The organism is Sphingomonas sp. PAMC 26621, from assembly GCF_000251145.1.
Lineage (GTDB): Bacteria > Pseudomonadota > Alphaproteobacteria > Sphingomonadales > Sphingomonadaceae > Sphingomonas.
On record NZ_AIDW01000015.1, the window covers coordinates 57039 to 287724 of the forward strand.

The window sequence follows — 230686 nt, forward strand, 5'->3', positions numbered from 1 at the left end:
GACCAACGAGATCCGCCGGATGCTGATCGGGCGGGAATTGATCGGACACGACGCGCCGAACGCGCAATAACTCTGCTTTATGCTTCCCCGGCGGAGGCCGGGGCCCAGTCAGGGCGTCCAATGGCATTGCGCGCAGCACCCGCCATGATCCGCCCTCGACTGGGCCCCGGCCTTCGCCGGGGAAGTGCTTTCAGGAGTGCGCCGCGCCTTACCAGACGTGGACCCGGTCGGTGGGCGCCAGGTACAGCTTGTCGCCGGACTGCACCTTGAACGCCGGATACCAGGCATCGAGGTTGCGCACCGTCAGCACGCGGAACATCGCTGGCGCGTGGACGTCGGTCGCGATGCGCGCTCGGAGCGCCTTGTCCCGCATCTTGGTGCGCCAGCTCTGCGCGAAGGCGAGGAAGAAGCGCTGGTCGCCGGTCATGCCGTCGATCACCGGGGGTTCCTTGCCGCCATAGGAAGCGCGGTACGCCTCGTAAGCGGCAGTAAGGCCAGCGGTATCCGCGATGTTCTCGCCGAGTTCCTGACGGCCCTTGAGCTTCAGGCCCGGGAGCGCCTGATAGGCATCATATTGCGCGACCAGCGCCGACCCGGCCTGTTCGAACCGCTTGAGATCGGCGGGGGTCCACCAGTTGCGATATTTGCCGGTCGAATCGAAGTCCGCGCCGAGATTGTCGAAGCTGTGGCTGATCTCGTGCCCGATCACCGCGCCGATCGCGCCGTAGTTCGCCGCTGCGTCATACTTCGCGTCGAAATAGGGCGCCTGCAGGATCGCCGCGGGGAAGTTCAGCGCGTTCTGGAGCGGCAGGTTGACCGCATTGACGGTCTGCGGGGTCATCCACCATTCGGTCCGGTCGGGTGCCTTGCCGAGCTTGCCGATCTGGTAGCGATAGATCGCGCGGTCGGCGCGCTCGAGGTTGCCGATCGGGTCCTTCGCGTCGACCGCGAATTTCGGGAAGGCGCGCCAGTGGTCTGGATAGCCGACGCCGACGTACAGTACCGAAAGCTTGCGCCGTGCCTCGGCCTTGGTCGCGGGGGCCATCCAGTCGAGCTTGCTGATCCGCTGATCGAACGCGCCGACGATGTTCTTGACCATGGTCTGGATCTCGGCCTTCGACTGCGTCGAGAAGTAGCGCGCGGCGTAGAGCCGGCCGACCTCGTCGCCGAGTGCTGCATTGACCGCCGCGATGCTGCGCTTGTCGCGCGGCAATTGCGCGGGCGTGCCGTTGAGCTGCTTGCCATAGAAGGCGAAGCGCGCGTCATCGAATGCCTTTGGCAATACCGAGGCGACCGCACTGATGCGATGCGCGGTCAGCCAGTCCTGCCATGCGTCGAGCGGTTCGCTGGCGACCAGCGCGGAGAGTTTGGTGATCGCGTCGGGCTGCCACGCGATGAAGTCCTGCTGACCTGCGGGGATCCCCGCTGCGGTCCAGTAGCTCGCCCAGTCGATCCCCGGGGCCTTGCGGGCGAAGTCGGCGCGGGTCCAGGGGTTGTCGCCCTTGCTTGCGTCCTGGCTCGCCTCGATGTCGGTCTGCGCGGCGGCGATCTTCATCTCGAGCGCGAACACGCGCGCGGCGCGGGCGGCGGGGTCGCTCAGGCCCGCGAGGCCGAAGATCTGCTCGAGATACGCCTTATAGCCTTCGCGCAGCTCCGCCATCTGCGGGCTCTGCGACAGGTAATAATCGCGGTCGGCGAGGCCGAGGCCGCCCTGCATCAGATAGGGGATGTTGCGCTTGGGCTGGTTGAGATCCTGCGAAACGAACAGGCCGAACAGGTTTGTCGTGCTTGCGTAATTGTTGTTGTTGAACGGGTCGGTGTCGGCACGCATCTGCGCACCCATCACCTTCGCCAGCGCTGCCTTGTCACGCAGCGCGTAATAGGGCGCGATCAAGGTCTTGAGCGGCGCGGTGCCGCGCGCTTCGATTCCGGCGGTGTCGTTATAGGCGGCGTAATAATCCGCGATCAGCCGCTGGCTGCTGCCCGGCGCAGCGTTCGCCTTGCCAGCGTCCTGGATGATCGTCGCGTTGCGCAGCTCGGCGACCTTCGACACCTCGACCCCGACGCCGGTCGAGGAACGCGCGGGCTCGATCTCGGCGGTCTTGCGCCACGTGCCGTTAGCATAATCGTCGAAATTGTCGCCTGGCTTGACGCTCTGATCGACCAGCGCCTTGTCGACGCCCGACTGCGTACCGATCGCCTGCGCAGCAAGCGCGGTGCCGAGCGCAGAAGTGGCAAGCAGCGCAAGGGAGAGAAGCGGTACGCGAACCATGACAAGTATCCTCGGTAACTATCGGTTTGGCGTTGCGATAGACCCGCGCCACGGTTCTGCCAATCGGCTTTCCTTCGCCGCCCGGGGTCGCTAGGCAGTTTCAAATGCAACGGATACTGCAAGCAGGAAACCGCCCTTGAGCGCCCCCGTCCTAGACTCGAAGATCAGCGTCGACAGCGACACGTTCCGCGCGAATGCCGCGCACAATCGCGCGCTTGTGGAGCGGCTTGAGGCGGACGTCGCGACCGCTGCGCTGGGAGGCAACGCCAAGAGTCGCGAGCGCCATACCGCGCGTGGCAAACTGCTCCCGCGCGAGCGCGTCGAGCGGCTGCTCGATCCGGGGTCGCCCTTCCTCGAGATCGGCCAGCTTGCGGCGAATGGCCTGTATGACGACGAGGTGCCCGGGGCTGGCGTGATCGCCGGGATCGGGCGCGTGTCGGGGCGGCAGTGCATGATCCTGTGCAACGACGCGACCGTGAAGGGCGGGACCTATTATCCACTGACCGTGAAGAAGCATCTGCGCGCGCAGGAGATTGCCGAGGCGAACCATCTGCCGTGCATCTATCTCGTCGACAGCGGCGGCGCGAACCTGCCGCATCAGGCCGAGGTGTTCCCGGATCGCGACCACTTCGGGCGGATCTTCTTCAATCAGGCGAACATGTCCGCCAAGGGCATTCCACAGATCGCCTGCGTGATGGGGAGCTGCACCGCGGGCGGGGCGTATGTGCCCGCGATGTCGGACGAAACGATCATCGTGCGCGGACAGGGGACGATCTTCCTCGCCGGGCCGCCGCTGGTAAAGGCGGCGACGGGCGAGGTGATCTCGGCCGAGGAACTGGGTGGTGCTGATACGCACGGGCGCAAGTCGGGCGTGGTCGATCATGTCGCCGAGGATGACGATCATGCTCTGACGATCGTGCGCGATATCGTCTCGATGCTGCCGCCGCAGACCGACGGTGCCGTCAATTACGCCGAGCCGCGTGCGCCGAAGTTCGCGCCCGAGGAATTGTACGGGATCGTGCCGGCCGACGTTCGCGCGCCCTATGACGTGCACGAGATCATCGCGCGGTTGGTCGACGGGTCGGAGTTCCACGAGTTCAAGGCGTTGTACGGGACGTCGCTGGTGTGCGGCTTCGCGCATATCTGGGGGATTCCGGTGGCGATCCTCGCGAACAACGGCGTGCTGTTTTCGGAGAGCGCGCAGAAGGGCGCGCATTTTATCGAGCTGGCGTGCCAGCGAAAGATCCCGTTGCTGTTCCTGCAGAACATCTCGGGGTTCATGGTCGGCGGGCGCTACGAGGCGGAGGGGATCGCCAAGCATGGCGCGAAGCTCGTCACCGCTGTCGCTACCGCTACGGTGCCGAAGATCACGGTGCTGATCGGCGGAAGCTTCGGGGCGGGGAATTACGGGATGTGCGGGCGGGCCTATTCGCCGCGGTTCCTGTTCAGCTGGCCCAACAGCCGGATCTCGGTGATGGGGGGCGAGCAGGCGGCGTCGGTTCTCGCGACGGTGCATCGTGATGCGGAGGGCTGGTCGGCTGACGAGGCGGAGGCGTTCAAGGCGCCGATCCGGCAGAAATATGAGGATGAGGGCAACCCTTGGTACGCGACCGCGCGGCTGTGGGACGACGGGATCATCGACCCCGCACAGACGCGCGACGTGCTCGGTCTGGCATTCGCGGCGACGCTGAACGCGCCGATCCCGGAGCGGCCGGCGTTTGGCGTGTTCCGGATGTGATGGGGGTGCACGCTTTTCAATCCTCCCCCAACGGGGGAGGGGGACCGCCAGTCTTCTTCAGACTGGTGGTGGAGGGGTTTGCGCGACGGCGGACGTTGGATCCGGCATCCACCCCTCCACCGTTTGCTGAATGCTCACGGTTCCCCTCCCCGAGCAGAGCTCGGGGAAGATTTAGGACAGGATCATTCCTCCCCGGGCTCGTCTCGGGAAGGGGAGTGGAGGGGTGCCCGCTCCGTAGCGTGTGCGACGATACCCCGAACGACCGCATCGAGGTCTCGCAGGATGTCGACTGCCGGAATTCGCAGCGTGACGATCCCCTGCGCCTGAACCCAGGCATCGCGTCGGGCATCGCGTTGTGGCCTGTCCCCGCGACTATGCGCTTCGCCATCGACCTCGATGCAAAGCCGCGCGGCGTGACAATAGAAGTCGAGCGAGTAGACGCCGGCGGGCTGCTGCCGTCGCCATTTGTGCCCCGTGCCGCGTTTGCGCAACTGCTGCCACAGCAAGACCTCGGGCAAGGTCAGCTTGCGCCGCGATGCGCGCGAGCGGTGAAACGCTTCGGTCGTGCCCCGTATCATCCTGCCCGCTCCCCCGAGCGTTGCGTCAACCCCTCCACCATGCTTCGCATGGTCCCCCTCCCCGAGACAAGCTCGGGGAGGAATTTGCCGGAGTGCCCGCCATGTTCATGATCCTCGCGCTGCTTGCGCAAATGTCGTCGCAAGTCACCCCGGTGCAACCGCTCCCCAAGGGCACCGGCCTGCCGCCGCCAGCCAACGAAGAGGGGCAGGTCCTCGCCCCCGTCACCGCGCTGCTCGCCGGGATCGGCGCGCGGGATGCCGCGCGGATCGGCGACGCGATGCGTGCCGATGCGACCGCCACCTCGGCGAGCGAGAACGTCGACGGCACGCGCACCGTCAAGCACATGACCCGCGCCGAGCTGCTCGCGCGCTTCACGCCGGGCGCGGAGCGGTTCGAGGAGCGGATCGCCACCCCCGCGATCGAGATCGACGGCGACATCGCCATGGTGTGGGCACCCTATACCTTCAGCATCAACGGCACGCGCCATCACTGCGGCTACGATCATTTCGATCTGGTCCGCGAGAACGGGCGCTGGCTGGTCCAGAACATCACCTGGTCGTCGCGGACGACACCTTGCGAGAACTGACGTGATCCAATCGCTCCTCATCGCCAACCGCGGCGAGATCGCCTGCCGCATCATCCGCACCGCGCGCCACATGGGGGTGCGGACGATCGCGGTCTATTCGGACGCCGACGCGCAGGCGCTCCATGTCCGCGAGGCGGACGAGGCGGTCCACATCGGGCCGAGCCCGGCGCGCGAAAGCTATCTGGTCGGCGACAAGATCATCGCCGCCGCGCAGCAAACCGGCGCGGAGGCGATCCATCCGGGCTACGGCTTCCTCTCCGAGAACGCCGATTTCGCGCAGGCGGTGATCGACGCGGGGCTGATTTGGGTCGGACCCAACCCCGACAGCATCCGCGCGATGGGGCTGAAGGACGCGGCCAAGGCGCGGATGATCGCGGCGGGCGTGCCGGTGACGCCGGGGTATCTCGGCGAGGACCAGTCGCCCGAACGGCTCCGTGCCGAGGCGGACGCGATCGGCTATCCGGTACTGATCAAGGCGGTCGCCGGGGGTGGCGGCAAGGGGATGCGGCGGGTCGAGGCGGCCGAAGAGTTCGCCGACGGGCTGTTGTCGTGCCAGCGTGAGGCGGCGTCGTCGTTCGGCGACGCGCGCGTGCTGATCGAGAAGTACATTTTGTCGCCGCGCCATCTCGAGGTGCAGGTGTTCGGCGATACGCAGGGCAACGTCGTCCACCTGTTCGAGCGCGACTGTTCGCTCCAGCGTCGCCACCAGAAGGTGATCGAGGAAGCGCCCGCGCCCGGCATGACGCCAGCAACCCGCACTGCAATCTGCGCCGCGGCAGTGCGCGCGGCGAAGGCTGTGAACTATGTCGGCGCGGGGACGATCGAGTTCATCGCGGACGCGAGCGAGGGGCTGCGCGCGGACCGGATCTGGTTCATGGAAATGAACACGCGGCTGCAGGTCGAGCACCCCGTTACCGAGGAAATCACCGGGGTCGATCTGGTCGAGTGGCAGCTGCGTGTCGCCAGCGGCGAGCCGCTGCCGCATCGGCAGGACGAGCTCAGCATCAACGGCTGGGCGATGGAAGCGCGGCTGTATGCCGAGAACCCGTCGACCGGGTTCCTGCCGTCGACCGGGCCGCTCGAGCATCTCGTGCTCCCCGACGATGCGCGCGTCGAGACCGGCGTCGAGCAGGGCGGCGCGGTGTCGCCGTTCTACGATCCGATGATCGCCAAGTTGATCGTCCATGCGCCGACGCGCGTCGCCGCGATCGACCGGCTGTGGGACGCGACCACCGATGTCGAGGTGTGGCCGGTCCAGACCAATGCGGGGTTCCTCGGGCGGTTGTGCAGCGATCCCGATTTCCGTTCGGGGGCGGTCGACACCGGGCTGATCGCGCGGCGGGGGGATGCGCTGACGCAGCCGCCGGAAACCGAGGCTGCCGCGTTGCACGCGGTTGCTGCCGCGCTGGTAAGTGGGGACGACGGCACGCCGTGGACGACGGGGAGCGGGTTCCGGCTCAACGGCGCGGCGCGGCGGACCGTGCGGATCGTCGATCAGGCGGGGACGGTCCATGCGATCGACGACGTGACGTCCGATGACGATCTGGCGGAGGACGAGATCACGCTGTTCGCTCTTGGCGAGGCGCGGTCGTACCGGTTGTGGCGACCTTACGGGACCGCCTCCGGGGCTGCGGCGGACGGTGCGATCCTGTCGCCGATGCCGGGGCGGATCATCGCGGTCGACGTCGCGGCGGGCGATGCCGTGACCAAGGGACAGAAGCTCGTCACTCTGGAAGCGATGAAGATGGAGCACAGCCTGACCGCGCCGTTCGACGCACCGTCGCCGAGCTTTCGGCGACAAGCGGCGGACAGGTGAGCGAGGGCATGGTGCTGGTCCGGATCGCGCGGCGGGAGTCGGTGTAGGCTGTCTTTGCAGCTGACCCGGCATCCACCGTGCCGCGTGTCCTGTGCAAGGTTCGGTCAGGACCACGGTGGATTCCGGCCTGACGCCGAGATGACGGTCGCGGTGATGATCCGGTCTTTTCGAACCTGGAACTGTCCGATTTTCTGTCGCGTGCCAGCAACCGGCACAATCTTGCGACACTTGCGCGATACCGCAGCTCCCACGCCGCGCCCTGCCAACGACCGGAACCCCGATGACGCGATCGACTGTCCTGCTTACGCTCGCGCTTGCGGCGACCCCGAGCTTCGCGCTTGCCCAACAGGTGACTCCGCCTGCGCGGCCGACCACCCCGGCGCCCGAGGCGGGCGAGGGCGGTACGGACGCTGGCGAGGACGGTCCGGACATCGTCGTGCGAGGCGCGCGCCAGCCGGGGTCGGTGGTCGGCGACATTCCGCCCGAACAGCAACTCAGCCCCGCCGACATCCGCTCCTACGGCGTCGGATCGGTCACCGAGCTGCTCGCCGAACTCAGCCCGCAGATCCGCAGCGATCGCGGCAGCGGTGGCGCGCCGGTGGTGCTGATCGACGGGAAGCGCATCTCGGGTTTCCAGGAAATCCGCGACTTGCCGACCGAGGCGATCCAGCGCGTGGATATCCTGCCCGAGGAAGTCGCGCTGAAATACGGCTATCGCGCCGACCAGAAGGTGGTCAACTTCGTGCTCCGCCGCCGATTCAGGGCAGCGACGGTCGAACTCGCGGACCGGCTTGCGACCGCGGGTGGGCGCAACGCGCCGCAGGCCGAACTCGACCTGCTCAAGATTGCGCGGACCGGGCGGCTCAACCTTCACCTCGAATATCAGGGCGCGAACGCGCTGACCGAGGACGAGCGCGGGATCGTCCGCACGCCGACACCGTTCGCGATCGGCGGGAATGTCGTCGGCGTGGGCGGCGCGGTGATCGATCCCGCGCTCGGCACTGCGACGATCGCGGGCGTGCCGGGCACGAACCCGACGCTCGCCGATTTCGCAGGGACCGCCGGGCGCGCCAACGCGACCGACGTGACGCGCTATCGCACGCTGTTGCCCGAGACTCGCACGTTCAACGCGAATGCGACCTATGCCCGTTCGATCGGCAAGGTGTCTGCAACGTTCAACGGGACGCTGGGTACGACCAGCAGCGATTCGCTGCTCGGGCTACCGACGGTCGCGCTGACGCTGCCCGCGGGCAACCCGTTCTCGCCGTTCGCCAATACGGTCGTGGTCGATCGCGCACTGACCGGCGACTATCTCCCGCTCGCGCAACATGGGTCGACCGTCGCAGCGCATTTCGGGACGGTGCTCAACGGCACGATCGGGACGTGGCAATGGTCGGTGACCGGCGCGTATGATCACAGCGAGGCCAAGACCTTCACCGACACCGGGCTCGACACCAGCGCGTTCCAAGCGCGGCTGCTCGGCAATGATCCGACGGCGAACCCGTTCGGGGCGCTGACCCCGGGCGTGATCGGCCCGCTGCCGTCGAACTTCGGCTATTCGGTATCGAACGAGACGCAGGTCGACGCGCTGTTCACCGGCAGCCTATTCAAGCTGCCCGCGGGCGACGTGACGACGAGCGTCCATCTCGGCGGCGACATCAACGATTTCAGCAGCCGCTCGTTTCGCGCCGGGCTGACCTCGACCGGGGCGGTGTCGCGCAAGACCGGGAGCGGTCAGCTCAACCTCGACGTACCACTCACCAGCCGCGGCAAGGATGTGCTCGGGGCGATCGGGAGCCTTTCGGTCAACGGCAATTTCGCGGTCGACCAGCTTTCGGATTTCGGGACGCTCAAGACGATCGGCTACGGGCTCAACTGGTCACCGGTCGTCCCGCTACGCATCATCGCGTCGGTCACCGACCAGGATGGCGCACCGACCCCGCAACAGCTCGGCAACCCGCAGATCACCACGCCCAACGTCGCGGTGTTCGATTATGTGCTGGGCCAGAATGCGGTGGTGACGACGCTGTCGGGGGGCAACCCCAATTTACGCGCGAGCAACAGCCATACGGTCAAGGTCGGCGCGACGCTCAAGCCGTGGAGCACCAGGCAACTCACGCTGTCCGCCAATTATGTCCAGGCGCGGGTGGAGAACCCGATCGTCGCGTTCCCGACCGCGACCGCCGCGATCGAAACGGCGTTCCCCGATCGCTTCACGCGCGGAGCGGACGGGGTGCTGCAACGGCTCGATACGCGGCCGATCAATTTCGCCGAGACGAGCCGGTCCGAACTGCGGTGGGGGATCAACTTCTCGGCACCGCTCAAGTCCAAGCTTCAGAAGCAGTTCGAGGCGTTTCGCGCCGGGACCGGGCCGAACCCGTTCGCGGGGCTGCGCCCGCCGGGGGGCGGGCGGCCTGGAGACGGTCCTGCGGCCGGCGGTCGTGGTCCCGGTGGTCCGGGTGGCCCCGGTGGTGCTGGTGGCCCGGGCGGTGGTGGCGGTCGCGGGTTCGGCGGCGGCGGGCGGGGCAATGCCGGCGGACGGTTGCAGTTCGCGCTGTATCACACCTGGCATTTCACCAATCGCGTGCTCGTCCAGGGCGGACCTGCGCTCGACCTGCTCAACGGCGATGCGATCGGATCGAGCGGCGGGCAGCCGCGCCATGAGCTCGAGGGGCAGGCGGGCTATAACAACAACGGCCTCGGCGTGCGCTTCTCGGCCAATTGGCAGAGCGCGACCGATGTCAACGGCGGGACGCTTGGCAACCCGCAGAACCTCCGCTTCTCGGGGCTCGGGACGGTCGGGGTGCGGCTGTTCGGCGATCTCGGGCAGCGGCTCGATCTGGTCAAGGCGCATCCGTGGGTGCGCGGGATGCGGGTCGCGGTGTCGGTCGATAACCTGTTCGACACGCGCCAGCGCGTGACTGACGCCAATGGCACGACGCCGGTGGCGTATCAGCCGGGCTATCTCAACCCGCTCGGGCGGACGGTGCGGGTGTCGGTCCGGAAGCTGTTTTTCTGAACGGTTCAATGCCCTCGGGGCGGTTTTGCCCTTCATCCTGAGCGCTTCCCCGGCGAAGGCCGGGGCCCGGTCGAAGGGGTCGCGGTAACGAAGCGCGGTGTGTGCCGTCGAATGGTATCGCTACTGGGCCGCGGCCGTCACCAGGGAAGCAATTCCAAGAGTATGGCAAGCCCGCTCCCTCACTCCGCGATCGCGAAGCTTTCGAGCGCGCGCCGCGCGCCGATCGCATGACGTGCGGCGGCGAGAGTGCTGCACAAGGCGCGCGCGGTCTGCTCGACCGTTTCCAGCATCTCGCGCGCATATTGCGGGTCGAGATCGTCGACCACCGCCTCGAAATGGGTGTGCCCGCCATCCGCCATCCCGAAGATCGACAGCAGGTAGCGATCGAATGCCTGATGGAGCGACTGCCACTGGCCCTGTTCCTCGAGCCATGCGCGTGTCGTCGCGGAGGTCGACAGGGTCGCGAAGGTGCGGCCGTCGAGCACCGCGTCGGGGACGTTGTGCGCGATCGAATCCGGGGTCAGCGCGGCGCCGAGCACGCGGTCGACATAGCCCTTGATGATCGCGGGCGGCATGCCGAACCACAAGGGATAGACGAAGACCACGACATCGGCCTGCCTGAGCAACCCGAGTTCGCGCGACACGTCCGATGACAGGTGGTTGCCAAGCGATCCCGGACGATGGTCCGCGCGCAGACGCGGGTCGAAATCGAGGACGTACAGATCGCGCAGGTCCGCTTCCTGCCCACAGGATCGGACCGTTTCGCAATAGCGTTCGGCGATGGCATGGTTGAAGCTGCCCTCGGCGGGATGGCCGAGAACGACGACATGGCGAAGCGCGGGGGGAGTGCTGTCGAAATGGGCCACGGCGGATCTCCGGATAGAGGACGCGCCGGCTCGCCCCCTTGGCCAAGCCGGACCTTGCGTTTGGGCGATCCTGCGCCCCGCTGGATCGCGGCGCCATCCGTAGAGATACGCAGGCTTTACTAGCGCGCGCGCAACGTAATGCCGATCGTGCGCGGTTCGCTGGGCGTGCCGAGGATAAGGCCCGAATTGCCGGCCTGGATCGTCAGGTTCTGGATATAGTTCGAATCGAACAGATTGCGCACGAAGACCGCGATTTCCAGCCCGCTCGTCGCGTGGAAGCCGAGGCTTGCGTTGGTCTGGTTGAACCCGTCGATCAGGGTGTAGCGCGAAAGCGTCGGGTCGCCGTAATAGCTCGAGCGGAAGTTCGAATCGGCGTGCAGGACGATAGCGCCCGGTCCAATCGGCTGCGCATAGTCGAGCCCGATCGTCTCCGACCATCTCGACAGGCCCGCGAGCGGACGTCCGGTCAGGTTGCACGCGGTCGTCGCGTTGGTCTGGAGTTCAAGCGGGCACGGGCCGGCCGGATAGTTGGAGTAGCGGCCGTTGGCGTACGCCATGTTCGCGCGCAGTTGCAGCGTGCGGGTAACCTGTGCGGTGACGTCGGCCTCGACGCCCTTCACCGTCACTTTCGGGATATTCGACAGATAGCCGCGCAGCGCGACCGTTTGCGAGCTGTCGACCAGCGTCGCCTGGAAATCGCGAACGTCGGTCAGATAGCTTGCGAGATTGACCGTCAGTCGCCGGTCGAACAGTTGCGATTTCAGTCCCACTTCATAGGTCTGATTGCGCTCGGGGCGGATCAATGCAGTGGTCAGCACCGCTTGGTTCTGCGCGTCGAGCGGCAGACCCGACAGGTTGATCCCGCCCGATTTGAACCCGCGCGCATAGCTGCCGTAGGCGAGCACGCGGTCAGTCATCTGCCACGCGATATTGGCGCGGCCCGACAGGTTGCTCTCGTCGTCATGCGCATCGTAGCTTTGCGGCCGCAGCACGCCGAGCTTGGCGTTGAGCAGCGCGGTGTTGGTCGTCTGCAACCCGCCGAAGACGTAGGTCGCATACGTGCCGTCCTTGACCTCATAGGTATAGCGCAGCCCCCCGGTCAGCGTGATCCGGGGCAGGATCTTGTAATTGAGCTCCGCGAAGGCGGCATAACTGTCCTGTTTCAGCCGCGTGCTGCCATCGGTGCCATAGCCGTCGAGCAGGTTGGTTGGGACGCGGACGGTGCTCGCGCCGGTGCCGGTCGTGGGGCCGATCAGCCAATAGGCCGCCTGCGATCCATAGACACTGTTGGGGCGGCCGACGATTTTCTGGTCGAAGACATAGAGCCCCGCGACATAGCCGAGCGGGTGATCGCCGTTCGACGCGAGGCGAAGTTCCTGGCTGAACTGGTCCTGCCGCGACGGGATATGCTGGATCAGCTGGATCGGGACGCCGGTATAGTCGCGGTCGTTCGCCGCATCCCAGTTCCAGAACCGCCACGCGCTGACCGAGGTGAGCGTGCCGAACCCGAGGTTCCAGTCGGCGATTGCCGAGACGCCGCCTTCGTTGGTGGTAACGCCGAGCGGCGCGTCGATGTCGGTCTTGCGGTCATAGGGGTTGGTGCTGGGGGGCGCATAGTTCAGCCCCGCCGAAAGCGCCGGATATTGCCGTGCCCCCGGGCGCAGGCTCTGCCCGACGCGCAGGTACACCTGCGTGCAGCATTCGCTTTCGAAATTGGTGAAGTCGGCGGTGAGCCGGAGCGAGAAATCGGTGGTGGGGCGGAACAGCAACTGGCCGCGGATCGCCTGATTGCCGATCCCGTTCTGCCGCGCGCCGGTCGCAACGTTGCGGATGGTGCCGTCACGGCGAGTGACCAGCCCCGAGACGCGGAACGCGAGCGTGTCGCCGACCAGTGGGCCTGAGGCGGATGCCTTGGCCTGGACGAAATTATAGCTGCCGACCGACAGTTCCTCGCTCGCCTCGGCGGTGAAGGTCGGTGCGCGCGTGACGATGTTGATCGCGCCCGCCGTGGTATTCTTGCCGAACAGCGTACCCTGAGGGCCGCGCAACACTTCGATCCGTTCGATATCCGAGAAATCGAACGCGGCGGTCGCCGGGCGCGCGTGATAGACCTGGTCGACATAGAAGCCGACGCCGGGCTCCAGACCGTCGTTCGCCTGGCTCACCGCAACGATACTGCTGCCCAGGCCGCGGATTGTGAAGGCGGTATTGCGCGGATTGGCCGAGCTGTAGGTCAGGCTCGGCACCAGCAGGCTGAGCTGCTGCGTATTCACCGTGTACGACCGGTCGATCAATGTTCCCCCGACGACCGAGACCGCGAGCGGGACGGTTTGAAGGTCCTCGTCGCGGCGGCGGGCGGTGACGATGATCTCGCTATCGTCCGAGGTCGCCGCGGCCGGCGCCGTCGACGCGTCGCGCGCCGCGGCGGGACTGGCGCCGCCGATGATGAACGCCGCCGTCGAGATCAAGACGGCCCAAGTCGCTGTTCGCATGCAATCCCCGTCGTTCCCTCGCCAGACCGGCGACTCGCTATATTCCTTGGGATATAGCGAACGATACGAAGGTGTCTCGCGCGAATTGGCACGAGACAAAAAAGAAGCCCCGGTTTCCCGAGGCTTCAAAGTCTGGTCATGAACCGTCGAGGATCAGGGTGGGGGGAACGACGGTCCCGCGGGTCGCTGGAGCTTTGGCTCAGTCGAGCCCGACTTCGCGCGAAGCCAGGGGGAGCTTCGGCGAAAGCGCGGCAATCTCGGAACGGGCGATCTGGCGGCAATTCTGCGGCTGGAAGATCAGGCCCTTTCCGGTCTGCATATGGGGCTGGCGGAGCTGGCACCGCGCGAAGGCGGTCTGCTCGGTGCGAGACATCGCGGTCGCACGGTCGGCGCTACCGCCGGCAAAGGCCGGAGCGGCGGCAAGGACGAGCACGGGAAGCGCGGCGGCGGTAAGGATCTGGCGGAACATCACAGTGCAATCTCCGAGGGAGTTCGATGACCACCAGATACGCCAGGCGTCTTGCCAGCCCTTCGCTGGCGTGTGAGGAAACGTTGCTCGCCGCGGGCCGTAACGGAAAGTCATGGTCCGTTGACCGCGCGGGCCCGCAACCGTACCGAAACAATTCCGGCTCCCCAACGGTTACGCGCTGCATATGACGACACCCCCAACGATTGTTCTCGTCGAGGACGACCCCGCGCTGCGGACGCTCACCACCCGGGCGCTGCAGGAACACGGCTATATGGTTCGTCCGGCTGCTTCCGCCCCCGAAATGTGGCTGGCGATGGAGGCAGGACCGGTCGATCTCGTGCTGCTCGACATCATGCTGCCCGGCACCGACGGGATCGAGCTTTGCCGCAAGCTGCGCCAGCAGAGCAACGTACCGATCATCTTCGTCAGCGCGCGTGGCAGCGAGACGGACCGGGTGGTCGGGCTCGAATTGGGGGCGGACGATTATCTCGCCAAGCCGTTCGGTACGCGCGAGCTGACCGCGCGGATTCGTGCGGTGCTGCGCCGGGTCGATGCGCCGCGCGATACGCGTGATCGCGAGCAGGGGTTGATCAGTTTCGACGGCTGGACGGTCAACCTCCCGCGACGCGAGCTGCGGTCACCGAGCGGGGCGGTGGTGGATCTCACCGGTGCCGAATTCGATCTGCTGACGAGCCTGATCGATCATGCCGGGCGCGTCATCGCGCGCGAACGGCTGATCGAACTGTCGCGGACCCGCATGGGCGACAGCACCGATCGCAGTGTCGACGTGCTGGTCAGCCGGTTGCGACGCAAGCTCTCGGTCGATGACCAGCCCCCGCCGATCGTGACGGTGCGCGGCGTCGGCTATATGTTCAACGCGACCGTCGCGCGCACGTGACCCACTTCGTGCGACCGTCGCTCGGGTTGATCGGGCGGGTCGTCGCGATCCTGCTGTTCGCGACGCTTGTCGAGTTCGCGATGAGCACGGTGCTGTACGAACGCGCGAGCCAGTTCTCGGTGCGCGACGACGAGGGTCGGCGGCTGGCCGAACATCTCGTGATCGCGCGTCGGCTGGTGGCAACGCGCCCGCCGGCGGAGCGCGCGGAAATGGCGCGGGCGGTGTCGACCGCGCATTATGCGATGGCATGGCAGGCGGATGCCCCCCCGCCGAGCGACCGCTCGCTTTCCGAAATGCGGAGCAAGGTGCTCGCATGGGAGCCCGTGTTGCAATCGGCTCCCCTGCGGATGCGGCTGGAACCCGCCGGGACGGGATCGTTCGTCACCGGCGGTGCCGCCTTGCCCGATGGTAGCTGGATCCACTTCCGCACCGCCGAGGCGATCGACAGCCTGGACGAGTCGCGCAGCCGCATCCTAATCGCCCTCGGCATCGCGGCGGCAGTGATGGCGCTTGGCGGCGGGCTGATCGGGCGGACGTTGCGACCGATGCGGCTGCTCGCGAGCGCGGCGGATCGGTTCGGCATGGGCAAGTCGGAACCGCTTGCCGAGGAAGGCCCCGCCGAAGTGCGACGCGTGATCACCGCGTTCAACCGGATGCAGGCGCGGATTCAGCAGTTGATTACCGACCGGACGCAGGCGCTGGCGGCGGTCGGGCACGATATCCGGACTCCGCTCGCACGGTTGCGGTTGCGCGCGGAAAGCATCGAGTCCGCGCCGGTCCGCGACGAGATCCTCGACGACGTTGCCGAGATGGACGCCATGGTCGGGTCCTTGCTCGCGTTCCTTGGCGGCGAGGACGATCCCGAAAAGCCGGTGCTCGCCGATCTCGCGGTGTTGTGCGCGACACTGGCGGACGATGCGGTCGATCACGGGCGTGCCGTCGAGTATGTCGGACCGTACCATTTGGAGCACGTCTTCCGCCAGTTGGGGATGAAGCGCGCGCTGTCCAATCTGGTCGATAACGGGCTCCACCACGGGACCGAAGTGACGATCGGCCTGACGAAAACCTCCGACGCGGTGGTCGTGACGATCGAGGACAACGGCCCGGGGATTCCGCCCGAGCAGTTGCAGAGCGTGCTGGAGCCCTTCGTTCGGCTCGATACCGCACGTCGTCGGGATACGCTGGGGTTGGGGCTTGGTCTTGCGATCGTGGTGCGCGCGGTTGCGCTGGAGAAGGGGACGCTGTCGCTGGTCAACCGACCGGAGGGCGGACTGCGGGCCGAGATCCGGCTTCCGACAGTCTCGTAACCCGTTCGTCGCTCCAGCCGAGCGGTCGGGGCGCCTGCGAAGACACGCTTTCTTACAAAGGTGCCGCGGCGCAGCAAAGCGTGTCCGCTATTTCATACTGTGAAGTCCGCGCACTCCATCTCGCGCGGCCAACGCAGGAGCCCAAATTCATGAACGAGCTCATCGGTCGTGTCTTCGACTTTCAGAAGAACATTTTTCCCCAGAAGAGCGCGCTCTATCAGAACCTCGCCGCAAACGGACAGAGCCCCAAGGCACTGATCATTTCCTGCTCGGATTCGCGGGTCGTCCCTGAGGAGATTTTGCAGGCAAACCCGGGCGACCTGTTCGTCTGCCGCAATGCCGGCAACATCGTTCCCCCGTTCAGCAACGCCAATGGCGGCGTGACCTCGACGGTCGAGTTTGCCGTAATGGTCCTCGGCGTGCGCGACATCATCATCTGCGGCCATTCGGACTGCGGCGCGATGAAGGCGCTGATGAAGCCCGGTTCGCTCGACAGCATGCCCAACGTCGCCGCCTGGCTGCGCCATAGCGACGCCGCGTTCAGCGTCGTCCGCGACGGCTATCCCGAGCTTTCGGGGCCGGAACAGGCACGCGCCGCCGCTCTCGAGAACGTGGTCGTCCAGCTGGCGCATCTGCGCACGCATCCGTCGGTCGCCTCCGGCATCGCACGCGGCGAGATCGCGCTGCACGGCTGGTTCTTCGACATCCACAACGGCGTCGTGCTCGCACTCGACGGCGCGAGCGGTCGCTTCGAGGAAATCAACGCCGACCGTCCGATGCCGGTCGCGCTCGCCGCGCAGTCGCGTCTGGCAGCGGGTGAGCCCATGCTCGAGGCAGCCGAATGAAAACCGTAGCCGGTGTGAAGCTCCCGACGCTGGCGATCGCCTCGCGGGACTTTACCGCATCGATCGTCGTGTTCTTGGTCGCGATGCCCTTGTGCATGGGCATCGCGGTGGCATCGGGCGTTCCGCCTGAAAAGGGGCTGATCACCGGCATCATCGGCGGCATCGTCGTCGGTGCGTTCGCGGGCTCGCCACTGCAGGTCTCCGGACCGGCGGCGGGGCTCGCGGTCGTCGTGTTCGAGCTCGTGCGCGACAAGGGTTTGTCCGCGCTTGGTCCGATCCTCATTCTCGCCGGGCTGATCCAGTTGATCGCCGGCATTTTGAAGGTCGGCGGCTGGTTTCGCGCAATCTCTCCGGCGGTCGTCCACGGGATGCTCGCGGGGATCGGCGTGCTGATCGTCGTCGGGCAGTTCCACGTCCTGTTCGACGCCAAACCGCTGCCGAGCGGACTGCAGAACCTCGTCGCCATCCCGGAGCGGCTGATCGGCCTGTCCACCGTCAATCTTTCGACCGTCGAGCATGCCTTTGCGATCGGCCTGCTGACTATCGCGACGATGCTCGGCTGGGAGCGCTTCCGTCCGGCATCGATGCGGCAAGTGCCGGCGGCGCTGATCGGCGTGCTCGTCGGTACGCTGACGGCTTACACGCTGGGGCTGGAGATCAACCGGGTCACGGTGCCCCAGTCGATCGTTTCCGCGGTTGCGCTGCCGGGGCCGGAATTCCTCGCCAAGTGGATGGACCCGTCGATCATCGTCGCGGCGCTCGCGATCGCGTTCATCGCCAGCGCGGAGACGCTGCTGTCGGCGGCGGCGGTCGACCGGATGCACGATGGCGTCCGGACCAACTACAACAAGGAACTGCGCGCGCAGGGGATCGGCAACCTGCTGTGCGGCTTTGCCGGGGCGTTGCCGATGACCGGCGTGATCGTCCGCAGTTCGGCCAACGTCCAGGCGGGCGCGACGACCCGGATGTCGACGATGCTGCACGGCGTGTGGATTCTCGGTTTCGTCGCCTTGCTGCCGTGGCTGTTGCGCGAAATTCCGATGGCGGCGCTTGGCGCGGTGCTCGTCATCACCGGCGTCCGGCTGGTCAGCCTCGCGCACGTCAAGCATCTGTTCCACAGCTATGGCGTGTTGCCTGCGCTGATCTGGGCGGTGACGCTGATCGTCGTGGTGACCGAGGATCTGCTGACCGGGGTGCTGACCGGGATCGCGCTTTCGCTGCTTGAGCTGCTGCCGCATCTGCGCAGCCTCAACCTCAAGGTCGTCCGGCCTGCGGTTGCGGACGAAGCGGATATGGTCCTCTCGGGCAGCGCGACGTTCGTGACGCTGCCGAAGCTGAGCGACACGCTCGATTCCCTGCCGCTGCGCGCGGCGGACCATTCGTTCGTGCGGATGGATGTGTCGGGGCTGACCAAGGTCGACCACACTTGCGCCGAGCTGATGAAGGACTGGCTCGCGCGGCGTAAGGCCGGTGGAAACCCGGTGGAGCTGACGGGTGCGTCGCCCAAGCTGGAGGCGATGATGGCCTGAACGTCACAGCCTCGGCAATGTTTCGTTACGAAGAAGCAATGCTGCGGTGCGGTATTTTCGGTACGGAGAGAATGTTCGGGAGGGATCGCTCACCATCGCCACGAAACGATGAGAGGTGCGACCCTTCGACCCCAGGCGGGAACCTTTCCTTATTTCCGAAGGGTATCCCATGTTGCGTTATTGTGTTGCCACGACCCTGTGCCTGCTCGCGGTTCCCGCTGCCGCACAGGATACCGCACCGCCCAAACCGGTCACGGTCACGGGCAACGTTGCGGTCGTCTCGGACTATCGGTTCCGCGGCGTCTCCCAGTCCGACGAGGAAATTGCGGTGCAGGGTGGCGTCACCCTCACGCACGAGAGCGGTTTTTACGGCGGCTTCTGGGGGTCCAACCTCGCCGGCTGGGGCACCTTCGGGGGAGCCAACCTCGAACTCGACGTGATCGGTGGCTACAAGCGCCCGCTCGCTGGCGGGACGGTCGACGTCGGACTGACCTGGTACATGTACCCGGGCGGCGCGGCGAACACCGACTTCGGCGAGCCTTACGTTAAGTATAGCGGCACGGTCGGCCCGGCGACGTTGCTCGCGGGGGTCGCCTACGCGCCGAAGCAGCGTGCGCTCGGCAACTTCTCCGCGACGCCGCAAAGCCGCGGGCAGAGCCAGGACAATTTGTATCTGTGGGGCGATGCAGCGGTTGGCATCCCGACCACCAAGCTGACCGCCAAGGCGCATATCGGCCACTCGAACGGCAACCCCGGGCTCGGGCCGAACGGTACGAGCGTTGCGCCAACCGGTGACTATTGGGACTGGCTGCTCGGGCTCGATTACGTGATCGGACCGGTCACGCTGGGGGCGGCTTACGTCGACACCGACATCAGCCGCTCGGAAGCCGCCTATCTCCAACCGAACTTCTCGCGGACCAAGAACGGGGAATCGATTGCGAACGGAAAGGTGCTATTCTCTATCTCGGCTGCGTTCTGACGCCTTTAGCTCGGTTCCACTGGCGGGAACGGACCCGGCCGTCAGGCGCTGGAACGCTGACGGCCAGGCACATGGGACGCGTGGGGTGCAACAGCATTCCACGCGCTTCGTTTGCGCCAATCACGCAAGGAACACAGCATGAGCGACCGGATCCTGATCTTCTACGGCTCCTACCGATCGGATCGGATGGGAATCCGGCTCGCGCACTATCTGGTCGAATCCTTCGCAGCGCGCGGGGCCAGCCCCGAACTGATCGACGCCAGGGCGATCGGGCTGCCCATGCTCGACCGCATGTACAAGGAATATCCGTCGGGTACCGCACCCGAGGCGCTCGAGACGTTGGCGGGCAAGATCCGCGACGCCGATGCGTTCGTGTTCGTTTCCGGCGAATATAACTGGAGCGTCCAGCCAGGGCTCAAGAACCTGACCGACCATTTCCTCGAGGAATGGTTCTGGCGGCCAGCCGCCATCGCGAGCTATTCGGCGGGTCGGATGGCCGGGGTGCGCTCGGGGCTGGTATGGCATGGCATCCTGTCCGAAATGGGGATGATCGTCACTTCGTCGACGCTCGCGGTCGGTGGCATCGGCACGGCGTTCGATGCCGAGGGGAAGCCGACCGGCGAGGGCGGTGCCGCCGCCGCCAAGGCGTTCCCGCGCTTCGCCGACGATCTCGCGTGGTGGACCGAGGCTGCCCGCGCGCAGCGCGCGCGCCACGCGCCGCCGTTCTGACCCGGCGACGCTCGCGTCGAAAACTGCTAGGATCGTGCGCATGAGCACGATCGATACGCGCCGTCATCAGATGTTCCCGTCGCTCGATGCGGCGCAGATCGCGATCGCGACGCGTTTCGCGAGCGGACCCGTCCGCAGCTTCGCGCCGGGCGAGGCCATCTTCAGCATCGGCGAGCGCGACGCGCCTGCGTGGCTCGTGCTGAAGGGCACGATCGACGTCGTGCGCCGGGATGGGCTGAGCCATGAAGCGCCGATCACGACGCACGGCTCAGGCCAGTTCACCGGCGAGGTCAGCCAGCTTGCCGGGCGCGGATCGATCGCCGCGGGGCGCGCGGGTGGCGATGGCTGCACCGCACTACCGTTCGATCCCGCGCATCTTCGCGCCCTGATGGTTGGCTCGGCCGACGTGGGCGAGATCGTGATGCGCGCGCTGATCCTGCGGCGGGTCGGGCTGATCGAGGAGGGCGGCGCGGGGACGATCCTGGTGGGCACGCCAGGCAGCCGGGATATCGTCCGTCTGCAGGGGTTCCTGACGCGCAGCGGCTATCCCAACATGGTGCTCGACGCAGCAACCGATGCCGAAGGTCAGGCGCTGGTGGCACGGCTCGGGGTGCAGTCCGACGAACTGCCTCTGGTGGTCTGTCCGGGCGGCGATCTGCTCCGCTGCCCCAGCGATGCCGACCTTGCACGCTGCCTCGGGATGACGCCCGAAATCGATCCGGCGCATGTCTACGATGTCGCGATCGTCGGGGCGGGGCCTGCGGGGCTTGCGGCGGCGGTCTATGCCGCGTCCGAGGGGCTGGACGCGATCGTGCTCGACGAACGCGCGATCGGCGGGCAGGCGGGGGCTTCGAACCGGATCGAGAATTATCTCGGCTTCCCCACCGGCATTTCGGGGCAGGCGCTCGCGGGGCGCGCGTTCAATCAGGCGCTCAAGTTCGGGGCGGAGATCGCGGTGCCCGTGTCGGTCGACCGGCTCGAATGCGCCCCCGAGCGTGCGCCGCAGGACCCGATCGCGCTGCTGCTGGCAGGCGAGCGCAAGGTGCGGGCGCAGGCGGTGATCGTCGCCTCGGGCGCGCGCTACCGGCGGCCCGACATTCCCGACCTCGCGCTGTTCGAAGGGGCGGGGGTCTCCTATTGGGCCTCGCCGATCGAGGCGAAGCTGTGCGCCGGGGAGGAGATCGCGCTCGTCGGCGGCGGGAATTCGGCGGGGCAGGCGGTGGTGTTCCTCGCGCCGCGGGTCGAGCGGCTGCATCTGATCGTCCGGCGCGATCTGGCGGCGACCATGTCGCGCTATCTGATCGAGCGGATCGCGGCGTTGCCCAATGTCGTGCTGCATGTCGGCAGCGAGATCGTCGCGCTGCACGGCGACCGGGCGAGCGGGCTGACCGGTACCTCGATCCGCCAGCCCGACGGTATGGTGACCGAGTGCACGACGCGGCACCTGTTCCTGTTCATCGGGGCGGATCCCAATGCCGGCTGGCTGCGCGACTGTGTCGAGACCGACGGCAAGGGGTTCATCGTCACCGGAACGGGCCCGCGCTCGCTCGAGACCAGCCTGCCCGGCGTGTTCGCGATCGGCGACGTGCGCGCAGGTTCGACCAAACGAGTCGCGGCGGCGGTGGGCGAAGGCGCGGCGGTCGTCGCGCAGATCCACGGATGGATGGCGGAACGTGCGGGCTCGCTCTAGTCGATGAGGGCGGCTGGTCCGGAAGAGTTCGGGTGGCGCGGAGGGCCTAAACCGACCACGCCGCGAGATCGTCCTGCTGCCCGATCAGGGCGAGTCCGTGCGCGATCGAGGTCAGTTCGCCTCCCGTCGCAATCCGGTCGTCACCGAAGCGTTCGGTGAACAGGCGGCGCACGCGCGGCGTCAGCGACGAACCGCCGGTGAGGAACACCCGGTCGATCGCGTCCGGCGTGGTCTGTGCGGCTTCGAGCACCTGGTCGACCGCTCCCGCGATCCGCGCGATATCGGGCGCGATCCACGTTTCGAAGTCGGCGCGACTGACCTCCGCCTCGATCGCGAGCCCCGCGCCGCTGAACCGGAAGTTCGCATGCTCCGATGCGGACAGGTCGCGCTTCACCTGGCCGACCGCTTCGTGCAGCTGGAAGCCGAGCTCTTCCTCGATCACCGCGATCATCCGGCCGATCGCATCCGGGTCGAGCGCGGATTTGCGGAGCTTCTCGAGCTCGGCGATCGTCCGACGGTTGCGCATCAACGCAAGCCGCGACCAGTCCGCAAAATCGGCGAAATAGCCGCGCGGGATCTCGAGCGTCTTGTCGAACGAGCGATACGATCCGCCCTGGCCGAGCAACGGCATCACCAGTTGCTCGACGATCCGCGCGTCGAACCGGTCGCCCGCGATCCCGACGCCAGCATGCGCGAGCGGGACGCACCGTCGCGCCGCGCCGGGGGCCGCGATCCGCACGACCGAAAAGTCGCTGGTGCCGCCGCCGAAATCGGCAACGAGAATCGTCGCGGGATCGGCGATCCGTGCGGCGTAGCTATAGGCCGCGCCGAGGGGTTCGTAGACATAATGCACGTCCGCGCCGAGCGCGGCGAACAGCAGGTCGTAGCGTTGCCGCGCGAGCGCCGCGTCGGGCCGATGTCCGGCATATTCGACCGGACGACCGACGACGACGCGGCTCGCGCGGTCCAGCATCCCGCGCGAGCGTGCGGTCATCCTAGCAAGGAAGGTCTGGCCGAGATCCTCGAACCGGTAGCGCCGCTCGAAGATCGTCGCGTGCTCGAAGCTGGGGTTGGCGGCGACCGACTTGAACGACTGGAGGAACCGGCTGCCCTGCGGATATTCGAGATATTCGGCGATCGCCCAGGGACCGGCTTCGGCGGCGATCCCGCCTTTGACCGTATCGTCTTCCCAGAAGCACAGCGCCGAGCGGAAGGCGGCATCGGGCCCGTTGGGGCCATCGAGCTCGAGCAGCTCGGACACGCCGTCGCGTGCGATCGCCGCAACCGAGTTGGTCGTGCCGAAATCGAGGCCGAGCGTGAACGGGGCGGGCGGGGAGGAGAGAGCAGCCATGCCGCGTGCCGCTACACAGCGCAGGCGCGGAGCGCAAAGCCTGTTCGGCGATCCGAGTGATGAAGGCTCATGGCCAGCGCAGCACCGGGTCGCCGGTTTGCCAGGGTGCAACCCGCAGCATCGCCGTCGCGAACAATGCCGACGCCAGATGGCGGTCGAGCCAGGCATGGACAGCGGCCAGGGGCTGTGCCGCGAACCATCCCGGGTCGACGGCACCAAATTGACGGACGAACGGCATGATCGCCATGTCGGCAAGCGTCCGCGTTGCGCCGCACAGGTTCTCCCGCCCGGCCAGGCGATGTTCCAGACCGGTGAGCCAGTCGCACGCGGCGGCGCGGTGTTCGAGCGGGTCGGCACCGTGACGATCGGGGTATTTGTAGCGGTCGAGATGGTGTTTGAACCGGTCGTCGCAGTCTGCGATCAGCGCCGCGTCGTCACCGGCGCGCCACGCCTCGGGGTCGTTCCGCCGAAGCGCCCAGCGCATGATGTCGAGGCTCTGGTCGATGACGCTGCCGTCGCCGGGGAGCAGGACCGGGACGGTGCCCTTGGGCGACGCCATCAGCATTTCGGCGGGCTTGGCGCGCAGGACGATTTCGCGCAGCTCGACCGACGTTCCACTGATCGCCAGCGCAAGCCGCGCGCGCATCGCGTAGGGGCAGCGGCGGAAGCTGTAGAGGATCGGCATAGCACTCAACGCTGGTGGTGCCGCGAAAGCGCGATTCCGGCTAGGTTCTGGGTACGCTTGATATAGCGGATCGGCGGGACGCGTCCGTGGCCGAGCGCGAGCAGGGTCGCGCGATGCGTCTCACCCGATCCACGACAGGGTTGTCTGCCGTTCGCCTGCGCGATCACCGCTACGGCATCGCCCAGCAGGACATATCCGTCCCGCCGCAATTCCAGCGCGACCGCGAGGCGCGCCGCCGCGATCAACGCGTGCCATTCGGCGTCCATGCTCGATCCTTCGCCCAGATCGGTGTGGAGGTGGACCGCGCCGCGCGCGACCACCGCAATTTCCATCGCGCCGGGATTGGGGCGGCATCCCCCGTCGAAGAAGATCCTGAGACGTGCTGGCATCCCGTGGGCGATACCGACTTGCACCGCCGCGCGCGAGTCCCGCTCAGCGCTGTGCCGCGAGCGCGACCGGAAGCGCGGGGAAGACCTCCGACAGCGCGCGTTGTTCGGGAAGGATGTAGACCACCCCGTCCGCCGGCCGGAACATCGGCGCAACGACGGTCTCGTAAAAGATGCGGGGGACGTTGATGCAGCCGAACGACACACGGTTGTCGGCGGTCGACGGGGTCGCAAGGCGGGTCAGCCGGTGTTCGGTGCGGCTGCCGGTGACGACGCGGTGGAGCGAGAGGCCGCTGTCATAGTCGATCCACAACACGTCCTCGTGCAGATCGGGGCCGATATGCGCTTCGAACCGCCCCGCCTGGGTGATCCGGTCCGCCGGACCGATCTGTGCGAGCGTGCGCTTCCCGATATCGGGCGGAGTCACGTCGCCGCGCGCCGCACCGAGCAGCGCGGGTGTCGTCGCGCGCAGCGTGCCGTCCGCATCATAGGCGAACACCCGTGCCGCGACCTTGTCGATCACCAGGAAGGGCCGCCCCCTGGTGTCCTGCGATCGCGTTGCCCAGGCGGCAAGTCGCCGCGCGGCAGGCGTCGGTTCGGCGGCCGGAGCCGGGGAGGCGCGCGGCACCGGGGCCGCGCCTTGTGCGACCGCAGGGCTGGCCACCACCAGCAACAGAATCAGCCCCGCCGCGCGCACCTCAGTTGCGCGCCTGTCGCGCCGGAAGCGGTGGCGTCTGTTGCGGGGGTGCGACCGGCGGCACCGGCTGGACCGGCGGCACGAACTGGACCGGCGGGGGCGGGGGCGGCAGCAGCGTTTCGAGGACGGGCGGCGGCGGATAGTCGATCACCACGATGGGCGGCAGCGGCGGCACCGGACGTTCGGGCGGAGGAACGGGCTGGAGCACGACCGGCGGCGCGGTCGGCGGACCGGGTGGCGTCCCGACCTGCGGTACGACCACCGGTCCGCCTGGCGGCACCACGACCACCGGCGGCGTAACGACCGGCGTCGTGACGGGGGGCGTCGTAACTGGGGGCGTCGTAACGGGGGGCGTTACGACCGGCGGGGTGACGACAGGCGTCGTTGCCGGCGTGATCGTTCCGGTGGTGCGGAAGGTCGTCACGCAGCAGGAACCTGCCAGGGCATATTGCCCCGCGTTTGCCCCCGCGAGCGTATAGCCCGTAAAGGTGATGCCGATCCGGCTTCCCGCGCTGGCGCTGTCGTAGGTCGCCGTCGCGTTGGTGCCCGCGACCAGCGTGATACCCGACGGCAGCCCGGTGACGGCGGTGCCGTTGAAGCCGGAAAGCGTCGCCGCCGTCGTTCCGTCCGCGACCTTCGTACTGCCGGGGAAGACCAGCATCCGCTGCGTCAGGCTTGCGCCCAGGCTGAGCGTGAAGAAGCCCGAATAATCATTCGGCGTGGTATAGGAGACCGGATTGTAGTTGATCACCGCCGCCGCATTCGGCCCGGTCACGGTGATCGGCGCGGTTCCCGGCGCGAAGCTGAGCGTGCCGTTGCCGGCCCCGGGACCAGTTCCCGCCGCGCCTGCGATGATCAGCAATCCAGGTTGCAGGCCAAGCGCTTGCGCAGGGATGGTCGTGCCGCGTGTCAGCGTGATCGAGGCGGCGATGAAAGCATCGATGCCCGCGCACAGCGCGATATTGCCATCGGTGGTGGTGATCGCCGCGAGCACGTTAACGGTACGCCCGGCGTTGAGCAGGATGCTGCCGTTGGTCGTCGTCAGCGCCGCGTTGACGATCACGTCGCGACCACAGCAGGTCTGGATGTTGCCGTTGGTCGCAGTGACCGAATTGTTGAACACCACATCGCGCTCGGCATTCAGCCGCAGCGTGGTCGTGCTCGGCGTCGCGGTCCAGGCGATCGCATCGTTGACGATGATGTCGCCGTTGCCGGGCGAGGTCGTGCCGCTTTCGGTCAGGGGCGGCGTGCCCGGTGTGGTGACGGTGCCGGTCGGATTGGTGCTGATCGTCACGCTGTTGGTGACGAGCAGCGCGGACAGGGCTGCGCCGGAGATGTTGCCGCCCGCCCCAATGGTGAAGTCCTGTGGATCGATCAGCCACGTGCCGGTCGTGCCTGCGGGCGCGAGCGTCGAGACCCGCGCGGAGTCGGCGATCGAGACGCTGGCGGCGGAGGTTTCGATAAAGCCGCCACTGCCGCCGTTCGGTGCGCTCGCGTCGAGCGTTCCGGTCAGGGTCAGCTTGCCGCTCGACATGTCGCCGAGCAGCTTGATGGTCCCGCCGCGCGTGTCGATCGTCTGCGCCTCGATCACACCGCTGTTGTTGACGACGGTGCCGAGCAGCGTTCCTGTGCCCTGCGTCGTCAGCAGGACGTTGCCGCCGTTCGCGCTGATCAGCCCGCCGTTGCGCACCAGCGCGCCGACCGTGCCGGCATCGACGACGACCGAGAGCAACCCGTCGCCCGCGACGTCGAGCGTGATCGCATCGCCGCCCGCGAGCGCGACCGTCCCGATCCGCGCGGTGATCCGCCCGTCATTTGCGACACTTCCGCCGAGCAAAGCGACATAGCCGCCGTCCGCCGCGGTAATTGTGCCCTGGTTGAGCACTGATCCCTTGCCCGAACCACTGAACTTGTACTTGCCCGCCATGAAGTCGGCGTCGCTGATATTCAGCGTCGACGCGACGAGCCCGCCGACATTGACCTGCGCGCCGCTACCGAACAGCACACCGTTCGGGTTGACCAGGAAGACCTTGCCGTTCGCGGTGAGGTTGCCGAGGATCTGCGACGCATCCGGCCCTGTCACCCGGTTGAGCGCGACCGAATTGCGGTCGGGCTGGACGAAGGTGACGCTGTTGCCCGCGGCGATATCGAAGCTCGGCCAGTTGAGCGCGGCGGCCTTGCTCGTCTGCGTGACGGTCAGCGCGGTCGCGCCGGACGCGATCGTCGCGGCACCCGCGGTCACGGTCCCGCCGGTCGGCAGCGGTTGCACCTGCGCTTGCGCCTGTCCCGCGAAACCGATCGCGGCGGCAAGCCCGAACAGCGCGAGGCGGACGACGCCGGGGAGGCCGGTCGTTTCAAGCAACTGGCGGCGGGAGAAAACCTGTCCGGAAATGGTCATGGTCGGGATCCTTGAAATAGCGTTCGGACGGCGCCGCGCGTGGCGCGCGCGCGTCAGAAGGTCTTGGCGACCTGAAACCAGAACTGGCCGGCACGGTCAGGCGCTGAGGTGGCGGGGACATTGCCGATCTTGCGGGCATATGTGCCGCGCAACGTGATCGCCTGTGGCGCGTACCACACCAACCCGCCGCCGAAGCCGCTGCGCTGGGTATGATTGCTGCCGAGGAACCACGCATCGTGCGCATATTGCACCCGCCCGGTCTCGACGAAGCCGATCAACTGGAGCTGGCCCGGGAAGCTCCGCGCCCAGTGGCTGAGCATCAGGCGGCCCTCGGCAGTGGCGATATAGCCCTGGTCACCGTAGGCCTCGCCCTCGGGATAGGCGCGGACACCGTAGGCGCCGCCCAGTTCCATCTTTTCCGACGTGTCGAGATTGTCGAGCGCGATCTGCCCGCGCGCCGCGCCGTACAGTTCGAGCGGACCGGTGACTGTCTGGAGCCGTGCGACGCTGAAGTTGAACTTGTTGAACGTGCCCGCACTGTGCGCGGTGAGCGAGTCCGTCGCGCGGTCCAGCGGGGTGCGGAGCTTGAGATCGCCGATCGTCCAGCCGACCGACGCGACGTTGAGGCCACCGCCCAGGAAACCGTCACGGCTGTTGCCGTTGAGGCCAAGCGTCCCGGTCTTGCTCATCCGGCGCGACTGGCTGTTGGTGAGGTCGATCCGGTCGTCATACCATTTCGCGTCGAGTTCGCCGACCGCATAGAGGTTGGCACGGCGCGAGCGGATCAGCGGGTAACTCGCGTAGAGGCCCGCGACATCGGCGGTGCCGTGCGCGTCGAGGCTCGCGAATTCCTTGCCGAGGTCATAGCGGAAGTGCGCATAGGCCACCCCGACCGTGAGATTGCCCACCGGCACCTGCCACGCGGCGCGCCCGTAGGCGAGGCCATCGGTCGAGGCCAGGAGGCGCAGGCTGAGCATGTCGCCGAGCCCGGTCGCATCGTTGAGGTTGATCGACCCGCCGCCGCGATAGGCTCCGGTGTAGCGGTTGCCTGCGTTGTCGACCTCGACGTCGCCGGTGACGCGGTGGCCCGGCGCAAGCGCGACGTTGAGGTTGGAGGTGCCGAAGCTGGTCCCCGACGACAGCGTCGACTGGACGACGACGCCCGGAATGTCCGACAGCAGCAGCAGGCGGCGTTCGAGCGGCGCGATAGCGACGATGTCGCCGGTGTCGAGACCGTGGAGAACGTTGCGCGCGACGCCGGTGTGGAGGTTGGTCGCATTGTCGATCGTGATCGCGCCATAGTGGCCTTCGATCACCGCGATCGAGACTGCACCGCCCTGGACGTCCTGCGCGGGGAGATAGGCCTGGGCGAGGACATAGCCGTGCGCCTTGTAGAAGGCCGCGATCCGCGCGGCGGCGGCGCGCAGCTGGTACAGGTTGAGGTCCCGATCCGGCGCGACCCCGCTGGCGGCGAGCAATGTCCGTTCGTCGTACAGCGTCTGGCCGGTGATCCGCAGCGTGTGCACGCGGATCGTCGGTCCGTTCGGATCGGTATCGGGGGCCTTTGCCATCGTCTGGACATCGAGGCCGGGGTCCGAACGTTCGGGCAGCGGGACGGGGGGAATCTGCTGCTGTAGCTGTCCGCCAAGAATGGGCGCGCGCTGCGCGTGGACGAGCGACGTGCTCGCTGCCAGAAGCAGCGTGAAATATCTGATTTTCATGGGTTTGCCCCGCTCTGAACGTACAACCGTCGGCCGCGCGACCCCGGATGGGTCGACACGCCGTTAACTCCGGAGGAAGGTGGTTGTCCGAATTGCGTATCGGGACAGGGCGAGGACGCCTGTGGCAGTATGTGCCATCGTTGTGAAAAATGATTTGATACGACGAATAGTTCCAAAACTATGCCGTAATATCTATTTTAGTATGTTGTGTATTTATTAATACTTAGTCTTTACTGCGACGGTTCGCTTTTTGTTGTCGCAAAAGTGTCTAGGCCGAAGCGGACGGTCTGGCGTTGTTTATCCTGACGCCGGTAACGTCACCAGATGGATCATCTACGCGCATACTTTTAACGATCGATGAATCGTGGACCGTCCTATACGATCCGGCGCTTCTCGAGCTTTCGTGCCAGCGTCCGGCGATGCATACCGAGGCGCCGCGCGGTTTCCGATACGTTGAAGCCCGTAGCTGCCAGCGTTTCGTTGATCCGTTCCCATTCGATCGTCTTTAGCGAAGTCTGTCGGTCGCCGATTGGTGCGTCCGCGTCGCCCAGCGCCATCCCGAACGCGCGTTCGATATCGTCGGTGTTGGCGGGCTTGGCGATATAGGAGGTCGCGCCGAGCTTGATCGCCTGTACCGCGGTGGTGATGCTCGCATAGCCGGTCAGCACGACGATCACCGTGTCCGGATCGTGCGCGCGCAGCGTCTCGACACAGGCGAGCCCCGAACTGTTCGCAAGCTTGAGATCGACCACGGCGTAATCGGGCGTGCGCTCGGCGAGCAAGGCGGGGAGGTCGCCCGGCCCCTCGGCGAGCACGACCTCGTAATCCCGCCGCTGGAACGAGCGTTGCAGCGTGCGTGCGAAGGCAGCGTCATCCTCGATGATCAGCAGCAGCGGGTTACTCGCCATCGTCCTCTCCTCCCAGCGCGATCGCGGCGAGCGGCAGGCGGAACGTCACCTCCGCGCCGCTGCGGGGCTGGTTCCGCGCGGTCAGCGATCCATCGAGCTTGCGCGCGACGTTGCTCGCGAGAAACAGCCCCATGCCACGACCGAGCTCGGGCTTGGTGCTGTTGTATGGCTTGCCGATGCTCGCGAGTTGATGCGCGGCGAACCCGGGCCCGGCGTCGCGGACCGTCAGCACGACGTCGTCGTCGTCGCGGGTCAGCGCGATCTCGACCCGCTGCGGCGAATATTCCGCGGCATTGTCGAGCATGTTGAAGACAGCCTGTTGCAGGACGACGTCCGACACGATCGGCACGTCCTCGCCGAACTGGTCGGTGTAGATCGCATGCGCGAAGCTGCGCGCCGCGATCCAGTCGGCGACGACGCGGTCGACAAAGGAGCGCACCGTCGTCGCGGCGGACTGTTCGCCGCGCGCGTCGCCCGAGGACAGCAGGATGCTCGTGACGATCGCCTTGCAGCGCTGCACCTCGGCCTGCATCTCCTCGATGTCGTTGAGCAGGTCGGGGTGTTGCGCGAGCAATCGGCTGCGCCGCCAGTCGCCGAGGATCACCGACAGCGAGGACAGTGGCGTGCCAAGCTCGTGCGCCGCACCCGAGGCGAGCATGCCGATCCGGACGATATGTTCTTCCTCGACGGCGTGGCGTTCGACATTGGCAAGCCGATTGTCCTGCGCCCGCAAATTCGCGTTGATCCGCCCGACGAAGGCCACCAGCAGCACCGCGACCAACGCGAAACAGACCCACATGCCCTGCACGTGCAACGCGAACAGCGAGCGGTCGAACCCGGCGGGCAGCGTGATCGGCTGGTAGAAGGCGGTGAGGACGGCGAACGACAGGCTGGTCGCGGCGACGATCGTCCATGCCGACCAGCTCGCCAGCAGCACCGATCCGAGCACGACCTGCAGCAGGAACAGCGAGACGAACGGGTTGGTCGCGCCCCCGCTCAGATACAGTTGCGCGCTGAGCGCCAGCACGTCGAGCAGCAGCCCGCCGAACAACGCTCCGTTGGTGATCGGGCGGTCGAGCCGCAGCCGCAACAGGCTTCCGGCATTGAGGATGACGAGTCCGGTCAGCACGCTCAGCATCGCCATCATCGGCAGGCGGATGCCGAAGACCACGTGAGTCAGCAGGATCGTGCCGAGCTGTCCCGCCACCGCCATCCAGCGGAGTTCGACGAGTTGCAGCATGTTCGCATGGCCAGCGGTCTGCAGCGCGGGGAGACCGCGCAGGCTGGCGATCGCGCGGCTCACGCGGCGGGGGTGTGCCGCTGCCGCTCGACGCGGATCCAGTAGATCAAACCGGCGATGCTCATGAGGGCAAGAATGTACCATGTCACGGCATACGCAAGGTGGCTGTTGGGAAAATGGATCACCGTAAGACCGCCGACGGGCGCACCGGGGCGGGTGTCGCTGTCATCGGCGTCGATGAAATAGGGCAGGGCGGGCGAGACCGCGCGTCGTGTGGCGATTGCGGCGACGTCGCGCGAATACCAGCGGTCGGTTGCCGGGACGTTGCTGCGCAGGAAGCCGCCGCCTAGCTCGGTCAGGCGGAGCAGCCCGGTGACCGTCGTCGTGCCCGCCACCGGTGGGAGCGCCGCGCGGGCGGGGACGTAGCCGCGATTGATCAGGACGATCGATCCGTCGCCGCGGCGCAGCGGCGAGATCGCCCAAAAACCGGGACCGCGCTCGGTCGAGGCCTGGACGAACGTATCCCGCCCCGAGAGATAATCGCCGGTAACACGCACCCGGCGGTAGGCGTCGTCCTTGCCGGCGGTGGCCGGTGCCGCGACCGGCGCGGCGTGGACCCGCGCGTCGACCCGCGCGATCAGGTCCAGCTTCCACGCGCGGCGCTGGACCTGCCATGTACCGAGACCGAGCAGCGCGGCGATGACCGCGAGCCAGACTATCGTAACCGCGCCCCGCACGACGCGACGGCGCGGGGTGCTCACCCCATCTGGCTCATGTCTTGGGCGGGCATCATGTTCGCGTTCATGTGATACATCACCCACAGCGACCCGCTTAGCGCGATCCCGACGATGACGATTGTGAAGATCAACGCCATCATCGACCAGCCGCCTTCGGCACGCCGGTTCATGTGCAGGAAGAAGATCATATGGACGACCATCTGCACCGCGGCGAACGCCATGATGATCAGCGCGGTCGCCTGGTTGGTCAGCGTGCGCGTCATCACCAGCCAGAACGGGATCGCGGTGAGGATCACCGACAGGCCGAAACCGATCCCGTAGCTCTTGTACGAGCCGTGCGACTCCTCGTGCGCGAGATCGTCGTGATGGCCGTTGCCGTGGGGCGCGCCGTGGTGGGCGTCGTGCGCGGCGTGGTGGAGGTCGGCGCTCATCGCAGCATTCCCATGAGATAGACGAAGGTGAAGACGCCAATCCAGATGACGTCGAGGAAGTGCCAGAACAGGCTGAGGCACATCAGGCGACGCTGGTTGGCGGGGATCAGGCCCTTGACCTGGATCTGCACCATCAGCGTGAACAGCCAGACCAGCCCGAAGGTGACGTGGAGCCCGTGCGTTGCGACCAGCGTGAAGAACGACGAGAGGAACGCACTGCGCTGTGGCGTCGCGCCTTCGTGGATCAGGTTTGCGAACTCGTACAGCTCGATGCTGATGAACGCGATCCCGAACGCTGCCGTCACCGCGAGCCATGCCTGAGTCGCGCCGACCTTCTTGTTGACCATCGACAGCATCGCAAAGCCGTAGGTGATCGACGAGAACAGCAGCATCGACGTATTGACCGCGACCAGCGGCAGCTCGAACAGCTGCTTCGGCCCCGGACCGCCGGCGTAGCTGGTCCCCAGCACGCCGTAGGTCGCGAACAGCATCGCAAAGATCAGGCAGTCGCTCATCAGGTAGAGCCAGAAGCCGAGCATCGTGCTCGACCCCTCTGCGTGATGCGGCTCCTCGGCGAGGTGGAACGTGTCGATGTCGTAATCGGACGAAGACGTGCTCATGCCTTTACCTCCGCGAGGGCCGCGGTGCGGGCTTCTTCCTTGGCGGTAACGGTCGCCGCAGGAATGTAGAAGTCGCGCTTGTAGATGAACGTATGGCCGATCGCGACGCCGAGGATAGCAACGAAGCTGACCGCCGCGAGCCACCAGACGTACCAGATCATGCCGACGCCGAAGGCCACGCACAGACCGGCAAGAATGACACCCGAACCGGTATTCGAGGGCATGTGGATGTCCTTGTAACCGGTCGTCGGACGCTCGTAGCCACGTGCCTTCATGTCGGCCCATGCATCGCCCTGGTGAATGACGGGCGTGAAGGCGAAGTTGTAATCTGGCGGCGGCGACGACGTTGCCCACTCGAGCGTACGGCCGTTCCACGGGTCACCGGTGGTGTCGCGCAGCTTCTCGCGATCGCGGATGCTGACCGCGAACTGGAGGAGCATGGCGGCAATGCCGGCAGCGACGAGGAGGGCACCGATCCCTGCGATGATGAACCAGATCTGCAGGCTCGGGTCATCGAAGGTGCGCAGGCGACGGGTGACGCCCATCAGGCCGAGCACGTAGAGCGGCATGAACGCGAGGTAGAAGCCCACGACCCAGCACCAGAACGACACCTTGCCCCAGAACTCGTTGAGCTTGAACCCGAACGCCTTGGGAAACCAGTAGTTGATCCCGGCGAAGGCCCCGAACACCACGCCGCCGATGATGACGTTGTGGAAATGCGCCACGAGGAACAGCGAGTTGTGGAGCACGAAGTCGGCCGGCGGCACCGCGAGCAGGACGCCGGTCATGCCGCCGATCGTGAAGGTGATCATAAACGCGATCGTCCACATCATCGGCAGTTCGAAGCGCACCCGGCCACGGTACATAGTAAACAGCCAGTTGAAGATCTTCGCGCCCGTCGGGATCGAGATGATCATCGTGGTGATGCCGAAGAACGAGTTGACGCTCGCGCCCGACCCCATGGTGAAGAAGTGGTGCAGCCAGACGAGGTAGGCGAGCAGGGTGATGACCATGGTCGCATACACCATCGAGGTGTAGCCGAAGATCCGCTTGCCCGAGAAGGTCGAGGTGACCTCGCTGAACACGCCGAACATCGGGAGAATCAGGATGTAGACTTCCGGGTGACCCCAGATCCAGATCAGGTTGACGTACATCATCGGGTTGCCGCCGAGCGTGTTCGTAAAGAACGCGGTGTCGGCGTAACGGTCCAGGCTGAGCAGTGCCAGCACTGCGGTGAGGACGGGGAAAGCTGCGACGATCAGGATGTTGGTGCAGAGTGCGGTCCAGCAGAAGATCGGCATCTTCATCATGGTCATGCCCGGCGCGCGCATCTTTACGATGGTGGCGATCAGGTTGACGCCCGACAGCAGCGTGCCGACACCCGCGATCTGGAGCGACCAGATGTAATAGTCGACGCCGACGCCCGGGCTGAACCCGATGCCCGACAGCGGCGGCATGGCGAGCCAGCCGGTCTGCGCGAACTCGCCGACGAACAGGCTCATCATGATGATCACCGCGCCTGCGGTCGTCATCCAGAAGCTGAAATTGTTGAGGAACGGGAAGGACACGTCGCGCGCACCGATCTGGAGCGGGACGACGTAGTTCATCAGACCCGTCACGAATGGCATCGCGACGAAGAAGATCATGATGACACCGTGCGCGGTGAACACCTGGTCATAGTGGTGCGCGTTGAGATAGCCTTCGGACCCGTTGAAGGCCATCGCCTGCTGGGCGCGCATCATGATCGCGTCCGAGAAGCCGCGGAGCAGCATCACGATCCCGAGGATCATGTACATGATGCCGATCTTCTTGTGATCGACGCTGGTGAACCACTCCTTCCAGAGGTAGCCCCACAGTTTGAAGTAGGTGAGTGCCGACAGCAGCGCGATCCCGCCGAGCGCGACGCCACAGAAGGTGGCGACGACGATCGGTTCGTGAAGCGGGAGCGACTCAAGCGTGAAGCGGCCGAGGATCGGACTGACGTTGAGGGGTGAAGCTTGCATGGTACTGGCCATTTAGAGGGGGCGCTGCTTGGGCGTATTGGACTCATCGGGAGCCGAAGGTCCGCGTTGCGGAATGTCGGACGGGCTTTTCGGCGGTGCCTGACCGGCGTCGCGCGTCGTCAGCGGGGACGAGTTGCGTTTGCCTTCGGCGTGACCGCTATTGGGCATGCCTTCCATCGCCGCGCTGTCCTGCATGTCTTTCTTCATCATGTCGCTCATGCAGGTCGTGCCGGGGCGGATGCACTGGTTGACGACCGCGCTGAAGATACCGGGATCGACGTTCGCGAACCGCATGACAGGAACCTTCTCCGATGGTTTCTCGAGCTTTAGATAATCAGCGCGCGTCAGGTTTCCACCGGCCGCCTTGTTGCGCGAGATCCAGGCGTTGAAATCGCCCTCGCTCAGCCCGTGGAAGCGGAACCGCATTCCCGAGAAGCCCGCGCCCGAATAGTTGGACGAGAAACCCTCGTAATTGCCCGGCTTGTTGATCACCGCGTTGAGCTGCGTCTCCATCGACGGCATCGCGTAAATCATGCCGGCGAGAGTGGGGACGTAGAACGCGTTCATCACCGAGGACGAACTGATGCGGAAATGGATCGGGCGATCGACCGGTGCGGCCAGCTCGTTGACCGTCGCAACGCCATATTGCGGATAGACGAACAGCCACTTCCAATCGAGCGCGATGACTTCGACCTCGAGCGGCTTGACGTTCGCGACCAGCGGCTTGCCGGCGGAAAGGCGGGCAATCGGGCGGTACGGGTCGAGCAGATGGGTGCCGGTCCAGGTCACCGCGCCAAGGCAGATGACGATCAGCAGCGGTGCCGCCCAGATCAGCAGCTCGAGTTGCGACGAGTGATCCCAGTCGGGTTCATACGTCGCGTCCTCGTTGGTCGACCGGTAACGATATGCGAACAGGCCAACGAGCCCGATGACCGGAACGACGATCAGCAGCATCAGCGCGGTGGCGAAGATCACCAGATCGCGTTGCTGCAATGCAACGTCGCCGGCCGGGTTCATGACGACCATGTTGCATCCGCCAAGCAGCAGCGTGAGCGAACCCGCGGCCAGCAAGTGACGAATCGGGCGGCGGGGAATCGGGGGGAGTCGGAGGGATGCCATGGGGGCGCGCTATACACAGATGCTGCGCTGCGACATTGGACATTTTGTCCAATGCCCTAAAGCCGTGGTATAAGGCATACGGTCAAACAACGACCGACGTCCCACGGTCCAGGAAGACGCGAACGATGACAGCACAAACCGCCTCCCACACCGCCGAGCGCGATGCGCGGGCGATTAACGCCCGGCACGGGCATGGCGATGGCCATGTCGACCCGAACGAGATCGCAATCGGCGTCGTCATCGGGCGTACGTCCGAATTCTTTGACTTCTTCGTCTATGCGATCGCATCGGTGCTGGTGTTCCCGGCGCTGATCTTTCCGTTCGCGGATCGCCTGACGGGCACTCTGTACTCCTTCGGCATCTTTGCGCTGGCGTTCATCGCCCGTCCGATCGGGTCGATGATCTTCCTCGCGGTCGATCAGGTGCTCGGCCGTGGCACCAAGCTGACGATCGCCCTGTTCATGCTGGGCGGATCGACCGCCGCGGTCGCGTTCTTGCCCGGGTATGAGACGATCGGTGCCTGGGCGATCGTGCTGCTCGCGATCTTCCGCATCGGCCAGGGTATTGCGCTGGGTGGCGCATGGGACGGCCTCGCCTCGCTGCTCGCGCTCAATGCGCCCGAGAACAAGCGCGGCTGGTATGCGATGATCCCGCAGCTCGGTGCGCCGCTCGGCCTGATCGTGGCGAGCGCATTGTTCGCTTTCTTCCTCAGCACCTTGTCGCCCGCCGATTTCCTCGACTGGGGCTGGCGCTATCCGTTCTTCGTCGCCTTTGCGATCAACGTCGTGGCTCTCTTCGCCCGTCTCCGCATGGTGTCGACGCCGCATTACGAAGCCCTTTTCGAAAGCCGCGAACTCGAGCCGTCGCATGTGCTCGAGACGATCCGCAGCGATTGGCGCAACATCGTGATCGGAGCGTTCGCGCCGCTGGCGAGCTTTGCGCTGTTCCACATGGTCACCGTGTTTCCGCTGTCCTGGGTGCATCTCTTTACGAACCAGAAGCCGGAACGGTTCCTGTCGATCGAGATCCTCGGCGGCATCGTCGGCGTGGTCGGCGTTATCGCGTCTGGCCTGATCGCGGATCGGGTCGGGCGGCGCTACCTGCTCGGCGTGACCGCAGCCGGGATCGCGGCGTTCAGTGGCTTCGCACCGCAGTTGCTAAGCGCTGGATATGCCGGCGAAATGGCGTTCGTGCTGGTCGGCTTCGCGCTCCTCGGCGTGGCGTTCGGCCAGTCGTCGGGGGCGGTCGCCGCGAACTTCGGCAGCACGCGGCGGTACACCGGGGCTGCGCTGACGTCGGATCTGGCGTGGCTGGTCGGCGCGGGGTTCGCGCCGCTCGTCGCACTCCTGCTGGCAAGCAACTTCGGTCTGCTGGCGGCAGGTGCCTATCTCCTGTCGGGCGCGCTGGCGACGTTGATCGCGCTTGGGGTCAACAAGGAACTCGGTCGGCGGATCTCGTAAAAGCCGCTGGCACGCCTGCGAAGGGCGGGGCCGTACCGATGGCGCAATGTGCCACTGGTACCGCCCCGACCTGACATGTCAGGCGACCAGTTCCTCCAGCAGGGTCTGGACCCGTTCGGTCCGGGTGCCTTCATCGGTTGGTTCCGCGAGCAGGAACCGACCGTTCTTCTCGACCAGTCCAGCTTCCGCCGTATCCGCCGCAAAGTCGCGCCGCGGCGTTAGCGCGATTGCTTTGTCGCCAGCGTCGATCCGCTCCACCCGCGCATCACGCGCCAGCAACCGGACGCGCGCCCGCGCCAGCAAGGCCGATGCATCGACCGGGAGCGCACCGAACCGGTCGACCAGCTCATCCTCGAATTCATCAAGCATCGAGCCGTCTGAGATCCGGCTGAGCCGGATGTAGAGCGACAGCCGCACGTCATCCTCGGGGATCCAGTCCGCCGGGAAACCACCGGCCGGGCCGAGATGCAGTTCGGGCGTCCAGCGCTCGACATCCTCGCCTTGCGCCTTTCGCAGCGCACCGCTCAGCAAATGCTGGTACAGGTCAATCCCGATCAGCTTGGTATGCCCCGCCTGCGTCTCGCCAAGCAGATCGCCCGCGCCGCGCATGTCGAGATCCTGCGCGCTGATGTCGAACCCGGCGCCGAGCCGGTCGAAAGTGGCCAGCGTACGCAGTCGCTTGAACGTCCGCTCCGCGATTGCGTGATCCGAGTCGGTGAGCAGTACGACCTGCCCACGCCGGTTGCCGCGCCCGACCCGACCCCGCAACTGATGCAATTGCGCCAGCCCAAAGCGGTCCGCGCGCCACACCACCATCGTGTTCGCGCGCGGCACGTCGAGCCCCGCCTCGATGATATTGGTGGCGAGCAACACGTCACCGTCGCCCTCGGAGAACGCGACCATCACCGAGTCGATGTCGGCGGCAGGCATCTTGCCGTGCGCCTCGACGATCTTGAGGTCGGGTGCAGCGCGCCGGAGCTTCTCGCCGACGCTCGCCATGTCCTCGATCCGCGGGACGACGACGAAGCTTTGTCCGCCGCGCCCCTTCTCGCGCAAGAGTGCGGTACGGATCCGGACGTCGTCATAGTGGTCGAGGCTGGTGCGGATCGGCTGGCGACGTGCCGGCGGAGTCGCGATGATCGAGATCTGCTGCAACCCGACCAGCGCCATCTGGAGCGTCCGTGGGATCGGCGTTGCCGACAGCGTCAGCAGATGGACCTCGCCCGATCCGCGCAACCGCGCCTTGTCCGCCGCGCCGAAGCGCTGTTCCTCGTCGATGATGACGAGCCCGAGCTTCGGGTAGCTGACGCCCTTCGCCATCACCGCGCCGGTCCCGATCACGATCTGGATCGACCCGTCGGCAAGCCCGGCCTTGACCGCTTTCTTTTCCGCTGCGCTCGACAGGCGGGACAAGCCCTCGACCGCAATCCCCGCCGCTTCGAAGCGGCGTCGGAAACTCTCGAGATGCTGCCGGACCAGCACCGTGGTCGGCGCGGCGACCACGACCTGATAGCCCGCGAGCGCTGCGATCGCCGCAGCGCGCAGCGCGACCTCGGTCTTGCCGTACCCGACATCACCGACGACGAGCCGATCCATCGGGGTGCCGTGCGCGAGATCCTGCCGGACTGCCGCGATGGCGCGGGTCTGGTCCGCGGTTTCGTTGAACGGAAAACCGTTCGCGAAACGTTCGTAGGCGGCAGGATCGGGGGTGAGGACCGGCGCTTTCAACGTTGCGCGCGTGGCAGCAAGCTCGGTCAGCCCGCGTGCGCTTTCGGCGATCGCCGCGTCGATGTCACCGCGCCGCTTGAGCCAGGACGAACCGTCGAGCTTGTCGAGCGTCACCGCCTCCGCATCCGCGCCATAGCGCCACAGGCGGTCGGCATCGTCAACCTCGACCAGCCGCCGCGCGCCGCCGGCATATTCGAGCACGATCATCTCGCCCGACGTCGCCTCGGCACGGGGTGCCGCTTCGAGCCCGAGGACCGTTCCGACGCCATGATCCTCATGCACCACGACATCGCCGATCCGGATCTCCGCGCCGCCTGCAAGCGGGTTCGCCGAGCCGGGTTGCGCGTCATCAAGCAACGCACGGCTGCCGAGCAGGTCGGCAGCGGCGATCACGACTCGCTTGTCATCGACGAACCCGCAGTCGACCGGCATTGTCACGGTCGCGGCCATTCCGGGGGTGAGATCGCGGAGCGAGTCCCACGTGTCATGGTCGACGAACTCGACCCCGAGCCGTTGCCCGATCCGCGCGCGCAGGAACCGGATGTCGCGTTTGCTCCCCGCCAGCACCAAGGCATGATCGGCGAGCAGCGGTTTGGTGAAGCGCACCAGCTTGGCAAGCGGCGCCTTCACCTCCGCGAAGCGGGCGACGTCGGCCGCCGCGTCGTCGAACGACAGGGGCGTCCAGCCATCCAGCGCGGCGTGCCACTGGTCGTCGTCGATCGCGTCGATCTTGCCGGTGCCGCGAGCGGCGACGTCGCCGGCGAGCTTGACGAACCGGGCCCGACGGCTGTCGGCCTTGTCCGCCAGCACGATCCGGCCCGGCTGCAGATGCGCGAGGATCGCGACCGGGTCACCCAGCGGCGGTTCGGCGGCACGTCCGATTTCGAGCGTATCGAGCGGCTCGAGCGTGCGTTGCGTCGCGGGATCGAAGCAGCGGATCGCTGCGATCTTTCCGTCGACGACATCGATTCGCGCGGGGCGGACCGCGTCGGCCGGAAAAATGTCGATCACTTCGCCACGGACCGCAACTTCGCCCGGCTCGTCGACGCGGTCGTCGGTGACGTAGCCGAGGTCTGCAACCATCGGTGCGAATGCTTCGAGATCGATCGCGTCGCCGATCGCAAGCGTCGGGGGCGCGCGGTCGAACTGTTCCGCGGCGGGGTACCGTCGCGCCGCCGCTTCACCGCTGAGGATCAGTGCGATCGCGTCGCGCTTCGCTCGAGTCTGCGCGACCCGCAGCGCATGGAGCGTCGCCACTCGCCGCCCGGCGTTGGCGGGGGAGGCGGGGGCGACATCGCCCGGGAGCGTGTCGCTCGACGGGAGGAAGAAGACGCGGCTACGGTCGACGATTGCTGCAAGCGCGCAGGCCAACGCGTCGGCCTGCTGGTCGTCATTGGCGATGAAGACGAGATCGTCGTCGCGCAGGGCTTCGGCAATCCGGGTTGCGAGAAACGCGACGGTCATGCTGCCCCCCCGTTTTCTCGCGCGCCACGCGCTTCAGGGGTCATGCTTGGGGCCGTGTCTTGCAGAACGACCCGGATTGGTCCGGCAATGCTTTCCAGCGGAGTGTCCTTCGCGTCGGTTACAGGACTCGAGGAAACGCGCGGGCCGCTTTTAGAACCATTTCCAAGGGGGGAATTTTGCGCTGATCCAGAGCAAGCCTGACGGGACGTCGTCCCCCTTCGGCAAAGCGCCCTACAGCAGCAATTCCGCTACCGCATCGACGATCGCCTCGGCGTCGAGCCGGTAGAGCCGGTAAAGGTCCGGCAGGTCGCCAGTCTGCCCGAACCGGTCGGTCCCGAGCGGGCTGACGCGCATCCCGCGCACCCCGCCGAGCCACGACAGCGTCGACGGCGCGCCGTCGATCACCGTTACCAGCCCGGCACTAGGCGCGAGCCGGTCGAGTAGGGTCTCGGCGTGGCACGCCGCGCGCGTGTCCCCGGTCCAGCGTTGCGCGTGGCGGGCGGAAAAACCGCGGTGCAGCAGGTCGGGCGACGTCACCATCAGCAAGCCAAGGCCCGGAACGTCGTCGGCGAGGGCGGCATGCGCTTCGAGCACCTCGGGCGTCACCGCACCGGTGAAGACGATCGCGACATCGCGCGCGCCGCCCGGTTCGACCAGCCAATAGCCGCCCTCGAGCGCATCCGCCTTCCATCGATCATCCGTGCGCGTGACCTGCGGGATCGTGCGGGTGGACAGCCGCAGATAGGTAGATCCGCCGTCGTCGGCCTGAATTTGCTCGAACGCCCGGTGCATCATCAGCGCGAGTTCATCGGCGAAGGCTGGCTCGAAATAGGTAAGCCCCGGTTGCCCGATTCCGATCAGCGGCGAGTTGATCGACTGGTGCGCGCCGCCCTCCGGCCCGAGGGTCAGCCCCGAGGGAGTCGCCACCAGCAGGAAGCGCGCATCCTGGTAACAGGCGTAATTGAGCGCATCGAGCCCGCGCGCGATGAACGGGTCGTAGACCGTTCCGATCGGCATCAGCCGGGTGCCGAACAGCGGTGCCGCAAGACCAAGCGCGGCGAGCATCAGGAACAGATTGTTCTCGGCGATGCCGAGTTCGATATGCTGCCCCGCGCCGTGGCCCGCCCACTTCTGCGCGGTCGGAATGCGGGCAGCCGAAAACACGTCCGCAAGTTCCTGCCGCCGGAACAGCCCGCGCTGGTTGACGAACGCGCCGAGGTTGGTCGAGACGGTCACATCGGGCGAGGTCGTTACGATCCGGTCCGCGACCGGGTGCCCGCTTTTGGCGAGATCGAGCAGGATCCGCCCGAACGCTGCCTGGGTCGACCATTCCGCGCCCTCGGGGGCGGGGAGCGCGTCGGGCAGCGGGATCGCGGGGGTGGCGGGAACGGGACGCGCGTTCGCCAGCGCGCTGTGTTCGACCACCGAACGCACCTGCGCCGCGACATTGTCGCCGAGGCCACCGTAAGGCGCCCATTCGTCGCCCTCGGCGATGCCGAGACGGTCGCGCAGTGCGTGGATCTGGCCGGGGTTCATCAGCCCCGAATGATTGTCCTTGTGACCCGCGAAGGGGAGGCCGTAGCCCTTGATCGTATAGGCGATGAACAGCGTCGGCACGTCGTCGTCACACCGCGCGAAGGCGTCGAGCAGCGTCTCGATGCAGTGCCCGCCGAGGTTGGTCATCAACGCCGCCAGCGCATCGTCGTCAAACGTGTCGATCAGCGCGAGGCTTTCGCCCGCACCTGCCAGGTCCGCGTGCAGCCGAGTGCGCCAGGCGGCCCCGCCCTGATAGGTCAGCGCGGCGAATTCCGCATTCGGGCAGGCGTCGATCCAGTCGGCAATCGCCTGTCCGCCGTCGCGCGCGAACGCGGCGCGCTGGAGCTTGCCGTGCTTGAGCGTCTCGACGCGCCAGCCGCAGGTTTCGAAAATGTCGTCGAAGCGCCGGAACATCCGGTCCGCAGTCGTGCTGTCGAGCGACTGACGGTTGTAGTCGACGATCCACCAGCAATTGCGGATGTCGTGCTTATACGTTTCGATCAGGCATTCGTAGATATTGCCCTCGTCGAGTTCGGCATCGCCCATCAGCGCGATCATCCGCCCGGCGTCCGCCTCGGCGAGGTCGCCGTGCGCGATCAGATAATCCTGGATCAGGCTCGCAAAGGCGGTGATCGCGACCCCGAGCCCGACCGACCCGGTCGAGAAGTCGACGGGGATCGAATCCTTGGTCCGGCTGGGATAGCTCTGCGCGCCGCCCAGCCCGCGATAGCGCTGGAGCGCGTCGAGCGATTGCTGGCCCATCATGTAATGAATCGCGTGGAGCACCGGCCCGGCGTGCGGCTTGACCGCGACCTTGTCGTTCGGGCGGAGCGCGCCAAAGTACAGCGCGGTCATGATCGCGGTAATCGACGCGCAGCTCGCCTGATGCCCGCCGACCTTCAACCCGTCGCGGCTCTCGCGGAGGTGATTGGCGTTGTGGATCGTCCAGGACGACAGCCAGCGCAGCCGCGTCTCGATCGTCTCGAGAATCGCGATGGTTTCGGCGTCGGGGCTGGGAGCGATCGTTTCCATTGCAACCAAATAGCGCGTCTCGCGACGGATGCGACCGGAAAATTCAGCCCGTCTGCCGCGCCGCGAATTGCGCGATCAGCCAGCTTCGGAACAGGCTGATCGTTGGATCGTCGAGATCGTCCGCGCGCAATTTGAGATAATAGCCGAACCCGTCGTCGACCATCGTGTCATGCGGCACGACAAGCTTGCCCGCCGCGATCTCGGGCGCGAACATCGCGATGTCGGCAAGCGCGATCCCACCCGACTGCATCGCATAGGTCGCTGCCAGCGACAGCGTGTCGAACGCGAGCCCGCGATTGGTGTTGAGCTCGATCCCGCTGCTGCGTGCGAAGCTGCTCCACAGCAGCCCGCGCACCTCGCCGTCGAGGGTCACGTGCAGGAGGTCGTTGTCCGACAGGAACTGCTCGAGCGACTTGCCCGTGTTGGCCGCTGCCACGGCGGGGGAACAGACCGGCGCGACTCGGACCAGCCACAACAGGTCGGTAATGCGGTCGTCGATGTTCGGCCGGTCGAACACGATCGCCATGTCGGTCTCGGTGGTCGGCATCCCCGTCACCGGGGAACTCGAAATGTCGATCCGCACGTCAGGATAGTCGCGATGAAACGCGCGGATCATCGGCATCACCACCTGTTGCAGCAGCGATGGCGGGATGTGGATCCGGATCGGGCGGCCGCTCAACGGATCGTGGCTTACCGCATTCATCGTCTGTTCCAGCAGGTCGAACGATCGCCGTACCTCAGGGAGCAGCGCCGCGCCCGCCGCGGTCAGCACGAGGCGCTGGCCCGAACGGTCGAACAGCTTCTGCCCCAACAGTTCCTCTAGGCTGATGATGTGCCGGCTGACGGCGCTTTGCGAGACGTTGAGCGCCTGCGCCCCCGCGGTGAAGCTCATCTGTTGCCCGACCGCGTCGAAGGCGCGCAATGCGTTGAGCGGGAGCCAGCGACGGTTGATGATCTTCGACTTGGCGATGGCCCATTCCCCAAATGACTGCGACGCGCTGTATGGCGGGTATCAATCCGGTTCCACGCCTGAATGCAAGAGCATGGCCGGTTCGCCGGACCGGCGGCGCGGTTCGTCGCGGTTTTCGCATGGGTGTATGCGCAAATGGAATTTTCCGGGGGTGGTCCCCGCATGTCACACCCTGCGTACGGGGCAGGAGCACGAGCGCGTGGACCTTTCAGGTGTTGCATCATGGGTTGGGTCGCGCCGCGCCGGGCATTCGTTGCCGCAGGACCTGTATCTTAGCGCCGACGCCTTCGATTTCGATCTCGCCGCGATCTTCGGCACGTCGTGGCTGCTCGCCGGTTTCACCGCCGAAGTGAAGCAGCCGGGCGACTATCTGTCGTTCATGGTCGGGCGTTGGCCGGTGATCGTGGTGCGCGGGCGCGACGGGGCGTTGCGCGCCTTCCACAACAGCTGCCGCCACCGCGGATCGATCCTGTGCAAGCCGGGCGCGGGGCACGCGCCGCGGCTGACCTGTCCGTATCACCGATGGAGCTACGGGCTCGACGGGCGGCTGCTCGCGGCGGGGCGGATGCCGGACGATTTCGACAAGACTGCTTACCGGTTGAAGCCGGTGCATCTGGAGACGATCGCGGGCGCTATCTTCGTGTCGCTGGCACTGGTTCCGCCGGATATCAGTATCTTGCGGCGTGATCTGACGCCTTTGCTCGAACCGCACAATCTGGAGCGCGCCAAGGTCGCGCACAAATCCGTGCTGGTCGAATATGCCAATTGGAAGCTGGTCGTCGAAAATGGCCGCGAATGCTACCATTGCGCGAGCGGTCACCCCGAGCTGGCGCGGACCTTCCCGGTCGGCGCTGCGCAATATTTCGATCTGGAGGCCGCCGCCGCGCGCCTGTTCACGGAGCGGATGGAAGCGATCGGGCTCCCAACGGGGCCGGTGGGCGAGGACTGGTGGCAGGCGGTCCGCTTCGCGCTCAACGATGGTAATGTCGCGATGACGACCTCGGGTCAGTTCGCGGTCAAGAAGCTGATGGTCGAGGCGGGTGGGGGCGATGCGGGGTCGCTCCGCTGGGCGGTCGAGCCCAACAACTTCTGCCATTCGACCAGCGACTATACGTTCGCGTTCAATGCGATGCCGGTATCTCCGGGGGAAACCCACGTCGTCTCGACCTGGCTAGTGCATGAGGATGCGGTCGAGGGGGTCGATTACGACATCGACGAACTGACGCATCTGTGGACGCAGACCAACCTCCAGGACAAGGCGTTCGCCGAGGATAATCAGGTCGGTGTGTGGTCGCCGGGCTATACGCCGGGGCCGTACAGCCCGACCGCGGAATCGCTGACGCTGCGCTTCGTCGACTGGTATTGCGCGCGGGCGAGCGAATATCTTGCGCGGGTCCCGGTATGACTGGGCCGCGCTGGCGCTCCGAAACGCTCGCGGTCCGTGCGGGATATGATCCGGCGGGTGCCGCCAATGCAGCGAAACCCCCGATCTATATGACGTCGACCTTCGCCTATGCCTCCGCGCGGCAGGCGAAGGACATTCACGAAGCCTATTTCGATGGCACGGGGCCGGAAGTCGGCGGCGCGGGGCACATTTATGCGCGCCTCAGCCATCCCAATCTCGACATGGTCGAGGAACGGCTCGCCGCGCTCGACGGCGCGGAAGGCGCGGCGGTGTTCAACAGCGGGATGGCGACGCACAGCGCGATCGCGCTCGCGCATCTGCGACCGGGCGACAGCGTGGTGTTCGGGCGGCCGATCTATGGCGGGACCAACGGGCTCTACACCGGGTTGCTGCCGGGCTTCGGGGTGCATCACGCGAGCTTCACCGACGGCTGTGATCGCGCGGACGTGATGTCGGCGGTCGAGGCGGCACTGGCGGCGGGGCCGCTCAAGCTGATCGTCGGCGAAACGCCCGCCAACCCGACCGCGGCGATGGTCGACATCGCACTGCTGGTCGAGATCGCCGATACGGTCGGCGCGCGGACGGGGACGCGCCCGGTCGTCGTGATCGACAACACGCTGCTCGGGCCGATGATGCAGCGACCGATCGATCTCGGCGCCGATCTCTGCATGACGAGTCTCACCAAATATTGCGGCGGACACAGCGACTTGCTGGCAGGTGGTGTCACCGGGCGCGAAGCGCTGGTCGCGCCGCTGCGGCTGTTGCGCACCACGCTTGGGAGCCATCTCGACCCCTATACGTGCTGGCTGATGCTGCGCTCGATGGAGACGGTGCACCTGCGGGTCGAGCGGTCGATGGACAATGCGCGTCGGCTTGCCGAGGTCCTGCGCGACCATCCCAAGGTGGCGAGCCTCACCTATCTCGGTTTCCTTGCCGACGGTACGCCCGCTCGCGCGGTGTACGACAGGCAATGCAAGGCGGCGGGTTCGACCTTTTCCTTCGCGGTCGTTGGCGGTGAGGCGGAAGCGTTCCGCTTTCTCGACCGGCTCGAATTGCTGCGCTTCGCGGTCAGCCTCGGCGGGTCCGAGACGCTCATCACGCATCCCGCGACGACGACACATTATGCGATCAGCCCCGAAGAACGCGCAGCGGGCGGGATCACGCCCGCCACGCTGCGGCTGTCGGTCGGGATCGAACATGTCGACGACCTGATCGCCGACCTTTCCCAAGCGCTGGACGCGATATGAAAATCCTCGACCCCCACGCCATCGACGGCAAGATCCCCGCGCCCGACGAACAGTTCGACCTGATCGTGGTCGGCGCGGGTCGGGCTGGCACGACCACCGCGATCCGCGCAGCGCTGAGTGGCGCGAGCGTGCTGCTGATCGACGAGAACCCGGTTGCGGGCGCGATGATCGGGAACGACGTGCCGCTGTTCTTCGGCGGTCGCGCGACCGCGGCGGTGCATCACCCCGACCGACTGATCGAACAGCTGTTCCGCGCCAATCCCGAATTGGAGGCGGCGTTCGATGCCGGGGTCGATGTGCGGCTCGGGGCGGTCGCCTGGGGCCTGTACGTTCCAAATGCCGCCCTGCGTGCGTTGCCGGGGCCGCTGCTCGGGATCGCGGATGCCGAGGCGTCGCGGATGGTGGGTTTCCGGCGACTGGTGCTCGCGACCGGCGCGCGCGATATCGCAATGGCGTTTCCGGGGTGGGACCAGCCCGGCGTGATGGGGGCGCAGGGATTTGCCGCGCTGTTGACCCGCTACGATGCGCTGGCGAGCCGGCGGATCGCGATCGTCGGATCGGGCGATCTGGCGCTTCAGACTGCTCGGATGGCGCTGGAGCGCGGGATCGAGGTTGCCGGGATCGTCGAGGTCGCGGAACGGATCGAGGGCGATCCGGCGCTGGCCGAGGCGCTCGGGGTGCCGGTGTTCCTCGCGCACACGATTGCGGCGACCGATGGCGGGATTGACGGGGTTGAGCGCGTGACGCTCGCCCCGCTCGACGGGGTCGGCGAACCTACGGTGCTGGCGTGCGATACGATCGTCTTGGCGATTGGCGTGACGCCCGCGACCGAACTGATCGAGGCGGCGGGGACGGTCGCAAACGGGCTGGTGCAGCTCGTGGGCGATAGCGCGACCGTAGTGTCGCCCAGCGACGAACGGCTGCTCGAATGGTCTACCGCGCTTGGCCGTCATGCGACCGCCGAGACGATCGTCTGCCAGTGCGAGGCGGTCGCCCGCGCCGATCTGCTCGGCGTCCAGCCGCCGCGCTACCTCGACCGCCCCGCGCGGCTGGCGACCCGATCGCTGGCGACGCTGCTGGCGGATGGTCCCGCGCACCCCGACCAGATCAAGCGTCTCACGCGCGCTGGCATGGGGCCGTGCCAGGGGCGGCGCTGTCGCGAGCAGGTACGCTGCCTGCTTGCGGCGGAACAAGGCGTTCAGCCGTCTGAAGTCCCGGTCGCGAGCTTCCGCGCGCCGGTCCGCCCGGTGCCGCTGAGCGTGCTCGCCGACTGGAACGAAGACGCCGGGATGACGGCGGGATGGGACGTCTGGTTCGGGATCCCGACGCAGTGGACGCCATACGCCGTAATCGGCACGCCCGAGGAGGCCGGACATGTCACCGGACTAGGCGGGACGCTGCATGTCTGAGCGCGACATGCCGCGTCATGCTTCCGTCGTCGTGATCGGCGCTGGCGTGACGGGGCTGAGCGCGGCGTGGTGGCTGGCGCGCGCGGGGGTCGATGTCGTGGTGCTCGACAAGGGCGTCGTCGGCTGGGAAGCGTCGGGCCGGAACGGCGGCGGCGCGTCGCATTACCAGAGCCCGTTGTTCGCCGAAGAACAGCGGTTGTGGCCGCAGATGGACGAGCTGCTCGGCTATCCGACCGAATACCGGCGCGAGCGGATCATCATCCAGCGCGATCCCGACCTGCTTGAGCATTATCGTGCGGTCGGGCGGATGTGCAACGCGATGGGCTACCGCGTCGACGATCTGGATTCGGCGCAGGCGCAGGCGATGGTGCCGCTGACCGATCATACCTGCCTCGGCGGGATCCATCTGCGCTTCGGCGGCCATGCCAATCCGCAGCGGACGGTGCAGGCTTATGCCTGGGCGTTGCAGGATCTTGGCGGACAGATCCTGCAACATTGTCCGGCGGTGTCGATCGAGACGCGGGGCGGACGCGCCAGTGCGGTGGTGACGCCGCGCGGAACGATCGCATGCGATGCGCTGGTCGTCGCGGCGGGGCCGCAGGCGGAGGCCTTGGTCGCGCCGATCGGAATCCGGTTTCCGCTCGCCGCCGCGCGCGCGGAAATGATCGTGACCGAGCCCGCGCCGCTGATGGCGATCGGTGGGGTCGACGGGAACGGGCTGTACGGTCGCCAGACGCTGCGCGGCAATCTCGCCTTCGGGGGCGGACCGCATGAATGGCTGGCGACCGATCCCGCCGGGCCATCCGCGCGGCCGACCTCGCCGCTGGTGCGCAACCTTGCGCGGCGCGTGGCGGAGATGTTTCCGCGCGCTGCCGGTCTCGGCGTGATCCGGTCGTGGGCGGGGATCGTCGAGAATACCCCCGACGGGCGACCAATCCTCGATCGCCCCGCCGATCCGGGAAATGTCACCGTCGCGACGATGTCCGGGGTCGGCTTCGGCCTGTCGCCCGCGAGCGGTCATGCGATCCGCGATCTGGTGCTCGACGGGGTGTGTTCGTTCGCCGATATCGGCAAGCTGGGCCTCGCGCGGTTCGCGACCCTCGAACCCGACTGGCGCGCGCGGCGCGGCTGGGCGCTGGAGCAGGCGGCGTGAAGCGCTATTCGGCGCTCGCTTTGCTCAAGGCGGGGTTGACCGGGCAGCGCGGCTGGGAGCGGGCGTGGCGCGATCCGGAACCGAAACGCGACTATGACGTCATCGTGATCGGCGGGGGCGGGCACGGCCTGTCGACGGCCTATTATCTCGCCAAGGTCCACGGCATCCGCAATGTCGCGGTGCTCGAGCGCGGGTGGATCGGCGGCGGCAACACCGGGCGCAATACGACGATCGTGCGCTCCAACTATCGGCAGAAGCCGCTCCACGACCTGTTCGATTTCGCGCTCGGGCTGTGGGAGGGGATGAGCGACGAGCTCAACTACAACGTCATGTTCAGCCCGCGCGGCGCGCTGTTCCTCGGCCATTCCGATGGCGACATGACGCAGCTGGCGCAGCGGGGAGACGCGCTGCGCTGTTCGGGGATCGACGCGGACCTGCTGTCGCGCGACGATGTGCGCAAGCTCGTGCCGTTTCTCGATATGTCGGAGGGCGCGCGCTTCCCGATCCACGGCGGGCTGATCCAGCGTCGCGGCGGGACTGCCCGGCACGACGCGGTCGCCTGGGGCTATGCGCGCGCTGCGGATGCGCTCGGGGTCGATGTGATCCAGCAGTGCGAGGTCACCGGCTTCACCCTAGCGGGCGGTCGCGTGACTGGCGTGGAAACCACGCGCGGGCAGATCGGGGCGGGGCGGGTCGGCATCTGCGTCGCGGGAAGCAGCGGGCGGGTGGCGGCGCTGGCCGGGCTCACGCTGCCGATCGAGGCGCATACCCTGCAGGCGTTCGTGACCGAACCGGTCAAGCCGATGATCGATACCGTTGTCATGTCGCAATCGCTGCATTGTTACATCAGCCAGTCGGACAAGGGCGGGATCGTGCTCGGCGGCGATCCCGACCAGTTCCCGAGCTATGCGCAGCGCGGGCTGCCGGTCCGGCTCGAGAAAGCGGCGGCGGAGGCGATCGCGCTGGTGCCCGCGCTGTCGCGGTTGCGGATGGTGCGGTGCTGGTCGGGGACGACCGACATGAGCTTCGACGGATCGCCGATCCTCTCGCCGCTGCCGGTCGACGGGCTCTATCTCAACGGCGGCTGGTGTTACGGCGGGTTCAAGGCGACGCCGGGGTCGGGCTGGTGCTACGCGCATCTGCTCGCGACGGGGACGAGCCATCCGCTCGCCGCACCATTCGCGCTGGATCGCTTCGCGCGCGGGGCGACGATCGACGAGGCGGGGGTCGGCTTCATGCCGCAATTGCGCTGATGCTGCTGATCGACTGTCCCCATTGCGGCGAACGCGCGCAGGTCGAGTTCGTCTATGAGCGCACGCTCGATTCGATCGTGACGCCCGGCATGCCGCCGGAGGTGGCGGTTGCCCGGCTATATGCGCGGGCCAATCCGGTCGGGCTGGATGACGAGCTGTGGCGGCATGCTTACGGCTGTCGGCAATGGATCGTGCTGCGGCGGCACCGGCGGAGCCACGCGATTGCTTTGGTCGTCGCCTATGACCCGGCGCTGCTGCCATGAGTGGCCGGCGGATCGGCGGCGCGCAGGGGACGCTGCGCTTCAGCTTTGACGGCCACGCGATGCTCGCGCGCGAGGGCGATACGCTCGCTGCGGCGTTGCTCGCGAACGGGGTGATGCTGGTCGGGCGGAGCTTCAAATATCACCGTTCGCGCGGCATCATGGCGGCGGGGGTCGAGGAACCGAACGCGCTGGTGACGGTCGGCGAGGGCGGGCGGACGGAGCCCAACACGCGCGCAACCGACGTCTATGTCTATGATGGGCTGGTCGCGCGGAGCCAGAATGCGTGGCCCTCGCTGGCGGTCGATCTCGGCGCGGTCAACGACCTGTTTGCACGGTTTTTGGGGGCGGGGTTCTACTACAAGACCTTCTTCGGGCCGCCGTCGCGGTGGATGGTGTATGAGCGGTTCATTCGGCGGGCCGCCGGGCTGGGCAAGGCCCCGACGCTGGCGGACCCAGATCGCTACGAGCATCGCTCGGCGTTTTGCGATCTGCTGGTTGTCGGGGGCGGTGCCGCCGGTGTCGCGGCGGCGCGAGCTGCGCTTGTGGCGGGCGAGCGGGTGATGCTGGTGGAGCAGGATCGCGGCCCACATCTGCTTTCCCGCGAAAGCGGGAATCCAGAGTCACACACGCAGCGCTCGGTCCCCTGGGCCCCTGCCTTTGCAGGAGCACGGACGGAAAATCTGCGCGTCCTCACGCGCACCACCGCGTCGGGCTTGTGGGACCACGGCTTTGCCACGCTTGCCGAACGCCTCGTCGAACCCGGCCAGCCACCTGCGATCGGCGAGCCCGTGCAGCGCCTGTGGCATGTCCGCGCGCGCAGGATCGTGCTGGCGACCGGCGCGATCGAACGGCCGCTGACCTTCGCCGGGAACGACCGCCCGGGCGTGATGCTGTCGCAAGCGGTCCGCAGCTATATCGAACGGTTCGACGTGCTCCCGGGGCAGCGCGTGGTGATCGCGACCAACAATGATGATGCCTATGCAACTGCCGATGCGGTTCGCGCCGCCGGCGGCGAGATGGTGGCGATCCTCGACAGTCGGGAATCGTGTCCGGCGGGTGGGGATGCAGCGTCCTTTACCGACGCGCACGTCGTCCAAGCCCATGGCGGCGCGCGCGGGCTTACGGCTGTCGTCGCAAGCATCGGCGGCAGGACGCAGCGCTTCGAGGCGGACCTGCTCGCCGTGTCGGGCGGTTTCACCCCTGCCGTCCATCTCCACAGCCAGGCGGGCGGCACGCTGGACTGGCGCGAGGACCTGCAGGCGTTCGTCCCCGGCGCGTCCCCGCAAGCGGTAACCAGCGTCGGTGCGGCAGCGGGCGATATCCCGCCGATCGCGGCAACGACCGCCGAACTCTCCGATCCCAAGCATAGTTTCGTCGATTTCCAGAACGACGTGACCGCCGCCGACGTCGATCTCGCGTGGACCGAGGGCTATCGCTCGGTCGAGCATCTCAAGCGGTACACCACGCTCGGCATGGCGACCGACCAGGGCAAGACGAGCAACATGGCGGCGCTCGCGCGGCTGGCGCAGACCGGCGGCGTCACGATCCCGCAGGCCGGGCTTACGACGTTCCGCCCGCCGTATACGCCGCTGACGCTGGCTGCGCTGGCGGGGGCGGATGGCGGTGGCCACGCCGCGCCCGCACGACGGCTGGCGCTGTGGGACTGCCACCAGCGGCTCGCGCCGATCTGGCAGCCGCTCGGGCTGTGGCATCGCCCGCGCGCGTATCCGGTGGCGGGCGAGACGCTCCATGCAGCGGCGATGCGCGAGGCGCGCGCGGTGCGGACGACGGCGGGGATCGTCGATGTCTCGACGCTCGCCAAATTCGCCGTGAAGGGGCCGGATGCGGCGGCTCTGCTCGAACTGGTCTGCGCTACGGGGATCGCCAAGCTGGCGGTCGGGCGGGGGCGCTATACCTTCATGCTGCGCGAGGACGGCATGGTGCTGGACGACGGCACCGTCTGGCGGCTGGGCGAGACCGAGTATCTGCTGACGAGTTCGACCGGCGGGGCTGACCGGATGGAGGCGCATCTGAGCTACGTCCACCGCGTGCTCGCGCCGCAACTGCGCGTATCGGTGGTGATGCAGCAGGAGCATTTCGCCGGGATCGCGCTGGCGGGCCCGCAGGCGGCGCGGCTACTGCGCGTCGTCACGGGGATCACGCCGCCCGCGCACATGGGGCTGGCGCGCGGGGTGATCGCTGGCGTGGCCGTGCTGGTGCTGGCCGCGAGTTATAGCGGCGAGCGCGCGTTCGAAATCTATGCCGCGGCGCATGACGCGGGGCCGGTGTGGGATGCGCTGGAGGCGGCGGTGCGCGGGGCGGGCGGATGTCCGTACGGACTGGAAGCGCTCGAATTTCTTCGGATCGAAAAGGGGCACGTCGTGGTCGGCGCGGAAGCCGATGGGCGCACCACGCCGGGCGACCTGGGGTTGGGGCGGATGCTGCGCAAGGCGGGTGGGTTCGTCGGCGCGCAGGGGCTGATGCGGCCGGCGCTTCATGCCGCAGACCGGCTGCAGCTCGTCGGGCTGACGTCCGACTCGCCGATCCCCGAAGGCGCGATGCTGGTGGCGGCGGAAGGCGGTGCGGCGCAAGGGCACGTGACCTCGGCGGGGCCGCGCGTGCTGGAGGCCGGATCGGTCGCCATCGGGTTGCTCGCCAGCGGTGCGGCGCGGCTTGGCGACACGCTGGTCGCGACGTCGCCGACCCGTGGCTTGCGCGCGACGGTCACGGTCGTCGCGCCCGTGTTCCACGATCCCGAAGGAGCGCGTTATCGTGATTGATGCGCACGTCGCCTTTGCGCCCGCGCGGGACATCGTTGCGGTCGACCTGTGGGACGGCATCTTGCCAATATTCCCCGGCGCTCGCGCAGTTCAGGTCGAGCCGAACCGCTGGTGGCTGATCGACGCCGGACCGCACGCCGCTGAAATCGCCGAGGTGATCGCGGATCGTGGGGCCTGCACCGCCATTGGCGGCGGCTTCGTCCGCGCGACGCTGTCCGGACCCGGCTGGCGTGACCTGCTGAGCGTCAGCGGGTTCCTCGATACCGGCGCGCACGCCCTGCCGCCGGGTGCGGTCGCGCGGACCGTGCTGCATCATGTCGCGGTAACCGTGCTTGTCACGAGCGAGGCGGGATGCGAGGTCTATTGCGCCGCCAGCTATGCGCAGACATTGGAAGCGCTCTGGCATGGAGCCACCGGGGGGAAGTGATTTGACGACCGAGACGCGACCAACCCTGTCCCCGGCACGCTGGTATGTCGTCACGATCCTCGCTCTCGTCTACGCCCTCAACATCGCCGACCGCTACGTCGTCTCGACCGTGCTCGAGCCGATCCGCAAGGAGTTCGGGCTGAGCGATACCGGGGTCGGCTGGCTGACCGGCGTGTCGCTCGCCATCTTCTACATCTTCGCCGGGCTCCCGATCGCGCGCTATGCCGACCGTGCGAACCGCCGCAATATCGTCGCGCTCGCGCTGATCACCTGGTCGGGGATGACCGCGCTGCTCGGGATGACGCAGAATTTCTGGCAGTTCCTGCTCGCGCGGATCGGGGTCGGGATCGGCGAGGCGGGATGCACGCCGCCCTCGACCTCGATCATCGCGGACAATTTCCCGCGCGGGCGACGTGCATACGCGCTGACGCTGTGGGCGCTGGGTCTTCCACTCGGCGCGTGGCTCGGGTCGAGCGTCGCGGGGGCGATCGTCGATCATTTCCACAGCTGGCGCGCGGCGTTCATCGCGCTCGGCGTCCCCGGCGTGGTGTTCGGCGCGATCATCCTGCTGACCGTGCGCGAGCCGATCCGCGGGCGGTTCGAGCTCGTCACCGAGACCAGCGAACCGGCCGCCACGTTCGGCGAAACGTGCCGCTTCCTGTGGAGCCAGCGCTCGGCGTGGCACATCAACGCGGCGGGCGCGGTGATCTGTCTGTGGGGCTGGGGGATGCTGTTCTGGATGCAGACCTATTTCGAGCGCGCTTACGGCCTGTCCACGTCGGACGCGGGCGCGCGGCTGGGGACGATCTATTTCTGGGCGGGAACGCTCGCGACGGTGGCGACCGGCGCCTTGCTCGCCTTGCCGCAGATGCAGGATGCCAAACGGATCGCGTGGTTTCTGGCAGGAATCACGATCCTCTCGACGATCCCGTCGTTCGTGATCTTCTGGACGCATTCGCTCCGCGTCGCGACGATCATGCTGTGGCTCGTGATCCCGTGCGTCTACCTTTATATGGGGCCGACGATGGCGTTGCTGCTCAACTTCCTGCCGCCGACGATGCGCGCGCAGGGGATGGCGATCAGCCTGCTGGCCGCGAACGTCTGCAACCTCATCATCGCGCCGACGGCGGTCGGCTGGATCAGCGATACGCTCGCGGTACGGCTCGGGAGCAACGCGGAATCGCTGCGCTATGCGTTGCTTGCGTTGTCGCTTACCGGCTTCTGGGCGGGCTATCATTATCTCACCAGCGTGCGGACCTATGACAGCGACGACGTGCGGCTCGGCTTTCCGGGCAAGACGCCGGCGTTCGAGGCATGAGCGGTGCGGCGCAGTTCATCCTGATCCTATCCTGCCCGGACCGTCCCGGGCTGGTTGCGGCGGTGTCGGCACATATCCATGCGTGCGGCGGCAATATCCTCGAATCGAGCCAATATACCGACCCGGACAGTGACCGCTTCTTTCTACGGACGAGCTTCGTATTGGCGGATCCGATGGAAACCGAACGGCTTGCGGCGGGCTTTGACGCCCTGGCCGGTTCCTACGAGATGGACCTGAAACTCCGCCCGCGCACCGCGCGGCAGCGTGTGCTGATCCTCGTCTCCAAGTTCGATCACTGCCTCGTCGACCTGCTCTATCGCCAGCGGATCGGCGAACTCGACATGGACGTCGTCGCGATCGTCTCGAACCATGCGCGCGAAGCCCTTGGCAATCCGGATCTTGGCGCGATCCCGTTCCATCATCTCCCCGTCACCGCCGCGACCAAGCCGGCGCAGGAGGCGCGGATCCTCGCATTGCGCAACGAAACCCGCGCCGATCTTGTCGTGCTGGCGCGTTACATGCAGATCCTGTCGGACGATCTTGCGACCGCGCTGTCAGGCAAGTGCATCAACATCCATCACAGCTTCCTGCCCGGCTTCAAGGGCGCCAAACCTTACCATCAGGCGCATGCGCGCGGCGTGAAGGTGATCGGCGCGACCGCACATTATGTCACCGCGGATCTCGACGAAGGCCCGATCATCGAGCAGGATGTCGAGCGGATCAGCCACGCCGACACACCCGACGATCTGGTCCGCAAGGGCCGCGATATCGAGCGACGGGTGCTGTCGCGCGCGGTTGGATTGCATCTGGCGGGGCGGGTGCTTATGAACGGCGCGCGCACCGTGGTGTTCAGGGACTGACGGTCATGCTGCTCGCGCTCGCTCTTGCTGCCACACCGGTCGACTATGCGCGCGGGGACGCCTGGCTATGCCGGCCGGGCCGGACCGACGTCTGCGCAGCCAACCTGTCGGTCACGCGTGTCGACGCCACCGGACAACCGCGGGTCGAGCGTGCGCCGACGCGGCGACCGGCTGACGTCGATTGCTTCTATGTCTATCCGACGGTGTCGCTCGACCCCGGTGGAAACAGCGATCTGGAGCCCGATCGCACCGAACGCGGGATCACCGAAGCGCAGTTCGCGCCCTTCCGCAGCGTGTGCCGGACCTTTGCGCCGCTGTACCGGCAGGTGACGTTGACCGCGCTGCGCAAGGGCCTTGGCGGCGGCGGGATTCCGGGCGATTTCAACCTGGCGTATGGTGATGTTCGGGCCGCGTGGAAGCAGTATCTGGCGCACGACAATCGCGGGCGGCCGTTCGTGCTGGTCGGGCACAGCCAGGGATCGTTGCTGCTCAAGCGGCTCGTCGAAGAGGAGATCGACGGCAAACCCGTCCAGCGCCGGATGCTGTCCGCGATCCTGCCGGGCACTGCCGTGCTCGTGCCGACCGGGCGCGATGTCGGCGGGAGCTTCCGGGCGGTGCCGTTGTGCCGCAGCGACGGGCAGATCGGGTGCGTCGTCACCTGGGCGAGCTATCGCGCCGGCACGCCGCCGCCTGCGAACGCGCTGTTTGGCTCATCGCGACGTGCGGGGCTTATCGCGGGGTGCACCAACCCGGCGCGGCTGGCGGGCGGTGTCGCACCGCTGGATGCACGGTTCGGTGCACCGTGGTGGAAGGGCGGAGTCGCGCAATATGCGCCGCCGTCGGCGGGATGGAGCGTTGCCGGGAGGCCGATTACCACGCGCTTTGTCGCGATGCCGGGATTGCTGTCGGGCGCCTGCACCACCGTTGGCGCGGTGTCGTATCTTTCGGTGACGGTCGGACCCGGATCCGCACCGGGCCTTGCCGAGGCCATCGCCGGCACCGCGACGATCGGCGATGCGGCGTATCCCGACTGGGGGTTCCACGTCGTCGACATGGCGATCGTCCAGGGCGATTTGCTCGAGGTGGTTCGGCGGCAGCGGCGTGCGTATGCGCGCCGCGCCGGGAACAAGGCGGGGTAACGAGATCTTCGGAGCCTCCCCGGCCTTCGCCGGGGAGGCTGTCGTAGATCAGCCCGGAACCGCCCTAGAAGCTGACCTTCCCGCGCAGACCGATCGTGCGCGGCCGCGCGACCGTCACGCGGCTACCCGCCTGATAGACCTGATAATAGGTCGCGCGCGCGATGTCGGTCACGCGGACGCCGTTGGCGAGGTTGTTGCCGTATACGCCGAACTCGAACTGGCCGATGTTGTACGTCACCGCAGCGCTCAGATTGTGCGATTCGGGAATCGTCGCGAAGCTCTGGTTCAACCCGTTGCGGGTCAGTACGCCGTTGGTGATGACCGTGCTGAACTGGTTGAAGTTGGTGTTCTGCGACGACTGATATTGATAGCCAGTCTGGACGTGCAGCGCGCCATCGCCGACCGGACGATCGTAGAAAAGCTGAAGATTGCCGGTCCAGCGCGGGTAATAGGGCGTGCGGTCGCCATCGAACGCGCCGACGGTCGGAATGTCGCCATTCGCCTTCGAATCATTGTACGACCCGCTCGCCGAGAGGGTGATTTCGGGTGTCGCCTTGACCATCGTCTCGAGCTCGACGCCCTTGCTGGTCACGCGGCCCTTGTTGTCTGTGAAGAAATACGAGCAATCGAGCCGCAACCGGGTCTGCACGTCGCGCCAGTCGATGTAATAGGCGCTGGCGTTGAGCGTCACGCGCCCGCCGGCGAACTTCGCCTTTTCGCCGATCGTGTAGTTCCACAGCTTGTCCGGCCCGAACGTGAGCGGCGCGGCGCTATAGCCATAGCCGCCAAGCTGGCGCGTGCATTGCTGCGCGATCGTCCCGCCGGTCGCGGGGAAGCTCGTCGCAAGCGGCACCGGCTGGTTGCCGCCGCCATAGCGGAAGCCCTTGGCGGCTTCGGCATAGACCATGAAGTCGGGGTCGACATGGTAGGAGATGTTCGCGCGCGGATTGACGCCGTTCGACTTGAGCGTCGCATTGGTCGTCAGCGGCGTGTTGTCGATGACTCCGTAGACGCCGCTTTCGAACAGATAATATCGTTCCTTGAAGTTGAAGTAGCGCAAGCCCGCGGTCAGATCGAGCTTGTCGGTCGCGTGCCACGTCCCGTCGGCATAAGCGGCGAACTGATGCTCGTTGGTATTTTGCAAGCCGGAGAAGATGTCGTTCGGCTGGAAGGCGGCGTCGACGGTCTGGGAATTGTAGAGACCGTTCGGCGTCTTGTAAGGGCCATAGAAGAAATTCTGGTAGGACAGCGTGTCGAACCCGGCGACCGGGATATCCTGTCGCAGGTTGCGCTTCTGCTTCTCGTAGAATGCGCCGACCGTCCACGTCACCGGGCCGCCCGGCTTGGACACCAGCCGACCTTCGATCATATAGTCCTTAATCTTCTGGTCGATCTGGTACAATTCGGCCGGAATCTGACGCGCGAGTGTGTCGCTGTACGCGGTGGGTGCCTCGAACAGCGGATAGGTGTTGGTCTTCGGCGTCAGTGCCGACCCATAATCCTGGAAGAAATAGCCGATCTGCGGTTCTAGGCTCGCATCGAAGCCGATCGCGCGGTCGGTATAGGCACCCGTCACGATGACGTGGGCGAACCCGGCGTCATAGTCGGCCCCCAGCGTGTAGAGCCGGAAGCGGTCGTCGGTGCCTTCGGGGCCGTTGGTCAGCACGGTATAGTTCTTGAGGCCATCGAACGCCGAGTTGAGACCGTTGGCGATGCTGCGCTCGTAGGTGATCGAGGCGTCGACGGTCAGCGCGGCGTCCGGCGTCCAGCGCAACGCGGCGCGCCCTTGATAAGTGCTGTTGCGGTTGGCGTCCTTCTTGTTGCGCAGCCCGATATTGTCGATGAACCCGCCATCGCGCCCGACATAGAAATTGGTGCGCAGCGCCAGCGTGTCCGCAACCAGCGGCAGGTTGAGCATCCCGCGGAAATTGAACCCCGGCTCGCCATGTTCGGTGAACACCACGCCCGCCTCGGCGGTGCCGAACGCCTTGGTCAGGCTGGGTTTTGCGGTGACGAAGCGGATCGTCCCCGCCATCGATCCCGCACCGAACAACGTCCCCTGCGGCCCGCGCAAAATCTCGACGCGCTCGAGATCATAGACCTTGAGATCGGGGGTCTGGCCCTGCACCGAGATCGGCGTATCATCGAGATACACGGCGACCAGCGAGCGGTCCGACGTGTCCGACGTGCGATACGGCCCGGTCGCGAGCCCGCGCATGTTGAACTTGTTGAACCCCGGCGCGCCTTCGGTGATCGCCAGCGAGGGCGTGAACTTTGCGAGATCGGAGAGGTTGCCTTGGCCCGACTTGGTGATCTGGTCGACGTTCACCACCGACACTGCGATCGGGACGTTCTGCAGCGATTGCGCGCCCGAGCGGTTGGCGGTGACGACGATGTCGGTGAGTTCGGAACTCGGCGTGGCGGCGCCATCGGCGGGCGGCGCGGATTGCGCGTGCGCGCTCGTGGAGGCGATCAGCGCCGCAAATGCGGCGGACCCGAACCAGCGTGCGCCGGACAGATATGGCTTGGTACGCAGTGACGTCATCTTACCCCCCAAGGTCGATTGATAGTCGCCGACATGCCGGGGGCCGAGGTGATGGCGCGCGTTTTGCGCGTCGCACATCGTGGCGAGCACCCGGTGATCATGAAGGCTGGATGAATTTCGTTAGGCCGTGAAACACAATATTGGCATGCCCATATGCTATTTTGCGATCCTGGCGATATGGTTTGATGCTCGCCCGTCACAAATAATGCGGGCCGTTCCGTCTGCGCGATCGACACGCTGCGTCATGGCGGCGTGACGCGTTCAAATGATTTCGCTACCAACACGCGTCTTTCCAATAGCCGCAGGGGTGCAGGAAGCGGTGACGAGTCGCGATCGACGATGAGAACGGAAGATGCCGCGAGCGCACGCCGCGGCGCCCGACAGGTGTCGCTGCCGGCACCCCTCGAGGCTTTGGCTGAGCGGGTCGACTGGACCAATACGCCACTCGGTGCGGTCAGCGGATGGTCGCAAGCGCTCCGGACGACCGTACTGCTGATGCTCGACTCGCGCCAGGCCATGTGCCTGTGCTGGGGGCCGGGCCTGACCTTGCTGTACAACGATGCATACGCACCGTTCCTGGGGCAGAGGCATCCCGCCGCGCTTGGATGTCCGATGGCCGACGTCTGGTCCGACGTCTGGAATGACATTGCGCCCTTGATCGATCGGGCGCTTGCGGGCGAGGCGGTGCGGTTCGAGGAGTTTCACCTCGTCATGCACCGCAACGGCTATCCCGAAGAGACGTGGTGGAATTTCTGCTACAGCCCGGCGCGCGACGATGACGGGCGGATCGTCGGCATGCTCAACGTGGCAAGCGACGCCACCCCGGCAGTACTGGCGAAGGGCGAGGCGGTGGCCGAGCGCGAACGCCAGCGGCGCATGTTGCAGCAGATGCCGGGCTTCGCTGCGATGCTATCCGGCCCGGAGCATCGCTTCAGTTATGTCAACGACGCCTATGTCGACCTATCCGGTCCGCACGACTTCATCGGGCGGACTGTCGGCGAGCTGTACTCCAGCCTTGCCGACCGCCGGATCATCGGGTTGCTCGATGACGTCTATCGCACCGGGACGCCCTTTTTCGAGCGCGCGATGGTGGTCAGGTTCGATCGCGTCGGCGGCGAACGCTTCATCGATATCCTGTTCGAACCGATCCGCGACGACGCGAATGCGGTGACCGGGATCTTCATCGGGGGCTACGACGTCACCGACCGGGTCCGGGCCGAGATCGACCAGCGCGAGAGCGAGCAACGCTACCGCACGCTGTTCGAGGCGATCGATTCGGGGTTCTGCATCATCGAACTGCGGTTTGACGCGGCGGATTGCCCGGTCGATTATCGGATCGTGGAGGCGAATTCGGCATTCGAACGCCAGACCGGGTTGATCGGCGCGTCGGGCCGCTGGATCAGCGAGCTTGCGCCCGGTCTCGAGCCATATTGGTTCGAGACGTACGGTCAGGTCGCGCGGACCGGCGAGCCGGTCCAATTCGAAAGCGAAGCAAGTGTGTTCGGCCGCTGGTATGAGGTGCACGCCTATCGCAGCGGCGCGCTCGAACAGAATCGCGTGGCGGTGCTGTTCAACGATATCACCGATCGTCGGCGGGCGGACCTCGCGCTGCGCGAACTCAACGAGACGCTGGAGAGCCGGGTCGAGGAGCGGACCGCCGAGCGCAACGTGCTCGCCAAGATCGTCGAGAGTACCGACGTGATGATCCTGGTCAGCGACCTCGACTACAATGTCATGGCGATCAACCGCGCCAATGCGGACGAGTTCGAACGGATCTATGGCGTGCGCCCCGTGGTCGGCGACAACATGCTCGATCTCCTGTCGCACCTTCCCGAAGAACAGGCGGTCGTCCGTTCGACCTGGGGGCGCGGCCTGCAGGGCGAGGAAATCACGGTGGTGACCCAGCACGGTGCCACAGACCGCGACCGGCCCTCGTATGAGGTCAAGTTCCGCACGCTGCGCGATGCGCAGGGCACGCCCGTCGGATGCTACCAGTTCGTCACCGACGTGACACAGCGCATCCGCGATCAGCAGCGGTTGAGCGAGGCTGAAGACGCCCTCCGACAAAGTCAGAAGATGGAGGCGATGGGCCAGCTGACCGGCGGCGTCGCGCACGATTTCAACAATCTGCTGACGCCGATTGTCGGGTCGCTCGACCTGTTGATCCGCCGCGGGATCGGCGGCGAGCGCGAGCAACGGTTGATCGACGGTGCGCTCCAGTCGGCCGAACGCGCCAAGACGCTGGTCCAGCGGTTGCTGGCCTTCGCGCGGCGTCAACCGTTGCACCCCGTGCCGGTCGATGTCGGTGCGCTGATCGACGGGATGTCGGGGCTGATCGAAAGCACGCTCGGCCCCGCGATCGACGTTCGTACGGCGCTTGCGCCGGGTCTGCCGCCGGCGCGCGCGGATGCCAACCAGCTCGAGATGGCGCTGCTCAATCTCGCGGTCAACGCGCGTGACGCGATGCCGGATGGGGGGACGTTGCGGCTGATCGCGGAGCAGGAAGCAGTCGGCCCGGATCATCCGACCGCGCTTTCCCCGGGGGCCTATATCCGGGTGTCGATCGTGGACTCGGGGCAGGGGATGGACGCTGCGACGCGGTCCCGCGCGATCGAGCCGTTCTTTTCGACCAAGGGGATCGGCAAGGGAACCGGGCTCGGTTTGTCGATGGTGCATGGGCTGGCGGCGCAGCTCGGCGGCGCGCTGACGATCAAGAGTGCGCTTGGAGCCGGCACGACGATCGAACTCTGGCTGCCGGTGAGCGCGGTCGCTCCGCCCGAAGAAGCTTCGGTGCCGTCTGTCGAGGTGCGGCCTGCGAGCACCTCGCCATCACGCGTTCTGCTGGTCGACGACGAGCCGCTCGTGCGGCTGAGCACGAGCAACATGCTCGCCGAGCTTGGCTATACGGTCACCGAGGCCGGGTCGGCGGAGGACGCGCTGGTGCTGTTGTCCAACGATGCTTCTTACGGCGTCGTCGTCACCGATCATCTGATGCCGGGCATGACCGGGGCCGAACTTGCCCGGACGGTCCGGACCCGGTGGCCCGCGCTCCCGGTTCTGCTCGTGTCGGGTTATGCCGATCTGGACGATGTCGCGTCCGACCTGACGCGACTGGCCAAGCCGTTTCGTGGCGCTGAACTCGCGGTCGCTCTCTCTCAGGTCATGACTTAGACATAAAACCTTACAATCCGTCGACATCTCCCCCGCGATGGCGCTAGAGGACCGCGTCTTTGCCGGGCGCGTCGTCCGGCGGCGAGGGAATTGCGTAGAGGATGATCCGCCGGGAACAGGTCCGGATGCCGGGGGCGGCGCGGCTCGCAGCGCTGTCGCTCGCGTTCGCGCTGTGCGGGTGCAGCGCGCTCGAGCACGGTTTCCTCAATGCGGCGGGGCCGGTCGCGGCGGATGAGCGGCATCTGTTCATCATCGTGTCGATCGTACTGCTGTTCGTCGCGGGGCCGGTGCTGCTGCTGACGCCGTTGTTCGCGTGGCATTACCGGCTCGGCAATGCGGCGGACTCGTACAAGCCCAAATGGAATTTCTCGTGGTGGGTCGAGGGGTTGATCTGGATCCCGCCGACCGGGATCGTGATCGGTCTCGCGGTCCTGCTGTGGACCTGGACTCACGTCGACGATCCCTATCGCAAGCTCGCCGGCGGCCCGCCGATCGAGGTCGAGGCGGTCGCGCTCGACTGGAAGTGGGTGTTTATCTATCCCGACGAAGGCGTGGCGACGGTCAACCAGCTCGCGATCCCGGTCGGTCGTCCGGTCCATATCCGGCTGACCAGCGGGACCGTGATGCAGTCGCTGCTGATCCCGCAGCTTGCCGGGCAGATCTACGCGATGGCGGGGATGACGACCGAGCTCAACGTCGCCGCATCGCGGCCCGGTCAGTATCTTGGACAGAACACGCAATATAACGGTGCCGGTTTCGCGCGGCAGAAGTTCACGGTGCTGGCGCTGCGCGGCAACGGGTATCAGGCTTGGCTCGGGCGGATGCACGCCGCGCCGCAGATCCTCGACCAGACCGTCTGGCACGCCCTGTCGCAGCGCGCGGCCGCGCCCCGGCCGCTGTTCTTCGGGGCGGTCCAGCCGGGCATGTTCCAGCGCGTTCTGGCGCAAACCAGCGGAATGCCGATGAAGCCGAAGGACGCACGATGAACACCCCCGTCTGGCCGCTCCTGCTCGGGCGGTTCGCCTGGCGCGACCTGCCGTTCGTCCGCGCGTTCGAGAACCCGAGCGCGAGCGAACTGGTCGGCGCCTTTGCCGGCGGGCTTGTCGTCGTCGGCGCGATCGTGGTTGCGCTGCTGCTGACGCGCTATGGCAAGTGGCGGTATCTGTGGTCGGAATGGCTCACCAGCCTCGATCACAAGAAAATCGGGATCATGTACATCGCGCTCGCCTTCGTCATGCTGTCGCGGGCGCTGGTCGAGGCGGTGCTGATGCGCGGGCAGCAGGCGGTCGCGATCAACAATCCGGGCTTCCTCACGCCCGACCATTTCGGCGAACTGTTCAGCACGCACGGGTCGATCATGATCTTCTTCATGGCGATGCCGTTCCTGACCGGCCTCATAAACTTCGTCATGCCGCTCCAGATCGGCGCGCGCGACATGGCGTTTCCCTGGGCCAATTCGGTTGCCTTGTGGCTGACCGGCGGGGGGGCGGGGCTGATGATGGCGTCGCTCGTCGTCGGGCAGTTCTCGACCGGGGGGTGGACGGGCTATCCGCCTTATACCGAGACTGCGTTCAGCCCCGATGTCGGGCCGGACTACTGGATCTGGGCAGTGTCGCTCGGGTCGATCGGGTCAACCATGGCGGGGATCAACATCGCGTGCACGCTCTACAAGAAGCGCGCGCCGGGGATGGAGTGGATGCGGCTCCCTCTCTTCTGCTGGACCAGCCTGTGCACCGCGATCCTGATGATCTTCGCAATGCCGCCGCTGACGGTGGCGACAGCGCTGCTCGCGCTCGACCGCTATCTCGGGTTCCATCTGTTCACCAACGATCTCGGTGGGAACATGATGAACTACGCCAACCTCTTCTGGCTGTTCGGACATCCCGAGGTCTACATCCTGATCCTCCCCGCGTTCGGGGTCTATTCCGAGGTCGTGTCGACCTTCTCGACCAAGGACCTGTACGGCTACACCTCGCTGGTGCTGGCGACGATGGCGATCGCGGTCCTCAGCTTCACCGTCTGGGTCCACCACTTCTTCACGATGGGACAGAGCGCCAATCTCAACGCGGTGTTCGGGATCGCGACGATGACGATCGGGGTGCCGACGGGGGTCAAGATCTACGACTGGATCTGGACGATGTTCCGCGGCGAGGTCCGCTTCACCGTGCCGATGCTCTATGCGCTCGCGTTCATGATGACCTTCGTGCTCGGCGGGTTCACCGGCATCCTGCTGGCGATGCCGCCGCTCGACTATCTGGTGCACAATACGCTGTTCCTCGTCGCGCATTTCCACAACATGCTGATCCCGGGGCTGCTCTACGGGATGCTCGCGGGCTATCATTACTGGTTCCCCAAGGCGTTCGGCTTCCGGCTCGACGAACGCTGGGGGCGGATCGCGTTCGGCTGCTGGCTGCTGGGTTTCTACCTCGCCTTCATGCCGCTCTACGTCCTCGGCGCGAGCGGGATGGCGCGGCGGACGCACGAGATCTTCGATCCCGCGTTCCGGCCGTGGCTGTATGTCGCGATGGCGGGCGCGGGCGTGCTGTTCTGCGCGCTCGGGTCGCTCGCGGTGCAGCTCGTCGTCAGCATCCGCGACCGCGAGCTCACGCGCGTCTATGCAGGCGACCCGTGGGACGGGCGCTCGCTCGAATGGTCGATCGCGGCACCGCCGCCGGAGTATAATTTCGCGCGACTGCCGCAGGTCGGCCAGCAGGACGAGTTCTACAACCGCAAGCACGACGAGGGGCTCGATCCCCCATATGCCGAACCCTATGGGTATGAGGACATCGTCATTCCCCGCAACAGCGCGACCGGGGTCGCGATCGGGGTATTCGCGGCAGTCTCAGCGTTCGGGCTGATCTGGCATATCTGGTGGCTTGCGGTGCTGGCAGCGATGGTCACGGTCGCGGCGCTGGTCGTCCGCAGTTTCGGGCGGAACCAGCATCGCGTACTGCATGCGGTGGAAGTCGCCCGCGAGGACCGCCGCTGGCGCGCTGCGCTCGCAGAGGCGCGAGCCGTGCCGCGCCAGCGCGAGATGACGCGCGACAATCAGGGGCTGGCAGACCGATGAGCGAGCGTACGATGCCGGCCGCCGACCGCCCGGACGCGGAGGAGGACGAAGAAGACACCGCTTTGTTCGGCTTCTGGATGTTCCTGATGAGCGACGCGGTGATTTTCGCGTTGCTGTTCGCGACCTACGGCACGATGACCGCCGCCACCGCCGGCGGACCGACCGCGGGGAGCGCGTTCAAGCTGCTCCCGACCTTCGTCGAGACGCTGCTGCTGCTGACCAGCAGCGCGACCTTCGGACGCGCGTCGGTCGCGATGAAATATGGCGAGCCGCGCCGCGTGCTGTTCGGCTGGCTGGTCGCGACGCTCGGACTCGGTCTGGTGTTCCTCGCGCTCGAGCTGAAGGACTTTGCGGAGATGTTCGCGCATCACGCCTGGCCGATGCGGAGCGGGTTCCTCTCGGCGTTCTTCGCGCTGGTGCCGCTGCACGGGCTCCACGTCGCGATCGGCTGCTTCTGGCTGGTGGTGATGATCCTGCAACTCGGGTTCATCGGGCTTGATCAGCGGGTGAAGCTCAACCTGATGCGGCTGGGGCTGTTCTGGCATTTCCTCGACGTGGTGTGGATCGCGATCTTCTCGATCGTCTATCTGGGGGGACGGATCGCATGACCGACAAACAGGCGAGCGAACGGCGGACCGAGCTGCGCAACTATGCGGTCGGCTACGCGCTTGCGCTCGTGCTCACCTGCGCGGCGTTCGGAATGGTGGTGTGGCCGTCGTTCGGGGCTGCGACGACGTTCGGCGTTGTGCTCGCGCTCGCGCTCGTCCAGGCGATCGTCCACTTCCGCTGCTTCCTGCACATCACGATGCAGCGCGCGTCGCGGCACGATCTCCAGTTGATCCTGTTCTCCACGCTGATCATCGTGATGATGGTCGGCGGGACGTTCGTCGTGCTGCTCAACCTGCGCGGGCGGATGATGTAGCCGCGCGCGTCGCCCGAACGAACGAAGCGACAGGGGCCGACACGGTCAAGGGAGCGTCCGTATCGACCCCTGTCGTAACGCCGGTGCCTAGAGGGGGGCTGGCACCGACGATCCTTTAGCACCCGTGCGACGCCGGCGACGGTCATCCCGCCGCCGCCGGCGCTTCACCTTAGCGAAACAGCGAGGTGATGCTCTGCGGTGCCTGGTTGGCGATCGACAGCGCCTGCACGCCAAGCTGCTGCTTGACCTGCAACGCCTGCAGGTTCGCCGATTCCTTCGACAGATCCGCATCGACGAGGTTACCGATGCCGCTGGTGATCACGTCCGACAGGCTGTTCACGAAGCTCGACTGACCGTCGATCTTGCGCGATGCCGAACCCAGCGTGCTGAGGCTCGAGTTGATCGTCGTCGAGACGTCCTTCAGCGTGTCGACCATCGTCTTGGCCGTTGCGGCGTCCGTGAACGTGGAACCGATTGCCGTGACGACACCCGTGTCGAAGTCCTGGTTCGCGACATCGAGCGTTGCTGCGCTGGTATCGGTGGACTGCAGCGCGCTGACGCTGCCACCGCTGCCCTTCAGCAGGTTGGTGCCGTTGAAGCTGGACGAGTCGATGATCGACTGGATCTGCTGCTTCAGCGCGTCGAAGTCCTTACCCATCGCATCGCGGCTGTTGGTGTCGAGACCCGCGTCCGATGCCGACGTGGCCTTTGCGGCCATCTGGTTGACCAGATCGGAAATCTGCTGCGTCCCCGCAACCGCCACGTCGACCGTGCTCTTGGCGCGGCTCAGCGACGACCCGACCGATGCGAGCTTGCCGACATCGCCGCGCAGCGTCTGCGCGATGGTGTAGGAAGCCGAATCGTCCTTGGTCGAGGAGACCTTGAGGCCAGTGCTGATCCGCTTCTGGGTCGAGGCGAGCTCGGTGCTCGTCATGCTCAGATTCTGCAGCGCGGTGAGAGCGGCGGTGTTGGTATTGACCGACATAACCATGATGTACATTCCTTCTCAAACAACGGCTGCTTCTGCAGCCGGGGCCAGAGCGCTGGCCCGCGCGATGCTCCGCGATTGGCGGGGCATGCTGCATTTGTAGAAACGCGCCTCGCGGGGCGGTTTCGGGCGCCGAACTTTTTCACGGTTAAGGCATCGCAAACGTCGCATGCGGCAAAATTTGCCGGGTGCCGACCGGCTGGCGCTTGCGCGATCTACGATGGCCACAGGTGCAAGGGAGAGACACGGTGGCGCTCAAGATCTGGTTGCGGGACGGGGAGAAGGTCGTCGTCAACGGCGCGGTGCTGGTCGCGCTCGGGCGGACCCGGCTGGCGATCGAGAATCACGCGGCGGTGCTGCGCGAAAGCGAGATCATGGGGCCGGACGAGGCCAATACCCCGGCCCGGCGGCTCTATTTCGCGGCAATGATGGCCTATGTCGAGGAGAGCGCGCGCGAACGCTATCAGGATCAGGTCGTCCTGCTGCTTCATGCGCTGCTCGGCGCGATCGAAGCGGACGAGGCCAAGGCGCTGTGCGTCGCTTTTGCGCGGCATATCGCAGCGGGGGATTTCTACCGGGCGCTCGGGATTTGCCGCGAGCTGATCGCTTACGAGGCAGTCGCGCTGGCGCGGGATCCGGCGGCAGTGGCGGAGCGGGTGGAGGCGACGCACTGAATAAAGCGCCCGTCGGCGACCGGATACCCGGCGCGCGCGCTACGATGGGATCTGACCCAGAAGGGTCGTGATCCGGAGTGACATGCGATGGCCGCGGATATCTCCAATGGCCTGGCCGGCCTGAGCCTCCTGGCGGGGACGAACGCGTTTGCCCTTTACGGTCCGACCGCGACGACCGCGCCCGCGAGCGAAACCAACGCGCAGCGCCTCGCGCACGCGCAGTTCAGGACGCCGGCCACCACCGCCCCCTGGACGCAAGCGCGCGTGCCGTCGCCCTCGGTCGCCGCAGTCCAGGCGATGGCATCCGTCATCGACATGCACGCCGCAACCGGGGCGCTGCCGCACGATGTGCAGACCGATTTCACCACCTACAAGGCGCTCGACCGGCTCCGCGTGCTTGCGCAGGCTGCGGCAAATAGCGGCGCGAGCGACGCGCAGCGCACGCTCTATCAGGACTGTTTCGGGCGCGGCCTCAAGGATCTGCAGGCGTATCTGGGATCGACAGCCGGCGCCCAGTTGCAACTTGCCTTCGACCAGCCGCGCACCCGGGCGGAAAGCGTTGCGATCGGTGGGCCGCCAGTGCTCCCCGCGATCGTCGGGAAGGGCGTCGTCGCCGACCGCGCCGCTGCGCTGCCCGGTGTCGCGGGGACCGAGCGGCTCCGCATCACGCTGGCGCAGCGGGATCATCAGGACGTCGTCGAGGTCGACCTGTCGCAAGCGCCGCAACCGCCGACGCTAGACGGCATCGCCACCGCGATCACCAGTGCGATCGCCGCCATTCCGGCGCGCGACGCGGATGGTGCGGTGAAACTCGACGCATCGGGCAATCCGGTTCCGCAGTGGGACGTCAAGGTTCACGCGTCCAAGACCGGGGACGCCTGGGGCCTGACGATCGACCGAACCGGGAACGAGCGGATCACGATCGATCAGCCGGGCGCGCCTACGACACTTGTCGTTGCGGCAGACATGACCGGAGCCAGCGCGGCGACCAAGGTCCAGATGCTGCGCTTCGACGCGCCGGATGGCGCGATCGCGCAGCGGCTCGACGGCACGATCGCGGCGGTCGACCGGGGGGCAAGCGCGACCGCTGCCTTGCGTCCGACCCCGGTCGTCAAACCCGTGCCGGGGAAACCGCGCCCGGTAGCACCACCACCGCCGGTGATTGCCGCAGCGACCACCGCCAGCGCGGTCGTGGTCGATCCGCAGGGCGCGACCTATGTCCTCGGGACGACGCGCGGGGATCTCGGCAGCGTGCTGTCGAACGGCACCGACATGCTGTTCGTCACCAAGCGCGACAGCGGCGGGACCGTCTTGTGGCAACGCGGGCTGGGCACCGCGGGCGCGTCGCAGGGCGCCGCGCTTGCGCTCGCGCCGGATGGCGGGATCGTCGTGGCGGGGACGGTGGCGGATCCCGCGGGGGGGAGCGCGATGACGGTCGCGCGCTTTGCCTCCAACGGCGATCAACAGATGTCCCAGCAGCTGCGCGCCGGGTCGTTCGACAGCGCGCGCGCGGTCGCGGTGGCCGCGGACGGGACGATCTTCCTCGGCGGTCGCACGTCGCGCGATGGCGGCGACGGGTATCTCGCGCGGCTCCATCCGAACGGCACGCTCGCGCAGTACCGGACGCTCGACAGCGGCGGCGACGATTCGGTCACCGCGCTCGCGGTCGATCCAGCGGGCCAGCTCGTTGCCCTCAGCCAGCAGGGCGAGGCCAGCGTGGTGCAGCAGTTCGACGGCCCATCGCTCGAACCGCAGGGCGGGACCGTCCGGCTTGGCACGACGCAGGGCAGCGCCTTGGCGATCGGTGCGGACGGGCTGATCGCGGTCGGCGGAGCGACCCTGGGCGTGCTCGGCGGCGATCAGGTCAACGTGCCCGTTGGCGGGCGCGACGGCTTCGTCGCGCGGATCAGTGCCGATTTGGGCAGCGTCTCCACGACGTATCTCGCCACCACGGGGGACGACCGGGTCGATAGCCTCGGGTTCCTCGGCGACACGTTGTACGTCGGCGGGCGGACCAGCGGTACGTTGGGCACGACGCAACGCGGGCCGGTCGATGGCTTCATCGGACGGATCGATACCGCGACGGGGACGGTCTCGGCCGTCGAACAGTTCGGCGCGGTCGGGACTCACGTCGGTGCGGTCCGCGTCGCGGCTGCGCCGAACGGGGATACGGTGCTGGACGCGCTCGGGCTCAGCCGCGGGCTGGTCACGCCGGACGTCTCCGCGAACCTCGTTACGCAGACGAGCGTCAAGGTTGGCGACAGCGTCTCGATCCGCATCAATCGCGGCGCGGCGATCAAGCTGACGATCGGGCCGAACGACACCGTCGCGTCGCTCGCCAGTCGGCTGAGCCTGCTCACCGGGGGCAAGGCGACCGTCGCGAGTACGATCAAGGGCGATGGCCGCGCGTTCCAGATCACCGCGCGGGGCGGCGCGACGATCGAGCTGATCGCGGGGCCACCCGGGCAGGACGCGCTCGCCAAGCTCGGGATCGACGCGCAGATCCTGTCGCAGGCGCCGGTCCGCCCGGCCGGCGCACCCAAGGTGTCGCCCGGCGGTCGGTTCGGGCTCGGGCTGTCGACCAGCCTGTCGCTTGCGACCGCGCAGGATGCCGGGATTGCCCTCAATGCGGTAACTCAGGCGATGTCCGTCACGCAGACCGGCTATCGATCGCTTTATTGGGATTCGACCAAGGCGGCGCTTGCGAACGGCGGCACGAGTGCGGGGGCGACAAGCAAGGCGGCAGTGGCGCGCGCGTCGGCGCAGGCGGCGAGTTACCAGGCGGCGCTCGACCGGATCGGGAGCGTGTCGCTTACGACCACGACGCAGAAACCGGACCTGACGCTGACGGTGTTCGGCCAGAGGTACTGAACCGAACGGCGCACGGGCTGCGCTCGTCGGATGCGGACCGATCGATCGCACCCGCTTTGGTTGCAGTATCCGTTGCCGCGTCGGCGGCCCGCGCCGCCTGCAAGTGCCGGAGAAACCGCGTTTCGGTCGCAGGCGCACCCCGTGTTTGCCGACCCCGCCGGGTCGATTTTGCCGCTGCGGGCAATCGCCGGTCCGCGACAAGATCGCTTATGGTTGCGTCGTTCGTGGCATTGCCACCGCGTCCGCCGCATTGATTGCCCCGGGAAACGGGATGGCCCGCGCGACCGTCGACAGACGACGGGACAGGCGCGCCGGGTCGGTTCGATCGGGGGATGATCCATGGAGCGCGAAGCGGATTCTGTCGTCGACATGCCGAAGTTGAGCGAGGACGGCGCGGTGTACCGGAACGACCGGGGGGTCATCGCCGAGAATTATTACGACCTGCAGGGCCTTGCCGTCCTCGATGGAATCCGGGCGCAACATCCGCTTCCGACGGCGTCCAGCGCCAGCCTCGCGCGGAGCCTGTTCCAGTCGGTGGAGATCGCGCTGCTGCCGTCATCCTGCTCGATTCGATGCTTCAGCCTGTTCCCATCGGGGTGGCTGGCGATCTGTACGCAGGGGGGCTGGCGATCGCGCGGGGATACGAGAAGCGTCCCGCGCTCACCGCCGAGCGGTTCCTGCCTGATGCTTGGTCAGACGCGCCGGGCGCGCGGCTGTATCGGACGGGGGATCGCGCGCGGGTGCGGCCGGACGGCACGATCGAATACCTCGGTCGCAACGACGATCAGATCAAGATCCGCGGGTTTCGCGTCGAGCTGGGGGAGATCGAGGCCGCGCTGTCGGAACACCCCGATGTTGCGGAGGCGGTCGTGCAACCGCGCGGGAGCGGCAGCGAACTTCACCTAGTTGGATATGTCCGTCCCCGCGCGGGCGCTGCCGTCGACACGAACGGCCTGCGCGCGTTTCTGGCGCGAAACTTGCCCGGCCATATGATCCCAACGCAGTTCGTCTGCCTCGACACGTTCCCGCTCGGTGCGACCGGCAAGGTCGACCGCCGACGGCTCCCCGATCCCGGCGCTGTGCGTCCCGACCTGGACCGCGCGTTCCGAGCCCCGGCAAACGAGATCGAAGCGGTGTTGCAGGGGATTTGGGGGCAGGTGCTTAAGCTCCCCGACATTGGGGTCGAGGACGATTTCTTCGAACTCGGCGGTCATTCGCTGACCGCGATGCAGGTCATCACGCGAGTCCGCGAGGCGTTCGACCTCGACGTTCCGGTGCGCGCGCTGTTCGAGCACCCGACCATTGCGCAAATGGCGGTGGCGGTGGTCGAGCAACAGCTCGCCGCGCTGTCCGACGAGGAGGCAGACGCCTTGTTACACGCGTTCGACGCGCTGGAGGACGCAGACCCGGACGGAGCGGCGCCGCCTTCTGCCGTTCTTCCCCTATCGCAGAAAGGCACTATCCGATGACCGAGGAAGCGGACACGCCCTATCAGGTGGTCGCAAACGATGAGGAACAATTCTCCATCTGGCCGGTGGATCGTGCCGTGCCGGCGGGATGGCACACGGTCGGCAAGGAGGGGAGCAAGGCGGACTGCCTTGCCCATATCGAAACGGTGTGGACCGACATGCGCCCGCTCAGCCTGCGCCGGGCGCAAGGCTGAGCGCGCTTCGAGACGTGGCAGGCGTTGAAACATTCTCGCTTGCAGGGAGGGCGGTCCGACTGTCCGGCAGCTTGCATGTCGTCCGGCTGTGGCGGATCGAACTGGACCGCCCGCCGGAGGATATCGCGCGCCTGTCCGAGGTGCTGAATCCCCTCGAGCGGGCGCGGGCGGCAAGCTTCCGCTATGACTGCGACCGGAATCGCTTCGTCGTCGGTCGCGCCGTCCTGCGCCTGCTGCTGGCGGCGGACGGCAACGAAGACCCGGAAGCCCTTCGATTGCAGACGAATGCCTATGGCAAACCGGAACTCGCAGCGAGTCGCCGGCACTTCAATTTCTCGCGGAGCGGGGGTTCCGCGCTGCTCGCGATTGGCGGGGCACCGCTTGGGATCGATCTCGAGCGGGTGCGCCCGGTCGCGGAGAAGGAGCGGATCGCGGAGCAGGTCTTTGGCCATCACGAGCGCGACTGGATGCTAGCGGTGACGGAGCCGGAACGGACCGCGCGCTTCTTCCAGCTATGGACTCGCAAGGAAGCGCTGGTGAAGGCGGCGGGGCGCGGGCTGTCTGAGGATCTGCGGCGGTTCGACACCCTGGGCGACGAACGCACACTGGTCGAGATAGCGGCGTGGGGGGACCCGTGGCAGATAAGCGATCTGTGCTACTCAAGGGGGCATTTCGCGGCGCTCGCGATCCATCTGGGGGAGGCCCCCGGCCATTCGAGCGAGCGATGCGATTGAAATAGCTTCGTTCGTTGCACGCCGTTGGTGGCGTCTTCGGCGGCGGGGTGCGCCGGATCGACCGAAGACCCCAAATAGGCGATGCAGAGCATGCCGATGCCGTGTTAGGGGCATTGGCTATGACCATGAAGCGCCTCACAGAATCTGCCCATTCCCGGATCGCACGGACGATCGCGCGCTATGCCGCGGTGGGCGTCTGCCTCGTCCCCGTTTCGCTCCACGCGCAGAATGCGCCGCCCGTGTCGATCCTCCCGCCACCCATCGTCGCGCCGGCGCCCGCCACGGTGCAGGCAATCCCGCCCGAAATCGTATTGCCGACGCTGAGTGCCGCGCAGGCAAAGCAACTCGGCGACCTGATCCGCCGCGATTCGGTTGCGCAGGGGCTGAGCGACGAAGCGATCACCGTCCCGCATGACAATGACGGGCTGATCCGCGCTGCGCTCGACCACGCGCGCGCAGTGCATTCGGGGCGGCTGGCCGAGGCCGACTTCCAGCGCGACTGGGCGATGCGCCCGGTCGCCTACGATCCGCTGCCCGCCTTGCGCGACGCGCTCGATCGCGACCGGTTGAGTGCCTGGATCGCGTCGTTGCCGCCACCTTATGCCGGTTACGATACACTCGTCGCCGGTCTCGCGCGGTATCGGGCGATTGCGACCGACGGCGGCTGGGCTCAGGTCGCGGGCGGGCCGGAGCTCAGGTTCGGGGCCACGGGCGCGCGCGTGACCGCGCTGCGCAAGCGGCTTGCGCTCGAGGATCCCGCAGCCAAGGGAAGCGGCGAGAAGTTCGACACCACGCTGGTCGAGGCGCTCCGGCGCGCGCAGCGGCGCTATGGCCTCAACCCGAACGGGACCGCTGGCGCGCAGACGATCGCCGCGCTCAACGTGCCCGTCGACGCGCGGATCGCACAGATCAAGGCGAACATGGAGCGGTGGCGCTGGCTGCCGCCGGTGCTCGAGCAGAACCGGGTCCAGGTGAATATCGCGGCGGCGGTGCTGACGCTGTTCAACGGCGACTCGCCGATCATGTCGATGAAGGCTGTCACCGGTCGCCCGGGCGACGAAACCCCGATGCTGGTCTCGCAGATCCACAGCATCGTCCTCAACCCGCCGTGGAACGTTCCTTCGACGATCGCGACCAAGGAATTGTGGCCGAAGGAGCGCGCAAACCCGGGGTATTTCGCGCGGAACGGCTTCCGCGTGATCGACAATGGTGATGGCACCAAGCGGCTTCAGCAGGCATCCGAACGCAGTGCGCTCGGTCGCTACAAGTTCGATTTCGCCAATCCCTTCGCGGTCTATCTGCACGATACGCCGGCGCAGGCCGGGTTCGCGCGGTTCGACCGGCTCGCCAGCCACGGTTGCGTCCGGCTCGAAAAGCCGGGCGATCTCGCCAAGCAGTTGATGAGCACGACGCCCGAATGGTCGGCGCATGCGATCGACGACACGGTTGCGGCGGGCAAGACGGTTCGCGCGAAACTCGCCGCGCCCGTCGCGGTCTATCTGCTGTACTGGACCGCGTTCGCGAACCAGAGCGGGCAGGTCAGTTTCCGCGACGATCCGTACAAATGGGATGGTACGCTCGCCAGCAAGATCACGGCGCGGTCGGCGCGCCAGACCCAGACGCTCGCGGCCCGTTGAGGAGACCCTAGGATGACCCGCAAGACGACCTTCGCTCTCACCGCCGCATTGCTGGCTTTGGGGCTCGGTGCCTGCTCGCGCTCGGAAGAGCCCGCGCCGATGGAGAATATGAGCGAGGATTCGCCGATGGCGAACGAGGATCTCGCCCCGCCGATGGCCGAACCCGCCCCGCCGGTGGCCGAGCCGACCGAAACCGCCAACGCGACGGTCGCGGACGATACGCCGCCCGCCGCCGCACCCGCGCCTGACGAGCAGATGATGGACGATGCGTCCGCTTCTGGCATGACGGCGCGTGCCACGCGTAACGATACCGGGGATACGGCGGAACCGGTCGAGGCGAAGTAACGGCTGTTCCTCGGTCGACTTTGGCAGGCCATTTGCCGGATGGCAGTGTCGGGCGTCTTTGGCACTGTTTCCCCGGCTAAGGCCAGGGACTAGTTGGAATGGCCGAGGTAACGAGACGCAGTCGCCTGCAACCCGTGGCCTCGCTACTTACCCCCCGCCTTCGCCGGGGAAGCGATTGCAGGAGTCCAACCTCACCTCAGAAATCCCGCAGCGCTTCCGCCGGCCGCGCCCGCAAGGCGGGCAGGCTCCCCAGCGTCCCCGCGCCCAAAGTCGTCACGCTCGCAACCGCAAGCGTCATCGCAACGCTGTCCCAGCGGGGTGCCCAGCCGATCGCCAGCACCTGCGTCACGACATACCAGCCAGCCCCCGCGCCGATCGTCAGCGCGACCAGCGCGAGGATCACGGACAGGATCGCATACTCGATCGCCTGCACCCCGAGCACCTGGCGACGGCTTCCGCCGAGCAGCTTGAGCACAACCGCATCATAGCGCCGCGCGCGGCCCGATGCCGCCACCGCGCCGATCAGCACCGCGATCCCCGCCGCGACCGTCACCGCTGCCGCAGCACGGATCGCGATTGCGACCTGACTTAGGATCGCGCCCAATTGCCCGATCACGTCGCCGACCCGGATCAGCGTGACCGAGGGAAGCGCCATACCGACCTGCCGCGCGATCGCGCCGTCGCTGGCTGGGGGCGCGTAGACGCTGGCGAGCAGCCCGTGCGGCGCTTCCTCGATATAGCCGGGCGAGAAGACGATGGCGAAGTTGAGCCCGAGCCCGCCCCAGTCGATCTTGCGCAGTGCCGCGATCCGCGCCGGCACGTCGACGCCGAGGACCGACACGGTGATGCTGTCGCCGACCTTGAGGCCAAGCGCCGCCGCCGCCTTGTCCTCGAGCGATACGAGCGGCGGGCCGCGATAGTCCGCCGGCCACCATCTGCCCGCAACCACTTCGTTCCGCGGGGGGAGCGCGGCCGACCAGGTCAGCGTCCGGTCCCCGCGCAGGATCCAGGCACCCTCGGGCAGGGTCTTCAGCGACGCGACCGGTACGCCCCGCAATGCGCTGATCGATCCGCGCAGCGACGGCAGCGATTCGATCGTCGCGGCCGGGGCCGCACTTCGCACGGCGCGCGCGAAGGCAGGCGCATCTTCGGGCTGGAGGTCGATCGCGAAAAAGCGCGGGGCCTTGGCGGGCGCGGCATTGCGCAATTCGGCGGACAGGCTCGCATCGACAACCGCCAGCGCGACGAACAGCGAAAAGCCGAGTCCGAGCGCGACCACGAGCCGGTCGGTCTGCGCGCCCGGTCGGTGCAGGTTCGCCACCGCCAGCCGCAGCAACGGATTGCGCGCGCGCGGTAGCCGGGCCGCGATCCAGCGGATGCCGAGACCAACCCCCCACAACACGACGATCAGCGCGCTGACCGACGCGACGAAACCCAGCGCGAGCAGCCGGTTCGACGCCGTCAGCACCGCCAGCGCGACCAGCGCGGCGACCAGCAGCGCCATCAGCAGAATCACCCCCACCGAAGGCAGCCGCCGCGTCGCCAGCGCATCGCGCAGCAGGGTGGCGGCGGGCACGACGCGCGCGCGCGCAAGTGCGGGCACCGCGAACAGCAACGCCACGAGCAACGCGAGCAACGCAGCCGTCGCCAGCGGTACCGGGTAAAGCGCGAGCCGTGGTGGCACCGGCAATGCCGCGCCCACGGAAGCGGTCACGATCCATGGCACGGCGGCCCCGACCAGCAGCCCGCCCGTAATCCCGACCGCCGCTACGATCCCGAGTTGCGCAAGGAACATCGCAACGATCGTCCGCGAACGCGCGCCCAGGACCTTGAGTGTCGCGATGATCCGCGTCTTCCCCGCCAGATACGCCGCGACGCCGTTCCCCACGCCAACGCCGGCAATCGCCAGCGCGGCGAGCCCGACGAGCAGCAGGAACTGCCCGAACTGATCAATCCCGCGCCGTAACCCAGCCGCCGCCCGCTCGCTGGTCCGCCCGGACCAGCCCGCGCCGGGAAAGCGCGCCAGCAGACGATCTCGGATCGATGCGGCCTCCGCCGGGCGCGCCAGCGCGATGCGGTAATGGCTTTCGTACAGGCTTCCCGGCTGGAGCAGTGCGGTTGCGTCGAGCCCCGCCAGATCGACCAACGCGGGCGGCCCGAGCGCAAAGCCCGCGCCGAGCCGGTCCGGCTCCGCCGCGATGATCCCGATCAGTCGCAGGCGCGTCGATCCGAGCCGCACGTCTTGTCCCAGCCGCAGGCCGAGCCGATCCGCCAGCGCCGAGGCAATCGCGACTTCGCGGCCATGCGGTCGGTTCGAAAGCGCCCCCGGTGCCAATCGGAACGCACCGACCAGCGGCCAGGCGGCATCGGTGCCGCGCAGATCGACCAGCGCCGAAGCCCCGCCGGCATCTGCCATCGCGCGTAGCGAGACGACTTCGGACACGCGGCCGGCCTCCGCAAACGCCGCCAGTTCCGCAACCGTCGCGCGTCGCTGCGATACGGTCAGCTCGAGATCGCCGCCGAGGTTCTGCCGGGCATTGGCATCGAGTGCTGCGACCATGCTCGCGGCAAGGCTTCCGATCCCGGCGAGCGCGGCGGTGCCCAGGAACAGGCAGATCGCCAACAGCAGCAAGCCGCGGCCACCGCGCCGCAGATCCCGCCACGCGAGACGCCAAGCGATGCTCAAGCCGCGCGCCGGTCGCTGAGGATCCGGCCATCCGCCAAGTCGATCACGCGCGCGCACCGCCTGGCCAGCGAGGCATCGTGCGTGATGACGAACAGCGTCGTCCCGCTCGCGGCATGGCGTTCGAACAGCAGGTCCATGATCGCGGCGCCGGTCGTCGTGTCGAGATTGCCGGTAGGTTCGTCCGCGAAGATCAGCGCGGGACGCGTGACCAGCGCGCGCGCGATCGCCACGCGTTGCTGCTCGCCGCCCGAAAGCTGCGCGGGGTAATGGCCGGTGCGATGCCCGAGCCCGACCGCCGCCAGTTCGGTTGCGGCACGATCGAACGCGTCGCGCGCGCCACCAAGTTCGAGCGGTACCGCGACATTCTCGAGCGCGGTCATCGTCGGGAGCAAGTGGAAGGCCTGCAGCACGATCCCGATCCGCCCGCGCCGCGCGACCGCCAGCGCATCCTCGTCGAGCGTCGAGAATTCGAGCCCTGCGACCACGACGCTGCCATCGGTCGGGCGTTCGAGCCCGGCGAGGATCGCCATCAGCGAGGATTTGCCCGACCCGGACGGCCCGAGCAGCGCGACGCTTTCGCCTGCGACGACGCTGAGGTCGATCCCGCGCAGGATCTCGACGCGCGATTCACCGCGCCCCAGTGATAGCCGCACGTTGCGCGCGGAGATCAGGACGCTATCAGAGGGGGATGCAGTGGCCATACCTCAAGCGATATGGATGGCGGCGGGGAATTGTCCAACTCGCAATGCTCATGGCGGTCGTATTCCCGACGATGGCGGAGGCCAGCCCCGGCGCGCCCGTGATCTGGGCGTTCGGCGACAGCCTGAGTGCGGGCTATGGCCTCCCGCCCGCGGCGGGCTTTCCCGCGCGTCTGCAGGACGCGCTGCGAAAGGCCGGGGTCGCCGCGACGGTCCGCAACGGCGGGGTGGCGGGGGACACCGCCGCGCAGGCACGCGCCCGGCTGCGCTGGGGGTTGCGCGGGCTCGGGACGCCGCTCGATCTGGTGATCGTCGAACTCGGTGCGAACGACATGCTGCGCGGGCTTCCGGTCGCGCAGGCGCGCGCCAATCTCGATGCGATCCTGACCGAATTGCACAACCGGCGGATTCCCGTACTGCTCGCGGGCATGCGCGCCGCGCCCAACCTCGGTCCCGACTATGTCCGCGCGTTCGACGGCCTGTATCCGGCGCTCGCCGCGAAACATGCGGTGCCACGCTATCCGTTCTTCCTCGACGGTGTCGCGGCCAACCCCGGACTGCTCCAGGCGGACGGGCTGCATCCCAACGCACCTGGCGTGGATATTATCGTTCGCCGCATGCTGCCGACTGTTCAACGCGCACTCGGGAGTAAATGACGGTGGAACTCGACGACCAGTTTCGCCGCTACTTTGGCACGAGCGATCTTGCCGGGGTCACCCCCGCGGCAATGACCGCGGGGATCGAGCATATGCGAGTCGACTTCGGGTTGGAACAGGATCGCGACCGGCGCTTCGGTTTGTGGACGCTGTTGTTCATGCTGGGGGCCGCGCCCGATCTCGACATTGCCTTTTCCGCCGAGGCCGACCGGGCAGCGGCGCGCAATTTCATGGAAATGACCGAGCGCTTCGAGGGCGACTGAAACCGGGCATCGCTTGCTCAATGCTGCAGGTTGGCGAGGATCGCGCTGGTCGACCGGCCTGGCAGCAACGGGACGATGAACACCTCGCCCCCGGTCTCGCGCATCAGATCGGCACCGACGATCGCGTCGGCGGCATAGTCCCCGCCCTTGACCAGGACGTCCGGGCGGATCGCGTCGATCAGCGCGGCGGGCGTATCGTCCTCGAACGCGACGACGTGATCGACCGCGGTCAACGCACTGAGCACATCGGCGCGGTCGGGGAGCGGGTTGACCGGGCGTTGCGCCCCCTTCAGCCGCCGGACCGAAGCGTCAGAATTCAGGCCGACGATCAGCACGTCGCCGCGTCGTCGCGCGAGTTCGAGAAGCCGGACATGCCCGGCGTGCAACACGTCGAAGCACCCGTTGGTAAAGACGATCCGCGCGCCGCCACGACGCGCGCGCTCCACGACGGTGGCGAGGCGGGAAAGGGGAACAAGCTTAGGGGCCGCATCGTGCCGCTGGTCCAGTCGTTCCGCAAGGTCCTCGCGGGTGACGACGTAGGTACCGGGACGCGACACCGCGATGCTTGCCGCGATATTCGCCTGATCGATCGCCTCCGCCATCGCGAGACCGCCCGCGATGCCGACGACGAGCGCGGCGATGATGGTGTCCCCCGCGCCGGTAACGTCGAACACTTCCACCGCCTCGGTCGGGTGATCGATGACCGCGCCACCGCGCGACACCATCAGGATCCCTTTCGCGCCCCGGGTAACGACGAGATATTCGAGGTTCCACGTCCGCAACGCCGCGCTCGCGCGGTCAGCGATGTGCTCTTCGGGGCAAGCGCCAAACAGCGCGTGGAATTCGCGCGCATTGGGCTTGAGCAGAAACGCCCCTTCATAGCGCGTCGGGTCCGCCGACTTGGGATCGATGAAGGTCGGCACGCCACGCCGCTGCGCGAGCGCGAGCAGCCTCGGCAGATCAGCGAGGGTCCCCTTGTCGTAATCCGAGAAAATCACTGCACGACAGCCGTCGAGCCGCGCTTCGAACCGACGCGCCAATTCGGTCCGCGCGGCATCGCTGACGCCGCCGTCATGGTCAATCCGGGCGATTTGCTGGACGCCCGAAATCAGCCGGGTCTTCTGAGTCGTGCGCTGCCCGAGGTCGATCACCCGGTCGAGCGTCACGCCGTGTCGTGCCATCAGCCGCACCAGATCCTCGCCGCCGCTGTCGCCACCGCATACCGTCAGCAGGCAGCAGCCGCCGCCGAGCGCCTGGACGTTCGCGGCGACGTTGGCCGCGCCGCCCGCGCGCACGTCCTCACGGCTCGCCTGGACGATCGGGACCGGCGCTTCCGGCGAAATCCGGCTCGTCTCGCCGATGATGTAGCGATCGATCATCGCATCGCCGACGACGAGGATGTCGGGGCGGGGAGGGGCTTCACTGTCGACCGTCATGCGTATCTCCTCTCGCGACGTTCAGCGCCAGCCTTCGATCCCCAGCAGCTCGGGGCGGATGGCAAGGCCTGGCCAGCGCTTTCCCCAGTCGGCGCCATGATCCTGGCCCGGTACGACGAGGATCGAGACCGGCGTCCCGGGCGGTAGCCGCGCGACGAAGCTTCGCGTGACCCGTTCGCCGACCACGCGATCCTCCGACCCGACGAAATGAACCTGGCGAACCTGCGCAAGACGCGATGCCCCATCGGCTGGATCGAGCGAGCGTGACAAGGGAGTCAGTCCGCGATCGTGTACCCAGGCGGCGAGATCGAGATTGGCCGCGACCGTTACCAGCGCAACGACGTCGTCTCGCCGCTCCGCCAGCAATGCCGCGAGCGCGCCACCGCCCGAATAACCGATCAGGATCAGCCCCGTCGCACCATCGGTCGCTGCCTTCATCCGATCGAGCGCGGCGCTGGTGCCGGCGACCACTTCGGGGGCAAAGCGCGCGACGCTCCAGTAGTCGCTGCGACAGATACGGCTGCGGGAGACATATTGGCAGGGCCGCGCGAGCCACGCGACCGCGCCGCGCCCCGGATGCTGCAACGCCATTCGAAGCGCGAGCGGATCGGTCGGGGTCGGGTCCATCGCGCGCTGGCCCGGGGTCGCATAGGCGAGGCCATCGCCCTCGAGGTAGACGGTCAGCACCTTGGTTCGGTGGTCGCCGGCACTGTACGCCGACGCCAGATCGAACCGTCCGGCGGGGATGACCGCCCAGTGCCACCCGGATGCCTGCGCCAGCGCAATCGCGGAACTTTGTGCCAATGCGACGTTTGGACCAACTGCACCGATGAACAGTACTAGTATAAGTACTGTATAGATGACACGGACCAAACGCATATCTCGTCGGCCTCACCGAATGAGAAGCAAAGGGCGATAACGCAGTCGGTACAATAGCAGTAGTGGAGCGTAGTCGACAAGGCGGAGATCGGGAGTATTTGGCATATGGTGGCCACGGTGCCTCCGGTTGCGCGAAAGCGAACAGAAACGACCAGGGCTGCGTTGTTCGACCGGGATGGGGTCCTGATCGCCGATACCGGCTATCTGTCTCAACCGGGCGATATTCGCTGGATCGAAGGGGCGCAGCGGGCGCTGTTTCGGCTGGCGGCGCTGGACTATCGCCGGTTCGTCGTGACCAACCAATCCGGCGTCGCGAAGGCTATTTCGCGGAAGCCGCGATCGCGCGGGTCCACGATGCGATGCAGGCCGCATTGCCGGCGCCGGTGAAAATCGACGCATTCGCCTATTGCCCGCACCACCCGGACGGCATCGTCGAACGCTACGCGCTCCTTTGCGAATGCCGGAAGCCTGCGCCCGGGATGCTGGAGCGGTTGATCGCCGACCATCATATCGACCGGAGCGCAAGTTTCCTGGTGGGCGACCGCGCGAGCGATCTGGAAGCGGCCGAGCGTGCCGGCATCCGGGCATTCCTATTCGGCGGTGGTGACCTCGACCGCTTCGTCGCAGACATATTGGAGGCCCTGTGACGGCGGGCGAACCCGCCTTCTGGATCGATTGGCTGACCCGGTTCGCTCTCCCGTTGTGGAGCGAAGCCGGTCATGATGCCGCCGACGGCAGCTTCGTCGAGCGGCTTGGCCTGGACGGGGCCCCGCAGCTGGCGGTGCCGCGTCGGGTGATGGTTCAGGCGCGGCAGATCCACGTCTATGCGACTGCGGCGCTTGACGGGTGGTTTCCCGCGGGGGCGGATCTGGCGATGCGCGCCGGGGATGCGATGATCGCCCATTATTGTCAGGCCGACGGTTCGAGGGGTTGGGCGTTCGCGTGCGGGCGCGGCGGTGGCGTGGTGGACGAACGGCGGGATCTCTACGCCCATGCGTTCGTCCTGCTCGCACTGGCGAGCCTGATCCGGCTCGAAGGGCAGCCGCGACATGTCGCGCTGGCTCACCGGACCCTGTCGTTCCTTGATCGGGAAATGGCGGATCCGGCCGGAGGCTATGTCGAGCAGTGGCCAACGGCGGTGCTCCCCCGCCGGCAGAACCCGCACATGCATCTGCTGGAGGCATTGCTGGCGTTGCACGCCACGGGCCGCTGCGGCGATCAGACGGACCGGATGGCGGCGCTCGTCGACCTGTTCGACCGACGGTTTTTCGGTCACGAGGACGACGTTCTGTCGGAACAGTATGACGCGCACTGGAACGCGATTGGCGGCGAGCGGACGCTCGAACCCGGACACCATTTCGAATGGATCTGGCTGCTGACCCGTTATGCGACCGCGACCGGCGGCTCGGTCGAGCCGCGCATTCGCCGGCTGTTGCGTCATGGTCTTCGCGGGATCGACCGTCAGGGCAGGGCCATGGAAGTCATCGGCCGTGATGGTCCGGTCACGACCAGTTGTCGGTTATGGGCGACGATGGAGGCGGCAAAGGCGCTCGCCCCGCCGCTCGGCGAAATGCGGCAGTCGTCCGCCGCGCTGGAGGCTGCGTGGCGGGCGTTCTGCGCACCGGCCTGTCCGGGCGGATGGATCGATCGGGTCGATGTGCAAGGTAACGCCCTGGTCGAATGGATGCCGGCCAGTTCGCTCTACCATATTTGTACCACGGTCGACTGTCTGCGTCCGACAAGAAACCCGTTTTGTTCGCAAGAAGTTACCGAAACCGCTTAGGTATTATTACAAGAATACCGCTTTCTAAACGGATCCTATACCAAAGTATGATACGGAAAGGCGATCTATCCTTTCTGAATGTAGCGCGGCCTCGGACAGTACCTCGGGAAAGGGTGCGGCAAACCGGGCGTCGCTTGGCAGAGGGGGACGGCGGTGGTGCGGAACGGCGATGCGTCGGCGATGCGACTGCGGCGGATCGGGCAGTTCCTGTCCGGCATATCGGCGCTCGCGTTTGGTGCCGGGCTGGCCTTGCCGCAGCCCCTCCATGCGGCAGACACGACGATCAGCAACACGATCGTGTCGACCCCGCAGACCGTCAGCGCGAGTATCGGACAATATTCGATCACCGGAACCGGGACGCTCACCAGTACGGCCGTGACGACCCTGTTCAACCTCGGAACGATCGGAACGCTCACCAATCAGGGCAAGATCTTCAATACCGCCACGACCGGTAACGGGCTGCGAAACAGCAACTCGATCGGGGCGATCGTCAACAGCGGCACGATCAGTGCGCTTGGCGTAGCTTTCCTGAACGACCGTCAAGACGCGACGTCGACGCTCGTTCCGGTGATCGGGGCTTTCACCAATTCCGGGGTCATCATAGGGTCGAACACCGCGGGCATAACCAACCTCGGTGGCACGATTGGAACGCTGACCAATAGCGGGACGATCAAGGCACCGATCGCGATCTTGACGGCGGCTGACAACGGTAATTCCGGAATAATCCGTACGATCGTCAACTCGGGTTTGATAGCGGGCGATATCTTCAATTTCGGTTCCGTCTTGACGATCATTGGCGGAAGCGGAGCGAAAACGGGCACGCTGACCGGATTCCAACCGTCGAAACATGGCACGATCAGCTCTACGCAAGACATCGTCTTCGCGTCGGGCAATGTGTTGCTCGACGATGCCATCAACGGAAGCACGATCGCCAACAGGGGAGCGGTCATCACGCTCACTTCGCCGACCACCATCTCCGGCGCTTACAGCCAGACGGCGGGCAGGCTGATCCTTGATACGCTCGGGAAATTGTCCGTCACCGGGCAAGCGACGATCTCGGGCGGGACCATATTGGCAAGCCTTTCGAGTATCGGAAACTATTTCGCAGGCACGGCGATCTCGACGCTGGTCAGCGCGGGCGGCACGCCCAGCTATGGCGGTGTCAGCATCGCGACCACGCTGGCGAGCGGGCTGGCGGCGCGCGGCACGACGGCGGGCAGCGATTTGCTGCTGGTGGCGTCCAACGACTATATCGGCGGCACGCTCGCCACGCTCAACACCGCCGGGACGATCAGCGGCTCGGCGTATGCCTTGGTGGTCGCGGCAACCGGTTCGGTCGGCACGCTAGGCAACAGCGGTCTGCTGTCGGGCAACTCGCGGGGGATCTGGGTCGACTTCTTCGGTCACATCGGCACGATCACAAACCAGGGCCGGATCGTCGCGGTCGGCGGGGCGCAGGCCGCGGGCGGGATCGCGAACAGCGGCACGATAGCGTCCATCATCAACACCGGAACCATCGTCAGCGGGGCCAGCAGCGGGATCGGCAACAATCAAACCGGCGCCTGGATCGGGCAGATCACCAACAGCGGGGTGATCATGGGAGCCACGGGCGGCATCTACAGCGAAGGCACAATCGGATCGCTCGTCAACAGCGGTGAGATCGTCGGTGCGCAGGGCCTGTCGATTACCGGCGGTACGGTTGGTATGGTTAACAACAGCGGCACGATCCGTGGTGTCACTGCACTGTACATCGGGTCCGGGTCCAGCTTCGGGCCGATCACCAACAGCGGCGTGATTGCGGGCAGCATCCTCAACGCCAGCACGAGCGGCCTGACCATCACCGGCGGGGCCGGAAGCGCGATCGGCACGTTGACCGGCAGCACCCTTACCAACAGGGGCAGCATCATCAACACGCTGTCGAACATCGTGCTCGCCGGCGGCAACCTTCTGCTCAACGATCACGTCAACGTGACCGGGCGCACGCTGGTCAACAACGGGGCAACGGTCTACCTCAACGCGACCGACACGATTACCGGCGCGTTCAGCCAGACTGCGGGAACGCTCCTTCTTGCCCCGACGGCGGGGGGGCTGATCGCGACGGGGGCGGCGACGATCGCGGGAACGATCCTGTCGAACTTCGCAACCACCGGCAATTATTTCCAGGGCACCTACACGATGGTGCGCGGTGCCAGCCTGGGACTCGGCGGGGCGACCGTCTCGATCGGCACGATCGACGGTGCGTACAGTTCGCTGAGCACGGTCGGCAACGGGCTGCTGTTGACCATGCTCAACGACTATGTCGGCGGCACGTTGGCGACGCTGAACAATAGCGCGGCGATCACGGGAGCGGACATCGGGCTCTACGTTGCCACGACTGGAAGCATTGGTACGCTGACCAACAGCGGAACGTTCGGCGGCAACATGTTCGGCGTCGACAATCGCGGCACGATCGCCACGTTCGTCAATTCGGGGCAGATAACCAGCGGCAATTCGACCGGGTTCTGGAACCAGGGTGACATCGGGCAACTGGTCAATTCGGGGACGATCACCAATTCGAGCTGGGCGATCCTGAACGACGGTTCGATCGGGACGCTGACCAACACCGGGGTCATTGCGGGTGGCGGCAATGCGATCCAGAACAACAGCCTGATCCGACTCCTTCTGAACACCGGCACCATGTCCGGCGACCAGAATGCGATCGCCGGCGATTTCGGCACGATCGCCAATGGCGGTGCCATCCGCGGGAACATCAACCGCAGCGGCGGCACGATCGGGACGATCATCGGCGGTGGTGGCGGCACGGTCGGGACGTTCACCGGGTTCGAGGCACATCGCAAGCGACGATCGGGGTGAGCGCGAACCTGGCATTCGCGTCGGGTGCGCTGCTGCTCAACGACACGATCATGGCCGCCAATATCGCGCCGAGCGCCATCACCATCAGCAACGGCGGCGCAGACATCACGCTGCCGACGATCGTTTCGATCGTGGCGAATTACCGCCAGACCGCCGGATCGCTATTGCTCGGCAGCGCCGGGCGGCTGGTCGTCACGCAGTCCGCCACCTTCTCCGGTGGTACGATCGGGGTCGACGTCGGCGGGCTCAACGCGAACGCCACCTATCGGGTCGGGGACGCGGTCGGGGGAACGCTGGTTGCGGGTGGTCTAGGGTCGAGCTACGCTGGCGTCAGCATCGCAGCGACCGGCGGCATCGCCGGACTGAGCTTCGCCGGGAAGACCAGCGCGACCAACCTCATATTGGGTGCCAAGAACATCTACGTCGGCGACACGCAGACGTCGGTCGGCAACACCGGCACGATCAGCGGCGTCAGTTACGCATTGTACGTCGCGAATACCGGCGCGGTGGGGACACTCGGCAACAGCGGAATCTTAAGCGGTACGGCCGACGGCGTCAGCATCAACGGCAGCATCGGCACGCTCACCAACAGCGGTCGCATCAGCGGCGCCCAGAAGGGGCTTGGCAATCAGGCGACGATCGGCACGTTGATCAACGCCGCCGGCGGAACGATCCTCGGCGGGACCGCGGCGGGGCTGCAGAACGATACGACGCTCGGCAGGCTGATCAACGCCGGAGTCATCTCATCCGGCTCGGCGGGCTTTGCCAATTATGGCGTCATGGGATCGCTCATCAACAGCGGGACGATCACCGGCGGCGTGCAGGGAATCTACAACGCCGGTACGATTTCCGCCACGCTGGCCAACAGTGGGTCGATCACCTCCGCGCAAAGCGCGATCGGATTGTCCGGCGGGATCGCCACGCTGGTCAACAGCGGTGTCATCGGTGGCGGCAGCACTGGCATCAACCTTGCCGGCACGCTTGGTACGCTGGTCAACCTCGCCGGGGGGACGATCAGCGCCAGCGACGCGCTGTATGTCGACGGCACGCTGGGCGGGCTCGACAACAGCGGGTTGATCCGAGGGAACATCAAGATCGTATCGGCCAATCCGTTGACGATCAGCGGCGGGGCTGCCGGGACGATCGGCACGCTGACCGGGCTATCCGGCCGGGCGACGATCACCAACACGCTGGGCAACATCGTCTTCGCGTCGGGAAACCTGCTGCTCGACGACAATATCGTCGCGACCGGGCGGACGATCAGCAACACCGGTGCCAACCTCACGCTGAATACCCTCGTCAACGTTACCGGCAAATACAGTCAGAGCGCGGGAACGCTGACGATCGATCCGACCCTAGGCGGGCTGGCCGTCAACGGGGCGGTTGTGCTCGGCGGCGGTACGGTGCGGTCCAGCCTTTCGAGCACGGGAAACTATCTGCAAAGCACTTACACGTTGATCAGCGCGTCGAGCCTCGCGATCGACGGGGCGCAGATCTCGATCAATTCAATTGCCGGGCTGTATGATACCACCAGTGCGGCCGGCAAGTTGCTGCTGTCGATCACCAACGACTATGTCGGCGGGACGCTCGCGACGCTCAGCAACAGCGCGACGATCACCGCCGCCGCGACCGGGCTGTACGTTGTCTCGGGCGGCAGTATCGGCACCCTCACCAACACCGGCACCTTTGGCGGCAACCAGTTCGGCATCACCAATCGGGGGGCGATCGCAACCCTTTCCAACGCCGGCCTGATCACCAGCACGAACCTCGCGGCATTCGCGAATGCGGGCAGCATCGGACGGATCGTCAACGCGGGCACGATCAGCAATGCAAGCCGATCGCTCCTCAACACCGGCACGATCGGCACGGTGACCAACAGCGGGGTGATCGGCGGTGGCGTTGCGGCGATCCAGAATGGCGGTCTGCTGACGCTGATCGACAATCGTGGCACGATGTCGGGCAGCGGCGATGTGATCTCCGGCAACGTCGCGACGATCGTCAACAGCGGCCTGATCCGCGGGAACATCAACCCCGAGGGCGGTTCGATCGGAACGATCGTCGGTGGCAGCGGCGGCACGGTCGGGACGTTCACGGGCTTCGATGGCACGTCCCAGGGCACGTTCGGGGCAAGCGCCGACCTGTTTTTCGCGTCGGGCAGGCTGCTGTTCAACGACAAGATCCTTGCCGTCGGTGCCTTGCCGGCGAACCTCACGATCAGCAACGTCGGCGCAGATATCGTTTTGTCGTCGGTCATCCAAATCGACGGTAACTACCGGCAGACGGCGGGCATCCTCGATCTCGGAGCCAATGGCGGACTGCTGGTCACGCAGGGGGCCGCGCTGACCGGGGGTACGATCGCCGCGAGCCTTGGCGACTTTTCGGCGACGAGCACCTATCTCGTCGGGGGCGGCGCCGCGCGGACGCTGGTGGTGGGGGGAACCGGGTCGAACTACGCCGGGGTCAATGCCGTGCTGTCGGGCGGTTTCTCCGGTCTGCGCGTCAACGCGACCACTAGCGGCACCAATTACGTCCTTGCGGTCGGCAACGATTATATCGGGACTTCGCAGGATTCGATCGGGAACAGTGGGACGATCGGCGGTGCCACCTATGCGCTGTATGTCGCGGACAGTGCGTCGGTGGGTACGCTCGTCAACAGCGGGACGCTGAGCGGAACCGCAACGGGCCTCGTCAATCGCGGCAGCATCGGCACGCTCAGCAACAATGGGCTGATCGACGGCACGATCGGACTGCGCAATTACGGGATCATCACCGCGTTCGCCAACGCCGGTACGGTAGCCGCAAACGGTGTTCCAAACGGCATTGGCGTCTTCTCCACGAACTTGATCGCGAACTTTACCAACGATGGCGTGATCAGCGGCGGGACGGGAGGCGGCAGCACGGGGATCCTCGTCGCCGGGACGATCGGCACCCTGTCGAACCACGCTGGCGCGACGATCGGCCAGGCGGCGGAGTTCGGCACTGGCGTACAGAATTACGGAACGATCGGCCGCGTCGCCAATGCGGGGTTCCTTACCGCAGGCAGGAACGGTTTCGCCAATGGCGGCACGGTAGGGTGGTTCGATAACAGAGGAACCGTCAGCACCAGCGACCCCAGCTTCTACACCGCACTGCTGAACACCGGATCGATCGGCACGCTGACCAACAGCGGTCGGATCGCCGCGTCCGCCGGCATCTACAATTCCAGCGGTAGCATCGCGTTCCTGATCAACCAGCAGGACGGCGTGATCGCGGGTCAGAACGCGATCTTCAGCACCGGCAGTATCGGGATGCTGAGCAACAGCGGCACGATCCTGTCCTCCGGCGGCGGGAATGCGGTGTCGGTCCTGGGCACGCTGGGAACGCTCGTCAACACCGGGTCGATCATCAGCGACGCCGGTCTGGCTTTGATCGTGACCGGGGAGGGCTGGCTTGGCGGGATCGCGAACGGTGGCGTGATCCGCGGCGACATCTACAATTTCGGATCGCACGCGCTGACCATCTCGGCTGGCGTCGGTCCGGGGACGGGAACCTTCACCGGCATCGCGGGAGGACACGGGCTGATCATCAACGCCGCGAGCGATCTGGTCTTCAGCAGCGGCAGCTTGCTGCTCGGGGATGATATCGAACTCAACGGCCTGCACACCGCCATCAACGCCGGAGCGACTCTGTCGCTGGTGCCCGGTCTCTCGATCCACGGCGATTTCACGCAGACGGACGGGGTCCTGTCGCTGGTCCCGGGCCAGCAAGCGCTGTCCGTCATCGGCACGGTGAATTTGACCGGCGGCACCGTGCGTGCCGATCTCACAAGCACGGGGAATTATCTGGCGGGCGACAGCCTCCTCCTGATCTCAGGGTGGGCAGGCTCGCGTTACGACGGCGCGACCCTCGCCGGCGCGCCGACCGGTCTCGACGCGGTTGCCGACGGTAGCGAGGGCTCGCTGGTCGAACGATTTGCCAACAGTTACGTCGGCGGTGCGCTGGAAACGCTGTCGAACACGGGCACGGTTTCAGCTGCGACGGCGGTCTATATCGCGGCGACCGGAAGTCTCGGGCGGCTCGCCAACAGCGGCGTGATAGCGGGCGACATCCTCAACCTCTCCACCAATGGCCTGACGATCAGCGGTGGATTGAACGATACGCAAGGGACGCTCACCGGCCGGTCCGGGCAGGGCCGGATCACCAGCACGGGTTCGAACGTCGTGTTCGATACGGGCAGCCTGCTCCTCGACGATTCGGTCGACGTAGGCGCGGGAGCGCTGATCAACAGCGGTGCCTCGGTCGCGCTGAACGGGGTGGTATCGGTGACGGGCGCGTTCACGCAGACGGACGGCACGCTGTCGTTCGCGCGCGGCACCGGCCGGCTGGTGGCGAGCGGGGCGGCGATCCTCGGCGGCGGAACGGTCGCGATGACGGGCTTCGCCCCGACCGGCAATTATTTGGTGGGCGACCTCGGCGGGGTGGTGGTCGAAGGGGGGGAAGGGTCGTCTTCACCGGCCTCTCCTATGTTTCAGACCTCGGTGGCCTGCTGCTGTCGGGCAGTTCGTCGGGCAACGCGCTGCACCTCGATATCGCCAATTATTATGTCGGCGGGACGCTGGGATCGATCGCCAACGCGCGCGATCTCCCGGTACAGATCGCTGCCTTCATTGCATCGAGCGGCACGCTCGGCGCGTTCTCCAATAGCGGGAGCCTTACGGGACAGGTCGGACTCGTCAATCTGGGCGCGGTCGACTCGGTCTCGAACGCCGGCGTCATCGACGTCGGCGCGACCGGAATCATCAACACGAACCGGCTCGGAATGCTCGCCAACAGCGGCATGCTGCGCGCGGCAGGATCGGCGGCGGTCTACAATGACGGAACGATCCAGACGATCGTGAACAGCGGTACGCTGATCAACAGCCAGTTCAATGCCGGATCCGGGCAGATCGGCGCAATCGTCAACAGCGGAACGATCGGCGTCCTGAGCAACACCGGCCTGATCGCCGGGCCGGTTGCGCTCTACACCGACGGCGTGATCGGCACGATCGCGAACAGCGGTACGATTGCGGGCACTATCGTCAATCGCGGTACGCCGGATCTCGTCTTCACCGGCGGGACGGGCGGCAGCATCGGCGTGCTCCGGGGATACGGCACGGACGGCCAGGGCCTGATCAGCAACACGGTAAGCAACGTGGTCCTTGCTGCCGGCGAAATCCTGCTCTACGATTCGGTCGTGCTGGGGACAGGCACGCTGGTCAACACCGGCGCGACGCTCCACCTGGCGAACTCGGTCAACGTCACCGGCAATTACGCGCAGGCGACCGGGACGCTTGCGCTCGGGATGGCGTCGCTGCTGGTCAGCGGTGTCGCGAACATCAGTGGCGGGATGATCACGACCGACCAGCTCGACGGTACCGGGACCTATCTCGTCGGCACGGGCGGCGGGACGCTGGTCCGGGCCGGCGCGGGTTCCTCCTATCAAGGCGTATCCGCCACGTCGGGAATCACCGGGCTGGCGGTCGCGACCAATGTCAGCACGATCGGCAGCAATGTCGATCTGTTGCTGACGATCACCAACGACTATGTCGGGTCGACGCTCGCCAACCTCACCAACGAAGGGACGATCACCGGCGTCTCGACTGCAGCGTATATCGCCGAAACGGGAAAGCTCGGGACTCTTGCGAACACCGGCAGGCTCGACGGCAGCCTGTACGGCGTGCGCAATCTGGGATCGATCGGTCGGGTCGACAATGCGGGCACGATTACGGGATGGGTCGGCCTTTTCAATGCCGGTACGATCGATACGATCTACAACAGCGGCAGCCTGATCGACTTTCCGACCGTCCTCGCGGCTGGCCTGAACAACGATGGACGGATCGGCGCGGTGATCAACGAAGGGTTGATCAGCGGTTCGTCGCGCGGGTTCTTCAACCGCGGTACGGTCGGGCGGATCGTCAACAGCGGGACGATCTCGGGCGCGCTTGCGCTCTACAACGGCGGCAGCATCGGGACGATCGACAACCGCGGATGGATCCTCGATTCCGCCGGGCCCGAAAGCGCCGCGCTCAACAATGCCGGTCAACTCGATACCCTGCTCAACAGCGGTACGCTGTCGGGCGAAACCTATGGCGTCCTCAACGGCGGGACGATCGGCAACTTCACCAACGAGGGGCTCATCGTAGCCCCGGTCGCGATTCGCATTGGGGTTTCGGGGGCCGTCGGGCCGATCGTCAATGACGGCGTAATCGCGGGGAACATCGAAAACCTCTCCGCGCAGGCGCTGACGATCGCAGGCGGCTCGTTCGACCACGCCGGCACGCTCACCGGCTTTGGGGGGGCGCACGGAACGATCAGCAGCACGTTGGCGGACGTCGTATTCGCGCCCGGCATCCAGTTGCTGGACGACGATATCGTCGCGACCGGGCATGTCGTGCGGAACGATGGCGCGTTGCTCGGCTGGCTGCCGCCACCACCACCATCATTGGCGACCTCAGCAGTCGTCGGGCGGTCTGTACCTGCTGGGCGGGCCGTTGGTGGTGGACGGGGTGGCGAGCCTGACCGGCGGTTTAGTCGCGGCCCGACTCGACTCAGCGGTCAATTATCTGGCGGGGAGCATCGCGGCAACGCTCGTCCGCGGCGGTACGGGGTCGAGCTATGCCGGAGTTGCCGTCGATACCGGCGATACCCCGGGGCTGGCGTTGCGCAGTGGCGCGAACGGGTCCGATCTGGTGGTTACCGCGCTCAACCATTATATCGGCGCAGCGCTGGGGAGCCTGACCAACAGCGGCAGCATCGCGGCGGGCGATTATGCGCTGTACGTTGCATCCACCGGCAGCCTCGGCAGCCTGAGCAACAGCGGCACGCTCGGCGGATCGATCGCGGCGATCCATAATGACGGCACGCTCGGGCCATCACCAACACCGGGGTGATCGCCGGGAACATCGACAATCTGTCCGAGCAGACGCTGCGGATCTGGGGCGGCACGCTCACCGGCTTCGCGCCCGGCAGCCAGGGGACGATCAGCAGCGCGCAAGGTGATGTGGTGCTCGGCGGCACGATCGTCCTCAACGAGCGATCGCAGTCGGCAGCCACAGCGTCATCAACGACGGCGGGTCGCTCAGGCTTGGGGTTCGTCGCATACCGGGACTTCCAGCAAGCCAGCGGGCTGGTCACGCTCGACAGCGGCGCGTGCTCGCGGTCAGCGGCGCGGCCAGCTTTACCGGCGGCACGATCGCGACCGCGTCGGCCGGCGACGGCAATTACCTCGTCGGCGGATCGGCGGGGACGCTGGTGCGGGGCGGTGCCGGATCCAGCTACACCGGCGTCACCGTCTCGACCGGAAACCGGCCCGGGCTCGACCAGGGCGCGCAAGTCATCGGCAACGATCTCGTGCTGGCGGCGCTCAACGATTATATCGGGGACGCTCGGCATCTGTCGAACACCGGCAGCCTGTCCTCGGACTATGCCGTCTTCATCGCGACGACCGGCAGCCTCGGCAGCCTGAGCAACAGCGGGACGCTCGCCGGATCGATCGCGGCGATCCACAACGAAGGCACGCTCGGCGCGATCCTCAATTCCGGCGTGATCGCGGGGAACATCGAGAACCTTTCGGCGCAGGCGCTCAACATCACCGGCGGAACGCTGACCGGCTTTACGCAGGGGAGCCAGGGAACGATCAGCAGCACGCTCGGCGCGGTCGTTCTTGCCGGGACGATCTCGCTCGACGACGCGATCAATGTCGGCACGAATACCGTCGTCAACGCCGGCGGGACGCTGGCGCTGGCGCGCACCGTCGCGATCACCGGTCAGTTCCGCCAGCGCGAAGGGTCCATCGTACTCGGCAGTGGCGCCTCGCTGGTGGTCAGCGGCAGCGCCAGCATCACGGGCGGCACGATCTCCGCAGTGGTACCGATCGCCGCCAACTATATCGCAGGCTCCGCGGTCGATACACTGGTGCAGGGCGGCGCCGGGTCGGCCTATACCGGGGTTTCCGTCACGACCGGCACCACCCCCGGGCTCGCGCTCAACGCCGGCGCCGACGGTACCAACCTCGTGTTGAGCGCGCTCAACGATTATGTCGGTGGCTCGCTGGGAAGCCTGTCGAACAGCGGAAGTCTGTCGCAGGCCTATCCCGTCTATGTCGCGTCGACCGGCAGCCTCGGCAGCTTGAGCAACGACGGCACGCTGAGCGGATCGATTGCCGCGATCTATACCGTCGGCACGCTCGGGCAGATCAGCAACAGCGGGCTGATCGCGGGCAATATCGTCAATGCGTCGGCGCAGGGACTGAGCATCGCAGGCGGGGCGGGCACGGTCTTCGGAACGCTGACGGGGAACGGCGGTGCCAGGGGGACGATCACCAGCACCGCCGCCCCAATCGTCTTTACGGCGGGCAATGTGCTGCTCGACGACGATATCGTCGCGACCGGGCAGGTCGTGTCGAACATCGGCGCGGTGCTCCGGCTCGCGAATAGCGCGAGCATCACCGGCGGGTACAGTCAGACTGGCGGCGCGCTCGCGCTGGAGAGCGGGACTCGGCTCGTGGTAAGTGGTGCGGCGAGCCTGACCGGCGGCACCGTCTCGACCAGCTTTGAGGCAGCCGCAACGTATCTTGCGGGTTCGGTGGCGGGTACGCTCGTCCAGGGTGGCACAGGATCGAACTACACCGGGGTTACCGTAACGACCGGGGCGGTTCCGGGTCTTGCGCTCAATGCAGGCGCGAACGGTACGAACCTCGTCGTTACCGCGCTCAACGACTATGTCGGCGGTAGCCTCGACAGCCTTTCGAACACGGGAACGCTCTCGGCAGACTATCCTGTCTACATCGCGGCGGGTGGAACGCTCGGCAGTCTGGACAACAGCGGGACGCTGAGCGGGACGATCGCCGCAATTCGCAACCTCGGGCTGATCGGTCCGATCGCCAATACGGGCGTGATCGCGGGCAACATCGCCAGCGATGCCGCCGCGGATCTCACGATCGCGGGGGGCAGCGGGACGGTGTTCGGGACGCTGACCGGTTTCGCCGCGGGAACCCAGGGGACGATCACCAATACCGGAGGCGACCTGCTGCTGAACGGCAATCTGTTGCTCAACGACGCGGTCAACGTCGGCGGGCGCACGGTGCGCGTCGCGGGAGGGGCGCTGGCGATCAACGCGCCGGTCGCGGTTACCGGCAATTACAGCCAGACCGGCGGAAAGCTGCTTGTCGGCGTCACGTCGAGCGCGGCCTATGGCCAGTTGCTGGTCTCCGGTTCGGCGAGCCTGACCGGCACCAACGTCACGCTCTTGAAGCTCGGCACCAGTGCGATCAGCGCGGGACAGGCCTATACGGTGGTGAAGGCGAATGGTGCGCTCACCTTCAGCAACCTCACGTCTTCGGTGACGGGGCTCACCGGCACATTCTCGTCGATCGCCAGCGGCGGCGCGAACGGGCTGGTGCTGACGCTGAGCGAGCCCGTCGGCACGATCACGCCGCCACCGACGACCTTCACCGGGACCGGCCGCCAGGCGGGCGGTCCGGGGGTCGGGACGGGAGCGGCGCTCGACGCGATCGCGGACGCGGGCGGCCCTGCAGCGACGCCGGTCATCACCGACGTGCTGTTGCCATTGTCGCAACTGGCGCCGGAGCAACAGGAGCGCGGGATCATCCAGCTCGCGCCGACGCAACTGACGCCGCAGGTGATCGCGGTGGCGGTGTCGCCCGCCGTCAATGCGATCATCCAGCATCAGGACGTGATCGCGGCGAATGCGACCGGCCGCGAGGAGCGCGGGCTCGCCGCCGGGTCGCAGGGGCAGCGGGGCGCAGTGTGGGGGCAGGTCCTCGTCAGTGCGGCAAAACGCGACGCTGCGTCGGCGGCGTCGCCCTATCATGCGAGCAGCTATGGCGTGATGGTCGGCGCCGACGTCATTGCCGCGCCGAACCTTGCCGCGGGTGCCGCGATCAGCTGGGTAAATAGTTCCGCCGACGGCCGGGGGGCGATTGCCGGGAGCAGGACCGATCTCGACAGCTTCCAGGCGACCGGATATTTCACATGGCAGCCGGGTGATCTCGACACCGCCGGGTTTGCGATCGATGGCCAGATCGGCTTCGGGTATAACCACTACAGGCAGCGCCGCCGGATCGATTTCCTCGGCGCGACGGCGCGGGCCGCCTACGATGGCCAGCAATATCTCGGCAACCTGCGCGCCAGCTATACGATCCCGCTGTCGACCACGACATCGGTCACGCCTTATGCGAGCCTGCGCGAAGTCCATCTCCACAATGCGGCGTATCGCGAGACCGGGGCGGGATCGGCCAATCTGTCGGTGGCGAAACTCGACGTCGATGCGCTCAGCCACGAGATCGGTTTCCAGGGCGCGGGGATCTTCGAAAGCGCGTCCGGGCGCTTCGCCCCGACGGTCAAGCTCGGCTGGTTGCACACCTACAACAACGGCCCGATCCCGCTCACCGCGGTGCTTGGCGGTGTCGCGTTCACCAGCACCGCCGCGCGCGGCGCAGCGGATGGCGCGGCGGTCGGCGTGGGGCTGTCGTTCCGGTCGAGCGATCGCTTCCGGATCGCGGTCCAATATGACGGCGATCTGCGGCGCGACTTCCGAAGCCATTCAGGCACGGTCAAGATGACCGTGAATTTCTGACGCCATATTTCACTACGGTACCGTAATGTTTATCCTCCCGATGGACGATCAAATGCGATATGAAGCGGCATGATCTCGCCCCAACCGAACGGCATGACGATCGAACAGGCGCTGGGGCAGGCCAGCGCGCATTGGAACGCGGGCCAGGCGGACCAGGCCGAGCGGCTGTGCCAGCATGTTCTGGCGTTGTGGCCGGGGCAGTCGGATGCGCTGCATCTGATGGGGCTGATGGCGCATGCGTACGGCAATCTCGACATCGCGATCGACCACCTTCGTCGCGCGTGCCAGGCACCGCGGGTCCACGCGACCTATCTGAGCAACCTTGCAGAAATGTGCCGGCAGAAGGGACTGCTCCCCGAGGCCGAGGACGCCGCGCGGCGCGGGGTGACGATGGACCCGGCGATGGTCGCGGGGTGGAACAATCTCGGCATCATCCTGCAGGAATCGGGCAAGCTCGAGGAAAGCCTGTCGTGCCTCGAGCGCGTGCTGGCGCTCCAGCCGGACTATCCGGAGGCGCATAACAATCTCGGCAACACGCTGAAGCGCCTCGGGCGACTGGAGCAGGCGCGCGGGCAATATGAGGCGGCGCTGCGGCTTTCGCCCGCCTATGCGGAGGCAATGAGCAATTTGTCGAACCTGCTCAACGACCTCGGGCAGCCCGACGAGGCGCTGGCGCTCGCCCGCCGCGCGATCGATACCAATCCGCGGTTGTCGGACGCCTATATCAACGCCGCCGCAGTCGAGGTCGGGCGCGATCGCCCGGCCGAGGCATTGCGCTGGGTCGACGCGCTGCTGAGCTACGCACCGTTGCACGTCGGCGGACTCGGTGTGCGCGCGACGGCGCTGCAGCATCTCGGCCGGCTCGACGAGGCGTTGACGGACGCGCGGCGCGCGGTCGCGGCGGCGCCGGACAGCGGCGAGGCGCACAATATCCTCGGCGAAGTGCTGCAGGCGCAGAACGCGATCGGAGCGGCAATCGCGGCGTTCGACCGCGCCGCCACGTCGGTCGGGTTCGCGCCCGAGAAGGCGCTCACCAACCGCGGGGTTGCGCTGATGGAACGGGGCGACCGCGATGCCGCCATTGCGACGTTCGAACGGGTGCTCGACCAGTATCCGCGGTCGATCGGCGCGTGGTTCAATCTTGCCGATCTTCGGCGCTTCTCGGCGGGCGACCCCGCGATCGCCGCAATGGAGGCGCTGCTCGCAAGCGGCGGGATCGAATCGCACGCGGATCGGACCGCGCTGCGCTTCGCGCTGGGCAAGGCGTGGCTCGACGTTGGCGATGCCGAGCGCGGGTTTGCGCATCTCGACCAGGGCAATCGAGAGAAACGGGCAACCTTTTCCTACGACCCGGCGGCAACCGATCAGTGGATCTCCGAGATCATCGCGGCTTTCCCCCCTGCACGGTTCGAGCGACCACCCGCAGACGTGCCAGGCAGCGATCGCCCGGTGTTCGTGGTCGGCGTTCCGCGATCCGGGACGACGCTGGTCGAGCAGATCCTCGCCTCGCATTCCGCCGTGGTCGGCGCGGGCGAACTCGCGACCTTGCAGGGGGTCGTACGGACGGCGGGGCCGTTTCCGGCATGCGCGACTGGCCTTGGCGTGGACGACGAGGCGACGCTCGGCCGCGCGTATGTCGACGCGATCGAACCGCTGGTTGAGGGTCATCGTCGGATGGTCGACAAGATGCCGTCGAACTTCCTGTACGCGGGGCTGATTCACCGGCTGCTCCCCGATGCGCGGATCATTCATGTCCGCCGCGACCCGGTCGATACGTGCCTGTCCTGCTACTCCAAGCTGTTCACGCGCGAACAGCTGTTCGCCTATGATCTGGCCGAGCTCGGGCTCTTCTATCGCAGCTACGATCGGTTGATGGCGCACTGGCGGGCGGTGCTTCCGGCGGATCGCTTCATCGAGGTGCGGTATGAGGACATCGTCAGCGATCTCGAAACCGAAAGCCGTCGTCTGGTCGCATTTTGCGGTCTCGACTGGGATCCTGCCTGCCTGCACTTCCACCGGACCGGGCGGATCGTCCGCACCGCCAGTGTCAATCAAGTACGACAGCCGCTTCATGCCGACAGCGTCGGTCGCTGGCGAAAGTATGCGCGGCACCTGACGCCTTTGACCGCGGCGCTTGGGATCGATGCCGAGGTTCCGGTCCCGTCACATGCACCCAAAACGCGCGCCAAGCGCGCCGCCGTTCCGGTCGCCTCGTGACCGGCGGCGGCGTCGACCTCCCCGTGATCGAGGCGCAAGTCCGCCCGCTGCTGACGGCCGGGCGTGGGGCGGAGGCCGAGGCGTTGCTCAGACCGGCGCTGTCGAGTGGCGCCGGGCCAGTGGCGCTATGGGCGCTGCTTGCGCAAGCGCTGCGGGTGCAGGGGCGGGTCGCCGAGGCGCGTCCGATTCAGGAAATGCTGGTCAGTGCCTTGCCCGGGCACCTTTCGACGCGGTTCGACCTGTCGGAAACGCTCCTGCTTCTCGGGGAGTTCGGCGCGGGCTGGCGCGAGTATAACCATCGCTACAGCCTTGCGCATACCAACCGGATCGAACGCAAGGTCCAGCGCCCTCGATGGGACGGACGTCCGATCCCGGGGCAGACGCTGCTGATCCACGACGAGCAGGGCTATGGTGATACGTTTCAGTTCATGCGGATGGTGGCGTGGGCCAAGGCGCGGAGTAAGGCGACCGTCGTGCTCGAAATCAACCACGAGACTGCGGGGCTCGCGCGACGGATGGCGGGGCACGATGCGATCACGCTACGCGGTGAACTCCCGCCGCATTTCGACGTGCATTGCGAAATGATGAGCCTGCCGCATGTGATGGGGTTGCAGCTGAGCGATCTCCCCGGGAAACCGATGCCGTATCTTTCGGCCTTACCGGAACGCAGGGTCGCGTGGCGCAAGCGCCTGGCGCCCTATCCGGGGGTGAAAGTCGCGTTTCTCTGGGCCGGGCGTCCGACCCACTTCAACGATGCCAACCGTTCGATGACGCTCGCGCACTTTGCACCGCTTGCGCAGGATGGCGTCACTTTCTTTGCGATCCAGAAGGGGCCGAGCGAGGGGCAGGGGCTCTCGCCGCCGCCCGGCCTGAAAGTGGTCAGCCTGAGTAACGAGATCCGCGATTTCGAGGATACCGCGGCGATCCTGTGCGAGGTCGACCTGCTGATTTCCATCGACAGTTCCCCGGTACATCTCGCGGGTGCGCTCGGTCGGCCGGCTTGGGTGCTGCTACCGTTGCTACCCGACTGGCGCTGGCTCCAGCATCGCGAGGATTCGCCCTGGTATCCCTCGTTGCGGCTATTTCGACAGCGTGGGTGGGGGCGATGGGATCAGGTCGTCGAGGAGGTGGCGGCCGCGCTCAACGCTTTGGTGCGGCAGTGCGAGAACCGCCAGACCGCCGCGTGACAGTATCCGCGACCGTTCGTTTCGAGCGTCGTCGGGAAACCCGGCACAACGACGGCCTCTCGCCATCGCGCTGAACGAACGGGTAGTATCGTACGGTCAGTCTTGGCTGAGCGCGATCGGGCAGGTCCAGTCCCTGGGGTCGATCTGCGTGAGTCCTTCGACCTGAACGTTTGCCTCCGCGGGAATGCAGAGCATGTTGACGGATACGACCCCGGGCCAGATATCCTGCGGGTTGCCCCGGAAATTATCGGGCGAGAACAGCCGCGGCAGGTGCCAGTACAGCGCGTAGCCATGGTCTGCGATGGCATCGATCACCGTCTGCTGGTTCGCGGCCCGGTCGTTCTCGATGTAGATTACCGGACGACACCGTCGGATCGTTTCCGCGGCACCACGCAGCACGGCAGGCTCGAACCCCTCGACGTCGATCTTGAGCAAGCCGCATGCCGGCAATTCCAGCGCATCCAGCGGTCGGACCCGGACTTTTATCCCGCCGTTGCCCTCGGCGAGCAGCGAAATTCCCCCGATATTGCCGTGCGCGCCATAGTCGACCCGCGGAACGATCGCCTCGCCTTCGGCTTCGCCACACGCCTCCGGATAGGCCACCGCGTTCGTGATGTCGTTGAGCGCAAGGTTGGCGCAGAGGATCTGAAACAGCAGTTGCTGCGGCTCGAACGCCAGGAACGGGCCGGGCGCGCTGGCGCGCGCGATGTCGACGCTGTGCGAGCCCATGTTCGCACCGATTTCGACGACGGTCATTCCGGGGTGGATCAACTGGCGCAGCATCCGCCATTCGTCGGGCGCATATTCGCCGTAAAGCTCGAGCGCCTGGGTAATATAGTGATCCGTCGCAAACGCGAGCATCGGCCCCGAGCGTGTCTGATACGTCCGGATCAACGGCGTCCCCATGCCGAATAGCCTAATCGATCTCTGTGGCTAGGTCGACATACGGACAGCTACCTATGAAAAGTCCCGAGGATCGCCGACTGGCGACCCCCGGGACTTTCATGGATCAGAACCGATCAGGCGTTCGGGCGGATGATCTCGGTCGCGGCGAGATGCTCGGCCAGGAACCACACCTGCGGCTCGTGCGTGCGGATGATGTTGCTGACGAGCAGGTCGTTGGTGCCGTCGTCGCCCGCTTCGTCGGCGGCTTCCGCGCCTTCGCGCGCCTGGCGGAGGATGATTTCATGGGCTTCGAGCAGACGCGACAGCTGCGTCGGTACGTCCTCGCGGCCCTTGGGCGGACGGGGGATGCGCGTCATCTCCGCAACATCGGGCGCCATCGCGATGCTGATCCCGCCGAGCGCCATGATCCGCTCGGCGATCATGTCGACGAGGGCGGCCTGCTCCTCGTAATGTTTGTCGAGCAGCAGATGCAGCTGGTAGAAGGTCACGCCAGACATCTGCCAGTGGTGCTTTTTGTACAGATCGCGCAGCGTCATCGTGTCGACCAGCACCTGGTTTAGCGTCGCGACGCTCTGGGCGCGGGCGTTCGCCTCGAGGGCGAGCGGGAGGTCCTTGAGCGTCTCGTACGGCTGGATCTCGCGGTAGTCGACCTTGTACTGCGGCTGCGCCTCTACCGATTCCGGCTTGGTGGAGGACTTGGAGATCTTGCGGGCCATGAGCGATCCTGTTCGGCTTCGAGAAATGGTGAGGGTGAAACGACGTGCCCCCGCAAAAGGTCCGATGCGAAACGGTTCAGGGTATCAAATTGCTTCGCTCGGTCGCGACCAGCGCGACGAGCCAGTCGGTAAACGCGCGGACCGCCGGAAAGGCGCTCGTGTCCTGATGCGTCACCAGCCAGAACGACCGCGTGATCGCAAGAGACGGGAGGATCGCAACGAGTGCGGGATCCGCGTCGCCGATGAAGCGGGGCAGGACGCCGATCCCGGCGCCACTCGCGATCATCCGAGCCTGCGCGTTGATGCTGGAGGAGCGTAGCGTCGGGGCGGGGGCACCCGGTATCTCGTCGAGATAGCGCAGCTCGGGAGCATAGATGATGTCGGGAATATAGCCGATCATCCGCCGGGTGCGCAGATCGTCCCGCGCCAGCACCGCCTGTTCGGTCGTCTGATACTGCGCGGAAGCGTAAAGCCGCAGCGCGTAATCGGTCAGTTTGCGAGTCCGCAGCGGCCCGCGGCGGGGGCGGGCTAGCAGGACCGCGACATCGGTCTCGCGTCGGGTTGGGTTTAGGAAACCGCTCGTCGCGACGAGATCGACCGAGAGGGCCGGGTAGCGATCCGCCAGGCTCCCGAGATGCCGGCTGACGAACCATGCCCCGAACCCCTCGGCAACGCTGACCCGCACCGTGCCCTCGATATGGTGATCGGCCGAGGGTGGCGTTCGCGTCTCGCTGGCGATTGCTTCCATCGCGCTTGCACGACTGAGCAAGTCCTGCCCGGCCTCGGTCAGGGCCTGCCCGGTCGGGGTCTGTTCGAACAGCCGTTGGCCCAGTGCCTGTTCCAGCCGACGAAGCCGCCGACCCACGGTCGTCGCGTCGAGACCGAGCGCGGATGCGGCGCGACCAATCTGGCGAGCGCGCGCGACTTCCAGGAAAATCGGCAGGTCGCTCCAGTCCATCACCTGCAAATATGCAGGTTGCGACTGCGTGTCCACCTCTTGCAGTGGCGCGTGGCAAATGGTCTAGCGCACCCACCATAGGAGAGTTGCCATGCGAAATATCGACCATCATATCGTCGGCCTGTCCGGCGGCGGTGCCACCCGGACGGGCGAGGTGTTCGATCCCAACACCGGCCAGGTCCAGGCAACGGTCGCGCTCGGCACGCAGGCCGATCTCGATACCGCGATCGCCGCCGCGCAGAAGGCGCAGCCGGGCTGGGCCGCGACCAACCCGCAGCGCCGCGCACGCGTGATGTTCGAGTTCAAGCGGCTGGTCGAGCTGCACATGGACGAATTGGCCGAGCTGCTGTCGTCCGAACACGGCAAGGTGATCGCGGACTCGAAGGGCGATATCCAGCGCGGCCTCGAGGTAATCGAGTTCTGCTGCGGCATCCCGCATGTGCTGAAGGGCGAATTCACGCAGGGCGCAGGCCCGGGGATCGACGTCTATTCGATGCGCCAGCCGCTCGGCATCGGGGCGGGGATCACGCCGTTCAACTTCCCGGCGATGATCCCGTTGTGGATGTCGGGTGTCGCGATCGCGACCGGCAACGCGTTCATCCTCAAGCCGTCCGAGCGTGACCCGTCGGTGCCGGTCCGGCTTGCCGAGCTGTTCCGCGAGGCAGGGTTGCCCGAGGGCATCCTTCAGGTCGTCCACGGCGACAAGGAAATGGTCGACGCGATCCTCGATCATCCCGCGATCAGCGCGGTCAGCTTCGTCGGCTCGTCCGACATCGCGCATTATGTCTACAAGCGCGGCGTCGCGGCGGGCAAGCGCGTCCAGGCGATGGGCGGCGCGAAGAATCACGGCATCGTCATGCCCGATGCGGATCTCGACCAGGTCGTTGCCGACCTTTCGGGTGCGGCATTCGGTTCGGCGGGCGAGCGGTGCATGGCGCTGCCGGTCGTGGTGCCGGTCGGCGAGAAGACCGCGATCGCGTTGCGCGAGAAGCTGATCCCCGCGATCGCCGCGCTCCGCGTCGGGGTCTCAACCGACAAGGACGCGCATTACGGCCCGGTCGTCAACGCCGTGCATCGCGCGCGCATCGAGCAGTGGATCCAGACCGGCGTCGACGAGGGCGCTGAGCTGGTCGTCGACGGGCGCGGGTTCGAGTTGCAGGGGCATGAGAAGGGGTTCTTCATCGGCCCGTCGCTGTTCGACCATGTCACCACGTCGATGGAATCGTACAAGGAGGAGATCTTCGGCCCGGTGCTGCAGATCGTCCGCGCGAACGACTTCGAGGATGCCGTCCGCCTGCCGAGCGAGCATCAGTACGGCAACGGCGTCGCGATCTTCACGCGCAACGGCCATGCCGCGCGCGAATTTGCGGCGCGGGTCAATGTCGGGATGGTCGGGATCAACGTGCCGATCCCGGTGCCCGTCGCCTATCACACGTTCGGTGGGTGGAAGCGCAGCGCGTTTGGCGATACCAACCAGCACGGCATGGAAGGCGTCAAGTTCTGGACCAAGGTCAAGACCGTGACGCAGCGCTGGCCCGATGGCGGGGTCGGCGACGGTGCCAACGCCTTCGTCATCCCGACAATGGGCTGAGTTTTTCGTTGCCCTGCGATCCAATATCAAAAGGCCTTTCATGACCGACCAGTTCGACCTCACCCCCCAATTTGATCTTACGGGCGATCAGCGCGAGATCCAGGAACTCGCGCGCCGCTTCACCGCCGACCGGATCACGCCGTTCGCGGCGGAGTGGGACGAGAAACACATCTTCCCGCGCGACACGATCAAGGCGGCGGCGGAGCTGGGGTTCGCGGCGATCTACGTCTCGGAAGAGTCGGGCGGGATCAATCTCGGGCGGCTCGAAGCGGCGCTGATCATGGAGGCGATGGCCTATGGCTGCCCGTCGACCTCGGCGTTCATCTCGATCCACAACATGGCGAGCTGGATGATCGACCGGTTCGGCGGGCAGGCGGTCAAGGACAAGTATCTGCCCTCGCTCGTCACGATGGACCGGATCGCGAGCTATTGCCTGACCGAGCCGGGCTCGGGCTGGACGCCGCGGCGCTCAAGACCCGCGCGGTGCGGGATGGCGATCACTATGTCGTCAACGGCACCAAGCAGTTCATCTCGGGCGGCGGCGAGAACGAAGTCTATGTCACGATGGTCCGCACCGGCGAGGACGGCCCCAAGGGCATTTCGTGCCTGGTGATCGAGAAGGACATGCCCGGCGTCAGCTTCGGCGCGAACGAGCGCAAGCTCGGCTGGCACTCGCAGCCGACCGCGCAAGTGGTGTTCGAGGATGTGCGTATCCCTGTGGATAACCTTGTGGGCGGCGAGGGCGAGGGGTTCCGGATCGCGATGATGGGGCTCGATGGCGGGCGCTTGAACATCGGTGCGTGCTCGCTCGGCGGGGCGCAGCGGTGCCTCGATGAATCGATCGGCTACACCAAGGATCGCAAGCAGTTCGGCACCGCGATCGCGGATTTCCAGAACACCCAGTTCATGCTCGCGGACATGGCGACCGACCTCGAGGCGGCGCGTGCGCTGCTGTACATGGCGGCGGCAAAGGTGACCGCGAATGCGCCCGACAAGACCAAGTTTGCGGCGATGGCGAAGCGCCTGTCGACCGACACCGGCTCGCTGGTCGCCGACCGCGCGCTGCAGCTGCATGGCGGCTACGGCTATCTGATGGATTACCCGATCGAACGCTTCTGGCGCGACCTGCGGGTGCATTCGATCCTGGAGGGGACCAATCAGGTGATGCGGATGATCATCGGGCGCGAACTGACGCGCCAGTAATCCCGCGAAGCGAAGCCCCCTTCCTCTTCGTGGCTTTGTGGCTTTGTGCGAGAAAGAGTCTTCGCGCACGAAGCCACAAAGACACGAAGACAGTGATGAGAGACCGTGCATGACCAGCGACGTTCTGACCATGATCGAAGGGCCTGTCGGCCGGATCCGGCTCAACCGGCCAAAGGCATTGCATGCGCTGACTCATGAGATGTGCACGGCGATGCTTGATGCGCTCGACGCGTGGCGTGCCGACCCCACGATCGAAGCGCTGCTGCTCGACCACACTGAGGGCAGGGGCTTCTGCGCTGGCGGCGACATCCGGATGCTCGCGGAAAGCGGCGCAGCGGATGGCGTTGCGGCGCGCGCCTTCTTCCATACCGAATACCGGCTCAACCACCGGCTGTTCACCTACGCCAAGCCGACGGTCGCGTTCATGGACGGAATCACGATGGGCGGCGGGGTCGGCATCGCCTGCCCGTGCGATTTTCGCGTGGCGACCGAGAATACAAAGTTCGCCATGCCCGAAACCGGGATCGGCCTGTTCCCCGACGTCGGTGGCGGCTGGTATCTGTCGCGGCTGCCCGGGCGGATCGGGCAATATCTTGCGCTGACCGGGCACCGGCTCGACGGGGTGGAGTGCCTCGCGCTGGGTCTGGCGACGCATTACCTGCCGAGCGCGACGCTCGACGATGCCAAGGCACGGATCGCTGCCGACCCGCAAGCCATCGCGGCGACGCTCGACGCTCTCGGCGAGACGCCGCCCGAGCCGAAGATCCTCGCGCAGCGCGAGGCGATCGACCGGCTGTTTGCCTCCGACGCGCTAGAGGACATCTACGCGGCGCTCGAAGCGGATGGCGGGGACTGGGCAACGCAACAGCTCGCCACGCTCCGCACCAAGTCGCCGCAGACCATGAAGGTCTCGCTCCGCCTGCTCCACGAAGGCAAGAGGATGGCGACCTTCGAGGACGAGATGCGGCAGGAATATGCGATCGGCTCGCGCGTGGTGCAGCGGCATGATTTCCTCGAAGGCGTCCGCGCGGTGATCGTCGACAAGGACAATGCCCCACGCTGGGACCCGGCGACGCCGGAAGGCGTGACCGACCACGTGATCGACCAGATCTTCGCGCCTCTCTCCGATGGCGAGGCGTGGACTCCCGCCTGACCTGTTCCGTCACCCCGGAACTGTGCCGGGGTCCACCTTTCCACCGGGCCAGCGGTTCGCGGCACGGTGGACCCCGGCACACGGCCGGGGTGACGCAAGAAGGAAGCCTTTCATGAGCTACGAAACGATCCTCGTCGAACAACGCGACCGCGTCACGCTGATCACGCTCAACCGGCCCAAGGCGCTCAATGCGCTCAACAGCCAGATCCTCGCCGACCTGCTTGCCGCGATGGCCGCGTTCGATGCGGATCCGTCGCAGGGCTGCGCGGTCATCACCGGCAGCGAGAAGGCATTCGCGGCGGGGGCGGACATCAAGGAGATGCAGGCGCAGGGCTTTGCCGACATGTACGCGCACGATTTCTTCGCCGGCTGGGATCGCTTTACGCGGACGCGCAAGCCGATCATCGCGGCGGTCGCGGGCTATGCGCTTGGCGGCGGGTGCGAGCTGGCGATGATGTGCGATTTCATCCTCGCCGCCGACAGCGCGAAGTTCGGCCAGCCCGAGATTAAGCTTGCGGTCTCGCCCGGCATGGGCGGGTCGCAGCGCCTCACCCGCGCGGTCGGCAAGGCCAAGGCGATGGAGATGTGCCTCACCGGGCGGATGATGGACGCCGCCGAAGCCGAGCGCGCCGGGCTCGCCTCGCGTGTGATCCCCGCCGCCGAGCTGGTCGAGGAAGCGGTCAAGGTCGCCGCGACGATCGCCGGTATGGCGCCGCTTGCGGTGCTGGCGAACAAGGAAATGGTCAACGCCGCGTTCGAGACCAGCCTCAGCATGGGCGTCCAGTTCGAGCGCCGCCTGTTCCACGCTTTGTTCGGAACCGACGACCAGAGCGAAGGGATGGCTGCCTTCGTCGAGAAGCGCGCCGGGGTGTGGACGGGGAAATAACGCGCGGCGAGAAGACTTGGGAGAGACAATAATGACACGTATCGCATTCATCGGGCTCGGCAACATGGGCGGCGGGATGGCCGCGAATCTCGCGAAGGCGGGGCATGACGTCCGCGCGTTCGACTTGTCGGCGGATGCGCTCGATCGCGCGAAGACGGCGGGCTGCCTGCCGGTCGGGTCCGCGACCGAAGCCGCCGACGGGGCCGAGGCGATCGTGACGATGCTCCCCGCCGGGCGCCACGTCGAGGCGGTCTATGCCGAGCTGTTCGCCGCGACCATCCTGCCGACGACGCTCCTGATCGATTGCTCGACGATCGACGTGGCAACCGCGAAGCACGTCGCCGCGCTCGCGCTCGCTAACGGCATCACCGCGGTCGACGCCCCCGTCTCGGGCGGGATCGGCGCGGCGAATGCGGGCACGCTGACCTTCATGGTCGGCGGCACAGACGCGGGCTTCGCCAAGGCCAAGACGGTCCTCGACGCGATGGGGCAGGCGGTGATCCACGCGGGCGCCAACGGCACCGGGCAGGCCGCCAAGATCGCCAACAACATGCTGCTCGGCGCGACGATGGTTGCGACCTGCGAGGCGTTCCTGCTCGCGGAGAAGCTCGGGCTCGATGCGCAGACGTTCTACGACATCTCGAGCGTATCGTCGGGCCAGAGCTGGTCGATGACGCGCTATTGCCCGGTCCCCGGGGTTGGGCCGGATACCCCCGCCGACCACGACTATCAGGGCGGTTTCGCGACCGCGCTGATGCTGAAGGACCTGAAGCTCGCAGCGGAGGCGGCGAGTGGGGCGGACGCGAATACCCCGATGGGGACCAAGGCGGCGGAACTGTACCAGCGTTTCGCCGACGAAGGGCAGGGCGGGCTCGACTTCTCCGCGATCATCAAGATGCTCCGCGGCTAACCGCAGCGCCGCCTTACGCCTGCAACAGCGAGGTCAACGTGAGGCGACCGTGCGCTGCGTCTGCGCCAAGCGCGGCCGCGGCGAGGTCGCCCGCATGCAGGCAGTTCGCGGGATAGAAGATCAGGCGATTGAAGCGCAAGTCCGCCTGCCCAATACGCTCGAACCCGGCGGTGTGGTCGCCGGGATACTGCGGCTCAGGCAGACCGTGGCGTTGCCGGTCGCGCGTCAATCCCTGTCGCCACGCCGCCGCCCGGCTCGGGTCGATCCGTTCATATCCGGTGCCGCGATGCCGGTAGAAGCTGGTCCCGCCATGCGGCGGCGCGCACAGATAATGCACCGCGGCGAGCAGTGTCGGGTCGACCGTGTCGAAATGCGGGATCCGCTGGATCGGTGCCAGCGCAGCCGGTGCGTCGGTCGCGATCGCGAAGGTGGTGCGCAGGACGGTGGACGTTGTCGCCGCGCCGATTGCCCGCGCCGCTTCGGCAAGCCAGACTGCATAGCCGACCGGGGCGGGCGCGCGAAGCCCGGGATAATAATCCGCCGCCGCGCGCGCGAACCGTTGCGCGGCGGCGGCTTCCTGCAGCGCTTCTGGCTGCGGATGCGCATCATCGATCACATGGAGTGGCACTGCCTCATGCCCCATCGCCCGGACGGGGTGGAGGATCATCCGGCGCGTTCCAGCGCGCGCGTCCCGGGTTCGAACCACGCCGCCTCGTCCGCAATCCGCCGGTTCTTGCGGCGTACCAGCCCGGCGACCTGTTCGAGCGACAGCAGCAGCGCCGCGAGATCGAGCGCCGTCTCGAAATCGGGCAGCGTCGCAAGATGCCGCGCAAGCGCGCGCTGATCGATCCCGTACAGCCCGGTCGGCGTACAGCGCGCGCCGTTGTCGAAAGTGATGTCGAGCGAGATTTCGGTCACCAGCTTGAGCGACACCGCAAGGTCGACCAGCGCCTGCGTCGGGGCCTGGCCGCGTGCGAGGTCGCCCAGCATCGCCTGGACTTGCGCGATATACGGGCTGTCGCTGCCATCTGCCTCGACGATCGCGCGGGCTCCCGCCGGGTCGAGCGCGGGGCTGTCGAGGTCGACGCAGATCACCCCCGCCAGCGCATCCTCGCCGCCGATGTAGAAGGGCTGGCGCAGCAGGTTGAGCGGGACATAGCCCGCATCGAGGGTGTCGCCGTCCCAGAACAAATTCTCGTGCGGTTCGAGCCCCATCAGCGCAGCGAGGTGAAACGCCCCGGTTTCGCCGTCCTTGATGAAGAACAGCGGATATTGCGCAGCGGCCTTGCGGATTTCGCTGCGGACGATCCGGACGAGATGCACGTTGGCCGCAGTCGCCGCGGCCTTGGCCGGGTCGATCCGCAGACCGGCATGCTGTTCGCGCGACAATTGTACCAGGTTCACGGCAGGTCTTCCCTTGGAACGAAGCTTGGCGCGCGCATGTCAGACCGGCTGGAACCGGTGCTGCGCGAGCGTATCGAGCAGAGCGCGATTGGTCGGCAGCGTCGCCGCCAGCCGACGCTTGAGCGCGGCGTTCCGATCGAACGCGTCGAGCGCCGCGTCCGGATCACGGAGCGCGGTTGCGGCGAAGCGTGGATCGGTCCGGAACCCCATGCCGTACAGCACATATTGGTAGCTCGCCGCCGGAAACATTTCGTGCGCGCTGGCGAAATCCTGTTCGCCGGGGGGCACGTGACGCCACAGTTCGAGCTGGTCCTGCAACGCCTGCGGGATCGTCGCGGGGTCGCGATTGTCGCGCCAGAAGGCGGTGTCGTCGCGTTCGCTCAACATGTAATGCAGCTTGAGGAACTCGATGATCCGTTCCCAGCGATACAGCGTCATCGTGTTGAACCGCCGCGCGACGATCTCCATCGCGCTGCGCGTCGCGGGCATCGACGCCGCGATATAATCCGCCGACAGTTCGATCAGCACCAGCGCCGATGCCTCGAGCGGTTCGAGGAACCCCGCCGCCAGCCCGACCGCGACGCAATTGCGCTTCCAGAAGGTCTCGCGATGCCCCGAGCGGATCGTGATCTCGCGCGGCGACAGGCGATCGAACGCTGGCCCGACATAGGCGGCAAGCTCGGCTTCGACCGAACTGCCGTTGGCGTGGCGGCTCGAATAGACATAACCGACCCCGCGCCGGTTCTGCAGGCCGATATCCCAGATCCAGCCGTGCTTCTGCCCGGTCGAGACGGTATGCGAGACGATCGGCGCGCCCGCATCGTCATACGGCACCTGCACCGCGAGCGCGCGATCGATGAACAGCACATCGTTGCAATCGCGGAACGGCACGCCCAGCGTCTCGCCAAGCAGCAACGACGAGAAGCCGCTGCAATCGACGAACAGGTCTGCGGTAATCGCGCCGTGTGCGCGGGTGACGACAGCGGCGATGTCGCCATCGTCCGCCTGCTCGACCGCGATCACCTCGTCGATGACGTGCCGGACGCCGAGCTTCGTCACGCAATGCTCCGCCATGAAGTCCGCGAAGCGGACCGCATCGAGGTGATAGGCATAATTGGCGACCCCGCCATATTCCGGCGAGGTGATCAGCTTGGGCGCCAGGTCGCGCTCGCACAGCGCCTCCTGAAAACAGACCGCATCCGAGAAGGAGGCCGTCGCGGGATCGTCTCGCACCTGCGCGTTCCAATAGGGGGCGAGGTCGAGGGTCGGGAAGCCTTCGGGCAGGACGAGCGGGTGGTAGTAGAAATCGTCCGCCGATTGCGTCCGCCATCCCGCGAATTTCGCCCCCTGCTTGAACGATGCGTTGCAGAAACGGAGGAAATCGGTCTCCGAAACGCCGACTTTGCGCAGCGTGTTGCGCATCGTCGGCCAGGTCCCTTCGCCAACCCCGACGATCCCGATCCGGCGGCTCTCGACCAGCGTGACGCTCAGCCCGCCGCCGTCCGGGGTGCTGTGTCGTGCGGCGATCAGCGCGGCGGTCAGCCACCCCGCCGATCCCCCGCCGACGATGCATACCGATGATACGGGTGTGTTCATATCGACCATCGCCCACGAGGATGGCATGGGACCGGGCTCGAAGAAAGCCCGGTCCGGTCGTCGTACGATGGCCGCATCAGAAGTTGACGCGCACGCCGCTCTTGAAGCGCCGCCCGGTGTCCTCGGCATAGAGGAACTGGCTGGTGTAATAGGCATATTTCAGCGCCTTCGAATTGGTCAGATTGACCGCTTCGAAGAAGACCGAGACATGCTTGTTGATGCGATAGATCAGGCTCGCATCGACCTGCGAATAGGCACGGACCTGAGTGACCGCCTGGCCTGCGCCGTTGAGCGGCGGGGGTGCCAGATACTGGAGGAAATGGTCGCGCCAGTTATACGCGACACGCGCCTCGATCCCGTTCTTGTCGAAGAACAGCACGGCGTTGGCCGAATTGGACAAGCCCGTCAGCGCGAACTTGTTCGTCAGGTCCTGCGGGTTGAGCTTCCGGTTGGAATGGACCAGCGTCCCGTTGATCTGGAACCCGAAGCCGGTTTCCCACAGGTTTTGCTGCCACGCCGCCTCGAGGCCCGTGACCGTCGCGCTCTGCCCGTTGACGGGCGCGGTGATCGTGAACTGCGCGGGCAGGTTCGTCACCGGATCGAGCAGGGGGCCGCCGGTCGCATTGGAAACCGGGCCGCTGGTCTGGTTGAGCACGATGAAGTCGTTGACGTTCTTGAAATACCCGCCGAGCGAGATGTAGTTCGACTGGCCGAAGTAATATTCCAGCGACAGGTCGAGATTATTCGACTTGAACGGCTTCAGATCGGCATTCCCCCGGCTCGCGGCGAAATTGCCCGGGCGGAGCGTCACCAGCGTCGTCACCGGGGACAGTTGCTCGAGCGTCGGCCGCGTGATCGTCTGCGAGGTGGCGAAGCGCGCGGTGAGTTTGTCGGTCAGGTCCCAGCGGAACGCGAGGTTGGGCAGGATGTCGGTATAGCTGGCATGGCCGACCGTGCGCGTCGTGCCCGATGAGGCGGAGCCATATTGCGTCTGGTCGTTGGCGAGCGTCACCAGCGCGGTATAAGCGGTCGCCAGGCCGTTGACGTTGGTTGCAGTGTTTTCGACCCGCACGCCCGCGACGAGCGAGAAGGGCCGATCCGCCAGCGCGCCGCGGAACTCGGTCTCGAGATAGCCGCCGAGGACGCGTTCGGTCACCACCGTGTCGTTGACCAGCGGGGGCGCGAAGGTGAAGTTTGGGTTGGTCGCGCGCTGTTGCTGCGTGATCGCGGCGAACAGGCCATCGCCATCGAAGGTCTGCCACTGCGTCGGCAGGCGGTTCGACCCGCTGACCCCGGACAGGAACCCGCTGCCCGCGTTGAACACCGAGATCGGCACCCCCGATGGCGCCGCGATGTTGTACCCGCAGGTCGTGCAACCGGTCCCGCCGTCGTTCGAATAGAGCGAGGTATCCTTGCGATCGTGCGAGAAATAGCCGCCCCAGCTCGCCTTGACGAGACCTTCGGCGTCGTCGCTCTTGTAGCTGAAGTCGGTGCGGACCTGTCCGACCTCGTCCTTGATGCCAAAGCCGCGCAGCAGCATGACGTGCTGGCACAAGGGCTGCCCCGCCCCGACGATGTTGCCACTCGAGGGCGTTCCCGAATTGGTGACCGCCGAACCGCACGGGTTGGATGCGGAAGCGAAGCTGGGGAACGTCTCGACCGCATAGGGCAGGATCGATCCGTCGGACCGATAGCGTTCCGATCCCGTGAGATAGCCGAGCAGTGCAAGATATGCCTGCCGCCCGCCATTGGGCTCCTCCTTCGCGACCGACCAGGTCCCGTCGACGCTGACCGAAAGCTGCGGCGTGATCTTATATTCGACGTTGAGTCCGGCGGCGTAGGTGTTGGTGCGCTTGTCGAACTTCTTGTCGTGGAAGTCGCTTGCGATCCCGCTGGTCTGGGTGAGGTCGGTGGCGGTGCCGTTGGCGTCGGTCGTGACCCCGGTCAGGTTCGAGGCGGTGAACCAGTGCCCGTAGGAGCGCGCGTCGGTGGTGTTGGTGAAGCGCGTGTAGAGTCCGTCCGCGGTCACGGTCAAATCGTCGCTCGGGCGATATTGCAGCACCAGGGTGCCGCCGATCCGCTCGCGGTCCTCGCGCGTGACGCGACTGTCGAAATTCTGCGGGATGAACAGGTTGCCCTGCGGGTTGGACGCGCTGACCGTCCCGCGCCCGCCATTCACCTGGGCTGCCGGAACGCCGGGATTGACCAGCCACCCGTCGGTTTGCGCTTCGTTGAGCTTGGTGAAGCGATGCTGGTAGCTCCCGCTCAACAGGACGCCGAAGCGGCCGTCGGCGAAGGTGTTGCTGAGCAGGAAGGACGCGTCGGGCGCGCCCTTCTTGGCATTCGCGTCGTAATTGCCATCTGCCGCGGCGAACAGCTTGAAGCCCTTGTAGTCGAATGGCCGCGCGGTCTTGATGTTGACCGTCGAACCGACCCCGCCGGACTGGTAGCGCGCGGTCGAGGATTTGTAGACCTCCACCCCCGCGACGAGTTCGGACGCGAGCGTGTCGAACGAGAAGGCGCGGCCCGACGCCTGGCTCGGGTCGGTCGGAGTCGCGAGCTGGCGGCCGTTGATCAGCACCGTGTTGAATTCGGGGCCGAACCCACGCACCGTGATGAACGCGCCTTCGCCGCCCGACCGATCGATCGAGACGCCGGTGATGCGCTGCAGCGATTCCGCGAGGTTGGTGTCGGGCAGCTTGCCGATATCCTGGGTCGAGATCGCGTCGACGATCCCCGACGCGTTCCGCTTGATCCCGCGCGCGTTGCTCAGGCTGGCGCGCAACCCGACCACGACGATGTCGGACCCGCCATCCGCCTGCGGCGCGGGAGCATCCGCCGGTGCCGCCTCCTGCGGGGTGGCGGCGACCGGCGCGGCGGCGCGGTCGTCCTGCGGCGCGCGTACCGTCACCATCGCGGCGGGGACGGTGCCGGGCCGCGTCGCTGCGGGGGCTTGCGGGACGACGGCATAGGTGTGCGGGCCGATCAGCCGCGCGACCAGACCGGTCCCTTCCAGCAGCCGGGTCAGTGCGTCCGAAACGGTCATGTCGCCATGAACCGGGCGGGTGCGTTTGTCCTGCGTGACGCGGCGCGCGGCGATGATCTGAACGTCGCCCTGGCGACCGAGCAGTCCGATCGCGGTTTCCGCAGGTTGTGCGTCCACCGCAAATTGTTTCGCCTGTGCGAAGGCCGGCGTTGCCGCCAGACAGATCATTGCCGACGATGTATAGAGTGCATGACGGATCGAAGTTCCGACCATCGTTTATCCCCCCCCTGAGCCTGTTTTCAACAGATCGTTTGCGTCTGTATTCCCCCTAGAGACGCGGCTGGCGACAAACCTTCCAAACTATTTTGGCGTCTTGCTGTAATTTCCGGGATTCCTCAGCGCGTGATCCGAATGATGGTCGGGTCGGTGTCCGAAACGGTTGCGTCGAGGCTTACCTTCACTGCCCGCGCAAACCCCTCCGGGTCGTTGATACGAAACACCCCGTCGAGCTTCTCGCCAGCAAGTTGCTGATCCGAAACGACGATCTTCCGCGTGTTATAGCGGTTGAACTCTTCGGCAGCGGAGGCGAGCGTATCACCCTCGAGGTCGATCATCCCGCCGCGCCATGCCAGCGCACGATCGACCGCCGAGGCGCGGTCCGCCTCGAACCGGACCGCGGCACGCGCATCGACGAACGCGCGCTGCCCCGCGGTCAGCCGGGTCGCCGCACTCGGGCTGACGGTGTTCTCATGACGGGTCTCGACCGTGCCGTCGGTGACGAGGATCTCGACCCCGGCCGGGCGGAGGCGGACGGAGAATGCGGTGCCGAGCGCGCGCGCGGTGACCCCCGCGGCGGTCACGACGAACGGCCGTGTGGGATCATGCGCGACCTCGAACCACGCCTCGCCCTGCGCGAGTGCGATCTGGCGCGAGCGGGCGTCGATCCGGACGGTCAGCGCGCTTCCGGAATTGATCGTCATGATCGACCCGTCGGCGAGCGGGACACGGCGGATTTCCCCGAGGTTGGTGACGTAGCGCGTCTCGGGCACGAAGATCCGCGTCGTACCGATCACCCCGGCGACGATGACGGCGGCAAGTCCGGCGAGGAGATTGCGGCGGTGCCAGACCGGGCGTGCTTCCGGGACGACATCCGGGATGGAGGCGGCCGTTGTCGGCGGGCGCAAAGCAAGATCGGTTGCCACCCACGCCGCCTGCGTGCGGAGCAACAGCCCGTGGCGCATCGCATCCTGCGCGAGCCATTGCGACAGCGCGATCTCGTCGGCCGCTTCCCAGCGCCCCGAATCCATCTTCGCGACCCACCAGGCGGCCTCGTCCGCCACGCTTCCGGACCTGTCGATCATCGCTGGCCCCGGACACCGGTTTCGACGGGATCAAGCCGCAAACCGGCGCGGCGTTCGGCGGTGTTCCACGCCTCGCGCACGGCGCGGACGCCGACCCAGATCTGTTTCTCCACCGCTTTCTCCGTCATGCCGAGGTGATCCGCGATCTCGCGATGCGACCAGCCTTCGATCTTGCGCAGTTCGACGATCCGACGGCAGCGCTCGGGAAGCGCCTCAATCAGCGTCATCATCCGCTCATACGCGAGGTGGCTCCCGGTTTGCTCCTCTGGCGTGGGGGTCGCGTCGTCGCGATAGGCTTCGATCTCGGCGATCGCCTCGAACGACACGATCCGCTGGCGCTTCAGCCGCCGCAACAGGAGGTTACGCGCGATCGAAAAGAAATAGGCGGACGGACTGTCGATATGGTCGACCGCCTTGAGCATCGAAATGCGGCAATACGCTTCCTGGATCACGTCGTCGATATCCTCCGGCGATAGGCGCGCCCGCTTGAACCGGGCGCGAACCCGGTCTTCATGCGGCATGATTTCGCGCGCCACCCAAACGGCCAGGTGACGCCGACGCGCGAGTTCCCCTTCCGGCCACGGTTCCGTAGCATCCTCCCCTTCGTGGATACATTCGGGCGCATTTGCGCCTCTCTGCTCCCCTAGAGACACGATGCGCCGAAATCCCCCCTCTGCAAAGCAAAGAACGTGCATCAACCGGTGGCGGGCGTCGGGCAGCCGCGACGTCGCTCCCGAACCGGTACGCGGCGAACGCCTAAGACCCCAGGACGACCTCGATTTCGTCGAAGCGGTTCCAGCGGTACACCGCCCAGCTGAGGACCCAGCACAGCACGAACACCCCGATGATGCCGAACCCGAGCAGATTGAACTGCCCCCCCAGATTGCGCGCCGCGGACCACGGCGTGCCGTGCAGGTCAAGCTTGTCGGCGATCAGCGCCATCGTCTCGATCCCGCCGATGACGATCGCCACGAACGCGGACACGGCGGTGATGGTGATGTTGTAATAGAGTTTCCGGATCGGCTTCACGAACGCCCATTCGTACGCGCCCAACATCAGGATGCCGTCGGTCGTATCGACGAGCGCCATTCCGGCGGCGAACAGCGCGGGCAGGACGAGCACCGGGCCGATCACGAATGCATGCGCCGCCTGTGCGGCGGAGAGGCCGAGGATCGCGACTTCGGTGGCGGTGTCGAAACCGAGCCCGAACAGAAAGCCGAGCGGCGCCATGTGCCAGCTGCGCGAGACGAGGCGAAACAACGGGCGGAACAGCCGCGACAGCAGGCCACGTCCGCCGAGCAGCATGTCGAGATCCTCGTCGACATACGCACCGCCTGCGCGGACCCGCTGGAAGGTGCGCCACACCGAGCGCAGGATCACGAGGTTCATCGCCGCGATCGTGAACAGGAACGCCGCGGACACGATCGTCGCGACCACGCCGCCGGTCGCCTTCAGCGCCGCGAAGTCGGACAAGGCCGAGGCGGTGAACGCGATCGCGACCGAGGCGAGCAGGATGATCGTGCTGTGCCCGATCGCGAACCAGAAGCCGACCGTCATCGGCCGCTGCCCGTCCTGCATCAGCTTGCGCGTGACATTGTCGATCGCGGCGATGTGGTCCGCGTCGACCGCGTGGCGCAGCCCGAGCCCCCACGCGAGCAGCGCGGTGCCAAGCATCAGCGGCTGTGCGTGGAACAGCGCCAGCGCCCAGATCCACGCCCCGACATTCGCGCCGATCAAGAGCACGTAGAGCAGACTGATCCGCTTGCGCAGCGTGGGCAGGGCGGGGGCAGGCAGGGCGGGAGCGGGTTTGGGATCAGCTTTCGACAAGGTAACCCTCCGGCGGTGTGCGGGCGATGAAATGGCCCTTGATGCCCTGCGGCCATTGTTTGTAGGGCACGCGGCCATGGTCGCTGTCGGCATAATGGACTGCGTAATCGAGGATCGCGCGCGCGGCCTCGGCATCGGGCGAGAAGCGGCCGAGCAGATAGCCGACCTTGCCCGGCGCACGCAGGTGGATCGAGCAATGTTCGGTGCAGGAGAAGAGGCACGGCATCTGCTGGATCGCGACGTCGGCGTAGCGTGGATCGGCGGCCTTTGCGGCTTCGAGCGCCGCGACGAGCAGCGCGCCGCCGCGCGTGCCATCGGTATCTTCCCGCTCTTCCGCGGACAGGCGGCAGGTGTTGCACGCGATGACGGCGAGGCCGTTCTCGACGGGGGTCAGCATGGTTTCTGGTCCAATACAGGGGAGGGGCGGGGTGTCATCGCTCGAGGATCCGGTCCGCGATCGGTTCGCAGGCTTGCCAGCCGTGCCGTTCGAGTTCGGGGGTGTCGGACGGTTCGGCCGGGTATCCCAGGCACAGCAACGCGATCAGCGTCCAGCGGGGGTGCACGTCTAGCAATTCGGTCACCACGTCGGGGTCGAGGATCGAGACCCAGCCAAGCCCGATGTCGCGTGCGCGCGCCGCGAGCCACAGCGTATGGATCGCCATGACGGTCGAGTAGCGGAGCATCTCGGGCATCGTCGCGCGGCCGAGACCGTGGCCCGCGTCCGGCACCTCGTCGCAGAACACCGCGAGCAGTTCGGGCGCTTCGCGGATGCCGTGGAGCTTGAGCGCCTGATAGCGCGTGCGCAGCGTGGCATCCGGGATAACGCCGGCCGCGTCCCGGGACGCGGCATCGACGTGTTCGGCAAGCCGGGTGCGAAGCTGCGCCGAACGGACACGGACGAAGCGCCACGGCTGCGCATTGCCGACCGACGGCGCGAGCGCGGCGCTGTCGAGCAACGCCTGCATGGCGTCCTCGGACACTGCGCGCGCGCTGAAGTGCCGGACGTCGCGCCGCCAGCGGAGCAGCGCTTCGAGCTGATCCCCGAATGCCGGGTCGAAGTCGGGCGCGGTCATGCCGCAGCTCCCGACCGGCGGAGGAGGTAGGTGTCCATGATCCAGCCATGCGCCAAGCGGAGGCTTGCCCGCTCAGCGACGATTTCGGCGGACACTTCCGCCAGCCGACCGGTCACCAGCGCCTGATGCGGCATTCCGAGAAACGCGCCCCACCAGATCGTCACGCCGCGCGGATCGAGCGTCGCGAACGCACAGCCGCCGTCCAGCATCACCGCAAGGGTGTCCGCCGCCGGGGGCCAGCCATCGGCGCGGAGGCGGCGTCCGGTCGTCACCAGAACGGGCGCGGCGAGCGTGTTGAGGGGAATGGCATGTGCGGCGGTCAGCGCCTGGAGGCTGGTGATGCCGGGCACGACATGGACCCGGATCGCCAGGTCGTCGTCCCGCAAGCGGTCGGCGATCCGCAGGCTGCTATCATAGAGCGACGGATCGCCCCAGACGAGCAACGCCAGCCGACCGCCGTCCGGCAGATGCGTCGCGATTTGCGTCGTCCACGCGGCGGCAATCGCGTCGTGCCAGTCGCCGACGGCGGCGAGATAGGCGTCGCTTTCCGCACGTTCGGGCAGATCGAATTCGACGACGCGGGTCCCGCCCCGCAACACCGCGGCGCAGATCGTCCGCCGCAGATCGATCAGGTCCGACGCGGCGTCGCGCTTGCGCGGGAGCAGGATCAGGTCGGCGGCGTTCATCGCGGCTTCCGCCGCGCGCGTCAGATGATCGGGGTTGCCGGTGCCGATGCCGATGAGGTGCAGGTCGATCATGGCGCGAGCAGCGGCCCGTAGAGGATCAGCGCCGGCGCGTCGTTCCGCGGCGCGAGGTCGCGCGCGAGGTCGGCGATGGTGGAGCGCGTCAGCCGCTGGTCGGGATAACTGACATTCTCGGCGACCAACGCGGGCGTATCCGGCGACAGGCCATGCGCCACGAGCATCCCGACCAGCGCCGCGAAGGTCCGCTTGGGCATGAACACCACGGTCGTCGCGGCGGGATCGGCGAGCGCCGCCAGGTTGAGACCGTCGGGCAGGCCGCCGGTGACGTCGTGCCCGGTGACGAACTGGACTCGCCGCGCGCTCAGGCGGCGCGTGAGCGGGATTGCGGCGGCGGCGGCCGCGGCGCTGGCGGAGGTGACGCCGGGGACGATCTCGAACGCGATGCCGGCCGTGCGAAGCGCCGCGATCTCCTCCTCCAGCCGCCCGAAGATCGCTGGGTCGCCCGATTTCAGGCGCACCACGCGCACGCCGCTCAGCGCGTGATCGACCAGCAGTTGCGAGACATGCGCCTGCGACGGCGAGGGGCGGCCCGCGCGCTTGCCGACCGCGACCAGTTCGGCGCCCTTGCGGACATGCTGGAGGATCGGCCCCGAGGACAGATCGTCGAACAGCACGACGTCCGCCGCCTGCAACCGCGCGACCGCTTTGAGCGTCAGCAATTCGGGATCGCCCGGCCCGGAGCCGACGAAGGAGACGAAGCCGCTCATTGCCCGGGGGCGATCAGGTGGAAGAAGGTCCCCGAGACATGGCCGCGATACGATCCGGTCTCGGCAACAAGGTCGCCCTGGGCGTCGACGACGTGCGCGAGTGGCGCGTCGGGTTGTTCGAGGATCGTCGAATAATGGAATTCGTGGCCGCGCTGCGTCGTCCCCGCCGCCGAACCCGCGATCGGCGCAAGCAACGTGGCGTGGCGATACCCGAGATGCATCCGGCGCTGCGCATAGCTTGTCACGAGCCCGAGCAGCCCCGCCATCCGGTGGCGCTTGCCGTCGGCGTCGATCAGGCCATCACCGAGCGCCATGTAGCCGCCGCACTCGCCGTGCACCGGGCGGGTGCTGGCATGCTCGGTGAGCGCGGCGCGGAAGCGCGTGGCGGCGGCGAGGCGTCCGGCATGGAGCTCGGGATAGCCGCCGGGCAACCAGACGAGATCGGCACCTGCGTCGGGCGCTTCGTCGGCAAGGGGCGAGAAGGGCAGGATCTCCGCGCCCGCGCCGCGCCACCCCGCGAGCATGTGCGGGTAAGCGAAGGAGAAGGCCGCATCCTGCGCCAGCGCGATCCGTTGCGCGGGCGGGGTGAAGCGGTGCGCGGGCACGGCGGGGGAGGCTGCAACCGCCGCGGCGTCGCGGATCGCCGCGAGATCGACGTGCTCGCGCAGGAAGATCGCATAATCGGCGATCCGCGCGTCGAGATCGGGATGCTCGGAGGCCTGGACCAGACCGAGATGAGCTCGGGCAGCTTGAGGTCGCCACGCCGCGGCAGCGCGCCGAATACGCGGATCCCCACTGCCGCCATCCCGCTGCGCGCGAGCCGTTCATGCCGCGGGCTCGCGACGCGGTTGAGGATCACGCCGGCGACCTGCACCGCGGGGTCGTAGCGCGCAAAGCCGAGCGCGGTGGCGGCGGCGGATTGTGCCTGACCCGACACGTCGATCACCAGCACCACCGGCCAGCCCATCCGCCGCGCAACGTCCGCGCTTGCGCCGTTGCCGGTCGCGCCCGGCTTGGCGACGCCGTCGAACAGGCCCATCGACCCCTCCGCGAGTACGAGATCGGCATCGTGCGCTTCCGCGGCGAGGCCGTGGAGCATCGGCTCCGCCATGGCCCAGCTGTCGAGGTTGAACGAAGGCCGTCCGCTCGCCGCGCGGTGGAAGGCGGGGTCGATATAATCGGGGCCGCTCTTGAACGGCTGGACGCGCAGGCCTTCGTCGCGGAACGCGCGGAGCAGGCCTAGCATCACGGTGGTCTTGCCGGTTCCCGAGGCGGGAGCGGCGATCATTATACCCGGGGTCATTCGCCGGTCTCCGCAAAGGGGGAAGTGGCGCTCTGCGGCCGGAAACGGCGGTCGTAGCCGATGGCGTACAGGCTGCTCTCCTCAAAATCCTCGGCCGCGAGAACGGGGCCGACGAGGATCAGCGCGGTCCGTTCCGGGCCGTCCGCCGCCGCCGCGACGATCGTCGCGAGCGTGGCGCGGACGATCCGTTCGTCGGGCCAGCTTGCCCGCCAGACGATCGCCACCGGGCAGTCAGCGCCGTAAGCCGGGGTCAGCTCGGCGACGACGCGGTCGAGCGCGTGGATCGAGAGATGGATCGCAAGCGTCGCGCCGGTCGCGGCGAAGGCGGGAAGCGTCTCCGCGCTCGGCATCGCGCTGGCACGGCCCGTGGTGCGGGTCAGGACGACCGACTGCGAAAGGCCGGGAAGCGTGAGTTCGGCTCCGAGCGTTGCGGCGGCGGCGGCGAAGGCGGGGACACCCGGCGTTATGGTGAAGGGGATGTTGCGTGCGCGGAGCCGCCGGAGTTGCTCGCCCAGCGCCGACCAGATCGACAAATCACCCGAATGCAGCCGGGCGATATCGTGGCCCGCCGCGTGCGCCGTCGCGATCTCGCCGATGATCTGATCGAGCGAGAGCGGCGCGGTGTTCACGATCCGCGCGCCCGGCGGGCAATGGTCGAGCAACGCGGCGGGGACGAGCGACCCGGCGTACAGACACACGGGAGAGGCGGCGATCAGGTCGCGGCCGCGCAGCGTGAGCAGATCGGGAGCACCGGGGCCGGCGCCGATGAAGTGAACGGTCATGTCGAAGGTCCTTCGGCGATCGCGCAGGTCGCCCTGCGATCGGGGGAGATGTGACGGGGCGTGATCAGGCGCGCGCCTTCGCCGATCGCTGCGAGTGCGGCGGCTTCGGCAACGCTGCCGGTGCCGCGCGCCTCGAGGCTTGGCTTTGAGGAGGTCCGCGTCGGGACGTCGGTCAGGGCCTCCGCCGGGATGGCGAACAGCGCGAGACCAAGCCGTTCGGCGAGCGGCGCAAGCAGATCGGTCTTGTCGTCCGGCGCGGCCAGCGCGGTGACCGGGGGGTGCCCGACTTGCGCCAGCGCCAGCGCGGCTTCGCACGAGGGAAGCGCGGTACCGCTGCGATATCCGAAGCCAGCGACGATCATCGCGATACGCTCCACTGGACGACCGGATAGTGCGCGCGCCAGCCGCGGCGCGTGCCGATCGGCGCGGCGTCAGACAGGTCGATCCGCAGCAGCTCGCCGCCCTTCGCATGGTGCCAGGTCGCCAGCAGCGCTTCGGATTCGAGCGTCACCGCATTGGCGACGATCCGCGTGCCGGGCACGAGGTGCGTCCAGAGCCAGTCGAGCAGTGCCTCGGACAGCCCGCCGCCGATAAAGACGGCGTCCGGCTGGGGATGATCGGCCAGCCCGTCGGGCGCACGCGTTCCGACGATGCGGAGCCGGTCGACCCCGAGGGCGTCCGCATTGGCGCGGGCGCGTTCGGCACGGGTCGGATCGGCTTCGAACGCCAGCGCCTGGGTCGTGGGATGGGCGAGCAGCCATTCGATCGCGATCGAACCCGATCCTGTGCCGATGTCCCACAAGGTCTCGAACGGGGCGGGCGCGAGCGCGGACAGCGTGAGCGCGCGGACCGGGCGCTTGGTGATCTGCCCGTCATGCTCGAACCAGTTGTCGGGGCGCCCGGATGCGGTGGCCAGAACCGCACCGTCGCCGTTGACGGCCATGCCGACCGCGACGGGATGCACGATATCGGTGAAGTCGATCGTCGAGGCGGTGGTTTCGCGGATGCGCTCGCGCGGACCGCCGAGCGCTTCGAGCACCCACAACCGGCTGTCCCCGAAACCGTGATCGCGCAAATATCCCGCCAATGCGCCGACCGCCGCGCCATCGCGCACCAGCACGATCGCCCGGACGTTCTGGGCAAGGATCGGGCGCAGTCGTGCGAGCGGCGCGGCATGCAGGCCGAGGCACTGGGTCGTGTCGATCGGCCACCCCAGCCGCGCCGCCGCGAGGCTGAAGGTCGAGGGCAGCGGGTGCGCGACCCATTCACACGGCTCGAGCTGGCGCGTGACGACCGATCCCGCACCGAACCAGAACGGATCACCCGATACCAGCAGCACGACGCGCCGCCCGCGCTGCGCCAGCAGCGGCGCGATCCCGTCCTCGAACGGCACAGGCCACACGGCGGTTTCGCACGCCAGATCGGGCAGCAGCGCCAGGTGGCGTGCGGCGCCGGTCACCCGTTCGGCGTGCGCGAGGGCATCATGGCTTGCGGGGGACAGGCCGGCTGGTCCATCCTCGCCGATCCCGACGATCGTCAGCCAAGCCTTGCCGAGTTCATCCACCATGCCGAAAATCCTGATTCTCGGCGGCACGACCGAGGCGAGCGCGTTGGCGGAGGCACTCGCGTTGCGCGGTGACGATGCCGTGCTGAGCTATGCGGGCCGCGTGGCAAATCCGAAGGCGCAGCCGGTGCCGACGCGGGTCGGCGGGTTCGGTGGCGCGGCGGGGCTGGCTACCTATCTCCGCGCAGCAGGCATTACGCATCTGGTCGACGCGACGCATCCGTTTGCTGCGCAGATGAGCAGAAATGCGGTGGAAGCGGCAGCGGACACCGGCATCCCCCTCATTGCTTTGACCCGACCTGCATGGACCGCGGAGCCCGACGACGACTGGCGGCATGTCGCCGACATCGAGGGGGCGGTCGCCACGCTCGCGGGCGCACGCCGCAGCGTGATGCTCGCGCTCGGACGGATGCATGTCGCGGCGTTCGCGGCGCAGCCGCAGCATCGCTATCTGCTGCGCTTCGTCGACGCGCCTGAGGCTCCACCCGAACTCCCGGACCATTACCTCGTGATCGATCGGGGGCCGTTCGATGTCATGGGCGACGTCGCGCTGATGCGCGACCATGCGATCGATGTAGTCGTCTGCAAGAATGCCGGGGGCACGGGTGCGCAGGCCAAGCTGATCGCGGCGCGGCAGTTGGGAATCCCAGTGGTGATGATCGACCGCCCCAGCTTGCCTTTGCGCGCGGAGGTGCATGCCGTCCCAGATGTGCTGCGCTGGATCGGTCATGCCGCCGACCTCGGGGTGTAGAGGATCGGCGCGCCGCTGCGCACAATCGTCCGCGTCGTGCTCGACCCGACGATGACGACGGTCCGCATATCCGCCATTTCCGGGCGGGCCTCGGGCAGGGGAACGATGCGCAGCCTTTCCTCGGGGGTCGAGACAGCGCGTGCGAACAGCACGGGGCGCGCATCCGCACAGACGTCGCGCAGGATCTCCAATGCGCGCCCCAACCCGTCGGGCCTGCTCATCGAGCGCGGGTTGTAGAAGGCGATCGCAAAGTCCGCCTCGGCGGCGAGGCGGACCCGGCGGTCGATCAGCGCTTGCGGTTTGAGGTTGTCCGACAGGTTGATCGCGCAGAAATCATGACCGAGCGGTGCGCCCGCGCGCGCCGCCGCCGCGAGCATCGCGGTGATGCCAGGAAGCACGCGGATGTCGAGCTCGCGCCACGCCGGCGGGCCATGCTCGACCGCCTCGAACACCGCCGCTGCCATCGCGAACACGCCGGGATCGCCCGACGACACCACCACCACGCGGTGCCCCGCCATCGCAAGGTCGAGTGCATGCCGCGCGCGATCGAGTTCGACGCGATTGTCGCTGGCGTGGAGCGTCAGCCCGGCGCGCGGGGTGACGCGCGCGACATAGGGGATGTAGCCGATCACGTCGGTCGCCTCTGCAAGCGCTGCGGTAACGTCGGGCGTCACCAGCGCCGAATCGCCCGGCCCGAGCCCAGCGATCGCGAGCCAGCCGCTCATGGCCGCCGCCCCTGGCCGTGGATCAGCAGTATCGAGAAATAAGGCGCGATGCTGTCGGCGTCGCACAGCCGCGTGACGCGCTGGTCGGGCATCGCGGCATATTCGACCAGCCACGCCGCATCGTCGCGGCCCGCGGCGGCGACCGCGCGGCGCAGCTTGGCGAGGTGGCGGCCGATCTTCATCACCACCAGCGCATCCGTGTCGCGAATCCGGCGGGTGAGCTCGTCTTCGGTCATCGTCGCGGTGAGAACGGTCAGCACATCCTCGCCCCATGTGATCGGCGTGCCGCTCGCGGTCCACGCGCCCGACATGCCGGTGATGCCGGGGACGACCCGCACCGGCGCGATCCCCACCAGGCGGCTGTGGAGATGCATGAACGAGCCGTAGAAAAACGGGTCGCCCTCGCACAGCACGACCACATCGTCGCCCGTCGCCGAAAGCGCGGCGAGGTGATCGGTACAATCGGCGTAAAAACCGCAGAGACGGTCGTTGTAGCGCGGGTCGGCGACCGGGATTTCGGTCGTGACGGGATATTCCATCGCGAACTCGATTGCATCGGCGCGCAACATGCCGTCGACGATCCGCCGCGCCTGGCCCGGCTTGCCCGCCTTGCGGAAGAAGGCGATATGCCGCGCGCCACGCACCAGCCGGTCGGCGCGGACGCTCATCAAGTCCTGCGCGCCCGGGCCGAGGCCGACACCGTGGATCGTGCCCTGGGGGGAAGGGGCCGTCATTCGATGCGGCTCGCGAGCGCGTTGATCGCGGCGACGGTGATCGCGCTGCCGCCCATCCGCCCCTCGACCACGACGCACGGAACGGGCTGTTCCGCCCACAAGGCGGCCTTAGATTCGACCGCGCCGACGAACCCGACCGGGCACCCGATGATTGCGGCCGGACGCGGGCAGGCGGGGTACTCGAGCATATTGAGCAGGTGGAACAGCGCGGTCGGGGCATTGCCGATTGCGACCAGTGCGCCCGCCAGATGCGGCCGCCACAGTTCGAGCGCGGCGGCGGACCGCGTGTTGCCCATCGCGCGCGCGAGGTCGGGCGTTTCCGCCGCGTGGAGCGTGCAGAGGACAGGATTGTCGGCAGGAAGGCGGCCGCGCGTGATCCCCTCGGTCACCATCCGCGCATCGCACAGGATCGGCGCGCCCGCCGCGAGCGCACGCCGCGCGACCACGGCGAAGTCGGGCGAAAACCGGATGTGCGCGGCAAGATCGACGAGCCCGGCGGCGTGGATCATGCGGACCGCGACCGGCTCCTCCTCCGGCGTGAAGCGCGTCAGGTCGGCCTCGGCGCGAATCGTGGCGAAGGACTGGCGATAGATGGCGGCGCCGTCGGTTTGATAGACATGGGGCATCAGGCGGCTCCGAAGCGGGCGAGGATCCGGGCGGCGTCGAGCCCGGATACGGCGGGGGGGGCGCCGGCGCGGGCGGCGAAGGCGAGATCGAAGCGACCCTCGCGCCCCGTCAGCACGACATCGGCGGGCTGCGCGCGCGCGCAGCCCTTGGCGCAGCCCGAGACGTGAAGCTGGCCCGCGACATGCGGCGCGAGACGGCGTGCGAGCGCGCGGGTTGCTACGCTTGCCTGCGGACAGGCCGGGGCACCGACACAGGCGTCGGTATGCAGGAGCGCGGGTTCGGGCTGCTCGGCGGCAACCCCGCCCAGGACGATCAGCCGCCGCCACGGCGTGACGCGGATCTCGCCACCGTTCGCCACCAGCCGAGCGAGGTCCGAAGCGTCGATTCGTCCGAACGGAAGGCCTACCACCGCGCCAAGCGGGTGCTGCCCGGTCGCGGGTGCAGCACCCGGCAGTGATGGAAGACTTTCGCGATCCGCCCAAGCGGGCAGGGCGGCGGCGTGGCGCGCCATTCGGCCGGCGGCGCTGCCGCCGCTCGCGACGAACCAGTGCGCCAGCGCCACGATCGCATCGACCTCGGTGCCAGCGGTCAGCGCTACGCCTTGCGTCCGTCCCTCCGCGCGGAGGATCAGCCCACCAATCGAGCCGCGTTCGATGCGGATGTCGGCGGGGGCGTCGCGGAGCAGCGGGGAAGCGCCCGCATCGATGGCGAACCCGAATTTGCCGGGCAGTTCGGGGAGTTCCGCCAGTCGCGTGGTGAGTTCGCTCGCGATGCGGTGCGTGTCGTCACCCGCGTTCCAGTCGGGCGCTACCAGCACGGCCCGCCGCGCCTCGAGCGTCGGATCGGTGTCGACCAGATCGAGCGCGCACAGGGTGGCGATCAACGCCGCCCAGCGGTCGTCGCGGACACCGCGGATCTGCAAATTGGCGCGGTTGGTGACGTCGATCGCGCCGTTGCCATGCGCTGCCGCTGCCTCGGCCAAGCCGATCGCCTGCGTGCGGGTGAGGTGCGCGAGCCGCGGGCGCACGCGGACGAGCAGGCCGTCGCCTGCCGCCATCGGGCGGTGTGCCGTCGGGCACCAGCCGCGCACCACGCTCATGCGCGCGCGCCCAATTGCGCGAGGATCGAATTGCGCCGCGTCGGCCACAGCCCCGCCGCGTAGAGCGCGACGAACCGCGCCTCCAGCGCCGCCAGCGCCTGCGGATTGGCGTCCGCCATGAACGCGCGGACGTCGTCGCGTGCGAGCGTCGCGTCGTAATAGAGGTCGATCGACTCAGGCGTCACGACGTCCGCGAGATGCGCGAACGCCCCAAGATGATCGAGCGTGGCGGCGAGTTCAGCGGCGCCGCGAAACCCGTGCCGCATCATCCCCGCAATCCAGCCCGGATGCGCCGCGCGCGCGCGGACGACGCGCGCGATCTCCTCCCCGAGCGGGCGCGCACGCGGACGGGCCGGGTCGGTCGCGTCGAGGTGATAGAGAGCGGCGCTTCCGCCGGTGATCACCTGCGCGGCGGCAAAGGCGGCCTCGTGCGCGGCATAGTCGGCGGCAAGCAACAGGTCGGTCTCGGGCAGGTCCTGGACGTGGACGAAGACATCCGCGGCGGCGACGCGCGCCGCGATCCCCGCCGGGTCGGCGCGCGCCTCGCCATCGTCAAGCGCGTGCGCGGAAGCGGCGAGCCACGCCGCGCCTGCCGCCTGCCGCGCTTCGGGCGTATAGGTGTCGGCGCTGTCGCCGAGCCCGATGCCATAGCTGCCCGCGCGCGGCCCGAACACGCGCGCGCCGGGGGCGGACCCAACGAACGGGTTGCGATCCGCCGGCTCGTCCCGCGCCGCCAGCGCACGCACCGCCTGGCCGAACATCGCGCAAAGCGTCGGGAAGGCATCGCGGAACAGCCCCGACACGCGCAGCGTCACGTCGATCCGCGGACGGTCGAACCGCATCAGCGGCAGGATCTCGACCCCGGTGACGCGGTCGGACTGATGGTCCCACACCGGCTCCGCACCGAGCAGGTGGAGCGCCATCGCGAATTCCTCGCCCGCGGTGCGCATCGTCGCCGAGCCCCACAGGTCGACCACCAGCCCACGCGGATAGTCGCCATGATCCTGCAGATGACGCCGGATCAGTTCGTCGGCGAGCCGTACCCCCTGCGCATGCGCCGACCGCGACGGCACCGCGCGGGGATCGGTGGTGTAGAGGTTGCGCCCGGTCGGCAGCACGTCGTTTCGCCCGCGCCACGGCGAGCCCGATGGTCCGGGTGCGACCCGTCTTCCGGCGAGCGCCGCGAGCAGGCCGTCGCGTTCCGCCGCGCCCTGCTCGCCACGCCCGAAGACGTGCAGCCCATCGCCATACTGGCTGTCCTTGACGTCGCAGACGAAGGCATCGATCCGCGTGATCGCCTCCGCGTGCGATAGCGCCTGGTCGAGCGCGAGCACGTCGCCGAGCCCGAGTGCGAGCGCTTCGTCGCCGATATCGCGCTGCAGCCGATCGCGGCGTGCCGGATCGAGCCCGTCGGCATTGGAGAATTCGTCGAGCAACGCGTCGAGCCGTCCGAGCCCGGTGCCACCGTCCGCACGGACCAGCGGCGGCGGGACATGGCCGATCGTGACCGCGCCGATCCGCCGCTTGGCTTGCGCCGCCTCGCCGGGGTCGTTGACGATGAACGGATAGACGACGGGCAGCGCGCCGGTCAGGGCTTCGGGCCAGCACGCATCCGACAGCGCGACCGCCTTGCCCGGCAGCCATTCGAGCGTGCCGTGCGCGCCGACATGGACCAGCGCGTCGGTCCCCTGCGTTCGCAGCCAGAGGTAGAAGGCGATATAGCCGTGCCGTGGGCAGCGCGAGAGATCGTGATACTCGTCTGCGCGCACCGCGGCGCTGCCGCGTTCGGGCTGGAGCGCGACGAGACTGTCCCCGGCGGCGACGGCGGCGAAATGGAAGGCACCGTCGAGAACCGCTGGATCGTCCTTGGGCGCGCCCCAGGCTGCGGTCACATCGGCCTGCAGCGCGGCGGGCAATGTCGCGAGCGCCGCACGATAGGCAGACAGGGGCCAGACGATGGTCTGCTGTGCAAGTGCAACCGGCAGATCCTCGATGTTCCGCAATGCCGTCGCATAGCCCGCATCCGCCAGATCGCCGAGCATCGCTGCGACCGACGCGAGCGCATCGAGCCCGACCGCGTGCGCCATCTGGTAGGTCTTGCCCGGATAGGTCGACAGCACGATCGCGAGCCGCCGCTGCGCCACGGGCTTCGCTCCCAGCGCGATCCAGGCGTGGACCCGGTCCGCGATCGCCGCGATCCGCTCTGGCTCGGCGCGGTGTTCGCGGCGGGCGAATTGCAGGTCGGCGTCGCGCGCGGCAGCGTCCTTGAAGCTCGCCACGCCGGCGAACAGGCGGCCATCGACCTCGGGCAGCACGACGTGCATCGCGAGATCGGCGGGCGATAGACCGCGTGCCGCATCCGCCCAGGCGGCACGGTCGGACGTTGCCAGCGCGACCTGGAAGACCGGGACCCCGGCGGCGTCGAGCGGGCTCGTGCCGGCGGCATCGCGCGCGGAGAAAGCGGTTGCGTTGACGATCGCGACCGGTGCGAGCGCGGACACCCACCGTGACAGCCACCCGCCCGCCGCGCGATCCTTGAGCGACGGCGCGAACAGCGCGAGGACGTCGTAGCCGCGTTCCACGAACGCCGCGTGCAGCGCCGTAATCGGGTCGAGATCGGCGGCCATGAGATAGGATCGGTAGAAGACCAGCAGGACTCGCGGTCGGACCGCCGTCAGCGCGAACGCCGCCGGGCAGGTCACGCCGGGCCCCGGTTGCCAGCCGCCGACCGAAGCGATCGCGCGCGCTGCCGGCGCGGGCTTGACGTACAACCCGGCTGCCAGCGCGAATTGCGCTAGTGCAGCGCGCGCCGCAGTCGCGCCGCCGATGTCGCACAGTTCCGTCAGGCGGCGCAGCGTCGAGACCGACACCGTCGAGGCCGCGTCGAGGCGCGGATCCATGCGGCCATCCGCGGGGATGATCGCCAGCGCGATCCCGTCTCGTCGGGCGAGCGCTTCGACCTGCTGCACGCCGTAGGGCCAATAGGCGATCCCGCCGATCAGCCGGATCAGGATTCCTTGTGCGGCTCCCAGCGTCCGCTCGACATAGGTGTCGACCGAAAGCGGGTGCGCTAACTCGGCGAGATTGGCGAGCCGCAGGCTCGGCATCCCCGGCCCGCCCGCGCGCCATCCCGCCGCGAACGCGCCGAGGTCGCTGTCGGAAAAGGACAGCACGACGAGATCCGCGGCATCCTGCCCCAGATCGCGCGGCGTGGCGCTCTCCTCCAACCCGTGCGTTTCGCGGAAGACGACGTGCATGGCGGATCAGCCCGCCAGCGCTGCCCTGATTGCCGGCGGGTCGAGCCGGTCTTGCTCGGCGATCACCACCAGTTGCGTGCCGCGCGTCTCGTCGCCGCGCCACGGTCGGTCGTATTGCACGCGCACCCGCGCCCCCACCGCCTGGACGAGCAACCGCATCGGCTTGCCCGCGACCGCGGCATAGCCCTTGACGCGCAGCACGTCGCCGCCCGCCGCGAGCGTCTCGATCCGGCGCGCGAGATCGTCCGGGTCGGTGATCTCGCCCCATGCGACGACGATGCTGTCGAAGTCGTCATGCTCGTGCTCGTCCTCGCCATCGTGATGCGACGGGCGGGCAGCGATATCGTCCTCCGCCGCAGCGCCGAGCCCGAGCACGACGCGCGGGTCGACGATGCCATCGACCAGCTCGACGGTCGGGAGCGGGCGCGGTGTCTCGTTAGCGATGACCGCGCGTGCGGCGGCGATTCCGACGGGCCCGGCGAGGTCGCATTTGGTGAGCAGCACCATGTCGGCGCAGGCGAGCTGATCCTCGAACACTTCGGACAACGGAGTTTCATGGTCGATGCTCGGATCGGCAGCGCGCTGCGCGTCGACTGCGGCGAGATCGGGCGCGAACCGCCCCGCGGCGACCGCCTCGGCGTCCGCCAGCGTGATCACCCCGTCGACCGTGATGCGCGAGCGGATCGCGGGCCAATCGAACGCTTTCAGCAGCGGCTTGGGCAAGGCGAGTCCGGATGTCTCGATCAGGATATGGTCGGGCCGCGGCTCCATCGCGAGAAGCGTCTCGACGGTCGGGATGAAATCGTCCGCGACGGTGCAGCAGATGCACCCGTTGGCGAGCTCGACGATGTTCTCGGCCGGGCAATCGGGGATCGCGCAGCCCTTCAGGATGTCGCCATCGACGCCCAATGTGCCGAATTCGTTGACCACCACCGCGAGCCGACGCCCGCCGGCGTTGCGGATCAGGTGGCTGATGAGGGTCGTCTTTCCGGCGCCAAGGAAGCCGGTGACAATGGTGACGGGAACCTTCGATAGATCGGACATGCTCTTCCCCGCGGCGCGACAGCAACGAACGGAAGGGGCCGATTTCGGACGGCGCGCGACGACGGACGAGCGCCGTAAAGCCGCCCAGCCACGCACCGATGCAGCCCCAGCCGCATAGGCTCGTCGCTCAGACGGAGAACCGTGCCGCGGCCATCCCCTGGGCCAAGGCAAGAGCGACCTTATCGCCGGCAGGTCTCCTGGCTCGCGGGTCATCGCTAGAGCATCGCCTTCCCAGATCGACAGTTCGAAAACCGCCGCAGTCCAGTGGCCGCTCCCGTTGCCGGGAGCATGACGCTTTCGCTCACCGCTTACAGTTGCAGGGACAGCCGCGGATTTGGGGGAGGACCCCCGCACCGCATTCCCATTCAAGCCCCTCGCGGGGCACCGGCGCGATCAACGGGCACCGTGAAACGGCGCCCGTCGACAATCCTAGCCGAAGCCGGGCGGCTTGCCAATTCGGTAATGCGCCGGAGCGCGTCAGGGAGCGTGCTTCCGCAACAGGCGCGAGGATGCGCCGATGTCAGTCCTGCGCGGCAATCTCGCGCAACGCGCGCTCGAATGCTTCGGGCGGCTGCCCCCCCGAGATCAGGTAGCGATCGTTGATGACGACGGCAGGCACCGCGCTGATCCCGCGCGACTGCCATAGCTGCTCGGCCGTCCGGACCTCGTCGGCGAATTCGCTCGACGAAAGGATCGCGGCGGCGCGCACGGGGTCGAGCCCGGCCTCTGCGGCGGTGGCGATCAGCACGTCATGGTCGGACGGATCCTGCTGATCGGTGAAATAAGCGACGAACAACGCGTTCTTCAACGCTGCCTGCTTGCCCTCGATATGCGCCCAATGCAGCAACCGGTGGGCATCGAAGGTGTTGTAGATGCGGCTCGTCTCCGACATCTGCATCGAAAAGCCGAGTTCGGCCGCGCGATCGCGGATCATCGTGCGGCTGGCGGCCGACTGTTCGGGTGTCGAGCCGTATTTTTCGGCAACGTGTTCCCTGATATTCTGGCCATCCTTGCCCATCCCCGGGTTCAGCTCGAAGGGCTGAAAAGTGATGTCGGCGGTGACCAGGTCCCCCGTGCGCGCGAGTGCTTCCTCGAGGCCGCGCAGGCCAATAATGCACCACGGGCAAGAGACATTGGAAACGAAATCGATCTTCATGGGCTTGGACACGCGACACCGTTCGATGAGGGAAGATGGCGCAAGATATAAGGATACGGGGTGGCGATTACACCTGCGCGTCGACGAAAGGCGGCAAGCCGTCCGCGTTGGGGCGTCCTGCATTCCGATTTCACGCTGCGATCCCGACGGCTGGACTGCGTCACGCCTTCACGAACATCCGTTTCGGCCGGCGATGCTGTGCGCCGGAGAAGAGCGAAAAGGTTTGATTGACGTAATTGGCCACGCCGCTGAGGTTGTCGATATAGGCCTTCACGTCCGGGACGAGCCCGCTTCGACGAGGTGGGGCAGGCGATTCGGATCGACGGTATCGAAACGGAGATAGACCGCGCAGATCGATCTTCAGGGGCAAAAACGGTCTGTGCTGAGCTGTCTGCTGACACCGTTCAGCAAGCTCTCCGATAATGCTTTCCGGGAAAAATGACGAGGTCGAAGATCGGGGTGGGGCGGCGCGTCGGCCAGGCGGTCCTCCCGTTGGCCCGTTCCCGGCCACACTATGAACGCGAATTTAGACAACCGTCCTGCCCTTCATTGGTTTGGCGACGATGGCTGTGTTTCTGGCGTTCCGTCGCTCCACCAAAAAAATCGCGAAGGGCGTCCCTCTGCTCTCCGTGTCGATCGCGCTCAGCGCTTGCGTGCCCTCGGGGCATCTCGCGAGCACGCAGGCACCCGTGCCGGTGTTCGATCCCGTCGCGTTCTTCGCCGGACATACCGAAGGGAAAGGGCGCCTTTCGGTGATACTGCGGCGTCATACGCCAACGCTCGTCGAAGGATATGGCGTTGCCCCTGGGGCTGGCCAAATCGACCTGGAGCAGGACGTTCGCGTGGGAGTCGGCAAACCTACGCACCGGACGTGGCATCTGCGTCGGATCGCGCCGGATCGATACGCGGGGACGCTGAGCGATGCCGTCGGTCCGGTGACGGGAGAGGTTACCGGTAACCGCTTGCATCTGCAGTTTGCCATGAAGCACGGATTGCACGCCCAGCAATGGCTCGACTTGCAACCGGGCGGCCAGACCGCGCGCAACCGCATGGTCGTGACGAAATTCGGCGTCCCGGTCGCCAGCGTGGACGAGACGATCGTGCGCAGGCCGTGATCATTCCGACGCCTGCGGGCTGGCGAGCAGGCTTCGTCGATGTCGGGTGATCTCGGCATCGCTGCTGCGTTACCGGTCGAGGAGACCGGGAGGTCGACGTCGGTCTCCGCGGGGTGGGACGCTCGGCCGAAGGCGTCGCTGCCGATGCTGCTGCGTCTGCATCTCACGTACCTTTGGCGACACAAACGCCTGTTGTCGCTCACCGCGCCCCGGTTGTTCACCGAACTGGTCCAGCAGCGCAAGCTCGTCGACCGCGATCCTCGGATGCCGGGGTTGATCGACAAGCTGACGGTAAAGCGCTTCGTCTCCGACATGCTCGGGCCAGACTGGGTGACGCCGACGCTGTGGTCGGGTGACATCCTGCCGACAACACCGCCCTGTTCCTACCCATTCGTCGTAAAATCGCGCCACGGTTGCAAACAGTTGCGGGTGGTCTGCAGCCAGGCCGACGACTGGGCCATGGTTCGCCGCGCGGCGGCGTCGTGGATGCGACGGTCCTACGGGGATTGGCTCGACGAGTGGGGATATCGCGACGTGCCGCGCGGGGTGTTGATCGAACCCTTCGTCGGCGTCGCCCCGGTGTTGCCGATCGATTACAAGCTGTACGTCTTCCACGGCAGGGTCGCGGTGATCCAGGTTCATAGCGACCGCGCGACCAATCATCGCTGGACGGTGTTCGACCGCCGCTGGAGACGGCTGTCGGGTGACGGGTTGGGCGAAGACATGCCGCCGCCGATGGCCTTGGACCGCATGATCGAGGGCGCGGAAGCCCTGGCAAGCGGCTTCGATTTCGTCCGGATCGATTTCTACGACGTAGGACGCGTGCCGCGGTTTGGCGAGATGACCTTTTACCCCGGTTCCGGGCTGGACCCGTTCGATCCGTTTTCGCTGGATGTGTCGCTCGGCCAATGCTGGTTGACGGGGGCCCCGTTCACAGGCGCACCCGTGGCGTCAGGTCCGGCCTCGCGTCCCGTGTACGAGGCCCCGTCGATGCCGTTCGGAATTTCATGAACTCGATTTTAGGGTCTTTGGGCGGGTCGCACACCGCCGCCGATCGTTATCCGGCCAGTCACAGCGCAAACGGCGTGTCATGTGGCGAGCGAGAAAAACCGTGCATCTTATCAAGGCGCTGATCGCCGAATTCCTCGGAACGTTCGCACTGATCTTCATTGGTGCCGGCGCGGTGACCGTGCTCGACCCGCCGAACATAGCGGCGATCGCACTGGCGCATGGCTTCGTCATCATGGCGTTCGCCTATGCCTTTGGAAACGAAAGCAACTCGTACCTAAACCCCGCATTGACCCTCGGGGTCGTCATCGCGGGCGAGGGCAGGATCGGCGCAGCCCTGCCGGTTTTCCTGGCGCAATTCGCCGGGGGCGCAATCGGTGGCTTGGCGCTGGCCGCAATCTATGGCGTCGATGCACCGCATAGCCTGGGGATGACCACGGTCACGACCAGCCTTACTTCGGTGACAGGCGGGCTTGTGCTGGAAGGGATCGGCACGTTTTTCCTGATGACGATCGTGCTCAACACCGCGCTCCGCGGCGTGGCCGGCAAGTTCGCGCCGTTTGCGATCGGCATGACGGTCGCCTTCTGCATCATGAGCTTCGGCGCCGTTACGGGCGCGTCGATCAACCCGGCGCGCACACTGGGCCCCGCGATCGGGCTCGGCAAGTTCACCGAGGCGGTTCCCTATATGCTCGTACAATTCCTAGGTGCCGCACTGGCGGCAATCTTTTACCGGTTCGTTTTCGCCAAATCGATCGGCGACGAGAAGGACACCGCTGTCCCGGACGAGCCTGCATTCTAATTTCGCGCGACACCTCCCACCGTTGTTCAGAAGGAATGAAGCCATGCTCGATATCGAAACCGACAAGACCGACACGAAGAGCTTCGAAATGGGCGGAAAGTGCCCGTTCGGGGGAGATCGTATCGGTGGTGCGTTGGGCACGCCGCCGGCCTTGTCCGACTGGTATCCGAACCGCCTGAAGGTCGAGCAGCTCCACTCGAACGGCCCGCAGGCCAATCCGTTGGGCGACGACTTCGATTATGCCGCAGCGTTCAACGCGATCGATTACGCGGCGCTGAAGCAGGACATCAAGACCTTCCTGACCTCGTCCGTCGCGTGGTGGCCGTCCGATTACGGCAATTACGGCCCGCAGATGGTGCGCATGGCGTGGCACGCCGCCGGCACCTATCGCATCGCCGATGGTCGCGGCGGTGCGGGTGAAGCGCTCCAGCGGTTCGCGCCGATCAACAGCTGGTGGGACAATGGCAACACCGACAAGTCGCGGCGGCTGATCTGGCCGATCAAGCAGAAGTACGGCAGCGCGCTGTCGTGGGGCGACCTGATGGTCCTGACGGGCAATTGCGCGCTCGAAATCATGGGTTTCCCGACCTATGGCTTCGCCGGCGGCCGACATGACGCATGGGAAGCGGATACCAGCACCTATTGGGGGCCGGAAGTTTGGGATCCGAGCGCCGCACCGTCGTCGGACAGCATGGTGACGCGCGACAAGCGCTGGCGCGGCACGAACGGCGATGCCGATTATGATCTCGAAAATCCGCTCGCCGCGACGCATCAGGCGCTGATCTACGTCAATCCCGAAGGCCCCTATGCCAATGGCGATCCGATGGGGTCGGCGCGCGACATCCGTATCGCCTTCACGCGCATGGCGATGAACGACGAGGAAACCGTCGCGCTGATCGCGGGCGGCCACGCCTTCGGCAAGAGCCACGGCATGGTCAGCGCGGATCAGGTTGGCCCGCCACCGGAAATCGCGCCGATCGAAGCGATGGGCATGGGCTGGCAGAACCCCGAAGGGACGGGCTTTGCCGAATATACCATGACCAACGGGATCGAAGGCAGCTGGACGCCCAACCCGACGCAGTGGGACAACAGCTATCTGGAAAACCTGTTCAAGTTCCAGTGGGTCCAGACCAAGAGCCCGGCCGGCGCGCTGCAATGGACGCCGTCCGACCCGGATGCGCCCAAGACCCCCGATGCGCACGTCCCGGGCCAGATGAACCCGCTGATGATGATGACCAGTGATATCGCCCTGACGGTCGATCCTGCCTATCGCGCCGTGTGCGAGAAGTTCCTGGGCGATTTCGAGGCGTTCACGCAGGCGTTCTCAAAGGCGTGGTACAAGCTGACGCACCGCGATATGGGCCCGCGCGAACGGTATCTCGGGCCCGAAAAGCGCAACGAGAACGATCTGGCGTGGCAGGATCCGATCCCACCGCGCGATCATGACCTGATCGGGTCGGCCGACATAGCGACGTTGAAGCAGGCGATCCTGGCGTCCGGCGTCTCGACATCGGACCTCGTGTTCACCGCTTTTTCCGCCGCGGCGACGTATCGCAACAGCGACAAGCGCGGTGGCGCGAACGGCGCACGGCTGGCGCTCGCGCCGCAAAAGGACTGGGCGGTCAATCAGCGCACCGTCCCGGTCATTGCCGCTTTGCGCGGCGTAATGGCCGATTTCAACGGCAAGCAGGCCGGTGACGTCAAGGTTGCACTGGCGGATCTGATCGTGCTCGGCGGCTGTGCGGCGGTCGAGAAGGCTGCCGCGGACGCAGGTATCCAGGTCGATGTTCCGTTTACGCCGGGGCGGCGCGATACGACCCAGGAGCTTACCGACATCGAGATGTTCACCTGGTTGAAGCCGGTGGTCGATGGTTTCCGCAACTATGTCGATCCGCAATACGGCCAGGTCGCGCCGGAGGTTTCGCCCGAGGCGATGTTCCTCGATAAGGCGCAGCTCCTTGCGCTGACCGCGCCGGAATGGGTGGCGCTGGTCGGCGGGCTGCGGGTGCTCGGGGGCAATCATGATGGCTCGGCCAACGGGACGTTCACCGATCGCGTGGGGGTATTGTCGAACGATTTCTTCACCGTGCTGACCAGCATGGAGTTTGAATGGAAGAAGGCGGACGACAAGGGCATGACCTTCACGCTCGATGACCGGGAAACCGGCACGCCCCGGTTCCACGCGACCCGCTGCGACCTCGTCTTCGGCGCGAACAGCCAGTTGCGTGCCGTCGCCGAAGTCTATGCCGGCGACGATGGCCACGCGCGCTTCGTCCGGGACTTCGTGAAGGTGTGGGACAAGGTGATGATGCTCGACCGGTACGACGTCTGACGGTATCGCTTCGGTAAGAGTCGAGATGGAGTCCGCCGCCCGCGGACTCCATCGTCGGTAATTATCCAGGCCAAACCATCGCGCGTCACGCCTGCGCGCTTCACGAGCGAGGCCGGGGTGATGCGCCGCGTTCCTCGGCTCGGGACAGGATGGCAAGGGGTACGTGCGCAAGCAGACCGCGTGGTCGGTGCACAACACTCCGCGATGTCGCCCCACCTGGCCCAGCGGGCATTCCGATCCGGCAGATGGCGATGCGCTACCACGTGTGATACCGACATGCGGGGAGGACGGCTCGTTTGAACATAGGTGGCGCCGACGACGGACCAGACGGTTTGATGGCCTTGTACGTCGAACACAGGACCGCATTGCTGCGTTTCCTGGTCGCACGAACCGGCAGCGCCGCCGAGGCCGATGACGTCGTTCAGGACCTTTGGCTCAAGCTTGCCGCTGTACCCTCCGGGCCGATCGGCAACGGGCGGGCGTATCTTTACCGCATGGCGCAGAACATCGTCCTCGACCGGCTCCGCGCGGGGCGCCGTCGGGCCGGGCGCGAATGCGCGTGGGCGGATAGCGAACAGGGGTTCCGCACCGACGCGCCGGAACCGCATGTCGAGGCGTCGGCCGAGGTGGATTTGATCGCACGGGAAGATGCCCAACGACTGGCAAACGCGATCACACGCCTTCCGCCTGGCGCCGCGCGGGCGTTTCGGCTCCACAAGCTCGAGGGACTGAGCCACGCCGATACGGCTGCCCACCTCGGCATCAGCCGCAAGGGCGTGGAAAAACACATGGCGGTCGCCATGGCGCATCTGCGCCGACTGCTCGACGACGGGGAACTGGGGTGATCGCCAGTGCACGACGTCTTGCCAACAGAAGCAGGGAGCGGCGGCGGGCATGCCGGCGCGAGGTGATTCAATGAACGAGGATTTCCGGCAGCACGCCGCGCAGTGGCATGCCGCACAAGACACTGACGATATGGATTGGGACCGCTTTGCGGTCTGGCTCGAGGCGGATCCGCGCCATCGCGACGCGTTCGACCGGATCGCGCTGCTCGATGACGATATCGTCGCGCAGCGGGGTGCCATCCTGGCGCGGATCGACGAGCCACGGCAGGTGCCTTTCCCGGTGGCGGGTCGTCCCGCCGGCTGGCGGTGGGCGGTCGCGGGTGGTGGCGCACTTGCGGCGGCGCTGGCGCTGATCGTGATGATCCCCAGGGCCAACCCGGATGTCGCCTGGCAAAGCGACACGACGGGGAGGGAGATCAACCTGAGCGACGGCAGCCGCATCGCGCTTGCGCCGCGTAGCCGTCTGGTCGCTCACCATGGCGATCAGACCCAGCTCGCGCTGACCGGGGCGGGGTATTTCGAGATTCCGCACCGATCCGGGCGGACCCTGTCCCTTTCAGCTGGTGGCTATCGCATCAGCGACATCGGGACGCGGTTCAACGTCGCGACCGACGCTGCCGCCACGCGCATCTCGGTCGCCGAGGGCAAACTTGCGGTGACGTCATCGCGGCTGGACGCGCCGATCACCCTCGACGGCGGGCATGCGATGGTTGCCCGCGGCGCAACCATCTCCGTCTCGAGCGTTGCCGCCGACAGCATCGGAAGCTGGCAACGCGGGCAACTCGTTTATGCCGATGCGCCGCTGCTGCTGGTTGCCACCGACATCTCCCGCTATGCCGGCCAGGAGACGACGGTCGATCCCGCAATCGCCGATCTCCATTTCTCTGGAGCGTTGAAGATTGGGGATGGTGCCAAACCTGCAGAGTCGCTGGCGGCGATCGTCGGGGTTGCCGCGCGCCGCGATGGCGTTCGCACTCGTCTGGAGCCTCGGCGCTAGCACCGCGGCCATCGCACAGCGCCGGTCGCTCGACATTCCGGCTGGCCCGATCGAGCGATCGATCCAGGAACTGGCGCGCCAGTCGGGCGCGTCGATCGGGACCAATCTCGCGTTTCCGGTGCTTCGCACGCGCGCAATCCACGGGATATTGCCGGTCTCCGCGGCGCTCGCCGAACTGCTGCGGGGCACCGGGCTGCTCGCGGTCCGCGTCGGCCCCGGCCTTTGGCGGATCGAACGACCGAAACCGAAAATCGTCCGGCGATCGCGCGCCTTACCCCCGGAGGAAGCAGTCGGTTCCGCGGATCAGGTCGACATCCTCGTCACCGGCACCAAGCATCGCGAGCCGCTGGCGTCCACCGCAACCCCGTTGACGATCGTGTCCCCGGCGATGCTGTCGATCCTCGGGCAGACGCCCGATACGCGGGACTTCGCGTCCCTGGTCAACGGTCTGTCGGTGACCAACCTTGGCCCCGGCCGGAACCGGCTGTTCATTCGCGGCGTCGCCGACAGCCCGTTCGATGGCTTCGGCCAATCGAGCGTCAGCGTGCAGCTGGACGAAGCCCGCCTGACCTATGACGCGCCCGATCCGGATCTGCGCCTTGTCGACATGGAACAGGTCGAACTGCTGAAAGGGCCGCAGGGGCCGCTCTACGGCACCGGGGCGCTGGGCGGCGTCTACCGGCTGGTGCCCGCGAAACCGGATCTCTCGCGCGCGGCCGGCATGGCAGAGGGAAGCGTCAGCGCTACGCAAGGCGGATCGGCGGCGGGGGCGTTCGACGGCATGGTTAACGTCCCGATCGTGCCCGATCGATTGGGCATCCGGCTGGTCGGCTATCGCATCGGGCAGGCGGGATGGATCGACACGGCAGCGGGCGCACGCGACATCAACCACGGGCAGACGAGCGGTGGCCGCCTTTCGGTTCGGGCGCGCCCCGGCGGCGACTGGATCGTCGACCTCCAGGGCGTGACGCAATCCGCTTCGGTCGCCGACAGCCAATATGTCGAGGCACCGCACACCCTCACGCGCGCGGCGCGCTTGCGGGAACCGCAGGACACCGGGATTACGTTGGTCAGCGTCGCAGCGACCGGGTCGATTGGTGCCGCGAGGATTACCGCGGCCGGCAGTCTCGCGTGGCAGGAGCTGAACGCCACCTACGACGCGTCGGCCAAGGCCGCCGTGCTCGGCGGCGCCGCGCCCGCGGGGTATCACGACATCCGCCAATATAAGGTCGCGACCGGCGAGGTTCGGGCGTTGCTGTCGCGCGGGGCGCTGGATGGGCTGGTGGGGGCCTCGGTCCTGTCGGCGGCGACGGATGCGACGGGAACGTTGGTCGGCGCGACGTCGCTTCCCGTCCTGCAGGTCCGCCGCCGGGTCGAGGAAGTCGCGGTGTTCGGGGAGGCGACCTGGCATCTGACGCCGATGCTTCGGGCAAGCGCGGGCGTGCGCGTGTTCCGATCCGCCGTCGACGACGACCGGACTGAGCAACTGAACGAGGCCGTGATCAGCCGCGCCGTCGTCCGGGCCAGCCCGAGCGCGACGATTGCCTGGCAAATCCGGCCGCGTTTCCTCGTCTTCGCCCGCTATGCGTCCGCGCTGCGCCCGGGCGGGATCGATGCGACGGCTGGCACAGGCACCGCGACGTCGACGTATCAGGCCGACGAATTGCAGGCGTATGATCTCGGGCTGCGCTGGTCGTCGCCGGGCGATCGGCTGGCGCTGGATCTGGGGGGCTTCGTTACCAACTGGGCGCATGTCCAGGCGGATGTGCTTGGTCCGCAAGGGTTGCTGTCAACGCGCAACGCGGGGGACGCGACCAATCAAGGCGTGGATCTCACCGCGCGGTGGCACCCGGGCCCGCATTGGACGGTGTCGGCGGGGACGCTCCTGCAACATGCGCGGATCGACCCGGCATCCGCGCCCGCGCTTGCCGCCGATCGACGGCTTCCCGTCATTCCCGACGTCAGCGCGCACGGCGAAGCGACATACGCGCTGGAAAGGAACGGCTGGACGTTTCTGGTCACCACCCGCGCCAGTTTCGTCGGCGCAACGCGCTTGAGCTTCGACCCTGCGCTCGACCGTGAGAGTGAGCCGATCACGCTGCTCGCGACGTCGCTATCGGCGGGCCGTGCCGCGTGGCAATGGCGGGTGAGTGCGGACAATCTGTTGAACAGCCGCGCAGACAGCTTTGCGTTCGGCAATCCATTCTCGATATCGGCGTCGAGCCAGCATACCCCCGTTCGCCCGCGAACGATCGCGCTGTCGGTGCGGCGGACCTTCTGAGGCGTCGTCGCTACCTTCCGGAGCAGAGGTAGGGTGGCTGCCTGACCACGGCGTCTTTCGTGCATCGACGAGGTGTTCATGCACGATCCCGCCATTCGTACCCTGATTGTCGACCGCTATGCCGCGGTCCATGCGGCATTTCCGACCGCGGAATATCCCGCGTACCTTACGGTCGGGCAGCCCGATGCTCCGCACGCCGTGCTCGGGTTTCGCACCGCAGGCGCGGAGCCGCTGTTGCTTGAGCGGTACGTCGAGCGGTCGATCGAGCACGTGGTCAGCGCAACCTTCGGCTGTACGGTGTCGCGCGACCGGATCGCCGAAATCGGCAATCACGCGTCGCATCGCCCCGGCGCAACCATCAGGCTGTGGCGGGAAGCCGCCGCCGCCTTGGAAGGCCGGGCGGACTATGCGGTTGCCGTCCTGACTCAACCGCTCCGCGCGATGTTCGCGCGGCTGGCGCTGCCGATCATCGTGCTCGCGCCCGCCGCGATTTCGGCGGTTGGCAGCGAGGCTGCGCAATGGGGCCGCTATTACGATGCCGACCCGATGCTCTGCGTCGGGGACGTCGCGCTGTGCCGGCGACGGCTCGATACCATCACCTATGGGAGAACACGGCCGTGAGCGAACTCTGGACGGCAATCCGCCGTCATGCCGAAACCCGGCCGCAGGCGATTGCGATCGACGGTTCGGTCGCAATGAGTTGGGAAGCGCTGGAGCGCGTGTTGCCGATGCTTGCGGCCGACGTCGCGACACGGTGTGACGTCGCCAGACCGCTCGGCATCCGGGTCGATCACGGCGTTGTCGAATGCCTGCTCGACCTCGCGCTGGTCGGGAGCGGAATCGTCACCATCCCGTTGCCGCCGTTCTTTTCCCTCGCGCAGGGTGCCGCAGCGCTCGATCATGCCGGTGCCTCCGCCGTCGTCAGCGGGGCGATCGACCTTGCGGATGGTCCGACCCCAGGTTTTACGATGACGGTCGAACCGCGTCGAACGCTGCGGGCGGACGTACCCGAAGAGACGGCGCGGATCACCTTCACGTCCGGTTCGACGGGCGATCCGAAAGGCATCTGCCTGTCGATGACGCACCTGTGCCGTGTGGCCGGCGCGGTGGTGGAGCATCTCGGGGCTCACCATGCCGGGCGGCACCTGCCGATCCTGCCGCCGGGCATCCTGCTGGAAAATGTCGCGGGATTCTATGCGACGATCCTGGCGGGGGGGACCTATGTCGCGCTGCCGCAGGCCGAGGTCGGCATGGCGGACCCGTTTCGCCCCGATTTTACGAAAATGCTCGGGGCGATCGAAGACAATGCGATCACCTCGCTGATCCTCGTCCCGGAATATCTGGCTGGTCTCGTCGGCGCGATGGCCGCGTCCGGCAGGCGGCTGCCGCTGCTCACGCTGGTCGCGGTGGGCGGCGCGCGGATCGAGCCGCGCTTGCTCGACGCGGCCGCCGCGGTCGGTCTGCCGGTGCGGCAGGGCTATGGGCTGACCGAATGCGGGTCGGTCGTCGCGCTCGACGACGGCGAACCGGGTTCGCGCGGCAGCGTCGGGCAGTCGATCGGCGCGAACGAGATCCGCTTGGCGGACGATGGCGAGATCCTCATCGACGGACCGATGTTCCTTGGCACGATCGGCCATCCACGGCCCGCTGCGCCGTTTGCAACGGGCGACATCGGGCGGATCGACGATCTCGGCAGGCTGTGGATCGAGGGGCGCAAATCGTCGCTGATCGTCACCAGTCACGGACGCAACATATCGCCGGAATGGGTCGAAGGCGCGTTGCGCGCCGATCCCGCCATTCTGCAGGTGCTGGTGCGTGGCGACGGTCGATCGGCGCTCGACGCCCTGATCGTACCCGCCAACCCGGCGGCGGACGTCGCCGCTGCCGTGGCCGCCGCAAATCTGGCGCTGCCGGCGTACGCCCGCGTCGCGCAGTGGGAGATCGTGCCCCCGTTCACGCCTGCGGCGGGATTGCTGACCGGCAATAGCCGTCTGCGCCGACGTGCGATCGAGGTGGCCTACCCGTATCGCGACGCCGGACTGGACCAGCCCTTCTTCGACCGTCTCGTCGCCGAGACGCGCGAGGCGCAGGCGCGTTTCCAGATGACGCCGCAACTGATCGCCGGGCTCACCGGCCGGATCTCGGTCGCGGACTATATCGCCTATCTGACCGAGGCGTTTCACCATGTCCGCCACACCGTACCGCTGATGCGGGAAGCGCGCGCGCGCCTGAACCACCGCCCGACGCTCGTGACCGCGCTCGACGACTATATCGAGGAGGAGACGGGGCACGAATATTGGATCCTCGAGGACATTGCGGCGGCAGGCGGGGATGCCGAAGCGGTTGGCGCGGGTTTGCCGTCGCCGGCGACCAAAGCGATGGTCGATCACGCGTATCGCACGATCCGCGAAGGCAATCCGGCGGCGTTTTTCGGCATGGTCTATGTACTCGAAGGGACGAGCATCGCGATGGCAAGCCATGGGGCGGGGGCGGTGCAGACCGCGCTGGGGCTGCCCGACGACGCCTTCCATTATCTGACCTCGCACGGTGCGCTGGATCAGGAGCACATGGTCTTCTTCGAGAGGTTGATGAACCGGATCGACGATCCGGGTGATCAGGCGGCGATCATCGCCATGGCCCGCGCGATGTTCGGCCTGTTCGGCGGGCTGTTCGCCGGCATCGAACTGGAGACGATGCATGTCGCGGCTTGACGGGTTGCGGATCGTCCTCACCGGATCGGCCGGAGGCATTGGTTCGCGGATCGCGATGCGGTTGAGCGACGCGGGCGCCTATGTCGTGGGTATCGATCGCGGGTTCAGCGTGACCTGCTCCGAAAGCGTTGAAAGCGACCTGTCGTGTCCCGATGCCTTGGACGAGCTTGCGACGACCTTGGCGGGACGGCGAGTCGATATCCTGTGCAATGTCGCTGGGCTGCAGTATTTCGGGCCGCTGGAGGCGCAAGGGCCGGCGCGGATCGCGCTTGGCTATGCCGTCAACCTCGTCGCGCCGACGATCCTCGCCAGCGCGGTGTTGCCGCAGATGATTGCGCGGGGATCGGGGCAGATCGTCAATATCGGTTCGGTGATGGGGGCGGTGCCCTATCCGTATTTCACGACCTATTCGAGTGCCAAGGCCGGGTTGAAGGCCTTTAGCCAGGCGCTGCGTCGCGAGGTTCGCGGCCGCGGCATCACGGTCACCCATGTCGCCCCCAGAGCGGTTCGCACCGGCTTCAATACCGCAGCGGTCGAGCGGTTCATGGAGTTGAGCGGCATGGCGGCGGATGCGCCGGACCTGGTCGCCGACCGGATCGTCGCGGCGATCGAACGGCGCGCGAACGACGTCTCGATCGGTTTGCCCGAACGGGTCTTCAGCCAGCTCAACGCCGCGTTGCCGGGGCTGATCGACCGCGGGCTGACCAAGCCGGTCGCAACCGCCCGTACGCTATTTCCAGAATGTTGATGAGGAGCCCATCAAATGCATGTGTTTGGTAAAGCCGTAATGATCTGTCTCCTATGGGGCGTCGCCAGCGCGGCGCAGGCGAGCAACAATCCGCAGATGGATGCCGCGGTCCAGCGTATCAACGATCAATGGGCGCACATCCGCTACCAGGTCGCGACCGCGAGGAGCAATATCGCGACCTCGACGTGCTGGCGGGGCAGGCCGCGCAAGTCGTCGCGCGCTATCCGGGGCGGGCCGAACCGCTCTTGTGGCAAGGCATCGTGACCAGCGAGGAGGCGGCGCGGGCGAGCGTCTTTCGCCAATTGGGGTTGGCAAAAGCCGCCAAGGCCATCCTCGAGCGCGCCCAAGCAATCGATCCGAATATTGCCGACGGCGGCGTAAAGATGAGCCTGGGCGTGCTCTATTACCGGGTCCCGGGGTTCCCGGTCGGCTTTGGCAGTACGGCGAAGGCGCGTGCGCTGCTCGAGGGGGCGTTGCGACAGGATCCGCGCGGACTCGACAATACCTTTTTCTACGCCGATTTTCTCAACGATGAGGGGCGGCCCGCCGAGGCAAAGATCTATGCCCTTCGCGGGCTGCAGGCACCGGTGAACGCCAGCCGACCGGTATGGGACGCCGGTCGCCGGGCCGAAATGCGCGCGCTGCTCGCGAAGATCGACGCCAAGCTCAAGCACGCGTGACCCGGATCGCAACCGCGCTCGGCCGTCAGCTGGCAAGACCCTGCGGCCTCGGCGGCAGGGTGGTGGCGGACGCCATGCGGCTGGTGAACCGTCGGCCGACGCGCCTTGCCATCGCCGCGCTGGACCCCCGCCCGGGAGATGCGGTGCTGGACCTGGGGTGCGGGGCGGGCGATGCCATTCCCGCATTGCAGGGCGTCGTCGGAGCCGGGTGCGTTACGGGTCTGGATCATTCGGATGCGATGATCGCGATCGCGTCCCGACGCTGTCCCGATGCGCATTTCTGCGTCGGACGGTTCGATGCGTTGCCCTTTGCCGATCACAGTTTCGACCGGATCCTTGCGACGAACGTCGCCTATTTTTGGCACGATTCGCGCGCAGTGCTGGCGGAACTCCGCCGGGTGACACGGCCGCACGGACGAGTTGTTCTGTACGTGACGGAAGCGGCCGCTCTCGCACGGATTGGTCTCGACAGGAGCGGAACGCATCGCCTGTTCACGGCTGCGACGTTCGGCCAGATGCTCGGGCCAGCCGCCCGCATCAGCGTGGTCGATGCAGGGTTCGGGGTCCGTGGTCTGATCGGGACGATCGACGGGTGATCGGGACTGCACAAAGGGGGCCAAGCGCGGCGCGTGACACGATCATGCGCGGAGCGTTGGTGATCCTCTGGCTGGCGATCGCGATCGTTGCGCTGCGGCACATTCCCGCGGGGAGCGCCGCCGCCCTCAAGCACCTGCCCGGCGGTTTCTGGCTCGCGGCGCTGGCCTATGTGCTGGTTCATCCGCTTGCGGATCTGGCCATCTTCCGGCGGCTGTGGGGCGTGCGCGATGGAATGTTCGGCGCGATGACCCGGCGATTCCTGAGCAACGAACTCATGTTCGCCTATTCGGGCGACGTCTATCTGTTCGCCTGGGCGCGCACCCGGGGAATCGCGGCACCCTTGCATGCGATCAAGGACGTTTCGGTGCTTTCCGCATTGGTCGGCAATGGCGTGACGATCGCGTTGGTCGTGCCGTTCCTGGCAAACCACGGGCTTGCAACGCCGGGGCTGACGTTCCCCCATATCGCCCTGTCCTGCGCGGTCGTGATCGCACCGAGTATCGGGATGATCGGTTTACGGCGTCGCCTGCTCAGGATGACGGGCCCCGACGCGCTGTTCGTGACCGGTGTGCATCTGGTGCGAGCGGTCGCGATGCTCGGCTTGCTGATCCCGGTGTGGCTGACCGTCGAGCCGGGCCTGACGCTCGATACGTGCGTTCTGTTCCTGACGCTCAGGCAACTGATTTCGCGGCTGCCGTTCATGCCGGGCAAGGACATGCTGTTCGCAGGGGCAGTTGCCGCGATCGGCAAGGCCGGCGGAGCGGCATCGATCGCGGCGGCGCTGGGTGCGTTCGGGGTCGTGGGGGTCGAGGTGGCACTTTCGCTTGTGGTGGCGGCGGCCACTTTGCCCCCCCCCCGGCGTCATCCCGGCCCGGCGGATCAGGCCAGGCCATCGCTAAAGCATGCGTTGGACGGTGCGATCCCGGAGGATCAGGAGGTGATACAAGGCGCCGGCCACGTGCAATGCGATCACCGCCAGCAGGACGATCGCAACCGTCCCGTGAACGTCCCCCAGCCACAGGCCAAGCGGTGATCCGGTGGCGGACAGGGGCGGCAGGGGAATTGCACCGAACAGCCTGACCGGCCACCCACGCGCGGACGCATTTGCCCAACCAAGCAAAGGGAGTGCAACGAGAAGCGCGTAAAGCAGGGCATGCGTCCCACGCGATATCCGGCGCAGCGGCGCGGATATCGTTTCGGGCGCTACAGGTTCGCGATGGGACAGCCGCCAGACCAGTCGAACCAGCATCACCGCGAGGATCGCGGTGCCGAACGACAGGTGCCAACCGATCAGCCCAACCGGTCGCATGCCGCCATGGATGTCAGGCATGGTCCAGGCGATCGCGAATTGTATGACGATCAGCGCCACCACACTCCAGTGCAGCACGCGCGCGACCATGCTGTAACGCGCTGGTCCTGCACTATCCCTCATCGCTATCCTCCCGCGTAGCACTGGTGATGGAGGGAGCGGTCGGCGCGGGCTGTGGTTCCTGGGCGGGGGCGGTTGCCGCGGGCGTTGACGGCAGGGAAGAGGGTGATGAACGCGTCCTGCCGCGAATGCGGTCGATTTCCGCCTGTCGTCGTCTGAGGTAGAAGTCTCGCGATGTCCTGTAGGGATCGGGGACGCCGTCGTGGAGTTCGTGAAGCTGGTCGTCGAATTCCGCGCGGTGATCGAGCGTGCTCAGCACGCCGACCGGTATCGAAAAGGCCAGACTGTTGAACGGACTGCCCACGGCCACTGGCAAGACGAAGCGGTCGAGCATGCCGCCGGTGAAATCGCGCAGCGTCGTCGGCCCGATCAGGGGGAGGTACAGGAATGCGCCGTTCCTGATGCGTAAAACCCGAACGTATCGGCAAAGCCGTTGGGGCGACGAGGCAATTTGAACGGGCGCCGTTTCGCGATATCGAGCACCCCGCCGATCCCGACCGTGCTGTTCAATGCGAAGCGGCCGAGGGTCTCGGCGGCCTTGCCTGGCTTAAACTGCAAGAGATAGTTGAGGAAGACATCGGGTTCGTGCAGATTATAGAGGACGTTGCGCAGCCCGCTGCGGACCGGCGAGGGAAGGACCTTTTTATAGGCCATCGCAACCGGCCCGACGAACGCGCGGTCCACTGCCTGTGTGGCGCCGAACGCCTTGACGTTGATGGCCGCCAGCGGATCAGGGGCAAGCGCCTTTTTGCCCACGACGACGATGTCGCTTTGCGTCCCGGCGTTGCTCGGGCTGGAGGGGTCGTTCGCCCATTCGGCAACCGGTGTGAATGGCTGGTTGGCACCGACCGGCGTCGGAGCGAATTGCGGTGTCGTTGCGATCGACGTGGGTGCGTCATACTCGGGCCCTCGATCCTGCGCAAAGGCAGCGACCGGCATGCTGGCGGCTACCAGGAAAGCCGTCGCGATCGACGTCGGCCAAAGCCGGGGGCGATCAGGCGGGCACGCTGGTCGACTCTTGTCGAGGAGCGGGGCGGCGGACGCGGGTCCGGCGGTGGTTGTCATATCGTTCATCCGGGAAAGACGCCGCGAGCGGTGCACGACCCCAGTCGATTGTTCCGGCTTTGCGCGCGTGCGCCGTCGCGTCGTTCGCGCCCCGATCGGTAACGTCCAGCCGTGCCGGGCGGGGGGGGCGGGTGATCCGTTCGACCGGCGCGATCGGCGTGACTCTGACCAGCAACACCGGCACCACGCCCACGACGCGCAGCGGCCGGATCGAGCGCGCCCCATACGGCGCCGTCATCGACTACCGACGGATCAACAGTGGATCCGTACGGTTCGACGAGTGTCCATAACGCCAGGGTTTGCAGCGACGGATCAATCTGCGGCAACGTCACCTTCGTGTCGCCGCAGCCCGGTGATCGGGGCGATTGCACGGTCAGCATCGCCCCCTATCGCTGATCACGGCGGCCAAGGCGCGTCCGGCTACTCGCTGCGCTCCAGCGATCCGGGGATGGTCCGTGGTGGTGCGCCCGGCACCAAAGTGGCCGGGTCACACAGAAAGCGTACGCGGTTCCGTGCAGATATACCTATGGTCGAGAAGGGCAGTCCGTCGCATGCGTCGACGTGGGACCTGACTGGCCAGTCCATGCAGAGGAGCATTCGTTCTATGACACCCCGGGATATCCCGATCATATGCGTCGGCGGATCGGCGGGTGGTCTCGATGCGTACAAGCGGCTGCTCGACAATCTGCCGAGCGATCTTGGCGCGGCGATCGTGATCGTCAACCATTTGCGCACCGTCTCGACCCTGCTCCACGAAATCCTCCCGCGGCATACCGCGATGCCGGTCGAACTCATCACCGAGGGGCTCGATATCCGGCCGAACCATGTCTTCATCATTCCCGCGCAACGCGATCTGCATGTGCTGGACGGGGTCTTTCGCCTTGCGCCAATTTCAAAACCCCGGGGCTGGCCCGACGTCATCACCGTCTTCCTGCGATCGCTGACGCAATATTGGCACGGTAAGCTCATCGCGGTGATCGTGTCGGGCTATGACGGCGACGGCGCGGACGCGCTGTGCGGCATCCGTGCGTGCGGCGGGGTCACGATCGCGCAGTTGCCCGCCTCCGCGGGGCAGGCGGACATGCCCGATAGCGCGATCGCCAGCGGCTGCGTCGATTTCATCCTGCGTCCCGAGGACATTGCTGCCAAGATCGCGGAAACCCTCGGGTCCGAACGCCCCTGAAGGTCCATTCGTCGACGATGGCTCCGCCCGTGCGTAGTTCCCGATCCTTGAGCGGCCCGGTCCGTCGCCATAACGTGGGAAAACCAGACCGCTTCACCCACGCTGCGGTCGGCGAGAAAGACCAGCGCCATGCCAATCGAAACCAGATCGTTTCTGCGCGACCGGGCCCGCACCGAAGACGTGATCGCCGCGGCGACCGACTGTAGACCCGCCGCATGGTCGCATGCCCATCTGGCGCGTCTCTATCGGCAGCGTTGCATCGGGACGGCGGGGGAGGCAGCGGCCTGTTGCGACTGCGACATGGGGGCAGAGTGCCGCATCCTGAGCCCTGCTTCGTAGCGTGGCGTCGCGGAACGGAACGGAGCTAGGTTTCGTTCGGCCGCTGGCCGGTCGCGCCTGTTGCAGCGGGCGTTTCGGACGGGGGCAGGGGCGTACTGCCATTCGCCGGCTTCCCGTCGGCGGCGGCCTGCGCGATGCGCGCGAGTTCGGGGAGCGACTTGGCCTGCATCTTGTGCATGACCGCCGCCCGGTGGTTTTCGACGGTGCGCTGGCTGATCCCGAGATCGGTGGCAATGTTCTTGCTGGGGTGTCCCGCCAGGACCAGGTCCATCACTTCGCGCTGGCGACCGGTCAATTCGCCGACATGCGCGGCGGCTTGCTCCTGCGCGGCGTCGCGCAGCCGCAGGTCGTGCGACTGGTCGATCGCGCGCGCGATGCTGGCGAGCAATTCGACCCGACCGACCGGCTTTTCGATGAAGTCGCACGCGCCGCTGCGCATCGCCGAGACCGCGAGACCGATATCGCTGGTGCCCGTGATCAGGATCGCGGGAAGATGGTTGCCGCGCGCGCGCAGCGCCTCGATCAGCGCCACGCCGCTCATTCCCGTCAGATGCGCATCGACCAGCAGACACCCGTCGTTGCCGGGCCGATACGCGGCCAGAAAAGCCTCCGCGCTCGGAAAGTCCTCGACCATCCGCCCATCGTCTTCGAGCACCTCGCGGATCGTGGTCAGGACGTGCGGGTCGTCGTCGACGACATAGGCGACGGATCCGCCCGTGATCGCGCCAGCGCCGGGCACGTGCCACGTCGACGGCAGGGCCCCCGCCATAAGGTGCTCGATCGCCGCAGTCAGGTCCCGCGCCTTGACCGGCTTGCTCAACTGGACACAGTCCTGTCCCGCGATCCGCGCCAGCGCTTCGCTCGAAATGTCCCCGGTGAGCACGATCGCGGGTAGGCCACGCGGCAGGCTCGCCCGAAGGCTCCGCAGGAGGTCGATGCCATCCATGCCGCCGGGCAGGTTATAGTCGGTCAGCAGCAGTTCGGGCTTGATCGCGCTGCCGGCGACCAGGCTGATCGCGGCTGCCGCATCGGACGCAGTCTTGACGATATGTCCTTCGCTCTTGAGCAGTTGCTCGAGCAATTCGACGACGTCCGGGTCGTCCTCCACGACGACGATCTTGCAGGTGCGCCGGTGCCCGCTCGGGGCAGCATCGCATTCGGATGGTCCTGCGACGGGGCCCGCCGGATCGGCTGCCGGGCACGGCAGCGTGATCGTGAAGACCGAACCCTTGTCGGGCTGCGAGCGCACGTCGACGGCATGCCCGAGCAAATGTCCAAGGCGCTGCACGATCGACAGGCCAAGACCCAGCCCCAGGCTGCGTTCGCGCGCGGCGTTGTCGATCTGATGGAATTCCTCGAAAACGGCGTGCAACTGGTCGGCGGCGATCCCGATCCCGGTATCCCAGACCTCGATCCGAAGCGTGTCGCCGGAGCGCCGGCAGCCGAGGAGGATTCTTCCCTTCCTGGTATATTTGATCGCGTTGCCGAGCAGGTTGCGGATCATCTGCGTCAGCAGCGTGGCATCGCTCAGGACCAACGCCGCACTCGGCAGGATGTGGAGCGACAAGTTGCGCGCCTGTGCGAGATAACTGAACTCGTCGCGCAGGAGATCGAGGACGTCGGCGATCGGGAAGACCGCCGGCTTCGCCTCGACCACGCCGGCTTCGATCTGGTTGATGTCGAGTAATGCATTGAGCATGCCGGACATCGCCGCGAGGGTCTGTCCCTGTCGGGAAAGCAGCTTCCGGGGCTTTTCACCCTCGACGGTCTGGTTGAGCAGCTCCTGCAGCAGCGTCAGCGACTGGAGCGGCTGGCGCAGGTCATGGCTCGCCGCTGCGAGAAAACGCGACTTGGCAAGATTGGCGCGGTCCGCCTCGATCTTGGCTGCCTCGAGCGCCTTGGCTGTGATCTTCCGGTCGGTGGTGTCGGCGAAGGTAATCACGACGCCTTCAACGGCGTCGTCATGTGCGCGATATGGGAAGACCCGACGGAGAAACCACGTTCCGTTCGGCCCGCTGATCTCGCGGTCGATCAGGGCGTGATCCGCCAGCACCTTGCGCGCATCGCCCAGCAAATCGGGATCGGTCGCGATCGAGCGCAGATCGGCGATCGGCCGCCCGATGTCCCCCGCGATGATGTTGAAGACCGACTTGATCGCAGGCGTATAGAACCGGATCTTCAGGTCCATGTCGAGGAAGAGCGTCGCGACGTTCGTGCTGTAGAGCACGTTCTGCAGATCGTCCGAGGTCAGGCGCTGGCGTTCCAGCGTCTCCTGCAACTGGCTGTTGAGCGCGGTCAACTCCTCGTTGAGCGACTGCAACTCCTCCTTGGAAGTCAGCAGTTCCTCGTTGGTCGACTGGAACTCCTCGTTGACCGAAAGTGCCTCCTCGTTGATCACCTTCTGTTCCTGGCTCGACGTTTCCTGATTCAGGATCGACGTCTGCAACTCCGCCTGCGTTGCCTCCAGTTCCCGTTCGAGCTCGCTGACGCGCGCGGCGTCGCCGCGGTTTGGAGAGGACGCTGCGTCGGCGCTTTTGCCCGGTTCCTCGACAAAGCAGACGAGCAGCATGTCGTCCTGTCCGTCGGCAACTGCTTGGACATCGAGCCGAAACCAGATGGCGGTGCCGTCCTGCATCACCCGCGCGCGCCCGCCATCGACGCGCGGTATCGCCTTGCTCACCTTGTCGATCGCGAGCCGGAGCTTGGTCCGCAGGGTCGGCGAGGCCATCGCGAGCAGGTCGAGCGAGGCATAGCCCGGCGGAATCCGCAGATAGCGATCGGTCGGCCCCATCGAATAGAGACACTGGCGTTTGCGATTGATCAGGATGGCGGCGGGCGCGTGGGTGGCGATGACGGCCCGGCGGCAAATGTCCGCGAGCGTGGACTGGCGCTGCGGGGATGCGGACCGGTCGGTCGTCCCCGGCATCGGCAGGGAGTCGCCGAAGCTCACGGAAAAGCCCGCGTTGCCGGTCCGGCCGCGCGCGACGTGCCGGTAGAAGCGTTCCGACTTGGCGATGACCTCGAACCGGTCCCCGGCTTTGCCCACCGTCTCAGAGGACCCGAGGACGAGGACGCCGCCTTCGCGAAGCGCGAAATGGAACAGCGAGATGACCTTGGCCTGCGCCTCGGGGTTCAGATAGATCAGCAGATTGCGGCAGGAGACGAGATCGATCTTCGAGAAGGGCGGGTCCGACAGCACGTCCTGGACGGTGAAGACGACGTCGCCACGCAAGCCGGTCGCCACCCGGTATCCGGCTTCGTCCCGGACGAAGAAGCGCGTCAACTGATCCGCGGGGACCGTATTCTCGATATCGAAGGGATACAGCCCCTCACGCGCTATCGCGACCGCGTCCGGGTCGACGTCGGAGGCGAAGAGCTGGAGCTTGATATCGCGGCCGGATGCCTTGATCGCGTCGCGGCACAGCATCCCGATCGAATAGGCCTCTTCGCCGGTGCTGCATCCGGCGACCCATATCCTGAGCGGCGTGCGCTCGGGCAGGAGCCGGACGAGGTCGGGAAGGATCGTCTGCGCCAGCGCATCGAAGATCGCGGGATCCCGAAAGAAGCGCGTCACGTTGATCAGCAGGTCCTTGGCGAGAAGATCCCGCTCGGCCGGGTCGGTGCGCAGCAGCTCCAGATAGCCGGCAAAATTGCCGGGCGCGAGCGCGAGCAGCCCGATCCGCCGCTCGATCCGTCGTTCCAGCGTCCCCGTCTTGTACTGGCGGAAATCGTGCGCGGTCTTTTCGTTGAGGACGCCGATGATGTCGTTCAGGCTGGATGAAGACGGAGCGGCAAAGACGGTCGGCGCGGCGGGGAACTGCGCGATTGCGATCCGGCGCTCCGCCAGTGCGGCGGGAATGTCCTCGAGCGCAAGCACCCGATCGATCAATCCGGTGTCGATCGCGCTCCGTGGCATTCCGTCGTAATCGGCCTCTTCCGGGTCCTGTGCGATCGCATAGCCCCCCGCGGCTTTCAGCGCGGCAAGCCCGCCGCTGCCGTCCGCGCCCGTTCCCGACAGGATCACGGCAATCACGTGGTGTCCGCGCTCCTTGGCCAACGATTCCAGCAGAACATCGAACGGCAGGCGCGCGCCATGGTTTGCCTGCTGCGGGGAAAGCGCCAGCGCGCCTTCGTGAACAGAAAGGTAGCGGCCTGGGGGAATGACATAGATATGGTCTGCGCAAATGGCACCACCATCGACCGCTTCGTCGATCTTCATCGTGGTATGATCGGCCAACAGGTCGACCATCATGCTCTTGTGGAACGGATCAAGATGCACCACGATGATGAATGCCATACCCGAGGTCGGCGGTATCGCATCGAGCAGTCTCGATGCCGCCTCGAGCCCGCCCGATGAAGCGCCGATGGCGACAATCGGGATCGAGTCCGGAGGCCCTCTCGCGGCGACCGGGGCCGTACCTTTCTCCCGCCGCGGCGACGCGGGCTGAATTTCAGCGGTGGGCCGTGCATCCGCCAAGACTGTTTCATGTGCCGTCATGAAAAGGGAAGTAGCACTGTCGTGGCACTTTTATCCTACGTATAGTTGCGTGATTCCAGAATTCGGCGTTGCGTCGTGCTGGCGTGAGTAGTTTCCGAGACTGACGGCATGGATTTCTCCAGGTCATTATCGCGGTCGACCCTGGTGACAGCGCCGTTCACAATCGAGCACAGGTTCGCATTTATCGCCGATGGGCGGGCACGGAGGCTAGAGCGTGGACACGACAAGAGACTGCTTCCCCGAGGCCGGGTGGCCGCAGTCACCGGCAGTGAACCGGAATGTGACCAACCGTGGATGTCGCGCGCATCCGGCAAGGCGCGTAAGACCGTGAGCCTTGGCCGGAAAATCCTCCTCGTCGAGGACGACGTACTGATCGCGATGGATCTTGCCGATCTGCTGAGCGCGATGGGGCATGACGTTTGCCATATCGCGTCGACCGAGGCGGATGCCGTCGAGGCCGCGGCGCGTTTGGCCCCCGATCTGATGATCGTCGATGGCAATCTTGCCGAGGGCAGTGGGGTGTCGGCGATGCGGCAGATCCTTGCCCGCGGTTTCGTGGCGCATTTCTACATCAGCGGGGATCCGAACCAGCTCCTGAAGGCGGTCCCGGACGCGGTGGTTCTGGCCAAGCCGTTCACCATGCATGCCCTGGCGAACGGGATGGCCAAGGCCGCGCTTGGCCCCCGCCGCAATTGACCGCTCGCCACGGGCGCGGTCGCGCGGAGAGCTCCCGAAGACAGGTCTATGAGTAGATTCCGGTACTGCCCGCGGACGCGCCGACACGGTAGCCCGATTGCTCGTACCCTCCCGTGAACCGGTCGGCTTCTTCTGCAAGGATCTTGAGATGACCCAAGACATTCCGGCGATGGCCCCGCCCGTACGGCATGTCGTCGTCCTCTGTCATCCCGACCCCGAGACCTTCAACCGGGCGATCGCGGAGACCTATTGCGCCGCCGTCCGCGCAGCCGGCCACGACGTCGTCTTTCGCGATCTCTACGCGATCGGCTTCGATCCGGTCCTGAAGACGTACGAACGACCGACGCTTGCCGGGTTCCAGCGTGCGTCCGACGTGGCGCGCGAACTTGCGTTGATCAGCCAGGGGGACGTTTTCGTCCTGATCTACCCGATCTGGTTCGGCTCGGCGCCAGCCATGATGAAGGGCTATGTCGAACGGGTGCTGGGGGCCGGGGTCGATCCGCAGGCGATCCAGCGCAACGATGCAAGCGCACTGCTGGGGGGCAAACGGTTGCTCAGCTTCACGACGTCTGCGACACAAACACTCTGGCTCGATGCACAGGGGGAAGGGCAGGCGCTGCGCACCGTCTTCGACCGGTACCTCGTTTCTGCTTTCGGCATGCATTCCCAAAGGCACGTCCATCTGGGCCACATCACCTGCCAGCAGAGCGGGCGTTTCGCCCGACAGGATCTCTCTCAGGTCGAGGAAGAGGCACGACGGATCTGCGACGAGCTTCGAGATCCGACGAACGCCCGCGACCTTGCCTGCGTGGCCTGACGGTCGCGCCGTGATCCCGGTAAAGACCTGTAATCGGTGGTGTACGCGGCCGAGGCAAGGGCGCTGGTTGCACGCTGGTGCGGGACGACTCGGATCCTCCCGTCCGCAATTGCGGATGCCCGTCAGCTCGTGAACAGCACAAGGGACAAAGCGCTTCTCCCGCCGCAATATTCCCTGATCGGTTCACCCGCCGGGCAATGGTGGCGTTCCGGTCGCAATAGGCATAGGCACCGTGCGGGCAGGCGTTCCCCCGGCGCGCCGACGGCGACCGTCGGGCGCGCGACCTGACGGCAAGGGCTGCGGCCCGGTGAAACGAGGCCCAGGATGAGCAGCAGTCGTATCGACAACCCGACCTTGCGCGGACGCGTCATGAGCGCCGAGCAGGCGGCCATGCTGATCCACTCCGGCAGCACGATCGGGATGAGCGGCTTCACCGGTTCGGGTTATCCCAAGGCGGTGCCGCTGGCGCTCGCCGCGCGGATCGAGGCGGAACATGCCGCCGGAAACCCGTTCCGCGTCCGGATCTGGACGGGTGCCTCGACCGGGCCCGAGCTCGACGGTGCGCTGGCCAAGGCGGACGGCATCGAGTTCCGCTTGCCGTACAATTCGGACCCGATCGCACGTGAGAAGATCAATCGCGGCGAGATGGAATATTTCGACATGCACCTGAGCCAGGTCGCGCCGATGGCGTGGCAGGGTTTCCTCGGCCCGCTCGACACCGCGGTGATCGAGGTCTCGGGCATCCGCGCCGACGGGTCGCTCATTCCCTCCTCGTCGGTGGGCAACAACAAGACCTGGCTCGACCGCGCCGACAAGATCATTCTGGAGGTCAACCGCTGGCAGAACCCCGCGCTCGAGGGGATGCACGACATCTATTACGGCACCGCGCTGCCCCCGCACCGCGTGCCGATCCCGCTGGTCAGGCCCGACGACCGGATCGGAGTGGCGTATTTCCGCGTCGACCCGGACAAGATCGTCGCGATCGTCGAGACGGAGGCGCCCGACCGCAACCTGCCGTTCGCCGCGCCCGATGCGGCGGCGCATGCGATCGCGGGGCATCTTATCGAATTCTTCCGCCATGAAGTCGCGCGCGGGCGGTTGCCCGGCTCGCTGCTCCCGCTGCAGTCGGGGGTCGGCAATATCGCCAACGCGGTGCTGACGGGGCTGATCGACGGGCCGTTCAGCGACATGACCTCTTATACCGAAGTCATCCAGGACGGGATGCTCGACCTGCTCGATTCGGGCAAATTGCGGATGGCGTCGGCGACCGCCTTCTCGCTCAGTCCCGAGGCGGCGGCGCGGCTCAACGCCGATCTCGGCCGGTATCGCGACAAGATGATCCTGCGCCCGCAGGAGATCAGCAATCATCCCGAGTTGATCCGGCGGCTGGGGTGCCTCGCGATGAACGGGCTGATCGAGGCGGACATCTACGGCAACGTCAATTCCACGCACGTCATGGGATCGCGCATCCAGAACGGCATCGGCGGCTCGGGCGATTTCGCGCGCAATGCCTATGTGTCGATCTTCATGACGCCGTCGACCGCCAAGGGCGGCAAGGTCTCCGCGATCGTCCCGCAGGCGAGCCATGTCGACCATATCAGCCAGGACGTGCAGGTGCTGGTCACCGAACAGGGCCTCGCCGATCTGCGCGGGCTCAGCCCCAAGCAGCGCGCCGCACTGATCATCGAGCGCTGCGCGCACCCCGATTACCGTCCCGCACTCGCCGATTATTACGCACGCGCGCGGTTCGGGTCCTACGGGCAACAATCACCGTCGCTGCCGGGCGAAGCGCTGTCGTGGCATCAGCGCTTCATCGAAACGGGGTCGATGCGCTTCTGACCGGGACGCGCGCCGTAACGCGTCCCGGTTAAGAGGCTGGCCGCTAGCGGTGGAGCGTCCGGATCGCGTCCACGATCACCTTGGGACTGTGCAGGCCTTCGTACACGGGGGGCGGGGCCTTATCGAGCTTGAGCAGCGTGTAGACCGCCGTCATCGCGCAGCGGATCGAATATTCGACCGTGAACACGACGTCGTCGGGCTGCTCGGCAAACTGGCCGATGAAGGCGAGATTGGTCGATCCGGTCGGCACCACCAGCGGCCGGTCGCCTGCCTTGCGGGGCATGAACTGGCTGGTGATATACGGCATCGCGCACGGGATGCAGATGGATGCCGCAAGCACCGCCGCGCTGTCGGGCGCGCTGAAGCGCAGATGGCCGAGCACTTCCTCCAGGATCTCCGCGCCGGTGCACTTGACCAGCGGCTTCTTGACGTAATCGCCGGGGCGATCGTGGAACAGGCCATAGCCCCACCATACCGCGACACCCTCGGGCTGGTCCGGGAAGAACGGCTGGTGATAAATCGACAGCGTCAGCAGCCAAGCCGACTGCTTGAAGGTGATCAGCCCGCCGGTCCCCGCCGCGCTCCCGCTGAACCGCTCCATCAGTTCCAGGAACAACGGGTCCTTGACCGTGACGGTGAAGGAGATCCACGAACTCTCCTCGACGTTGCGGTTGAACGCGGCCGGATTGCCGAACGCCGGACGCCCCTCGGCGAGCTTTTCCCACAGCTTCCATGCGCCCGAATGGTTGCTCGTATCGAGGCCGGGAGCCTTGGTCATCGACCCGAAAGCCTTGTCCGCGGTCATCGAGCCGTTGGTGACGAATACTAGGTCGCCCTGCTTGACCGGAATTGCCTCCGGGCCGTCGGCGGTCAGCGTCGAGATGCTCGTCACGGTGACTGCGCCGCTGCCCGCGGCGAAGCCGAGGTCCTCGACGCGGACGCCGTGGCGGAACTGGACGCCGCGGTCCTTCAGCCAGTTCATGAGCGGGACGATCATGCTGTCATACTGGTTGTAGACGGTGCGATAGATGTCGTGCTGCACGTCGATCGTCGAGAAATGGTGGACGAACCGGCGCAGGTAGCGGCGGAATTCGATCGCGCTGTGCCACGGTTCGAACGCGAACAGCGTGCACCATTCCATCCAGAAATTGGTTTCGAAGAAATGGGGCGTGAAGCAATCGGTGATGCGCTTGTCGTCGAGTAGGCTCTCGGGCTCGCCGATCAGCGTGACGAGGTTGATCCGGTCATGCTCGTTGAAGCGCATGGAATGCGCGTCGGGCACGCTGCCGTCGCGATTGACCAGCCGGACCTTGTTGTCCCACGGCCATTTCGCAGCGGCGCGGTTGGTTTCCTCGGTCACCGATATCATCGGGTCGGTGGCCGAGGGGATCCCGTCGAACAGGTCGAAGGTGCATTGGTACATCGCCTCGAACATGCGGCTGCCGCTCATGAAATAGCCGTCTTCCGCGGTTCCGTGCGCGTCGAATGCGCCGCCGGTCTGGTGGCTTTCCTCGAGGATCGTGATGTCCTTGCCCGCGACGTCGCCGTCGCGCAGCAGGATCGCCGCCCCCGCAAGCGAGGCGATGCCGCTGCCGACGAATGTATAGCTGCTCATGAAATACCGATCCTTTGTCCGAAGGATGCGGGCGTAGGGCCGTTCCCGGACTCCGGGCAGCGTCGGAAACTACGCACGGCGCCGCCCCCGATGGCGGTCGCTTGATCGACCGTCAGAACGCCAGCGCGACGGCGATCTGCGGGGCAACATAGGCGGGGGTATTGCGGCCCGCGACGGACATCTCGACCCCCGCGATGAGCCCGGCGCGCGCCGACCAGTTATATTCGAGCGCTGGCGCCAGGATCGTGCGCGATGCGCGCAGGCCCGTGGTGCGCATCGCCGTACCGCTTGCGTCGACGCCCGACAGGTCCGAACGGCGGGCATCGCTGCGCACTAGATCGAGCGCAATCACCCAGCGCTGGTCAAGCGCGTAGCCGGCGGCCAAACCGACCTGCGCGGACACGCCCGGTGTGGCGTGGCCGGCGAAGCCATCCGCCGTTCCGTAGACGCTCAGGTCGCGAACGTCCGCCGCTGCCAGCGCCTCGGTGACGGAGGCGAAGAGACGGATGCGAACCGGGTGGCCGCCCTTGGTGTCGAACAGCGATTCGACGACGATGCCCTGCTTGGCCAGCAGCGCGCCCGTGCCGAGACCGTCGAGCACGGTCGTCAGGTGATCGTAGCGACCGATCGGCAGCACCATGCCCGCGCTCGCCGTGATCGAGGGCGATCCGGTTCGGCCATTCTCGTCCCTCAGCCGATATTCCAGCTCGACCGGCAGGTCGGCGATCCCGAGACCGCGTCGATCATGGCCATCGGTCACGCGGACCGCCGTCGGCAGCGCCTGGAAGCTCAGCCGGTCGGTGAGCGCGTATTTCACGACCGTCACCGACTGCAGCTGATGCACGCCGTCGCCGCCGGGGTGGCGATGGCCGTGGTCGTCATAGCGTCCGGTATCGATCTTGTAGATGAGATAAGGTTCGATCGCGAGCGTCCCGGCGGTCGACAAGGCTGGCGACGACGCCTCGAGCGAGCCGGTGAACCACTGGTTGCGAACCGCCAGATCCGCATCCTTCGCCAGCGCCGCGCCGGGCAATCCCAACGCGCAAAGCGCGAGTATTGCGCGCGCCGTCCTCATCGCCCGCCGAGCCCCGGGAACAGCACGACCAGCGCGCCCGCCATGCCGCCGACCGCAATCGCGACGACGAGCAGACCGAAGATCTTTTCGGTGATCAGCAGGGCCTTCTCCCCGATCGCGCGGGTGATCGGCGCGGCCAGGAAATCGAGCGCGACGATGATCGCCGCATTCGCGAGGATCGCGACCATCGCGGCGAGATAGACCGGGCGGCTGCCGCTGCCCCACGCGATGATGACCGACAGCACCCCCGGTCCGGCGTAGATGGGGAACCCCAGCGGCAGGATTCCCACGGATGTGGGCGAGGGCGCGACGGCATGATGCGCGGCCGCCGCCACGTGCGTGTTGGACGCGCGGTGGTGGTGGCTGCGCGCAGGTGTCGCCTCGCTCGGGGTCGGCGCGTTGAGCATTTGCCAGCCGATCACGCCGATCACCGCCATTCCCGCCACGCGCAACGCGGCCACGCTGACCCCGAAGACCCCGAGCGCGGCATTGCCGATGAACAGCGCGAGCAATCCCGCGACGACATAGGTCGCCGCCGTGACCAGCGCGGTGCGACGCTGGTCGCCGGCTGTCTGGCCGGCGGTGGCGGCGACGAACAAGGGCAGGACCGCGATCGGCGCGGTGATCGCGAACAGGCCGACGGTCATCGTCACCAGCGCGCTGGAGTCGAGCGCACTCATGCGGCGGTTTCGAACGGTTCGAAGTCCGATTCCGCTGCTTTCCAGTCGGGCTTGTGGAAGGCGTAGATCACGAACGGGATCGCGAGGAAGAACACCGACCCGATCACCAGCGCACCGACGTAGAGCACCGGACTGCCGGTGCTGATCTGCGCCGGCGGAATGAAGCTGAACCCCAGCGCGACGAGCGCCCCGGCAAGCCCCACCAGCCCGACCAGCCACATGCCGACATTCCCGCCGGGAATGCGAAACGGGCGGACCCGGTCTGGCTGTGTGTAGCGCAACCGGATCGCGGCGACGTAGAGCAGGACGTACATCACCAGATAGATGATCGTCGCCATCTGGCTGAGCAGTTGATAGGCGGATTCGACCGACGGCAGCACCGTGAAAGCGACGCACAGCAGCGTGACGAGTACGCCTTGCAGGATCAGGATCGCGACCGGAATGCCGTGCGCGTTGGTCTTTTGCAGGACATGCGGCAGATACCCCGCCTTGCCGACCGCGAGCAGCCCGGTCGACGGCCCGGCGACAATCACGCTGACCTGGCCCAGCACGCCGAACGCCAGCATCGCCGCCATCACATTGCCGAGCCACGGCAGCCCGAACGCCGCCCACAGTTCGTTATAGGCGACGAGCAACCCGCGGTTGATATCGATCGCCTCGCGCGGAATGACCGCGCCGACCGCAAGCGTGCCGAGCACGAAGATCACCACGACCATCACCGTCGCGATCAGCACCGAAAGCGGATAATTGCGCGTCGGGTTCTTCAGGTCCTGGACATGGACCGCCTGCATCTCCATCCCCGCGAAATAGAGGAAGACGCTGGCGGCCAGCACCATGTTGTGAAAATCGCTGAAATCGGGGATCAGGCTGGCGTGCAGGTCGAGGTGCATCGGTTTGCCGGCCGCGACATAGGCCACGCCGAGCGCGATCAGGATCGCGCCGGGGATGATCGTCCCGAACAGGCCGCCGAGCGAACTCAGCCGGGTCGACGCCGCCATGCCGCGGAAGGTGACCAGCGTCACAAACCAATAGACTGCGAGCAGGACGAGGATCGTGTAGAGCTTGTTGTCGGCAAGCGCTTGGTCGAACGCGGGCGGCCACCAGATATAGGCGAGCGCGGCGGCAGCGAAGATCAGCACGGTCGGGAACCAGATTACCACCGCCTGCCATTGATAATAGATCGCCGCAAAACCCCAGCGCGGGCCGAACGCCTCGCCGATCCAGCGGAACACCCCGCCCTGCTTGGGGAAGGTCGCGGCGAGCTCGGCGGCGACCAGCGATACGGGCACCAGGAAGACGATCGCGGCGAACAGGTAATAAAAGATCGACGCCATGCCATATTCGGCTTGCGCCGGCATGCCGCGCAGGCTGACGATCGTCGTCACGTTCATGACCGCGAACGCCATCATGCCGATGACGATGCTGGGTTGCGGCTTGGTCCGGCCGCCATGCGCGAGCCACCCCGCAGCTTTGGGCTTGCCGCCGGGGACGGCGGCGGGGGGCGAGGGCTCGGTCATGCAAACAGCCTTGAAAGGGGGCACCGCCGACTGTGGCCGGCGGCGCGAAAGGTCGAACGAAAGGTTAGCGCTTGAGGACTTCGTCGCGCGCGGCCGCGACGCAGTGCAGCGCCCATTGCATCGTCTCGGGCGTGATGAAGACGTTCATCGGAAACGACTTCAGCGCATAGACGACGGCCTCTTCGTCGGTCCCGTCGCGATTGTAGGTCGCGTCGCGGAAGCCCGTGCTGAAGCTCATGTACGGCGTGTACTTGCCGTCGATCTGCTTGCCCGAGCGGAACCATTCGAACAGCTTGTTGCCGACCGCTTCGGTCAGGTGGTTATGCTTGATCAGGTCGCTCCGCAGCGCCGGTTCGTTCAGTTCGCGACCGAACTGTACCTGTGCGTCGACGCCCGCGGGATAGACCCGGAACAGCGTGATCAGCCCGGTGTCGTCGGGGTTGACGCAGACCATGTCGGGATGGCTGCGGATCAGATCGTAGAGGTAATATTTGGTTTCGAGGATGCCGCCGAGGATCGCCTGCATCCCTTCCTTGCCGAAGTACTTCAGCGTCGCCCAACCCGCGAGCGAGCCCGACGCGGTGCGCGAGACTTCGAGCGTGTAGTACATCGGGTTGTACGGCGTGCGCGCCTGCAGATAGGGGCCGCCGCCCAGCACCGCGCTCAGCGACGTAGCGGGTCCGCCCGCGTAGCTCAGGTTGTTGGGGGAATCGATCTTGTCGCGAAACCGCAGCTTGCCGCCGAACTGGAACCGTCCGTCCCCGCCGAGCAGCGTGGTGGGGACGGTGATGTTGAGCACGCCGGCATATTCGCGGTCATGCGCCCGCTCGGTTGCGTTATTGGCCCCGGTCAGCGTGAATTGCGTCGGATCGCTCGGGTTGAAGCCGGTCGGCGTCAGCGTCGGATACAGTCGCGTCGCATTGTCATAGGCAACGGTAAAGCCCGGCTGTCCGACCCGCGAAAACGTCGTGTTGCGGTCATAGTCGCGGTGATAGGTCGAGGCGGTATAGGACAGCTGGTAATCGACGATCACCTTGTCGAAATCATTGCGACCGCCGGCGGCGGCGATGAAATTGAGGTGCGATTCCTGTTCGTCGCGGAGCGTTACGCGCGCATCGACGCCGGTCGCGGTGATCACGTTGCCACTCTGCGTCGTGGCGTCGCCAAGCCCGCGATATTGCAGGATCGAGCGATGGACCGACTCGGTGTAGCCGGCGTTGTTCGCGCGCAGATAGTAATGGCTCTGCGCGTCCGGGTTCCAGTCGAGCTCGCCCCCGAAACCGAAGCGGCGGCGGTTGTACGAATAGCGCCGCAGGTCGAGCGCATCGAGCACCTTGTCGCCCGGCGTCCCCGGTTGGACCGCATCGAGCAAACCCGGCTCGACATCGTCGAAGCCACGCTGGTCGGTATGGAACGATCCGGTCAACACGATCGCGAACTGCCTGTCCGGACCGAACGCCGTCCCCGCCGCCGCCTCGCCGATGAAGACATCGCCATTGTTGTGCGCGCTCTGATAGCCGCCGCCTATCGTCCCTTCGAAGAACGGCCTGGTCAGGCCGACCGCGGTTCGCGGCGTCAGTTCGACCGATCCGCCGAGCCCTTCGGCCTCCTGATCGGGTAGGCCGCTCTTGCGGACGACGAGGCGGTCGACCGCGCCGATCGGGACCGTATCGAGTTCTACCGCACGACCGCCGCCACCGAAATAGGTGCCGCCGGGCTGCGTATTGAGCAAGGTGACGCCGCCGAACGTCGTACCGTTCAGGTTCCCGTCGATCCCACGGATATTGACGAAGCGCCCTTCGCCGGTGTCGATCGCCAGGCTGACGCCGGGAACGCGACCGAGCGCTTCGGCGGCGTTGAAGTCGGGATATTTGACGATGTCCTCGGCGGACTGAACGTTGATGAGATTGGGCGCCGCCTTCTCCTCGGCACGCGCGGTCTTCGCCGCGCGCGTGGCGGTGACGACGATGTCATTGTCCGCTCGGTCGACCGGGCCTGCCGCGACCTGGGCGTTCGCACCGAGCGGTGCCAGCGCGAACGCCGTCGTGGAGATAAGCAACAGTGCTCGCGTTTTGGTCATGGCCCCAATCCTTGCGCTTGGCAGTCGACGACTGCGCGTTACGACGCTCCCGGAGAGGCTCGAGTGGGACCCAATTGTTACAAGACGGCGAATTTATCCTTGTTTGTTATTAGGTTGGCAAGAATCAATATTGGCGCGACGGGCACACGACACAACTCAATTGAGATCGTTCAATAAAGTCTCGACGATCGGCAGTCCGCACCTTCAACGGGCAGGTTTGACCACCAGAATATGGAAGGACCCCGGCACCATCGCGGGACGACCCCCGCCCGCCACGGGCGCGCCGAACGTCGCGGCTGGTAGATACAGCGCGCCAGTCCTGGGATCGAGCGCGCCAGTGCGCGCGCCGACCTCGGTCTTCACGACACCGACCGCTTCGACACCGACACCCTTCAGCGAAAGGATGTCGAGCACCCCGTCCTTCCCGCACGGGATGAACGCGAGCCCGCGCGCCTCGTCCATGATCACGGCGTCCGGTCCCGAACCGATATCGACGAGCGTGGTAAGCTGCCGCCGCCGCGCGTCGACGATGGCGGCCTTGCCGTTGGCGCACGACGCGATCAGGCGATCGTGCGCGCTATCGTAGCCGAGCCCGGTCGGCGCCTTGCAGCCCGGCAGCGCGATCGCCTTGCCAGCAACCCCACGCGCGACGTCGACCGTCTCGATCTGGTCCGCATCCTCGTTATTGACGAACAGCGTCCCGTCCGCGCCGAACGCGGCATATTCGAGCGCGGGCTTGACCTGGATCGTGCGAGACACCTTGCTCGTGGCGAGGTCGATCACCGACACGGTGCCGCTGTCGGCATTCATGACATAGGCATGGGTCCTTTGCGGGTCGAGAATGGCGGCGTCCGGCTTCTTGCCGACCGCGATGCTGGCGGTTTCGGCACCCGAGCGCAGGTCGTACACCCGCACCGTGCCATCGGTCCCGCTCGTCACCAGCAGCTTGCCGCCGCGCAGCGGCACGACCGCATGGCCGCGCTGTACGCTGCCGAGCGAGGTGACCTTGCCGGTCGCTAGCTCCAGCACCGTGACCGCGTTGCTGCGCGCGACATATACGAACGTACCGTCGTCGTCGGCGCGGACATAGTCCCACGATCCGTCGGGGCCCGCGATCGACTGGGTGACGGCGTAGGTCGGCATGGGCTTTGCCGCGAGCGCGGATGGCGTGGTGGCAGTGGCGGCGAGCAGGACGAGAAGCGAAGGGCGGCGCATTGCAGTCTCCACGAAGATGAGCTGCCTTTTGCCGCAGCGAACCCCCGCGGTCACGTTAGGGATCGCTAATCCACCGTGGCGGCACCGGTTTCGAGTTCCCGTGCGGGCTGCGCGAAGGTCAGGCGCACCCGCAAGCCGGGGCGATTGTCGAGCAGGTCGAGGCGGACGCGATGCAGTGCTGCAATCGCCGCGGCGAGCGCCATGCCCAGCCCGGCGCCGGGCAGGTTGCGGCTGCGGTCGAGCCGGTAGAAGCGAGTCAGCACGGCGTCGCGTTCGTGCGGCGGAATGCCGGGGCCGTCGTCGCTGACGCTCGCGACGATCGCGCCGTCGATCCGCTCGAGCCGACTGACGATCGTGCTGCCGCGCGGGGTATGGCGGATCGCATTGTCGACCAGATTGGTCATCATCTGCGCCAGCAGTTCGGCATCGCCCTCGATCAGCAGACCGTCGGCATGCTCCGCAAGCACGGTTTTGCCATCGTCCTCGGCGACCGGCTGATATGCGGCGATCACCCGCCCGACGAGCTCGCTCAGGTCGAGCGTCGCGAAATATTGGCGCCCGTCGCCCCCCTCTAGCGTCCCGATCCGCAACAGTGCCCGGAAAATCGCGAGAACCTCGTCGGTCTGTGCGATGGCGGTGTCGATGCCGGCCTCGATCCGCGCCGGGTCCCGCGCGTCGCGGGTTTGCTCGAGTTGCTGGCGAAGCCGTCCGAGCGGGGTGCGCAGGTCGTGCGCGATGTCGGTGGTGACCTGGCGCAGGCCGTCCATCAGCGCGCCGATCTTGTCGAGCATTGCATTGAGGTTCGCCGAAAGCTGGTCGAATTCGCGGCTGATCCCGATCGGCGGCAGGCGTTCCGCCGTATTGCCCGTCATCACCCGGGCGATCGCAGCGTTGACGCGGTCGAGCCGTCGCATGAACAACGCACCGATCAGATATCCACCCACCAGCGCAAGCACCGTGATCACCACGCCTGCGACGACCAGGAACCGGTCGAGCGCACGCCGCAATTCCTGGATATCGTAGGTGTCCGTGGCAACGGCGAGCGTACCGCCGTTGGGGAGGGCAACACCGAGGCTCTTTAAGGTTTCGGCGGCGGGGTCCTGCGGGTCGTCGTGCACCGCCACCTGCCCCCAGCCGAGCCTGACCGTCCGCGCGCCGATATCGTCGACCAGCAGGCGTCCCGCGCGATCGATCACCTGGTATCGGAATGCTTCCGCGCCGCTCGCGCGCCGATGCCGGGCGATCGCCCCGAGCAGGCTCGATCGCCCCCCTTCCCTGTCCTCACCCGCAAGAATCGCGGCCTCGCTGGTCAAGCCGCCTTCGGTGGCGTCGACCGCATAGTGCGCGATCGACCGCTCGACGACGACCAAGACGAGCGCGGATCCTGCCGCGAACGCAAGCGCGAGCAGGCAGGCAAAGCGAAACGCCCCGCTCCGGAAACCGCTAAGCCAGGCCATCGCACCGATAGCCCGCGCCGCGCACCGTATGGATGAGTTCCTGATCGAAGCCACGATCGACTTTCGAGCGCAGGCGACTCATGTGGCTTTCGATGATATTGGTCTGCGGGTCGAAATGGAAAGACCACACGTTTTCGAGCAGCATCGTCCGGGTAACGATCTCACCCGCGTGCCGCATCAGATATTCGAGCAGCTTGAACTCCTGGGCCTGCAACGCGATCGTGCGTCCGGCACGCCGAACGCTGCGCTTGATCAGATCGATCTCGAGATCGGCGACGCGCAGCACTGTCGCGACATCCTGGGCCTGCTGGCGGCGCAACAGCGCGTTGACCCGCGCGAGAAATTCGATCCCGGCGAACGGCTTGACCAGATAATCGTCGGCGCCCGCGTCGAGCCCTTCGACCCGGTCATGAACACCGTCGATCGCGGTGAGGAAGATCGCAGGGGCGCGAACACCGGCCGCGCGAAGCGCCTTGAGAACGCCGAGCCCATCGACCCCGGGGACCATACGATCGAGAATCAGGACGGCATGATCGCCGCCGGACCCGAGGACGATCGCGTCGCTGCCGTTGCTGCAGGTGTCGACGACATGTCCGGCCGCAACCAGCGTGCGCTCGAGATGGGTGCGCGTCGCCTCGTCGTCCTCGAGCAGCAGCAGTTTCACCGCATCACCTCCACCAGCCGCCTAGCATGAACGCCTAGCCGGGCGTCACGCTTCGCGTGCAAGTTGGGAATAAACAACGTCAGGATCGTCACCCGCTTATGCCATATCGCACGATGGCGTGCGCGTCCGTACCGCACCGTGACATCCGGAGTTAGATGAGTTGAGACGTACCCTTCCGCGCCTCGCCTTGGCCGCGCTCGCCGCCCTGAGCGGGATGGCGGGGTGCGCGCGCTACACCGCGCTTCCACTGGCGACCGCACCGCCGCTGGCGGCCGACGTGCGATCCCTGGCGCGGGCAGAAACGATCGTCGGGACGGAACCGTTGTCGGTCGCGCGGGTGGTCGACCTCGTCCTCGCGAACAACCCCGACCTCAAGGCGGCACGGCTGCGACGCGCGATCGCCGCGGGCCAGACGCGACAGGCCGGCGTTCTGCCCAATCCGTCTCTGACCGGCGCCTTCCTCCCGCTGCTGTCGGGCGGCGTATCGGTGCCCGCGTGGAACATCGGGCTCAGCCAGGACATTAAGGCACTGCTCACCTACCGCACGCGCCGCCGCGCCGCGGTGGACAGCGAGCGCCAGGTCGCCGCGGATATCGTCTGGCAGGAATGGCAGGTCGCGGGATTGGCGCGGCAAGTCGCGGGGGACCTGATCCTGAGCGCGGCCAGTCGGCAAGGCTATGTCGCGGCCTATCAATTGCTCGCCGCGCGCAACGCCAAGCTCGAACAGGCGCTGGCGGCGCGCAACGTCACGCTGGTCACGGTTGCGCCCGACCGGGTCGCGTTGCAGGCCGCGCGGACCGCGCTCAACGCGCTCGACCAGCGGCAATTGGCGTTGATGCATCAACTCGACGCATTGCTTGGGCTCACCCCGGACGTCGTGGTCCCGCTTGCGACGCAGACCGATCTGCCGCGGTTCAACCCCGCCGCGATCCGCGCCGGGCTTGCGACGCTGCCCGACCGCCGCCCCGATCTGATCGCACTGCGGCTGGGCTATGCCGCGTCCGACGAACAGCTGCGCCAAGCAATCGTCGCGCAATTCCCCGACGTCCTTCTCGGCGGCAGCGTCAGCAGCGACAGCTCGAAGGTCATCAACAGCGGCCCCAATGCCGCGATCGGCCTGCCGATCTTCGACCGCAACCAGGGCAATGTCGCGATCACGCGCGCGACCCGAGCGCAGCTCCATGCCGACTATGCTGCGCGCCTCGCGACGGCGATCGGCACGGTCGGTGCGCTGCTGCGCGAAATCGAGCAGCTGTCCGCGCAACTCGCGATCGCGCGCCGCGACCTGCCCGCGGCGCGCTCCGCCGCCGAGCGGGCGCAGGCCGCGTTCGGCGCCTCCAACATCGACGAGCGTGGCTATGTCGACCTCGTCTACAACCGCTTTGCCAAGGAACAGGAGATCATGACGCTCGAACTGGCGTTGCTCGATCGGCAGGTCGCGATCCAGACACTGGTCGGCGACGGCCTGCCCACCGTGGACGTGCCCGCTGGCGACACCCGCGCGGTGCCGCGATGAGAGTGCCGCTCGGTCTGTCGATCGCACTGGCGTTGTCGGGCTGTGGTGCCGGGGGCACCCGCGAGGCCGCGCAAACCGCTGTACCGAGCGTGCTCGTTTCCACGATCACACCGGCACAGGGGTCGTTGCTGCAAACGGTCACCGCTTACGGCACGGTTGCGCCCGCGCTGAACGGAACGCGCACGTTCAGCGAAGCGCAGCCGGGCCAGATCACGCGGTTGATGGTCGCCCCTGGCACGGCGGTGCGGCGCGGTCAGCCGCTCGCCTCCTTCGCCACCGCGCCCGCGTCGCGGAGCCTGTACCGCCAGGCGGTCGATGCGCTGACCACGGCGCGCAAGCAACGCGCGACCACCGCACAACTCCTGTCGCAGCAACTGGCGACGCAGGACCAGCTCGTCCAGGCCGAAAAGGCGGTGTCCGACGCGCAAACCTCGCTCGCCGCGCTGCAGGCGGATGGCGCGGGAAGCGGCGAGCAGACGCTGACCGCCCCGTTCGACGGCGTCGTCACCACCGTGAGCGTCGCGCAGGGGGACCGAACGCAAGCCGGTGCGCCGATCCTGACGGTCGCGAAGGCGGGCGGCATCGTCATCACCGCCGGGATCGACCCGTCCGAACGCAGCCGGGTCGCGGTCGGGCAAGCTGCGTCGATCGTCCGCCTGTCGGGCGGAACGCCGCTGGCCGGGCGCGTGCTGCGGGTCAGCACTGCGCTCAATGCCCGCACACGGCTGGTCGACGTTGACGTGACGTTCCCGGCAGGACGCCTGCTTCCGGGCGAGGGCATGCAGGTCGCGATCGCCACGGGGCAGATCGTCGGCTGGGTCGTGCCGCATCGCTCCGTCGTTACCGCTGGCGGGCCGGCGCACGTTTTCCAGGTCGGCGGCGGCAAGGCGGTCGCCGTCCCCGTCACGGTGCTGCTCGCCTCCGACGCGGGCGATGTCGTCAGCGGGACGATCGATCCCCGGCGTCGCCTGATCGTCGATGGGGCCTATCAGGTCAGCGATGGTGCCGCCGTGCGGTGGACGCGCTGATGCTCGAACGGTTGCTGCGCGAGCAATCGCGCGCCTTCGTCCTGATCGCCATCGCGCTGGCACTGGCGGGGCTTGTCGCCGCGCTGTCGCTGCCGATCGGACTGTTTCCGCAGGTGTCCTTCCCGCGGGTCGTGGTCGATCTCGATGCCGGCAGCCGCCCCGCCGACCAGACCGCGCTGACCGTCACCCGCCCGATCGAGGAAGCGCTCCGCGCGATTCCCGGTGTGCAGGACGTCCGCTCCGCGACCAGCCGTGGGTCGGCGCAGATCTCGATCGATTTCGGCTGGGGTCGCGACATGGTCGCGAGCACGCTGCTGGTCGATTCGGCGATCGCGCGGACGATCCCGTCGCTCCCGACCGGCACGCAATACACCGTCCGGCGGATGGACCCGACGGTCTTCCCGATCATTTCCTACGCGCTCGTCTCGACCACCGCCGATCCGGTCGCGCTGCAGGACATCGCGAAATACCAGATCACCCCGCTGCTCTCCTCGGTCCCAGGGCTCGCGCGTGTCGGCGTGCAGGGGGGAGACACCGCCGAGGTGCAGGTACTCGCCGATCCGCACCGGCTCGCCGATCACACTCTGTCGATGACCGACCTCGCCACCGCGATCCGCAACGGCAATGTCTTGAGCGCGGTGGGACAGGTGCAGGATCGCGGTCGCCTGTCGCTCGTCATCGCCGATCGTAGCGTGACGACCGCAGCGCAGATCGGCGCGATCGTGGTATCCGCCGATCCGCAGGGCGTGGTCCGCGTACGGGATGTGGCGACCGTTCAGAACGGTGCCGTCCCGGTCTGGCAGCGTATCGTAGAGGACGGCACGCCCGCAGTGCTGTTCAACATCTACGAACAGCCCGACGGCAATGCGGTGCGGATCGCGCAGGCAGTGCAGCAGAAGCTCGCCACGCTCGCGCTGCCGCCCGGCGTCAAGCTGGTGTGTTGGTACGACCAGAGCGAGCTCGTCACGCAATCGGTCGCGAGCGTGCGCGACGCGGTGCTGATCGGGCTCGTGCTCGCCGCCCTGGTTCTGTTGTGGTTCCTGCGCAGCTGGCGGGTGACGCTGGTGGCGATCATCGTCGTGCCCGCGACGCTAGCGGCGACGGTGCTTGTGCTCAGCATGCTGGGAATGAGCTTCAACATCATGACCCTCGGCGGGATCGCAGCCGCTGTCGGGCTGCTGATCGACGACGTCATCGTGATGGTCGAACATATTGCGCGTCGCGCCGGGGCGATCGGCGAAGATGGCCGCCCGGCTGGCGATTCCGCCGTCATCCCGGCGGCCCGCGAGTTCCTCGCGCCGCTCACCGGATCGAGCCTCGCGACGCTGATCGTGTTCGTGCCCTTGTCGTTCCTCACCGGGGTCACCGGCGCCTTCTCCAAGGCGCTGTCCCTGACGATGGCGGCGGCGCTCGCGATCTCCTGGGCGATGACCGCCTTCGTGGTGCCGGTGCTGGTGCGCTGGCTGGTCGATTTCAGCGCGTGGCATGATCCTGGTGCTCCGGGTGTAGGGCGGGTGGCGCGTGTCCATGATCGCATCCTCGACCGTTTGTCGGCACGCCCCTGGCTGCTCGCGGTGGCCGCGTTGCCGCTGCTGGTGATCGGCTATATCAGCTACGAAAACGTGCCGAGCGGCTTCATGCCCAAGGTCGACGAAGGCGGGTTCGTGATGGATTATTACACCGCGCCCGGCACGTCGCTCGACGAAACCGGTCGGCAGGTCGGCCAGATCGACGCGATGCTGAAGGCCAATCCGGCGGTGCTGACTTTCTCGCGCCGCCTCGGCACCGGGCTCGGCGGCGATCTCGGGCAGAGCTATCACGGTGACTATTTCGTACGGCTCAAGCCCGATCATGCCGCCCCGACCGAGGAGATCGCGGCAGCGGTGGCGGACCGGATCACCGCGCAGGTGCCGGGCGTCCAGGTCGAGGTCGCGCAGCTGATCGAGGATCTGATCGGCGACCTGACCGCAGTGCCGCAGCCGATCGAGGTAAAGCTCTATGCCACCGATCCTTCGGTCCTGCAGGGCGAGGCGCGCAAGGTCGCCGCACTGATCGGCAAGATCGATGGCGTGGTCGAAGTGAAGGATGGGGTGCAGCTCGCAGGCGATGCGCTCGACGTCCATGTGGATCCGGTCCGCGCCGCGCTCGAGGGCGTCGCCCCCGCCGAAGTGGAGGCGCAACTCAGCGCCGCCTTGACCGGGAGCGTCGCAACCACGCTCGCGCAGGCGAGCAAGCCGGTCGACGTGCGGGTGCGCTTGCCCGACGCACTGACGCTCAGCGAAGCCGGGCTCGCCCAATTGCCGATCCGCGCGAGCGATGGGCACGTCTTCGCGCTGTCGCGCGTTGCCACGATCGAGTCGGTGACCGGCCAGCCACAGATCAGCCGCGAAAATCTCGAGCCGATGATCGCGGTGACCGGGCGGATCCAGGGCCGCGGGATCGGTGCTGCGGTCGGTGACGTGCGTGCGGCGCTCGACAAGGTTGGGGTGCTCGCCCCTGGAGTGCGCTACGAACTGGGCGGCTTGTACCAGCAGCAGCAGATCGCCTTTGCCGGGCTGATCCAAGTTTTCGGGGCAGCGCTGATCGCAGAACTGGCGTTGCTGCTGATCCTCTATCGCCGCTTCTGGCTGCCGGTGATCATCATCGGCTGCTCGCTGCTGTCGACCACCGCGGTGTTCACCGCGTTGTGGGCGGCCGGGGTCGATCTCAATATAACCGCGCTGATGGGAATGACGATGATCATCGGTATCGGGACCGAGATGGCGATCTTCTACGTCTCGGAATTTGAAGAACTGGCGCGGACCATGCCGCCTGCAGAGGCGACGCGCGAGGCGAGCCGCAACCGTCTCCGCCCGATCACGATGACGACGCTGGCGGCGATCTTTACGCTGCTGCCGCTTGCGCTGGCGATCGGCCAGGGTTCGGGGATCCAGCAGCCGCTCGCAATCGCGATAATTGCCGGCCTAATGCTGCAATATCCCTTGGTGCTGCTTGCGATGCCGGTCCTCGTCCGGCTCACGTTACCAAAGGAGGGGCGACATCCTGTTCCTGTTTCGACGCCTTGATCTTACCGTGGGAAAACCGGATTATCGGTCGCGACCCATAGCCGCCGTTCGCCGCGACTTTTCACCCTCCATTGCTTTCGGCGGTCGGATTCAAGGGAAACCCAGCCCCGATCGCGATTGTGCGACAAACAGGTTTTTCCGGCATTCGGCCGATGCATGGCCGAACGTCACGCTGCGTTAATCGTAAACCTCCCAACGACTGACCGCCCGCACTGCTCGATGTAAGACCGATCTCGAGATTCCGTGATGGGCGATTGAACTGCAACAATTGGTCCCGCATTCGTTCAGCTGCTTAATTGCGTGCGAATGACCGGTTCCGGCATGAGCGGACGTTCGAGCGTCCATCGCGGAATGACCTGGACTGGTCGCTAGCCGTCGGTGGCACCAGACAGAGTAGACCGGGCGCTTTAACATATCGGCCCCCAATAGCTGCTCGACCTCTCCACAACTAATTCGCGCCGTTTCTATAAACACCGCATCGAAGTAACAATCGTCGGCTTTCTACCAGTAGGCCAGAGCAAAAGTGCTCTGATGCTAAAGCACACCTCGTCCTCAGACGCTGGGCGAACAGCGAACCCAATGAGACAGATCAAGGTCGATCATCACGTGTCGGTCTTTCGGCGAAGCCGTCCGGTCATCAAATTTTGCGAGAAAGGCGCGTGCAAGAGCGAACGCGTCGTCAGCGCTTGTCTCAGATGTTACCCCATCGTTCGTGGCATGAGGATCGATTATGATAGCATTCCGATATGCGGCAACGATCCCCTTGGCACGACGAATTACAGCCGCTTCCAAATTATTGCTCACCGGCCGATTTGATATATGCCCGAGACCGAGGCCTGAACACGGAGCCTTCATAAACTTAACAAGCTCGCGCTCAGCCTGGGCAAATCGGATAGCGGTAACGGTAAACGCTGCTAGTTCGGTCAGGCCTGCGAAATGATGCGCATGTAGAGACTGTTGGTCTCCTGATCCTGGCAACCGGGCGTTACGGCATTCATCCATTATCGCGCCAGCCCCAATCAGAAGTTGCGCTCTACCATCATCGAGTTCATCAAGTGAAATCTTTAGCGTGGGGTCGAACTCGATGTCTTTCGAAGGGGCCCTCACTGCATCGAGCAGGGGACCGTCTGTTCCGCGCAATCTCACTTTCTATCGTCCATGACGACGAGCTATGTCATCCGCACTGAAAATTCGATGAATTGTATTTTCGGCTAGCTGCAAAATATTGATATTTTCGTTTGTACTAAGCGTTTTAGTAAACGGCCGCATGAAGTACGGATAAATTGATACCCTAGATGCGCGACGACAACATGCACTACGCTGTAGGTCGAAGGCACCCCAAAACTGGGCGCAGCGCGCAATAGCGCCGAGTGAAATATTTCTAAAGTTTAAATCCGGGATCTTTTTGGCAATATTCCTTGTTAACGTAATGTCACCGCAAACCGCTTGATTATAAAGTTCCTCCGAAAACTCCTGGATCTTCCAGAGGTTGTCAGCAAGATGATTGATACGGAGATCATGGTCTCGATTATTATAACCTCCGAATCCGTCAACAATCAGGCTGGTGCACTGCTCCATATCGCCAGGAGTGGCGCTTTGAGATTTTACGATCAATTCGCGTAGAAAGACTGTAAGCGCCGGCTTTGATTTTGGAATGCTATCAGCCGGCAGCTTTGAGTACTTAGCGCCGTGCAAGCCATGCGCTAAAACGTTCATATCGCTGCTGGCGACAGCATATCCGGATCGTGCAGCCATTTTGACACCGTCATGAATTGCTCGATCCGCCCAGTTCCTCACATGCCGGGGAAACCAGTCGCTTGAGGTTAGTCTGGAAATCCGTCCTCTTCGGAAAAGGCTTTTGTCGAGCCAACTGCCGATGAGATCGTCGCTCGTTCCGCCCTGGTGATTTTGACTGTGGGTCTGGTCAATTTAACCCTCTCTATCTTGTCCACCAGAAATGGGCCCGTTCGACGTGGATTCATTCATGACACAGAAATATCGGTTCCCAACAAATAAGGGACCTAGTTTCCTTATAGCCGAGTGAGCATTGTTTCTGATTAATGGCGTCATTTCGGAAGCTTTTGCCTCGACCACTCATTGCGAAGATCGCCTCGGGTTCCACATATCAGGTGGCGATCTCGCAATTGGCTTCTGCCCAAATCGGGATTGTGGCGTGGAGCTTGGAATTTGAAGTTGTAGGCCACGCCCGACAAGATGGAGTCTGGCGGCTCGTTGAGATGATCCTACAACATGCGTTGCCATTGGAGGATGAGCTCGGCGATCGGCTCGACGCACCTTAAAGGGCTAGGCGCGCTCGCGCGCGATTATTTTGAGTGAGCTGCTGCCGGTCTCATGGACACCAAGTTAGGCTACATGAGCTTGCTTCTCGAAGTCCATGGGGCTGAGATAGCCCAAGGTCGAGTGCCTGCGTGTGGGATTGTAGAAGCGTTCGATGTAATCGAACACGTCCTGCCTTGCCTGATTGCGCGTGCGGTAGGTTTTGCGTGCGATGCGTTCGGTCTTCAGCGAGGAGAAGAAGCTCTCCATCGCAGCGTTGTCCCAGACGTTGCCCGACCGGCTCATCGAGCAGGTGACGCCGTTGTCGGCCATCAGCCGCTGGAACTGCTGGCTGGTATATTGGCTACCCTGGTCGGAGTGATGCAGCAGCGCATCGGGCTTGCCGCGTCGCCAGATCGCCATGACCAGCGCATCAGTCACGAGCTGTGCCGTCATCGTGTCGCTCATCGACCATCCGACCACCCGCCGCGAGAACAGGTCGATCACCGCGGCCGCATACAGCCATCCTTCGGCGGTCCAGATGTAGGTGAAGTCGGCCACCCACTTCTGGTTCGGCGCGTCCGCGCTGAACTGCCGATCGAGCACGTTGCCCGCGATCACCGAGCGTTCGCCATGATCCTTGGGCAGACCGCGGCGTCGCGGCCGCGCCAGTCAGACCGTGCGCGCGCATCAGCCGTTCGACCCGATGCAGGCCACAGACGAGGCCTTCGGCCAAGAGATCGTGCCAGACGCGACGCGCACCATAGGTTCGGAGCTGGAGATGAAGCTGGCGCGGATCTTTCCTGCATACACTTGGTCGCTGCGCGACCGGGCACTTGGCGCCCGCACGAGCCAGGCGTGGAAACCACTGCGCGAGACATCGAGCGCCACGCAAAGCCATGATACCGGCCAGATTCCTCGATGCTTTGCGATGAACCCGAACTTCATATCGAGTCCCTGGCAAAGTAGGCCGCGGCTTTTTTTAATATGTCACGTTCAGCCTTCATCCGGGCCAACTCGCGGCGCAGCCGCTCAATCTCCTGCTGCTCGGGCTTCATCTGACCGTTGCCCGGGAATGCCGACTGGGGATCAGCTTCCGCTTCGCGGACCCATTTGCGCAGCACGTTCTCGTGCAGGTCCAGGTCGCGGGCAGCCTGCGCTACCGCCACACCCCGATCGCGGACCAACTTCACCGCCTCGAGCTTGAACTCTCGGCTGAACTTCCGTCGTTGCATTTACACCCTCCGGTTCCGAAAACACCTTATCTCGGTGTCCACGAAACCGGCAGCAGCTCAGAGAACCTCGCCCGCGATAGGGGAGGTGGCTCGGCAAACTTGCACAGGCTGTTAAGTGGAGTTTCTGTCTGAAGGCGGCCAGCATTGCTGCCAAACAGGAGAGGAGATGACGAAGCGAACACGCCGGAACCACAGTCTGGCGTTCAAGGCGAAGGTAGCCTTAGCTGCGGTTGAGGGCGAGAAGACGCTGGCCGAGCTGGCGCAGCAGTTCGACGTTCAACGTGACGTATCGACTCCACATCAACGGGAGACCGATGTTTGGAAGCCAATAAGGCGTTACGAATGTTGGCATGTGAGTCAGCGCCGCCGCAAAACTGGCGGCAGGATTCGACCAGCTTTAGCCGTTCAGCGATCCGAGCGCGGTCATCAATCGCCGGCACATCGAATCATGCCGAATCGTGTCGAGCGGCATCTTGTGGAGATTTGCCAGTTGATGGCGCACCACCGCCGTACCGCCAGCAACGGCTCCACGATCTCCGCCAGTCCCGGAAAGCCCTCGACCAGATGACGAACAATGGCCTTGTAACCGATCGTGCTGACGACACCGACCTTGCGCCAAACTTGAGCAGCATGCCGCACATGTCGAACTGAAATGATTAAGCTTGCGCTGCATGAACTTGCGGCTGTTCAGCAGCAAGCTCTCCTCATGAACCTATCAGGCGAGGTTGCTGCAGAGCCGTTACGCATATAGAACGAAATCGACGGTCATTCATACCGCGACTATTAGGGGCACCGTGGCTTTCGATCTATTGGCGAGTCCGTTTGCGCGGCTCAATGTAAGCACTCGTGCGACCCGCGCGGAATTGGTTGAGGCACATCAACGAGCTGTGCTGGACGGTGAGCATGACGAATCCGATCTTGATCGCGCACTTGCTGCGCTGACGGCTCCACGCGAACGGCTTCGGGCTGAACTCTCCTTTCTCCCGGGCAGCACGCCCGCGCAGGCAAGAGCGATGCTCGAACGACTAAAGACAACCCCATTTACCGGTAGCTGGGGCGAGGGATGGGATGGCGCTAATGTAATTGCACATCTTCTGAGCAATGGTGAGAAGACGGCCAACGTTGTTGCTTTGCTTGTGAAAACCCATACGCCTGATGTCGTCGGCATCGAAAGAAAAATAAACGAAGCGCGGCAGATTTCAGGGTTCCCGCCCATACCCAGTGGAATTCTCGCAGCTGAGGTGGGGTCACTTGTTACAGCCCACGCGGATACGGCCGCGGAACGGCTTTCCAAAAGAGATGGCGGTTATGAGGAGGCAACGGCTGTCGTCGAATTTGGGTTGCAAGATGAAGGCCTTAGGCCCTTTCTCAGCGCCTTTGTTGAAGCGTTTGCTCGGCATACTGCTCCGCATCTTGCTCGCCTTTCCGCCGATTTGGAGGCATCGTCGTCTAGACTGCGGAGTGCTCGCACTGTCGCAAACGCTGAAGCTCTTGCCGCCTGCCTTCATCGCTGGGACACCGTGCGGCAACCGGTCCAATTGTGGGACGAAGCGCAAGGGATTGATGAGCCAGACTCGCGTGCGCTTGGCGGTAAGCTGCGGGATTTATACATCGAGCTCGCAAACGAGCATTCTGCATATGAAGTCGCCCTCGTAATTTCGCGCGCTTTACACGAAGCTTTTGGCGAGCTGCCCGGGATGCGAGATCTTTTTGCCGAAGACACTGGCACATTGGATGAGCTGGCTGGGCAAGCTCGCCTCACTGCCATTATGGCTCCGGTGGTGGATGCGCTCACGACGATGGCAATTAAGCCGACAGTGACGGCAATTAATCTTGACGCCTGGATAGGATCGCCTGTCCGCAAAGATCCTGGAAAGCTACGCGCCGTATTCGAAACTGCACTCGACAAGCTGAGAGGCGAGGACACCGGCATACCGGCGATGAACATTCGCAGCCTTACGCTTGATCTCCATAACGAACACACACTGAGCGACGCGGCTTTGCGACTGACCCGTTGGCTGTTGAGCTATCGTGCAAGATTGCCTGGTTCGGTAGTTGCCAAGTTATTGGATGATCAAACGACGCTGCAGCGGATAGTTTGGCAAAACGAGCTGAAGAGTAACCTTGATCGCGGCGATCTTAATCAAGCCGAAACTTTAGTTGGCAATCTTCTCGGGACCGCTACAGACGCGGAGGATCGTGAGCTGATGCGATCGGTCAGGGCTGACATCGTTAGCCGTCGTGGATCGCGAAGCCGGGGGCGTTGGGGTTGGGGTATTGCAGCAGCTTTTGTAGCTTTGATTATATTCTTGGAAAATAGCGGGCAAAAACCAGCGTACGTGGACACCCACACCTATGCCACGACTTCGGCAGAAACTGCTCCACCCGCTGCCGAGGTCATGGACACATCCTCTGCTAACTCAAGCGCGGATGTAATGACTCCGCCGGCAATGCAGACAACCGATTTGAGTGCGCCAGCTGCGGTCGGTAATAGCGACACGAAAGAAGAAACACCGCCGCTTAGTTTGGCCGGTCAATCCTTTTCGATGCCAGAATTGCGCTACTGCAGACGCCAGAAGGAACGCCTCAGAGCAGCATCAATTGCCGTTGATAACAGTGTCGTCAGTGAGGTCGACGGATTCAATGCCGCTGTCGATGAATTCAACGGTAAATGCAGTGATTTTACATATCTGCAGAGTGATATGACGACCGTAACGAGTGAAGTTGAAGCCGACGCAGCCACATTGGCGGACGAGGGAAGATCGATGGTGCAAAGATGGAAATGAGCGTCGCGATAGCCGAGACGGCGCTTGCCGATCTCGCAGTGGAGTATTGGAAGTTGCACCGTGCGTTCCAGCGGAGCCTTACCCATCTCGACGAAGACCGTGCACACCGGGCAGGTGCACAAGCTCGGTTCGCTGCAGGGCGTCTAGATATCGTGTTGGCCGGGGCCGGTCTGAAGCTGGCGCGCTTCGAGGGGCAAGTGCTCGGGCCAGAATTGCCGATGGAAACGATCAACGCCGACGAATTAACGGCTGTTGTTGCTCCCGTCGTTGTCGAAACAATTGAGCCGGCCGTGCTAGCCGGTGACCGCGTTGTCCGCATGGGCCGCGTTCTAGGGGGAGCGGGCGATGTATCTCGGAATTGATCTTGGAACCTCCAACTCGGCGGTCGTTGGCAACGGCCCGGATGGTCTGCGCTTGTTTAAGACGGCCGACGGGCGAGATGTCCTGCCCAGCGTTATCTATGCCGATCGTCGAGGAGCGCGGTTTGTTGGTACACGCGCTTATCAGCAGTTAGTGAAATCGCCGGCCGATGTCGTGCACGGTTTTAAGCGGTTAATGGGCACAGACAGTCGCCTGTCATTCGCAGCCTCGGGCATTTCCTTCACCCCTGAGGAGGCAAGCGCAGAAGTGCTTCGTGCTCTCGTCAGACAGGTTCGATCAGCAGTTGGAGAAGTTGATTTCGAAGGCGCGGTGGTCACCATTCCTGCGGCATTTAACCAGATGCGGTCAGAAGCCACCATTCGGGCAGCGAACCTCGCCGGCCTCGAGCGCGTCGGCCTGATCCAAGAGCCGGTAGCGGCGGCAATGTCTGCGCTTGAAGGCGGTACCCGCCGCGACGGCAAATTTTTAGTCTATGACCTTGGTGGCGGGACGTTCGACGCCGCATTAGTGGAAAGCTTGGGCGGCAATGTTACCGTACTCGCACACGAGGGCATCAACATGCTTGGTGGCCGTGATCATGACCGGGTTATCTTAGACTCAATCGTGCGCCAGTGGCTAGCGAGCAACTTCGCACTGCCTAGTAACCCATTTGCTGATTTGGCTTACAAACGCCTGTTCGATATAGCCCGTGCACAGGCTGAAATAGCCAAGATCGAGCTATCAACCCGCGACGAAGCAACAGTTTTCGTCAGTGACGACGAAGCTCGGGTTAATGACCTCGATGGCAAGCCCATCTACATTGAAGCCGTCGTAACCCGCGCCGTCTTCGAATCGTTGATTGCCGAGCGCATTGATGAAAGCATCGCTCTGTGCCGGAAGCTGCTTTCTGAAAATCACGTCACGCATGATGACCTGGACCGCATAGTCTTTATTGGCGGACCCTCGAACATTCCTTTTGTCCGCGAGCACGTTCCTGCGGCACTTGGTGTACCAGCTGATCTGACGAGCGATCCTATGACAGCGGTGGCACGCGGGGCAGCAATCTTTGCTGAAAGTCGTAATTGGGGCCCAAAAGCCAGTAAGCGTAAGCCACAACGCGCGGCGACGATGGCGACCGGGGATATCGATGTTCGCTTTGAGTACACCGCTCGCGCTGCAGACGAAACCGGGCGTATCCGTGTCCGTGTGGGGCCCACTGCGGTCGCGGCTGGTCTGCGACTGCGCCTGACGGGTCCCGAGGGCTTTGATAGCGGCGAGCTAATGTTGGTAGGAGATCGCGACGAAGTGGTACGTTTACCATCGATCGGCGAGAACCGTTTTGTAGCGAAGCTACTGTTGTCCGACGGAACCAGAGCGTTACCCGATCAAGCTCTAATCATTACGCGCGTCCACGCGAGCGCGACGGCAGCAACAGCGGCGCAGACGGTTGCAATCAAGGTAGTGGCCGGGCCATCGACGGCGCAATATAACGCGTTATCCGTTCTGGTGCTCAAGGGGGCGTCATTACCTGCTCAAGGCGTCAAAGCATTAAAAACAATGAGGGAGCTGGTGGGTGGTGTTCCCGGGCACTGGGATGCGGAGCTGTTCAATCAGTCTGAGGGTGTCGACGATCCGATGCTCAACCTATCGATCGGCAGCTTCCGCGTATCGTCCGAAAAAGATCTCGACGACGGCCAGAGGATGCCCGCGGGGACCCCGGTCGCGCTACACTGGCAGATGGATGACAATGGCCTAATCAACTGTGAGCTTGAGATCGCAAGCCTCGGTATCCGACTGGCGGATAAAAAGTTCTACGTTTCCCAGGTCGGGCATAAAAATTTTGACGGTGGCGACGGACAATCGCTGGCTGCGTCCTCTCTCGATCGCGCACAGGAAGCCCTTGATGAGACCGAAGCTGCGCTCGGGCTATCAGCAGCGCCCGTGATTGCAGAGCTCAGGCGTAGGCTTGCCCGACACCGTGAATTGTTAGCGAACTCTGCCGACGCGGAGGCGCGTCGCTCAATCACAGAAGAAGCCCGGCACATCCTTCAGGACATTGCGAAGCTACGCGGGTTGCCCGATCATCGCCGTCCATCGTTGCTGGCTGACGTAATGAATATCGAAGACGATTTCGCGGAGATCGCTGCCGATGCAAGCAAGCCGGCGGTCGAACGGATGCAGACACTGGGCCGCACGGCGCGCGAGGCGTTGTCCCGAGAGGATTGGGACCGTACCCGACAAACTGTCGAGGAGATGCGCAGCCTATTACAACGCGCCTATGCCGAAGATCCAAGCTACTGGCACGCGTTTCTAGAGCGCTTCACCGAGCAGCGATACGCCGCGCTCGACAAGGATTTGCACGATCGACTTGTGAAGGCGGGCGCGGCTGCCGTTGAGCAAGAAGATCTTGCGGCGGTTCGAAGCACGGTTCAGGCAATGGCACGCAACCGAGTAGCCGCCGCCAGCGATAGCCGCGAGGTTGCGTTACTGGCCGGACTTGCCGCAGCGTGATGACGTGAGCAATTCAACGTCTGAGGTGACGAAGTCGGGAGCGGCTCTGGACGCTGAAGGCCCGCTTGTAATGAAATCCGTCTTGGCCGCCGTCTCCAACGGCTGCTAAGTCCAAAGGGGAGGCGACAGCAGTCGCCCACCTCATGCCGTTCCGGTGCGCCAAGATGAACGTCGGCTCGCGCCGGAACCAGTCATTCGCTGGTACGGCAACAGCACAGCAACAACACACCCATGTCAGTCAATCCGCAGCCACGACTAAGGCCTAAGATCTGCCGTGTCGAGAGACACCTTTTTGTCGCCTGCATCTATGCCACTGCTTCTGGCGAGGAGACTGCGCGAAGAGCGTATTGAAAGGAAGCTATCGTGAGCGCGGAACGGTTGGAACAATTAGAGCGGCTGGCGAGGCTGCGAGCCGATGACATGCTCACCGATGAGGAGTTCGCGGTCGAAAAAGGGAGAGTGCTGTCAGAAGTCGATAGTGTCCTCGCCGTGCAACTCGCGGAGAAACCTCCGCGTCGCCGGATTTGGCTTGTTACCGGTCTGGTCGCCGTTGTCGGCGCCGGCCTATTGGGCGGTGCATTTGTCATAAACGATCTGCCGGGCGGCCCTCCGGCACCAGTGCTCGCTGTTACCGCGAATACGCCGCTTAGGCGAACTCCGATGGAACTTATTGTCAAGCCTATTTTGCCGGAGCCGAGGATGGGTTGCACGGGCAGCGCGTGCCGAGTTCTGACTGCGCGTGGCTGGGCAAGAATCGAAGCCGGAATGAATGTCATACGCGCCGAAAAAGTCTCCGGGCTCAAGCTCCGCGACGACGGCCATTATGAGGGGGTCGAAGGTTGTGCGCGTTATGAGGTCGTCGGCGGTCCCTCTGCTTTGTCGATGCTCGTGGAAGGAGGGGTGATAACCTCTCTTTCGACAGCGGGTAAAGGCTGGCGGACCGACCGCGGCGTCAAGGTGGGCGACTCAGAAAGCGCAGTTCGCAATACCTACAGTCCACTCCGCCAGGAGCCAGACATTTACGGCGACGCGAGCGACAAGATACTATTTTTCGATACTGAAAAAAGAAAGTTCGGCCTTGTGTTCGGAATCAAAAAAAGGAAAGTTAGCTGGATAACGGTTGGCGGATCTAGTCGCGGCTATGTAGAAGGATGCCTGTGATCTTGGTACGCGCGGGACGATACACTCTACTACCTTTGCTATTTGGGATGTTAGCGTGCCAGTTCATTCCGGGCACAAAGACCCATAGTCGACGTCTCGCAGAAAAGCTTGCTTCCGAGGAATTGATTGATCCGTCCTCATCTCAGTTTAGAAATGTGCGCGTATTCGGCACCCAAGTCTGCGGAGAGGTGAATGGCAAGAACAGGATGGGCGCATACGTCGGATTTGGCCGCTTTCACGTTAACGTGACTGCCAAACTCGCCATGCTCGATCCCCAGTTCGACCCGGAGTTTTTAATGTCTGCAGAAGATTTGTGTCGCTCGATGCGAAGCAACTCGTATGCCTCCGCAGGCGCCACCGCGTCCGCCTGCGAACGCGCCGGGGAAGAGAGGGTCAAGCTGGCGCTCCAAACCCTGTTCGACCAGCAGTGGAACTCATACTGCCGGACGTGGCAAGCGGCTGATCCAACGGCCAACTGAGATATTGGGGGTCGGTACATAGAACGGACCAAAGTCTACGATCTCAAGACGGTCATCCGAGACGCTGGTCAGCCCGCTGTTCCGCTGCCCAAGACACGAGCGGTTATATTGACGCTGGTAGTTGTGCCGCCAGCGCCTGAACGACGGCAATTTATAACGCTCTCATTCGTGGGTTGATTATCGCGTGACCCGTATCCGTCGGTTGGCCTATCCTCCGTTTGAGCTTGGCCGTCGGACGAACCTACCCGACGTACTGCGGAGTGCCCATCACCGTCGGACGCCCGCGGCATGCCGACCAAGGCTATTCAGATGGTGCGCTAGCAACTCCTCTCGGGATCGTTGCGAGTGGATCATCCAGCCACCACCGATGGCACACGACGTCCGATGTTCAATGCATAACGGCCAGACCTGACCGTTCTCCGGATATAGATCGTTGCCGCGCGAACGACCTCTTCATGCGAAGCTGTCAATCCCCATCGCCGTTCTGAACGACGGCTTCTCTATCGCGGCGTTAGTCAATAGGCGCAGGCCGTTGGCCGCCGCGGGCGCGCCGGTGATGGTTGGTATGCAACGCTATTCAGGTGCTGACTTTCTGCCGAGCGTGCGATCGCAACACGAGGTTCGTGCTTCTCTCCGGGGTCGGCACGAAGCCGCCCCATGATGGGGTAAGAAAAAGCGGCGTGGATCAATCTTTGTAACGCCTTTATCGCGAGCGGTAGGCTGCCGTCGTTACGATCTCACACCACCTTCGTCCCCGTGAGGACCTTTTCCTGCCGAGGCAGAACCGTAAAAGCTCCTGTTTGAAATTGTGTCAGGCGATAGCGACGGCGACCGCGGTGCCGGGTGCGTTGCCCCAGCGGAAGTCGGTGCCATCCGTCCACATGCGGTGGAGGACAACGGCCAGGCGGCGCGCGACGGCCACGATGGCTCGGCGCATGCCCCGGCGCTGTGCGACCTTCATCCCCCAGGCCTTGAGCCACGACCAGGTGCCGGCTCTGGGTCAGCAGGACCTGCGCCGCCTCTTACAGCATCGTTCGCAGCATGATGTCGCCGGACTTGGAGATGCCGCAGTCATAGTCGACCTCGCCCGACTGATGCCGCCGGGGCGTCAACCCGAGATGCGCGCCGACCGCTCTGGAATGAACGAAGCGCTGGGGTTGGTCGATCGAGGCCCGATAGGTGAGAGCCACCACCGGGCCGACGCCGGGCGCGGTCATCAACCGTTTGCAGACCGGATCATGCCGAACCGTGTCGAGCAGCATCTTGTGGAGCGTGGCCAGTTGCTGGCGCATCACCCGCCGTACCGTCAGCAACGGCTCGACGATCGCCGCCAGTCGCGGAAATCCCTCGACCAGGTGACGGATCCGGGCCTCGTAACCGATTGTGCTGACGACACCGACCTTGAGGCTAGAGTTGCGGAGCGTGCCGCGCATGTCGGACTCGATGTCGATCAGCTTGCGCTGGACGAGCGCGCGGCTGGTCAGCAGCATGCGTAGCTCCTGCGCGGCTAGCGTCTTGACATGCACCGGCTTGAACAGGCCGACCCGCATCATCTGGGCGATGCCGCGGGCATCGTTGCGATCAGATTTGTTGATCTGCTGCGCCTGCAACAGCGCCTTCATGTGGCGGGTCTCGACGCAGATGACCGGCAGACCAGCCTCGCTTAGACCGTACAATAGCCATTGCGACAATGGCCCGGCCTCGATCCCGACCCTGACGTAATCGGCACCGATCGACGTCAGCAGTACGGCTATGTCATCGGGCTCGGTCGGCACCTTACGCTCGCACACCACCTTGCCGGCATCGTCCACCACGCACACCGACGTCTCCTTCACCGAGACGTCCAGACCCACGAAATGCGCCATCGCTCACACTCCTTCCCTCGATGCTCGAGGTCAGGCTCGACCCCGATCCAGGCATCGTATGTGGAGGGACTGCAATCTCACCATCCAACGGGCGAAATGCAGCCGCGGCGATACACCATCTTTCGAGGAGCTTCAAAGCGCGCTTAAACGGCGTCTTATGTGTCAAAAGGATCCAAACCTGTCGATCAAAATCTGAACCATTAATGTTTCAGGTTTTGATCGACAGCTAACCGCCGGCAGCTCTCGACCAGACCCGGTCGTTCCAATTAGCCGCCGCGAACGTCTGCTCCTGGCAGAAGCTGCCGTTGGAATGCTCGAAGCGGACCGACAATAATGCGCCCAAACTTGGTCATTCAGAGTGCCCGCTCGATCATTTGCCCCCCGGCCAAACAACGCGAGCTGTAACGTGTCGTCCAGATCCACTTCGAGGAGTTCGGCGACGCGAAGGCGATCGCGACTTCCGATTGGAAGAAGCAGGCGCGCATCCTCAAGGTTGTCCTCTACGGGAGCTATGCGCATGGCGGCTGGGTCGATGAACCGCACACAGCCAAGGCCTATCAGTCGGATTTCGATCTTCTCGTCATCGGCAACAACGACAAGCTGACCGACCGGATCGAAGTCTGGGCGACCGCCGAGGACCGGCTCAACCGCGAACTGGCGATCACCAAGACGCTGCGCACGCCGGTCAATTTCATCGTACACACACTGGCCGAGGTGAATAACGGCCTGGCCCATGGGCGCTACTTTTTCATCGACATCGCTCGCGACGGCATCGGGCTTTACCAGAGGGAGGATACCAAGTTTCATGAACCCAAGCCGGAGACACCGGGACAGGCGCTGGCGATGGCTCGTCTGCGGTTCAGATGCTCTAACTAGCTGCAGCCGCGTATTTGCAGGCCCGATACCTCAAGAGAGCTTGTCTATCGCGCATGGGTTTCCAGATAGCGATCGTGGACGGGTCATATTGGGAGTTCAGCATCGTCCATGCTATGCTGACTGCTCTGACGATGCAGGATTACCGCAAGCCGAACATCTAACACGACTGGCACGCCCAACGGATCGCGCTACATCCAACATCCTGAGGTTAATGGTCAGGGCGATGTTGAGCACGGTACTTTACAGCCCGCGTTGCGAAGAAACCGGCGGTTCCGCTGTCGGGAACAGCCGGATCGTGGCGTCAGCGTGAGCAACGTTAGGCTTGATCGTCTGCGTCGGGGCGCCACGCCTGTAGCCAATGCTGCGATAGACGAATGTCTGTCCGGCCGGATCGACAAGCGTGAGTTCCTGCGCTGGGCAAGCGTCCTGGGCGGGGCGATCCCGCTTCTCGGCACGGGCGGGTGCACCGTGTCGGACGATGCGGTGGCGGACCGAACGGGCGGGGTCGTGCGGGTCGGCATGCCGGTGCCGGCCGCGCGGATCGACCCGCTGACCGTTGCAGATACGGGTGGGGTCTGCATGCTGTCGCAGACGGGGGAATATCTGGCGGTGTCCGGCCCCGACCTGCGGCTGCAGCCGGTTCTGGCGACCAGCTGGGCGTCGAACGACAACGGGACCGTGTGGACGTTCCGGATTCGGCAGGGCGTCCGCTTTCACGACGGCCGGACGTTGACCGCGGCGGACGTGGTCGCGACCTTCGACCGCCTGGCGGATCCCGCGAACGGTTCGATCGCGCTGTCGGCCTTCTCTGGCGTGCTGTCCAAGGGCGGGGCGCGTGCTGTCGATGCGCAGACGGTGGCGTTCCACCTCGATGCGCCCAATGGCAGCTTCCCGTATCTGGTGTCGTCGGACAATTTCAACGCGATCATCCTGCCGGCCGATTATGCCGGGGGCTTCGAGGACAGCTTCATCGGCACCGGCCCGTTCCGGCTCGAGCGGTTCACGCCCAAGGTCGGTGCCGCGTTCGTCCGGAACGACGCCTATTGGGGGAGAAAGGCGCTCCCCGATCGCACCAGCTTCCTGTTCTACGACAGCCTCCAGGCGCAGGTGCTGGCGATCCAGGGCGGGCAGGTCGATGTGCTGCTGCATGTCCCGGTCCACGGCACGCAGGCGTTGCTCGCCGATCCGCGGCTGAACATCCTCGCGCTGCGATCGAGCGCACACGAGCAGCTCCACATGCGCTGCGATCGTCCGCCGTTCCACGATCCGCGGGTGCGCCGCGCGATCGCTTTGTGCCTGGACCGCGACGCGCTGGTCACCGGACTGTATGCGGGCCGGGGGACCCTGGGCAACGACAGTCCGTTCGCGCCCCTCTATGCCGCGACCGACCCGGGCGTGCCGCAACGGCGCAAGGACCTGCGCGAGGCCAAGGCGCTGCTGACGGCTGCCGGTCATCCGGATGGCTTCGCCGCGCTGCTGACCACCGAACGATTCCAAGAAATCCCCGATTATGCGGTCGTCATCCAGAATGCGGTCAAGGCGATCGGTGTTCGCCTGACGCTGAACGTCGAGGACCAGGCCGCCTTTTACGGCCAGGCGACGTTCGGCCAGTCAGACTGGCTGGATTCGACCATGGGGATCGAGGATTATGCGCATCGCGGCGTGCCCAACACCATCCTCGCCGCGTCGCTGACCACGCCCGGCACCTTCAACGCCGCGCATTTCCGCAACCCCAGCTACGATCGCCTCGTCGCGGGGTATATCGCGGCGCTGGAGCCAGCGTCGCAGCGCGCGACCGCGGGGCAGATCCAGCGGCTGTTGCTCGCCGAAACGCCGGTGGTGACGACCTGCTTCTACGACTGGCTGACCGTCAACACGAAGCGGATCACGGGCGTCAGGCCGACGGCAATGGCGCAGCTGTTCCTGGATCGGGCGCACCCAGTGCCTGTAGACGGCTGAGTTCCTCGACGGAGATATGGCAGCGGATCGCATGGCCGTCCCCCGCGGCAAGCAGTTCGGGCTCGCGTTCGCTGCAAATGGGGCCGATGCGACGCGGGCAGCGCGCCTGGAAGACGCACCCGCCGAGGCTGGCGTGATGGCCCGAGACTTCGCCCTGGAGGCGGATGCGCGACGGCTGTTCGCCTTGCAGTGTCAGGCTCGATGACAGGAGCGCCTCCGTATAGGGGTGCTGTGGCGATGAGAACACGGCCGCGGTCGGTCCCACCTCCATCAGCCGCCCGAGATACAGCACCGCCACCCGGTCGGCGAGATAGTTCACCACCGCAAGATCGTGCGAGATGAAGATGTAGCTGACGTCGGTTTCGGCCTGAAGTTCGACGAGCAGGTTCAGGATCGCCGACTGGACCGACACGTCGAGCGCGGAGGTCGGCTCGTCGCAGATGACGATCCGGGGGTCTCCGGCAAAGGCGCGGGCGATGCTGACGCGTTGCTTCAGCCCGCCCGATAGCTGCGATGGCCGGTCGTCGAGATAGGGGAGGCCGAGACGGACGCGATCGGCGAGGGCGCGGAGGCGCTGCTCGCGATCGCCGCGGGTCGTGCCCGCCAGTCGCATCGCCCGCCCGATCAGCCGGCGGACGCTATGGGCCCCGTTGAGTGCGAGGCCGGGGTTCTGAAAGACCATCTGGATGGATTTGAGCTGGTCGCGGCTCCGTCGGCTGGCGGTCGGGGGCAGGGGGGCGCCGTCGAGTGTGATGCGGCCCCCCACGTCGGGCTCGGTCAGCCCGAGGATCAGCTTGGCGAGCGTGCTCTTTCCGCTGCCGGACTCGCCGACCACGCCCAGCGTCTCGCCCGCGGCGATGTCGAGATCGACGCCGCCGACCGCGCGCACCGCTACGCCGTCCGTCCGATAGGTCTTGGCGAGCCCGCGAGCGGTCAGGATCGCCGCCCCGGAGGTTCGCGCCGGTGGTGCCGTCGTCGCGGCCTGGGCGTGGGGCATGGTCGCGACGGCATCGGGGAAATGGCAGCCCGCCGAGCGATCGTGGGTTATCAGGGCAAGCGATGGCGCTTCTGTCAGGCAGCGGTCCTGCACGATCGGGCATCGCGGCGCATAGATGCAGCCCTGCACGACCGACCCGGGCGAGGGCGGCAAGCCCGCGATCGTATCCAGCGGCCCCTGATCCTTGCGCCGACCGTCGCGCGGTGCGCACCGCAACAGGCCCGCGGTATAGGGGTGCTTGGGGTCGGCGAAGACGTCGCCGGTGGGGCCCTCCTCGACCAGATTGCCGGCGTACAACACGCCGACCCGGTCGCACATCCGCGCGATCGCGGGCAGGCTGTGGCTGATGAGCAGCAGCCCCATCGACGTTTCCATCCGGAGCCGTGCGACGAGGTCGAAGATATCCGCCTCGACCGTGGCATCCAGTCCTGTCGTCGGCTCGTCGAGGATCAGCAGCGATGGCGCGATCGACAACGCCATCGCGATCACGACGCGCTGCTGCAATCCGCCCGAAAGCTCGTGCGGATAGCTGTTGAGGACGCGCTCGGGCTGGGCGATCTGGACGCGGTCGAGCATGGCGTGCGCCCGCTGGAGTGCCTCGTCGCGGCCCAGCGCGAAGGCATTTTCGAACACCTCGGTCATCTGCCGCTCGATCCGCAGCGACGGGTTGAGGGCGCGCGCGGGGTCTTGATAGACCATTGCGACCTTGCGGCTGCGCAGCCGACGCAGCGCGTCCGGCGTCATCGCCATCAGGTCGAGGCCGTCGATCAGGATCCGCCCGCCCTCGATCCGACCGTGGCGCGCGAGATACCGCACGGCAGCGAACGCCGCGGTCGACTTGCCGCAGCCCGATTCCCCGACGAGCCCGTACGCCTCGCCCCGCGCGATATGCAGGCTGAGGTCCGCGATCACTTGGCGCGGGCGACGCTGGATAAGGTAGGAGACATAGAGGTTTTCGATGCGCAGGGCGTCGTCGCTCATCGGTCGAACAGCCCCTGCAAGGCCTCGGCGACGAGGACGAAGCCGATGATCAGGGACGCGATCGCGCCGGCGTCGAACAGCACGGTCCACCAATAGCTGCCGATCAGCCCGTAATTCTCAGCGATCGCCAGACCCCAGTCGGGCGAAGGCGGCTGGATGCCGAAGCCGAGAAAGCTGAGCGATGCGACGAAGAAGATCGCAAAGCCCAGCCGCACGGTCATCTCCACCACGATCAGCGGCACCACGTTAGGCAGGATCTCGACGAACATGATCGAGCCGGCGCCGTCTCCGCGCAGCCGTGCGGCGGCGATATAGTCGAGCGTCGTCTCGATTTTCACAGCCGACCGCACCGTCCGAGCGATCAGCAGCGTGAAGGTGAAGGCGATGACGAGGATGACGGACAGGTTCGACGTCCCCACCGCCGCCAGCGCGATTAAAGCGATGATGATGAGCGGCAGCGCCTGCAACGCTTCGATGACGCGACTGGCAAGCGCGTCGAACACGCCGCCGAAATAGCCCAGCGCCAGACCGAGGACGGTTCCCGCCAGCGTGCCGAGCAGCGTTGCCGCTAGCGAGACCGTCAGGATGTCGGTCGATCCGATCATCACCCGCGACAGGATATCGCGACCGAGCTGGTCGGTGCGAACGGGTGGGCGAGCGATGGCGCGGCCAAGGTCGCCAGCAGATTGTCGGCATAGGGATCGAACGGTGCGATCCGTTCCCCGAACAGCGCGCAGGCGGTCCAGAACGCGATGATCGCCAAACCGACGACGAGTCCGCGCGAGCGGAGCACGATGCGAAGCCGGTCGCCGACACCCGATCCGGATCGTTCGCTCATGCCCGCCCTCTTGCGCGAAGTTTGGGATCGAGCATCTCGGCCAGCACGTCGCCGACGATCGCCGCGACGGTATAGAGCATGCCGACGACCAGTACGCCTGCCATCAGCATCGGAAAATCCTTCGCCTTCGCGGCGGTGTAGATCAGGCTGCCGATGCCGCGATAGTGGAACAAGGTTTCCACCACGACGAGACCGCCCGTCAGATAGCCGACCAGACTGGCCGCGACCGTGATCGTCGGCAGCAGCGCGTTGCGCAGGACGTGCCGGAACAGGATGATCCGTGGCGGCAGCCCTTTGAGGATGGCGGTGCGGGCATAGTCGGAGTCGAGTGCCGCAACCGCGCCGGTCCGGGCGACGCGCGCGACATAGCCGAAATAGATGATGACCAGCGGCAGCGAGGGCAGCACGAGATACCGCGCCTGCGTCAGCGCGCCCGCGCCGTCGGGCCAGTCGGCGGACATCGGCAACCAGCGCAGCCAGATGCCGAAGATCAGGATCAGGACGATCGCCGAGATGAATTCCGGCACCACCCCGAGCGACTGGCCGGTGAGGATGATGACCCGGTCCTTCCAGCCGCCGACGTCGAGCGCCGCGACGACGCCACCAAGGATACCCAGCGGCAGGATCATGCAGAACGCCATCGCGGCAAGCTTGAGCGAGTTGGCCAGCGCGGCCAGCACGAACGGCGCGACGGGCGCGCGGAACGTGTAGGATTCCCCCATGTCGCCGCGCACGAACCGGCTGATCCACTCCCAATATTGCACGGGAATGGCGCGATCCACGCCGATCGCGTGGTTGAACCGGGCGACCGCGCGCGCATCGGCCAGCGGGCCAAGCACGGCGCGACCGACGTCTCCGGGCAGGAGCTGCCCTCCGAAGAAGACGACGAGGCTCAGGACCAGAAGGGTCACGAAGGCCAGCGGAAGACGGCGAAGGAGGGCCTGGACGATCATGCGTGGGTGTTGGATCCTCAGGCTCAGGCGCGCGATACCGGACCTGCATCCGCGATGCCGCCGCCTTCGTCCAGCCGATTACGCGAATCCATCCTGCGATGCTGGCGGCCGGCGTGATTTCGGTTCATCAATTTTGCCGGGGGGAGTGGCAAGGCGCTCCAATTCTGGATCCGTATCCCGCCAAACAATTGGCCTTTGGCCGAAGCGGGGCCTAAGGAATGCGCTATGAGTAATGTCCCCGACACCGTGATCGATGGCGGCGCAACCGATGTGCGCGGGGAATGGTCGGGCGACAATCAGCAATGGTGGGACTGGTACGTGTCGCTGGCCGAGAACGAGCGGTCGCTGACGCCGCTGGTCGATCTGGGCGCGCTGCCCGACATTGCCTGCCCGGACGACGAGGAACTCGGGCGCGAACTGGCCGAGCCCTATCCGCTCGATGCGGGTACGATCGAGGCGTTTCGTCTGAACGGCTTCGTGAAATTGCCCGACGTCCTGTCGCCCGGCGCGACGCTGCGTCTGCGCGCCGAACTGAAACGCTTGCTCGAGGCGGCCTATGCCGCGTCGCTGGATGGCGGGCTGGCCGACTGTTTCCTGAGCCTCGAGATGATCTGGCTGGACAACCCGCTGGTTCGGCACTTCGTCCTGAGCCCGCGGATCGCGAAGATCTGCGCCGATCTGCTCGGCGTGGAGCGGGTCCGGCTGTATCACGACAATGTGCTGTCGAAGGAGCCCGGCTGCGGGCGTACGCCGTGGCATTACGACGATCACCATTTCCCGCTGGCCACGCAGGACGTCGTTACCGCGTGGATGGCCGCGCAGTTCATTCCGGTGGCGATGGGGCCCCTGGCGTTCGCGGGGCCGATCGACATCCACCGGCTGGTGGCGGACGTGCCGTTCAACAAGACCGATACCAGCTACGACAAGCACGTCGCCGAACTGTTCCGGCAGCACGACGTCGCGATCGATGAAAGTCCGTTTGCCCTGGGCACGGTAAGCTTTCATCACAATCTCAGCTTCCATACCGCCGGGCCCAATCGCACGACGCAGAGCCGGATCGTGCTCGCCAACACCTTCTTTGCCGATGGCGCGCGGATCGTCGATGATCCCACGATCGTGTCGGGCGACTGGCGAAAGTTCATGCCCGGTTGCGAACCCGGCGGGCCGGCGAATTCCGAACTAAATCCAATATGTTGGCCGACGGAGCAAGAAGCATGACCGATAGTGCCAACGATACCTATGCACGGTCGTGCGACCACTGGTCCGAGGCCGGTCGTGCGGAAATGGACGCGTTCTACATGCTCGCCACCGAGGACTATCGCCATCTGGCCGAAGCCAATGACTGGTCGGCATGGCTGGCGGAGCATCAGCGTGCCGCGGGTAACCGATCCCTAAGGCTGCTCGACGTCGCTTGCGGATCCGGCAGTTTCCGACCGCGCTGCGCCTGCATGCGGGGATCGAGACCGCGGACATCGCGCCGATCGCCTATGACCTGCTCGACCCTTCGGCCTTCTCGATCGCCGAGGCGCGCGCGGCACTGGGCCCGCCCTTCGTTGCGGGGGCGGAATTCGAGACGCCGCTGCAGGACTTCGCAGTTCCTGCCGATCCCTACGATATCGTATGGGCGACCCATGCCCTTTACGCGGTTCCGCTGGCCGAGTTGGACGCAGCGATGGAGCGGTTCGTCGCTGCGATCGGTGGCACCGGGTTTATCGCGAACGCGATGGCCGACAGCCATTACATCCGCTTCTATCGCGCGTTCCTCGACAGTTTCCACGGCGGCGCGGGCGAGATGTACCGGACCGGTGAGGAAATCGTCGCATCGCTCCGTCGGCTGGGGGCGACCGTAACGCTGCGCGAGATCAGCTATGTGCAGAGGTCCGACGACGATGTCGTGGTCGAAGGGTATCTGCAGCGTTGCGCGTTCGACGATACGGTGTCGCTCGAGGCGATGCGCTCGACCGCGCCGATGGCTGAATATCTTAACGAGTGTCACACCGACGGGACGTGGGGCTTCGCGCAGCGGGTCGCGATGATTTTCGTGACACCCTGACCCAATTCGGTCTTCCCGAAAGCGACGAAATGACGCTCGACACCGGCTGGACCCGTGCAATTGCAAGCGGGTTCACGCCGGACGCGGCTGCCGTGCGCGATCATCTGGAAACGGTCCACCGGGTCCATGCCGGATTCACCGAATCCTGCGCGGCGAGGTGCGTCGATGCGGAGGGGCGCGACAGTTACGACTGGCTCGCCGATGTCATTGACTATGACGCGACTGCAAGCATCCTCGACCTTGCCTGCGGGTCCGGCGTATTGCTCGAACGCCTGGCGGGACGCAACGCGGACGTCCGGTTGACCGGCGTGGACATGAGCGCGGACGAACTGGCGTTGGCGCGGCGGCGGCTCGGCCCTGACCGTGTCGCACTGCATCATGGCCTGGCGCAGGATCTCGGCTTTCTCGCCGACGGTTCGATCGATGGGGTGCTGTGCCATTGGGCGTTGACGCTGATGGACCCGGTGGCGCCCGTGCTGGCCGAAGTGGCGCGCGTCCTGAAGCCCCGCGGGGTATTCGCGGCGATCGTCGATGGGCCGATGGACATCGCGCCGGGCTATTCTGCGGTCAACGACCTCATTTCGAACCATGTCCGTCGCGCATACCCGCGCTATGGCGACGTCGATCTCGGTGACGCGCGTATCCGCGACACCACCGAACTACACCATCTCTTGTGTGACGTTTTCCCGGGGGCTCATGTTCGTATAGAATCGAACGTGGTGTCGGCGACCGCCGCCCCCGAAGCGCTTGCCCGCGAGGCCTCCAGCTTCTTTTATTCCGCCTTTCTCCTAACTGAAGGCGCGCGAACGAACCTGTTGATAGACCTTGCCGCGCTTTTTTCTGAACAAGGGGCGTTTGCCTCGTTTCACATGCCGATCAATCGTGTGCTCGTCGCACGCTGACCATTTGGTCCGACCGCGCCGCGTGTTCCGCGCTTAAATTCCAGCGCAGCCATCCCCTTCTCAGCGTCAGCGTCCTTTTCATGTCGCCGCAGGTCCCGCTTTTGCGCCGGATCAACCTTCAGGTCCCCCGCACGCGATCCGCCAACGACCTTGTAGGCCGCTATGAGTGTGCAGAGCCGCACGTTGGCAGCGGAAGGCACAACGGACGCAACCTGGTTAATCGCGGCGCATACATGGGAAACGAACGGTGCGCAGTCGTTTGTATGGAAGGCGGCCTTTATCATCCGCGGCGTGAACGCGCATCCCCTTCCGGATACCATTCCCGCAGCCGACGCTGGTTGCTCGCGTCGTCGGTGAGGCAGCCCCTGCGATTGAGATCGGACGGTCGCTCCCGGCACGTGCCACCTGGGCCTATATCGTCTGACGTACTGAGTTTCCTATGCCACGTCAGAGTGGACTCGACCGCCTCGGTCAGTGGTAAGTTATAATCGCACGTCGCTGGAATGTGACCTTCTACGCGAACGACGGGGCCGGCGGCACCGCCACGGCGACCTTCACCGTGACCGCGACCAACTCCGCACCGACCGCCGTGGACGACCGCGCGTCGGCGCCGGGGGACACGCCGGTGACGATCGCGGTGCTGACCAACGACACCGATCCGGACAATGATCCGCTGCAGGTCGCCAGCGCCTATTCCCCCGACGGCACCGTCGCCATCAACCCCGAAGGCACGTTGACCACCGCCGCCGCCACGCTACTGCGCACCGCCAGCGGCGCGCCGGGCGTGGTCGAGGGGACGGTGCGGATCAGCGCCAGCGACGTCATTGGCGTCGAATACTTGCCACCCATCCTCGCCCGGCTTCGCCGCGAACACCCTGCGCTGGTGGTCGAGCTCGCCCTTACGGACCGCGTAGATGACCTGCTAGGCCGCGCAGTCGACATCGCGGTGCGCATGACCGAGCCGACCCAGGGGGCGTTGCTGGCGCGGCGACTGCCGCCGGTCGAGCTCGGCTTCCATGCTCATGCAGGCTACATCGCGAGGGTTGGCAAGCCGGCGACTCTCGCTGACCTCTCGCGGTACGATGTGATCGGGTACGATGCGGAGACGCCTGCCCTCCGGTCGATGGCGACGCGTCTAGCCCCTCTCGACCGGCGGGGCTTCGCATTACGGACCGACAGCAACCTTGCGCAGTTGGCAGCCATCCGGGCCGGGTTCGGCATTGGCATCTGTCAGGTCGCGGTCGCCAACCGCGACCCGATGCTGGTTCGCATACTTCCTGAGATCACGCTGCCGTTGCCATTCTGGATCGTCATGCACGAGGACTTGAAGACGAGTGCGCGGTACCGGGTGGTGTTCGACGCCCTCGCGGTCGGGCTTTCGCGGCTCGACTGACCGAGCAAGTAGGACTGGCGACTGCCCGGCTGGATGCGATCGGTGAAGCCCTGAATGCCCCGACTTCGGTTTTGACGTTCTGCGGCGCGCAGTGAAGCGCATGCCTCTCGAGGCGTATGTCGTCGCCACGCCTTTCCCGGCGCTGACGACAAGCACCTAGGCTCGCCCCAGCTCTTTCCATCCAACGGTGCGGCGGCGCGTCGCTATGCGACGTCAAATTGCCGTTCTACCGACTTGAAGGAGTGTCTGAAGTTGGAAGGCGGCAACTAAGCGCCGAATGGCCGACTATGGGTCGTAGCGGCATTCGGCACGCGATGATCCTTCGCCGTGCCTATCGCAGTGGAAGGAACAGGTCCGTGATCGCTTCATGTGCTGGCACGAGCGGAAAGAATTCTTGCGTTCACAATAGAGCGGGAAGTCCCGCAGTTCTTCACCGCTTCCAGGCAACCAGTCGCGGTATAAAAACAGCGCTGCCGGCTCGAGGTCTTCGCCAGCCGAGCCCAACAAACGCAAGGCCGCTACCCTGCCGCCGGGGATGGTTGCGGCTTCGACCCCATCATCATTGGGAGCGATCGCACGATTCGTGGCGACGCAGATCTCCATCCGGAATTCAGCCGGTGCTGTAACACGCGTGTCGGTCGGGAAGATGCCGTAAATCGGCAAGTCGGGATCGGTCAGGCCGTTCGCCTGGCGCCACGCAATGAAGCGCGCCACTGTGGCGGCGATCGTCGCGGGCTCGCCAACATGCGTCATGCTCGCCACCGTCGTTGACGGCAGCTCGAAGATGGTCACATCGTCGGGTGAAAAGCCTGGCATCAACTGACTCCTTGCTTGATGAAAGATTGAGAATGCCTCGTCCAGCGCGGCCCAGTTCGGAGCTGCGCGAAAGGCAGACGGTGCCTGTCCAAAGCGTTGGCGGAAAGCGCGGGCGAACGCGTCAGGCGCGTCATAGCCCGCTTCCAAGGCGACCTCTGTCACACTCGAGCCGCGCGCGTGTGCCAGACGGTGCGTGGCTCGCTTAAGCCGGGCGAGATGGACGTAGCGGTGCACCGTCAGGCCGAACATTGCCGTGAACTGGCGGTGGAAATGGTATTTGGAAAACGCCGCGATCCCGCTCAGCGCATCAAGGTCGAGATCGTCGTCGAGATGCCGATCAATGTGGTCGAGCACGCGCACCATGCGAGCACGGTACCGTTGAGGCGGGTCGACAAGTGCGTTCTTCATGGGTGCTACGTAGCGCGGATCGACCAGCGTGCGCTCGACCGATCTTGCTATTCTGTGTGAAACCCGCGCGCGGGCTCGGCAGCGACGCTCGCCTCACATGAACGGATGTCTGGTAACGGGCAGCGCAGATGACGCCCTGAGTGGCGGACTATGGGTCGTCTCAGACCTCGGTGCGTTCGGCCAGTTCCAAAGCGTCTTCGACATCCACGCCGAGGTAGCGGACGGTACTTTCGATCTTCGCATGGCCGAGAAGGATTTGAACTGCGCGTAGATTGCCCGTCGCCTTGTAGATGATTGAGGCTTTGGTGCGTTGAAGGGAGTGAGTGCCGTAATCCTCGGCGTGGAGGCCGACGCCGACAATCCACTCACGAACGAGGCGGGCATACTGCCTCGTGCTCATGTGCCCCATATAGTCGTTACGGCTTGGGAAAACGAAATCGTTCAATGTGCCGCCACGGCGTTCGAGCCAGGCGAACAAGGTTTTACGGGCAGGCTCGACAATCTCGAACTGCACGGGTCGTGTCGTCTTTTGCTGAACCACGATCGCGCGATCCCGAATGCGGCCACCGGCAACGATATCGCCGATGCGGACTTTCACGACATCGCAACCGCGTAACTTGCTGTCGATCGCGAAGTCGAAGAGCGCTCGATCCCGGAGACGCTGGTGCTGGTCGAGCCAGAAGCGAATAGCTCAAACATGTTGCGGTTTCAGTGCGCGCTTCGCGCCAAGCACACGGCCCTCGTTCCAAGGGCGGAGTTCTTGGAAGGCTGGATCTAACGAGGAATGTCCCATCGCTTGTCTCCACGGTGCAAATTGAGCGCCGCAGGGTACACCGGGAAGGGTAAAGTGGCCGTTTGCATCTATGGTTGGCGAAATGCCGTTGAACGAACGAACGACCGAGACCGAGAAGTGGGAAGCAGGCGGCGCCCTTCAGCCCTCAATGCGCAGGAACCGCGCGGCGTTGTCGTGGAGAATGAGGCGCTTCTGTCGCTCATTGAGGAAGGGCGCATGCCTGATCCGCTCGATAGCAACCGCGATCGCGTCCGGCCACACCATGTTGTCTGACCCGAACATGATGCGCTCTTCCATACCGGCGTCGATCAAGCGCTTCAGATATGCATAGAAGTCTGCCTCGGGGTAGGCGTAGTCCAGAACGGCCACGTCGACATAGAGCTGCGGATGGGCAAACAGCATCGCGATCATCGCATCACCGAATGGCCAGCCAGCATGCATCGCGTAGAGGCGCAGTTTTGGATGCCGGACCAACATCGGTTCCAGCCGCAGCGGATCGCCTGCGGCCACGCGGTACGCTGGTGTGGCGAAATAGGCGGTGCCAGGCGGGCCTGGGCCGAGATGGATGCCGACCGGAATATCGAGCTCCTCGGCAAGCGCGTAATAAGGCTCTAGTCTGGGATCGTCGGGAGCAATTCCGGCATATTGCGAGGTAATCTCGCTTAGGGCAGCAAGCTTGCCGGCCGCGTGCAACCGGCGCAGCTCGTCAGTTGGCGGCAACGTGCCGTCGCTTCCGAACCCAGCCGACGGCAAGATCCGCTTCGGCGCATCGGCACGATAGCGCTCCACCGTAGTGGCTGCGCCACCTGCCAGCGCGAGCATGTTGAAGCGCTCAAGCGCAGCGATTCCCTTTTGCCGTAGTATTGCTGCGTCTGTTGGAGCGACAAGCGGGTGAGGGCAATTGGGACGGACGCTAAAGCGCTGGAGATAGTCAGCGATCGGCCGCTTCGGATCACGCGGCAGCCAGTTCGTATAAGGCGCGCAGACCGTGCTGCCTGGCGGTCCTTCAGCATCCGGCAGGTCGGCATGGAAATGCATGTCGATGATGTCGTAGCGCTGCTGTGCGTGAACGGCCGGCGCTACGGCAAGCATGCTGGCTATCAGGCTAAGTCGACCGAAGCGATCCATTGTACTCGCCACCCCCAATGGTTCGACGGATCATGATCTCGATCCGGAGACTTCGCAAGCGGATCTCTCCGTGACTGTGTTAACCTGCCGCCCTCTTCCAACGGCTGTGCAGGAAATTAACGAATGCGAAAGTTGGTGGCCGGAAAACCCGCTGTGAACGGCTGAATGTGGGTTCTCGCAGTCGCAAACTGCGAAACGGCTTCCAACCCATCGGGGTGTTATGTGGTTAGGAACGTCGCGCGGACGTGCTGCACGAACGTTTCGGCGTTCTCCATTGCCGCGAAATGCCCACCGCTCGCGGCCTCTCCAAAATAGCGGAGATCGGCAAAACGCGCCTCCGCCCAACGGCGGGACAGGCGTACCTGCTCGCCGGGGAACATGCTGATCCCGGCCGGCAGCGGCACGCGCGCGCGCGGCATCCCTTTCGCCATCTCCTGCGCGGCTTCCCAGTAGAAGCGTGCCGCGCTGGGGCCGGCGTTCGGTAGCCAGTACAGCATGATGTCGTCGATCAGATGATCGAGCGGAATGACCCGTTCCGGCTGCCCACCGCTGTCGGATACATCCTGGAACAGTGCGTATATCCAGCTTGCCAGTCCAACGGGCGAGTCCGCGAGTGCGAAGGCTAGCGAGTGCGGCCGGGTGCACTGGAGCTTCATATAGCCTGAATACTCGCGGTCGTAGCGTGCGGCATCGTCGAGCATCTGCTGCTCGGCCGGGGTCGCCTTTTCCCTTTCCTCGGGTGTCGGCTGGACCATCACCATGTTGAGGTGGATACCGGCGAGGCCCGGCACGCGCATATGCGCTAGCGCCGTCGTGACTGCGGCACCCCAGTCTCCGCCTTGCGCCATCCAGCGATCGCCATAGCCGAGCCGCTGCATCAGCTCGCCCCATGCCGAGGCGGTGCGGCCGACGCCCCAACCCGGCTCGGTCGGCTTGTCGGAGAAGCCGAAGCCTGGCAGCGCGGGGATGACGAGGTGGAACGCGTCCGACGCTTCGCCGCCATGCGCGCGCGGATCGCTGAGTGGGCCGATCACGTCGCGGAATTCCAGTACCGATCCCGGCCAGCCGTGCGTCAGGAGCAGTGGTGTCGCATCCGGTTCGGGGGAGCGGACATGCAGGAAGTGGATGCCGAGCCCGTCGATCACCGTGCGGCTGCTGCCCCAGCCGTTGAGCAGACTCTCCGTGGAACGCCAGTCGTAACCGTCCTGCCATCGCTGCGTTAGCGCGCGGATGCGGTCCGATTGCGGACCCTGCGACCCGTCCTGCACCGTGCCGGCATCCGGCCAGCGGGTGCGGGCGAGGCGATCGGCCAGATCGTCGAGGTCGGCCTGAGGAATGTGGATCGGGAACGGCTGGATGGCGTCGCTCATGGTAAGACTCCGGAAGGTGCGATCAGAGGGTCGGGGCGAGGACGGCTTCGGCGCGCGTCCAGTCAGACTTGCCGTAGCGATCGTTGTCGAGGGGTGAGAGCTTGCCGCGCCCGCTCGACATGTCGCGGACATATTGCATCCCCTGCCAGGCCGGGAACGGCGCATCGGTGGTCGGCGACAACGCGCGCGCGACGCGGATCAGCGTCGAGAGACGCCCGAGCCCACCTGCCCGGAACGGCTTCCACCCTTGGCCCTCCAGCCGCGTCATCAGCATCGCTAGGTCGCGTGGGGACACCACGTCACCGGCGATCCGCAGGAAGCGCGGCGCATCGGCATCGAGCGCCACGTCGGCGGTATAACCCGCGACATCGTCCTTCGTCGTGAAGTCGAGCGACTGGGCGGCGTCGCCCCAGTAGAGGATGCGGCGGAAGCGCTGCAGCACGATCGGCGCTTCGCCGGTCAACAGGTCCGCAAAGGCGCCGTTGAGGATCGAGGTCGCGCGGATCGGCGCTGCGTCGACGCGTCCCATGAAGCGCCGCCGAAGGTCCATGTTGCGATTGTCGCCGGGGCGGGTCTTGGTGAAGTCGAGCGAGAAGTCGGACGGGATGAAGCGGGGTACGCCCGCCGCGACCGCCGCATCGAGAAGACGGCCCTGGAGATCGAGAATGACGGGCTCCAGCCCGTTCAGGACCGAGACGACGCATTCCGCACCATCCAGCGAATTCGTGAGTGCAGCATGGTCGGCAAAATCGACCGGGACGGGCGTGCCGCCGCGCGCACGCACGACATCCTGCGCCGCGGCCGGCGTCCCGCTGCGGACCAGCGCCCGCACATCCACGCCACGCCGAACCAGCGCGGACAGCACACGTCCACCAAGATCGCCCGTCGCACCGGCTAGCGCGATCGTCCGCTGCGCTACCCCGCCGTCATCGCGGCCGTTCACGTCCTCAAGCGTGATCGCACCCATCACCACCCCCCTTCGCCATAAACTGAACTATACCGTTCAGTTCCATTCAACGGGCGCATGGCCTATATGGTTGCGTGATGCAAACGCTTACCGACACAAAGCCTGATCCAGCAAAGCGACGACGCGGTGGTCGACCGTCCGCCGACCAGGCCGGCGACGTCGATCGCCGGATTCTCGACGCCGCCACGGACCTGTTCCTGCGGATGGGATATGACGCGACGAGCTGCGATCAAGTCGTCGCGCAGGCGGGGGCGGGGAAGGCGAGTCTCTACGCCCGCTATGCCAACAAGGAGGCGCTGTTCGCGGCCGTGGTTCGGCGGATGGTGGATCACACGCTGGTGCCGTCCGGCGTGGTGCCGTGGCATCTGTCCGTCCAGGACCGGCTGCGCGCGGTGGGGCATAGCCTGCTGGAGCATGCGTTGACGCCCGAGGCGGTCGCGCTGATGCGTGTCGTTGTCACCACCGTGCACCGGATGCCCGATCTCGCCCGGCTGGTGGATCGGATCGGCCGCGATGGTGGCGTTGCGTGCGTCGCTCAGGCGATTGCCGGGGCCGACGCGGTGCCCGACCGGATCGCACAAGCGTCGGATGTTGCGGGCCGGTTCATCGACATGGTGTTCGTCCCCCACCAGATGCGCGCGCTGATCGGCGACGATCGCGCGCTGCTCGATGCGACCGCCGCACGGCGCATCGACGATGCGATCGATCTGCTCACGCGCGCGGGGTGGTTGGATACAGCCGCCGCGGCTTAGGTCGCCTCGATCCGTCTTTCCTTATTTACCAGCCTTGTAAGAACGCTGCCGCGCCGTCGGGAAGGTGCTTGCCGCATTACTTTCCACCGACATGAATGAATGACTGAAGTTGGGGAGCCGCAAACGACCTGCCGATGTCCGGGTGTGGGTCGTCGCTGCCGCGGCAGGTGTCGACCAACATGCGTCGTTCCGAACCGCTGGAGCGAATGACCGCTCACGCCGGAAGCGGCCATTGTTAGTGATGATAGTTCCCCGGCAGTTAGCGACGCTGGGTTCATCCCGTCGTTGCAACCGCTCCGGCAAACGAAGCTCCGTTCGTTCAGAATCCAGATGCTTTTCGCGCCCGTGCGTTGAGCTTAAGCGCGACGCCATCGAGATCGGCTCGGGTAAAAGCTCGCGCTACAAGCCGCCAGCGCGGTGAAAGGAAATAAGCAAGCCAAACCTACTAGCAAACGAGAAGGTTGGCGCACCAGCAGTATCATATCTCGCCAGGACTGTCTGCTCGTTGCACCCGAAGTTTTGCATTGTCTTGCAGGACTTTAGTCAACAGCGTCTTTGCATCTGGAGTCAGGCGTTTCTCGCCGAGCGTCAAGATGGCGAGCTCGGTGAAGTTCATTGCGCGGCGGCAACCGTCGAAGAAGCAGCGAAGCATGTAGCCCAGAATTTCAGCTGAAAATCGGCTGGCTTCTCCCGAAGCCGGATCGAGTGCGGCGATCAGGTCCTGAGCATTGGCGCTATCGACCGCGTGGCTTGCGACGATGTGATCTAACAGCGCGTTGGTAAGCGGTCGATGGAGGTCAGGTTCGAACATCTCGTGTAGCAGCATCGTTCCGCCGTGCTCGTACAAGTCAATCAATCTAGAAAGCTTTTCGCAAAGCATGATACTTTGGGCCAATGACGGTCTAGTCGGCAACGCATCGGCGCACGCCTCGAGCAGGTCGCAAAGCGTGTCGAGTTTCCAATGCCCGGCGAGCAAGCGGACGAGGTCCAATTCGTTGATGACGTGCCGGCGACGGCGCAGTGCGACGACATTGCCCGGCAGATTGGCGTTGCCCTTGTTACTGTCGCCGTCCGTCACTCCAGGCTCCTACTGAGCGTCGGCTCTGCGCTCCAAGCTACGGAGCGCCATTGATCGTCATCAAACCAGTGCGATTTTTGGAGGTGTCCCATCAATGTCGACGGATTCAGGAACGCTAACGTTCTTGTCGGCTGGCACATTTGCTCAGCAGCGGGCTCCGATAAACCGAGGTCCGACACTACCGGGGACGAGGCTAAGCGGCGACCGCCCGCGATTCCAGTCCGTCCGAGTCCGCAATCGTGATCGCGCGTCCGCCGGGCAGCCGAATAATACCGGCCGCCTTCAAATGGGTCATCTGCCGACTGACCGTTTCGATCGTAAGACCCAGAATGTCTGCGATCTGTCCCCGCGACAGAGGCAAATCGAAGGTGACCGGTGCATCGTCCGTCGCCCTGCATCCGCTGGAGGCTGCGCGCGAAGTCATGTCCACTAGAAAACCGGCGACCTTTTCCGCGGCCGATGTCCGGGCAAGCGTCAACATCTGTCGACGGGAGGTATTTAGGGCCGCCAGCGTGCGCTGCAGGAGTAACCGCTCCATTCCAGCGTGATCTGTTAACACCCGTTCGAACGCGCTGCGCGGGAACACGCATAACTCGGCGTTCGTCAGGGCGGTAATCGTGAAGTCGGCACGGCCTGCGTAGGGTTGCCCGACAAAGTCGGCCGGGTAGAGCAGGCCGACGATCTGTTCGCGACCATCCGCAGTGTAGGCGACCAGCTTGAGCACCCCGGATAGTAGATTGGCGCAGATAATGCTCTCATCACCGGCCCAGATCACGGTTTCACCGCGATTAATGCTTTTCTTATGACCGATATTTTCCAAAGCGGACGGCTCGTTGTTCATCACACTGCCGCAGATTGTTGCGTCGCGTACCGTACAATCCGAGCAGATGGTCGTGCCGAGCATATGATTATCTATACCTAAGATAGATAATAACTGAGCATCAATTCGGCAGAACTACGTAAAGACCACAGGTACGCAGGGTCGTGAAAGGCCTCTCGGCAGAAGCTGCTAGGGGCAAATGCTACGAGGCGCGAAGCATCGGCGGTACAAGCAAATGCCTCTTTTTGACGACCAGATCCGCATCCAGCCATAACCCCGTCAGAAGGTCAGCTGCGCGTACGAAGCGTTACGGCGGCATCAGGCCATGCGCGTGATGCCGAGGCGAGTTCGGTCGCGATCGTCCGTTTCCATACACGACGACCTCCTTGCCAGAGGCTGATGCATACACACATCAGCATCGAAATCAGGCTTAAGGCACTGAGTCGTACCCCCCACATCGCCGCGGGCGAACCACCCTCGACCGACGGTCGCCCTGTCTCAGTGCACTGGAAGCACGCCGCCACCGGGCATTGGCATTGGCATCATGTTCGCGTTCAGGTGATACATCACCCAGATCGACCCAGCGACGGTCAAGACAACGATCACCGTGGTGAAGAGGAACGCCAGCAACGTCCAACCCCCTTCGGATCGCGTGTCGAGGTGCAGGAAGCAGAGCACGTGAACGATGATCTGGGCGAACCCCATGGCGAAGATCAGCGCTGCCGTCGTCTGCGCATCGTGCAGCACCCCGGACATCACCAGCCAGAACGGCACCGCCGTCAGGATGATCGAGAGGATCGTTCCGATGCGATAGCCACGCTGGCTGTGGCCGGGCTCGCCATGGCTGTGTGCGGCGTCTTGCGCGATCGAGGGTTGGCTCACCGGAGGACTCCAAACAGATAAACGAAGGTGAAGACACCGATCCAGATGATGTCGAGGAAATGCCAGAACATCGACAGGCAGATCAGCCGGCGCTTCATCGGCTGGCTCAGGCCGTGCTGTCCAAGCTGGACGAGCAAGACCGCGATCCAGATCAGCCCGACGGTAACGTGCGCGCCATGCGTGCCCACGAGCGTGAAAAAGGCGGAAAGGAACGCGCTCCGCTGCGGTACGGCCCCTTGCGCGAAGAGCTGCGAGAATTCGTACAGCTCTACGCATACAAAGGCTGCGCCGAGCAGGCCGGTGACGGCAAGCCAGAAGCGCGTCGGGTTGAGCCGTCCGGCCTCCATGTGCGGCATCGCTTGGCCGAAGGTGATCGACGACGCCAGCAGCAAGGCGGTGTTGAGCGCGACGAGCGGCAGCTCGAAGATTTCGTGCGGCATTGGCCCGCCAGCATAGTTGGTTCGTACCACCCCGAACATCGCGAACAAGGACGCGAAGATCAGCGCGTCGCTCATCAGATAGATCCAGAAGCCGATCACGGTGGCACCGTTGCCACCATGATCGTGATCCTCGTCTTCGGGCAGGTGCCAGATCGGGGGGGCGTTGCCATCGGTGTGGGCGTGGTCAGTCATGTCAGGCTCCCACGACCGGCTGGTGGCGCGCGTTTTCCGTCAGCGCGACCTCCTCGGCCGGAATGAAATAGTCGCGCTTCATATTGAACGTGTGCGCCACCGCGACGACGATCAGCCCGGCAAAGCTCAATGCGGCGAGCCACCACATGTACCACACCATGCCAAAGCCGAGGCTTAGCGCGAGGCCGGCCAAGATGATGCCCGCCCCTGTGTTGCGCGGCATGTGGATCGGGCGATAGCCCCCGGCGGGCCGCTCATAACCGCGACTTTTCATGTCATACCACGCGTCGAGATCGTGGATCATCGGCGTGAAGGCGAAATTATACGCCGGCGGCGGCGAACTGGTCGACCATTCGAGCGTCCGGCCATCCCATGGATCGCCCGTCAGGTCGCGCAACTGATCGCGCTTTACGAAACCCATCACGATGCTCATCACAAAGCCGAGAATACCGACGAGGATGATGAGCGCGCCGATCGCGGCGATCACGAAATACGGCTGAAGTGTCGGATCGTCGAAATGGTTCACGCGGCGCGTGGTGCCCATCAGCCCGACGACGTAGATCGGCGTCCACGCGACCCAATAGCCGATCACCCAGCCCCAGAACGCGACCTTGCCCCAGAATTCGTCGAGCTTGAAGCCGAACGCCTTGGGGAACCAATAGACCATCCCGGCGAACAGGCCGAACACCACCCCGCCGATGATCACATTGTGGAAATGCGCCACCAGGAACAGCGAGTTATGCAACACGAAATCGGCGGGCGGGATCGCCAGCAGCACACCGGTCATCCCGCCGACCACGAAGGTCAGCATGAACGCCACCACCCACATCATCGGCAGTTCGAAACGGATGTCGCCGCGGTACATCGTGAATAGCCAGTTGAAGATTTTGGCCCCGGTCGGGATCGCGATGACCATCGTGGCGATGCCGAAGAAGCTGTTGACGCTCGGCCCCGCGCCCATCGTGAAGAAATGGTGCAGCCAGACGAGATACGACAGGATCGTGATCACGATGGTCGCGTAGACCATCGACGAATAACCGAAGAGGCGCTTGCCGGTGAAGGTCGAGGTGATTTCGGAATAGATGCCAAATGCCGGAAGGACCAGCACATAGACCTCGGGATGGCCCCAGATCCACACCATGTTCCAATACATCATCGGCGAACCGCCGAGCTCGTTGGTGAAGAAGTGCGTGCCGACATAGCGATCGAGCATGAGCAGGAAGAAGGCCGCAGTCAGCGCCGGGAAGATGGCGACGGCGAGCACGTTCGAGCAGAATGCAGTCCAGCAGAACACCGGCATTTTCATCATCGTCATGCCGGGCGCGCGCATCTTGATCACCGTCGCGACCATGTTGATCGCCGACAGCGTGGTCCCCACGCCGGCGATCTGGAGCGACCACAGGTAATAATCGACCCCGGTTTCGGGGCTGTAGGCCAGCCCGGCGAGCGGTGCATAGGATAGCCAGCCGGTGCTCGCGAACTCGCCGACGAACAGCGAAATCATTACCAGTATCGCGCCTGCAGCGGTCAGCCAGAAACTGAGATTATTCAGGAACGGAAATGCCACGTCGCGCGCGCCGATCTGCAACGGCATCACGAAGTTGACCAGTCCGACCACCAGCGGGATGGCGACGAAGAAGATCATGATCGTACCATGCGCGGTGAAGATCTGATCGTAGTGATGCGCCTCCAGATACCCCTGGTTGGCACCGAACGCGATCGCCTGTTGCGCGCGCATCATCAGCGCATCGGAAAAGCCGCGCAGCAACATGATGATGCCGAGGATGATGTACATGATGCCGATCCGCTTGTGATCGACGCTGGTGAACCACTCGGTCCACAGATACCCCCACAGCCGGAAGTACGTCACCGCGCCGACGAGCCCGGCGCCGAGCAGGCAGACGACGACGAACGTCGTCAAGAGGATCGGCTCGTGCAGGGGAAAGGATTCCCATGTGAGGCGCCCGAAGATCGATTTGAGAAGCTGTTCGCTCATGAGTGTCCCGATTCTGGGGATCAGACCCGCACGGTGCGAAGCGCACCGGGGGCGAGGGAGGGCTGCGTGGCGGACAGGTCGCGATTGCGCGGATCGCCTTGCTTGCGTTCACCGGGCGCGCCGGGCTTGGCCGGCTTGGTGACATTGGGGCCCGTGCCCTTGTCCTTGGGCGCCTTGAAGATCGCAGGCGTCGGCGTGTCACCATGGAGCGGCGCGGCGCTGCGGCCGGGCACATCGCCCCGGCTGCGCGCCATGTCGCGGCGCATCACGTCGATCGTACACGGCGTGCCGGGGGCGACGCAGCGGTTGACGACCCGGTCGAACAAGCCGGGCATGACCGAGCCGAAATGCAACACCGGCACCTTGATGCTGGGTTTCTCAAGCGCGCCATAATTGGTCGGCGCGAGCATCCCCTGGTTGCTGGCCTTCACCTGCGTCACCCAGCGGTTGAAATCGCCCGGTGTCATGCCGCGCAGCTTGAAGCGCATGTCGGTATGGCCCCGCCCGGTATAATTGCCCGAATACCCCCAGCTCTCGCCGGGCGCGTTGAGCACCGCATTCAATACCGACTGCATGCCGGGCATGGCGTAGATCATGCCCGCCATGGTCGGCGCGTAGAAGGTGCTGAACTGGCTCGTCGAGGTGATCGAGAAGTGCACCGGCACATCCACCGGCAAGGCCAGTTCGTTGACCGTCGCGATGCCCTGTTCAGGATAGATGAACAGCCATTTCCAGTCGAGCGCGACAACCTGTACCTCGAGTGGCTTGGTGTTCGGCGCGATCGGCTTGCCCGCAGCAAGCCGATCCAGCGGCCGGAAAGGATCCAGCAAGTGGGTACTGGTCCACGTCACGACGCTAAGCGCGATGATGATCAGCAGCGGGCACGCCCAGATCACCAGCTCTAGCGTGGTCGAATGATCGAACGTGGGATCGTAGACCTTGTTCGGGTTGCCGCGCCGATAGCGCCAGGCGAACAGCACGGTCAGCACCATCACCGGCACGATGATTAACAACATAATCCCGGTGGCAAACAGGATCAGATTGCGTTGCTGGACGGCGATGTCGCCGGTCGGATTCATGACCACCATGTGGCAGCCGCCAAGCAATGCAGGCAGCGCCAGTAGGGGAAGGCGCAAGGCCCTTCGGATACGATCGGATCTTGGTCTGCCCATATCGGGCGTCTAGCCGCGGATCGACTGTCGAACTTTGTCCGCGATCAAAGTTTTGCGGTTTCTCGGTCGCTATACAGGGTCATCGGCATTGCTGATCGAAGACGACGTGCCGGCACAGTCGCTGCCAACACGACTGAGCAGATAGGACCGAACGCGATGGTAGCCACGACACTGGGCGCAGGGAATTCGACCCCCTTGGAGCGCGATGCGCAGCTGATCAACGCGCGCGGACATCAGATCCGACCGGGCGATATCGCTGTCGGCGTGATCATCGGGCGATCATCGGAATTCTTCGACTTCTTTGTCTTTGCGATCGCTTCGGTGCTGGTTTTTCCTTCAGTTATCTTCCCCTATGTCGATGCTCTAACGGGCACGCTCTATTCCTTCGCAGTCTTCGCGCTTGCCTTCATCGCGCGGCCGATCGGCGCGCTCGCCTTCATTTGGATCGACCGCAAGCACGGCCGTGGCGTCAAACTGACGGCAGCGCTGTTCCTGCTCGGCGGATCGACCGCTGCGATCGCGTTCGTGCCCAGTCACGCGCAGGCCGGCGGCTGGGCTGTCGTCCTGCTGGCGCTGTTCCGCATCGGACAGGGCTTCGCGCTCGGCGGCACCTGGGACGGCCTTCCGGCGCTGCTGTCGCTCAACGCGCCCTCGGGGCGCCGCGGCTGGTTCGCGATGATCCCGCAACTCGGTGCGCCCGTAGGACTGTTCGTGGCCACCGCGGTCTTCGCGTATCTGCTGAGCGCGCTCAGCACCCCCGATTTCCTCGATTGGGGCTGGCGCTTTCCCTTCTTCGTCGCCTTTGTCATCAACGTTGTGGCGCTGTTCGCGCGGCTGCGCCTGATTTCGACCCTGGAATTCAAACAGCTCTTCGAAACCCGCGAGCTTCAGCCATCGTCGCTTCCCGCGCTGGTTCGCGAAGAAGGGCGGACGGTCGTGCTCGGGGCATTCGCGCCACTGGCGAGCTTCGCGCTGTTCCACCTCGTCACCGTGTTCCCGCTATCGTGGTTCGTGCTTACCTCGGGGGAGCCGCCGGCGCGTTTCCTGGTGATCGAGCTGGTAGGCGCAGTGGTCTGTCTCATCGCGGTAACGCTGTCTGGCGTCATCGCCGACCGCGTTGGCCGCCGGACCTTGCTCGGCGTCTCAGCCGCGCTGATCGCAGGCTATAGCGGATTTGCACCGCAACTGCTCGGCCAGGGCCCGGCGGGCGAATGGGCGTACATGATGCTGGGCTTCGTTCTGCTAGGGCTGTCGTTCGGCCAGTCGTCGGGCGCGGTCAATGGCAACTTCTCCCCCAAGCACCGCTATACCGGCGCGGGCACGACCGCGACCGCATCCTGGTTCATCGGCGCTGCCTTCGCGCCGCTGGCAGCGCTATTTCTGGCAAGCACGTTCGGATTGATTTGGGTCGGCGCCTATCTGTTGTCGGGAGCACTCTGCACGCTTGCAGCGCTTGCGCTGAACCACGATTGGGCACGCAAACATCCCGCCGAGACGGCGCAATAGTTTCGGAAGGGGCAATTTGGTCCGAGCATGACATGACTGCGAAATGAAAGCGGTTGAAGTGCCTCGCATACGGACTGCGGATTAAGCTGAGCAGCCCCCATTGAGCAGTCCAAATAAGGGGCGGTACATTGAACGGACGGGGGTATCCGCCAAGCACCGTCAGGCCCGCTGAAATGACGCAAAACAAATGTTTGTCGACGCAGCACACCTGAAATTCTGGAGCATTGCGGCGCGCGCGAGGGCGTACGTGCTCCACGTTTAATCTATTGTCCGAGATACCCTGTTGGATTGAGAAAGTGCGCGACAGCTTCAGAGGCGAGGTTTTTCGTCAGGTGAGCAACGGCTGCTCGTTTGGCGTGAGATCCCATCCCCGCAAAGTCGCTACCGTACAGGCTGAATCGTTGCCCCGCCGATCTCTGAAGCCCCCCGAGTGGCCAGTTTATCCGAAACCCGACGTTTACGGCCGATTTCCCGAACGGCGGATTTGTCCCACTTTCTGCTTTTCAATGCTTCCTTCAGCGGCTGCTCGAACAACCGTCTGGCTAACCTTTACGAGCGACTGAAGTTGGGAACACCCGGGAGGGCGTTGAACGGCGACTCATCTGTCTCGCCGGACCCAAGCGGCCGCGCCACTGACGCCCAAGAGCGGACCCAAGGCTAGGACCAGTGCCAAAGCACCGGCCCACCGACGTGTGACGTCAAACGACCGCACCTCTGGTTCGTTTACGCACCAAAACCGTCCGTAAAGCGCTCAGTTCCGAGCTTTATCTTAAAACGCGATCTTGAACTGACCGCCAATGATGCGGGGTTCGTTGATCATGCCTGTCAGGTTGTTAAAGTCGATCGCGCTGATGCTGCGATACTGGTTGGTGATATTGCGGACAAACGCGCCGATCTCATATCCCTGCGGCGATTTGTAGCCGAGCTTGAGCCCGCCTTCGAGCGACGACTTGCCGGTGAACTCTACCGCTTCATAGAGGAAGAAGTTTATGCGGCTGCGATAGACCCAGTCGGTATAGGCATAGACTTCCCCGCCGTTCGAGAGCGGGATGCCATAGCGCGCGGTCCAGTTGGCGATCCAGCGTGGTGCCTGGGGAAGATCGTTGCCGTCGATTACCGCGAACCCGTTGACGATCGGATCCAGCACGGTGCAAGTCGCGCACACGCCGACGGAGATGTTCGGATCGCGGATCTCGGTGAAGTTGTAGCTGCCGCTCGCGGTCAGCGTCAGTTCGGGGAGCGGACGTGCCTCGAACTCGCCCTCGACGCCGTAGCCGATTGCCTTGTTCGCGCTGATCAACCGTGCCGAATTGCTGTTCCCGCCGACGGCGGTGATCTGCAGGTCCTTGGTGCTGTACCAATAGGCGTCGAGCGCGAAGTTCACCTTCCGGTCGAGCAGCGTGCCCTTGAACCCGCCTTCACCTGAAAAGGTCGTTTGTTTGGGCGCGGTGCTCTGGACGCTGCCGAACGTCACGCGGTCCTGAATCGCCGGCCCCTGATAGCCGGTCGCAAGCCGCGTGTAGACGTTGATCGCCGGGGTGAGTGCGTACGTCGCGCTGGCGTCCCAGGTGACGTTCGATCCGCGGACGATTGCGCGCGCCGGCAGCGTGTCGCTGATCCCGGTACCGGGGATCGGGGCGGTCACCAAATCGTTGCGATAATCGTGCGAATAGCGGACACCCGCGCGTACCGTCAGCAGCGCGGTCGGCTTGGCCTCGATCGACGCGAAACCGCCGTAATTCTCGTTGCGATTGTCGTGGAAGATGTCCTGCGTCAGGTTGGTCGCACGCGATCCGGTGCCGCCGAACGCATAGTCATATTGGTTGTAGCGCAGCGTCTGGTAGAAATAATACAGCCCGCCTTGAAGGCGGATGCCGTTCATGTCCTCGCTGGCGTAGCGCAGTTCCTGGCTGAACTCCTTGGGCTTGGTGATGCCGCCGGTGTTCGACGGGAACAGCCCTACGCCGATCGCACCGATCGTGCCGCCGGTGAACGGGTAGCTGTTGCCGCCGTCGATGTCGCCGGTGCTTTCGACCTTGGCCTGCTCATAGCCGGTGACCGAGTAAAAGGTGCCGATGCCGTCACGATGATAGTCGACCCGCAGGTTGGTGCCCCATTGCGTCAGGCTCTGGCTGGTATAGCCGTCGAGCGTGGTGCGCTTGGGGTCGAAGCCGGTGTTGAAGTCGTTCGTGCCCGGCTTGAACAGCCCGGCGCGGAAGATGCGCGGGGAGCCCGTGAGGTCACGGACATGCACGTTTAGCAACGCGTTGAAATCGCCGCTGGTATAGCCGAGCTGGAAACGGCCCGCGACATCGCGGTAGCCTTCGAGCTTGCGGTCGGCGTTGCCCGTCGTGGAATCGTTGGTGACCCAGTCGTCGCGCGACTGGATCAGGCCCGAGGCGCGGACCGCGAAGCCGTTGCCGATCGGGAGGTTGATCGCCGCCTCGCCGTTGACCGTGTTGTAGGTCGCCCAGGATCCCGTCGCATAGCCCGAGGTCTTGTTCGGGTTCGGCTTGGCAGAATCGATCTTCACGACGCCCGCCGGCGTATTGCGCCCGAACAGCGTACCCTGCGGGCCGCGAAGGACCTCGACGCTCTGCAGATCGAACACGGGGAACGACTTCAGCATCGGATTTTCGAGCGCGACGCCGTCATACACGACCGACACCGGTTGCGCGGCGTTCGGATCGAAATCGGTATTGCCGAGCCCGCGGATGTAGAAGCGCGGGAAGGTGCGGCCGAACGACGACTCTACCTGAAGGCTCGGCGTGCGGCCGGCGAGGAACCGGATATCGAGACCGCTCGAGTTGAGGACGTCCAGCTTCTCGCCACTAATTGCGGTGACCGCGAGCGGCACGTCCTTCGACGATTCTCGACGGCGAGTTGCAGTAACAACGATGTCGCTGACACCTTGTTCACTGGCCGGATCGCTGAGAGCTTGCCCCGTCGGCGCTTGGTCCCGCGCGACCGCGGGAGTGGCAAAGACGAATAACGGCGCGCTGGCGGCCAGCAGCCGGACGAGGGCAGACGTACGAACAGGCAAGCAAATCATGAATGGTCCCCCTTAGGGCTTCGAACACCCTCCTGCGTCGATCCGTGTGACCCGAATTCGTCGCCAACCGGTAACATCACTGCAACGTGCGGCAATAGACACGACCGGGGGCGATGCATTTTTGCTGAGCACCGCGACATCTTTACCCCAGTTAGCGCCGCCGACACGGTTACGTTCATCGCATAAATGATCGCGTGTAGAGCGCGTGCATCGCCGTACACATTTTCACACCGTCGACACGACGGACGGTCCGCGCGCGCGATGGGGGTACAGCTGACCGCCAGAGTACGTCCAAGCCGCACCTGCTAAATCTTGAAAGGGGGCGGCGCCGGATTTCTCAGTTGTTCTTAAAGCTTGGTCTGGCAACACGGACTTGGATTAGCGTCCGAAGTCGGAACGGTGACGACTTATCCTATTCGTCCGTGACTGGGTCAGCGCCGCCGCGAAGCTCGCAGCCGCTCTCGAGCACCGCAAGCCGTTCCCTGCATCCCCGATCACGCTGGTCTCGCCGTCCAAGTTCCCAGACTAGCTGCAAGGCATCCTGGCGATGGTTCGGGCTATAGACGTAACGTCTGAGGATCTTGCCAAACTGCTTCACCAATGTGCCGAATTCGAACTCTATCTTGTGCCGTCTCAACACTTGCACAAGAGTGCCTATGCCCGCGCGCCTCGCGCTTTCATTGCGGCGATCACCGGATCCCACTCCACCATCTCATAGTCAATCATATCCACTGCTTCTTTCAATACCGCCAGCTCCGCGCCAGCGCCGTACTTACGTCCAACGTTCGCGGGCGAGTGCCCAGCGAGCAGATCGGCAATCTCCTCCTTCATCGGTCGCCCGCGGCATTCGCGCTTCATAGTGTGTCGGAATGAATAGAACACCTTCTCCTGGTCCTTGATGCCGATGTTGCGGAAATGACGAATAAGACGACGGGAAACGCTCTTTGTGCGGTTGCCATAAACGTCCGATTCGAGCTCATCCAGAAGCCATTCAGCGTTGAGATCGCACCGCGCTTGCACGAAGGCGAGGAAGCCCGCTTCAATCAGAAGCCAGTGAATTGGTATGTGACGGTACGCGGACTGTGTCTTTGCCCGTTTTGTCGCGTCGCCTGCCTTTTCATCCGCTCGGCGCCTTACCGCCCGATCTCTTTCGACGGCAATATACCAGATACCGCGCTCGCAACGGATGTTGCCAGGGCGCAATTTCCCCATTTCCTCGATCCGCATGCCAGTGAACGGAGCCAGCACCTGAAGCCACACCTCGGCATCAGTGGCCTTGGATTTCGGGTTGATAATTTCTGGTCGAGTGAAGATGAGACGCATATCATCGTGATCAAATGCGAGCCGCGCATCGTCCTCGCTCTTGCTCTTAGCTACCTTCACGCCGGAGGCCGGGTTGATGCGGATGATACGAAGCGGGTCGCACGCATATGCAAGCGTGACCCTAAGTCCCGAAACCAGTTTGGCCACCGTTGGACCCGATAGTCGACGTAGGTTCTCGGTCTCGGCTCGCGCAATTTGCTGTAGCAGTGGAAGCGCCACGACCAGCCGCTTCGGCCTAGTCGGCAATTTTTCCATCGCATCTCGGAAGTCGGCTACCATGTCGCCGTCTATCTCAGAAACGTCGACGTCACCGAACAATTGAACGAAGCGCCGGATTGCCACACGCCATTCGTCAATAAGCTTTGTTGCGTTGGGCGGTTGAGCTGCTGCCCACAGCTCAAAAACTCCGGAGATAGTTCTAGCCTCCACCGAGATCGGAAACAGGCGCGGCCGCACTAACCCTGCCGTCGAAACGATGGAGACTTCCGGGGCCGACGTGCGGCTAGGAGTTTCGATGGAGGATGTTCCGGCGGTAATTAGGTCGGCATCTTGCGATAATGGCGCGATTGATGGTGGCAGAGGCAACGAAATCTCGGCTTGAGCTAGGGTTGGATTTTGGTGATCAATCAAACGCCGAAGATAATGCTCGCCCGCCGCCGCGAAAGCTGCGCTGCCCTCGACGTAAGGTTGATCAGCATGCTCGAAGGCGTCGCGGAGGAATTTCGACCCAATCTGCCAGAAACGTAGCGCGAAAGCTCTTTTAGCTGCCTCGAGACCGGGGAGCATCGAGGCCTCCTCGTGGCGTTCAAGAAGCCGGTGGCGGTTCGCGATCAACGACCGTTCGACTGGCAGGCGATATGCCGGGTAAGGGGTCTCCGCGATGACCAGCTCAACACGTTCCTGCGCATCAGGACCGAGGATGTCCTCGGTCGTTCGCGCGTCGAGGTATGTGCATTCCGCTAGCGCCATGCCCTCGAGTTCGTAGGCGATAACGGCGTCCATGCTCCCTACGCTGGAGGCCTCATGCCGGAACATCGCATCGACAATCTGAACTCCCGTACGCCCCGACTGGCGCTCCTGCTCCGCGTCGAAAGCTGCAAACTTTATTAGCCAGTCGGAATGGAGCGCCGCGCAGAGCTGCCGAGCCACTCGGACATCTGCGGTGCCAAGCGAATTCTTAATCTCAGTCTGACCGACACGCGCCCGATAGCGCGGAGGTATGGCAAGCCGAAACCAGTAGTTGCTGGATTTGGAGCGCTTCCACGGTGAAATCATTTTGCGGTTCATATGGACCATCATCATGGACCACCGCGAGCTTCACAAAGGGGCACCTGCCTGAGTTCACCAGCGTTTCCATCGTGGAAGATGACGCTGGTGACCCCTACGGGAATCGAACCCGTGCTTCAGCCGTGAAAGGGCCGCGTCCTAACCGCTAGACGAAGGGGCCGTGCCCGATTGCTCGGGAGCGAAGGGCCGGTTAGGCAAAGTCTGGGCGGCGGTCAAGCGCTTTGGTCATTAATTCGCCCATGCGGCGTCATCTAAATGCAATTCGGCACTCGGACGCGCACCCCAATCGTCGATCTTGGCGCGTCCGGCGAGCCACAGGCGGCGGTGCGGCGGTGCCCCGAGCAACGCCTGGCCAAGCAGCGTCTCCGCAGCGCGGAAGGCGACCGTCTTGAGCGTGCCGCCGCCATCGCCGCTGACGATCGCGCGGACGTGACCGTTGCCGACGATATCCGCCTTGATGACGCGAACCGGCCCCGCGACGATTCGCGGTTGCGGCCAGCCCATGCCGTACGGCCCGCCAGCCTCCATCGCCGCGATGAGCTCGGGGTTGACCCCGGCGGTCGTCAGCACTGCATCGAGCAACAACGCGCGGTCCCCCATCGCGCGGGTGACCGCGGCATCGAGCCGGTCGCTCACGAAATCGTCCAGCGCGCCGATCCGGTCCTCGGCGATCGTCAGCCCCGCCGCCATGGCATGCCCGCCGCCCGCGACGAGCAGACCGGTCTCTTTCGCCGACAACACTGCGGCGCCGAGATCGACCCCGGGGATCGACCGGCCCGAGCCCTTGCCGACGCCCGCATCGTCGATCGCGATGACGAGCGCGGGGCGGCCGTATTTTTCCTTGAGCCGCCCCGCGACGATCCCGATCACCCCGGGGTGCCAGCCATGCCCCGCGACGACGAGCACCGCGCGGTTGCTCTTGGACGAAGCGATCAGGTCGGCGGCTTCCTGGACGATTCCCTCGATCGCGCGGCGTTCCTCGTTGAGCCGGTCGAGTTCGACCGCGATCGCCTCGGCCTCCGCCGGATCCTGCGTGATGAGCAATCGTACGCCGAGATCGGACTTGCCGACCCGCCCGCCCGCGTTGATCCGGGGCCCGAGCGCGAAACCAAGATCGCTGCTGGTCGGCGCGCGCGTCAGCCGCGAGGCGGTGATCAGCGCGTTGAGGCCGATGTTGCGCCGCTGCGCCATCACCTTGAGCCCCTGCGCCACGAACGCGCGGTTGAGGCCCTTGAGTTGCGCCACGTCCGCCACGGTGCCGAGTGCGACGAGGTCGAGCAGGTCGAGCAGCCGGGGTTCGGCGCGCGTCGCGAAGAACCCGCGCGCGCGGAGCGTCCGGATCAGCGCCGCGCCGAGCAGGAACGCGACCCCGACCGCGGCAAGGTGGCCGTGCGCCGCGCCTTCGGTCTCGTCGAGCCGATTGGGGTTGACCAGCGCATGGCTGTGCGGGAGCGCGGCGGCGCATTTGTGGTGATCGACCACCACCACGTCGACGCCCGCATCGCGTGCGACGGCGAGCGCGTCGAACGCCTGCGCGCCGCAGTCGACCGTCACGATCAGGCTCGCGCCTTCGTTCTTGAGCTGGACCATCGCTGCCCCGGTCGGGCCATAGCCCTCGGTCAGCCGGTCGGGAATATACGGACGCGCTTCGATCCCGAGATCGCGCAGCAGCAGGATGACGAGCGCTGCCGAGGTCGCGCCGTCGACGTCGTAATCGCCGAACACTGCAACCTGTTCACCCGAAGCGATCGCGTCGGCGAGCGTTCTGCGGCCTTGTCCATGTCCTGGAAGATCGACGGGTCGGGCATGAAGCCGCGGATGCTCGGCGCCTTGTGAAGCTCGATCGCGTCTCGCGGACAACCGCGCGCGAGGAGCAACTGGGTGACGAGATCGTCGGGGGCGAAGCCCGGGTCGCGGGCGTCGGTTTCGAGCAGGCGCCAGCGCCACGGCTGGCCAAGGATCGAGCGGTCGATGTTGAGGACGGTGTTCACAAGGCAGCCTGTACCGGATCGCGGAGACGGCGCAAACGCTTGCGGCCCGCGGGCGCGGGTCAGCCCTTGATCCAGTTGCCCTCGCGAAACCATTTGGTGATGATGTACTTGGTCCCGGCGGTCACCGGCATGCCCTCGTGGAGCGTATCGGGGTTGGGGCTTCCGTCCGCGCGCATGTTGTTCCACGCGATCAGCAGGCCGCGCTTGGGCGCGATCCGCACCCCGACCAGCGGGAACCACGTCGCGCCGCCTTCCTCGACGTCGTTGAGGTAGATCATCGCGGTCCAGGTGCGCTGCCCGCCGCTTTCGATCATCTTGGGCCAATAGGGCTGGGCCTCGTTAAAGTAATCGTTGTGCGCGCGGAAATGCTGGCCGACCGCATAGCGCTGTCCCTGCATCGTCTCACCGTGGACCGGATCGATCCCGAGCAGCGTGGCGATCGCCTCGTCGGTCGGGCGGACGTCGGGGGACCAGCGGTCCATGTCACAGCTTTCGCTGGTACGGAACGCCTGCACCGCATCGTCCGCGAGGACGGTCGAGCGGCGCCGGTTGGCATCGATCATCTCGACGAACTTCGCGCAGGTCGCCGCATCGAGGAAGTCGGGATGGCGGTAGATATGCGCGCCGTCGACGTTCGACCGCGTGATCGCAGAATTCGCGGTGAGCTGGCGAGTCACGCTTTCGCCGAACTGGCGGCGGACCGGGGACGCGGCACCGGTCTTTTTGGAAAAGAAGCCCATGCGCTCGGACTTTGCCGTCGAGCGGGGAAAAAACAAGGGGTTCGCGCGGACGACCGCGCGAACCCCTTGCTGCGGGGACCGATTACCAGAAGATGTCGTATACGGTGTCGACGACATTGCCGGTGCGGACATCGACCAGCAGCGCGTCATTATAATAGCGAACCCAGCGATACGGGCCGTAGGCGGGCGGCAACCGGTAATCGTCCGCGTCGTCGATCCAGTAATCCTGCGCGAACAGGATCGAGTTCAGCCGGAAGCCAATCCCGAAGCGGCGATAGCCATTGCTCCAGCCGCTCGGCGCATAGTAGCGGGGGAGCCGGTAGGCGTTGTAATTCTGGCGGCGATAATCGGTGTAGTTGAACCGATTGTCACGCCGCCAGTCGCGGCTCCACGCGCCGCCGTTGCCGTTCCATCCACGAGTGTTGCCGCCGCGATTGTCCCAGCCGCGGTTATCGCCCCCGCGGTTTTCCCAGCCGTGATTGTCGTTGCGTTGCCAATTGGCGTTGCCACGGCCGTCGTTGCGCCAGTCAGCGCCACGATCGTTCCCGCGCCAGCCATCGCCCCTGCGGTCGTCGTTGCGACCGTCCGGGCGACCGTCCCTTCCCCGCCCTGCGACCCCACCGGCAAATCCGCGCCGATCCCCGTCGCGACGATCGTTCCCGTTCCAGCCGCGCTGATCCGCAGGCCGCCCCTGGACCTGACCATCGAACCCGCCACGCGGGCGCTGGAAGCCAGGGGACTGCGGCTGACCGGGCTGCGCCTGCGCCGGTTGCACGCCACGGTCGAACCCGCCGCGTCCGCCTTGATCGCCACCACGGCGATCGAAGCCGCCACGCCCGCCACCGTCAGGGCGTTCCATCCGGGGTTGCTGCGGCGGTGCCTGAGGCGCCTGCGCCTGCGCCTGAGGCTGTGGCTGCGCCTGGATCTGGGGCTGGCCGCCGCCACGCTGCTGCCAGCGTTGTCCGCCATCAGGCCGCCCTTGCGCGTCGCCGCGGCCTTCGCCACGACCGCGCCGGTCACCACCGTCCTGCGCGAGTGCCACCGCCGGGATCAGCGCCGATGCCGCGATGAGAGCGGCGAGCAAAGACTTGCGCATTGAATGGTCCTCTGTCCCGCCCGGGCACTACGCCCGACCGTTAGATGGGAAGTACTCGACGGGCGATGGACCGTCGCTGAACTGTCATGACAGCGTTGCGAAAGCTTTCACCGTGGCTGGACCAACGCCGGGACCGTGCGCGCCGCGTCCGCCGGCAAGATACCGGGGGCAGGGGGCGCATCGACCGTTTCGTCGCCGCGCTGGATGCTCGCCGCGAGCAGCACCGCCTCGACCAGCCGTGGATAGATGCCGCAGCGGCAGAGATTGGTGATCTCGCGCCGGATGTCGTCCTCGCTCGGGGCGCGGTTGTGCTGGAGCAGCACCGACACCGCCATGATCATCCCGGGAATGCAGAACCCGCACTGGACCACGTTCTTCGCCGCGAACGCGATCTGCGCGGGGTGGCTGCGGTCGTGCGACAGACCTTCGATCGTCGTGACATAACTGCCCTCGACCGCGCCGATCGTACGTTGGCACGACCGGACCGCGATGCCATCCACATCGACCGTGCAGGCCCCGCACGCGCCGGTGCCGCAGCCATATTTGGTACCGGTCAGGTTGGACGCGTCGCGCAATGCCCACAGCAACGGTGTCGCCGGGTCCATGCTGTACTGGACGGGTTGGTTATTCACAGTGAAACGAGTCATTTCCGGAAGGTCTTACGGGAACTTCTGATCCCATCAAGCGGTTCGTCGACGCCAGCGGCGTGGGGCTGCTGATGGACTGCAGACCAATCGGGTGGGTCTGCGGATATCGGGGGAATTCCATGACGTCACTTCGGACGGCAGCGGTTTCGCGTGCCATGGCAGCCTGCTGCCTCATCAGTATCGCAACGTTCGGGGGCGCCTCCGTTGCGGCGCAATCGCTGCCAGCATCGCCCGCCTCCTCGACCGAGAAGCCGGGCAAGGAGGAAACTGCCCCCAAGAAGGACGAGACCGGCCTGCTCGTCACCGCGTCGATCCGCGCGCGGTACGAGACGGTCGACGGTCGGCCGCGGCCGGGGTTCGCGACGTCCGAGGATGCGTTCCTCGTTCGTACCGGGGTCGCGGTGGAATATGGCCCGGGGCCGCTCGCGATCGGCGGCGAACTGGTCGACAGCCGCGCCTATGACATTGGCGGCGGGTCGCAGATCACCAATAGCGACGTCAACGCGCTCGAACTGCCGCAGGCTTATTTCAAGCTGCGGCTCGATCACGGGGTGGGGCCGGTCGGCAAGGTCGCGATCGAGGGCGGGCGGTTCCTGCTCAACCTTGGCTCCGGGCGGCTTGTGGCGACGGACGAATATCGCAACACCGTCAACGGTTTTACCGGCCTGCGGGTGGATCTCGGACCGGCGCGCAATACCGATGTCACGCTATTCTATGTCCTGCCGCAGGAACGCCTGCCCGACGACCAGGCCGATATCCGCCGCAACGTCGTCCGCTTCGATCGCGAGACGTTCGACGAGGTGTTCTTCGGGGTCGATCTGCGGCGGGCCAAGGTGCTGGGGCAGGGGCAGCTCGAACTGGCCTATTACCGTCTCGCGGAGCATGATTCCCCCGGCCGGACGACTGCCGACCGTCGGCTCCATACGCTGGACGGACGGCTCTCGCGCGAGCCGAAGGCCGGGACGTATGACTATGATGTCGAGACGATTTATCAGTTCGGTCGGGCAAGCGATTCGACGATGGCGACAGCCGTCACCAAAGACGTTTCCGCAGGCTTCGTCCACGCCGCGGCGGGCTACAGCTTCGGCGGGCCGCTCAAGCCGCGGATCGGGCTGTTCTACGATTATGCCAGCGGCAACGGGCGCGACGGGACATATCATCGCTTCGACACGCTATATGGCAGCCGACGCGACGATCTTGGGCCCTCGGGCACCTACGCAGCGCTTGCCCGCGAGAACATCAGCGCGCCGGGAATCCGGTTCGAGGCGAAGCCTGGGAAGCGGTTCGAGGCGCTCGCGGACTATCGCGGTGTCTGGCTCGCGTCGCGCTACGACCGGTTCTACAATGTCATCGACAAGACCGGCGCGTCGGGGCGGTTCGGCGGACAGCAGGTCGAAGGCCGTCTGCGTTACTGGGTGATCCCCGATCACCTTCGGCTCGAGAGCAATTTCGCGCTGTTGTTCAAGGGGCGTTTCCTGAAGGATGCGCCGCAGGCGATCGCGCGCGATCAGGGGACGGTCAAGTTCATCGAGACGAACCTGCAGGTCAGTTTCTAGACACCCGCGGGTCACCCATCGATCTGCCTTGCGGGTATTTGTCTGATTTATCCGGGACGACTACAGCCGTTCGCAAGTCCCGTCGCGATTGCGACGACTCGGGGACACGGTCCGCCGAACAGGAGAGAGATTGATGACGTTTCGTGTCGTGGCCGTGCCGCTGCTGTTGATCGCCACCACCGCCACCGCCCAGGTCGCCGCACCACCGCCGCCCGCGAAGGTCGCGCCCGACGCCGGGATGCCCGCACTGCCGACATGGACCAAACCTGCGTTGCGCGGTGCGTGGAACGATACGAAGCGCACCCCGGACGCGCGCGCGAAGGCGCTGGTCGCGGCGATGACGCGTGAGGAAAAGCACGCGTTGGTCTTCGGCTATTTCGGCACGGACTTTCCCGTCTCGCTCTATATCGCCCCGAAGGAAGCGCTCGAAGGATCGGCTGGATATGTGCCGCCGATCGCGCGTCTTTGCATTCCGGCGCAGTTCCAGACCGATGCCGGGGTCGGCGTCGCGACCCAGGGCGGCGCGAAGAACAAGCGTGGGCGGACCGCGCTGCCGTCGGGTCTGGCGATCGCGGCAGGCTGGGACCTGTCCGTGGCGCGCGCAGGCGGCGCGATGATCGGCGACGAGGCGCGCCGTTCGGGCTTCAACGTGATGCTCGCAGGCGGCGTCAACCTGCTGCGCGAGCCGCGCAACGGGCGTAACTTCGAATATGGCGGCGAGGATCCGCTGCTGGCGGGAACGATCGTCGGCGAGCAGGTGATCGGAATCCAGTCGAACCATGTCATCTCGACGATCAAGCATTATGCGATCAACGACCAGGAAACCGATCGCAATACCGGCAACTCGATCCTCGACCACAGCGCCGCGCGCGTATCGGACCTGCTCGCTTTCCAGTTCGCGATCGAACGCGCGACGCCCGGATCGATCATGTGCTCGTACAACCGCGTCGACGGGACGCACGCGTGCGAGAACAGTTGGCTGCTGACCGACGTTCTGCGCACCGACTGGGGGTTCAAGGGCTATGTGATGAGTGACTGGGGCGCGACGCACAGCACCGTCGCGGCGGTCACTGCCGGGCTCGACCAGGATTCGGGGTTTCCGTTCGACACCAAGCCGTTCTTCGGCGCGCCGCTGCGCGAAGCGCTTGCGCAGGGCACGGTGAAGCCGGCGCAACTCGACCTGATGTCGGAGCGCATCCTCCACGCGATGTTTGCGCAGGGGCTGTTCGAACATCCGCTGCAACAACAGGCGATCGACATGCCCGCGCATGCCGCGGTCAGCCGCAACGCGGCCGAGGCGGGGATCGTCCTGCTCAAGAACGAGCGTAACCTGCTCCCGCTCGTCGCGAAGGCGAAGCGGATCGCGATCATCGGCGGGCATGCCGACAAGGGCGTTCTCGCGGGCGGCGGGTCGTCGCTGGTCTATCCGGCGGAGGGCAATGCCGTTCCCGGGATCGCGCCGACGACGTGGCCGGGGCCGATCATGTACTATCCGTCGTCGCCGATGGAGGAAATCAAGCGCCAACTGCCGGGCGCGACCGTCCGTTTTGCCGATGGCAGCTACCTCGCCGCCGCCGCCGCGCTGGCACGCGACAGCGACGTGGTGATCGTGTTCGGGACGCAATGGGCCGGTGAATCGTTCGACGTGCCGATGGCGCTCGACGGGCAGCAGGACGCGCTGATCGATGCGGTCGCCTCGGCCAATCGCAACACCGCGGTCGTGCTCGAGACCGGCGGCCCGGTCGCGATGCCGTGGATCGACAAGGTCGGCGCGGTGGTCGCCGCCTGGTATCCAGGCACCGCTGGCGGTGCCGCGATCGCCAACGTGCTGACGGGCAGGGTCAACCCATCGGGTCGCCTGCCGGTCACGTTCGCGCGGAGCGTGGATCAGTTGCCCGATCCGGCGGCCCCGCACAGCGGCGACGTCGTTTATCGCGAAGGCGCTGCGGTCGGCTACAAGTGGTTCGACAGCAAGGCGCTCAAACCGCTGTTCCCGTTCGGTTACGGACTGTCCTATTCGCGCTTCGACACGAGCGGGCTGCGCGCCAGCGTTGCCGACGGGACGATCTCGGCGAGCTTTACGGTCCGCAACAGCGGCGCCGTCGCGGGGGCTACGGTCGGCCAGGTCTACATCGCGCCGGTCGCGGGCGGATGGGAGGCGCCCAAGCGGCTCGGCGGTTTCGCGAAGGTGTCGCTTGGGGCGGGTGCGAGCCAGTCCGTGTCCGTCACGGTCGATCCGAGGTTGCTGGCAACGTGGGACGAGGCCGGGCACCAGTGGCGCATCGCTGGCGGCAGCTACCGCGTGATGCTCGCGGATTCGGCGGTGGACGTGAAGCAGACGGTGACCGTGACCGTGCCCGCGCGGACGATGCCCGCGACGTGGCGCGCACGGTAACGCGTCGAACATAATCCCGTCACTCCGGCGAGGGCCGGGGCCGGTTGGTGGTGGGTAGCGACATCGGACGCACCCACCACCATCACCCGGCCACTACGAGCTCAGCCTGCGCCGGATGGCCGGTCGACGAACGCTAGTTCCGCCACCCCGTGTCGATCTTGTCGACCAGCCGCACCATCGCGTCGAAATCGGCCTTGCCCGGGCCGCCGGGAATCTGGACCATGTGCAGGTCGCGCTGATGGACCGCGACGACCTCGGGCGAGACTTCCAGCGGCGTTCCCATGCTTGCGGTCGCGACCTGGATCTCGCAGGCGCGCTGCAGCGACCAATGCTTCAGGAACGCCTCGGGCAAGGTCCGGCCCATCACGAGGATCCCGTGGTTCTTCAGCAACATCACTCGCTTGTTGCCGAGATGCTCGAGCAGCCGCGCCCCTTCCTCGTCGCGCACCGTCACGCCTTCGAAATCATGGTACGCAATCTGCCCGGCGAAATTGCAGGCGTAGAAATTGGTCGGCCGCAGCCCGCCCTCGACCGAGCTCACCGCCATCCCGGCGGTCGTATGCGTGTGCATGATGCAATGCGCGTCGGGCAGGTGGCGGTGGAACAGCGCGTGCTGGACGAAGCCGGCGCGGTTGACGGGATAGGGGCTGTCGTCGAGCTTGTTGCCGTCGATGTCGATCTTGACGAGGCTGGACGCGGTCACTTCGCTGAAGTGCAGCCCGAACGGATTGATCAGGAACGCGCCGTCTTCCTCCGGCAGCTTGAGCGTGATGTGGTTGTAGATCATTTCCGACCAGCCAAGCATCGCGAACACGCGGTAGCAGGCGGCGAGTTGCTGGCGGGCTTCCCATTCGGCTTCGGTCATGGGCGCGGTGCGGACGGCGGCAGTGGCCATGGATCGTCTCCTGAGCTGACTTTTCGCGATTATCGCATGTTCGGTATGGTCGCGCAATTCACAGGAGCGCGGCGATCTCGGCTTCAGTGAACCCCGCTTCGGTGAGAATTCCGACGCTATCCGAAGCTCCGGCCATGCGGGGCGACACCGTCTCGCTGGCGGAATAGCGTGGGGCTGGGGCGGGCTGGACGACGTCGCCCGCCGTCACGAAGGTTCCGCGGGCGACATTGTGCGGATGTGCGGCGGCCTCGTCGAACCCGAGCACCGGAGCGACGCAAGCCTCATGTCCCGCAAACGCCGCCACCCATTCATCGCGCGGACGATCGCGGAACCGGGTCGCAAGCGCCTGCTTCAGGCGCGGCCAGGCCGAGGGAACGAACTGCGCATCCCACTCGGGCCCGTCGAGCGCCAGAACCCGACGAAGGGCCGCGTAAAATTGCGGCTCGATCGCGCCGACAGCGATCCATTTGCCGTCCGCGGTTTCGTAGGTGTCGTAAAAGGGCGCACCGCCGTCGAGCAGGTTGGTCCCGCGTTCGTCGCGCCACTGGCCCATCGCGCGGAACCCCCAGATCGTGCTCGCGAGCACCGCCGACCCGTCGGTCATCGCCGCATCGACGACCTGGCCTTCGCCCGTCGCCTTTGCATGCAGGATCGCCGCGAGCATTCCGAACGCGAGCATCATCCCACCACCGCCGAAATCCGCCGCAAGGTTGATCGGTGCGTTAGGTTTGCGCCCTGCTTCGCCGAGCGCATGGAGCGTTCCCGAGATCGCCAGATAATCGATGTCGTGCCCGGGTTCGTCGGCGAGCGGCCCGGTCTGCCCCCAGCCGGTCATGCGCCCATAGACGAGCCGCGGATTGTCCGCGAGCAACAGGTCCGGACCAAGCCCGAGCCGCTCCATCACGCCCGGGCGATAGCCTTCGATCAGCCCGTCACAGGTCCCGGCAAGGCGGCGCACCGCGGCGACCGCTTCGGGCCGCTTGAGATCGAGCACGATCGTCCGCCGCGACCGGAGCAGCGGGTCGCGCGCTGGATCGGTCATGCCGCCACGCGACGGTCGCTCGACCCGGATCACCTCCGCGCCATGGTCCGCCAGCATCATCCCGCAGAAGGGGCCGGGACCGATCCCCGCCATCTCGAGGATGCGTAATCCAGCGAGCGGCGGGGCGGTGTGCATCAGAAGGCCGCGATGCCGGTGATGGCGCGGCCGAGGATCAGCGCGTGGACGTCGTGCGCGCCCTCATAGGTGTTGACCGTCTCGAGGTTCATCATGTGGCGCATCACCTGATATTCGCCCGAGATGCCGTTGCCGCCGTGCATGTCACGCGCCATCCG

At 65.8% G+C, this 230686-nt stretch carries 171 protein-coding genes, 1 tRNA gene, 9 pseudogenes and 1 riboswitch (2 of these 182 only partly in view); of the genes and pseudogenes, 88 read left to right on the forward strand and 93 right to left on the reverse strand.

The annotated features are described in order from the left end of the window. A protein-coding gene (locus tag RI03_RS07330) for an isovaleryl-CoA dehydrogenase (RefSeq protein ID WP_010216258.1) crosses the window boundary here: on the forward strand, positions 1 to 70 show its end. It extends 1097 nt beyond the left edge of the window; only the last 70 of its 1167 coding nucleotides appear in the window; its start codon lies off the left edge, out of view; it ends in the stop codon at positions 68 to 70. 138 nt (positions 71 to 208) lie between these two features. On the opposite strand, the gene RI03_RS07335 is transcribed toward RI03_RS07330, so the two are convergent. Further along, a complete protein-coding gene (locus RI03_RS07335; RefSeq protein ID WP_010216260.1) occupies positions 209 to 2272 on the reverse strand; it encodes a M13 family metallopeptidase in 2064 nt (687 codons plus the stop codon). Between the two features lie 136 nt (positions 2273 to 2408). On the opposite strand from RI03_RS07335, the gene RI03_RS07340 reads away from it, so the two are divergent. Beyond that, complete coding sequence (locus RI03_RS07340) at positions 2409 to 4010, forward strand: carboxyl transferase domain-containing protein (RefSeq protein WP_010216261.1); 1602 nt, start codon at positions 2409 to 2411, stop codon at positions 4008 to 4010. Between the two features lie 182 nt (positions 4011 to 4192). On the opposite strand, the gene RI03_RS07345 is transcribed toward RI03_RS07340, so the two are convergent. Beyond that, positions 4193 to 4588, reverse strand: a complete 396-nt coding sequence (locus RI03_RS07345) for an endonuclease domain-containing protein (RefSeq protein WP_010216262.1) — start codon at positions 4586 to 4588, stop codon at positions 4193 to 4195. A 101-nt stretch (positions 4589 to 4689) separates the two neighbouring features. On the opposite strand from RI03_RS07345, the gene RI03_RS07350 reads away from it, so the two are divergent. From RI03_RS07350 to RI03_RS24285, 3 genes and pseudogenes are all read left to right on the forward strand, one after another. After that, on the forward strand, positions 4690 to 5175 hold the full coding sequence (locus tag RI03_RS07350) for a nuclear transport factor 2 family protein (RefSeq protein WP_010216263.1): 486 nt from the start codon (positions 4690 to 4692) through the stop codon (positions 5173 to 5175). A 1-nt stretch (position 5176) separates the two neighbouring features. After that, a pseudogene (locus RI03_RS07355) lies at positions 5177 to 7038 on the forward strand (acetyl/propionyl/methylcrotonyl-CoA carboxylase subunit alpha). Between the two features lie 233 nt (positions 7039 to 7271). Further along, a complete protein-coding gene (locus RI03_RS24285; protein ID WP_010216265.1) occupies positions 7272 to 10010 on the forward strand; it encodes a TonB-dependent receptor in 2739 nt (912 codons plus the stop codon). A gap of 179 nt (positions 10011 to 10189) precedes the next feature. On the opposite strand, the gene RI03_RS07365 is transcribed toward RI03_RS24285, so the two are convergent. The 3 genes from RI03_RS07365 to RI03_RS07375 form a co-directional block, all read right to left on the reverse strand. Then, positions 10190 to 10876 carry an NAD(P)H-dependent oxidoreductase gene (locus RI03_RS07365; RefSeq protein ID WP_010216267.1) on the reverse strand — a complete coding sequence of 229 codons (687 nt, stop codon included), beginning with the start codon at positions 10874 to 10876 and terminating at the stop codon, positions 10190 to 10192. 119 nt (positions 10877 to 10995) lie between these two features. Further along, positions 10996 to 13368, reverse strand: coding sequence for a TonB-dependent receptor (locus RI03_RS07370; protein ID WP_026046532.1), 2373 nt, complete (start codon positions 13366 to 13368; stop codon positions 10996 to 10998). A 199-nt stretch (positions 13369 to 13567) separates the two neighbouring features. Then, positions 13568 to 13837, reverse strand: a complete 270-nt coding sequence (locus RI03_RS07375; protein WP_238542306.1) for a hypothetical protein — start codon at positions 13835 to 13837, stop codon at positions 13568 to 13570. 184 nt (positions 13838 to 14021) lie between these two features. Here RI03_RS07375 and RI03_RS07380 point away from each other — a divergent pair, with 184 nt between their 5' ends. From RI03_RS07380 to RI03_RS07410, 7 genes are all read left to right on the forward strand, one after another. Next, a complete protein-coding gene (locus tag RI03_RS07380; protein ID WP_010163190.1) occupies positions 14022 to 14735 on the forward strand; it encodes a response regulator in 714 nt (237 codons plus the stop codon). Continuing rightward, positions 14732 to 16042, forward strand: coding sequence for an ATP-binding protein (locus tag RI03_RS07385; protein ID WP_010216272.1), 1311 nt, complete (start codon positions 14732 to 14734; stop codon positions 16040 to 16042). Before RI03_RS07380 ends, RI03_RS07385 begins: the two co-directional genes overlap by 4 nt. 149 nt (positions 16043 to 16191) lie before the next feature. Continuing rightward, positions 16192 to 16887, forward strand: coding sequence for a carbonic anhydrase (locus tag RI03_RS07390; RefSeq protein ID WP_010163195.1), 696 nt, complete (start codon positions 16192 to 16194; stop codon positions 16885 to 16887). Further along, complete coding sequence (locus RI03_RS07395) at positions 16884 to 18416, forward strand: SulP family inorganic anion transporter (RefSeq protein WP_051007245.1); 1533 nt, start codon at positions 16884 to 16886, stop codon at positions 18414 to 18416. Before RI03_RS07390 ends, RI03_RS07395 begins: the two co-directional genes overlap by 4 nt. Positions 18417 to 18585: 169 nt before the next feature. After that, a complete protein-coding gene (locus RI03_RS07400) occupies positions 18586 to 19395 on the forward strand; it encodes a TorF family putative porin (RefSeq protein ID WP_010216276.1) in 810 nt (269 codons plus the stop codon). Positions 19396 to 19533: 138 nt separating this feature from the next. Further along, positions 19534 to 20124, forward strand: coding sequence for an NADPH-dependent FMN reductase (locus tag RI03_RS07405; RefSeq protein ID WP_010216278.1), 591 nt, complete (start codon positions 19534 to 19536; stop codon positions 20122 to 20124). A 40-nt stretch (positions 20125 to 20164) separates the two neighbouring features. Beyond that, a complete protein-coding gene (locus tag RI03_RS07410) occupies positions 20165 to 21814 on the forward strand; it encodes an FAD-dependent oxidoreductase (RefSeq protein WP_010216279.1) in 1650 nt (549 codons plus the stop codon). Between the two features lie 46 nt (positions 21815 to 21860). On the opposite strand, the gene RI03_RS07415 is transcribed toward RI03_RS07410, so the two are convergent. The 13 genes from RI03_RS07415 to cyoA (RI03_RS07475) form a co-directional block, all read right to left on the reverse strand. Beyond that, positions 21861 to 23165 (reverse strand): Hsp70 family protein, encoded by a 1305-nt coding sequence (locus RI03_RS07415; RefSeq protein WP_010216280.1) that lies wholly within the window; start codon positions 23163 to 23165, stop codon positions 21861 to 21863. 67 nt (positions 23166 to 23232) lie between these two features. Continuing rightward, positions 23233 to 23850, reverse strand: coding sequence for a glutathione S-transferase N-terminal domain-containing protein (locus tag RI03_RS07420; RefSeq protein ID WP_010216283.1), 618 nt, complete (start codon positions 23848 to 23850; stop codon positions 23233 to 23235). A gap of 5 nt (positions 23851 to 23855) precedes the next feature. Then, a complete protein-coding gene (locus tag RI03_RS07425; RefSeq protein WP_010216286.1) occupies positions 23856 to 24239 on the reverse strand; it encodes a ribonuclease HI in 384 nt (127 codons plus the stop codon). Positions 24240 to 24282: 43 nt separating this feature from the next. Further along, positions 24283 to 24933: a L,D-transpeptidase gene (locus RI03_RS07430; protein ID WP_010216288.1), complete on the reverse strand. Its 651-nt coding sequence runs from the start codon at positions 24931 to 24933 to the stop codon at positions 24283 to 24285. Position 24934: 1 nt separating this feature from the next. Beyond that, a complete protein-coding gene (locus RI03_RS07435) occupies positions 24935 to 27331 on the reverse strand; it encodes a two-partner secretion domain-containing protein (RefSeq protein ID WP_010216290.1) in 2397 nt (798 codons plus the stop codon). A 53-nt stretch (positions 27332 to 27384) separates the two neighbouring features. Next, on the reverse strand, positions 27385 to 29052 hold the full coding sequence (locus RI03_RS07440; protein ID WP_010216292.1) for a ShlB/FhaC/HecB family hemolysin secretion/activation protein: 1668 nt from the start codon (positions 29050 to 29052) through the stop codon (positions 27385 to 27387). A 374-nt stretch (positions 29053 to 29426) separates the two neighbouring features. Then, positions 29427 to 29960 carry a response regulator transcription factor gene (locus tag RI03_RS07445; RefSeq protein ID WP_010216294.1) on the reverse strand — a complete coding sequence of 178 codons (534 nt, stop codon included), beginning with the start codon at positions 29958 to 29960 and terminating at the stop codon, positions 29427 to 29429. Beyond that, positions 29950 to 31263 carry an ATP-binding protein gene (locus RI03_RS07450; protein ID WP_010216296.1) on the reverse strand — a complete coding sequence of 438 codons (1314 nt, stop codon included), beginning with the start codon at positions 31261 to 31263 and terminating at the stop codon, positions 29950 to 29952. The genes RI03_RS07445 and RI03_RS07450 overlap by 11 nt, the downstream gene beginning before the upstream one ends. Continuing rightward, complete coding sequence (locus RI03_RS07455; protein ID WP_010216298.1) at positions 31260 to 31961, reverse strand: SURF1 family protein; 702 nt, start codon at positions 31959 to 31961, stop codon at positions 31260 to 31262. Before RI03_RS07455 ends, RI03_RS07450 begins: the two co-directional genes overlap by 4 nt. After that, the gene (gene cyoD, locus RI03_RS07460) at positions 31958 to 32368 is read right to left on the reverse strand and encodes a cytochrome o ubiquinol oxidase subunit IV (RefSeq protein WP_010163211.1); all 411 of its coding nucleotides are present in this window, start codon (positions 32366 to 32368) and stop codon (positions 31958 to 31960) included. Before cyoD (RI03_RS07460) ends, RI03_RS07455 begins: the two co-directional genes overlap by 4 nt. Beyond that, positions 32365 to 32988: a cytochrome o ubiquinol oxidase subunit III gene (gene cyoC, locus RI03_RS07465; RefSeq protein WP_010216300.1), complete on the reverse strand. Its 624-nt coding sequence runs from the start codon at positions 32986 to 32988 to the stop codon at positions 32365 to 32367. Before cyoC (RI03_RS07465) ends, cyoD (RI03_RS07460) begins: the two co-directional genes overlap by 4 nt. Beyond that, positions 32985 to 34991 (reverse strand): cytochrome o ubiquinol oxidase subunit I, encoded by a 2007-nt coding sequence (gene cyoB, locus RI03_RS07470; protein WP_010216302.1) that lies wholly within the window; start codon positions 34989 to 34991, stop codon positions 32985 to 32987. Before cyoB (RI03_RS07470) ends, cyoC (RI03_RS07465) begins: the two co-directional genes overlap by 4 nt. 12 nt (positions 34992 to 35003) lie before the next feature. Beyond that, positions 35004 to 36110, reverse strand: coding sequence for a ubiquinol oxidase subunit II (gene cyoA, locus RI03_RS07475; protein WP_443208550.1), 1107 nt, complete (start codon positions 36108 to 36110; stop codon positions 35004 to 35006). Positions 36111 to 36235: 125 nt separating this feature from the next. Between cyoA (RI03_RS07475) and RI03_RS07480 the strand changes: the two genes are divergently transcribed. Then, entirely contained in the window at positions 36236 to 37570 is a 1335-nt protein-coding gene (locus RI03_RS07480) for an MFS transporter (RefSeq protein ID WP_010163217.1), read from the forward strand. Between the two features lie 78 nt (positions 37571 to 37648). Here the strand turns inward: RI03_RS07480 and RI03_RS07485 are convergent, their stop codons facing one another. The 3 genes from RI03_RS07485 to RI03_RS07495 all read right to left on the reverse strand — a co-directional run bounded on the left by RI03_RS07485 (position 37649) and on the right by RI03_RS07495 (position 44252). Next, the gene (locus tag RI03_RS07485) at positions 37649 to 40762 is read right to left on the reverse strand and encodes a helicase-related protein (protein WP_010216306.1); all 3114 of its coding nucleotides are present in this window, start codon (positions 40760 to 40762) and stop codon (positions 37649 to 37651) included. A 231-nt stretch (positions 40763 to 40993) separates the two neighbouring features. After that, positions 40994 to 43330 (reverse strand): transketolase, encoded by a 2337-nt coding sequence (locus RI03_RS07490; protein WP_010216309.1) that lies wholly within the window; start codon positions 43328 to 43330, stop codon positions 40994 to 40996. A gap of 43 nt (positions 43331 to 43373) precedes the next feature. Continuing rightward, complete coding sequence (locus RI03_RS07495; protein WP_010163220.1) at positions 43374 to 44252, reverse strand: LysR substrate-binding domain-containing protein; 879 nt, start codon at positions 44250 to 44252, stop codon at positions 43374 to 43376. A gap of 301 nt (positions 44253 to 44553) precedes the next feature. Here RI03_RS07495 and RI03_RS07500 point away from each other — a divergent pair, with 301 nt between their 5' ends. The 11 genes from RI03_RS07500 to RI03_RS07550 are packed head-to-tail and all read left to right on the forward strand — an operon-like array spanning position 44554 to position 57554. Continuing rightward, on the forward strand, positions 44554 to 45705 hold the full coding sequence (locus RI03_RS07500; protein WP_010216311.1) for an aromatic ring-hydroxylating oxygenase subunit alpha: 1152 nt from the start codon (positions 44554 to 44556) through the stop codon (positions 45703 to 45705). Then, entirely contained in the window at positions 45702 to 46952 is a 1251-nt protein-coding gene (locus RI03_RS07505) for an aminotransferase class I/II-fold pyridoxal phosphate-dependent enzyme (protein WP_010216313.1), read from the forward strand. Before RI03_RS07500 ends, RI03_RS07505 begins: the two co-directional genes overlap by 4 nt. Further along, on the forward strand, positions 46949 to 48361 hold the full coding sequence (locus RI03_RS07510) for an NAD(P)/FAD-dependent oxidoreductase (RefSeq protein ID WP_010216315.1): 1413 nt from the start codon (positions 46949 to 46951) through the stop codon (positions 48359 to 48361). Before RI03_RS07505 ends, RI03_RS07510 begins: the two co-directional genes overlap by 4 nt. Then, positions 48354 to 49514, forward strand: a complete 1161-nt coding sequence (locus tag RI03_RS07515; RefSeq protein WP_026046536.1) for an NAD(P)/FAD-dependent oxidoreductase — start codon at positions 48354 to 48356, stop codon at positions 49512 to 49514. The genes RI03_RS07510 and RI03_RS07515 overlap by 8 nt, the downstream gene beginning before the upstream one ends. Beyond that, the gene (locus RI03_RS07520) at positions 49511 to 50767 is read left to right on the forward strand and encodes a sarcosine oxidase subunit beta family protein (RefSeq protein ID WP_010216319.1); all 1257 of its coding nucleotides are present in this window, start codon (positions 49511 to 49513) and stop codon (positions 50765 to 50767) included. Before RI03_RS07515 ends, RI03_RS07520 begins: the two co-directional genes overlap by 4 nt. After that, positions 50767 to 51030, forward strand: a complete 264-nt coding sequence (locus RI03_RS07525) for a sarcosine oxidase subunit delta (RefSeq protein ID WP_010216321.1) — start codon at positions 50767 to 50769, stop codon at positions 51028 to 51030. Before RI03_RS07520 ends, RI03_RS07525 begins: the two co-directional genes overlap by 1 nt. Next, the gene (locus RI03_RS07530) at positions 51027 to 53810 is read left to right on the forward strand and encodes a 2Fe-2S iron-sulfur cluster-binding protein (RefSeq protein ID WP_010216323.1); all 2784 of its coding nucleotides are present in this window, start codon (positions 51027 to 51029) and stop codon (positions 53808 to 53810) included. The genes RI03_RS07525 and RI03_RS07530 overlap by 4 nt, the downstream gene beginning before the upstream one ends. Continuing rightward, positions 53803 to 54237, forward strand: coding sequence for a sarcosine oxidase subunit gamma (locus RI03_RS07535; RefSeq protein WP_010216325.1), 435 nt, complete (start codon positions 53803 to 53805; stop codon positions 54235 to 54237). Before RI03_RS07530 ends, RI03_RS07535 begins: the two co-directional genes overlap by 8 nt. A gap of 1 nt (position 54238) precedes the next feature. After that, positions 54239 to 55555, forward strand: a complete 1317-nt coding sequence (locus tag RI03_RS07540) for a spinster family MFS transporter (protein ID WP_010216327.1) — start codon at positions 54239 to 54241, stop codon at positions 55553 to 55555. Next, positions 55552 to 56415, forward strand: a complete 864-nt coding sequence (gene purU, locus RI03_RS07545; protein WP_010216329.1) for a formyltetrahydrofolate deformylase — start codon at positions 55552 to 55554, stop codon at positions 56413 to 56415. The genes RI03_RS07540 and purU overlap by 4 nt, the downstream gene beginning before the upstream one ends. A gap of 5 nt (positions 56416 to 56420) precedes the next feature. Beyond that, the gene (locus tag RI03_RS07550; protein WP_010216331.1) at positions 56421 to 57554 is read left to right on the forward strand and encodes a DUF3089 domain-containing protein; all 1134 of its coding nucleotides are present in this window, start codon (positions 56421 to 56423) and stop codon (positions 57552 to 57554) included. 64 nt (positions 57555 to 57618) lie between these two features. On the opposite strand, the gene RI03_RS07555 is transcribed toward RI03_RS07550, so the two are convergent. Then, complete coding sequence (locus tag RI03_RS07555) at positions 57619 to 60099, reverse strand: TonB-dependent receptor (RefSeq protein ID WP_238542308.1); 2481 nt, start codon at positions 60097 to 60099, stop codon at positions 57619 to 57621. A gap of 339 nt (positions 60100 to 60438) precedes the next feature. Here RI03_RS07555 and RI03_RS07560 point away from each other — a divergent pair, with 339 nt between their 5' ends. From RI03_RS07560 to RI03_RS07580, 5 genes are all read left to right on the forward strand, one after another. Beyond that, complete coding sequence (locus RI03_RS07560) at positions 60439 to 63270, forward strand: PAS domain-containing hybrid sensor histidine kinase/response regulator (RefSeq protein ID WP_010216334.1); 2832 nt, start codon at positions 60439 to 60441, stop codon at positions 63268 to 63270. A 101-nt stretch (positions 63271 to 63371) separates the two neighbouring features. Further along, positions 63372 to 64256 carry a cytochrome o ubiquinol oxidase gene (locus RI03_RS07565; RefSeq protein ID WP_010216335.1) on the forward strand — a complete coding sequence of 295 codons (885 nt, stop codon included), beginning with the start codon at positions 63372 to 63374 and terminating at the stop codon, positions 64254 to 64256. Next, complete coding sequence (locus tag RI03_RS07570; protein WP_010216336.1) at positions 64253 to 66340, forward strand: cbb3-type cytochrome c oxidase subunit I; 2088 nt, start codon at positions 64253 to 64255, stop codon at positions 66338 to 66340. Before RI03_RS07565 ends, RI03_RS07570 begins: the two co-directional genes overlap by 4 nt. Then, the gene (locus tag RI03_RS07575) at positions 66337 to 66948 is read left to right on the forward strand and encodes a cytochrome c oxidase subunit 3 (RefSeq protein ID WP_010216337.1); all 612 of its coding nucleotides are present in this window, start codon (positions 66337 to 66339) and stop codon (positions 66946 to 66948) included. The genes RI03_RS07570 and RI03_RS07575 overlap by 4 nt, the downstream gene beginning before the upstream one ends. Further along, on the forward strand, positions 66945 to 67262 hold the full coding sequence (locus RI03_RS07580; RefSeq protein ID WP_010163241.1) for a cytochrome o ubiquinol oxidase subunit IV: 318 nt from the start codon (positions 66945 to 66947) through the stop codon (positions 67260 to 67262). Before RI03_RS07575 ends, RI03_RS07580 begins: the two co-directional genes overlap by 4 nt. Before the next feature lie 169 nt (positions 67263 to 67431). Here RI03_RS07580 and RI03_RS07585 read toward each other — a convergent pair whose 3' ends face one another. Continuing rightward, positions 67432 to 68253, reverse strand: coding sequence for a flagellin (locus RI03_RS07585; RefSeq protein ID WP_026046539.1), 822 nt, complete (start codon positions 68251 to 68253; stop codon positions 67432 to 67434). Positions 68254 to 68498: 245 nt separating this feature from the next. Between RI03_RS07585 and RI03_RS07590 the strand changes: the two genes are divergently transcribed. From RI03_RS07590 to RI03_RS07620, 7 genes are all read left to right on the forward strand, one after another. Beyond that, positions 68499 to 68924, forward strand: coding sequence for a flagellar biosynthesis repressor FlbT (locus RI03_RS07590; protein WP_010163245.1), 426 nt, complete (start codon positions 68499 to 68501; stop codon positions 68922 to 68924). Positions 68925 to 69011: 87 nt separating this feature from the next. Then, entirely contained in the window at positions 69012 to 71795 is a 2784-nt protein-coding gene (locus RI03_RS07595; protein ID WP_010216339.1) for a hypothetical protein, read from the forward strand. Between the two features lie 572 nt (positions 71796 to 72367). After that, complete coding sequence (locus RI03_RS07600) at positions 72368 to 73264, forward strand: phosphopantetheine-binding protein (RefSeq protein WP_170318356.1); 897 nt, start codon at positions 72368 to 72370, stop codon at positions 73262 to 73264. After that, entirely contained in the window at positions 73261 to 73458 is a 198-nt protein-coding gene (locus RI03_RS07605) for an MbtH family protein (protein ID WP_010216346.1), read from the forward strand. The genes RI03_RS07600 and RI03_RS07605 overlap by 4 nt, the downstream gene beginning before the upstream one ends. Before the next feature lie 14 nt (positions 73459 to 73472). Then, a complete protein-coding gene (locus RI03_RS07610; RefSeq protein WP_238542309.1) occupies positions 73473 to 74192 on the forward strand; it encodes a 4'-phosphopantetheinyl transferase family protein in 720 nt (239 codons plus the stop codon). A gap of 125 nt (positions 74193 to 74317) precedes the next feature. Then, on the forward strand, positions 74318 to 75829 hold the full coding sequence (locus tag RI03_RS07615) for a L,D-transpeptidase family protein (protein ID WP_010216351.1): 1512 nt from the start codon (positions 74318 to 74320) through the stop codon (positions 75827 to 75829). A 12-nt stretch (positions 75830 to 75841) separates the two neighbouring features. Further along, on the forward strand, positions 75842 to 76174 hold the full coding sequence (locus tag RI03_RS07620; RefSeq protein WP_010163257.1) for a hypothetical protein: 333 nt from the start codon (positions 75842 to 75844) through the stop codon (positions 76172 to 76174). Between the two features lie 196 nt (positions 76175 to 76370). Here RI03_RS07620 and RI03_RS07625 read toward each other — a convergent pair whose 3' ends face one another. Both RI03_RS07625 and RI03_RS07630 read right to left on the reverse strand, forming a co-directional pair. Beyond that, positions 76371 to 78860: an ABC transporter permease gene (locus tag RI03_RS07625; RefSeq protein WP_010216353.1), complete on the reverse strand. Its 2490-nt coding sequence runs from the start codon at positions 78858 to 78860 to the stop codon at positions 76371 to 76373. Then, the gene (locus RI03_RS07630) at positions 78857 to 79561 is read right to left on the reverse strand and encodes an ABC transporter ATP-binding protein (RefSeq protein WP_010216355.1); all 705 of its coding nucleotides are present in this window, start codon (positions 79559 to 79561) and stop codon (positions 78857 to 78859) included. Before RI03_RS07630 ends, RI03_RS07625 begins: the two co-directional genes overlap by 4 nt. A gap of 44 nt (positions 79562 to 79605) precedes the next feature. Here RI03_RS07630 and RI03_RS07635 point away from each other — a divergent pair, with 44 nt between their 5' ends. Continuing rightward, positions 79606 to 80214 (forward strand): arylesterase, encoded by a 609-nt coding sequence (locus RI03_RS07635; RefSeq protein WP_010216357.1) that lies wholly within the window; start codon positions 79606 to 79608, stop codon positions 80212 to 80214. After that, positions 80211 to 80477, forward strand: coding sequence for a hypothetical protein (locus tag RI03_RS07640; RefSeq protein WP_010216359.1), 267 nt, complete (start codon positions 80211 to 80213; stop codon positions 80475 to 80477). The genes RI03_RS07635 and RI03_RS07640 overlap by 4 nt, the downstream gene beginning before the upstream one ends. A 17-nt stretch (positions 80478 to 80494) precedes the next feature. Here RI03_RS07640 and rfaE2 read toward each other — a convergent pair whose 3' ends face one another. Continuing rightward, a complete protein-coding gene (gene rfaE2 / locus RI03_RS07645) occupies positions 80495 to 81913 on the reverse strand; it encodes a D-glycero-beta-D-manno-heptose 1-phosphate adenylyltransferase (protein WP_010216362.1) in 1419 nt (472 codons plus the stop codon). A 21-nt stretch (positions 81914 to 81934) separates the two neighbouring features. Then, on the reverse strand, positions 81935 to 82792 hold the full coding sequence (locus RI03_RS07650; RefSeq protein ID WP_238542310.1) for a hypothetical protein: 858 nt from the start codon (positions 82790 to 82792) through the stop codon (positions 81935 to 81937). Between the two features lie 162 nt (positions 82793 to 82954). Here RI03_RS07650 and RI03_RS24570 point away from each other — a divergent pair, with 162 nt between their 5' ends. The 9 genes from RI03_RS24570 (at position 82955) to RI03_RS07690 (ending at position 101446) form a co-directional block, all read left to right on the forward strand. After that, positions 82955 to 83179 (forward strand): hypothetical protein, encoded by a 225-nt coding sequence (locus RI03_RS24570; protein ID WP_010216366.1) that lies wholly within the window; start codon positions 82955 to 82957, stop codon positions 83177 to 83179. Continuing rightward, positions 83152 to 83439, forward strand: a complete 288-nt coding sequence (locus tag RI03_RS24575) for an HAD-IIIA family hydrolase (RefSeq protein ID WP_010216367.1) — start codon at positions 83152 to 83154, stop codon at positions 83437 to 83439. Before RI03_RS24570 ends, RI03_RS24575 begins: the two co-directional genes overlap by 28 nt. Continuing rightward, on the forward strand, positions 83436 to 84575 hold the full coding sequence (locus RI03_RS07660) for an AGE family epimerase/isomerase (RefSeq protein WP_010216368.1): 1140 nt from the start codon (positions 83436 to 83438) through the stop codon (positions 84573 to 84575). Before RI03_RS24575 ends, RI03_RS07660 begins: the two co-directional genes overlap by 4 nt. A 156-nt stretch (positions 84576 to 84731) precedes the next feature. Further along, complete coding sequence (locus RI03_RS07665; RefSeq protein WP_170318357.1) at positions 84732 to 87428, forward strand: beta strand repeat-containing protein; 2697 nt, start codon at positions 84732 to 84734, stop codon at positions 87426 to 87428. Beyond that, positions 87425 to 92305: a beta strand repeat-containing protein gene (locus tag RI03_RS07670; RefSeq protein ID WP_010216370.1), complete on the forward strand. Its 4881-nt coding sequence runs from the start codon at positions 87425 to 87427 to the stop codon at positions 92303 to 92305. Before RI03_RS07665 ends, RI03_RS07670 begins: the two co-directional genes overlap by 4 nt. Beyond that, a complete protein-coding gene (locus tag RI03_RS07675; protein WP_010216372.1) occupies positions 92227 to 94299 on the forward strand; it encodes a beta strand repeat-containing protein in 2073 nt (690 codons plus the stop codon). Before RI03_RS07670 ends, RI03_RS07675 begins: the two co-directional genes overlap by 79 nt. 296 nt (positions 94300 to 94595) lie before the next feature. After that, positions 94596 to 98042, forward strand: a complete 3447-nt coding sequence (locus RI03_RS07680; RefSeq protein ID WP_010216374.1) for an autotransporter outer membrane beta-barrel domain-containing protein — start codon at positions 94596 to 94598, stop codon at positions 98040 to 98042. A gap of 69 nt (positions 98043 to 98111) precedes the next feature. Beyond that, on the forward strand, positions 98112 to 100259 hold the full coding sequence (locus RI03_RS07685) for a sulfotransferase (protein ID WP_010216376.1): 2148 nt from the start codon (positions 98112 to 98114) through the stop codon (positions 100257 to 100259). Continuing rightward, positions 100256 to 101446, forward strand: a complete 1191-nt coding sequence (locus tag RI03_RS07690) for a glycosyl transferase family 8 (RefSeq protein WP_010216378.1) — start codon at positions 100256 to 100258, stop codon at positions 101444 to 101446. Before RI03_RS07685 ends, RI03_RS07690 begins: the two co-directional genes overlap by 4 nt. Before the next feature lie 96 nt (positions 101447 to 101542). On the opposite strand, the gene RI03_RS07695 is transcribed toward RI03_RS07690, so the two are convergent. The 3 genes from RI03_RS07695 to RI03_RS07705 form a co-directional block, all read right to left on the reverse strand. After that, positions 101543 to 102340: an FkbM family methyltransferase gene (locus RI03_RS07695; protein ID WP_238542311.1), complete on the reverse strand. Its 798-nt coding sequence runs from the start codon at positions 102338 to 102340 to the stop codon at positions 101543 to 101545. A 125-nt stretch (positions 102341 to 102465) separates the two neighbouring features. Next, a complete protein-coding gene (locus RI03_RS07700) occupies positions 102466 to 103068 on the reverse strand; it encodes a Dps family protein (RefSeq protein ID WP_010163277.1) in 603 nt (200 codons plus the stop codon). Positions 103069 to 103144: 76 nt separating this feature from the next. Further along, on the reverse strand, positions 103145 to 104026 hold the full coding sequence (locus RI03_RS07705) for a LysR family transcriptional regulator (RefSeq protein WP_026046543.1): 882 nt from the start codon (positions 104024 to 104026) through the stop codon (positions 103145 to 103147). A gap of 91 nt (positions 104027 to 104117) precedes the next feature. Here RI03_RS07705 and RI03_RS07710 point away from each other — a divergent pair, with 91 nt between their 5' ends. From RI03_RS07710 to mmsB, 5 genes and pseudogenes are all read left to right on the forward strand, one after another. Then, on the forward strand, positions 104118 to 105617 hold the full coding sequence (locus RI03_RS07710) for a CoA-acylating methylmalonate-semialdehyde dehydrogenase (RefSeq protein WP_010216383.1): 1500 nt from the start codon (positions 104118 to 104120) through the stop codon (positions 105615 to 105617). 40 nt (positions 105618 to 105657) lie between these two features. Continuing rightward, a pseudogene (locus RI03_RS07715) lies at positions 105658 to 106820 on the forward strand (acyl-CoA dehydrogenase family protein). Between the two features lie 109 nt (positions 106821 to 106929). Next, the gene (locus RI03_RS07720; RefSeq protein WP_010216385.1) at positions 106930 to 107973 is read left to right on the forward strand and encodes an enoyl-CoA hydratase/isomerase family protein; all 1044 of its coding nucleotides are present in this window, start codon (positions 106930 to 106932) and stop codon (positions 107971 to 107973) included. A 112-nt stretch (positions 107974 to 108085) separates the two neighbouring features. Continuing rightward, complete coding sequence (locus RI03_RS07725) at positions 108086 to 108859, forward strand: enoyl-CoA hydratase (RefSeq protein WP_010216387.1); 774 nt, start codon at positions 108086 to 108088, stop codon at positions 108857 to 108859. A 31-nt stretch (positions 108860 to 108890) separates the two neighbouring features. Further along, positions 108891 to 109769, forward strand: coding sequence for a 3-hydroxyisobutyrate dehydrogenase (gene mmsB, locus RI03_RS07730; protein ID WP_010216389.1), 879 nt, complete (start codon positions 108891 to 108893; stop codon positions 109767 to 109769). Positions 109770 to 109782: 13 nt separating this feature from the next. On the opposite strand, the gene RI03_RS07735 is transcribed toward mmsB, so the two are convergent. The 15 genes and pseudogenes from RI03_RS07735 to RI03_RS07805 form a co-directional block, all read right to left on the reverse strand. Continuing rightward, positions 109783 to 110436 (reverse strand): DUF6445 family protein, encoded by a 654-nt coding sequence (locus tag RI03_RS07735; RefSeq protein ID WP_010216392.1) that lies wholly within the window; start codon positions 110434 to 110436, stop codon positions 109783 to 109785. Continuing rightward, positions 110433 to 111173 (reverse strand): SapC family protein, encoded by a 741-nt coding sequence (locus RI03_RS07740; RefSeq protein ID WP_010216394.1) that lies wholly within the window; start codon positions 111171 to 111173, stop codon positions 110433 to 110435. The genes RI03_RS07735 and RI03_RS07740 overlap by 4 nt, the downstream gene beginning before the upstream one ends. Positions 111174 to 111212: 39 nt before the next feature. Further along, complete coding sequence (locus RI03_RS07745) at positions 111213 to 112769, reverse strand: tryptophan halogenase family protein (protein WP_037515000.1); 1557 nt, start codon at positions 112767 to 112769, stop codon at positions 111213 to 111215. 76 nt (positions 112770 to 112845) lie between these two features. Beyond that, positions 112846 to 116028 (reverse strand): TonB-dependent receptor, encoded by a 3183-nt coding sequence (locus tag RI03_RS07750; protein WP_238542312.1) that lies wholly within the window; start codon positions 116026 to 116028, stop codon positions 112846 to 112848. 122 nt (positions 116029 to 116150) lie between these two features. After that, complete coding sequence (locus RI03_RS07755) at positions 116151 to 117116, reverse strand: FecR family protein (RefSeq protein ID WP_026046545.1); 966 nt, start codon at positions 117114 to 117116, stop codon at positions 116151 to 116153. Further along, positions 117113 to 117637, reverse strand: coding sequence for an RNA polymerase sigma factor (locus tag RI03_RS07760; protein WP_238542313.1), 525 nt, complete (start codon positions 117635 to 117637; stop codon positions 117113 to 117115). Before RI03_RS07760 ends, RI03_RS07755 begins: the two co-directional genes overlap by 4 nt. Positions 117638 to 117872: 235 nt before the next feature. Further along, a complete protein-coding gene (locus RI03_RS07765; RefSeq protein WP_443208551.1) occupies positions 117873 to 118943 on the reverse strand; it encodes a HoxN/HupN/NixA family nickel/cobalt transporter in 1071 nt (356 codons plus the stop codon). Beyond that, entirely contained in the window at positions 118930 to 119340 is a 411-nt protein-coding gene (locus tag RI03_RS07770; RefSeq protein ID WP_010216405.1) for a DUF1636 domain-containing protein, read from the reverse strand. The genes RI03_RS07765 and RI03_RS07770 overlap by 14 nt, the downstream gene beginning before the upstream one ends. Before the next feature lie 34 nt (positions 119341 to 119374). Further along, positions 119375 to 120016 (reverse strand): 5,6-dimethylbenzimidazole synthase, encoded by a 642-nt coding sequence (gene bluB, locus RI03_RS07775; RefSeq protein WP_010216406.1) that lies wholly within the window; start codon positions 120014 to 120016, stop codon positions 119375 to 119377. After that, on the reverse strand, positions 120013 to 120774 hold the full coding sequence (gene cobF / locus RI03_RS07780) for a precorrin-6A synthase (deacetylating) (RefSeq protein ID WP_010216408.1): 762 nt from the start codon (positions 120772 to 120774) through the stop codon (positions 120013 to 120015). Before cobF ends, bluB begins: the two co-directional genes overlap by 4 nt. Beyond that, positions 120771 to 121487: a uroporphyrinogen-III C-methyltransferase gene (gene cobA, locus RI03_RS07785; RefSeq protein ID WP_010216409.1), complete on the reverse strand. Its 717-nt coding sequence runs from the start codon at positions 121485 to 121487 to the stop codon at positions 120771 to 120773. Before cobA ends, cobF begins: the two co-directional genes overlap by 4 nt. Beyond that, positions 121484 to 122790 (reverse strand): annotated as a pseudogene (locus tag RI03_RS07790) (cobyrinate a,c-diamide synthase). Before RI03_RS07790 ends, cobA begins: the two are co-directional and overlap by 4 nt. Further along, positions 122787 to 123572, reverse strand: a complete 786-nt coding sequence (cobM, locus tag RI03_RS07795) for a precorrin-4 C(11)-methyltransferase (RefSeq protein ID WP_010216411.1) — start codon at positions 123570 to 123572, stop codon at positions 122787 to 122789. The pseudogene RI03_RS07790 and the gene cobM overlap by 4 nt, the downstream one beginning before the upstream one ends. Next, entirely contained in the window at positions 123569 to 123934 is a 366-nt protein-coding gene (locus tag RI03_RS07800; protein WP_026046547.1) for a cobalamin biosynthesis protein, read from the reverse strand. The genes cobM and RI03_RS07800 overlap by 4 nt, the downstream gene beginning before the upstream one ends. After that, positions 123931 to 125139: a bifunctional cobalt-precorrin-7 (C(5))-methyltransferase/cobalt-precorrin-6B (C(15))-methyltransferase gene (locus tag RI03_RS07805; RefSeq protein WP_010216415.1), complete on the reverse strand. Its 1209-nt coding sequence runs from the start codon at positions 125137 to 125139 to the stop codon at positions 123931 to 123933. The genes RI03_RS07800 and RI03_RS07805 overlap by 4 nt, the downstream gene beginning before the upstream one ends. On the opposite strand from RI03_RS07805, the gene RI03_RS07810 reads away from it, so the two are divergent. Further along, entirely contained in the window at positions 125138 to 125887 is a 750-nt protein-coding gene (locus RI03_RS07810) for a cobalt-precorrin-6A reductase (protein WP_010216418.1), read from the forward strand. The two genes, RI03_RS07805 and RI03_RS07810, sit on opposite strands and share 2 nt — an antisense overlap. Here RI03_RS07810 and cobJ read toward each other — a convergent pair. From cobJ to RI03_RS07845, 7 genes are all read right to left on the reverse strand, one after another. Further along, a complete protein-coding gene (gene cobJ / locus RI03_RS07815) occupies positions 125863 to 126612 on the reverse strand; it encodes a precorrin-3B C(17)-methyltransferase (protein WP_010216419.1) in 750 nt (249 codons plus the stop codon). The genes RI03_RS07810 and cobJ overlap by 25 nt on opposite strands. Next, positions 126609 to 127346 (reverse strand): precorrin-2 C(20)-methyltransferase, encoded by a 738-nt coding sequence (gene cobI / locus RI03_RS07820; protein ID WP_010216422.1) that lies wholly within the window; start codon positions 127344 to 127346, stop codon positions 126609 to 126611. The genes cobJ and cobI overlap by 4 nt, the downstream gene beginning before the upstream one ends. After that, positions 127343 to 127972, reverse strand: coding sequence for a precorrin-8X methylmutase (locus RI03_RS07825; RefSeq protein ID WP_010216423.1), 630 nt, complete (start codon positions 127970 to 127972; stop codon positions 127343 to 127345). Before RI03_RS07825 ends, cobI begins: the two co-directional genes overlap by 4 nt. After that, entirely contained in the window at positions 127972 to 129072 is a 1101-nt protein-coding gene (locus tag RI03_RS07830; protein WP_051007254.1) for a cobalamin biosynthesis protein CobG, read from the reverse strand. Before RI03_RS07830 ends, RI03_RS07825 begins: the two co-directional genes overlap by 1 nt. Next, positions 129069 to 132329 carry a cobaltochelatase subunit CobN gene (gene cobN / locus RI03_RS07835; RefSeq protein ID WP_010216425.1) on the reverse strand — a complete coding sequence of 1087 codons (3261 nt, stop codon included), beginning with the start codon at positions 132327 to 132329 and terminating at the stop codon, positions 129069 to 129071. Before cobN ends, RI03_RS07830 begins: the two co-directional genes overlap by 4 nt. 6 nt (positions 132330 to 132335) lie before the next feature. Further along, a complete protein-coding gene (gene cobW / locus RI03_RS07840) occupies positions 132336 to 133373 on the reverse strand; it encodes a cobalamin biosynthesis protein CobW (RefSeq protein WP_010216426.1) in 1038 nt (345 codons plus the stop codon). A gap of 170 nt (positions 133374 to 133543) precedes the next feature. Then, positions 133544 to 133777, reverse strand: a riboswitch (cobalamin riboswitch). Positions 133778 to 133893: 116 nt separating this feature from the next. Beyond that, positions 133894 to 134529, reverse strand: coding sequence for a DsbA family oxidoreductase (locus RI03_RS07845; RefSeq protein ID WP_010216427.1), 636 nt, complete (start codon positions 134527 to 134529; stop codon positions 133894 to 133896). 563 nt (positions 134530 to 135092) lie between these two features. Here RI03_RS07845 and RI03_RS07850 point away from each other — a divergent pair. The 12 genes from RI03_RS07850 (at position 135093) to RI03_RS07905 (ending at position 148644) form a co-directional block, all read left to right on the forward strand. Continuing rightward, on the forward strand, positions 135093 to 135644 hold the full coding sequence (locus RI03_RS07850; RefSeq protein ID WP_010216429.1) for a DUF3833 family protein: 552 nt from the start codon (positions 135093 to 135095) through the stop codon (positions 135642 to 135644). A 39-nt stretch (positions 135645 to 135683) separates the two neighbouring features. Then, a complete protein-coding gene (locus RI03_RS07855) occupies positions 135684 to 136655 on the forward strand; it encodes an ATP-grasp fold amidoligase family protein (RefSeq protein WP_010216430.1) in 972 nt (323 codons plus the stop codon). 100 nt (positions 136656 to 136755) lie between these two features. Further along, entirely contained in the window at positions 136756 to 137454 is a 699-nt protein-coding gene (locus RI03_RS07860) for an MIP/aquaporin family protein (protein WP_010216431.1), read from the forward strand. Positions 137455 to 137497: 43 nt separating this feature from the next. Continuing rightward, positions 137498 to 139786: a catalase/peroxidase HPI gene (gene katG / locus RI03_RS07865; RefSeq protein WP_010216432.1), complete on the forward strand. Its 2289-nt coding sequence runs from the start codon at positions 137498 to 137500 to the stop codon at positions 139784 to 139786. 335 nt (positions 139787 to 140121) lie between these two features. Then, positions 140122 to 140631 carry an RNA polymerase sigma factor gene (locus RI03_RS07870; protein ID WP_010216433.1) on the forward strand — a complete coding sequence of 170 codons (510 nt, stop codon included), beginning with the start codon at positions 140122 to 140124 and terminating at the stop codon, positions 140629 to 140631. A gap of 70 nt (positions 140632 to 140701) precedes the next feature. Further along, positions 140702 to 141628 (forward strand): FecR family protein, encoded by a 927-nt coding sequence (locus tag RI03_RS07875; RefSeq protein WP_010216434.1) that lies wholly within the window; start codon positions 140702 to 140704, stop codon positions 141626 to 141628. After that, positions 141537 to 143909, forward strand: coding sequence for a TonB-dependent receptor (locus RI03_RS07880; RefSeq protein WP_238542315.1), 2373 nt, complete (start codon positions 141537 to 141539; stop codon positions 143907 to 143909). Before RI03_RS07875 ends, RI03_RS07880 begins: the two co-directional genes overlap by 92 nt. 78 nt (positions 143910 to 143987) lie before the next feature. Continuing rightward, positions 143988 to 144530: a thermostable hemolysin gene (locus tag RI03_RS07885; RefSeq protein ID WP_010216436.1), complete on the forward strand. Its 543-nt coding sequence runs from the start codon at positions 143988 to 143990 to the stop codon at positions 144528 to 144530. After that, positions 144527 to 146620 carry an AMP-binding protein gene (locus RI03_RS07890; protein WP_010216438.1) on the forward strand — a complete coding sequence of 698 codons (2094 nt, stop codon included), beginning with the start codon at positions 144527 to 144529 and terminating at the stop codon, positions 146618 to 146620. The genes RI03_RS07885 and RI03_RS07890 overlap by 4 nt, the downstream gene beginning before the upstream one ends. Further along, the gene (locus RI03_RS07895; RefSeq protein ID WP_010216440.1) at positions 146607 to 147368 is read left to right on the forward strand and encodes an SDR family NAD(P)-dependent oxidoreductase; all 762 of its coding nucleotides are present in this window, start codon (positions 146607 to 146609) and stop codon (positions 147366 to 147368) included. Before RI03_RS07890 ends, RI03_RS07895 begins: the two co-directional genes overlap by 14 nt. A gap of 128 nt (positions 147369 to 147496) precedes the next feature. Further along, positions 147497 to 148048 (forward strand): hypothetical protein, encoded by a 552-nt coding sequence (locus RI03_RS07900; RefSeq protein WP_010216442.1) that lies wholly within the window; start codon positions 147497 to 147499, stop codon positions 148046 to 148048. After that, entirely contained in the window at positions 148045 to 148644 is a 600-nt protein-coding gene (locus RI03_RS07905) for a class I SAM-dependent methyltransferase (protein WP_010216443.1), read from the forward strand. The genes RI03_RS07900 and RI03_RS07905 overlap by 4 nt, the downstream gene beginning before the upstream one ends. 896 nt (positions 148645 to 149540) lie before the next feature. Here RI03_RS07905 and RI03_RS25340 read toward each other — a convergent pair. The 3 genes and pseudogenes from RI03_RS25340 to RI03_RS07920 all read right to left on the reverse strand — a co-directional run bounded on the left by RI03_RS25340 (position 149541) and on the right by RI03_RS07920 (position 151377). Continuing rightward, the gene (locus tag RI03_RS25340; RefSeq protein WP_138995624.1) at positions 149541 to 150077 is read right to left on the reverse strand and encodes a cytochrome b; all 537 of its coding nucleotides are present in this window, start codon (positions 150075 to 150077) and stop codon (positions 149541 to 149543) included. Beyond that, a pseudogene (locus RI03_RS25345) lies at positions 150067 to 151148 on the reverse strand (MlaA family lipoprotein). The gene RI03_RS25340 and the pseudogene RI03_RS25345 overlap by 11 nt, the downstream one beginning before the upstream one ends. Then, positions 151069 to 151377, reverse strand: a complete 309-nt coding sequence (locus RI03_RS07920; RefSeq protein WP_010216446.1) for a hypothetical protein — start codon at positions 151375 to 151377, stop codon at positions 151069 to 151071. The pseudogene RI03_RS25345 and the gene RI03_RS07920 overlap by 80 nt, the downstream one beginning before the upstream one ends. A 366-nt stretch (positions 151378 to 151743) precedes the next feature. Here RI03_RS07920 and RI03_RS07925 point away from each other — a divergent pair, with 366 nt between their 5' ends. Continuing rightward, positions 151744 to 152322, forward strand: a complete 579-nt coding sequence (locus RI03_RS07925) for a chemotaxis protein CheB (protein WP_010216447.1) — start codon at positions 151744 to 151746, stop codon at positions 152320 to 152322. A gap of 364 nt (positions 152323 to 152686) precedes the next feature. Here RI03_RS07925 and RI03_RS07930 read toward each other — a convergent pair whose 3' ends face one another. Further along, complete coding sequence (locus tag RI03_RS07930; RefSeq protein ID WP_081504210.1) at positions 152687 to 157159, reverse strand: chemotaxis protein CheB; 4473 nt, start codon at positions 157157 to 157159, stop codon at positions 152687 to 152689. Between the two features lie 249 nt (positions 157160 to 157408). On the opposite strand from RI03_RS07930, the gene RI03_RS07935 reads away from it, so the two are divergent. The 3 genes from RI03_RS07935 to RI03_RS07945 all read left to right on the forward strand — a co-directional run bounded on the left by RI03_RS07935 (position 157409) and on the right by RI03_RS07945 (position 160511). Then, the gene (locus RI03_RS07935; RefSeq protein WP_238542316.1) at positions 157409 to 157855 is read left to right on the forward strand and encodes a response regulator; all 447 of its coding nucleotides are present in this window, start codon (positions 157409 to 157411) and stop codon (positions 157853 to 157855) included. A 148-nt stretch (positions 157856 to 158003) separates the two neighbouring features. Next, positions 158004 to 158672 (forward strand): NAD(P)H-dependent oxidoreductase, encoded by a 669-nt coding sequence (locus tag RI03_RS07940; protein WP_010216452.1) that lies wholly within the window; start codon positions 158004 to 158006, stop codon positions 158670 to 158672. A 324-nt stretch (positions 158673 to 158996) separates the two neighbouring features. Then, positions 158997 to 160511: an acetyl-CoA hydrolase/transferase family protein gene (locus RI03_RS07945; RefSeq protein ID WP_010216454.1), complete on the forward strand. Its 1515-nt coding sequence runs from the start codon at positions 158997 to 158999 to the stop codon at positions 160509 to 160511. Positions 160512 to 160554: 43 nt separating this feature from the next. Here the strand turns inward: RI03_RS07945 and RI03_RS07950 are convergent, their stop codons facing one another. The 8 genes from RI03_RS07950 to RI03_RS07985 all read right to left on the reverse strand — a co-directional run bounded on the left by RI03_RS07950 (position 160555) and on the right by RI03_RS07985 (position 170814). Further along, positions 160555 to 162126, reverse strand: coding sequence for an oleate hydratase (locus tag RI03_RS07950; RefSeq protein WP_010216456.1), 1572 nt, complete (start codon positions 162124 to 162126; stop codon positions 160555 to 160557). Positions 162127 to 162238: 112 nt separating this feature from the next. Continuing rightward, positions 162239 to 163201, reverse strand: a complete 963-nt coding sequence (locus tag RI03_RS07955) for a hypothetical protein (RefSeq protein ID WP_238542317.1) — start codon at positions 163199 to 163201, stop codon at positions 162239 to 162241. Beyond that, on the reverse strand, positions 163198 to 163881 hold the full coding sequence (locus RI03_RS07960) for a MarC family protein (RefSeq protein ID WP_010216460.1): 684 nt from the start codon (positions 163879 to 163881) through the stop codon (positions 163198 to 163200). Before RI03_RS07960 ends, RI03_RS07955 begins: the two co-directional genes overlap by 4 nt. Further along, on the reverse strand, positions 163878 to 165398 hold the full coding sequence (gene gadC / locus RI03_RS07965) for a putative glutamine/gamma-aminobutyrate antiporter GadC (protein ID WP_010216462.1): 1521 nt from the start codon (positions 165396 to 165398) through the stop codon (positions 163878 to 163880). The genes RI03_RS07960 and gadC overlap by 4 nt, the downstream gene beginning before the upstream one ends. Positions 165399 to 165462: 64 nt before the next feature. Next, positions 165463 to 167478, reverse strand: coding sequence for a TonB-dependent receptor plug domain-containing protein (locus tag RI03_RS07970; RefSeq protein ID WP_010216464.1), 2016 nt, complete (start codon positions 167476 to 167478; stop codon positions 165463 to 165465). Between the two features lie 204 nt (positions 167479 to 167682). After that, complete coding sequence (locus RI03_RS07975; protein ID WP_010216466.1) at positions 167683 to 168693, reverse strand: YncE family protein; 1011 nt, start codon at positions 168691 to 168693, stop codon at positions 167683 to 167685. A gap of 65 nt (positions 168694 to 168758) precedes the next feature. Further along, positions 168759 to 170150: a sensor histidine kinase gene (locus RI03_RS07980; protein WP_010216468.1), complete on the reverse strand. Its 1392-nt coding sequence runs from the start codon at positions 170148 to 170150 to the stop codon at positions 168759 to 168761. Further along, positions 170137 to 170814 (reverse strand): winged helix-turn-helix domain-containing protein, encoded by a 678-nt coding sequence (locus RI03_RS07985; protein WP_010216471.1) that lies wholly within the window; start codon positions 170812 to 170814, stop codon positions 170137 to 170139. The genes RI03_RS07980 and RI03_RS07985 overlap by 14 nt, the downstream gene beginning before the upstream one ends. Positions 170815 to 171001: 187 nt before the next feature. On the opposite strand from RI03_RS07985, the gene RI03_RS07990 reads away from it, so the two are divergent. The 3 genes from RI03_RS07990 to RI03_RS08000 are packed head-to-tail and all read left to right on the forward strand — an operon-like array spanning position 171002 to position 176423. After that, complete coding sequence (locus RI03_RS07990; protein WP_010216473.1) at positions 171002 to 172330, forward strand: TolC family protein; 1329 nt, start codon at positions 171002 to 171004, stop codon at positions 172328 to 172330. Then, positions 172327 to 173358, forward strand: coding sequence for an efflux RND transporter periplasmic adaptor subunit (locus RI03_RS07995; protein WP_026046552.1), 1032 nt, complete (start codon positions 172327 to 172329; stop codon positions 173356 to 173358). Before RI03_RS07990 ends, RI03_RS07995 begins: the two co-directional genes overlap by 4 nt. Continuing rightward, positions 173358 to 176423, forward strand: a complete 3066-nt coding sequence (locus RI03_RS08000) for an efflux RND transporter permease subunit (protein WP_026046553.1) — start codon at positions 173358 to 173360, stop codon at positions 176421 to 176423. The genes RI03_RS07995 and RI03_RS08000 overlap by 1 nt, the downstream gene beginning before the upstream one ends. Before the next feature lie 552 nt (positions 176424 to 176975). Here the strand turns inward: RI03_RS08000 and RI03_RS23480 are convergent. The 3 genes and pseudogenes from RI03_RS23480 to RI03_RS08010 all read right to left on the reverse strand — a co-directional run bounded on the left by RI03_RS23480 (position 176976) and on the right by RI03_RS08010 (position 179935). After that, on the reverse strand, positions 176976 to 177563 hold the full coding sequence (locus RI03_RS23480) for a hypothetical protein (RefSeq protein WP_138995625.1): 588 nt from the start codon (positions 177561 to 177563) through the stop codon (positions 176976 to 176978). A 9-nt stretch (positions 177564 to 177572) separates the two neighbouring features. Then, complete coding sequence (locus tag RI03_RS23485; RefSeq protein ID WP_138995626.1) at positions 177573 to 178178, reverse strand: hypothetical protein; 606 nt, start codon at positions 178176 to 178178, stop codon at positions 177573 to 177575. Between the two features lie 609 nt (positions 178179 to 178787). Continuing rightward, positions 178788 to 179935: pseudogene (locus tag RI03_RS08010) on the reverse strand (IS3 family transposase). Between the two features lie 166 nt (positions 179936 to 180101). On the opposite strand from RI03_RS08010, the gene RI03_RS23490 reads away from it, so the two are divergent. From RI03_RS23490 to RI03_RS22255, 6 genes are all read left to right on the forward strand, one after another. Beyond that, positions 180102 to 180503 carry a hypothetical protein gene (locus tag RI03_RS23490; protein ID WP_138995627.1) on the forward strand — a complete coding sequence of 134 codons (402 nt, stop codon included), beginning with the start codon at positions 180102 to 180104 and terminating at the stop codon, positions 180501 to 180503. A 226-nt stretch (positions 180504 to 180729) separates the two neighbouring features. After that, on the forward strand, positions 180730 to 182721 hold the full coding sequence (locus RI03_RS23495; protein ID WP_138995628.1) for a hypothetical protein: 1992 nt from the start codon (positions 180730 to 180732) through the stop codon (positions 182719 to 182721). Beyond that, positions 182718 to 183083, forward strand: a complete 366-nt coding sequence (locus RI03_RS08020) for a hypothetical protein (RefSeq protein WP_170318358.1) — start codon at positions 182718 to 182720, stop codon at positions 183081 to 183083. The genes RI03_RS23495 and RI03_RS08020 overlap by 4 nt, the downstream gene beginning before the upstream one ends. Beyond that, entirely contained in the window at positions 183067 to 185592 is a 2526-nt protein-coding gene (locus tag RI03_RS08025; RefSeq protein WP_081504211.1) for an Hsp70 family protein, read from the forward strand. The genes RI03_RS08020 and RI03_RS08025 overlap by 17 nt, the downstream gene beginning before the upstream one ends. Positions 185593 to 185955: 363 nt before the next feature. Beyond that, positions 185956 to 186753, forward strand: coding sequence for an SHOCT domain-containing protein (locus tag RI03_RS08030; protein ID WP_026046555.1), 798 nt, complete (start codon positions 185956 to 185958; stop codon positions 186751 to 186753). Next, a complete protein-coding gene (locus tag RI03_RS22255) occupies positions 186750 to 187232 on the forward strand; it encodes a hypothetical protein (protein ID WP_170318359.1) in 483 nt (160 codons plus the stop codon). The genes RI03_RS08030 and RI03_RS22255 overlap by 4 nt, the downstream gene beginning before the upstream one ends. A gap of 811 nt (positions 187233 to 188043) precedes the next feature. Here RI03_RS22255 and RI03_RS08040 read toward each other — a convergent pair. Next, positions 188044 to 189097, reverse strand: a pseudogene (locus RI03_RS08040) (IS110 family transposase). A 305-nt stretch (positions 189098 to 189402) separates the two neighbouring features. On the opposite strand from RI03_RS08040, the pseudogene RI03_RS22655 reads away from it, so the two are divergent. Next, positions 189403 to 189958: pseudogene (locus RI03_RS22655) on the forward strand (nucleotidyltransferase domain-containing protein); the annotation flags it as partial. 321 nt (positions 189959 to 190279) lie between these two features. Then, on the forward strand, positions 190280 to 191932 hold the full coding sequence (locus RI03_RS08050) for an ABC transporter substrate-binding protein (RefSeq protein ID WP_010216500.1): 1653 nt from the start codon (positions 190280 to 190282) through the stop codon (positions 191930 to 191932). Here the strand turns inward: RI03_RS08050 and RI03_RS08055 are convergent. The 4 genes from RI03_RS08055 to RI03_RS08065 are packed head-to-tail and all read right to left on the reverse strand — an operon-like array spanning position 191868 to position 195701. Next, positions 191868 to 193910, reverse strand: a complete 2043-nt coding sequence (locus tag RI03_RS08055; RefSeq protein WP_010216501.1) for an ABC transporter ATP-binding protein — start codon at positions 193908 to 193910, stop codon at positions 191868 to 191870. The two genes, RI03_RS08050 and RI03_RS08055, sit on opposite strands and share 65 nt — an antisense overlap. Next, the gene (locus RI03_RS08060; RefSeq protein WP_202949362.1) at positions 193907 to 194515 is read right to left on the reverse strand and encodes an ABC transporter permease; all 609 of its coding nucleotides are present in this window, start codon (positions 194513 to 194515) and stop codon (positions 193907 to 193909) included. Before RI03_RS08060 ends, RI03_RS08055 begins: the two co-directional genes overlap by 4 nt. Then, positions 194515 to 194748: a hypothetical protein gene (locus RI03_RS24345; RefSeq protein ID WP_202949363.1), complete on the reverse strand. Its 234-nt coding sequence runs from the start codon at positions 194746 to 194748 to the stop codon at positions 194515 to 194517. Before RI03_RS24345 ends, RI03_RS08060 begins: the two co-directional genes overlap by 1 nt. After that, positions 194745 to 195701 carry an ABC transporter permease gene (locus tag RI03_RS08065; RefSeq protein ID WP_010216502.1) on the reverse strand — a complete coding sequence of 319 codons (957 nt, stop codon included), beginning with the start codon at positions 195699 to 195701 and terminating at the stop codon, positions 194745 to 194747. The genes RI03_RS24345 and RI03_RS08065 overlap by 4 nt, the downstream gene beginning before the upstream one ends. Positions 195702 to 195926: 225 nt before the next feature. Between RI03_RS08065 and RI03_RS08070 the strand changes: the two genes are divergently transcribed. The 4 genes from RI03_RS08070 (at position 195927) to RI03_RS08085 (ending at position 200049) form a co-directional block, all read left to right on the forward strand. Beyond that, entirely contained in the window at positions 195927 to 196919 is a 993-nt protein-coding gene (locus tag RI03_RS08070; RefSeq protein ID WP_010216503.1) for a phytanoyl-CoA dioxygenase family protein, read from the forward strand. 193 nt (positions 196920 to 197112) lie between these two features. Continuing rightward, positions 197113 to 197754, forward strand: a complete 642-nt coding sequence (locus RI03_RS08075) for a hypothetical protein (protein WP_010216504.1) — start codon at positions 197113 to 197115, stop codon at positions 197752 to 197754. A gap of 29 nt (positions 197755 to 197783) precedes the next feature. Beyond that, positions 197784 to 198656 (forward strand): class I SAM-dependent methyltransferase, encoded by an 873-nt coding sequence (locus tag RI03_RS22260; protein WP_010216505.1) that lies wholly within the window; start codon positions 197784 to 197786, stop codon positions 198654 to 198656. 505 nt (positions 198657 to 199161) lie between these two features. Next, complete coding sequence (locus RI03_RS08085; protein ID WP_010216506.1) at positions 199162 to 200049, forward strand: LysR substrate-binding domain-containing protein; 888 nt, start codon at positions 199162 to 199164, stop codon at positions 200047 to 200049. 285 nt (positions 200050 to 200334) lie between these two features. Here the strand turns inward: RI03_RS08085 and RI03_RS08090 are convergent, their stop codons facing one another. The 5 genes and pseudogenes from RI03_RS08090 to RI03_RS08110 all read right to left on the reverse strand — a co-directional run bounded on the left by RI03_RS08090 (position 200335) and on the right by RI03_RS08110 (position 205531). Further along, positions 200335 to 201273, reverse strand: a complete 939-nt coding sequence (locus RI03_RS08090) for an AraC family transcriptional regulator (RefSeq protein ID WP_238542318.1) — start codon at positions 201271 to 201273, stop codon at positions 200335 to 200337. Between the two features lie 160 nt (positions 201274 to 201433). Next, positions 201434 to 202066, reverse strand: a pseudogene (locus RI03_RS08095) (tyrosine-type recombinase/integrase). Between the two features lie 138 nt (positions 202067 to 202204). Further along, positions 202205 to 203194: an amidohydrolase family protein gene (locus RI03_RS08100; RefSeq protein ID WP_081504212.1), complete on the reverse strand. Its 990-nt coding sequence runs from the start codon at positions 203192 to 203194 to the stop codon at positions 202205 to 202207. A 218-nt stretch (positions 203195 to 203412) separates the two neighbouring features. Continuing rightward, on the reverse strand, positions 203413 to 204564 hold the full coding sequence (locus RI03_RS08105) for an epoxide hydrolase family protein (RefSeq protein ID WP_010216512.1): 1152 nt from the start codon (positions 204562 to 204564) through the stop codon (positions 203413 to 203415). 22 nt (positions 204565 to 204586) lie between these two features. Further along, positions 204587 to 205531: an aromatic alcohol reductase gene (locus RI03_RS08110; RefSeq protein WP_010216514.1), complete on the reverse strand. Its 945-nt coding sequence runs from the start codon at positions 205529 to 205531 to the stop codon at positions 204587 to 204589. A gap of 77 nt (positions 205532 to 205608) precedes the next feature. Between RI03_RS08110 and RI03_RS08115 the strand changes: the two genes are divergently transcribed. Next, positions 205609 to 206283, forward strand: coding sequence for a TetR/AcrR family transcriptional regulator (locus RI03_RS08115; RefSeq protein ID WP_010216515.1), 675 nt, complete (start codon positions 205609 to 205611; stop codon positions 206281 to 206283). 478 nt (positions 206284 to 206761) lie between these two features. On the opposite strand, the gene RI03_RS08120 is transcribed toward RI03_RS08115, so the two are convergent. From RI03_RS08120 to cyoA (RI03_RS08145), 6 genes are all read right to left on the reverse strand, one after another. Then, positions 206762 to 207361: a hypothetical protein gene (locus RI03_RS08120; RefSeq protein WP_138995631.1), complete on the reverse strand. Its 600-nt coding sequence runs from the start codon at positions 207359 to 207361 to the stop codon at positions 206762 to 206764. Between the two features lie 193 nt (positions 207362 to 207554). After that, positions 207555 to 208265 carry a Crp/Fnr family transcriptional regulator gene (locus tag RI03_RS08125; protein WP_026046560.1) on the reverse strand — a complete coding sequence of 237 codons (711 nt, stop codon included), beginning with the start codon at positions 208263 to 208265 and terminating at the stop codon, positions 207555 to 207557. A gap of 414 nt (positions 208266 to 208679) precedes the next feature. Further along, positions 208680 to 209063: a cytochrome o ubiquinol oxidase subunit IV gene (cyoD, locus tag RI03_RS23505; RefSeq protein ID WP_010216518.1), complete on the reverse strand. Its 384-nt coding sequence runs from the start codon at positions 209061 to 209063 to the stop codon at positions 208680 to 208682. Continuing rightward, a complete protein-coding gene (cyoC, locus tag RI03_RS23510) occupies positions 209060 to 209695 on the reverse strand; it encodes a cytochrome o ubiquinol oxidase subunit III (RefSeq protein WP_010216519.1) in 636 nt (211 codons plus the stop codon). The genes cyoD (RI03_RS23505) and cyoC (RI03_RS23510) overlap by 4 nt, the downstream gene beginning before the upstream one ends. Position 209696: 1 nt before the next feature. Beyond that, positions 209697 to 211691, reverse strand: a complete 1995-nt coding sequence (gene cyoB, locus RI03_RS08140) for a cytochrome o ubiquinol oxidase subunit I (RefSeq protein WP_010216521.1) — start codon at positions 211689 to 211691, stop codon at positions 209697 to 209699. 20 nt (positions 211692 to 211711) lie between these two features. After that, complete coding sequence (cyoA, locus tag RI03_RS08145; RefSeq protein WP_051007252.1) at positions 211712 to 212863, reverse strand: ubiquinol oxidase subunit II; 1152 nt, start codon at positions 212861 to 212863, stop codon at positions 211712 to 211714. A 156-nt stretch (positions 212864 to 213019) separates the two neighbouring features. Between cyoA (RI03_RS08145) and RI03_RS08150 the strand changes: the two genes are divergently transcribed. Beyond that, on the forward strand, positions 213020 to 214369 hold the full coding sequence (locus RI03_RS08150) for an MFS transporter (RefSeq protein ID WP_026046561.1): 1350 nt from the start codon (positions 213020 to 213022) through the stop codon (positions 214367 to 214369). 769 nt (positions 214370 to 215138) lie between these two features. On the opposite strand, the gene RI03_RS08155 is transcribed toward RI03_RS08150, so the two are convergent. The 7 genes and pseudogenes from RI03_RS08155 to RI03_RS08185 form a co-directional block, all read right to left on the reverse strand. Next, positions 215139 to 217421, reverse strand: coding sequence for a TonB-dependent receptor (locus RI03_RS08155; RefSeq protein WP_026046562.1), 2283 nt, complete (start codon positions 217419 to 217421; stop codon positions 215139 to 215141). 654 nt (positions 217422 to 218075) lie between these two features. Beyond that, on the reverse strand, positions 218076 to 220046 hold the full coding sequence (locus tag RI03_RS08160; RefSeq protein ID WP_010216526.1) for a DUF6538 domain-containing protein: 1971 nt from the start codon (positions 220044 to 220046) through the stop codon (positions 218076 to 218078). A 70-nt stretch (positions 220047 to 220116) separates the two neighbouring features. Continuing rightward, positions 220117 to 220191: transfer RNA gene (locus RI03_RS08165), tRNA-Glu, on the reverse strand. A 68-nt stretch (positions 220192 to 220259) separates the two neighbouring features. Further along, positions 220260 to 222022 (reverse strand): annotated as a pseudogene (gene recJ / locus RI03_RS08170) (single-stranded-DNA-specific exonuclease RecJ). 59 nt (positions 222023 to 222081) lie between these two features. Continuing rightward, positions 222082 to 222762 carry a prolyl hydroxylase family protein gene (locus RI03_RS08175; protein WP_010216528.1) on the reverse strand — a complete coding sequence of 227 codons (681 nt, stop codon included), beginning with the start codon at positions 222760 to 222762 and terminating at the stop codon, positions 222082 to 222084. Positions 222763 to 222844: 82 nt separating this feature from the next. Further along, on the reverse strand, positions 222845 to 223858 hold the full coding sequence (locus RI03_RS08180; RefSeq protein WP_238542319.1) for an RcnB family protein: 1014 nt from the start codon (positions 223856 to 223858) through the stop codon (positions 222845 to 222847). A gap of 107 nt (positions 223859 to 223965) precedes the next feature. Then, positions 223966 to 224505 (reverse strand): (2Fe-2S)-binding protein, encoded by a 540-nt coding sequence (locus RI03_RS08185; RefSeq protein WP_026046564.1) that lies wholly within the window; start codon positions 224503 to 224505, stop codon positions 223966 to 223968. Between the two features lie 119 nt (positions 224506 to 224624). Between RI03_RS08185 and RI03_RS08190 the strand changes: the two genes are divergently transcribed. Next, complete coding sequence (locus RI03_RS08190; protein ID WP_238542320.1) at positions 224625 to 226061, forward strand: alginate export family protein; 1437 nt, start codon at positions 224625 to 224627, stop codon at positions 226059 to 226061. 133 nt (positions 226062 to 226194) lie between these two features. Continuing rightward, positions 226195 to 228456: a glycoside hydrolase family 3 C-terminal domain-containing protein gene (locus tag RI03_RS08195; protein ID WP_010216533.1), complete on the forward strand. Its 2262-nt coding sequence runs from the start codon at positions 226195 to 226197 to the stop codon at positions 228454 to 228456. Positions 228457 to 228589: 133 nt separating this feature from the next. Here the strand turns inward: RI03_RS08195 and RI03_RS08200 are convergent, their stop codons facing one another. The 3 genes in view from RI03_RS08200 to RI03_RS08210 are tightly spaced (at most 58 nt apart) and all read right to left on the reverse strand, a layout consistent with a single transcriptional unit that may run on beyond the window. Further along, positions 228590 to 229351 carry a class II aldolase/adducin family protein gene (locus RI03_RS08200; RefSeq protein WP_010216535.1) on the reverse strand — a complete coding sequence of 254 codons (762 nt, stop codon included), beginning with the start codon at positions 229349 to 229351 and terminating at the stop codon, positions 228590 to 228592. Between the two features lie 58 nt (positions 229352 to 229409). Next, complete coding sequence (locus RI03_RS08205; RefSeq protein ID WP_010216537.1) at positions 229410 to 230528, reverse strand: CaiB/BaiF CoA transferase family protein; 1119 nt, start codon at positions 230526 to 230528, stop codon at positions 229410 to 229412. Beyond that, positions 230528 to 230686, reverse strand: the final stretch of a protein-coding gene (locus RI03_RS08210) for an acyl-CoA dehydrogenase (protein ID WP_010216539.1). The gene runs 1026 nt beyond the window's last position; the window shows 159 of its 1185 coding nt (coding positions 1027-1185); its start codon lies beyond the right edge, outside the window; its stop codon occupies positions 230528 to 230530. Before RI03_RS08210 ends, RI03_RS08205 begins: the two co-directional genes overlap by 1 nt.

Excerpts from the sequence above, each read along its gene's own strand:
- RI03_RS07955 (WP_238542317.1), bottom strand. The coding sequence starts at position 163,201 with ATGAGGACGGCGCGCGCAATACTCGCGCTTTGCGCGTTGGGATTGCCC.
- cobA (WP_010216409.1), bottom strand. The coding sequence starts at position 121,487 with ATGAGCGGCTTCGTCTCCTTCGTCGGCTCCGGGCCGGGCGATCCCGAA.
- RI03_RS07975 (WP_010216466.1), bottom strand. The coding sequence starts at position 168,693 with ATGCGCCGCCCTTCGCTTCTCGTCCTGCTCGCCGCCACTGCCACCACG.
- cyoC (WP_010216300.1), bottom strand. The coding sequence starts at position 32,988 with ATGAGCACGTCTTCGTCCGATTACGACATCGACACGTTCCACCTCGCC.
- RI03_RS07480 (WP_010163217.1), top strand. The coding sequence starts at position 36,236 with ATGACAGCACAAACCGCCTCCCACACCGCCGAGCGCGATGCGCGGGCG.
- RI03_RS07945 (WP_010216454.1), top strand. The coding sequence starts at position 158,997 with ATGAGCAGCAGTCGTATCGACAACCCGACCTTGCGCGGACGCGTCATG.
- RI03_RS07930 (WP_081504210.1), bottom strand. The coding sequence starts at position 157,159 with ATGACGGCACATGAAACAGTCTTGGCGGATGCACGGCCCACCGCTGAA.
- RI03_RS08055 (WP_010216501.1), bottom strand. The coding sequence starts at position 193,910 with ATGAGCGACGACGCCCTGCGCATCGAAAACCTCTATGTCTCCTACCTT.
- RI03_RS07395 (WP_051007245.1), top strand. The coding sequence starts at position 16,884 with ATGAAAACCGTAGCCGGTGTGAAGCTCCCGACGCTGGCGATCGCCTCG.
- RI03_RS08160 (WP_010216526.1), bottom strand. The coding sequence starts at position 220,046 with ATGATGATGGTCCATATGAACCGCAAAATGATTTCACCGTGGAAGCGC.
- RI03_RS07885 (WP_010216436.1), top strand. The coding sequence starts at position 143,988 with ATGCACGATCCCGCCATTCGTACCCTGATTGTCGACCGCTATGCCGCG.
- RI03_RS08060 (WP_202949362.1), bottom strand. The coding sequence starts at position 194,515 with ATGATCGGATCGACCGACATCCTGACGGTCTCGCTAGCGGCAACGCTG.
- RI03_RS07490 (WP_010216309.1), bottom strand. The coding sequence starts at position 43,330 with ATGGAAACGATCGCTCCCAGCCCCGACGCCGAAACCATCGCGATTCTC.
- RI03_RS08000 (WP_026046553.1), top strand. The coding sequence starts at position 173,358 with ATGCTCGAACGGTTGCTGCGCGAGCAATCGCGCGCCTTCGTCCTGATC.
- RI03_RS07435 (WP_010216290.1), bottom strand. The coding sequence starts at position 27,331 with ATGACCATTTCCGGACAGGTTTTCTCCCGCCGCCAGTTGCTTGAAACG.
- RI03_RS07895 (WP_010216440.1), top strand. The coding sequence starts at position 146,607 with ATGTCGCGGCTTGACGGGTTGCGGATCGTCCTCACCGGATCGGCCGGA.
- RI03_RS07605 (WP_010216346.1), top strand. The coding sequence starts at position 73,261 with ATGACCGAGGAAGCGGACACGCCCTATCAGGTGGTCGCAAACGATGAG.
- RI03_RS07755 (WP_026046545.1), bottom strand. The coding sequence starts at position 117,116 with ATGATCGACAGGTCCGGAAGCGTGGCGGACGAGGCCGCCTGGTGGGTC.
- RI03_RS07705 (WP_026046543.1), bottom strand. The coding sequence starts at position 104,026 with ATGGACTGGAGCGACCTGCCGATTTTCCTGGAAGTCGCGCGCGCTCGC.
- RI03_RS07650 (WP_238542310.1), bottom strand. The coding sequence starts at position 82,792 with ATGCGTTTGGTCCGTGTCATCTATACAGTACTTATACTAGTACTGTTC.
- RI03_RS08200 (WP_010216535.1), bottom strand. The coding sequence starts at position 229,351 with ATGGCCACTGCCGCCGTCCGCACCGCGCCCATGACCGAAGCCGAATGG.
- RI03_RS07615 (WP_010216351.1), top strand. The coding sequence starts at position 74,318 with ATGAAGCGCCTCACAGAATCTGCCCATTCCCGGATCGCACGGACGATC.
- RI03_RS07565 (WP_010216335.1), top strand. The coding sequence starts at position 63,372 with ATGATCCGCCGGGAACAGGTCCGGATGCCGGGGGCGGCGCGGCTCGCA.
- RI03_RS07620 (WP_010163257.1), top strand. The coding sequence starts at position 75,842 with ATGACCCGCAAGACGACCTTCGCTCTCACCGCCGCATTGCTGGCTTTG.
- RI03_RS08185 (WP_026046564.1), bottom strand. The coding sequence starts at position 224,505 with ATGACTCGTTTCACTGTGAATAACCAACCCGTCCAGTACAGCATGGAC.
- RI03_RS07995 (WP_026046552.1), top strand. The coding sequence starts at position 172,327 with ATGAGAGTGCCGCTCGGTCTGTCGATCGCACTGGCGTTGTCGGGCTGT.
- RI03_RS07725 (WP_010216387.1), top strand. The coding sequence starts at position 108,086 with ATGAGCTACGAAACGATCCTCGTCGAACAACGCGACCGCGTCACGCTG.
- RI03_RS07980 (WP_010216468.1), bottom strand. The coding sequence starts at position 170,150 with ATGGCCTGGCTTAGCGGTTTCCGGAGCGGGGCGTTTCGCTTTGCCTGC.
- RI03_RS07800 (WP_026046547.1), bottom strand. The coding sequence starts at position 123,934 with ATGATCGTCGCTGGCTTCGGATATCGCAGCGGTACCGCGCTTCCCTCG.
- RI03_RS08070 (WP_010216503.1), top strand. The coding sequence starts at position 195,927 with ATGAGTAATGTCCCCGACACCGTGATCGATGGCGGCGCAACCGATGTG.
- RI03_RS07850 (WP_010216429.1), top strand. The coding sequence starts at position 135,093 with ATGGCTGTGTTTCTGGCGTTCCGTCGCTCCACCAAAAAAATCGCGAAG.
- purU (WP_010216329.1), top strand. The coding sequence starts at position 55,552 with ATGAGCGGTGCGGCGCAGTTCATCCTGATCCTATCCTGCCCGGACCGT.
- cobN (WP_010216425.1), bottom strand. The coding sequence starts at position 132,329 with ATGCACGTCGTCTTCCGCGAAACGCACGGGTTGGAGGAGAGCGCCACG.
- RI03_RS07410 (WP_010216279.1), top strand. The coding sequence starts at position 20,165 with ATGAGCACGATCGATACGCGCCGTCATCAGATGTTCCCGTCGCTCGAT.
- RI03_RS08195 (WP_010216533.1), top strand. The coding sequence starts at position 226,195 with ATGACGTTTCGTGTCGTGGCCGTGCCGCTGCTGTTGATCGCCACCACC.
- RI03_RS08125 (WP_026046560.1), bottom strand. The coding sequence starts at position 208,265 with ATGCTCGGCACGACCATCTGCTCGGATTGTACGGTACGCGACGCAACA.
- RI03_RS07825 (WP_010216423.1), bottom strand. The coding sequence starts at position 127,972 with ATGCCCCATGTCTATCAAACCGACGGCGCCGCCATCTATCGCCAGTCC.
- RI03_RS07440 (WP_010216292.1), bottom strand. The coding sequence starts at position 29,052 with ATGAAAATCAGATATTTCACGCTGCTTCTGGCAGCGAGCACGTCGCTC.
- RI03_RS07900 (WP_010216442.1), top strand. The coding sequence starts at position 147,497 with ATGGGCGCACATCCGCTACCAGGTCGCGACCGCGAGGAGCAATATCGC.
- RI03_RS07970 (WP_010216464.1), bottom strand. The coding sequence starts at position 167,478 with ATGACCAAAACGCGAGCACTGTTGCTTATCTCCACGACGGCGTTCGCG.
- RI03_RS07745 (WP_037515000.1), bottom strand. The coding sequence starts at position 112,769 with ATGAACACACCCGTATCATCGGTATGCATCGTCGGCGGGGGATCGGCG.
- cyoB (WP_010216521.1), bottom strand. The coding sequence starts at position 211,691 with ATGAGCGAACAGCTTCTCAAATCGATCTTCGGGCGCCTCACATGGGAA.
- RI03_RS07880 (WP_238542315.1), top strand. The coding sequence starts at position 141,537 with ATGGTGCCAAACCTGCAGAGTCGCTGGCGGCGATCGTCGGGGTTGCCG.
- RI03_RS07630 (WP_010216355.1), bottom strand. The coding sequence starts at position 79,561 with ATGGCCACTGCATCCCCCTCTGATAGCGTCCTGATCTCCGCGCGCAAC.
- RI03_RS08205 (WP_010216537.1), bottom strand. The coding sequence starts at position 230,528 with ATGCACACCGCCCCGCCGCTCGCTGGATTACGCATCCTCGAGATGGCG.
- RI03_RS08150 (WP_026046561.1), top strand. The coding sequence starts at position 213,020 with ATGGTAGCCACGACACTGGGCGCAGGGAATTCGACCCCCTTGGAGCGC.
- RI03_RS08065 (WP_010216502.1), bottom strand. The coding sequence starts at position 195,701 with ATGATCGTCCAGGCCCTCCTTCGCCGTCTTCCGCTGGCCTTCGTGACC.
- RI03_RS07870 (WP_010216433.1), top strand. The coding sequence starts at position 140,122 with ATGGCCTTGTACGTCGAACACAGGACCGCATTGCTGCGTTTCCTGGTC.
- RI03_RS07845 (WP_010216427.1), bottom strand. The coding sequence starts at position 134,529 with ATGAAGATCGATTTCGTTTCCAATGTCTCTTGCCCGTGGTGCATTATT.
- RI03_RS07530 (WP_010216323.1), top strand. The coding sequence starts at position 51,027 with ATGAGTGGCCGGCGGATCGGCGGCGCGCAGGGGACGCTGCGCTTCAGC.
- RI03_RS23485 (WP_138995626.1), bottom strand. The coding sequence starts at position 178,178 with ATGGCTGCACGATCCGGATATGCTGTCGCCAGCAGCGATATGAACGTT.
- RI03_RS07575 (WP_010216337.1), top strand. The coding sequence starts at position 66,337 with ATGAGCGAGCGTACGATGCCGGCCGCCGACCGCCCGGACGCGGAGGAG.
- RI03_RS07570 (WP_010216336.1), top strand. The coding sequence starts at position 64,253 with ATGAACACCCCCGTCTGGCCGCTCCTGCTCGGGCGGTTCGCCTGGCGC.
- RI03_RS07485 (WP_010216306.1), bottom strand. The coding sequence starts at position 40,762 with ATGACCGTCGCGTTTCTCGCAACCCGGATTGCCGAAGCCCTGCGCGAC.
- cyoA (WP_443208550.1), bottom strand. The coding sequence starts at position 36,110 with ATGGCATCCCTCCGACTCCCCCCGATTCCCCGCCGCCCGATTCGTCAC.
- RI03_RS08025 (WP_081504211.1), top strand. The coding sequence starts at position 183,067 with ATGTATCTCGGAATTGATCTTGGAACCTCCAACTCGGCGGTCGTTGGC.
- cyoD (WP_010163211.1), bottom strand. The coding sequence starts at position 32,368 with ATGAGCGCCGACCTCCACCACGCCGCGCACGACGCCCACCACGGCGCG.
- katG (WP_010216432.1), top strand. The coding sequence starts at position 137,498 with ATGCTCGATATCGAAACCGACAAGACCGACACGAAGAGCTTCGAAATG.
- RI03_RS08105 (WP_010216512.1), bottom strand. The coding sequence starts at position 204,564 with ATGAGCGACGCCATCCAGCCGTTCCCGATCCACATTCCTCAGGCCGAC.
- RI03_RS08110 (WP_010216514.1), bottom strand. The coding sequence starts at position 205,531 with ATGGGTGCGATCACGCTTGAGGACGTGAACGGCCGCGATGACGGCGGG.
- RI03_RS07390 (WP_010163195.1), top strand. The coding sequence starts at position 16,192 with ATGAACGAGCTCATCGGTCGTGTCTTCGACTTTCAGAAGAACATTTTT.
- RI03_RS07350 (WP_010216263.1), top strand. The coding sequence starts at position 4,690 with ATGTTCATGATCCTCGCGCTGCTTGCGCAAATGTCGTCGCAAGTCACC.
- cobW (WP_010216426.1), bottom strand. The coding sequence starts at position 133,373 with ATGTCCGATCTATCGAAGGTTCCCGTCACCATTGTCACCGGCTTCCTT.
- RI03_RS07735 (WP_010216392.1), bottom strand. The coding sequence starts at position 110,436 with ATGATCCTCCACCCCGTCCGGGCGATGGGGCATGAGGCAGTGCCACTC.
- RI03_RS08020 (WP_170318358.1), top strand. The coding sequence starts at position 182,718 with ATGAGCGTCGCGATAGCCGAGACGGCGCTTGCCGATCTCGCAGTGGAG.
- RI03_RS07375 (WP_238542306.1), bottom strand. The coding sequence starts at position 13,837 with ATGTTCCGCCAGATCCTTACCGCCGCCGCGCTTCCCGTGCTCGTCCTT.
- RI03_RS07595 (WP_010216339.1), top strand. The coding sequence starts at position 69,012 with ATGGCCGCGGATATCTCCAATGGCCTGGCCGGCCTGAGCCTCCTGGCG.
- RI03_RS07855 (WP_010216430.1), top strand. The coding sequence starts at position 135,684 with ATGTCGGGTGATCTCGGCATCGCTGCTGCGTTACCGGTCGAGGAGACC.
- RI03_RS08175 (WP_010216528.1), bottom strand. The coding sequence starts at position 222,762 with ATGGGCTTCTTTTCCAAAAAGACCGGTGCCGCGTCCCCGGTCCGCCGC.
- RI03_RS07640 (WP_010216359.1), top strand. The coding sequence starts at position 80,211 with ATGACGGTGGAACTCGACGACCAGTTTCGCCGCTACTTTGGCACGAGC.
- RI03_RS07405 (WP_010216278.1), top strand. The coding sequence starts at position 19,534 with ATGAGCGACCGGATCCTGATCTTCTACGGCTCCTACCGATCGGATCGG.
- rfaE2 (WP_010216362.1), bottom strand. The coding sequence starts at position 81,913 with ATGACGGTCGACAGTGAAGCCCCTCCCCGCCCCGACATCCTCGTCGTC.
- RI03_RS07920 (WP_010216446.1), bottom strand. The coding sequence starts at position 151,377 with ATGACGGCGCCGTATGGGGCGCGCTCGATCCGGCCGCTGCGCGTCGTG.
- RI03_RS08155 (WP_026046562.1), bottom strand. The coding sequence starts at position 217,421 with ATGATTTGCTTGCCTGTTCGTACGTCTGCCCTCGTCCGGCTGCTGGCC.
- RI03_RS07685 (WP_010216376.1), top strand. The coding sequence starts at position 98,112 with ATGATCTCGCCCCAACCGAACGGCATGACGATCGAACAGGCGCTGGGG.
- RI03_RS07445 (WP_010216294.1), bottom strand. The coding sequence starts at position 29,960 with ATGGCGAGTAACCCGCTGCTGCTGATCATCGAGGATGACGCTGCCTTC.
- RI03_RS24285 (WP_010216265.1), top strand. The coding sequence starts at position 7,272 with ATGACGCGATCGACTGTCCTGCTTACGCTCGCGCTTGCGGCGACCCCG.
- cobJ (WP_010216419.1), bottom strand. The coding sequence starts at position 126,612 with ATGAGCGGCTGGCTCGCGATCGCTGGGCTCGGGCCGGGCGATTCGGCG.
- RI03_RS08190 (WP_238542320.1), top strand. The coding sequence starts at position 224,625 with ATGACGTCACTTCGGACGGCAGCGGTTTCGCGTGCCATGGCAGCCTGC.
- RI03_RS22260 (WP_010216505.1), top strand. The coding sequence starts at position 197,784 with ATGACGCTCGACACCGGCTGGACCCGTGCAATTGCAAGCGGGTTCACG.
- cyoC (WP_010216519.1), bottom strand. The coding sequence starts at position 209,695 with ATGACTGACCACGCCCACACCGATGGCAACGCCCCCCCGATCTGGCAC.
- RI03_RS07560 (WP_010216334.1), top strand. The coding sequence starts at position 60,439 with ATGAGAACGGAAGATGCCGCGAGCGCACGCCGCGGCGCCCGACAGGTG.
- RI03_RS25340 (WP_138995624.1), bottom strand. The coding sequence starts at position 150,077 with ATGAGGGATAGTGCAGGACCAGCGCGTTACAGCATGGTCGCGCGCGTG.
- RI03_RS07950 (WP_010216456.1), bottom strand. The coding sequence starts at position 162,126 with ATGAGCAGCTATACATTCGTCGGCAGCGGCATCGCCTCGCTTGCGGGG.
- gadC (WP_010216462.1), bottom strand. The coding sequence starts at position 165,398 with ATGACCGAGCCCTCGCCCCCCGCCGCCGTCCCCGGCGGCAAGCCCAAA.
- RI03_RS08115 (WP_010216515.1), top strand. The coding sequence starts at position 205,609 with ATGCAAACGCTTACCGACACAAAGCCTGATCCAGCAAAGCGACGACGC.
- RI03_RS07720 (WP_010216385.1), top strand. The coding sequence starts at position 106,930 with ATGACCAGCGACGTTCTGACCATGATCGAAGGGCCTGTCGGCCGGATC.
- RI03_RS24345 (WP_202949363.1), bottom strand. The coding sequence starts at position 194,748 with ATGAGCGAACGATCCGGATCGGGTGTCGGCGACCGGCTTCGCATCGTG.
- RI03_RS07925 (WP_010216447.1), top strand. The coding sequence starts at position 151,744 with ATGACACCCCGGGATATCCCGATCATATGCGTCGGCGGATCGGCGGGT.
- RI03_RS07600 (WP_170318356.1), top strand. The coding sequence starts at position 72,368 with ATGCTTCAGCCTGTTCCCATCGGGGTGGCTGGCGATCTGTACGCAGGG.
- RI03_RS07700 (WP_010163277.1), bottom strand. The coding sequence starts at position 103,068 with ATGGCCCGCAAGATCTCCAAGTCCTCCACCAAGCCGGAATCGGTAGAG.
- RI03_RS08180 (WP_238542319.1), bottom strand. The coding sequence starts at position 223,858 with ATGCGCAAGTCTTTGCTCGCCGCTCTCATCGCGGCATCGGCGCTGATC.
- cobF (WP_010216408.1), bottom strand. The coding sequence starts at position 120,774 with ATGATCGACCTGCACCTCATCGGCATCGGCACCGGCAACCCCGATCAT.
- RI03_RS07830 (WP_051007254.1), bottom strand. The coding sequence starts at position 129,072 with ATGAGCGTGGTGCGCGGCTGGTGCCCGACGGCACACCGCCCGATGGCG.
- RI03_RS07675 (WP_010216372.1), top strand. The coding sequence starts at position 92,227 with ATGCTCGCCAACAGCGGCATGCTGCGCGCGGCAGGATCGGCGGCGGTC.
- RI03_RS07940 (WP_010216452.1), top strand. The coding sequence starts at position 158,004 with ATGACCCAAGACATTCCGGCGATGGCCCCGCCCGTACGGCATGTCGTC.
- cyoB (WP_010216302.1), bottom strand. The coding sequence starts at position 34,991 with ATGCAAGCTTCACCCCTCAACGTCAGTCCGATCCTCGGCCGCTTCACG.
- RI03_RS23490 (WP_138995627.1), top strand. The coding sequence starts at position 180,102 with ATGACGAAGCGAACACGCCGGAACCACAGTCTGGCGTTCAAGGCGAAG.
- RI03_RS07550 (WP_010216331.1), top strand. The coding sequence starts at position 56,421 with ATGCTGCTCGCGCTCGCTCTTGCTGCCACACCGGTCGACTATGCGCGC.
- RI03_RS07710 (WP_010216383.1), top strand. The coding sequence starts at position 104,118 with ATGCGAAATATCGACCATCATATCGTCGGCCTGTCCGGCGGCGGTGCC.
- RI03_RS07370 (WP_026046532.1), bottom strand. The coding sequence starts at position 13,368 with ATGCGAACAGCGACTTGGGCCGTCTTGATCTCGACGGCGGCGTTCATC.
- RI03_RS24575 (WP_010216367.1), top strand. The coding sequence starts at position 83,152 with ATGCAGGCCGCATTGCCGGCGCCGGTGAAAATCGACGCATTCGCCTAT.
- RI03_RS07345 (WP_010216262.1), bottom strand. The coding sequence starts at position 4,588 with ATGATACGGGGCACGACCGAAGCGTTTCACCGCTCGCGCGCATCGCGG.
- mmsB (WP_010216389.1), top strand. The coding sequence starts at position 108,891 with ATGACACGTATCGCATTCATCGGGCTCGGCAACATGGGCGGCGGGATG.
- RI03_RS07760 (WP_238542313.1), bottom strand. The coding sequence starts at position 117,637 with ATGCCGCATGAAGACCGGGTTCGCGCCCGGTTCAAGCGGGCGCGCCTA.
- RI03_RS07335 (WP_010216260.1), bottom strand. The coding sequence starts at position 2,272 with ATGGTTCGCGTACCGCTTCTCTCCCTTGCGCTGCTTGCCACTTCTGCG.
- RI03_RS07585 (WP_026046539.1), bottom strand. The coding sequence starts at position 68,253 with ATGGTTATGTCGGTCAATACCAACACCGCCGCTCTCACCGCGCTGCAG.
- RI03_RS07810 (WP_010216418.1), top strand. The coding sequence starts at position 125,138 with ATGCCGAAAATCCTGATTCTCGGCGGCACGACCGAGGCGAGCGCGTTG.
- RI03_RS07805 (WP_010216415.1), bottom strand. The coding sequence starts at position 125,139 with ATGGTGGATGAACTCGGCAAGGCTTGGCTGACGATCGTCGGGATCGGC.
- RI03_RS07525 (WP_010216321.1), top strand. The coding sequence starts at position 50,767 with ATGCTGCTGATCGACTGTCCCCATTGCGGCGAACGCGCGCAGGTCGAG.
- cobM (WP_010216411.1), bottom strand. The coding sequence starts at position 123,572 with ATGACCGTTCACTTCATCGGCGCCGGCCCCGGTGCTCCCGATCTGCTC.
- RI03_RS07580 (WP_010163241.1), top strand. The coding sequence starts at position 66,945 with ATGACCGACAAACAGGCGAGCGAACGGCGGACCGAGCTGCGCAACTAT.
- RI03_RS08100 (WP_081504212.1), bottom strand. The coding sequence starts at position 203,194 with ATGGATCGCTTCGGTCGACTTAGCCTGATAGCCAGCATGCTTGCCGTA.
- RI03_RS07400 (WP_010216276.1), top strand. The coding sequence starts at position 18,586 with ATGTTGCGTTATTGTGTTGCCACGACCCTGTGCCTGCTCGCGGTTCCC.
- RI03_RS07515 (WP_026046536.1), top strand. The coding sequence starts at position 48,354 with ATGTCTGAGCGCGACATGCCGCGTCATGCTTCCGTCGTCGTGATCGGC.
- RI03_RS07425 (WP_010216286.1), bottom strand. The coding sequence starts at position 24,239 with ATGCCAGCACGTCTCAGGATCTTCTTCGACGGGGGATGCCGCCCCAAT.
- RI03_RS07770 (WP_010216405.1), bottom strand. The coding sequence starts at position 119,340 with ATGCTGACCCCCGTCGAGAACGGCCTCGCCGTCATCGCGTGCAACACC.
- RI03_RS07750 (WP_238542312.1), bottom strand. The coding sequence starts at position 116,028 with ATGGTCGGAACTTCGATCCGTCATGCACTCTATACATCGTCGGCAATG.
- cyoA (WP_051007252.1), bottom strand. The coding sequence starts at position 212,863 with ATGGGCAGACCAAGATCCGATCGTATCCGAAGGGCCTTGCGCCTTCCC.
- RI03_RS07420 (WP_010216283.1), bottom strand. The coding sequence starts at position 23,850 with ATGCCGATCCTCTACAGCTTCCGCCGCTGCCCCTACGCGATGCGCGCG.
- RI03_RS07380 (WP_010163190.1), top strand. The coding sequence starts at position 14,022 with ATGACGACACCCCCAACGATTGTTCTCGTCGAGGACGACCCCGCGCTG.
- bluB (WP_010216406.1), bottom strand. The coding sequence starts at position 120,016 with ATGACCGCGCCCGACTTCGACCCGGCATTCGGGGATCAGCTCGAAGCG.
- RI03_RS07555 (WP_238542308.1), bottom strand. The coding sequence starts at position 60,099 with ATGACGTCACTGCGTACCAAGCCATATCTGTCCGGCGCACGCTGGTTC.
- RI03_RS07960 (WP_010216460.1), bottom strand. The coding sequence starts at position 163,881 with ATGAGTGCGCTCGACTCCAGCGCGCTGGTGACGATGACCGTCGGCCTG.
- RI03_RS07505 (WP_010216313.1), top strand. The coding sequence starts at position 45,702 with ATGACTGGGCCGCGCTGGCGCTCCGAAACGCTCGCGGTCCGTGCGGGA.
- RI03_RS07635 (WP_010216357.1), top strand. The coding sequence starts at position 79,606 with ATGCTCATGGCGGTCGTATTCCCGACGATGGCGGAGGCCAGCCCCGGC.
- RI03_RS07510 (WP_010216315.1), top strand. The coding sequence starts at position 46,949 with ATGAAAATCCTCGACCCCCACGCCATCGACGGCAAGATCCCCGCGCCC.
- RI03_RS07415 (WP_010216280.1), bottom strand. The coding sequence starts at position 23,165 with ATGGCTGCTCTCTCCTCCCCGCCCGCCCCGTTCACGCTCGGCCTCGAT.
- cobI (WP_010216422.1), bottom strand. The coding sequence starts at position 127,346 with ATGACGGCCCCTTCCCCCCAGGGCACGATCCACGGTGTCGGCCTCGGC.
- RI03_RS08090 (WP_238542318.1), bottom strand. The coding sequence starts at position 201,273 with ATGAAGAACGCACTTGTCGACCCGCCTCAACGGTACCGTGCTCGCATG.
- RI03_RS07875 (WP_010216434.1), top strand. The coding sequence starts at position 140,702 with ATGAACGAGGATTTCCGGCAGCACGCCGCGCAGTGGCATGCCGCACAA.